At 65.8% G+C, this 228,715-nt stretch carries 207 protein-coding genes, 2 tRNA genes, 3 pseudogenes and 4 riboswitches (2 of these 216 running past the window's edge); of the genes and pseudogenes, 95 read left to right on the forward strand and 117 right to left on the reverse strand.

The annotated features are described in order from the left end of the window. The 5 genes from GV044_RS11520 to GV044_RS11540 form a co-directional block, all read left to right on the forward strand. Positions 1–2,753 carry the 3' portion of a hypothetical protein gene (locus tag GV044_RS11520; protein ID WP_236554882.1) on the forward strand. The gene continues 2,269 nt to the left of window position 1, outside the view, so the window shows 2,753 of its 5,022 coding nt (coding positions 2,270–5,022); the start codon falls outside the window, past its left edge; the stop codon is at positions 2,751–2,753. After that, positions 2,750–3,799 carry a spore coat protein U domain-containing protein gene (locus GV044_RS11525; protein WP_159869658.1) on the forward strand — a complete coding sequence of 350 codons (1,050 nt, stop codon included), beginning with the start codon at positions 2,750–2,752 and terminating at the stop codon, positions 3,797–3,799. Before GV044_RS11520 ends, GV044_RS11525 begins: the two co-directional genes overlap by 4 nt. A 98-nt stretch (positions 3,800–3,897) precedes the next feature. Then, complete coding sequence (locus GV044_RS11530) at positions 3,898–4,167, forward strand: GlsB/YeaQ/YmgE family stress response membrane protein (RefSeq protein WP_159869661.1); 270 nt, start codon at positions 3,898–3,900, stop codon at positions 4,165–4,167. A 560-nt stretch (positions 4,168–4,727) separates the two neighbouring features. Then, positions 4,728–5,306, forward strand: coding sequence for a peptidase S14 (locus GV044_RS11535; protein WP_159869664.1), 579 nt, complete (start codon positions 4,728–4,730; stop codon positions 5,304–5,306). A 133-nt stretch (positions 5,307–5,439) separates the two neighbouring features. After that, positions 5,440–5,727 (forward strand): hypothetical protein, encoded by a 288-nt coding sequence (locus GV044_RS11540; protein ID WP_159869667.1) that lies wholly within the window; start codon positions 5,440–5,442, stop codon positions 5,725–5,727. A gap of 13 nt (positions 5,728–5,740) precedes the next feature. Here GV044_RS11540 and cobU read toward each other — a convergent pair whose 3' ends face one another. From cobU to GV044_RS11585, 9 genes are read right to left on the reverse strand one after another with little or no spacing between them, the layout of a single operon-like run. Further along, positions 5,741–6,247, reverse strand: coding sequence for a bifunctional adenosylcobinamide kinase/adenosylcobinamide-phosphate guanylyltransferase (gene cobU / locus GV044_RS11545; protein WP_201299055.1), 507 nt, complete (start codon positions 6,245–6,247; stop codon positions 5,741–5,743). After that, complete coding sequence (locus tag GV044_RS11550) at positions 6,247–7,704, reverse strand: cobyric acid synthase (RefSeq protein ID WP_159869670.1); 1,458 nt, start codon at positions 7,702–7,704, stop codon at positions 6,247–6,249. Before GV044_RS11550 ends, cobU begins: the two co-directional genes overlap by 1 nt. Then, a complete protein-coding gene (cbiB, locus tag GV044_RS11555) occupies positions 7,692–8,627 on the reverse strand; it encodes an adenosylcobinamide-phosphate synthase CbiB (protein WP_159869673.1) in 936 nt (311 codons plus the stop codon). The genes GV044_RS11550 and cbiB overlap by 13 nt, the downstream gene beginning before the upstream one ends. Next, on the reverse strand, positions 8,620–9,576 hold the full coding sequence (locus tag GV044_RS11560; protein WP_159871396.1) for an aminotransferase class I/II-fold pyridoxal phosphate-dependent enzyme: 957 nt from the start codon (positions 9,574–9,576) through the stop codon (positions 8,620–8,622). The genes cbiB and GV044_RS11560 overlap by 8 nt, the downstream gene beginning before the upstream one ends. 5 nt (positions 9,577–9,581) lie before the next feature. Further along, positions 9,582–10,292, reverse strand: a complete 711-nt coding sequence (locus GV044_RS11565) for an adenosylcobinamide-GDP ribazoletransferase (protein ID WP_159869676.1) — start codon at positions 10,290–10,292, stop codon at positions 9,582–9,584. Further along, on the reverse strand, positions 10,289–10,873 hold the full coding sequence (locus tag GV044_RS11570) for a histidine phosphatase family protein (protein ID WP_236554883.1): 585 nt from the start codon (positions 10,871–10,873) through the stop codon (positions 10,289–10,291). The genes GV044_RS11565 and GV044_RS11570 overlap by 4 nt, the downstream gene beginning before the upstream one ends. Continuing rightward, complete coding sequence (cobT, locus tag GV044_RS11575; protein WP_159869679.1) at positions 10,870–11,886, reverse strand: nicotinate-nucleotide--dimethylbenzimidazole phosphoribosyltransferase; 1,017 nt, start codon at positions 11,884–11,886, stop codon at positions 10,870–10,872. Before cobT ends, GV044_RS11570 begins: the two co-directional genes overlap by 4 nt. Then, positions 11,883–12,290: a DUF1636 domain-containing protein gene (locus GV044_RS11580; protein ID WP_159869682.1), complete on the reverse strand. Its 408-nt coding sequence runs from the start codon at positions 12,288–12,290 to the stop codon at positions 11,883–11,885. Before GV044_RS11580 ends, cobT begins: the two co-directional genes overlap by 4 nt. Then, positions 12,291–14,213: a TonB-dependent receptor gene (locus GV044_RS11585; RefSeq protein ID WP_236554884.1), complete on the reverse strand. Its 1,923-nt coding sequence runs from the start codon at positions 14,211–14,213 to the stop codon at positions 12,291–12,293. A 205-nt stretch (positions 14,214–14,418) separates the two neighbouring features. Beyond that, a riboswitch (cobalamin riboswitch) is annotated at positions 14,419–14,610 on the reverse strand. 115 nt (positions 14,611–14,725) lie between these two features. After that, positions 14,726–14,931, forward strand: a riboswitch (cobalamin riboswitch). Positions 14,932–15,159: 228 nt separating this feature from the next. Between GV044_RS11585 and GV044_RS11590 the strand changes: the two genes are divergently transcribed. The 6 genes from GV044_RS11590 (at position 15,160) to paoC (ending at position 21,887) form a co-directional block, all read left to right on the forward strand. Further along, entirely contained in the window at positions 15,160–15,747 is a 588-nt protein-coding gene (locus GV044_RS11590; protein WP_159869688.1) for a hypothetical protein, read from the forward strand. Next, a complete protein-coding gene (cobO, locus tag GV044_RS11595; RefSeq protein ID WP_159869691.1) occupies positions 15,744–16,355 on the forward strand; it encodes a cob(I)yrinic acid a,c-diamide adenosyltransferase in 612 nt (203 codons plus the stop codon). The genes GV044_RS11590 and cobO overlap by 4 nt, the downstream gene beginning before the upstream one ends. A 29-nt stretch (positions 16,356–16,384) precedes the next feature. Then, positions 16,385–17,647 (forward strand): cobyrinate a,c-diamide synthase, encoded by a 1,263-nt coding sequence (locus GV044_RS11600; RefSeq protein WP_159869694.1) that lies wholly within the window; start codon positions 16,385–16,387, stop codon positions 17,645–17,647. A gap of 441 nt (positions 17,648–18,088) precedes the next feature. Further along, a complete protein-coding gene (gene paoA / locus GV044_RS11605; RefSeq protein ID WP_159869697.1) occupies positions 18,089–18,724 on the forward strand; it encodes an aldehyde dehydrogenase iron-sulfur subunit PaoA in 636 nt (211 codons plus the stop codon). After that, positions 18,721–19,671, forward strand: coding sequence for a xanthine dehydrogenase family protein subunit M (locus GV044_RS11610; protein ID WP_159869700.1), 951 nt, complete (start codon positions 18,721–18,723; stop codon positions 19,669–19,671). The genes paoA and GV044_RS11610 overlap by 4 nt, the downstream gene beginning before the upstream one ends. Further along, complete coding sequence (gene paoC / locus GV044_RS11615; protein WP_159869703.1) at positions 19,668–21,887, forward strand: aldehyde oxidoreductase molybdenum-binding subunit PaoC; 2,220 nt, start codon at positions 19,668–19,670, stop codon at positions 21,885–21,887. Before GV044_RS11610 ends, paoC begins: the two co-directional genes overlap by 4 nt. 42 nt (positions 21,888–21,929) lie before the next feature. Here paoC and epsC read toward each other — a convergent pair whose 3' ends face one another. Further along, complete coding sequence (gene epsC, locus GV044_RS11620) at positions 21,930–22,877, reverse strand: serine O-acetyltransferase EpsC (RefSeq protein WP_159871402.1); 948 nt, start codon at positions 22,875–22,877, stop codon at positions 21,930–21,932. A 353-nt stretch (positions 22,878–23,230) separates the two neighbouring features. On the opposite strand from epsC, the gene GV044_RS11625 reads away from it, so the two are divergent. Beyond that, positions 23,231–23,821, forward strand: a complete 591-nt coding sequence (locus GV044_RS11625) for a TetR/AcrR family transcriptional regulator (protein ID WP_236554886.1) — start codon at positions 23,231–23,233, stop codon at positions 23,819–23,821. A gap of 67 nt (positions 23,822–23,888) precedes the next feature. Continuing rightward, complete coding sequence (locus GV044_RS11630; RefSeq protein ID WP_159869709.1) at positions 23,889–24,593, forward strand: glutamine amidotransferase; 705 nt, start codon at positions 23,889–23,891, stop codon at positions 24,591–24,593. A gap of 3 nt (positions 24,594–24,596) precedes the next feature. On the opposite strand, the gene GV044_RS11635 is transcribed toward GV044_RS11630, so the two are convergent. The 7 genes from GV044_RS11635 to GV044_RS11665 all read right to left on the reverse strand — a co-directional run bounded on the left by GV044_RS11635 (position 24,597) and on the right by GV044_RS11665 (position 31,400). After that, entirely contained in the window at positions 24,597–25,274 is a 678-nt protein-coding gene (locus tag GV044_RS11635) for an ABC transporter ATP-binding protein (protein WP_371741594.1), read from the reverse strand. Between the two features lie 80 nt (positions 25,275–25,354). After that, positions 25,355–26,260 carry an ABC transporter permease gene (locus GV044_RS11640; protein WP_159869715.1) on the reverse strand — a complete coding sequence of 302 codons (906 nt, stop codon included), beginning with the start codon at positions 26,258–26,260 and terminating at the stop codon, positions 25,355–25,357. A 55-nt stretch (positions 26,261–26,315) separates the two neighbouring features. Then, positions 26,316–27,392 carry an ABC transporter substrate-binding protein gene (locus GV044_RS11645; RefSeq protein WP_159869718.1) on the reverse strand — a complete coding sequence of 359 codons (1,077 nt, stop codon included), beginning with the start codon at positions 27,390–27,392 and terminating at the stop codon, positions 26,316–26,318. Between the two features lie 281 nt (positions 27,393–27,673). Beyond that, positions 27,674–28,117 (reverse strand): Rrf2 family transcriptional regulator, encoded by a 444-nt coding sequence (locus tag GV044_RS11650; RefSeq protein WP_159869721.1) that lies wholly within the window; start codon positions 28,115–28,117, stop codon positions 27,674–27,676. A gap of 135 nt (positions 28,118–28,252) precedes the next feature. Next, the gene (locus GV044_RS11655; RefSeq protein WP_159869724.1) at positions 28,253–28,669 is read right to left on the reverse strand and encodes a rhodanese-like domain-containing protein; all 417 of its coding nucleotides are present in this window, start codon (positions 28,667–28,669) and stop codon (positions 28,253–28,255) included. A gap of 331 nt (positions 28,670–29,000) precedes the next feature. Beyond that, on the reverse strand, positions 29,001–29,999 hold the full coding sequence (locus GV044_RS11660) for a TauD/TfdA family dioxygenase (protein ID WP_159869727.1): 999 nt from the start codon (positions 29,997–29,999) through the stop codon (positions 29,001–29,003). 36 nt (positions 30,000–30,035) lie between these two features. Beyond that, the gene (locus GV044_RS11665) at positions 30,036–31,400 is read right to left on the reverse strand and encodes an LLM class flavin-dependent oxidoreductase (protein WP_159869730.1); all 1,365 of its coding nucleotides are present in this window, start codon (positions 31,398–31,400) and stop codon (positions 30,036–30,038) included. Between the two features lie 302 nt (positions 31,401–31,702). On the opposite strand from GV044_RS11665, the gene GV044_RS11670 reads away from it, so the two are divergent. Further along, positions 31,703–34,138: a TonB-dependent receptor gene (locus GV044_RS11670; RefSeq protein ID WP_159869733.1), complete on the forward strand. Its 2,436-nt coding sequence runs from the start codon at positions 31,703–31,705 to the stop codon at positions 34,136–34,138. Positions 34,139–34,298: 160 nt separating this feature from the next. On the opposite strand, the gene GV044_RS11675 is transcribed toward GV044_RS11670, so the two are convergent. The 4 genes from GV044_RS11675 to GV044_RS11685 form a co-directional block, all read right to left on the reverse strand. Next, entirely contained in the window at positions 34,299–35,348 is a 1,050-nt protein-coding gene (locus GV044_RS11675) for a hypothetical protein (RefSeq protein ID WP_159869736.1), read from the reverse strand. A 204-nt stretch (positions 35,349–35,552) separates the two neighbouring features. Beyond that, positions 35,553–35,723: a hypothetical protein gene (locus GV044_RS22140; protein WP_236554887.1), complete on the reverse strand. Its 171-nt coding sequence runs from the start codon at positions 35,721–35,723 to the stop codon at positions 35,553–35,555. Next, positions 35,720–36,436, reverse strand: coding sequence for a hypothetical protein (locus GV044_RS11680; protein ID WP_236554888.1), 717 nt, complete (start codon positions 36,434–36,436; stop codon positions 35,720–35,722). Before GV044_RS11680 ends, GV044_RS22140 begins: the two co-directional genes overlap by 4 nt. Further along, positions 36,433–37,437, reverse strand: a complete 1,005-nt coding sequence (locus GV044_RS11685) for an isopenicillin N synthase family oxygenase (protein WP_236554889.1) — start codon at positions 37,435–37,437, stop codon at positions 36,433–36,435. Before GV044_RS11685 ends, GV044_RS11680 begins: the two co-directional genes overlap by 4 nt. Positions 37,438–37,569: 132 nt before the next feature. On the opposite strand from GV044_RS11685, the gene GV044_RS11690 reads away from it, so the two are divergent. From GV044_RS11690 to GV044_RS11710, 5 genes are all read left to right on the forward strand, one after another. After that, positions 37,570–38,502, forward strand: a complete 933-nt coding sequence (locus tag GV044_RS11690; RefSeq protein WP_159869739.1) for a LysR family transcriptional regulator — start codon at positions 37,570–37,572, stop codon at positions 38,500–38,502. Between the two features lie 121 nt (positions 38,503–38,623). Further along, positions 38,624–39,541, forward strand: a complete 918-nt coding sequence (locus GV044_RS11695) for a sterol desaturase family protein (protein WP_159869742.1) — start codon at positions 38,624–38,626, stop codon at positions 39,539–39,541. A gap of 14 nt (positions 39,542–39,555) precedes the next feature. Further along, positions 39,556–41,136 (forward strand): tetratricopeptide repeat-containing sulfotransferase family protein, encoded by a 1,581-nt coding sequence (locus GV044_RS11700; RefSeq protein WP_159869745.1) that lies wholly within the window; start codon positions 39,556–39,558, stop codon positions 41,134–41,136. Between the two features lies 1 nt (position 41,137). Then, positions 41,138–41,578 (forward strand): hypothetical protein, encoded by a 441-nt coding sequence (locus GV044_RS11705; RefSeq protein WP_236554891.1) that lies wholly within the window; start codon positions 41,138–41,140, stop codon positions 41,576–41,578. A 127-nt stretch (positions 41,579–41,705) separates the two neighbouring features. After that, positions 41,706–42,038 carry a UrcA family protein gene (locus GV044_RS11710; RefSeq protein ID WP_201299056.1) on the forward strand — a complete coding sequence of 111 codons (333 nt, stop codon included), beginning with the start codon at positions 41,706–41,708 and terminating at the stop codon, positions 42,036–42,038. Between the two features lie 630 nt (positions 42,039–42,668). Here the strand turns inward: GV044_RS11710 and GV044_RS11715 are convergent. From GV044_RS11715 to GV044_RS11755, 9 genes are read right to left on the reverse strand one after another with little or no spacing between them, the layout of a single operon-like run. Beyond that, the gene (locus GV044_RS11715; protein ID WP_159869751.1) at positions 42,669–43,601 is read right to left on the reverse strand and encodes a YncE family protein; all 933 of its coding nucleotides are present in this window, start codon (positions 43,599–43,601) and stop codon (positions 42,669–42,671) included. 36 nt (positions 43,602–43,637) lie between these two features. Next, positions 43,638–45,398 carry an allophanate hydrolase gene (gene atzF, locus GV044_RS11720; RefSeq protein WP_371741613.1) on the reverse strand — a complete coding sequence of 587 codons (1,761 nt, stop codon included), beginning with the start codon at positions 45,396–45,398 and terminating at the stop codon, positions 43,638–43,640. Positions 45,399–45,403: 5 nt separating this feature from the next. Further along, positions 45,404–49,000 (reverse strand): urea carboxylase, encoded by a 3,597-nt coding sequence (uca, locus tag GV044_RS11725; RefSeq protein ID WP_159869757.1) that lies wholly within the window; start codon positions 48,998–49,000, stop codon positions 45,404–45,406. Then, positions 48,997–49,632 (reverse strand): urea amidolyase associated protein UAAP2, encoded by a 636-nt coding sequence (locus GV044_RS11730; protein ID WP_159869760.1) that lies wholly within the window; start codon positions 49,630–49,632, stop codon positions 48,997–48,999. The genes uca and GV044_RS11730 overlap by 4 nt, the downstream gene beginning before the upstream one ends. Positions 49,633–49,643: 11 nt before the next feature. Beyond that, positions 49,644–50,468, reverse strand: coding sequence for an urea amidolyase associated protein UAAP1 (locus GV044_RS11735; RefSeq protein WP_159869763.1), 825 nt, complete (start codon positions 50,466–50,468; stop codon positions 49,644–49,646). Continuing rightward, positions 50,465–50,944: a CopG family ribbon-helix-helix protein gene (locus GV044_RS11740; RefSeq protein WP_159869766.1), complete on the reverse strand. Its 480-nt coding sequence runs from the start codon at positions 50,942–50,944 to the stop codon at positions 50,465–50,467. The genes GV044_RS11735 and GV044_RS11740 overlap by 4 nt, the downstream gene beginning before the upstream one ends. Beyond that, positions 50,941–51,738 carry an ATP-binding cassette domain-containing protein gene (locus tag GV044_RS11745; protein WP_159869769.1) on the reverse strand — a complete coding sequence of 266 codons (798 nt, stop codon included), beginning with the start codon at positions 51,736–51,738 and terminating at the stop codon, positions 50,941–50,943. Before GV044_RS11745 ends, GV044_RS11740 begins: the two co-directional genes overlap by 4 nt. Beyond that, positions 51,735–52,550, reverse strand: coding sequence for an ABC transporter permease (locus tag GV044_RS11750; RefSeq protein ID WP_159869772.1), 816 nt, complete (start codon positions 52,548–52,550; stop codon positions 51,735–51,737). The genes GV044_RS11745 and GV044_RS11750 overlap by 4 nt, the downstream gene beginning before the upstream one ends. A gap of 40 nt (positions 52,551–52,590) precedes the next feature. Continuing rightward, on the reverse strand, positions 52,591–53,616 hold the full coding sequence (locus tag GV044_RS11755; RefSeq protein WP_371741595.1) for a putative urea ABC transporter substrate-binding protein: 1,026 nt from the start codon (positions 53,614–53,616) through the stop codon (positions 52,591–52,593). Positions 53,617–54,363: 747 nt separating this feature from the next. Between GV044_RS11755 and GV044_RS11760 the strand changes: the two genes are divergently transcribed. Both GV044_RS11760 and GV044_RS11765 read left to right on the forward strand, forming a co-directional pair. Further along, the gene (locus tag GV044_RS11760; protein ID WP_371741596.1) at positions 54,364–56,775 is read left to right on the forward strand and encodes a TonB-dependent receptor; all 2,412 of its coding nucleotides are present in this window, start codon (positions 54,364–54,366) and stop codon (positions 56,773–56,775) included. Positions 56,776–56,824: 49 nt separating this feature from the next. Further along, the gene (locus GV044_RS11765) at positions 56,825–57,748 is read left to right on the forward strand and encodes an MBL fold metallo-hydrolase (protein ID WP_371741597.1); all 924 of its coding nucleotides are present in this window, start codon (positions 56,825–56,827) and stop codon (positions 57,746–57,748) included. Between the two features lie 234 nt (positions 57,749–57,982). On the opposite strand, the gene GV044_RS11770 is transcribed toward GV044_RS11765, so the two are convergent. Both GV044_RS11770 and GV044_RS11775 read right to left on the reverse strand, forming a co-directional pair. Then, a complete protein-coding gene (locus GV044_RS11770; RefSeq protein WP_159869781.1) occupies positions 57,983–58,906 on the reverse strand; it encodes an iron-containing redox enzyme family protein in 924 nt (307 codons plus the stop codon). Between the two features lie 140 nt (positions 58,907–59,046). Then, positions 59,047–59,718 carry a hypothetical protein gene (locus GV044_RS11775; RefSeq protein ID WP_159869784.1) on the reverse strand — a complete coding sequence of 224 codons (672 nt, stop codon included), beginning with the start codon at positions 59,716–59,718 and terminating at the stop codon, positions 59,047–59,049. 132 nt (positions 59,719–59,850) lie between these two features. Here GV044_RS11775 and GV044_RS11780 point away from each other — a divergent pair, with 132 nt between their 5' ends. Then, positions 59,851–60,285, forward strand: a complete 435-nt coding sequence (locus GV044_RS11780; protein WP_159869787.1) for a hypothetical protein — start codon at positions 59,851–59,853, stop codon at positions 60,283–60,285. Here GV044_RS11780 and asd read toward each other — a convergent pair. Next, positions 60,263–61,147: an archaetidylserine decarboxylase gene (gene asd / locus GV044_RS11785; protein ID WP_159869790.1), complete on the reverse strand. Its 885-nt coding sequence runs from the start codon at positions 61,145–61,147 to the stop codon at positions 60,263–60,265. The genes GV044_RS11780 and asd overlap by 23 nt on opposite strands. A 47-nt stretch (positions 61,148–61,194) precedes the next feature. Here asd and GV044_RS11790 point away from each other — a divergent pair, with 47 nt between their 5' ends. Next, positions 61,195–62,850, forward strand: a complete 1,656-nt coding sequence (locus GV044_RS11790; protein WP_236554893.1) for an aminotransferase class III-fold pyridoxal phosphate-dependent enzyme — start codon at positions 61,195–61,197, stop codon at positions 62,848–62,850. Positions 62,851–62,891: 41 nt separating this feature from the next. Here the strand turns inward: GV044_RS11790 and GV044_RS11795 are convergent, their stop codons facing one another. From GV044_RS11795 to GV044_RS11805, 3 genes are all read right to left on the reverse strand, one after another. Beyond that, the gene (locus tag GV044_RS11795; protein ID WP_159869796.1) at positions 62,892–63,527 is read right to left on the reverse strand and encodes a hypothetical protein; all 636 of its coding nucleotides are present in this window, start codon (positions 63,525–63,527) and stop codon (positions 62,892–62,894) included. Between the two features lie 2 nt (positions 63,528–63,529). Next, positions 63,530–64,162, reverse strand: coding sequence for a class I SAM-dependent methyltransferase (locus GV044_RS11800; RefSeq protein WP_159869799.1), 633 nt, complete (start codon positions 64,160–64,162; stop codon positions 63,530–63,532). A 71-nt stretch (positions 64,163–64,233) separates the two neighbouring features. Then, the gene (locus tag GV044_RS11805) at positions 64,234–65,856 is read right to left on the reverse strand and encodes an NAD(P)/FAD-dependent oxidoreductase (protein ID WP_159869802.1); all 1,623 of its coding nucleotides are present in this window, start codon (positions 65,854–65,856) and stop codon (positions 64,234–64,236) included. 109 nt (positions 65,857–65,965) lie between these two features. Here GV044_RS11805 and GV044_RS11810 point away from each other — a divergent pair, with 109 nt between their 5' ends. Together GV044_RS11810 and GV044_RS11815 are read left to right on the forward strand one after the other, a co-directional pair. Then, the gene (locus tag GV044_RS11810) at positions 65,966–68,047 is read left to right on the forward strand and encodes an AsmA family protein (RefSeq protein ID WP_159869805.1); all 2,082 of its coding nucleotides are present in this window, start codon (positions 65,966–65,968) and stop codon (positions 68,045–68,047) included. Between the two features lie 157 nt (positions 68,048–68,204). Continuing rightward, positions 68,205–70,535 (forward strand): TonB-dependent receptor, encoded by a 2,331-nt coding sequence (locus tag GV044_RS11815; protein ID WP_159869808.1) that lies wholly within the window; start codon positions 68,205–68,207, stop codon positions 70,533–70,535. Positions 70,536–70,635: 100 nt separating this feature from the next. Here the strand turns inward: GV044_RS11815 and GV044_RS22530 are convergent, their stop codons facing one another. Further along, the gene (locus GV044_RS22530; protein WP_371741614.1) at positions 70,636–70,740 is read right to left on the reverse strand and encodes a TOBE domain-containing protein; all 105 of its coding nucleotides are present in this window, start codon (positions 70,738–70,740) and stop codon (positions 70,636–70,638) included. 213 nt (positions 70,741–70,953) lie between these two features. On the opposite strand from GV044_RS22530, the gene GV044_RS11825 reads away from it, so the two are divergent. The 3 genes from GV044_RS11825 (at position 70,954) to GV044_RS11835 (ending at position 77,199) form a co-directional block, all read left to right on the forward strand. Next, complete coding sequence (locus GV044_RS11825; protein ID WP_159869811.1) at positions 70,954–73,350, forward strand: TonB-dependent receptor; 2,397 nt, start codon at positions 70,954–70,956, stop codon at positions 73,348–73,350. Positions 73,351–73,505: 155 nt separating this feature from the next. After that, on the forward strand, positions 73,506–75,146 hold the full coding sequence (locus GV044_RS11830; protein WP_159869814.1) for an FAD-dependent oxidoreductase: 1,641 nt from the start codon (positions 73,506–73,508) through the stop codon (positions 75,144–75,146). Positions 75,147–75,321: 175 nt separating this feature from the next. Next, positions 75,322–77,199, forward strand: a complete 1,878-nt coding sequence (locus GV044_RS11835) for an ABC-F family ATP-binding cassette domain-containing protein (protein ID WP_159869817.1) — start codon at positions 75,322–75,324, stop codon at positions 77,197–77,199. A gap of 83 nt (positions 77,200–77,282) precedes the next feature. Here the strand turns inward: GV044_RS11835 and GV044_RS11840 are convergent, their stop codons facing one another. After that, positions 77,283–77,843, reverse strand: a complete 561-nt coding sequence (locus tag GV044_RS11840) for a DUF4142 domain-containing protein (RefSeq protein WP_159869820.1) — start codon at positions 77,841–77,843, stop codon at positions 77,283–77,285. Between the two features lie 154 nt (positions 77,844–77,997). Between GV044_RS11840 and GV044_RS11845 the strand changes: the two genes are divergently transcribed. After that, positions 77,998–78,420 (forward strand): DUF3597 domain-containing protein, encoded by a 423-nt coding sequence (locus GV044_RS11845; protein ID WP_159869823.1) that lies wholly within the window; start codon positions 77,998–78,000, stop codon positions 78,418–78,420. 80 nt (positions 78,421–78,500) lie between these two features. Further along, positions 78,501–79,739 carry an MFS transporter gene (locus GV044_RS11850; RefSeq protein WP_201299057.1) on the forward strand — a complete coding sequence of 413 codons (1,239 nt, stop codon included), beginning with the start codon at positions 78,501–78,503 and terminating at the stop codon, positions 79,737–79,739. Between the two features lie 11 nt (positions 79,740–79,750). Here GV044_RS11850 and GV044_RS11855 read toward each other — a convergent pair whose 3' ends face one another. After that, entirely contained in the window at positions 79,751–80,326 is a 576-nt protein-coding gene (locus GV044_RS11855; RefSeq protein ID WP_371741598.1) for an arylesterase, read from the reverse strand. Positions 80,327–80,474: 148 nt separating this feature from the next. Here GV044_RS11855 and GV044_RS11860 point away from each other — a divergent pair, with 148 nt between their 5' ends. The 3 genes from GV044_RS11860 to GV044_RS11870 are packed head-to-tail and all read left to right on the forward strand — an operon-like array spanning position 80,475 to position 84,071. Next, positions 80,475–81,173 carry an ABC transporter ATP-binding protein gene (locus tag GV044_RS11860; RefSeq protein ID WP_159869829.1) on the forward strand — a complete coding sequence of 233 codons (699 nt, stop codon included), beginning with the start codon at positions 80,475–80,477 and terminating at the stop codon, positions 81,171–81,173. A 14-nt stretch (positions 81,174–81,187) separates the two neighbouring features. Continuing rightward, positions 81,188–83,707 carry an ABC transporter permease gene (locus GV044_RS11865; RefSeq protein ID WP_159871416.1) on the forward strand — a complete coding sequence of 840 codons (2,520 nt, stop codon included), beginning with the start codon at positions 81,188–81,190 and terminating at the stop codon, positions 83,705–83,707. Positions 83,708–83,741: 34 nt separating this feature from the next. Further along, the gene (locus GV044_RS11870; protein WP_159869832.1) at positions 83,742–84,071 is read left to right on the forward strand and encodes a hypothetical protein; all 330 of its coding nucleotides are present in this window, start codon (positions 83,742–83,744) and stop codon (positions 84,069–84,071) included. A gap of 3 nt (positions 84,072–84,074) precedes the next feature. Here the strand turns inward: GV044_RS11870 and GV044_RS11875 are convergent, their stop codons facing one another. Both GV044_RS11875 and GV044_RS11880 read right to left on the reverse strand, forming a co-directional pair. Beyond that, positions 84,075–84,698, reverse strand: a complete 624-nt coding sequence (locus GV044_RS11875) for a spermidine synthase (protein ID WP_159871419.1) — start codon at positions 84,696–84,698, stop codon at positions 84,075–84,077. Between the two features lie 60 nt (positions 84,699–84,758). Next, entirely contained in the window at positions 84,759–85,091 is a 333-nt protein-coding gene (locus GV044_RS11880; RefSeq protein ID WP_159869835.1) for a DUF6481 family protein, read from the reverse strand. A 291-nt stretch (positions 85,092–85,382) separates the two neighbouring features. On the opposite strand from GV044_RS11880, the gene GV044_RS11885 reads away from it, so the two are divergent. After that, complete coding sequence (locus GV044_RS11885) at positions 85,383–85,838, forward strand: YaiI/YqxD family protein (RefSeq protein WP_159871422.1); 456 nt, start codon at positions 85,383–85,385, stop codon at positions 85,836–85,838. 6 nt (positions 85,839–85,844) lie between these two features. On the opposite strand, the gene GV044_RS11890 is transcribed toward GV044_RS11885, so the two are convergent. Beyond that, complete coding sequence (locus GV044_RS11890; protein ID WP_159869872.1) at positions 85,845–86,747, reverse strand: pirin family protein; 903 nt, start codon at positions 86,745–86,747, stop codon at positions 85,845–85,847. A gap of 175 nt (positions 86,748–86,922) precedes the next feature. Between GV044_RS11890 and GV044_RS11895 the strand changes: the two genes are divergently transcribed. Both GV044_RS11895 and GV044_RS11900 read left to right on the forward strand, forming a co-directional pair. Continuing rightward, positions 86,923–87,762 carry a DUF3667 domain-containing protein gene (locus GV044_RS11895; RefSeq protein ID WP_159869875.1) on the forward strand — a complete coding sequence of 280 codons (840 nt, stop codon included), beginning with the start codon at positions 86,923–86,925 and terminating at the stop codon, positions 87,760–87,762. A gap of 17 nt (positions 87,763–87,779) precedes the next feature. Next, positions 87,780–89,384: a TPM domain-containing protein gene (locus GV044_RS11900; protein ID WP_159869878.1), complete on the forward strand. Its 1,605-nt coding sequence runs from the start codon at positions 87,780–87,782 to the stop codon at positions 89,382–89,384. Here the strand turns inward: GV044_RS11900 and GV044_RS11905 are convergent. From GV044_RS11905 to GV044_RS11915, 3 genes are all read right to left on the reverse strand, one after another. After that, positions 89,369–90,814, reverse strand: coding sequence for an efflux transporter outer membrane subunit (locus GV044_RS11905; protein ID WP_159869881.1), 1,446 nt, complete (start codon positions 90,812–90,814; stop codon positions 89,369–89,371). The genes GV044_RS11900 and GV044_RS11905 overlap by 16 nt on opposite strands. Before the next feature lie 112 nt (positions 90,815–90,926). Further along, on the reverse strand, positions 90,927–94,112 hold the full coding sequence (locus tag GV044_RS11910; RefSeq protein ID WP_159869884.1) for an efflux RND transporter permease subunit: 3,186 nt from the start codon (positions 94,110–94,112) through the stop codon (positions 90,927–90,929). Between the two features lie 206 nt (positions 94,113–94,318). Beyond that, complete coding sequence (locus GV044_RS11915; protein WP_371741599.1) at positions 94,319–95,596, reverse strand: efflux RND transporter periplasmic adaptor subunit; 1,278 nt, start codon at positions 95,594–95,596, stop codon at positions 94,319–94,321. Positions 95,597–96,136: 540 nt separating this feature from the next. On the opposite strand from GV044_RS11915, the gene GV044_RS11920 reads away from it, so the two are divergent. Genes GV044_RS11920 through GV044_RS11930 form a run of 3 tightly spaced genes read left to right on the forward strand, consistent with a single transcriptional unit; the run spans position 96,137 to position 101,969 of the window. Next, entirely contained in the window at positions 96,137–97,327 is a 1,191-nt protein-coding gene (locus GV044_RS11920; RefSeq protein ID WP_159869887.1) for an efflux RND transporter periplasmic adaptor subunit, read from the forward strand. A gap of 5 nt (positions 97,328–97,332) precedes the next feature. Next, positions 97,333–100,512: an efflux RND transporter permease subunit gene (locus GV044_RS11925; RefSeq protein WP_159869890.1), complete on the forward strand. Its 3,180-nt coding sequence runs from the start codon at positions 97,333–97,335 to the stop codon at positions 100,510–100,512. Beyond that, positions 100,509–101,969 carry an efflux transporter outer membrane subunit gene (locus GV044_RS11930; protein WP_159869893.1) on the forward strand — a complete coding sequence of 487 codons (1,461 nt, stop codon included), beginning with the start codon at positions 100,509–100,511 and terminating at the stop codon, positions 101,967–101,969. Before GV044_RS11925 ends, GV044_RS11930 begins: the two co-directional genes overlap by 4 nt. Before the next feature lie 139 nt (positions 101,970–102,108). Here the strand turns inward: GV044_RS11930 and GV044_RS11935 are convergent, their stop codons facing one another. From GV044_RS11935 to GV044_RS11960, 6 genes are all read right to left on the reverse strand, one after another. Further along, the gene (locus GV044_RS11935) at positions 102,109–103,452 is read right to left on the reverse strand and encodes a PepSY domain-containing protein (protein WP_159869896.1); all 1,344 of its coding nucleotides are present in this window, start codon (positions 103,450–103,452) and stop codon (positions 102,109–102,111) included. Continuing rightward, the gene (locus tag GV044_RS11940) at positions 103,449–103,994 is read right to left on the reverse strand and encodes a hypothetical protein (protein ID WP_159869899.1); all 546 of its coding nucleotides are present in this window, start codon (positions 103,992–103,994) and stop codon (positions 103,449–103,451) included. Before GV044_RS11940 ends, GV044_RS11935 begins: the two co-directional genes overlap by 4 nt. Positions 103,995–104,026: 32 nt before the next feature. After that, complete coding sequence (locus tag GV044_RS11945; RefSeq protein ID WP_159869902.1) at positions 104,027–106,156, reverse strand: TonB-dependent siderophore receptor; 2,130 nt, start codon at positions 106,154–106,156, stop codon at positions 104,027–104,029. Between the two features lie 145 nt (positions 106,157–106,301). Next, on the reverse strand, positions 106,302–106,964 hold the full coding sequence (locus GV044_RS11950) for a TadE/TadG family type IV pilus assembly protein (protein ID WP_159869905.1): 663 nt from the start codon (positions 106,962–106,964) through the stop codon (positions 106,302–106,304). Beyond that, complete coding sequence (locus GV044_RS11955; RefSeq protein ID WP_159869908.1) at positions 106,961–107,563, reverse strand: TadE/TadG family type IV pilus assembly protein; 603 nt, start codon at positions 107,561–107,563, stop codon at positions 106,961–106,963. The genes GV044_RS11950 and GV044_RS11955 overlap by 4 nt, the downstream gene beginning before the upstream one ends. Further along, on the reverse strand, positions 107,560–109,443 hold the full coding sequence (locus GV044_RS11960; protein ID WP_159869911.1) for a TadE/TadG family type IV pilus assembly protein: 1,884 nt from the start codon (positions 109,441–109,443) through the stop codon (positions 107,560–107,562). The genes GV044_RS11955 and GV044_RS11960 overlap by 4 nt, the downstream gene beginning before the upstream one ends. Before the next feature lie 160 nt (positions 109,444–109,603). Here GV044_RS11960 and pncB point away from each other — a divergent pair, with 160 nt between their 5' ends. Continuing rightward, the gene (pncB, locus tag GV044_RS11965; RefSeq protein WP_159869914.1) at positions 109,604–110,908 is read left to right on the forward strand and encodes a nicotinate phosphoribosyltransferase; all 1,305 of its coding nucleotides are present in this window, start codon (positions 109,604–109,606) and stop codon (positions 110,906–110,908) included. Positions 110,909–110,911: 3 nt separating this feature from the next. Here the strand turns inward: pncB and GV044_RS11970 are convergent, their stop codons facing one another. The 6 genes from GV044_RS11970 to GV044_RS11995 all read right to left on the reverse strand — a co-directional run bounded on the left by GV044_RS11970 (position 110,912) and on the right by GV044_RS11995 (position 116,485). Next, a complete protein-coding gene (locus tag GV044_RS11970; protein WP_159869917.1) occupies positions 110,912–111,529 on the reverse strand; it encodes a TetR/AcrR family transcriptional regulator in 618 nt (205 codons plus the stop codon). A gap of 154 nt (positions 111,530–111,683) precedes the next feature. Further along, positions 111,684–112,556, reverse strand: a complete 873-nt coding sequence (locus GV044_RS11975) for an acyl-CoA thioesterase II (protein WP_159869920.1) — start codon at positions 112,554–112,556, stop codon at positions 111,684–111,686. Further along, on the reverse strand, positions 112,549–112,983 hold the full coding sequence (locus GV044_RS11980; RefSeq protein ID WP_159869923.1) for a MerR family DNA-binding transcriptional regulator: 435 nt from the start codon (positions 112,981–112,983) through the stop codon (positions 112,549–112,551). Before GV044_RS11980 ends, GV044_RS11975 begins: the two co-directional genes overlap by 8 nt. After that, the gene (locus GV044_RS11985; RefSeq protein ID WP_159871428.1) at positions 112,983–114,617 is read right to left on the reverse strand and encodes a long-chain fatty acid--CoA ligase; all 1,635 of its coding nucleotides are present in this window, start codon (positions 114,615–114,617) and stop codon (positions 112,983–112,985) included. Before GV044_RS11985 ends, GV044_RS11980 begins: the two co-directional genes overlap by 1 nt. A 59-nt stretch (positions 114,618–114,676) precedes the next feature. Next, positions 114,677–115,969: an OmpP1/FadL family transporter gene (locus GV044_RS11990; protein ID WP_371741615.1), complete on the reverse strand. Its 1,293-nt coding sequence runs from the start codon at positions 115,967–115,969 to the stop codon at positions 114,677–114,679. An 81-nt stretch (positions 115,970–116,050) separates the two neighbouring features. Then, a complete protein-coding gene (locus GV044_RS11995) occupies positions 116,051–116,485 on the reverse strand; it encodes a DUF2147 domain-containing protein (RefSeq protein ID WP_159869929.1) in 435 nt (144 codons plus the stop codon). A gap of 193 nt (positions 116,486–116,678) precedes the next feature. Between GV044_RS11995 and GV044_RS12000 the strand changes: the two genes are divergently transcribed. From GV044_RS12000 to GV044_RS12010, 3 genes are read left to right on the forward strand one after another with little or no spacing between them, the layout of a single operon-like run. Beyond that, positions 116,679–117,815 carry a thiolase family protein gene (locus tag GV044_RS12000; RefSeq protein ID WP_159869932.1) on the forward strand — a complete coding sequence of 379 codons (1,137 nt, stop codon included), beginning with the start codon at positions 116,679–116,681 and terminating at the stop codon, positions 117,813–117,815. Positions 117,816–117,817: 2 nt separating this feature from the next. After that, complete coding sequence (locus tag GV044_RS12005) at positions 117,818–120,139, forward strand: 3-hydroxyacyl-CoA dehydrogenase/enoyl-CoA hydratase family protein (protein WP_159869935.1); 2,322 nt, start codon at positions 117,818–117,820, stop codon at positions 120,137–120,139. A gap of 41 nt (positions 120,140–120,180) precedes the next feature. Then, positions 120,181–121,971, forward strand: a complete 1,791-nt coding sequence (locus GV044_RS12010; protein WP_159869938.1) for an acyl-CoA dehydrogenase C-terminal domain-containing protein — start codon at positions 120,181–120,183, stop codon at positions 121,969–121,971. On the opposite strand, the gene GV044_RS12015 is transcribed toward GV044_RS12010, so the two are convergent. Continuing rightward, entirely contained in the window at positions 121,968–122,681 is a 714-nt protein-coding gene (locus GV044_RS12015; RefSeq protein ID WP_236554895.1) for an HPP family protein, read from the reverse strand. The two genes, GV044_RS12010 and GV044_RS12015, sit on opposite strands and share 4 nt — an antisense overlap. A 133-nt stretch (positions 122,682–122,814) precedes the next feature. Between GV044_RS12015 and GV044_RS12020 the strand changes: the two genes are divergently transcribed. Next, on the forward strand, positions 122,815–124,086 hold the full coding sequence (locus tag GV044_RS12020; RefSeq protein WP_159869941.1) for a glycerate kinase: 1,272 nt from the start codon (positions 122,815–122,817) through the stop codon (positions 124,084–124,086). A 512-nt stretch (positions 124,087–124,598) separates the two neighbouring features. After that, positions 124,599–126,232 (forward strand): annotated as a pseudogene (priA, locus tag GV044_RS12025) (primosomal protein N'); the annotation flags it as partial. Positions 126,233–126,356: 124 nt separating this feature from the next. Here priA and GV044_RS12030 read toward each other — a convergent pair. Next, positions 126,357–127,322: an AraC family transcriptional regulator gene (locus tag GV044_RS12030; RefSeq protein ID WP_159869944.1), complete on the reverse strand. Its 966-nt coding sequence runs from the start codon at positions 127,320–127,322 to the stop codon at positions 126,357–126,359. A gap of 152 nt (positions 127,323–127,474) precedes the next feature. On the opposite strand from GV044_RS12030, the gene GV044_RS12035 reads away from it, so the two are divergent. Together GV044_RS12035 and GV044_RS12040 are read left to right on the forward strand one after the other, a co-directional pair. Continuing rightward, a complete protein-coding gene (locus GV044_RS12035) occupies positions 127,475–128,047 on the forward strand; it encodes an OsmC family protein (protein ID WP_159869947.1) in 573 nt (190 codons plus the stop codon). A gap of 71 nt (positions 128,048–128,118) precedes the next feature. Continuing rightward, entirely contained in the window at positions 128,119–129,669 is a 1,551-nt protein-coding gene (locus tag GV044_RS12040) for a cryptochrome/photolyase family protein (RefSeq protein ID WP_159869950.1), read from the forward strand. Positions 129,670–129,702: 33 nt separating this feature from the next. On the opposite strand, the gene ada is transcribed toward GV044_RS12040, so the two are convergent. Both ada and GV044_RS12050 read right to left on the reverse strand, forming a co-directional pair. Further along, entirely contained in the window at positions 129,703–130,734 is a 1,032-nt protein-coding gene (gene ada / locus GV044_RS12045) for a bifunctional DNA-binding transcriptional regulator/O6-methylguanine-DNA methyltransferase Ada (protein WP_159869953.1), read from the reverse strand. Continuing rightward, positions 130,731–131,222: a DUF1203 domain-containing protein gene (locus GV044_RS12050; protein WP_159869956.1), complete on the reverse strand. Its 492-nt coding sequence runs from the start codon at positions 131,220–131,222 to the stop codon at positions 130,731–130,733. The genes ada and GV044_RS12050 overlap by 4 nt, the downstream gene beginning before the upstream one ends. A gap of 235 nt (positions 131,223–131,457) precedes the next feature. Here GV044_RS12050 and GV044_RS12055 point away from each other — a divergent pair, with 235 nt between their 5' ends. The 5 genes from GV044_RS12055 to GV044_RS12075 all read left to right on the forward strand — a co-directional run bounded on the left by GV044_RS12055 (position 131,458) and on the right by GV044_RS12075 (position 136,424). Then, positions 131,458–132,012, forward strand: a complete 555-nt coding sequence (locus GV044_RS12055; protein WP_159869959.1) for a F0F1 ATP synthase subunit delta — start codon at positions 131,458–131,460, stop codon at positions 132,010–132,012. A 13-nt stretch (positions 132,013–132,025) separates the two neighbouring features. Continuing rightward, on the forward strand, positions 132,026–133,555 hold the full coding sequence (atpA, locus tag GV044_RS12060; RefSeq protein ID WP_159869962.1) for a F0F1 ATP synthase subunit alpha: 1,530 nt from the start codon (positions 132,026–132,028) through the stop codon (positions 133,553–133,555). A 75-nt stretch (positions 133,556–133,630) separates the two neighbouring features. After that, positions 133,631–134,509 (forward strand): F0F1 ATP synthase subunit gamma, encoded by an 879-nt coding sequence (locus tag GV044_RS12065; RefSeq protein WP_159869965.1) that lies wholly within the window; start codon positions 133,631–133,633, stop codon positions 134,507–134,509. A gap of 24 nt (positions 134,510–134,533) precedes the next feature. After that, positions 134,534–135,991: a F0F1 ATP synthase subunit beta gene (atpD, locus tag GV044_RS12070; RefSeq protein WP_159869968.1), complete on the forward strand. Its 1,458-nt coding sequence runs from the start codon at positions 134,534–134,536 to the stop codon at positions 135,989–135,991. A gap of 175 nt (positions 135,992–136,166) precedes the next feature. Further along, on the forward strand, positions 136,167–136,424 hold the full coding sequence (locus GV044_RS12075) for an ATP synthase F1 subunit epsilon (RefSeq protein WP_159869971.1): 258 nt from the start codon (positions 136,167–136,169) through the stop codon (positions 136,422–136,424). Positions 136,425–136,452: 28 nt separating this feature from the next. Here GV044_RS12075 and GV044_RS12080 read toward each other — a convergent pair whose 3' ends face one another. Next, positions 136,453–136,755 (reverse strand): HNH endonuclease, encoded by a 303-nt coding sequence (locus GV044_RS12080; RefSeq protein WP_236554896.1) that lies wholly within the window; start codon positions 136,753–136,755, stop codon positions 136,453–136,455. Between the two features lie 146 nt (positions 136,756–136,901). On the opposite strand from GV044_RS12080, the gene GV044_RS12085 reads away from it, so the two are divergent. From GV044_RS12085 to GV044_RS12095, 3 genes are all read left to right on the forward strand, one after another. Continuing rightward, the gene (locus GV044_RS12085) at positions 136,902–138,386 is read left to right on the forward strand and encodes a glycosyltransferase family 39 protein (protein WP_159869974.1); all 1,485 of its coding nucleotides are present in this window, start codon (positions 136,902–136,904) and stop codon (positions 138,384–138,386) included. Positions 138,387–138,394: 8 nt separating this feature from the next. Further along, a complete protein-coding gene (locus tag GV044_RS12090; protein WP_159869977.1) occupies positions 138,395–139,933 on the forward strand; it encodes a hypothetical protein in 1,539 nt (512 codons plus the stop codon). Between the two features lie 92 nt (positions 139,934–140,025). Beyond that, entirely contained in the window at positions 140,026–141,540 is a 1,515-nt protein-coding gene (locus GV044_RS12095) for a CpaF family protein (RefSeq protein WP_159869980.1), read from the forward strand. Positions 141,541–141,560: 20 nt separating this feature from the next. Here the strand turns inward: GV044_RS12095 and GV044_RS12100 are convergent, their stop codons facing one another. Next, complete coding sequence (locus GV044_RS12100; RefSeq protein WP_201299098.1) at positions 141,561–141,761, reverse strand: hypothetical protein; 201 nt, start codon at positions 141,759–141,761, stop codon at positions 141,561–141,563. Between the two features lie 46 nt (positions 141,762–141,807). On the opposite strand from GV044_RS12100, the gene GV044_RS12105 reads away from it, so the two are divergent. The 3 genes from GV044_RS12105 (at position 141,808) to GV044_RS12115 (ending at position 143,096) form a co-directional block, all read left to right on the forward strand. Then, positions 141,808–142,716: a DMT family transporter gene (locus GV044_RS12105; RefSeq protein WP_236554897.1), complete on the forward strand. Its 909-nt coding sequence runs from the start codon at positions 141,808–141,810 to the stop codon at positions 142,714–142,716. Between the two features lie 101 nt (positions 142,717–142,817). Then, entirely contained in the window at positions 142,818–142,946 is a 129-nt protein-coding gene (locus tag GV044_RS12110) for an entericidin A/B family lipoprotein (RefSeq protein ID WP_159869989.1), read from the forward strand. Positions 142,947–142,958: 12 nt separating this feature from the next. Then, positions 142,959–143,096, forward strand: coding sequence for an entericidin A/B family lipoprotein (locus GV044_RS12115; protein ID WP_159869992.1), 138 nt, complete (start codon positions 142,959–142,961; stop codon positions 143,094–143,096). A gap of 119 nt (positions 143,097–143,215) precedes the next feature. Here GV044_RS12115 and gcvPB read toward each other — a convergent pair whose 3' ends face one another. The 4 genes from gcvPB to gcvT form a co-directional block, all read right to left on the reverse strand. Further along, positions 143,216–144,811, reverse strand: coding sequence for an aminomethyl-transferring glycine dehydrogenase subunit GcvPB (gene gcvPB / locus GV044_RS12120; RefSeq protein ID WP_159869995.1), 1,596 nt, complete (start codon positions 144,809–144,811; stop codon positions 143,216–143,218). Further along, complete coding sequence (gcvPA, locus tag GV044_RS12125) at positions 144,808–146,166, reverse strand: aminomethyl-transferring glycine dehydrogenase subunit GcvPA (RefSeq protein WP_159869998.1); 1,359 nt, start codon at positions 146,164–146,166, stop codon at positions 144,808–144,810. Before gcvPA ends, gcvPB begins: the two co-directional genes overlap by 4 nt. A 179-nt stretch (positions 146,167–146,345) precedes the next feature. Continuing rightward, complete coding sequence (gcvH, locus tag GV044_RS12130; RefSeq protein WP_159870001.1) at positions 146,346–146,717, reverse strand: glycine cleavage system protein GcvH; 372 nt, start codon at positions 146,715–146,717, stop codon at positions 146,346–146,348. Positions 146,718–146,727: 10 nt separating this feature from the next. Continuing rightward, positions 146,728–147,879 (reverse strand): glycine cleavage system aminomethyltransferase GcvT, encoded by a 1,152-nt coding sequence (gene gcvT / locus GV044_RS12135; RefSeq protein WP_159870004.1) that lies wholly within the window; start codon positions 147,877–147,879, stop codon positions 146,728–146,730. 36 nt (positions 147,880–147,915) lie between these two features. After that, a riboswitch (glycine riboswitch) is annotated at positions 147,916–148,038 on the reverse strand. A gap of 1 nt (position 148,039) precedes the next feature. Continuing rightward, positions 148,040–148,143: riboswitch (glycine riboswitch) on the reverse strand. A gap of 423 nt (positions 148,144–148,566) precedes the next feature. On the opposite strand from gcvT, the gene GV044_RS12140 reads away from it, so the two are divergent. Next, positions 148,567–149,001 (forward strand): hypothetical protein, encoded by a 435-nt coding sequence (locus GV044_RS12140; protein WP_159870007.1) that lies wholly within the window; start codon positions 148,567–148,569, stop codon positions 148,999–149,001. Between the two features lie 54 nt (positions 149,002–149,055). Here GV044_RS12140 and GV044_RS12145 read toward each other — a convergent pair whose 3' ends face one another. From GV044_RS12145 to tkt, 8 genes are all read right to left on the reverse strand, one after another. After that, positions 149,056–150,159: an NADH:flavin oxidoreductase/NADH oxidase gene (locus GV044_RS12145; protein ID WP_159870010.1), complete on the reverse strand. Its 1,104-nt coding sequence runs from the start codon at positions 150,157–150,159 to the stop codon at positions 149,056–149,058. A gap of 289 nt (positions 150,160–150,448) precedes the next feature. Further along, positions 150,449–150,934: a hypothetical protein gene (locus tag GV044_RS12150; protein WP_159870013.1), complete on the reverse strand. Its 486-nt coding sequence runs from the start codon at positions 150,932–150,934 to the stop codon at positions 150,449–150,451. A gap of 10 nt (positions 150,935–150,944) precedes the next feature. Continuing rightward, entirely contained in the window at positions 150,945–151,856 is a 912-nt protein-coding gene (locus GV044_RS12155; protein ID WP_159870016.1) for a fructose bisphosphate aldolase, read from the reverse strand. 88 nt (positions 151,857–151,944) lie between these two features. Further along, positions 151,945–153,054, reverse strand: a complete 1,110-nt coding sequence (locus GV044_RS12160; RefSeq protein ID WP_159870019.1) for an acyltransferase — start codon at positions 153,052–153,054, stop codon at positions 151,945–151,947. 208 nt (positions 153,055–153,262) lie between these two features. Beyond that, complete coding sequence (gene pgk / locus GV044_RS12165) at positions 153,263–154,462, reverse strand: phosphoglycerate kinase (RefSeq protein WP_159870022.1); 1,200 nt, start codon at positions 154,460–154,462, stop codon at positions 153,263–153,265. Further along, positions 154,459–154,812, reverse strand: coding sequence for an MOSC domain-containing protein (locus GV044_RS12170; protein WP_371741601.1), 354 nt, complete (start codon positions 154,810–154,812; stop codon positions 154,459–154,461). Before GV044_RS12170 ends, pgk begins: the two co-directional genes overlap by 4 nt. Positions 154,813–154,944: 132 nt before the next feature. Beyond that, entirely contained in the window at positions 154,945–155,952 is a 1,008-nt protein-coding gene (gene gap / locus GV044_RS12175) for a type I glyceraldehyde-3-phosphate dehydrogenase (RefSeq protein WP_159870028.1), read from the reverse strand. A gap of 14 nt (positions 155,953–155,966) precedes the next feature. Further along, positions 155,967–157,964: a transketolase gene (gene tkt / locus GV044_RS12180; protein ID WP_159870031.1), complete on the reverse strand. Its 1,998-nt coding sequence runs from the start codon at positions 157,962–157,964 to the stop codon at positions 155,967–155,969. A 193-nt stretch (positions 157,965–158,157) separates the two neighbouring features. On the opposite strand from tkt, the gene GV044_RS12185 reads away from it, so the two are divergent. The 7 genes from GV044_RS12185 (at position 158,158) to GV044_RS12215 (ending at position 163,295) form a co-directional block, all read left to right on the forward strand. Further along, entirely contained in the window at positions 158,158–158,394 is a 237-nt protein-coding gene (locus tag GV044_RS12185) for a hypothetical protein (RefSeq protein ID WP_159870034.1), read from the forward strand. Next, positions 158,391–158,726: a cell division protein ZapA gene (locus tag GV044_RS12190; RefSeq protein ID WP_159870037.1), complete on the forward strand. Its 336-nt coding sequence runs from the start codon at positions 158,391–158,393 to the stop codon at positions 158,724–158,726. Before GV044_RS12185 ends, GV044_RS12190 begins: the two co-directional genes overlap by 4 nt. 157 nt (positions 158,727–158,883) lie before the next feature. Further along, entirely contained in the window at positions 158,884–159,486 is a 603-nt protein-coding gene (locus GV044_RS12195) for a 5-formyltetrahydrofolate cyclo-ligase (protein WP_236554898.1), read from the forward strand. A gap of 1 nt (position 159,487) precedes the next feature. Next, entirely contained in the window at positions 159,488–159,703 is a 216-nt protein-coding gene (locus tag GV044_RS12200; RefSeq protein WP_159870040.1) for a DUF2842 domain-containing protein, read from the forward strand. 174 nt (positions 159,704–159,877) lie between these two features. Next, positions 159,878–161,053, forward strand: coding sequence for a hypothetical protein (locus GV044_RS12205; protein ID WP_159870043.1), 1,176 nt, complete (start codon positions 159,878–159,880; stop codon positions 161,051–161,053). Positions 161,054–161,097: 44 nt separating this feature from the next. After that, on the forward strand, positions 161,098–162,300 hold the full coding sequence (locus GV044_RS12210; protein ID WP_201299058.1) for a sulfotransferase: 1,203 nt from the start codon (positions 161,098–161,100) through the stop codon (positions 162,298–162,300). Next, positions 162,297–163,295 carry an alcohol dehydrogenase catalytic domain-containing protein gene (locus GV044_RS12215; RefSeq protein ID WP_159870046.1) on the forward strand — a complete coding sequence of 333 codons (999 nt, stop codon included), beginning with the start codon at positions 162,297–162,299 and terminating at the stop codon, positions 163,293–163,295. The genes GV044_RS12210 and GV044_RS12215 overlap by 4 nt, the downstream gene beginning before the upstream one ends. Before the next feature lie 59 nt (positions 163,296–163,354). On the opposite strand, the gene GV044_RS12220 is transcribed toward GV044_RS12215, so the two are convergent. Continuing rightward, positions 163,355–163,431 (reverse strand) — tRNA-Asp (locus GV044_RS12220). A gap of 258 nt (positions 163,432–163,689) precedes the next feature. On the opposite strand from GV044_RS12220, the gene GV044_RS12225 reads away from it, so the two are divergent. Next, positions 163,690–164,094, forward strand: a complete 405-nt coding sequence (locus tag GV044_RS12225) for a hypothetical protein (protein WP_201299059.1) — start codon at positions 163,690–163,692, stop codon at positions 164,092–164,094. Positions 164,095–164,210: 116 nt separating this feature from the next. Here the strand turns inward: GV044_RS12225 and nusG are convergent, their stop codons facing one another. The 5 genes from nusG to GV044_RS12250 all read right to left on the reverse strand — a co-directional run bounded on the left by nusG (position 164,211) and on the right by GV044_RS12250 (position 168,104). After that, a complete protein-coding gene (gene nusG / locus GV044_RS12230; RefSeq protein WP_159870052.1) occupies positions 164,211–164,747 on the reverse strand; it encodes a transcription termination/antitermination protein NusG in 537 nt (178 codons plus the stop codon). 29 nt (positions 164,748–164,776) lie between these two features. Continuing rightward, positions 164,777–164,971, reverse strand: coding sequence for a preprotein translocase subunit SecE (gene secE / locus GV044_RS12235; RefSeq protein ID WP_159870055.1), 195 nt, complete (start codon positions 164,969–164,971; stop codon positions 164,777–164,779). 125 nt (positions 164,972–165,096) lie between these two features. Next, positions 165,097–166,605, reverse strand: coding sequence for a hypothetical protein (locus GV044_RS12240; RefSeq protein WP_159870058.1), 1,509 nt, complete (start codon positions 166,603–166,605; stop codon positions 165,097–165,099). Positions 166,606–166,633: 28 nt separating this feature from the next. Further along, positions 166,634–166,709 (reverse strand) — tRNA-Trp (locus GV044_RS12245). Positions 166,710–166,817: 108 nt separating this feature from the next. After that, on the reverse strand, positions 166,818–168,104 hold the full coding sequence (locus GV044_RS12250; protein WP_236554899.1) for an MFS transporter: 1,287 nt from the start codon (positions 168,102–168,104) through the stop codon (positions 166,818–166,820). A 256-nt stretch (positions 168,105–168,360) separates the two neighbouring features. Here GV044_RS12250 and GV044_RS12255 point away from each other — a divergent pair, with 256 nt between their 5' ends. Both GV044_RS12255 and GV044_RS12260 read left to right on the forward strand, forming a co-directional pair. Next, positions 168,361–168,567, forward strand: coding sequence for a cold-shock protein (locus GV044_RS12255; RefSeq protein ID WP_159870064.1), 207 nt, complete (start codon positions 168,361–168,363; stop codon positions 168,565–168,567). 79 nt (positions 168,568–168,646) lie between these two features. Beyond that, the gene (locus GV044_RS12260; RefSeq protein WP_159870067.1) at positions 168,647–168,862 is read left to right on the forward strand and encodes a hypothetical protein; all 216 of its coding nucleotides are present in this window, start codon (positions 168,647–168,649) and stop codon (positions 168,860–168,862) included. 126 nt (positions 168,863–168,988) lie between these two features. Here GV044_RS12260 and GV044_RS12265 read toward each other — a convergent pair whose 3' ends face one another. After that, positions 168,989–169,288 (reverse strand): 4a-hydroxytetrahydrobiopterin dehydratase, encoded by a 300-nt coding sequence (locus GV044_RS12265; protein ID WP_159870070.1) that lies wholly within the window; start codon positions 169,286–169,288, stop codon positions 168,989–168,991. Positions 169,289–169,337: 49 nt separating this feature from the next. Between GV044_RS12265 and ccmA the strand changes: the two genes are divergently transcribed. From ccmA to GV044_RS12305, 8 genes are all read left to right on the forward strand, one after another. Beyond that, positions 169,338–169,934 (forward strand): heme ABC exporter ATP-binding protein CcmA, encoded by a 597-nt coding sequence (gene ccmA / locus GV044_RS12270; RefSeq protein WP_159870073.1) that lies wholly within the window; start codon positions 169,338–169,340, stop codon positions 169,932–169,934. Continuing rightward, positions 169,931–170,590 carry a heme exporter protein CcmB gene (locus GV044_RS12275; RefSeq protein ID WP_159870076.1) on the forward strand — a complete coding sequence of 220 codons (660 nt, stop codon included), beginning with the start codon at positions 169,931–169,933 and terminating at the stop codon, positions 170,588–170,590. Before ccmA ends, GV044_RS12275 begins: the two co-directional genes overlap by 4 nt. 96 nt (positions 170,591–170,686) lie before the next feature. Then, complete coding sequence (locus GV044_RS12280) at positions 170,687–171,832, forward strand: sulfotransferase (RefSeq protein WP_159870079.1); 1,146 nt, start codon at positions 170,687–170,689, stop codon at positions 171,830–171,832. A 67-nt stretch (positions 171,833–171,899) separates the two neighbouring features. Next, on the forward strand, positions 171,900–172,532 hold the full coding sequence (locus GV044_RS12285; protein ID WP_159870082.1) for a carboxymuconolactone decarboxylase family protein: 633 nt from the start codon (positions 171,900–171,902) through the stop codon (positions 172,530–172,532). A gap of 140 nt (positions 172,533–172,672) precedes the next feature. Continuing rightward, a complete protein-coding gene (gene gntA / locus GV044_RS12290) occupies positions 172,673–173,383 on the forward strand; it encodes a guanitoxin biosynthesis heme-dependent pre-guanitoxin N-hydroxylase GntA (RefSeq protein WP_159870085.1) in 711 nt (236 codons plus the stop codon). Continuing rightward, a complete protein-coding gene (locus GV044_RS12295) occupies positions 173,380–173,964 on the forward strand; it encodes a DUF1989 domain-containing protein (protein ID WP_159870088.1) in 585 nt (194 codons plus the stop codon). Before gntA ends, GV044_RS12295 begins: the two co-directional genes overlap by 4 nt. Positions 173,965–174,180: 216 nt before the next feature. After that, positions 174,181–174,678 carry a hypothetical protein gene (locus tag GV044_RS12300; protein ID WP_236554900.1) on the forward strand — a complete coding sequence of 166 codons (498 nt, stop codon included), beginning with the start codon at positions 174,181–174,183 and terminating at the stop codon, positions 174,676–174,678. A gap of 101 nt (positions 174,679–174,779) precedes the next feature. Continuing rightward, positions 174,780–175,136, forward strand: a complete 357-nt coding sequence (locus tag GV044_RS12305; protein ID WP_159870091.1) for a hypothetical protein — start codon at positions 174,780–174,782, stop codon at positions 175,134–175,136. A gap of 13 nt (positions 175,137–175,149) precedes the next feature. Here GV044_RS12305 and GV044_RS12310 read toward each other — a convergent pair whose 3' ends face one another. From GV044_RS12310 to GV044_RS12325, 4 genes are all read right to left on the reverse strand, one after another. After that, the gene (locus tag GV044_RS12310) at positions 175,150–175,605 is read right to left on the reverse strand and encodes an NfeD family protein (RefSeq protein WP_371741603.1); all 456 of its coding nucleotides are present in this window, start codon (positions 175,603–175,605) and stop codon (positions 175,150–175,152) included. After that, complete coding sequence (locus GV044_RS12315) at positions 175,602–176,588, reverse strand: SPFH domain-containing protein (protein WP_159870094.1); 987 nt, start codon at positions 176,586–176,588, stop codon at positions 175,602–175,604. Before GV044_RS12315 ends, GV044_RS12310 begins: the two co-directional genes overlap by 4 nt. Before the next feature lie 68 nt (positions 176,589–176,656). Further along, complete coding sequence (locus tag GV044_RS12320; RefSeq protein WP_159870097.1) at positions 176,657–176,983, reverse strand: hypothetical protein; 327 nt, start codon at positions 176,981–176,983, stop codon at positions 176,657–176,659. A gap of 3 nt (positions 176,984–176,986) precedes the next feature. Then, a complete protein-coding gene (locus GV044_RS12325) occupies positions 176,987–177,871 on the reverse strand; it encodes a dienelactone hydrolase family protein (protein WP_159870100.1) in 885 nt (294 codons plus the stop codon). Between the two features lie 104 nt (positions 177,872–177,975). Here GV044_RS12325 and GV044_RS12330 point away from each other — a divergent pair, with 104 nt between their 5' ends. Together GV044_RS12330 and GV044_RS12335 are read left to right on the forward strand one after the other, a co-directional pair. After that, on the forward strand, positions 177,976–178,443 hold the full coding sequence (locus tag GV044_RS12330; protein WP_159870103.1) for a protein tyrosine phosphatase family protein: 468 nt from the start codon (positions 177,976–177,978) through the stop codon (positions 178,441–178,443). Then, the gene (locus GV044_RS12335; RefSeq protein WP_159870106.1) at positions 178,443–179,195 is read left to right on the forward strand and encodes an SDR family NAD(P)-dependent oxidoreductase; all 753 of its coding nucleotides are present in this window, start codon (positions 178,443–178,445) and stop codon (positions 179,193–179,195) included. Before GV044_RS12330 ends, GV044_RS12335 begins: the two co-directional genes overlap by 1 nt. Before the next feature lie 6 nt (positions 179,196–179,201). Here the strand turns inward: GV044_RS12335 and GV044_RS12340 are convergent, their stop codons facing one another. From GV044_RS12340 to GV044_RS12355, 4 genes are all read right to left on the reverse strand, one after another. After that, positions 179,202–179,603 (reverse strand): VOC family protein, encoded by a 402-nt coding sequence (locus GV044_RS12340; RefSeq protein WP_159870109.1) that lies wholly within the window; start codon positions 179,601–179,603, stop codon positions 179,202–179,204. 64 nt (positions 179,604–179,667) lie between these two features. Further along, positions 179,668–181,044, reverse strand: a complete 1,377-nt coding sequence (locus GV044_RS12345; RefSeq protein WP_236554901.1) for a Coenzyme F420 hydrogenase/dehydrogenase, beta subunit C-terminal domain — start codon at positions 181,042–181,044, stop codon at positions 179,668–179,670. Continuing rightward, positions 181,041–182,150 (reverse strand): polysaccharide pyruvyl transferase family protein, encoded by a 1,110-nt coding sequence (locus GV044_RS12350; RefSeq protein ID WP_159870112.1) that lies wholly within the window; start codon positions 182,148–182,150, stop codon positions 181,041–181,043. The genes GV044_RS12345 and GV044_RS12350 overlap by 4 nt, the downstream gene beginning before the upstream one ends. Positions 182,151–182,288: 138 nt before the next feature. After that, the gene (locus GV044_RS12355; RefSeq protein ID WP_159870115.1) at positions 182,289–183,713 is read right to left on the reverse strand and encodes a hypothetical protein; all 1,425 of its coding nucleotides are present in this window, start codon (positions 183,711–183,713) and stop codon (positions 182,289–182,291) included. A 222-nt stretch (positions 183,714–183,935) separates the two neighbouring features. Here GV044_RS12355 and fumC point away from each other — a divergent pair, with 222 nt between their 5' ends. The 4 genes from fumC to GV044_RS12375 all read left to right on the forward strand — a co-directional run bounded on the left by fumC (position 183,936) and on the right by GV044_RS12375 (position 189,212). Continuing rightward, a complete protein-coding gene (gene fumC, locus GV044_RS12360) occupies positions 183,936–185,381 on the forward strand; it encodes a class II fumarate hydratase (protein ID WP_159870118.1) in 1,446 nt (481 codons plus the stop codon). Between the two features lie 78 nt (positions 185,382–185,459). Further along, the gene (locus GV044_RS12365; protein WP_159870121.1) at positions 185,460–186,890 is read left to right on the forward strand and encodes an AMP nucleosidase; all 1,431 of its coding nucleotides are present in this window, start codon (positions 185,460–185,462) and stop codon (positions 186,888–186,890) included. A gap of 162 nt (positions 186,891–187,052) precedes the next feature. Next, entirely contained in the window at positions 187,053–188,171 is a 1,119-nt protein-coding gene (locus GV044_RS12370) for a DUF47 family protein (RefSeq protein ID WP_159871455.1), read from the forward strand. 18 nt (positions 188,172–188,189) lie between these two features. Continuing rightward, a complete protein-coding gene (locus GV044_RS12375) occupies positions 188,190–189,212 on the forward strand; it encodes an inorganic phosphate transporter (protein ID WP_159870124.1) in 1,023 nt (340 codons plus the stop codon). Here the strand turns inward: GV044_RS12375 and GV044_RS12380 are convergent. The 4 genes and pseudogenes from GV044_RS12380 to GV044_RS12390 form a co-directional block, all read right to left on the reverse strand. Beyond that, positions 189,190–189,879: a PEPxxWA-CTERM sorting domain-containing protein gene (locus tag GV044_RS12380; RefSeq protein ID WP_159870127.1), complete on the reverse strand. Its 690-nt coding sequence runs from the start codon at positions 189,877–189,879 to the stop codon at positions 189,190–189,192. The two genes, GV044_RS12375 and GV044_RS12380, sit on opposite strands and share 23 nt — an antisense overlap. 344 nt (positions 189,880–190,223) lie before the next feature. Continuing rightward, a pseudogene (locus GV044_RS22735) lies at positions 190,224–190,337 on the reverse strand (PEPxxWA-CTERM sorting domain-containing protein); the annotation flags it as partial. Positions 190,338–190,769: 432 nt separating this feature from the next. Further along, positions 190,770–191,435, reverse strand: a pseudogene (locus GV044_RS22740) (nidogen-like domain-containing protein); the annotation flags it as partial. Positions 191,436–191,753: 318 nt separating this feature from the next. Next, positions 191,754–193,040, reverse strand: coding sequence for a glycoside hydrolase family 130 protein (locus GV044_RS12390; protein WP_159870131.1), 1,287 nt, complete (start codon positions 193,038–193,040; stop codon positions 191,754–191,756). Positions 193,041–193,273: 233 nt separating this feature from the next. Between GV044_RS12390 and GV044_RS12395 the strand changes: the two genes are divergently transcribed. Further along, complete coding sequence (locus tag GV044_RS12395) at positions 193,274–194,647, forward strand: alginate export family protein (protein WP_159870134.1); 1,374 nt, start codon at positions 193,274–193,276, stop codon at positions 194,645–194,647. 74 nt (positions 194,648–194,721) lie between these two features. Further along, the gene (locus tag GV044_RS12400; protein WP_159870137.1) at positions 194,722–195,711 is read left to right on the forward strand and encodes a methyltransferase; all 990 of its coding nucleotides are present in this window, start codon (positions 194,722–194,724) and stop codon (positions 195,709–195,711) included. Between the two features lie 12 nt (positions 195,712–195,723). On the opposite strand, the gene GV044_RS12405 is transcribed toward GV044_RS12400, so the two are convergent. The 3 genes from GV044_RS12405 to GV044_RS12415 all read right to left on the reverse strand — a co-directional run bounded on the left by GV044_RS12405 (position 195,724) and on the right by GV044_RS12415 (position 198,870). Beyond that, positions 195,724–197,547, reverse strand: a complete 1,824-nt coding sequence (locus GV044_RS12405) for a M2 family metallopeptidase (RefSeq protein ID WP_159870140.1) — start codon at positions 197,545–197,547, stop codon at positions 195,724–195,726. A gap of 121 nt (positions 197,548–197,668) precedes the next feature. Beyond that, positions 197,669–198,430, reverse strand: coding sequence for an alpha/beta fold hydrolase (locus tag GV044_RS12410; protein ID WP_159870143.1), 762 nt, complete (start codon positions 198,428–198,430; stop codon positions 197,669–197,671). Beyond that, on the reverse strand, positions 198,427–198,870 hold the full coding sequence (locus tag GV044_RS12415; protein ID WP_159870146.1) for a GFA family protein: 444 nt from the start codon (positions 198,868–198,870) through the stop codon (positions 198,427–198,429). Before GV044_RS12415 ends, GV044_RS12410 begins: the two co-directional genes overlap by 4 nt. 114 nt (positions 198,871–198,984) lie before the next feature. Here GV044_RS12415 and GV044_RS12420 point away from each other — a divergent pair, with 114 nt between their 5' ends. Then, entirely contained in the window at positions 198,985–200,475 is a 1,491-nt protein-coding gene (locus tag GV044_RS12420; protein WP_159870149.1) for a DUF4403 family protein, read from the forward strand. Between the two features lie 31 nt (positions 200,476–200,506). On the opposite strand, the gene GV044_RS12425 is transcribed toward GV044_RS12420, so the two are convergent. The 10 genes from GV044_RS12425 to GV044_RS12470 all read right to left on the reverse strand — a co-directional run bounded on the left by GV044_RS12425 (position 200,507) and on the right by GV044_RS12470 (position 211,224). Further along, on the reverse strand, positions 200,507–201,808 hold the full coding sequence (locus GV044_RS12425; protein ID WP_159870152.1) for a cytochrome P450: 1,302 nt from the start codon (positions 201,806–201,808) through the stop codon (positions 200,507–200,509). Positions 201,809–201,997: 189 nt separating this feature from the next. Then, complete coding sequence (locus GV044_RS12430; RefSeq protein WP_159870155.1) at positions 201,998–204,118, reverse strand: prolyl oligopeptidase family protein; 2,121 nt, start codon at positions 204,116–204,118, stop codon at positions 201,998–202,000. Positions 204,119–204,284: 166 nt separating this feature from the next. Further along, positions 204,285–204,707 carry a 50S ribosomal protein L17 gene (rplQ, locus tag GV044_RS12435; protein ID WP_159870158.1) on the reverse strand — a complete coding sequence of 141 codons (423 nt, stop codon included), beginning with the start codon at positions 204,705–204,707 and terminating at the stop codon, positions 204,285–204,287. 114 nt (positions 204,708–204,821) lie between these two features. Continuing rightward, positions 204,822–205,889 carry a DNA-directed RNA polymerase subunit alpha gene (locus GV044_RS12440; RefSeq protein ID WP_159870161.1) on the reverse strand — a complete coding sequence of 356 codons (1,068 nt, stop codon included), beginning with the start codon at positions 205,887–205,889 and terminating at the stop codon, positions 204,822–204,824. A 118-nt stretch (positions 205,890–206,007) separates the two neighbouring features. Beyond that, on the reverse strand, positions 206,008–206,397 hold the full coding sequence (gene rpsK, locus GV044_RS12445) for a 30S ribosomal protein S11 (RefSeq protein WP_058736858.1): 390 nt from the start codon (positions 206,395–206,397) through the stop codon (positions 206,008–206,010). A gap of 69 nt (positions 206,398–206,466) precedes the next feature. Further along, positions 206,467–206,835 (reverse strand): 30S ribosomal protein S13, encoded by a 369-nt coding sequence (gene rpsM, locus GV044_RS12450; protein WP_103728322.1) that lies wholly within the window; start codon positions 206,833–206,835, stop codon positions 206,467–206,469. A gap of 455 nt (positions 206,836–207,290) precedes the next feature. Continuing rightward, positions 207,291–208,409 (reverse strand): DNA polymerase III subunit beta, encoded by a 1,119-nt coding sequence (gene dnaN, locus GV044_RS12455; RefSeq protein WP_159870164.1) that lies wholly within the window; start codon positions 208,407–208,409, stop codon positions 207,291–207,293. A gap of 161 nt (positions 208,410–208,570) precedes the next feature. Beyond that, a complete protein-coding gene (fabG, locus tag GV044_RS12460; protein ID WP_159870167.1) occupies positions 208,571–209,335 on the reverse strand; it encodes a 3-oxoacyl-[acyl-carrier-protein] reductase in 765 nt (254 codons plus the stop codon). 55 nt (positions 209,336–209,390) lie between these two features. Continuing rightward, the gene (gene fabD, locus GV044_RS12465; RefSeq protein WP_159870170.1) at positions 209,391–210,326 is read right to left on the reverse strand and encodes an ACP S-malonyltransferase; all 936 of its coding nucleotides are present in this window, start codon (positions 210,324–210,326) and stop codon (positions 209,391–209,393) included. A 70-nt stretch (positions 210,327–210,396) separates the two neighbouring features. Further along, positions 210,397–211,224 (reverse strand): LD-carboxypeptidase, encoded by an 828-nt coding sequence (locus GV044_RS12470; RefSeq protein WP_159870173.1) that lies wholly within the window; start codon positions 211,222–211,224, stop codon positions 210,397–210,399. 175 nt (positions 211,225–211,399) lie between these two features. Between GV044_RS12470 and murC the strand changes: the two genes are divergently transcribed. Further along, complete coding sequence (gene murC, locus GV044_RS12475; protein ID WP_159870176.1) at positions 211,400–212,821, forward strand: UDP-N-acetylmuramate--L-alanine ligase; 1,422 nt, start codon at positions 211,400–211,402, stop codon at positions 212,819–212,821. 7 nt (positions 212,822–212,828) lie between these two features. Here murC and GV044_RS12480 read toward each other — a convergent pair whose 3' ends face one another. After that, positions 212,829–213,776: a DUF808 domain-containing protein gene (locus GV044_RS12480; RefSeq protein WP_159870179.1), complete on the reverse strand. Its 948-nt coding sequence runs from the start codon at positions 213,774–213,776 to the stop codon at positions 212,829–212,831. 152 nt (positions 213,777–213,928) lie between these two features. On the opposite strand from GV044_RS12480, the gene GV044_RS12485 reads away from it, so the two are divergent. Further along, entirely contained in the window at positions 213,929–215,956 is a 2,028-nt protein-coding gene (locus GV044_RS12485; RefSeq protein ID WP_159870182.1) for a transglycosylase domain-containing protein, read from the forward strand. Between the two features lie 5 nt (positions 215,957–215,961). Next, positions 215,962–216,351 (forward strand): hypothetical protein, encoded by a 390-nt coding sequence (locus tag GV044_RS12490; RefSeq protein ID WP_159870185.1) that lies wholly within the window; start codon positions 215,962–215,964, stop codon positions 216,349–216,351. A 5-nt stretch (positions 216,352–216,356) separates the two neighbouring features. Here GV044_RS12490 and GV044_RS12495 read toward each other — a convergent pair whose 3' ends face one another. Beyond that, positions 216,357–217,172, reverse strand: coding sequence for a hypothetical protein (locus GV044_RS12495; protein WP_159870188.1), 816 nt, complete (start codon positions 217,170–217,172; stop codon positions 216,357–216,359). 146 nt (positions 217,173–217,318) lie between these two features. Here GV044_RS12495 and GV044_RS12500 point away from each other — a divergent pair, with 146 nt between their 5' ends. The 5 genes from GV044_RS12500 (at position 217,319) to GV044_RS12520 (ending at position 219,980) form a co-directional block, all read left to right on the forward strand. Then, on the forward strand, positions 217,319–217,966 hold the full coding sequence (locus tag GV044_RS12500) for a trimeric intracellular cation channel family protein (RefSeq protein WP_159870191.1): 648 nt from the start codon (positions 217,319–217,321) through the stop codon (positions 217,964–217,966). A gap of 115 nt (positions 217,967–218,081) precedes the next feature. Further along, complete coding sequence (gene rpsF / locus GV044_RS12505) at positions 218,082–218,444, forward strand: 30S ribosomal protein S6 (RefSeq protein WP_159870194.1); 363 nt, start codon at positions 218,082–218,084, stop codon at positions 218,442–218,444. Positions 218,445–218,447: 3 nt separating this feature from the next. Then, positions 218,448–218,672, forward strand: a complete 225-nt coding sequence (gene rpsR, locus GV044_RS12510) for a 30S ribosomal protein S18 (RefSeq protein ID WP_008994285.1) — start codon at positions 218,448–218,450, stop codon at positions 218,670–218,672. A 12-nt stretch (positions 218,673–218,684) separates the two neighbouring features. Then, the gene (gene rplI, locus GV044_RS12515; RefSeq protein WP_159870197.1) at positions 218,685–219,278 is read left to right on the forward strand and encodes a 50S ribosomal protein L9; all 594 of its coding nucleotides are present in this window, start codon (positions 218,685–218,687) and stop codon (positions 219,276–219,278) included. A gap of 318 nt (positions 219,279–219,596) precedes the next feature. After that, the gene (locus tag GV044_RS12520; protein WP_159870200.1) at positions 219,597–219,980 is read left to right on the forward strand and encodes a hypothetical protein; all 384 of its coding nucleotides are present in this window, start codon (positions 219,597–219,599) and stop codon (positions 219,978–219,980) included. A 257-nt stretch (positions 219,981–220,237) separates the two neighbouring features. Here the strand turns inward: GV044_RS12520 and GV044_RS12525 are convergent, their stop codons facing one another. The 3 genes from GV044_RS12525 to GV044_RS12535 all read right to left on the reverse strand — a co-directional run bounded on the left by GV044_RS12525 (position 220,238) and on the right by GV044_RS12535 (position 223,244). Further along, positions 220,238–221,110, reverse strand: a complete 873-nt coding sequence (locus GV044_RS12525) for an OmpA family protein (protein WP_159870203.1) — start codon at positions 221,108–221,110, stop codon at positions 220,238–220,240. A 438-nt stretch (positions 221,111–221,548) separates the two neighbouring features. Then, complete coding sequence (gene apaG / locus GV044_RS12530) at positions 221,549–221,947, reverse strand: Co2+/Mg2+ efflux protein ApaG (protein ID WP_159871461.1); 399 nt, start codon at positions 221,945–221,947, stop codon at positions 221,549–221,551. A gap of 88 nt (positions 221,948–222,035) precedes the next feature. Beyond that, a complete protein-coding gene (locus tag GV044_RS12535) occupies positions 222,036–223,244 on the reverse strand; it encodes a PLP-dependent aspartate aminotransferase family protein (protein ID WP_159870206.1) in 1,209 nt (402 codons plus the stop codon). Positions 223,245–223,360: 116 nt separating this feature from the next. Here GV044_RS12535 and GV044_RS12540 point away from each other — a divergent pair, with 116 nt between their 5' ends. Then, entirely contained in the window at positions 223,361–224,638 is a 1,278-nt protein-coding gene (locus GV044_RS12540) for a phospholipid carrier-dependent glycosyltransferase (RefSeq protein WP_159870209.1), read from the forward strand. A gap of 55 nt (positions 224,639–224,693) precedes the next feature. On the opposite strand, the gene GV044_RS12545 is transcribed toward GV044_RS12540, so the two are convergent. The 5 genes from GV044_RS12545 to GV044_RS12565 form a co-directional block, all read right to left on the reverse strand. Beyond that, a complete protein-coding gene (locus GV044_RS12545; RefSeq protein ID WP_159870212.1) occupies positions 224,694–225,182 on the reverse strand; it encodes a hypothetical protein in 489 nt (162 codons plus the stop codon). 142 nt (positions 225,183–225,324) lie between these two features. Further along, positions 225,325–226,500, reverse strand: coding sequence for a glycosyltransferase family 2 protein (locus GV044_RS12550; protein ID WP_159871464.1), 1,176 nt, complete (start codon positions 226,498–226,500; stop codon positions 225,325–225,327). A gap of 133 nt (positions 226,501–226,633) precedes the next feature. Then, positions 226,634–227,677: a 3-isopropylmalate dehydrogenase gene (leuB, locus tag GV044_RS12555; RefSeq protein WP_159871467.1), complete on the reverse strand. Its 1,044-nt coding sequence runs from the start codon at positions 227,675–227,677 to the stop codon at positions 226,634–226,636. A gap of 31 nt (positions 227,678–227,708) precedes the next feature. Continuing rightward, positions 227,709–228,317, reverse strand: a complete 609-nt coding sequence (locus tag GV044_RS12560) for a DNA repair protein RecO (RefSeq protein WP_159870215.1) — start codon at positions 228,315–228,317, stop codon at positions 227,709–227,711. A gap of 136 nt (positions 228,318–228,453) precedes the next feature. Then, positions 228,454–228,715, reverse strand: the 3' portion of a protein-coding gene (locus GV044_RS12565; RefSeq protein WP_159870218.1) for a hypothetical protein. It continues 8 nt past the right edge of the window; 262 of the gene's 270 nt are visible here — the last part of the coding sequence; its start codon lies beyond the right edge, outside the window — the gene reads right to left on this strand; the stop codon is at positions 228,454–228,456.

Below are 228,715 nucleotides of genomic sequence, written 5' to 3' on the forward strand. Positions count from 1 at the left end.
GGTTTCGGGTCGATCAGCCTTACGTCACCGCGATCGAGAGCGACGTGCAGGCGCGGCGTCAGCTCGCCGGGCTGGAAGGCGCGCCGGCCGTCGCCCGCGTCGTCGGCGACGATGGTCTGGCATTCCTCGCGCTCGAGCCAACGATGCAGGCCGGCGCCGTGAAGCTGACGGCGCTGCTGGACGAGAGCGGCAAGACCAAGGAGGTCCCGATCACCTCTTGGCTGACGGCTGCGGCGCAGGGCTGGACCGTGGTTGGCTTCGGCAAGGGCACTCTGGGGTACAACACGCTGCGCACGCACTCGTCGGCGCTGAGCGGCAAGGGCAGGCACGATGTCGTTACCGATGGCGAGCTGAAGTTCTATGCCAAGGGGCGGATCAAGGGCAGCTGGCTGCTGACCCTCGCCTACGATAGCGACCGCAAGTACGATCCCGATCGCGGTCTGCTCGGCACCATCGATCCCGATCGCTACTACACTGTCTATGGTGACGGCTCGCGCCAGATCTTCGACGCGGCGACCACCCGCAAGCTTTACCTGCGGCTGGAGCGCAAGGAGTTCCGCGCTCTGTTCGGCGACTTCGAGACCGGCATGACCGAGACGAACCTGACACGGTACAACCGCACCTTGAACGGCGTGCGCGCCGAGTATCACGGCAACCGCGTCACCTTCACCGGCTTCGCCGCAGAGAACAGCCAGCTGTACGGCCGTGACGAGATCCAGGGCAACGGACTGTCCGGCCCGTATCGCCTCAGCGGCGAGGGCATCGTGCCCAACAGCGACAAGGTTCGCCTCGAAACCCGCGACCGCTATCGCTCCGAGAAGATCGTGGCGACGCAGGAGCTGACCCGGCACATCGACTACGACATCGATCCGGACGCCGGGACCTTGCGCTTCCGCGAGCCCGTGCTGAGCCGCAACGCGGACCTGAACCCAATTTTCATCGTCGCCGAGTACGAGACCGCGCAAGGCCGCTCCAAGACCAAGGTCATGGGCGCTCGCGCCGCGGCTCGCTTCGCGCACAACCGCGTGGAAGTGGGCGCCAGCGTCCTGCGTGACGAGAGCACGCCGGCTGCGACCGTCGCCGGCACCGACCTCAAGGCCAAGCTGGGCCAAGGCACCGAGCTGCACGCCGAGGCCGCTACGGGTGGCCGCCGCGGCTTCACGCAGGATCGCGCCTTCGAGGCCGAGGTGCTGCACCAGAGCCGCACCGTCGATGCCAGCGCCTATGTGCGCCAGCAGGACAGCGGCTTCGGCCTCGGCCAGCAGAACGGCGTGGAGGCAGGCACTCGCAAGATCGGCATGGATGGCAAGGTGCGCCTGACCGATCGGCTGTCCTTCGCCGGCTCCGCCTGGCACCAGGTCAACCTCGACGACGAAGGCCGCCGCATTGCCGCCGATGCGCGGGTCGAATATCGTGCACTGACCGGCACGCTCTATGCCGGTGCACAGCTCGCTTCCGACACGGGCCTCAGCGGGCGCAAGCGCGACTCTCGCCTGCTGACCCTCGGCGGCAGCCAGCGCCCGTTCGGCCAGGCGTTGGAGATCTTCGGCGAGACGCAGCTGGCGGTCGGCGGCAAGGACGAGAGCATCGACTTCCCGGTCCGTCACAAGCTCGGCCTCGCCTACCAGGTCAAGCAAGGCTTCCGCCTGATCGCCGAGCATGAGATCGCCGCAAGCGACGTGAAGGCGCACCAGACCCGCGTCGGCGTCGACGTCGCACCCTGGGCCGGCGGCAAGCTGCTGGGCACCGTGGCGCAGGAGGCCATCGGCGAGAACGGCGCGCGCACGTTCGCGCAGTACGGTCTCGACCAGTCGATCCCGCTCGGCAAGCGCTGGACGGTGGATGCCACATTGGACGCCACAACCACCGTCAGCGGCACCGTCGCGCCCGACGACGTGATCGACCCGCTGCACCCGCGTGCGACCGGTGGCACGCTCGACCGCGATAGCGGCAACGGCGACCACCAGGCCTTCACGCTGGGTGCGACCTACCGCCAGGACACCTGGACCTGGAACGGCCGTGCCGAGTATCGCCACGGCTCGCGCTCGAACCGCTGGGGCGTGACCAGCAGCGCCTTGCGCACACTGGGCGAGGGCAAGACCCTTGCCGCCGGCCTGCGCGCCTACGAAGTCAAGGAGCGCGACGGCGGCGTCGCAGCCTTCATCTCGGCCGACATCGCCCTGGCTTTGCGACCGCTCGACAGCCGCTGGTCGGTGCTGGAGCGGCTGGAACTGCGCCGCGAGCGTGCCGATGCCGATGTCCAGTTCAGCAACCTGCTGGGCAGCGCCAACGTGATCGGCGACGGGCAGATCTCGACGCGGATCGTCAACAACCTGGCGATCAACTACCGCACCGGTGTCGAGGGTGACGGCCATGGCTGGGAGGCGAGCCTCTATCATGGCGCCAAGTACGTCATCGGCCGCTTCGGCGACGATCGCTACACCGGCTTCATCGACGTGATCGGGTTCGACTTGCGCAAGGATTTGGGACCGCAGTTTGACTTCGGCCTGCAGGCGAGCCGGCAGCATAGCTGGTCGAGCCACGCCACCAGCTACAGCGTGGGGCCCTCGCTCGGCTTCTCGCCCGGCAACGGCATCTGGATGAGCGCGGGCTACAACATACGGGGTTTCCACGATCGCGATTTCGCCGGGGCGCGCTACACCCGGCAGGGACCTTTCGTGACAATGCGGATGAAGTTCGACCAGCTTTCGCTCAGCGCGGCGGCGCGGCAGGTGATGGGAGCAGCGAGATGAGCCGGTCATTCCGCGCACGCCTGTCGCGTCTCGTGGCGCTCTTCGTGGCCATCCTGCTTGCCCTGGGAGCAGGTGCGGCGCAGGCGTGCACGACGACGCCGTCAATTTCGACGGACTTCGGCACGTTCTCGGCACAATCGGTCAAGCAGGGCGCGATCCCATCGCAGTTCAGCCGCGCCGGACTCAACTGCCCGACGAGCGCCGTGGTCTTACTCGGCATCAACTACATAAGGGCCAAGTTCCAGAGCAAGAACGGCATGAAGCTGATGAACGGCACCAATGCGATTGCCTACACAGCATCGGCCGACCCGGCCGGCACCACGCAGTTCACGCAGAACGGCACCATCGACTACATGCAGAACAATCTCTTGAACGTGCTCGGCCTGCTCGGCGGCAGCAACGCGGACATGCCGATCTACGTCAAGCCGGCGGGTGGCACGCTGCCTGCGCAGGGCGTCTACACGGACAGGATCACGATCACCTGGAATTGGTACTTGTGCCCCGGGGTGAATGCCCTGATCGTCTGCGTGGGAACTCCGGACCAAGGCGCGAACGTGACGTCGGTCATAGACGTGACCTTGACGGTAGGAGCGAAGTCGGTGCTGCTAACCACCTCCACCGGCACCACTTGGGACCCGGTGAACGGGACGAGCAACCCCAAGGCTCTGCCCGGAGGCAAGCGGCGCATGATCGTCAGCGTGACCAACCCCGATCTCGTGCCCGTCGACAACAACACGCTGGGGCTGAACCTGGCGGTGCCTGCGGGCACCAGCATGGCGCTGGATGGTGACGGCACCGGCTCTGGCGCCTTCCTGATCTTCACTGACGGCACACCGGCTTCGTCTCTGGCGCTGACCTACACGGCTCCGGGCAGCACCACCGATGACGTGGATTTTTCGTCCGATCGCGGGGTGAGCTGGACTTATGTGCCAGTGGTCGGCGACACCGTCTCGCAGGCAGCGATCACCAACGTCCGCGTGCGACCGCGAGGAGCGATGGCGGCGGGCTCTCGCTTCAGCTTGTCGGTCTCCCTGAAGACGAAGTGAGCGCCGCTGACGAGCCCGAGAATGTCGCTTCGATTTACTTCTTGGAACCTGCGGACTGCTGAGCAGTTTCTCCTACACCAAGTCTAGGGAGAATATCTGTGACACTCATCATCGCAATCATCGTCGGCGGCATCATCGGCTGGCTCGCCAGCATCATCATGCGCCGTGACGCTCAACAGGGCATTTTTCTGAACATCGTCGTCGGGATTGTCGGTGCAGTGCTCGCCGGTTTCCTGCTTAACCCGCTGATCGGCGGCGGCAACATCATGGCTGGCGACTTCAGCCTCAGCTCGCTGCTGGTTTCGCTGCTCGGCGCCGTGATCCTGCTCGCGATCGTCAACCTGTTTACCCGCCGTTCGGTGCGGTAACTCCAGAGGCTTCGCGTGGGGGAGGGTTCTCCCGCCTCCCGCGCAAAGCCGCTGTACCTGATGGGCGTGTCACCTCACGGTGGCACGCCTTCTTGCTTGTATGGCCTTAGGCGCATCAGCCGAAGGCCGTCGCGAGCCGGAAATGCAAAGGGCCGCCTCTTGCAAGGCGGCCCTTCCATTGTCCTGCTTGACGCAGCAGCTCAGTCGAGCCGTGCCCCCGGGACGGAGGCCGAACTCACATGATCCGCTGCGTGCGGCATTTGACAATGAGACATCAGACCACCTCCTTTCAGTTGTTGAACGATGACCGGAATGTGGGGGTGTGCCAGCCGGTTTCAAGGTCCAAGCTATTGGTTTTCGTCACGATTTGTTGGCGTGCCGAGTGGGTCGCCGCGCTCTGACCGCCACCTGCAGCAACTCTGCCAATTGCGCGCAATCGATGGCACAATCGTGTTGATCCACTTTAAGCGCCGCACCTTCGTGCGGAACGCGGTGGTTGTCCGCGCATTCTCGCAACCGCAAGGCACCCAAGTGCCACACGAAATACAAGGAAACGACCGATGGCAACCCCGACCAGCAACACGCTGGAACCCGTGAACTTCCTCAATCCTGCCATCCTGCTTTCGGGAACGGTCGACTACCAGATGTACGGCAACTTCCGCCAGCAGCTCGCCAACGCGCCGACTTCCGGATTGATCGTGGTGGAGCTTACGACACTGGGCGGAGATCCCGAGGTTGCGCGCATCATGGGCGAAGACGTACGCTTCCACAGCGAGGTCACGCCCGAGCGCCGCTTCGTGTTCCTGGGCAAGGCGGCAGTCTACTCCGCCGGCACCACCTTCATGAGCTTCTTCACGCGTGAGAACCGCTACCTGACGCGGGGCACCCGGGTGATGATCCACGAGCGCAAGATGAACTCCCAAGTGCACGTCGAAGGGCCGCTGACCACCTGCATCGCCAGTCTGCAAGCGACGCTCAACGAGATCAACGAGTCCATCGCGATCCAGAACGAGGGGTTCGAAAACCTCATCCGGGGTTCGCAAGTCGCCATGGATGAAGTGCTGCAGAAGGCTCCTTCCAACTGGTACGTGGAAGCTCGCGAGGCTCTGGAACGTGGCCTGATCGCGGGCATCATCTAAGCCGTAGGGGCGACCTGCGTCTCGCTGATATGGATTAATTCCCCAAGGTAATCAGCCGATTAAGCTTTGGTGATCAGGAACCATCGGGCGGCAGCTAAGTTGTACCGGCAAAGACCTGAAGGAGCTGGAGAGTATGCACGCCGTCACAGACGCCGATCGGGACGCTGCCGAGGAACTGCGCGTGCTTCTGGCGGACGTTTCGGGCTTTTGGCACACGCACGGCGATACCGGGCCGATCTGCATGGCTCTGGCTCGCCATCGCGAACTTGCAGAGCGGCGCCTGCTGGAGAAGATGGGGCAGGCGGCCCCGAGCGCATCGGTCGTCTCGATCGTAGCGCCGAGCCGGGATCGGAGGACGAGACGTCATGCTCGTTCGAGCGCATCCGAGAGGGTTGCCACTCCGTCTCTTGCGGCCGGCTGACGAGCCGCCAACCTCATTTCAGCGTCAGCGGCAAACCTGCCGCAACAAGAACGGCTTCATGCGCGGCTGCGGCGAGCCGTTGGTTGAGCCATCCGGCCTCATCGCGATAGCGGCGCGCCAACTCGTTCATCGGCACGATACCGCCCCCGACTTCGTTCGAGACGATCGCTAACGGTACCAAACACCGGTCCATCGCCGTCACAAAGCCCTCCGTGGAAGCGGCGACATCGCGTTCGGCCAGCATCAGGTTCGACAGCCACAACGTCATGCAGTCGATCAGGATGGCGTCGGCCTCGCGGCTCGCCCGATCGAGAGCATCGGACAGCTCGAGCGGAGCCTCGTAGGTGCTCCAGCGCGATCCCCGATCGGCGCGGTGGCGTGCGATACGGTCGGTCATTTCGGCGTCGTGCGCCTCGGCCGTCGCGATGAAGGCGAGTCTGCCGGGCTGCGCCTCGACGCGCTGTTGCGCATAGCGGCTCTTGCCCGAGCGCGCTCCGCCGACGACGAACAGCGTCCGCATCAATCCGCCTTGCCCGCAAGTGCGATCAGCGCGTCGATGTCGAGGCAGGCTTCCAGGTCGCGTGCCAGTTCATCGAGCGCTGTGTCGACGATATGGTGATGGTCCGCTGCGTCGCTCGCGGCGCCGATCCGTTCCAGCAGCGCTCGCCTCAGCGCGCCAGACGCGAGCAGGCCATGACAGTACGTGCCCATGACGTTCCCGTCGGGAGAGATCGAGCCGTCCGGTCGGTCTTCTTCCAAGAAGGCAAAGGCTTGCGCGCCGGCAGGCACCGCAGTCGAGCCCATGTGCATCTCGTACCCCTCGAATGGGTGATCCAGAGCAGTTCCGCTCACCCGGCGTAGGGTCTTGCGTTCGCCCAGCACGGTCTCTCCCTCCAGCAGGCCGAGGCCCGCGGTGCCGCTTGGCGCACCTTCGATGCCGAGCGGATCGCTGATCGTGCGCCCCAGCATCTGGTACCCGGCGCAAATGCCCAGGATCATGCCGCCGCGTCGATGGTGCGACGCGATGTCGATGTCCCATCCTTGCGAGCGCAGGAAGCGCATGTCCGCGATTGTCGCCTTGGAGCCTGGCAGGACGATCAGCGCGGCATCGGCGGGGATGGGCCGGCCTGGCGGCACCATGACCAGATCGACGTCGGGCTCTGCCTTGAGCGGATCCAGGTCATCGAAGTTGGCAATGCGCGGCAGCATGGGGCAGGCCACCAGGACCCGGCCTTCGCTGCGCTGAGCATTTCGCTCCAGCACGACGGCGTCCTCGCTCGGCAGGCGAGCCACGCAAGGAAGCCAGGGCACGAGGCCGAAGCCACGCCACCCGGTGCGCTGCTCGATCGCGGAATACCCGTCGGCGAAGAGGGCGGGGTCGCCGCGGAACTTGTTGACGATGAAGCCTTGGATCATCGCTGCGTCTTCGGGCTCAATGACGGCGCGCGTGCCGACGAGCGAGGCGATGACGCCGCCGCGGTCGATGTCGCCGACCAGCACGACCGGCACCCGGGCAGCGCGGGCAAAGCCCATGTTGGCGATGTCCCCCTCTCGCAAGTTGATCTCGGCCGGGGAGCCCGCGCCTTCGACGACGACGATGTCGCATCGTGCCCGCAGTCGCTCCCAGCTTTGCAGCACATCGGGCAAAAGGCTGCGGCGCCCCTCACGAAAGTTGGAGGAGCCCAGCGTGCCGCGCACCTGGCCGTGGACGATCAGTTGCGAGGTGCGGTCCGCCTGGGGCTTGAGCAGCACCGGGTTCATGTCGGTATGCGGCTCGGCCCTGGCGGCGAGCGCCTGCAGTGCCTGCGCGCGGCCGATCTCGCCGCCATCGACGGTGACCGCCGCATTGTTCGACATGTTCTGCGGCTTGAACGGCAGCACCCGCAGGCCCCAATTGGCCAGCGCGCGGCACAGTCCTGCGACCAGCACCGATTTGCCGACGTCCGACCCTGTTCCCTGCAGCATCACAGCAGCCACTCGACACCTCCCGTCGCGATCCAGGCTAGCCCGCATGCGCGGACGAACACGCGGCGCGCTTGTTGCATTGTCGCCAGATTTGCCTCGCCGCCATCGCCGATCCACGGCTTGGCAACCAGCATGCCGTCGTAGCGGATCGGACCCGCCAGACGCGCGTTCAGTACTCCTGCCATGGCAGCTTCCGGCCAGCCGGCATTGGGTGAGGCATGCTTCGCGTGGTCGCGCCAGAGCACGCGCCAGCCACCGCCACCAGCCATGCAGATCAGCGCGGCGGAGAGCCGAGCGGGCACGAGGTTGGCAAGGTCGTCCAAGCGTGCACTTGCCCAACCGAACGCGCGCAGTGGCTCTTCCGGATGGCCGACGAGGCTGTCGGCGGTGTTGATGGCCTTGTAGGCCCAGACGCCCGGGAGGCCGAGTACCACAAGCCAGAATAAGGGTGCGATCACACCATCACAGAAACTCTCCGCCAGGCTCTCGATCGCGGCGCGGGCTATGGCCGGCTCATCGAGCCGAGCCGTATCGCGGCCCACGATCATGCCGACCGCGCGCCGCGCCGCCGGCAGGTCACCGCTTCCCAGCGCGACTTCGATGGGTCGGTAATGCTCGAGGAGGCTGCGCTGCGCCAGCGCCGGCCAGGCTGCGAGCGCGACGGGCAGCCAACCCCATGGGCCGGCGAAATAGCGGAGCGCGCTCTCCAGCAGAGCCGCAGTTCCCGCACTGACCGCGACGAGGATTGCCAGCGTCGCCACACCCAGCAGCTTGCGAAGTGCCTGGCTGGTGCGGGGTTTATTCCAGCGCGTCTCGCACCATCCGATCATCCGCGCAAAGGTGCCGACGGGGTGACCGGCTCGTCGGTAGAGCCAGTTCGGCCATCCGATCGTGGCGTCGACCGCCAGGGCAACAAAGGCGACGGGCTCAACCACGCGCGAGCGCCATGCCGAGCCTGGCGAGGGCTTGAGGGTTCGGCGGAAGACCAAAACGCAGAAGGTGAGGGTGGTTGGCGAATGGACGGGTCAAGATGTGCCGACCTGCCAAATCGGTGAATAGCCCATGCGCGTCGGGCGCCTCGACAAGCCGGAACAGCGGACAGGCGCCGCTTGGCTGGAGCCCATGCTCCAGCAGCAATGCGTCGAGATCGCGTGCGGCGGCGGGCAGCGCAGCGCGGGTTCGCGCGATCCAGCGCACGTCGTTGTAGGCAGCGATGCCGAAGCTCAGGGCAGCGGCGCAGACCGGCCATTCGCCGAACAGCTGGCGCAACCGTGCAAGGAGGACCGTGGGAGCAAGGACGAAGCCGAGGCGCACGCCGGCAAGGCCGAAGAACTTGCCGAAAGAGCGGGTGACGATCAGGCGGCGGTTGTCCGCTACCAGATCGGCGACGCTCCATTCGCGTGCGCAGTCGACGAAAGCCTCGTCGACGACCAGCCAGCCGCCGCCTGCCTCCTGCCGTGCAAGCGCCTCCAACATCGCCTCGCGCGAAGTAAGCGCTCCATCGGGGTTGTTGGGGTTGCCGATGACGAGCACGCTTGCACCGCCACGCTCCGGCGTCGCCGCGAAGGCTTCGATGTGCGTGCCGTAGCACAGCGGTAGATGCTCGCCTGGCAAGCGCAGCACCTGTCCGAGCGCCCGCAGTCCCGCCTCGCTGCCTGGGACTGCAAGGCACAGGTGCAGGGGCACGCCGAAGTACTGCGCCGCAGCTCGCTCCAGTTCGGCGAGAGCGGCCGGGTCGGGCAGGGCGCGCCAGTCCACTTCCGGGGGCGACGGAGGTGCCCAGGCCTCTGGGTTGATGCCGACCGAGAGGTCGAGCCAGTCGCAAGCCTCGCCACCGAAGCGCACCCTCGCGTCCGCCAGGCGCCCGCCGTGATGGGTGTGCATGCCGCTCACGCCGCGAGCACCAGCGCACCGAGCAGCATGGTTTCGATCACCTCGATGCCGGCGCCGTGTCCGTCGCCCGAAATCCCGCCGATGCGTAGCCGCAGCCACCAGCCCCACAGCGCAAAGGCTGGTAAGGCGAAGAGCAGCGCCGGTGCCAAGGCGACGCTCGCGGCGCCGAAGGTCAGGAGCCAGGCCGCGGTGGCAGTCCAGGTCGCTCCCGCATCAAACGTGCTGCCCAGGCCTTGATGCAGCGGCGGCAGAACCAGTGTCCAAAGCAGCGGACCGATCCGGGCAATTGCGGGGACGAACACGATCGGGAGCAGCGATCCGCACAGCGCCGCATGCAACAGGACGAGTTTGGCAATCAGCTGCAAGGCGATCGCCGTCACGCCGAAGCTGCCGATGTGCGGGTCAGCCAGTACTGCGGAAATCCGGCGCGGGTCACCATGGCCGGCGCCCGCGGCATCGGCAACATCGCCCAAGCCGTCGAGATGCAGCGCTCCGGTGATCCCCACCCATGCCAGCAGGGCGAGGAGTGCCCCTACCCAGGTGTCACGCTGAAGGCCGAGCCAGGCCGCGCCGGCTACGAACGTACCGACGAAGAGGCCGACCAGGGGAAACCAGCGGATCGCTGCAGCAAGGTGGCGCGGTTCGGCTGCGACTTGTGGCAAGGGCACTCGCGTCATGAATTGGAAGGCGAGGATGAGCGACCTCACACATCCTCTCCGCGCAGACCGACGACTTGCCCCGCGCCCTCGGGCCAGATGCGCACGCTCAGCAGTGCACGGTAAGGCAGGTCGATCGCCCAAACGGCTCGATGATCCAGACCGGTCAGCGCTGAGAGAGCCGCGCGCATCACGCCAGCGTGGGTGACGACGAGGGTTTGGTTGCGCAGCATGGTCAAGGCGGCGGAGACGCGTGCCCGCAGCTCCGACCAGCGTTCCCCCCCGGGCGGAGCTTGCCCCTCCGGATCGTTCCAGAATGACCTGAGAGCCTCGGGATCGACGCTTGCCGGCGCCTGACCGTCCCAAGTACCGAAGTTCAGCTCACGCCATCGTGCATCGAGGCTGAGCGGCAGGTTCAGGTGCCGCGCAAGGCTGGCCGCTTGCGCCGAGGCGCGAACGAGGTCCGAGGTGGCGATGCCGCTCAGTGGCAGGGTGCGCGCGAGTTGGAGCATGCGCGGGCAGTCGTCCGTCACCGCCGGCTCGTCGGTATGGCCGAGCAGCAACCCGGTTTGGGTCGGCGGACCGTGACGCAGGAGATGGACGACGCGCCCGCTCACCACCTTGTCAGTCACTGGGCTCTCGCCACGGCGGCTTCGGCGAAGGTCGCCATGCGGTCGTGCGTCGCCATTGCTGCACGCACCAGCGGCACGGCCAACGCGGCTCCGCTTCCTTCCCCCAACCGCATATCGAGGCGCAGCAGCGGCTCGAGGCCGAGGCAATCGAGCAGCAACTGGTGCGCTGCCTCGGCGGAGCAATGCGCCGCAAGGCAGTGACGCGTGAACTGCGGATGCTGCGCAGCAATCGGTGCGATGGCGGCGCAGGCGATGAAGCCGTCGAGCAGCACCGGAACGCGCTGCAGCCGCGCGGCAAGCATGGCGCCGGCCATCGCCGCGATCTCGCGACCGCCCAGCCGGCGCAAGGTCTCGAATGGGTCGCAGCAGTGCGGCAGGTGGAGCGCCAGCGCTTGTTCTACGGCGTCGATCTTGCGCACCAGCCCGGCGCCGTCCACGCCAGTGCCGGTGCCGCACCATTGCGCTCCGGTGCCGCCGAAGGCCGCCGCGCAGAGTGCCGCCGCGGGTGTCGTGTTGCCAATGCCCATCTCGCCGACCAAGAGCAGCTGCGTGTCCGGGGCGACCACGGCCGCGCCCGCGTTGAGGGCGTCGAGGCACTCGGCCTCGCTCATCGCCGGATCCCTGGAGATATCGCCGGTCGGGCAGTCGAGATCGAGGGGAACGACCGTCAGCTCCGCACTTGCGCACTGCGCGAGCACGTTGATCGCGGCGCCGCCGGTCTCGAAGTTGGCGACCATCTGCGCCGTGACTTCGGCAGGAAAGGCGCTCACGCCGCGCGCCGCCACGCCGTGGTTTCCGGCGAAGATGGCTGCGCGTACGCACCCGAGTTGCGGACGTGGGTTGTCCTGCCAACCTGCCATGAACACTGCGATCTCTTCCAGCCGGCCGAGCGAACCGGCGGGCTTGGTGAGTTCCGCCTGCCGTGCCCGTGCGGCGCGGATCGCATGCTCCGAGGCGCCGGGCAGATGGGTCACGGCGTCGAGGAACGCAGAGCGGTGCGCGAAGGAGATCATGTGCACAGATACCCTTCAGGAGGCGTGCGCACGATGAAGTGGCCCTTTACGCCGGCGGGCCAGTCGGCATAGCGGACCACGCCTTCTTCGCTGGCAGCATGGCGCAGCGCATAGGTGAGGATCGCGTGGGCTGCCTCGCGATCGGGCGTGAAATCGCCCAGCACGTAGCCGACTTTGCCCGGCGCGCGGATGTGGACCGAGCAGTGGCGCTTGCAGGAGAACAGGCAGGGCATTTCCTGCACCGCTACGCTCGCCAGCTCGGGCTCCTCAAGCTGCACGGCGCGCATCGCCTCGGCGAGCAGCGCGCCGCCGCGCTGCCCGCTCTCGTCGTCGCGCGCTTCGGCGGAGAAGCGGCAGGTGGAGCAGACCACCACCGCTGCTCCCTGTTTGACCGGCTCCAGCATCTAGAATCGGCTCCTCAGGCCGAAGTAGACGGTGCGGCCTAGCGAGCCGTAGCCGCTGGTCGTCTGGTAATCCTTGTCGGCGAGGTTCTCGACGCGTGCCTGGAAGGTCAGCGCCTCGGCCACGCGCCATTGCGCGCGCAAGTCGATCAGCCAATAGTCGTCCAGTACCTCGGTGGTGCTGGCGCTGTTGAAGCTCTTGCCGGAGTAACGCGCCGCGATGCTGGCGCGCAGGCCTGCCGGCAGTTCGAACCCGCCTTCCACGTTGGCCAGGTGACGCGGCACGCGAGCGAGCTGGCGGCCGTAGAAGGCGGCATTGTCGCTACGGTCCTCGGCCTTAATCCAGCTATAGTTGCCTTCGACGAACAGCACGTTCCAGTGCGCCGAGCCGGTCAGTTCCAATCCGCGGGCGCGCGCCTGCTTGACGTTGGCATAGTACCCGAAGCGCGTGGTCGTGGTGCCCGGTATGAAGCACTGCGCCGGCAACGGGCCGCGCGTCGGACAGTTGGCGAAGTCGATCAGGTTGTCGGTGTCGCGCTGGAACCACGCAGCGGACGCATGGAAGATCTCGCCGAAGCGGTGCTCCGCGCCGACTTCCCAGCCCTTCGCCTTCTCCGGCTGCAGCCCGGCCTTGCCGTAGATGCTGAAGAGCTGATAGAGGGACGGCGCCTTGTAGCCCTCGTCGTAGCTGGCGCGCAGGATTGTCGCGCCCTGATCCGGAGTGTAGGCGGCGCCGGCGCTGAACACGGTGTTGCCGCCGAACCGTGACTGGTCGTCGTAGCGGGCGCCGGCGTTGAGCGTCAGGCCGGTGAGGGGCGTGAGGCGCACCTGGCCGTAGACACTGTTGGTGTTCGCCTTCGTCGGCACCAGATCATAGGGCGTCAGCGTGTTCGACGGCGAAGCGGTGGTCATCCGCTGCTCCTCCCGCTCGGCGCCGAACACCAGGTCGAGCATGTCTGCAGCGTGGTAGGTGCCCTGGTACTCGAAACGCCGAATGCGGCCGTGAGCGTCGAAGTTGATCTGGCGAATGCGGCGCGCGGGATCGAAGTTCTGGCGGTAGGTCTCGGTCTGCAGCGCCGCGATGCGGTTCACCAGCTTGCCGTCGAGCAGGGCAAAGTTCAGCCCCGCATAGCCCGACCACTCCTCGGTAGTGCCATAGGCGCGTGAGTCTCCGCTGGTGCCGTCGAACTCGTTCTTCGCATCCGCCCAGTAGCCGCGCAGGTCGAGCGACACGCCTGGCGCAAGCTTGACCGTGGCCGTGCCGCTGGCCGCCTGGCGGGTGTAGCCGTCGTCCTCAGTGCCATTGGCGCGAGCCGAGATGCCGTCGGTAGTGAAGGTGGAGCCAGCGATGCGCCAGTCGATCGTTTCGCTGGTGCCGCCGATGCCGGCGCGAGCAGAGACGGTCTGGTGCGTGCCGGCCTCGGCCGCCATGCTGCCTTCGAGAGGCTTCTCGGGCTTGCGGGTCGAGACGTTGACCACGCCGCCGATCGCGTCGCTACTCCAAAGGATCGATTGCGGCCCGCGCAGGATCTCAATCCGCTCGATGTCGTCGAGCATCAGGTTCGAGCAAGCGTAGCCCCCAGCGGTGGAGGAGGGGTCGGCCAGGCGCATGCCGTCGATCACCATGACGGTCTGGCCCGCGTCGGCGCCGCGAATGCGCAGCGAAGTCGCAGTACCGTAGCCGCCATTGCGCGAAAGGCTGATGCCGGGGGTGCGTAGCAGGATGTCGCTGACGGCGATGGGCTGCGCATGCACGATTGCCTGCTCGTCCAGCACGGTGACGCTGGCGGAGTTGCGATCCTGCGTGACGGGCGCACGAAAGGCGGTGACGACGATGCTTTCGTCGGGCGCTTCGTCGGCGTGGGCAGGGGTGGCGAAGAGGGCGGAGAGGACCGAGACAGCGGCCAGGGAAGTAGAACGGATCAAGGGAATCCCCTTCTTGCAAACGGCGTCGTGCCCGCCGGTCGGCCGTTGCAAGAGGGGCATGCGCGCAGAACCCCTGCGCCAAGCAGGGCACGACATGACTCCCCCTTGCGCGGGATCACCCGGCAAGGCGGTTGCTGTCGTTGCGCGAGGGATGACCCTTGCGGTGAAGCAAGGGACCTCGAACACCCGGTGCACCCTGCCCGGATGAAGAACGACTGCGTCAGGCAGGTCTCCTGGCTTGCGGGTCAGCGCCGTTCCGGCCGCCTTCTCAGGACTGATGGTCCCAATGGCGTAATGGCCGGACGGCTCGCCGCTTACAGTTGCAGGGGCAGCCCGGGGCTTTCACCCGAGTTCCCTTTTGATCCCCTCGCGGGGAACCTGTCGCGGCGCGGCCCCTACTGTGGCGATGCGAGAAGCGCAAGGGGTGGAACTGTACGTCCATGAACTAAGATCCGCTGGTGTCGAGCGGGGGAGGGGCGGTTGGCCGCTTGCGATGCGCCAAGACTTGGCTTATCCCCGCGAATGTATCGGGTGCTCGAGAGAGCTTAATCGGGAAGTCCGGGCCGGCGTCGAAAGGCGCCCAAGCCGGCACTGCTCCCGCAACTGTAACTGGTGAGCGCATCGCCACAATGCCATTGGGGGCTCTTCCCCGAGAAGGCGGCGACTAGCGCGTTTGATCCGGAAAGTCAGGAAACCGGCCCGATGCCGTCGTTCCTCTGCGCGGGCGGGATGCACCGGGCGGACGAGGGGCTCGCATCTATGCGGGCAGGACCCTTGGCGGACGACATTCGTGTGTCGCGTCGAAGGGGAGCCATGAAGTCATGATCAAGCGCTGACCAGCCTCGCGGCGAAGCTGTGCTTTGTCCGTGCTCCCTTCTCACGCGAACGGCGCGGCCCTCGGGCTCTCGCCGCCATCCAACGTCCAAGCTTTGGAAGAACAGCCCTCATGAACCGATCTCTCGCACTTGCCTCACCACGCTTCGAGCTCGCAACTTTTGCCGCACTCGCGGCCGTCATGCTGATCACGCGCACCCATTCCTTGAGCCACGTGGTGCACCTGCCCGACACCAGCCTCGCCAGCTTCTTCGTGCTGGGCTACCTCGTACGTCGGCCGACGGCGTTCGGCGCCCTGTTCCTGCTCGGCTTTGCGATCGACGTTTGGAAGATCTACGTCATGGGCGGCTCCGGCTTCTGCTTCACGCCCGCCTACTGGATGCTCCTGCCGGCCTACGGCGTGATGTGGTTCGCCGGTCGCTTCGTCGCGGACAAGTTCGGCGAGCGTCTGTCTGCGCTGCTGCCCGCTGCGGTGCTGCTGCTGCTAGCCACGTTTGTCTCGAACCTGTTCTCCAGCGGCGGTTTCTACTTCCTGGGCGGCCGCTTCGCCGACCCGAGCGTGGCTGAGTTCCTGCCTCGCTTGCAGAAGTACTTCCCCGGGACGCTGCTCGCGACGCTGCTGTGGTCTGGCGTCGGTGCCGCGGCCTATGTTGCGCTGCTGACCGCGCGTCCCGAACTGCGCCGAGCGCGCGCCAAGTGAACGACAGCCTCACCAACGAAGAACGCCGCCACAAGGAGCGCACCGCCAAGCACAAGAAGGTGGTCGACGCCCGCATCGCCGCGGCCAAAGTCGACAAGGGCCTTGTGCTGGTCCTTACAGGTAACGGCAAGGGCAAGTCGTCGAGTGCGTTCGGCATGGTCGCGCGCTCGCTCGGCTACGGGCGCACCGCGGCGGTGTTCCAGTTCATAAAGGGCAAGCAGGACGTCGGCGAGCGCGCGTTCCTTTCGCGTCAGCCCGGCGTCACCTGGGAGAACTGCGGTGAGGGCTTTACCTGGGAGACACAGGACCTGCGCCGCGACATCGCCACGGCCCAGGCCGGGTGGGAGAAGGCCAAGCTGGCGCTGGCCGACCCCGCGGTGTCGCTGGTGGTGCTGGACGAACTGACCTACCTCATCAACTACCGCTACCTCTCGCTCGACGAAGTGCTGCCGCCGATCAGGAACCGACCGGCCATGCAGCACGTCGTCATCACCGGCCGCGCGGCGCACGAGGAGCTGATCGCACTTGCCGACACCGTCAGCGCGATCCGTGACGAAAAGCATGCCTTCCGGGATGGCGTAAAGGCGCAGGTCGGGATCGACATGTGACCCTCGCGCCCGTGCAATGCCCTGCCTTCATGATCTCTGCACCGGCATCGGGGCAGGGCAAGACGACGGTCACGGCTGCGCTGGCCCGGCTTCACCGCGACGCTGGGCGCCGGGTGCGCGTGTTCAAGTGCGGGCCGGACTTCCTCGACCCGATGATCCTGGAACAGGCGAGCGGGGCGCCCGTCTACCAGCTGGACTTGTTCATGGTGGGCGAGGCGGAGTGCCGCCGGCTGCTGCACGAAGCGGCTGTGGAAGCCGACCTGATCCTGGTCGAGGGCGTGATGGGCCTGTTTGACGGTGAGCCGTCCGCCGCCGATCTCGCCATCCGCTTCGGCTTGCCGGTGCTCGCCATCATCGATGCGTCGGCCATGGCGCAGACGTTCGGAGCGCTGGTGCAGGGCCTGGCGACTTACCGCCCCGAACTGAACGTAGCGGCGGTGCTCGCCAACCGCGTCGGCAGCGCTGGACACGCGGCCATGCTGGAGGGCAGCCTGGCACCCGGCGTGCAATGGCTCGGGGCCTTAACGCGTGAGCCCGACGTCGCGCTACCCGAGCGTCACCTCGGCTTGGTTCAGGCGAGCGAGATCGGCGACATCGATGCACGGATTACCAAGGCCGCCGCGGCGCTTTCGCCCGATGCAAGCTGGACGCCGCCGCCGGTGCGCTTCGACCCGCCCGATCCGACCGAGCTCCTGCCACAACTTCTGCAAGGCACGCGCATCGCCATCGCGCGTGACGAGGCATTCGGCTTCATCTACCCGGCCAACCTCGCATGTCTGCGCAGCATGGGTGGCCAACCGCGGTTCTTCTCGCCCTTGCGCGACGTCGCTCTGCCGGATTGCGATGCGGTGTGGCTGCCCGGCGGCTATCCCGAGCTGCATCTCGCGGCGCTTTCCGCTAACCGCCAGATGATCGCCTCCATCCAAGCGCATCACCATGCCGGCAAGCCGATCCTGGCCGAGTGTGGAGGTCTGCTCTACATCCTCGACGAGCTTGATGATGGTCGCGGCCAACGTGCTGCGCTGGCAGGACTCCTGCCGGGCACGGCAACGATGCAGCCGCGCCTGGCCGCGCTCGGCCTGCAGCAAGCGACCCTGCCTTCAGGCACCTTGCGCGGGCACACCTTCCACTATTCAAAACTGGAAACCACGCTCGCCGGCACTTGGCAGGCAGAGCGGCCGGACGGTCGTCTTGGCGAGGCGATCTTCCGGCGTGGCGGGCTGACGGCCACGTACATGCACTTCTACTTTCCGTCGGCACCCCGAGCTGTGGCGCAGATCTTCGGCCGCTAGCAACACCTCGAACCCGTCGCTTGCCGCGAGAGGTGCATGCAGCATGACTTCACGCATGGGTATCCGCTCCCGCAGCAGCCGCCAGCATCGCAGCTGGCGGAACTCATCCCGCTGTCACGCATTTTTTCATCTTGCATTGCAGCATGAGGCTTGCCTAACCTGCTCTCCAAGATGGCGAGTTTGTCGCCGCGGGTCTCGTCACCTACCTAGTGCCCATCTCGCAGCTGTAGGGAAGCTTGCGCCTGATGTTCGCGCGCGGCTGGGGTTGGTCGAGGCCTGGCCGTACCATGTGTTAAAGGGATGCCCCGAAGGGCATACCTTGTTTCGAGCAAGCAGTGAGCCAAGCTCAAGGCTCCGTCGATCAGTATTCCTGACACTTCATGGTGTCGTCTGAGTTTGTCTACCAACGCGACCTCGTCGCGGCTGCCCAAGGAGCATCTGATGCCCGCCCTTCCTGATTTAGAAACTTCGCGGCGGGGCGTACTCGCGGTCGGCGCAGCGGGGGCAGTCGTCGCGTCCACTCCGGCGATCGCGGCCCCGCCAGCCGCACCGCGCGGGCAAGTGCCGGTCGCGCAAGTGTCCTTGCGGATCAACGGCGCCACGAAGACGCTGAAACTCGACCCGCGCACTACTCTGCTGGATGCTCTTCGCGAGCATCTGCATCTGACCGGCACCAAGAAAGGCTGCGATCATGGCCAGTGTGGTGCCTGCACGGTGATCGTCAACGATCGGCGTATCAACTCCTGCCTCAGCCTGGCACTGCAGCACGAAGGCGACGAGGTCACCACGATCGAGGGACTCGGCACTCCGGACAACCTGCACCCGATGCAGGCGGCCTTCGTTAAGCATGACGGCTTTCAGTGCGGCTACTGCACGCCCGGCCAGATCTGCTCGGCCGTTGGCGTTCTCGACGAGATCAAGCGCGGTGTGCCCAGCCAAGTTCAGGCTGACCTGTCGCAGGCGCCCCAAGCCACCAACATGGAAATGCGCGAACGGATGAGCGGCAACATCTGCCGGTGCGGCGCTTACTCGAACATCGCCGAGGCCATGGCCGAGGTCGCAGGAGCCAAGGCATGAAGGCTTTCACATACGAACGCGCGAAGGAACCGGTCGCGGCCGCGCGCGCTGCGGCCAAGCCGGGCGCCAAGTTCCTTGCGGGCGGCACCAACCTGCTCGACCTGATGAAGATCGAGATCGAGGCGCCGACGCACCTGATCGACGTGCAGGACCTGGGCTTCGACAAGATCGAGGCGACCCCTGATGGCGGCTTGCGCATCGGTGCGCTGGTGACCAACACCGACATGGCCGCCGACCAGCGCGTCCGCCGCGACTACCCGCTGCTGACCCGCGCCACCGTCGCCGGGGCGAGCGGCCAGTTGCGCAACAAGGCTACAACGGCGGGCAACCTGCTGCAACGCACGCGCTGTCCTTACTTCTATGACCCCAACATGCCGTGCAACAAGCGCAAGCCAGGTTCGGGATGTGGAGCGCTGGGCGGATACTCGCGCCAGCTGGCGATCGTCGGCTCGAGCGATGCGTGTATCGCGACGCACCCCTCCGACATGGCGGTGGCGATGCGTGCGCTCGATGCGGTGGTCGAGACAGTGAACCCGCAGGGCACGACCCGTGCGATCCCTATCGCAGATTTTCACCGTCTGCCGGGCGACACGCCCCACATCGAGACTGCGTTGACGCTTGGCGAGCTCATCACCGCCGTCACCTTGCCCAAGCCGATCGGCGGTAAGCAGGTGTACGAGAAAGTCCGCGATCGCGCGTCCTATGCGTTCGCGCTCGTATCGGTGGCCGCGGTGATCCAGAGCGACGGCACGGGGCGCGTGGCGCTCGGCGGCGTGGCCCACAAACCCTGGCGGGTTGAGGCTGCCGACGCGGTGATGCCGCAGGGCGCAAAGGCCGTTGCGGGTGCGTTGCTCGCGGGCGCCAAGCCCACTCACGACAATGCATTCAAGGTCCCACTCGTCGAAAGAACGCTGGCGGGCATCATGACACAGGCGAGGGCCGCATGAAGTTCGAAACACCCGCAGAGACCAACCCCATCGACCGCCTGAAGGTGGTCGGCCAGGCGCACGAGCGCATCGACGGCCCTCTGAAGACGAGCGGCCAAGCGACATATGCCTACGAGCATCACCGTGAGGTGCCCAAGGTCGCCTACGGCTACGTCGTCGGCTCCGCTGTCGGCAAGGGCCGGATCAAGGCGCTCAACCTCGACGAGGCCCGCCGTGCGCCCGGCGTCGTCACCATCGTCACCGCGCAGGAGGCCGGTCCGCTGGGCAAGGGCGACCGGAACACCGCCAAGCTTCTGGGCGGACCGGAGGTGGACCATTATCACCAGGCCATCGCGGTCGTCGTGGCCGAGACCTTCGAACAGGCGCGTGCCGCTGCTGCGCTGGTGCGCGTCGATTACGAGCGCATCAATGGACGCTTCAACCTGGACGAGCTTCTGAAGACGGCGCCGCTGACCGGCGGTGACAGCAAGGAGGGAAGTGAGTCCCCACCAGAGCACCGCGTCGGCAAGTTCGAAGAGGCCTTTGCCGCAGCACCGGTAAAGCTAGACCAGCGGTACGCTACGCCCGATCAGAGCCACGCGATGATGGAGCCGCACGCGACGATCGCGGCTTGGGAAGGCGACCAGCTGACGCTCTGGACATCGAACCAGATGATTGCCTGGAACAAGGCCGACATGGCCAAGACGCTAGGCATCCCAAAGGAAAAGGTGCGCCTGATCTCCCCGTATGTGGGCGGTGGCTTTGGCGGCAAGCTGTTCCTGCGTTCGGACTCGGTGCTCGCCGCGCTAGCGGCTCGTGCGGCCCAGCGCCCGGTGAAGCTCGCCTTGCAGCGGCCGCTCATGGCCAACAACACGACCCACCGCCCGGCGACGCGCCAGCGCGTGCGTATCGGTGCCACCAAGGACGGCACCATCACCGCGATCGCGCATGAGAGCGGATCGGGCGATCTCGAGAATGGCGGCCCTGAGACGGCCGTCAACCAGACCGAGCTGCTCTACGCTGGCGCTAACCGGCTGACGTCGATGCGGCTTGCGGTGCTCGATCTGCCGGAAGGCAACGCGATGCGTGCGCCGGGCGAAGCTCCTGGCCTGATGGCGCTGGAGATCGCGGTCGACGAGATGGCCGAGCAACTCGGCATGGATCCGATTGCCTTCCGCATCAAGAACGACACGCAAGTCGACCCCAAGACGCCGACGCGCAAGTTCTCGGAGCGTAATCTTATCCGCTGCCTGCAAGAGGGTGCGGAACGCTTCGGCTGGGACAAGCGCAAGGCCAAACCGGCCCAGTCGCGCGACGGGCGCTGGCTGGTCGGCATGGGCGTGGCGGCTGCCTTCCGCAACCACATCAGCCGGCCATCGGGTGCTCGGGTTCGGCTCGGCACTGACGGCATGGTCACGATCGAGAGCGACATGACCGACATCGGCACCGGCAGCTACACCATCATGGCGCAGACCGCGGCCGAGATGATGGGCCTGCCGCTGGAGAAGGTCGTGGTGAAGCTTGGAGATTCGAGCTTTCCGGCTTCGGCGGGTTCGGGCGGTCAGTGGGGCGCGGCCAACTCGACGGCAGGTGTCTATGCGGCCTGCGTGAAGCTTCGCGAAGCCGTTGCGCAGCGTCTTGGCTTCAACTCCGCCGATGCCGTCTTCGAGGAGGGGCAGGTGAAGAGCGGCAACCGCACCGCGGCGCTGGCGGATGCTACCAAGAGCGGAGAACTCCTGGCCGAGGACAAGATCGAATACGGAAAGCTGGGCAAGACCTACCAGCAGTCCACGTTCGGCGCGCACTTCGTCGAGGTGGGCGTGGATGCGTATACGGGCGTCACCCGCGTGCGGCGCATGCTCGCGGTGTGCGCAGCCGGCCGGATCCTCAACCCGCAAACGGCGCGCAGCCAGGTGATCGGCGCGATGACTATGGGTGTCGGCGGCGCGCTGATGGAGGAACTGGCGGTCGACACGCGGTTCGGCTTCTTCGTCAACCACGACCTTGCCGGGTACGAAGTGCCGGTGCATGCCGATATCCCGCACCAGGAGGTCATCTTCCTGGACGAGGCGGACGCCACCGCCAATCCGCTCAAGGCCAAGGGCGTGGGCGAACTGGGGCTCTGCGGGGTCGGCGCGGCCGTCGCGAACGCGATCTACAATGCGACGGGCGTGCGCGTGCGCGATTACCCGATCACGCTGGAGAAGCACCTGGAGCGTCTGCCGACGATTACCTGAGGCGAGACGCTTGCAACCAGTCGTGAATGCCTCCACCTGCCGTCAGGCGGAGGCATCGTCCGGGGCGCTGGGTTGGATGACGAGGTTCTGCTCGCGTGCCTGGAAGACGCGGCTGTACGGCGGGACGTCATGCGTCAGCCACACGTTCCCGCCGATCTCTGATCCGGTCCCGATGGTGACCCGGCCCAGGATGGTTGCACCGGCGTAGATGACCACGTTGTTCTCGATCACCGGATGGCGCGGCAGCGACTTGATCAGCGCGCCCGTGGGTCCGAGCGGGAAGTTCTTCGCTCCCAGGGTGACGCCCTGGTAGATGCGCACGTTGTCGCCCAGGATCGCGGTCTCACCGATCACCACGCCGGTACCGTGGTCGATAAAGAATCCCTCGCCGATCTGCGCACCGGGGTGGATGTCGATGCCGGTCTGCCCGTGCGAGATCTCGGAGATGATACGCGCCACCAGTGGTGCGCCGAGCAGGTGCAGCTCGTGCGCCAATCGATGGTGGATAATTGCCAAGAGGCCTGGAAAGCAGATCAGCACCTCGTCCAGGCTGCGCGCAGAAGGATCGCCGCGGAACGCTGCTTCGATATCGATGTCGAGCAGACGCCGGATCTCGGGCAGACGGCGACCGAGCGCGAGGACGATCTGCGTCGCACGATCGTCGATGCTGTCGCGCTCGTCGTCGGGGCTGGAGTACGTCAGTTCCAGGCGTACTTGCGCCTGCAGCCGGCTGAAGGCGATTTGCAGCGTCTGGGTGACGAACTTGTCCTCGTTGTGCAGGCGCACGAAGTCGGGGCCGAGCCTGAGCGGAAACAGCGCGCCGCACAGCTCTTCCACCACTTTCGCCAGGCGCACGCGCGAGGGAAAGCTCTCGACGCCGTACTCGGCATGTTGCGCATTGATCGTGCGCCATTCGTGCCGGATCTGCGCCAACTGCCCAACGATGCCCTGGACGTTCCAGAGGTCGCCATCGGCTTCCGGCGTCAACATAATGGAGAGCGGCGGGCTCTGTTGATCGGGCTCACTTTCCATTCGGCTGATCCTCGTAAACTCGGCCATGGACGACGTCCGAGTTGCTGTTCCAGAGTAATGTCGTTGAGGTCGAAAGGTTACCGGCTGCCGGCCATGTGTTGCCCCCTGAGAGCCGGACGACCCCTTGCATCTAAATACCCCACTAAGTTGATAGACAATAGCCGTCAAGGGCGCCATCGCCACCGGAGTTGCTGCAACACGCTGGCGTGCCTAAGGATCATCCGGTGAGCCAGGATCGTTCGAACATGCCCGACCCTGAGGCGAGTCCTCAACCTGTCGCCAAGCCGAACCGCAGAGCCCGGCGTAGCAGCATGGAGCTTCGCGAGCTGATCCTGGCGTCGGCCCGCGCCGAGTTCCAATACGCCGGCTATTCGGGCGCGACTACGGCCGCGATCGCTCGCGGTGCCGGTGTCACCGAAACGCAGCTGTTCCGGATGTTCCAGTCCAAGGCCGCGTTGTTTCGCGCGGCCGTTTTCGAGCCGCTCGACGATGCATTCGCCGTGTTCAACGATGCGCGCTTTCGGCTGATCGAGCCGGGCAAGCACAACTCGTTGCCCGACACGCAGGCCTACATTGCGGACTTGATGGCTTTCATCGAGGCAAACCGCGAGATGCTTGTGCCGTTGCTTGCGGCGCAGCTCGTCGATGGCGGGCAGGTCGAGGGCGTTGCAGGGGTCGGCGGCCTGCGCACGTACTTCGATCTCGGGTCGGCGCACCTGGCGCACAACACGCGCGACTTGTCGAAGCAGCGGTCCGATACGATCGTGCGCGTGTCGTTCGCGGCGGTGCTGGCGGTGGTGCTGTTCCGCGACTGGCTGTTCCCGTCGAACGATGGTGACGAGGCCGCGATGTCGGCGGCGCTCGCCGACTTTTTCGTCAATGGTCTCGGCGTCAGTCGCTGACGCGTTGAATGCCGCTGAAAGCTTCCGGGATGCTGGACGCTCCAGGTCAGCTTGATAAGAAGGCGTGATGATCCAGAAGACTGCGCTCATCATCCGGCACGTGCCGTACGAAGGCGTCGCCGCCTACCGCGAGCCGATCGAGGCGGCGGGCTACCATGTCGATCGCATCGACGTGAGCGATCCGGTGTTCGCGACCCTCGACCTGACACAGCATGACCTGCTCATCATGATGGGCGGACCGATGGGGGTGTACGAGACCGAGGCCCATCCCTGGATTGCGATCCAGATCGAACGGCTCGCCCAGCGCCTTGAGGCTGACCGGCCCACGCTGGGCGTGTGTCTCGGTGCGCAGATGATTGCGGCGGCGATGGGCGCGACGGTCTATCCCGGTCCTGCGAAGGAAGTCGGCTTCCATCCGGTTCGGGTGCATGATCATGCCTTGACCAGCCCGCTTCGGCACGTGGTCGATGTGCCGGTGCTCCACTGGCACGGGGACACCTTCACGCTTCCCGAAGGCGTGGAATTGCTCGCTTCCAGCCACGTCTACGAACATCAGGCCTTTCGCCGCGGATCGAACATCCTGGCGCTGCAGTTTCACGCCGAGATGGGCCTCGACCCGCGCTTCAACGACTGGATCGAGCAATGGCCCGGGTGCATCGTCGAAGCGGGCCAGGATGAAGCCAGCATGCGTGCGGCGCACGACCGCCTCGGCCCCGCGGCCGTGGCTGCAGGCCAGGCGATGATCGCGGAGTGGCTTGAAGGGCTGGACTGACCTTTAGCTGCTTGCACGCGCTAGCTCCGGCGCCAGCGCCCGGCCGTCGTTGCCGACGCCCAGGTGGCCCAGAAGAACGCGGCGGATGGCTGCGGCGTGTTCCAACTGATCGGCATCGGTGTCTCGCGTTGCGTTGGGCAGGTCGGCGACGATGACGCCTCCATCGAGGACGATGATCCGGTCTGCCAGGGCAATTGCCTCATCGACATCATGGGTGACGAGCAGCACCGCCGGGTTGTGGATGCTGACCAGCCGTTTCACCAGTACATGCATTTTGATCCGGGTCAGCGCGTCGAGTGCGCCGAATGGCTCGTCCGCCAGCAGCAGTTCGGGCTCGCGCCCCAGCGAGCGGGCGAGCGCGACCCGTTGTTGCTCGCCGCCCGACAGCTCATGCGGCCACGCGTTCTCGCGGCCGGCAAGGCCGACTTCCGCCAGAGCATCCAAACCCCGCTGACGTGCGTCCGATCCTCTCAGCCCAAGAATGACGTTGTCGATCAGCTGCCGCCAGGGGAGCAGCCGCGAGTCCTGGAAGACGACGGATATTTTCTCGGGCACGTAAAGCTCGCCACTGCCGCTCGCCTCGTGATCGAGATCGGCGATGGCGCGCAGCAGCGTGCTTTTGCCCGATCCGCTGCGTCCCAAAAGTGCGATGAACTCACCCGGCGCAATGTCGAGGTCCAAGCCGTTGAGCACACCTTTGACCGTGAAGCGCCGGATCAGGTTGCGGACCCGCACGATCGGGCCGGTGGTTGCCTGATCGCTCACTGGCCGAGCGTCCGACGCCAGGACAGGACCTTCTTCTCGACTAGGCGTACGGCGCAGTCCGACACGAGGCCCAGCACGGCATAGAGTATCAGGCCGACCAGCATGACGTCCGACTGCGCGTAGTTGCGGGCCAGGTTGATCATGTAGCCGATGCCGCTGGTGGTGTTGATCTGCTCCACCACGACCAGGCTGACCCAGGCGGCCATGACGCCGAAGCGCAGGCCCAGCATGATCCCGGGCAGCGCGCCGGGCAGCACGACGTGGCGCAGATATTCCAGGTAGCTGATCCGCATCGTCTCGGCGAGTTCGACGAAGCGCAAGTCGATGCCGCGCAAGGCATTGTGGGTGTGGACGTAGATCGGCAGGAACACGAAAACGCTGATCATCGTCACCTTCATGGTCTCGCCCACGCCGAACCACAGGATGAAGAAGGGGATGAGAGCCAGCGTCGGGATCGCTCGCTTGAGCTGAATGACACTGTCGAACAAGTAGCCTCCGACCAGGCTGAGCCCCGAGAGGAAAGCGACCGCGACGCCCAGGGTCGCACCGAAGAACAGTCCTTCAAGGGCGCGCAGCGTGGAGATGATCACGTTGTGGTGGAGGTGCCCGTCCTGCAGCAACTCGATGCCAGTGGTCAGCGCCACCCAGGGCGCGGGCAGGATGCGGCTGTCTATGAACCCGCTGATGGAGCCAATCGCCCAGTAGGTCAGCAGAAGCGCCGGCCCGAGCAGCCAACCATAGCCCCATGCTTTGGGCAAGCCGAGCCGGTACTTGCCGCGCTCCAGCTGCGGCACGGACGGCACGCCTTCCAGCACCGGACGCGGTCGGTGATATCCGAGCCCCGGCGGCGGTCCGGCATGCTTCGGGAAGGGCGGGTGGAGGAGTTCTGCCGTGGATGCCATGGGGGGTGATCCTTGCTCAGCCTACGAGGTTGCGGCGGAGGGAAGCGGTGTGCGGCTACGAACGGCCGATCGCATCGGCGGCGATGCTCTGGAAGCGGCGGTCGAAGATTTCGGCAGCGGGGAAGGGCTTCTTGTCCATCTCGCGTGCCATGAAGTCGATCGTCTGCTGTTCGACCGTGATGGCCTCGTTCCAGCTGCGGGGGATGTCGGACTGCCCACTCTCGCGGATCACGAGGGCGGCGTCGGCCGGGCTCAAGCCCTGATCCTGGACGTAATAGAGGTCCGCCCATTCTTCCGGGTGCGTGTCGATCCAGACTTGCGCGCGGGCCCAGAGCTTCACGTAGGCCCGGATCGCAGCGGCCTTCGCCGGATCGCGCAGGGTCTCGGTGCGGACGTAGAGCACGCCTGGATCGTCGCGGAAGCTACCATGGCCGATCACTTTGGCGCCTTCCGCACCATATTTGGCCAGGTAGCGGCGCGCTTGCAGGCCGGCCCCGATCGGTGCCGCGTCGACCTGCTTGGCCGCGAGCGCGCTGAGGTAGGTGTCGGTCGCGGCGGGAAGGTCGACTAGGGTCACCTCCTCCTGTCGGATGCCGGCCTTGGCCAACGTGCTCAGGACGACAAAGCCTTGCGCCTGGCCCGGGCTATAGGCGATGCGCTTGCCTCTAAGGTCGGCCACGTCGGCGACCGAGCTGCCCGGCGCCGTGCCGATTGCGTAGAGCGGATAGCGCCAGGGCTCGGTGCGGAACCTCCAGGCGACGATCTTGACCGGAATGCCGACCCACACGCCATGAATCGGCGGGATGTTGGCCGCCGATCCCACATCGAGCGCCTTGGCCTGGAACGCCTCGGTCACGCCCGGCCCGCCGGTGATCTGTGCGAATTGCACCTTGAACGGCAGGTCTTTCAGCCATCCGTTCCGCTCCAGCACCTTCTGTGTCAGCGGATCTCCGACGACCAGAGTGGTTCCGGCGGGCACGCGCTCCGGAATCGGGGCATCGAGCGAAAGGCCAGCAGCCTGTGCAGCATCGCCGCGGAACAGATGCGCGAGCAACGGGATGAACGCGAGCAAAACCAAGACGATCGAGATGATCGTCCCAACGTCACGTCCACGGATCGCTCGATGCGGCACTTAAGACTCCTGCAGCTTTCAACCATACTGGCCAGATATGATTTGGCGCGTCAAGTGCTGTCTGCAGTGGGATGGTTGGCTTAGGCGCGACACATCGACGCCGTGCCGGAGCAGCTATGTGGCGGCTAACGTTCGGCGTGCCCGGCGGGGAAACTAAAGCATAGAGTGATGCTAGGAGTGGCGCGCTCAGGCGCCGTGCGCCGAGCGGCTTGGTATGTCGATCGGGCGAACCAGGCGTCGCATGCGCTACCAGCGCAGCAAACATCTATGCCTGGAGAGGATCAGACCTCGGCTTGCGCCATTCCGCCGGCCGCTTCCTCGCGCAGGGCGTCGGCTAGCGTGCGATTATCGAGGATGCTGGTGGTCGCGTCGCGCACTTCGGCGAAGAGCGCGCGCAGCTGACATAAGTGCTCGTCCTGGCAGTCCTCGCAGCGCTGGTAGAAGTTGCGGCTGACGCAGGGCAGCATGGCCAGCGGTCCGTCGGTAATCCGCACGACTTCGCCGAAGGTGATGAGGTCGGCCGGTCGTGCGAGCTGGTAGCCGCCCATGTTGCCGCGCGTGCTCTTCACCAGGCCCACCCGGCGAAGATCGGACATGATCGACTCCAGGAATTTGCGCGGGATCTTCTCCTGCTCGGAGATGAGGGATACCTGCCGTGTCGCTCCCTTGGCCCTCGCGATGTTCAGAAGAGCCTTCAGCGCATACCGGCCGCGTTGGGAAAGCATGCGGAGTGGACACCTTGCAAGGTCTTGCGCACAACCGCTGGCGCGCCGACGACCGGATCGCGGCGGATATATGTCAACCGCCGACCTCTCGCAACCCGCAGGCGCGGGCCTGACAGGCGCGCCGGTGTGTCGCCTTCAGGTCAGGCCGAAGCTCGCAGAAAAGGCGCTTCCGCGTTCCCAGATCGCTGGAAACCACGCCTGTCCGCTGTCGTCACGCCAGGCATGCAGACCGCCACGCACGTTGAACACCTGCGTGTAGCCAAGGCTCTGGAGGCTCCATGTCGCGAGCGCCCCGCGGTTGCCTCCGGCGCAATAGATGACCAGCGGATCGTGCTTGCCCTCTACGGCGTCGGTGATCAGGTACTCGAGCCGGCCCCGGCTGAGGTGCAGAGCGCCACCCAATGGAGGGTTGCGCAACAGTTCATCCTCGTCGCGCACGTCGATCAGCAGCGCGCCTTGTGCCACTTTCGCGCGAGCTTCGGCGGGCGAGATCTCGCGGATCTGCTGGCGCGCGCGATCGGCAAGTTCGTGAAGGTCATGGTAGTCAGGCATCGTGACCCTCCCGTGCATGACAGGGGGACGGGTCTCGCAATTCGAGCTTGCTTGCATTCGCCATTGTTCGTCTCCCGGGTTCAGGAGTCACGAGACCTGACGTTGTCGCCTGAGTTCGTGCGTTGCATCCGAGCCTTGGTTCGAGGCACATCTCGTTCCGTAGCAGAGTTGTTCTACCATAATGGTAGACAAATGCCAGCCTAGTTCGGGTGTCGCATGGCGAAGTTATGCTTTGTCCGTCGCATGAAGCGCACGCACCGGCACGTTGCGCCGGGCTTAGCGCGAAGTCCCCCTGCGACCATCACGCCGGTCGCAGGGGGGGCGGGGCAGATTACTGGTCGTCGAGCGTGTAGAACAAATCGCCCGAGATCTGCTCGGAGACGTAGCCATCCGGACCGACCGGAGTGCTGGTGCCCACGGTGGTCCTGCGCACGATGCGCTCTTCCTCGAAGTGCTCCCAGTCGACCGGACCCCAGTGGCTGGTGGCGCGGTTGTCCCAGACGACGATCGAGTTGGGGCTCCAGTTGAAGCGCGCCTGGATCTGTGCGTGACCGGCCAGCTCGTTGCGCAGATAGGTGAGCAGCGCCTCGCTCTCGCCTTCGTTGAAGCCGTCGATGTACTTGATGAAGCCGGGGCTCAGGAACAGCGACTTGTGGCCCGTCTCCGGATGCACCCGCACGAGCGGATGGCGCGAAAGGTAAGCGCCGGTCGGGCGGCCATCGTCGCGCGGCGGCGGCGGATAGCCGCGGAAGGCGTCGTCGCGACCGTGGACCGCCTTGAGGTTCTCGATCACGTCGCGGAACGCTGGCGAGAGGCTGTTGTACAGCGCCTCCAGGTTCACGAACAGCGTGTCACCACCCGCTACCGGGCCTTCCAGGATGCGCAGGAAGGTGATGTCGCTGGGGTTGGCGACGAACGTGATGTCGGTGTGCCAGCCGCGCCCCTCGCGTGGGCGGCCGAAGGCCCGCAGGTGCTTCTTCTGCACATCGTCGAACACGCTGGGCCGATCGCGCTGGACCGACTTCACGTTTTCCATGACCTGCACCGGTCCGCCGACGCGGCCGTTGGTGATCGGGTGCGCCGGGGTGACTCCCCCGAAGTAGCTGGAAAAGCGGATGTGCTGCTCGTCATTGATGGGCTGGTCGCGGAAGAACAGGACCTTGTAGCGCAGCAGCTTGCGGCGCAACTTGGCGACCGTTTCGCCATCGAGTTCTTCGCGCAAGTCGATCCCGCTGACTTCGGCACCGATCACCGGAGTGACTTGAGTGAACTTGAGATTGTCGACGGAGTTCGCCGAGGTCTTCTGCCGTTCGAGCACGTCTGTGGTCATGGTCTGCTCCTCTTCATCAAATCGGGTTGGGAATCATCAAGCCGCGTCTTCACGCGCAGCGTCGGCGACAAGCGCGTAGCTGTTGGCGGGGCGCTCCAGACCGAGGTTCTCTCGTAGCGTGGTGCCCTCGTACTCGGTGCGGAACAGGCCGCGGCGCTGCAGGATCGGCACGACCTGGTCGATGAAGTCGGTGAGGCCGGTCGGCAGGATCGGCGGCATGATGTTAAAGCCGTCCGCCGCGCCTTGCTCGAACCACAGCTGGATCGCGTCGGCGGTCTGCTCGGGCGTGCCCACGAAAACGCGATGGCCGCGTGCCGTTGCCAGCGTCCGGTAAAGTTCGCGCAAGGTCGGCTGTTCGCGCTCGACGTAATCCGTGACGAGCTTCAGCCGGCTCTTGTTACCGTTCGTCTCGACCGGCAGCGGTGGTGCCCGGTCGTCGAGCGAATAGGCGCTGAGATCGGCGCCTTGGTAATGGCGCGTCAGGATGTTCCAGGCCGTGTCGGGATGGACCAGCGACTGAATCTCTTCATAGTTGGCCTGGGCTTCGGCCTCTGTTCCGCCGAGCACCGGGAAGATGCCGGGCATGATCAGCAACTGCTCGGGTGCGCGGCCGAAGCGGGGCAGGCGGCTCTTCACGTCCGCGTAGAATTCCTGCGCATCCTCCAGTGTGAGGTTGGCCGTGAAGATCACTTCGGACGTTCGCGCGGCGAGGTCGCGCCCGGCTTCCGAGGCGCCGGCCTGTACGATGACCGGATAGCCTTGCGGCGGCCGCCCGACGTTGAGCAGCCCGCGCACGTTGAAGTGCGCGCCTGCAAATTCGACGGAGTGCACCTTGTCGGGATCGACGTAGATCCCGCTTTCCTTGTCGCGTACGAAGGCATCGTCCTCGTACGTGTCCCAGAGTGCCTTGGTGACCGCCAGGAACTCCTCTGCGCGCTCGTATCGCAAGGCGTGATCGGGATGGCGGTCGAGCCCGAAGTTGGCGGCGACGTCGGCGCCCGTGGTGACCACGTTCCACGCCGCGCGCCCACCCGAGATCCAGTCCAGCGAGGCGAATTTGCGCGCAAGCGTGTAGGGATCCTCGTACGTCGTCGATGCCGTTGCGACGAAGCCGACGTGGCTCGTCACTTGGCTGAGTGCGGCCCAGAGCGTCACCGGCTCGAACTTGGCGCCCTGCGAGCTGCGTGACAGCGCTTCGGGCTCTGCCTTCAAGCCGGCGCCCGGGCTGTCGGCAACGAACACCATGTCGAACTTCCCGCGCTCGGCCGTCTGCGCCAGCTCGCGGTAGTGCGCGATGTTGAGCCCGGCGTCGGCTTGCGACGCGGGATGGCGCCAGGCGGCGGCATGATGACCGCTCGCCATCAGGAACGCGCCGAGGCGCAGCTTGCGGGATTGGCTCATCGGATCAACACCCTCCAGGAGACACTCTGTCGATCTAAAGTTTCATATCATATCGGGTGAGTCAAGATTGCTTGTCGCTTCGTGGGATTGGGTTAGTGGGCGCGGATTTCTTGCAGATTGTACGCCCGAGGGCCTTACTTAGAAAATCTAACTTAGCTCAAAGGAGAACTAATCTACACCATGTAAGTAGGAATGGATATTGCCTCGCTCGACCAAACGAGGGGGTATTGTCGATGATTACAGTTTCTCGGCTTCGCACGGAGCTTCGTGCCAGTGTTGCGGCACGCGGCATCCTGAGCGGGATGAGCTTGGCTTCGGTGCTGAGCCTTTCGACGCCGGCGCATGCCGAGGCCGAAGCGAGCGTCGCGCTTGCGGCAGCAGCAGACGACGACGCCGGCGAGGCAATTGTCGTCACCGCGCGCCACCGGGACGAGAAGCTGCAGGACGTGCCGCTATCGATCAGCGCGCTGTCGGGAGATACCGTCCGTACCGAGAAGCTCGACCGTTTGCAGGACTTCGCGCAGAAGATCCCGAACTTTAATCCCTACACCTCGAACCCGCGCACCTCGGCGCTGTCGATCCGCGGCGTGGGCGGGATCAACGGCGGCAGTGACGGTTCGGAGTCAGGCGTGGGCCTGATCGTCGACAACGTCTTCTACACCTACGTCGGCTTTGCCTGGGGGCCGCTCTACGATGTCGCCGGCCTGGAAGTGGCGCGCGGTCCACAAGGCACGCTGCTGGGCAAGAACACCACCGTGGGCGCGGTAATCGTGCGCAATGCGGCGCCCAGCTTCGATGCTTCCAGCGAGCTGGAGGTGAGCGCGGGCAACCATAACAGTCTGCAAGTGCGCGGCTACAGCACCGGCGCGCTGATCCCCGACAAGCTGGCCTATCGCGTCAGCTTCCTGCGCGACAAGCAGGACGGCTTTTTCCCCAACAACTCGCCGCTGATCAACGACGATCGGCGCAGCACGGTCGACTTCCAGGACGTCAACCGCTGGGGTGTGCGCGGGCAGCTGCTGTGGACACCCACCGATGCGATCTCGAGCCGCCTAATCGTCGATCACACCGAGACGCGTGAGTTCAACAACTACGGCGGCATCGTCGCATCGCCACTCACCCGGTACAACAACGGCGCGCCCTATCGCACGTATGCGACGAAGCTGGCGCAGCTCTATGGACTGACCAACCTCGACACCGATCCGTACACCGGAGACAGCACCAATCCCTCGCGGCTGTCGTCCTATACCACCGGTGTGTCGAACGAGCTGAACATCGACCTGGGCGGCGTGGACCTTACATCGGTAACGGCGTTCCGCAGCTTCCGGCTCTATCCCCGCAACAGCCAGGGCAGCTACGGCCTCTATCTGTACAGCCTGGGCTACGACAACGACAACAAGTTCTGGTCTCAGGAGATCCGCCTGGCCTCCAAGCCGGGCGATCTCTTTGATTGGCAAGTCGGCGCTTATGCGTTGAAGGACAAGCGCAATTCGAATGACCGGATCATCTTCGGCAAGGACGCAGCGGGCTTCTACGGGACCACGCTGCCGGCCGCGTTCACCGCGCGCGTGCCGATCACGATCAACCCGAACGTGCTGGACGGCCTGGAGTACGATCAGCAGGGCCTGGCGAGCACCAAGAGCATCGCCGCATTCGGGCAAGGCACGGTGCATATCGCACCCTGGTTCGACCTGACGGCCGGCGTGCGGTTTACCCACGAGACGCGCAAGGGATCGAACACCGGCTTCTCGTTTAACGGCGCGCAGGGGCTGACAGCGGCAGAGACAACGCAGCAGACCAATCTCTTGCGCAGCCTGTTCGGTGGCTACTTCAGCCTGGCCGACAAGCAGAGCAACAACTCATGGTCTTGGCTGGTGAACCCCAGTCTCAAGATCACGCCGGACCTGCTGCTCTACGGCTCGGTCGCGCGCGGCGTGAAGTCGGGCGCGGTGAATACGGTCGCGGTGCCCGTCTACTCCGGTTCCACGGTTGTGGGCGCCACGCCGGTGATCACCGAACCGGAGACCTCGCTGGACTTCGAAGCGGGGTTCAAGTCGGGTTGGTTCGGGAACCGCGTGACCCTGAACGTCAATGCCTATCAAAACACGATCAAGAACTACCAGGGTTCGATCACCGACACGTCATCGTTCTTCGACGCCACCGGAACGAACATCCCCAAGCTGTACCTCGGCAACATCGCCAAGGTGCGGCTGCGCGGCATCGAGTTCGAGGGCAACTGGCAGGTGACCGACGGAGTGCAGTTCCACACCGCCGCCGCGGTGTTGGACGCCAAGTACCTCGACTATGTTAACTCGGGCGCGCCGGTCGATTACCAGTACGCCGGCGGTCCCAAGACGATCGACCTGTCCGGTCGCAAGATCCCCAATGTGCCGCCATGGACGTTGAACTTCGGCGTTAACTTTGAGCGGCCGATCGGAACGATCCAGGGCCAGGACGTGGCGCTGTTCGGCTTCGTCAACGAGGCGCTGACGGGCAAGACCCGCTTCAGCGATGCGGGATCTGAGATCTGGCTGGGGCAGAAGAGCTATGGCCTGACAAACGCCAGCATCGGTGTGAAGCAGATTGACGGACGGTTCACGATTTCGCTGTGGGTGAAGAACCTGCTCGACAAGAAGTACACCCAAAACAAGACCCTGGGGACGACCAATACGGTGCCGACTTGGCTGCTGGGTGACCCGCGCACCTTTGGGGTGCGCGCCTCCTTCAAGATCGACTGAGGGCAAGCCGTGGTGGCAGCTGGCGACAAGCTCAACATATGCGAAGTGGAGGAGGCCGCGCCCCTTGGTAGGGCGGCTTTCCCCATCACCACGGCTTTAGCCACCACTGCCAGAGCTGAGCTTTTGAAGTCTTCCAGCCGCCCTACGGGCTTACATGAGCTCAACCACCCCGCAGGCGGCTCCACTCGGCTGCGGGCGCATGCGGCAGACCGACGTCGAGCAGTCCCAGCACGCCGGGCCGCGCGGCCTTGATCTGGTGCAGCGCGTTGACCGCGGGCAGGGCGGTCATGGTGTCCCACTCGTGATTGCCCCAGTGGCTGGGCGGCGTGTAGCGCACGCGGGTGTCGACGTTGGGCTCGCCTTCGATGATGACGCGGTGCTGATCGTCGTCGATCTCCCAGTTCTCGACGAGCTTGCGGGTGAGATACCAGACCACCGTGGCGGTGATCACCGTCTTGCCGCCGACCTTGCCGCGCCAGCCGCCACGCAGCGCCGCGTTGCTGCCCTTCTCCATGACGAACCAGCCGAGGTCGACGCGCTCGGCGGCGCTGGCGTATTCGATGAAGAACTCGACATCGTCGAACGTATAGCCCAGCGCCTCGCCCATGCGCACGGCAACGTCGCGGAACATGACAAGCCAGGTCTGCGCGGCCTGGCGAGTTTCGTCCGTGGCCTCGGGCTCGCCCATGCCCAGGAAGCTCCAGGTCTCAACGGATTCGTAGACCGAGCAGTCGGCGGACTCGATCAGCGTCAGCGACTGGACATCGCGGCACACCGCCGTCTGCGCGATGGCGATGGCGTTGATCCACCCCGGATTTATGCCGCTGATGTAGAGCGAACTGTTGCCGCGCTGGCAGGCCGCCTCCAGCCGCTCGCGCACTTCGCCTTGGATGCCGCCGACGTGGAAGAACAAGTTGGTGCTGACGACATCGGCGCCGCTCTCCAGCAGGCGTACGGTCTGATCGACGTCGCCGGTGAAGGGCGTGTAGACGACACTGTCGGGCTTGAGCGCGAGCAGTGCGTCGATGTCGCTGGTGGCGAGGACGCCGGTCTGCGGGCGCCCGCACAAAGTGCCGGCATCAACCCCGACCTTGTCGGCCGAGTGCGCGAACACGCCGACCAGCTCAAGCCGCGGATCGTCGAGGATTGCCCGGAGCGCGAGCTTGCCTACCTTGCCCGTGTTCCACTGAATGACTTTCAGCTTGTCCATGTCGTCTCCCGCTTGTCTCTGCGCTCGTGCGCTATCGTGGCTCAGAGTGGCGGAAACGGTGGCGAAGGCAATCGCGGTGGCGATATGCCGTCCGTGCCCTGAGCTGGCGCGCCTCGGGAGGGTCACGCTGGATGGCTCGCAGTTTACCTAACGACCGCCGAGCCAGAGCTTGTCCGAGCCCGGCACCCGCCCCCACGGCTCGGCTCAGCGGCAGACCGCCGCGTTCGCCTGCAGGTGATCGCTCTCGCGCGTCATCCACGCCGTAGCCTCTGCTGTCGTCTTTGTCTGGTTGCCGAAATCGCAAATCGGGTCGAAGTGGTCGACGACGAAGTGCAGCCTGCATGACCTCTCGCCGATCTGCCGGAACCAGGTCACGCCCCGTCAGCATCAATGGCGAACTGATCATCGGCAATCGCCGCGCCGACGCGCGCAGTTTGCGTGCTGTGTGTCACGGTTGCGCCGCACAGCGCGACCGACACCTCGTAGCTCTCCACCTCGGCCGCTGTCGCTGCCTGCGAGGCGATCGCCGCGTCGAGATCGCCCCAGTCGCGCAGGTGTCCTTCCACTTCCGGATGCCGCGCGCACGCGAGTGCAACGTGCTCGCCCGCGACGATCAGCCCGCCGTCCATCGCGATCGCTGCGCCGGTAGCCTCGTCCACCATCCCGGTCAGACGCAAGCCCAGCAGCGGGCCGCCCACTGCCTGCTGCCGCCAATCCTCCACGTAGGCGCCCGAAGGCGCGAACTCGATCACCGCATTCCCGATCGCATGTAGCCTTGCCGGCTCCGGCCACTGGTTGCGAGGCTGGTAGCTGCTTTCGATGTTCCACGAGAGCAACTGTGCCGCATTGTCCCACACGGTATCGCCGATCCAGCCCTGCCGCTGCGCGACCGGCGTGGCCACGCCATGGGTCAGGCGCAAGTCGATGGTGAAGCCGGCCGACTGGAACCAGAAGACGTGCGTGCTCTCGTCCGTCGCACCGGTCGCAAAGGTGATGCTCTTGCGGCGAAACGCTCCGAGCAGATGAGGCGGGAACGGCACCTCGGCAAGCTTGGTCGGCAGGTGCGCGATCAGCTCCCGAAGGGTCAAGCGTCCGCCTCCGCCGCTTTCGGGCCGAAGCTGTCGAGCGCGATAGGTCGGTCGAGCACCAGCTCTCCATCTGCGATTCGCCGCTTCAGATAGGCAAACGTCTGTGCGGTCTGGTTGAACAAGTGCTCGCCGCTGTGCAGCGGTGCGTAGCGCGGCGCCTCGCCCGCAATCAGCGGTGCGACGACATGGTCGTAGTCGCACGAGAAGAACATCGGAAACGAGTAGCGCTCCTGCACCACCTTGCGCACGCGATGCCGGGTCGCGAGGTAGCGGCCGTTGGACATGATCTCCATCATGTCGCCGATGTTCATGATCAGCGCACCCTCGCGCACCGGCACGTCCGCCCATGTGCCGTCCTTGCGCAGCAGTTGCAGGCCCGGCGCAGTGGCGAAGAGCAGGGTGAAGCACTCGTAGTCGGTATGCGCACCGATGCCCGGGCGGTCCTCGGCAGTTGGGTCGTAGGGATAGTGGATCAGCCGCAACTGGCTCGGCGGCTGGCGCAAGTGTCGGTCGAAGTGGCCTTCCTCGAGCCCGAGCGCCAGGGCGAAGCTGCGGAACAGCGCTCGGCCAATCTCGCTCAGGTGGTGATAATAGGCCAACACGTCTTCACGGAACCCCGGCATCTGCGGCCATAGGTTGGGCCCGAGCAGGGGACGGCCTGCAACAGGCCCGGCGTAATCGCGATTGATGTCGTAGGCTTCCTTGAGGTCCGCCGTTCCACCGCCGAACTGCTCCTCGCCCACGGGCACATAGCCGCTGTGATTGACCGACTGCCCGATGTAGCTGCGCATCTTGGCGGCGTCGTCGAGCGCGAAGTACCGCTGCGCCCGCGCTAGCAGTCGGTCGAACAAGCCGAGGTTCAGCTGTGCGCCGGTGATCGTCAAGAACCCGACCTCGCCGCACGCCCGGTCCAGTTCGCGCGCCACCGCCATGCGATCCTCCTGGCTCGCGCTGGCGAGGCGCGAGATATCCACCTGGGGAAGATGCTCGATGGCGGTCACTGCGCGTCCTCGAAAGTGCGATACGAGCACTATGGTTCTGCAGGGTCATAGTGATAGACAGCACAATCCTATGAATCGCATCACGATGATCTATGACCATGGTCATCGCTGATTCGACGAGGCCCGATCCGCATGCCCGAGCCAACCCCGCTCACCGACAAGAAGTTCGCCAGTCGCGTCGACTGGAACCTCATGCGCACGTTCGTCGACATCGTGCGCGCGGGCGGCATCGGCGCGGCCGCAAGGCAGCTCAACAAGCAGCAGCCCAGCATCAGCGCCGCGCTGAAGCGGTTGGAGGAGCATGTCGGCGCGACGCTGCTCCACCGTACCGCGACCGGCGTGGAGATGACCGCCGCGGGCAAGGCGATGATGGCGCTGTGCGAGGACATGCTCGAATCCGCACGGCTGGTGCCGCACCAGATCGCGCAAGCGACCAAGCGGGTCGAGGGCATCGTTCGTATCCAGATCGTCTCTGCGCTCGTCTCGGTGGAGTTCGACGAGGCGATCGCCAGCTTCCACCGCCGCAATCCCGACATCCACATCGAGATCCGTGTCTCCCCCTGGAGGCAGGTACTCGACGCGCTGGAGCGCGGCGAGGTCGAGATCGGCGTAGGCTATGATGGCGACGTGCGCGGCAGCCTCACCTACGAGCCGTTGTTCTGCGAACGCCAGCAGCTCTATTGCGCGCGCAGCCATCCCCTTTTCGGCCATCGCGTACATCGGCTCAACGAGCTGAAAGACGAAGGCTTCGTTCTAACGGGCGAGGACGAGATCGAGACGATCACGCACTTGCGCCGACGCTACCGCCTCGGCACTCGGGTGAGTGGGCTGGCCGAGGACATCAACGAGGCGCGCCGTCTGATCGTGCAAGGCGTCGGCCTTGGATTTCTGCCTATCCCGGCGGTGGAGGACGATGTGGCGAAAGGCCGACTATGGCCTTTGTTGACCAGCGAGACCGAGCCTACCTACGACATCTACCTGCTCGCCCGCGCCGAGCCTTCGCGCGATACAGCGACCCAGCTGTTCCTCGACGAGGTCATGCGGCGCATTCGCGCAAAGCGCTGATCTGCCAGGGTCATAAAACTGACCTATGTCTTTCATCGTGATTTAGCGTCTGCCCGCATGGGCCTGTCTCCCGCACTCTGACCATGGTCGCCGCAGTGCGGCCCGGGTTCGGACTTGAGACATGACTGCGCTGAAGAAGACTTTCGTCGACCTGCTGCCGCCGCTGATGATCGCGGTGGCGCTGCTGTTCTGGGCCTATGGCCCCGCGGCGGTGCTCGACAGTCCCTGGACGCTGATGGTCACGGCGCCGCTGATCACCATCGTCGTCCTGCTGCTCGAACTGGTGCTGGAGCGCCATGCAGGCTGGCGGATGAACCGGCAGGAGTTCTTCACCGACTTGTTCTACGTGGTGCTCAGCGCCACCGTCATCACCTGGACCACCGAGGCTTTGGCAGAGGCACCGCTGCGTGCCCTCAAAGCCTCGCTCGGGCTCAAGACCGGGTGGGTGCTGGCGATGCCTTGGCTTGCCCAGGTGGCCTTCGCGGTGTTCGTGCTCGAGTTCGGGCAGTACTGGATGCATCGGCTGATGCACAACGTGACGCCGTTCTGGCTCACCCACGCGCCGCATCACCACCTCACCCAGTTGAACGCCGCCAAAGGCGCCGTCGGCAATCCGATCGAGCTGTTCCTGATCAGCCTGAGCGTGCTGGCCTTGTTCGACTTCGACAAGACTGCGCTGTTCGCCGCCTTCAACACCATGGGCGTGATCTCGACCTTTGCGCATGCCAACGTGCGGTCCAATCCGCCGATCTGGTACTCGTTCTTCTTCACCACGATCCGCCATCACAGCCTGCACCACTCGACCGACTACGAGGCAACGCGCTGCAACTATGGCAACTCGCTGATCCTGCTCGACCGGGTGTTCGGCACCTACCGTGAAGGCGAAGCCTCGGTGGTCGGGCAGGACGATCGCAAGCGCCTGTCGATCGTGGAGCAGACGCTGTTTCCCTTCCGGCCGCTGATAGATCGCATCAAGACACGTCGCGCGGTCGCGGTCGGGCAGCCGGTCGAAGCCTCCAGCCAGGCAGTGAGCGCCTGACCACCGCCGGCACCTTGACGGCGCCCTCGCGCACCCGGACGGTTCAAGCCGCGCGCGCTGCTTTGTCGCAGGGAGATCTTGCAACGGCACATCGCCTTGCCGCATCGCTCGTCGCACAGGACGCGAGCGATGCGGAAGGTCACTTCCTCCTCGGTGTCAGCGTCGCGGGAGCCGGGCAGATCCAGCTCGGTATCGAGCACCTGACCCGCTCCGTCACCCTGGACCCGCGCGGCGAATACCGCGCGCAATTGGCCAAGCTGCTGACGATGGTGCGGCGCGACGGCGATGCCGCCGCAACCTTGAGCGAGGCCGAGGAGGCGCCACCCACCGACGCGCTCAGCCGCGACACCATGGGCTGCGTCTATGCGCGCCTGGGCGACCATGCTGCCGCACTCGTCCACTTTGATGAGGCGGTTCGGCTGGAGCCGCGCAACGCCGCGTTCCGCTATAACCAGGCGACGACGCTGAACTTCCTCGGCCGAGTGGCCGATGCGGAGGCTGCGGTGGAGGCGATCATCGCGCTCTCCCCGAACGACGCGCGCGCGCACCACCTGCTTGCCGGCCTGCGCAAGCAGACGCCCGATCGTAACCATGTCGAGCGTCTGCTGCGCATGCTGGTCGGTGCGCAGGATGGGCATCCCCGCCTTCTGCTCGGATATGCTCTGGCCAAGGAGCTGGAGGACATCGGCGAGCCCGAGGCTGCGCTTGACCGCCTGCTGGCCGCCAATGCCGATCACCGGGCGACGCTGCCGTACACGTTCGAGCGCGACGCGGCGATGTTCGATGCGATCGAACGGCACTGGGCCACGCCGGTCAGCGCTCCGCCGCATGAAGTTGCGAGCGACGCGCCGATCTTCATCGTCGGCATGCCGCGCACCGGCACCACGCTGGTCGACCGCATCCTCTCATCGCATCCGCAGGTCGAGAGCGCGGGCGAATTGCAGGCCATGCCTCTGGCGGTGAAGCATGCCGCCGGCACGCGCAGCCGCACCGTGCTCGATCCCGAGACGGTCGCCGCCGCCGCTCACGCTGACCCCCAAGCGATCGGGGCGCGCTACCTCGCGATGGCGCAGCACCACCGCCATGCGCTGAGCCCGCGGTTCACCGACAAGTTTCCGGGCAATTTCCAGTACGCGGGCATGATCGCACGCGCCGTGCCCGAAGCCCGGATCGTCTGCTTGCGTCGCCACCCGCTCGACACGGTGCTGAGCAACTTCCGCCACTTGTTCGCGGTCAGCTCACGCTACTACGACTACAGCTACGACCTGCTCGATATCGCTGCCTACTACGCACGCTTCGATCGGCTGATGGCGATCTGGCGCGAGGCACTGCCCGGCCGCGTGCTCGAAGTTCAGTATGAGGATCTGGTCGCCGACCAGGAAGGCCAGAGCCGCCGCCTGCTGGCGCACTGCGGTCTTGAATGGTCGGACGCCTGCCTGGCATTCCACGCCAACTCCGCGCCGGTATCGACGCCAAGCGCCGCCCAGGTACGCCGTCCGATCTACACCGACTCGGTCGCACGCTGGAAGCGCCACGCCGCCGTGCTGGAACCCGCACGCCGCTTTCTCGAGCGTGCCGGCATCGCGGTCGACTGACATGCCCATCATCACCGCACCCCATTCGAAGGAGCTGTTCATGGCCTCGACCCGCAAGTTGGCGCTGGTCAGCGCGCTGCTTGCCGCCGCCGCGATCGGCAGTCCGGCTGTGGCGCAGAGCGCGCCCAGCACGCGGCTGATCGACTGCGGTGAGGAGAGCTGCCTGTTGGTGACCGGTCACCGCGAGCGTGTTTCCGACGAGATCCGCATCAACGGTCATCTCGTTGATGTACAAGGACAACGCACCTGGCGGGTGCGCCTGCCACTGGCAACAGTGCGCGAATGGTCGACCCCGTTCGCACGCCGGATCGAAGTATCGTCGCACCCTGCGCGGGCCCGCACGGACATGGCGCGGGCCGACACTGCCGAGCATGCGCGACTGCCGATCGGACTGTTGGGGCATGTGCCTGACTTGGCATCACTGGTTATTACTTTGGATTGAGCTGGATAATACTGTACTAATTTAAGCCGGAACCTTGTTCGGTTATTGTCATTATCGTCTCTCGGAGCTATTTTGAGCTTTCCGAGCCGTCGAAGAGCGGCCTGTTGATCCTTCGCAGGAGATGATGATGAAGTCTGGCCTCGTTGCCTTCGCCGCTCTTGCGCTTGCCACCTCGGCATCCGCAAACGCCACTGAAAATCCCCTGGCTCGTGACAAGGCCGTCCTGAACCTTCAGGGCCTTGACCTGTCGACCGCCGATGGCCAGCAGCGCCTCGCGATCCGCATGGATCAGGCCGCACGCTCGGTCTGCGGTGACCGTCTCGCGACCGTGCACCTAGACGCAGAGAGCAAGGCCCGTGAATGCCGCGCCACCGTCGTCGCCGACGTGCGCAGCCAGATTGAGGCTCGCGTCGCCCAGGCGCCGACCGCCTCGCGCACCCAGGTTGCGCTGGCTGACTGACTTGATAGCGCGCTCTTCCTCTTCTCTGTGAGGAGAGGGAGAGCGGCTGTTTACTTGCTAGCTTCGACCACAACGTTGAGCTGGCGATGTGTCAGTATTATACCAGCGTTTTGTAATACTGGCGGGTCATCGTCGCTTTAGACGAGACGGCCCTATGCGGCAGACGGCTTACTTGTAAGCCGAATGAGCAGATATCTTTGCCCTCGCGTCAGTCTCTACGCCCCCTCAAGCTGTGCTTGTCACACGATAGAAGCTGGGTCGGCATAGAGCATGAGCCCATGGCCCATGTTGAGCCACACTCCACTCGGTCTCCGGCCATGAGCCCGGTGCCAGTGTGTGCGGAACCTGTCACTCGCTACAGTCCGGCTTAGCCCTTCGCCGTCCGGTCTGAGCTTGTCAACGACCGCCCTCGACGTAGCGTGCTGAACGGGTTGTAGCTCAACGACGCACCGTCAGCCGCCATGCTTCGTCAAGCTGAGCATAGGCGTGTTGTGTGATGCTGCAGCGTTTTGACATGCAGCATCGCAGAGAAGGTGACAGTTTCGCTCTTCAGGCATGATGCGCCAACTCCGCCTTAGTCGAGCCGCCGGGCCACACACACACACACTTGGAGCTAAGCTCCGAGCAGTCCTACTTGCCGATCGCGCCCGGCTTGGCCCACCACGACAGCGAGTGCAGGTCATGCGCACTCGTCCACACGCCAGCTTTGGTAAACCGCAGCGCGCCACTGCCGACCGCCTTGCCGACACGCGCGCGGATCGCCAGCGTCTTGGGATCGATCACCACGAAGGTCTGGTCCTCGGTGGTGCGTAGCCAGACCTTGCCGCCGCCAGTGTCGATGTCGCCGTACTTAAGCACCGCGCCCACCTTGACCCGGCCGCGTAGACTGTTGGTCGTGGGATCGATGGCCGCCACGGTGCCGTCGCCTTGCTCCTGCACCCAAACGCCGCCTTCGCCGGCTGCGAGGAAGCCGGGCTTGCTGCCCAGCGCCACCGTCGCGACCACCGCGTTGGTGGCCGGATCGATGCGCTGGAGCGACGATGCCTTGCTGCTCGCAGCCCATAGCGCACCCTCGCCGAAGGCCAGGTAATGCGCGCCTTCGTTGGTCGGAATGGTGGCGATTACGTGGTTGGTTGCAGGATCGACGCGTGCAATGGCGCCCTCAGCCTTGCTGGCGACCCACACCGAGCCGGCGCCCGCGACCACGTTCAGTTCACCCTCCTGCTGATTGCCGATGCCGGTGGCGATCGTGGCGACCTTCTTGGCGGTGCGTGTGTCGATCCGCTCCAACGTGCCGTCGGCGCAGTTGGCGACCCACAAGTCATGGCCCAGCACCGCCATGCCACCGCAGGGACGGGTGATGGGCACTTCGGCCAGCTTGCCTTTGCGCGACCACTGCTCGACCCGGCCGCGGTTCGTGGCCCAAACGGTCTTGCCTTGCGGGGCGAGGAAGTCGGCGAAACCAGGCACCTGGATGATCTGCTCCTCCTGAGCGGAGGCGGCGACCGCGGCTCCTGCAAAGCCGACCGCAGCTGCGCAAACCAGTACCCGAAGTGCTTGCATTGCCATTCCCCTTTGCAGTGTATTGCGGATCGAACCTCAGGCCATCTGCGCGATGTAGGCGCGCCAGCCGCCCAGATCGGTGATGTCGCGCGCACCGGTGAGCGCACGCGGCTCGGCGACGAAGCCCTTCACGCTGGTGCCGTCGGCCAGCGTGACGTTGCCGATCGCCAGCGGCGCAGGCACTTCGACGACGAAGCTGCCGAACTCAGCCACGCCCAGTTCGTACACTTCGACCTTGATCGGGGCGCCGTCTTCGCTGTGAACCAAGGCGGGCTTGGGCGGCACGCTGTCGGCGATCGCGTACAGGCGGTAGTTGGGCGCGGTTTCGAACGCGCCGACGAAGGTCGCCTCGCGCGAAGTCAGCTGCCAGTGCAGCGGCATGTCCTTGAGGTGGGCGCCCACAACGGCGAGTTTCACGGTCTGCATCTTGCCCTCCAGATCGAGCGGGGGTGGTGAAGGAAGCTGCGCGGCAGCGAGATAGGCGTCCGCCACGTCGAGCAGGGCGCGGTCGGTGTCGGCCGGGCCGATCAGAGTGACCCCGAAACCGGTCGCATTGTCGCGCACGCCTGCGGGCACCGCCAGCGCGGCCATATCGAGCAGGTTCACGAAATTGGTGTAGCGTCCCAGGTTGCTGTTGAGCGCGACGGGGGCGCTCAGCATCTCGCCGACGCGGTAGGTGGTGCCGGTAGTGGGCAGGACCATCAGGTCGATGTCGCCCCACAGCGTGTCGGCATGGCGCTTTATTTCGGCCATGCGGTAGATGCCGTTGAACACGTCGACCGCGCTATAGTTCAGCCCTTGCTCGACCACCTCGCGAACGGTGGGATCTATGGCGTTGGGGTTGTTCGCCAGCATGTCGGAGATCGCGGCGGTGCGCTCGGCCACCCAGGGGCCGCCGTAGAGCAACAGCGCGGCTTCGAGCAGGGGCTCTAGGTCGATCTCGACGAGTTCGCCCAGGCCGGAGAAGGTCTCCAGCGCGCGCTCGTAGAGGTATTCGGATTCTGGGTCGCCAAAGAAAACGCGCTGGTCACGGCGCGGGACGCCGATGCGGCGGACGGTGACGGGGCTGTCCGCGCGCAGTTTTGAGAAGGGATCGGCTGGGTCGAACTGCGCCAGCACGCCGTCGACCAAGCGGGCGTCGGCGGTGTCGTCGGTGAACACGGTGATGCAGTCGATCGTGCGGCAGGCGGGCACCAGGCCTTGTGTGCTCCAGCGGCCCTTGGTGGGCTTGAAGCCGATGAGGTGCTGGAACGCAGCGGGCACGCGGCCCGAACCGGCAGTATCGGTACCGAGCGCGAACGGCACCAGCCCTGCCGCCACCGCGACTGAAGAGCCCGCACTCGACCCGCCGCTGACATAAGCCAGATTATGAGCGTTGCGTGGCACGCCGTAGGGGCTGCGCGAGCCGTTAAGACCGGTCGCGAACTGGTCGAGGTTGGTCTTGCCCATGCAGATCGCACCGGCGGCGAGCAGCTGCTCGATTACCGTCGCCGAGGCCTCTGGCGCATAGGCGAAAGCAGGGCAGGCGGCGGTCGTCTCGAGACCGGCGACGTCGATGTTGTCCTTCACGGCGAAGGGCACGCCCGCGAGCGGCAGTTCTTCGCCCGCGGCGATGCGCGAGTCCACTGCGGCCGCCGCGGCGAGCACGTCCTCCCGATCGGCGCGGCTGATCCAGATTGCGCGCTGGATCGCGTCATAGGCTTCGATGCGGGCGAGAGTCTGCTCGGCAACGGCGACAGCGCTGGTATCGCCGGCGTTGACGGCTGCAGCGATCTTCGCCGCGCTTTGGCGATGCAGCCCGCTCACGGGTGGCGCCTCAGCGCGAGCATGGCGGCGCCCGGTTGCAGCGATTGCCGCTCCTGCATGTAGAGGGCCGCGACCGTGCCGGAGCCGGGGCTCTCCACGGGAAATTCCATCTTCATAGCCTCCATCACGGCGATCGTATCGCCGGCCTTGATCTCGTCCCCGACCGAGACGAGCAGCTTCCATACGCTGCCGCCGAACGGCACTTCGATCAGGTCCGCGCCTTCGGGCACTTCGATCGCTGCGGGCGGAGCGGCGTCGAGATCGTCGGTGCTCGCGCGGTCGAACTCGCCGCTGGCGTGCCAGGCGGCGCGCTCGGCGTCGAAGGCGGCCTTGCGCTGCGTCTCGAATTGCGCGATCGAGTCCGCGTTGTCGCGCAGCATTGCGCGGTAATCGGACAGGCGGAACTCGGAGTGCTCCACTTCGATCGAGCGGCGCCCGGCGGGGAAGTCGCGGCGCCACTCGGCCAGTTCCTCGGCGCTGACCGGGAAGAAGCGGATCTGGTCGAAGAAGCGCAGCAGCCAGGGCTTGCCTTCGACGAAGGCGTCGGTCTGGTTGTGCGTGTTCCACACCTGGATGGTGCGGCCAAACAGCTGGTAGCCGCCCGGGCCTTCCATGCCGTAGATGCACATGTAGGCGCCGCCGATGCCCACAACGTTGGGCGGGGTCCAGGTGCGCGCCGGGTTATACTTTGTGGTGACCAGGCGATGCCGCGGGTCGACCGGGGTGGCGACGGGCGCGCCCAAATAGACATCGCCTAGGCCCAATACGAGATAGCTGGCGTCGAACACCACCGCTTCCACGGCGTCGGCGTCTGGCAAGCCGTTAACGCGGCGGATGAATTCGATATTGTCGGGGCACCAGGGCGCGTCGTCCCGTACGCCGCTGATGTACTTGTCGATCGTCTCGGTGATCGCGGGATCGCGCCAGCTGAGCGGCAGGTGGACGATGCGCGAGGGGATCGCGAAGTCTTCCAGGTTGCCCAGCTTTTCCTCGGCAGCGATCAGCGCGGCGAGGGCGGCGGCCTGGTCTAGCTTGTCGCCGTCGAAGTGGAACTGCAGCGAGCGGATGCCGGGGGTGATGTCGATCACGCCGCGGAGCGCCTGGCGCTCCAGTTCCTGCAGCAGCGCCTGGACGCGGATGCGCAGCTCTATGTCGAGGACGATGTCGCCGTACTCGACCAGGATGTTGCGATCGCCCTGCTGGCGGTAGACGGTGCGTGGGCGTACGCCATCCTGCGCCGGGATGTCGGCCAGGATCGGCGAGAGGCTGGTGATCGTCCGTGCAGTATCCGTGGGCACCGGCGTCTCGCCGGACAGCAGCGCTTGCTGCGCCATGTCGGCGGCGGCGGCGTCCTCGATGGTGACCGGCACGAAGCGGATGCGGTCGCCCGCGGTCAGCTGGCCGATCATCCAGCGGTCGGCGGCGATCACTACGAATGGACAGACGAAGCCGCCGAGTGAAGGACCGTCGGGACCCAGGATGATCGGCATGTCGCCGGTGAAGTCGACCGCCCCGATGGCGTAAGGGTTGTCGTGGATATTGGAGGGGTGGAGGCCTGCCTCTCCGCCATCGGTGCGCGCCCACTGCGGCTTGGGTCCGATCAGGCGTACGCCGGTGCGGTTGGAGTTGTAGTGCACCTGCCACTCGGCGCCGACGATGGTGTCGATATCGTCGGGCGTGAAGAAGTCCGGCGCGCCGTGCGGTCCGTAGAGCACGCGGATGGCCCAGGGCTCGCTAAGGTCCGGCAAGCTCGCTGCAACCAGAGCCTCGCCGACCGGCTCGGTGCCGAGGTGCAGCGTGTCGCCCGCGAGCAAGGGGCGCGCGGCGTGGCCGCCGAACTGGCCGAGCTCGAAGGTCGCGCGGCTATCGAGGTAGGGCGCGATGTCGAGGCCGCCGGCGAACAGCAGGTAGCCGCGCATGCCGCCGCCTGAGGCTCGGCCCAGGGCAAGGGTCTGGCCGGCGGCCACATCGGTTGCGATGCCGAGCATCACCGGTGCACCGTCGAGCGTCGCGCCGAAGTCCGCGCCGGTCAGGCAGACGCGAGCAGGAGCGTTGAACAGCAGGGTCGGACCGGCGGCCGTGATCTCCAGCCCCGTGGTGCCCTCGGCATTTCCGAGCAGGCGGTTGCCCAGGCGAAACGATTGGTCGTCCATCGGGCCCGAAGGCGGCACGCCGATGGCCCACAGGCCCTGGCGTCCCGGCCAGTCCTGCACCGTCGTCGAGGTGCCACCGCTGATCACGCGGATGCTGCGTGGGTGGTAGCCGATGGTGTCGAGCACGCGCGTGGAGACCTCGCCACTGACGAAAGCCTCGGTGCGCACCACATCACGTAGCCAGCGCAAGTTGGTCTCGATCCCGTCGACACGGCTCTTGTCGAGCGCGGTCTGCATGGCGGTGACCGCAAGCTCGCGCGTGGGCGCGTGGACGATCAGCTTCGCGAGCATGGGATCGTACCAGGCGCTAACGGTGCTGCCGGCGTGGACCCAGGTTTCGGCGCGGATGTCGGCGGGGAATTCGACCGCTGTCAGCGTGCCTGAGGTCGGGCGATAGTCGAGCGCTGGATCCTCGGCGTAGAGGCGTACCTGGACGGCGTGGCCGTTGGGTGCGGAGCGCTTTTCATCAAGGAAGGTGAAGTCGCCCGCGGCGCCGCGGATCATCCATTCGACGAGGTCGACGCCCATGACCTCTTCAGTCACGCCGTGCTCGACCTGGAGGCGGGTGTTCATCTCCAGGAAGAAGAACTCCTGGCGATCGGCGTCATAGAGGAATTCGACGGTGCCGGCGGAGCGATAGCGCGCCGCCTCGCCCAGGCGGATCGCGGCGTCATAAAGCGCGGCGCGCACTTCGGCCGGAAGGAGCGGCGCAGGCGCTTCCTCGACCACCTTCTGGTTGCGGCGCTGCAACGAGCAGTCGCGCTCGCCGAGCGCGACGACGCGACCTTGTCCATCGCCGAAGATCTGCACTTCGACATGGCGGGCGCGGCGCACGTAGCGTTCGAGGAAGACCCCGGCATCGCCGAAGTTGCCTTCGCCGAGGCGCACGACGGCGGCGAAGTTCTCGCGCACGGAGGCTTCGTCTTCGCACACGCGCATGCCGATGCCGCCGCCGCCGGCAGTCGCCTTGAGGATGACGGGAAAGTCGATCTCGCGCGCGGCCTCGGCGGCTTCCTCCTCATCGGTGAGGAGGCCAGTGCCTGGAGCAAGAGGCACGTCGTGGCTGGCGGCCAAATCGCGGGCGCTGTGCTTTAGGCCGAAAGTGCGGATGTTGTCCGTTGTCGGGCCGATGAACACGATCCCGGCGGCGGCGCAAGCCTCGGCGAACTCGGCGTTTTCGGCCAGGAAGCCGTAGCCCGGATGGATCGCGCCGGCGCCGGTCGCCTTGGCGGCGGCGATGATCTTGGCGCCATCGAGGTAGCTTTCGGCAGCAGGAGCAGCGCCAATGCACACCGCCTCGTCAGCCTGCGCGACATGGAGCGAGCCGGCGTCCGCCTCGGAATAGACCGCGACCGAGCGCAGGCCCATCCGCCGCAGCGTGCGAATGATGCGGGTGGCGATCGCGCCCCTGTTGGCGATCAGGACCGTATCGAAGCTCATGCCGCCACGATCATGCGCACGGGGGTGGGATTGAAGGCGTTGCAGGGGTTGTTGATCTGCGGGCAGTTGGAGACGACGACGATCACGTCCATCTCGGCCCGCAGATCAACGGTCAGGCCCGGCGCGGAGATCCCGTCGACGATGCCTAGCGACCCGTCCGGCTCAACGGGGACGTTCATGAAGAAATTGATATTGGACACGATGTCGCGCTTGCCGCGGCCTTCCAGGAGGTTCGCCTCCAGGAAGTTCTCGACGCAGGCATGCTGCGACTTGGTGTGATGACCGTAGCGCAAGGTGTTGGATTCGCACGAGCAGGCGCCGCCGATGGTGTCGTGGTACGGCACCGCGCTGGCAGCGATGGTCATCATCGGCCGGCCTTCGTTCGAGCGTAGCACGGTGCCGACGCGCAGGAACAAGTTGCCCTGCGCCGAGACGGTGTCCTGCATCGAGTAGCGCTCGCTGTCGTCCTCGCCTGAGTAGAGCAGGAAGTCGACGGCCTGGTTACCCTCGAGATCGACGATGCGCAGGGTCTGCCCGGCCTTGACGTGGTGCAGCCAGGGCGCGCGGGCGGGCACGACGACGTCGTGCAAAACGGTGCCGGGCAGGCCGGCGATGTGGGGATCAGCGCTCATGCTAAGGGTCCTCAGCGGCGGAAGTAGTCTTCGGCGTTCTCGAAAGCGCGCAGGCCCTCGGGCGTCGCGTTTCGGGCGGGGTCGTCCAGCGGCGTCACCGGTTCACGCCAAGCGGTGATGCGCAGCGGGGTCACCGTGTACTGGTCGCGCGGGTCGAGCACGTGCGGGCAGTTGGCGAGGACGACGATCACGTCCATCTCCGCACGCAGCACGAGTTCGCGGCCGGGCTCGAACGGGCCGACCACCGGCGTGATTGTGCCGTCCTCCTCGATGCGCGTGCCCTTGAACAGGTTCACGCAAGGGTGGACGTCGCGGCGCAGCAGGCCGTGCTTGGCAGCGCCGAGCAGGAAGCGGTCGCGGCCATTGGGGTAGGCGCCGCTGTTACGACCTTCGCCGTACTTGGCCTTGTTGGTCGCAGCGTTGGAGGTGCCGCTGAAGGCGTCGTGGGTGCCGGCGCCGTCGTCGACCAAGGTCATCAGCACGCGGCCCATGTCTGATAGCAACAGCTTGCCCGCGCCCAGGTACGCATTCCACTGAACCTTGACCGTGTCGGCCACGTTCAGCCGCTCAGCGGGCATCTCGGCGTTGAACACCAGCAGCGAAGCGCAAGCGTCGCCGGCAACGTCGATCAGCCGCAGCCGCGTTCCACGAGCGAGGCGGCGCGTGGCGTAACCTCCGGGTGCGACCGTCTCTTCCCAGAGCAGATCGTCCAGCGAGATCCCTTGCGGCAGGTCGTCCGCAACCGGCGGCAGCACCGGCATGGCATCAACCTTCGTGCCGGCCATGGCACGGGCGTGGTCGCGCGCGGCGAGGGGATTGGCGAGTGTCTGCGTCAAGCGTTGGCTCCCGCGGGTTTGCGGCTGCTGGTGTCCTGCTCGTAGAGCGGCGGCAGCAGCGCGGTGGTGGTGACGAGTTGGAGCTGCTGGACGCCGCGCACCCGGCGCAAGGCGTCGCACAGTTCCTTAAGGCGAATGGCCGGACCCTGGACCAGCAGGACCTCCAGCGACTGGTCCTCCTCCAGGAAGACGTGCTGGGCGGAGATCACCTCCTTGAGGTAGTCGGCCTGCGTCTCGGCCAGCTGGTGGCGTACCCGGCCACGGTCGGCGCGGTAGACGATGGTCACCGTGCCCGCGAGCATTTCGTCGGGGCGGATCGAGGCGGCGTGCTCGGCGAGCGCATGGCGGATTAGCTCGGCGATCAGCTGCGAGCGCGAGGGCAATTCCCGCTCTTCCACCATCAGATCGAGTTGTCGGAAGAGATCGGCCGGAAGGCTCATGCTGAGCCGGGCCAGACTGGTGCTGTCGGTGCTCATGCCGCATCCTCTTGGGTATTACGATTTGTGTCAAGCGTAATACCGGCTTCCGTGTCGACGGGTTGTTCTTCTCGCTTTGTGAGCGCCAGATCGTAGACGGCGGTCGCACCGAAGCGATGCGGCGCGTGCGGATCGTGGCGGCGCTTGTCGAGCGCCAGCACGCGCGTGCCCAGCTGGAACGCCTCCTTGATGTCGTGGGTCACCATGATGATGGTCAGCGAATAATCGCGCCACAGCCTGGTGATGAGCCCGTGCATGTCGGCCCGGATGCCCGGATCGAGCGCGCCGAACGGCTCGTCGAGCAGCAGGATGCGCGGGCGCTTGATCAGGGCTTGCGCAATGGCGAGGCGCTGCTGCATGCCACCCGACATCTCCGCCGGATACAGGTCCAGACTATGGCCGAGGCCGACCGCGTCGAGCATCTCCGCCGCCTGGTCGCGCGCCGCACGCCTGGCGCCGCCGAACAGCCGCGCCGAGAAGGGCGCCTGCTGCAGTTCCAGCCCCATCATGACGTTGCGCAGCGCGGTCAGGTGCGGGAACACCGAGTAGCGCTGGAACACGACACCGCGATCGGGACCGCACTCGGGGGCCAGCGGCGTGCCGTCGAGCAGGATGGAGCCGCGGGTCGGCCTCTCCTGGCCGAGCACCACGCGCAGGAAGCTGCTCTTGCCCGCGCCCGATGGGCCGACGATAGAGACGAAAGAGCCCGCGGCGACGTCCAGGCTGACCCGCTCGAGCACGACTTTGTCGCCGTACTCGACCCACAGGTCCTTGAGGCTGAGGAGCGCGCTCAATGTGCTGCTCCATGCGCCCAGGCAAAGCCGCGGCGGCTCGCTTGCGTGAGGATCAGGTCCATCGCGATCGCCAGCAGTGCGATCCAGGCGACGTAGGGAATGATGACGTCCATCGACAGATAGCGCCTGACCAGGAAGATGCGGTAGCCGAGGCCCACGTCGGACGCGATCGCCTCGGCCGAGATCAGGAACACCCATGCCGGTCCCAGCGCCAGGCGCATCGCCTGCAGCAATCGCGGCATCGCCTGGGGTAGGGCGACGCGGATCATGATCTGCCAGCTGTTGGCGCCGAGCGTCTGCGCCTTGACGATCTGCTCGCGGGGTAGGGCGGCGACATGCGCGGCAATGTCGCGCACCATGACCGGGGTGATGCCCACGACGATCAGCGTGACTTTTGCAGTCTCACCCAGGCCCAGCGCGATGAACAGGATCGGCAGCAGCGCGATCGGCGGAATAACAGCGATGCCGGTGACGAGCGGGCCCAATGTGGCGCGCACCGGCGGCAGCACGCCGAGCACGAGACCGAGGATCAAGGCGACGAGTGTCGAGATGCCCAGGCCCAGACCCAGGCGCTGCAAGCTTGCCAGCGTATCCGCCCAGAACACGATCTGCCCGGACAGCGGGTCCGGCTGCAGCAACAGCGCCGACATGCCGGTGATCATCGCACCCGGGAGCGGCAGGATCTTGTCCAGCGGGTTCAGCGTGTGCCGCTGCGCCGCCAGCGCCAGGTACACCAGCAGCAGGGCCGCGATCGGCAGGGCGCCGAGAAGGAAGCGGCTACCCCTGTTTGGCTGACGGTTCACCCAGCGCATGTCGGTTCCATCGTTGCGGTCGCGCGGTGGCGAGTGGCGTTCACAGCTTGCCGTCGGCAGCCGATTGCATGAACGTGCTGTCGAAGCGCAGCGTCACGTGTTGCGCATCGCCGAGCGTCTTGTTGCCGGGGAAGCTCAGCCCCACGGCGTCGGCCGAGGTCGCGCCCTTGAACAGCCCCTTGGAGAAGCTGAAGTCGCGCACGCGCTTCATGTTGGTCATGATCTCGGGCGAGGCTGTTGCAGCGACGGCGGCCTTCGGGTCGGCGTAGAGGTATGTGGTCGACAGCTGACTGTCAAAGGACTCCGGCGTTGCGCCAGCGAGCTTGGCCATGGCCGCGCGTGCTTCCTTGCCCTTGGCGTCCTGCTGCTTCATCAGTGCCAGCGTCTCGTACCAGATGCCCGCGAGCGCCTTGCCCAGGTTGGGGTTGGCCTTGATCGTGGCGGTGTCGACCACCAGCAGGTCGAGGATCTCGCCGGGGATCTGCGCAGAGCTGAATACTTCCTTGGCGCCGGCCTGGCCCTTCATCACCGAAAGCTGCGGGTTCCAAGCGACGGCGGCCTGGCTATCCGCGCTGGCGAAGGCGGCGACGATATCCGCGTCCGAAGTGTTCACCGTCTTGACGTCGGTCAGCGACATGCCCGCGGTGGAGAGGGCGCGGGCGAGCAGGTAGTGGGAGACTGAGAGCTCGACCAGGTTGACCGACTTGCCCTTGATCGCGTTCAGCGTGTCCCCGCCCTTGAGCATGACGCCATCGTTGCCGTTGGAATAGTCACCGACGATGATCGCGCTGGTGTCCTTGCCGCCCGCGGCGGGGATGGTCAGCGCGTCCATGTTGGTAACGGTCACGCCGTCGAACTTGCCGGCGGTGTATTGATTGACGGACTCTACGTAGTCGTTGACCTGGACGAAGTTGATCTTGAGCCCGTACTTGTCAGCCCACTTCTTCACGATGCCCGCTTGCTGCGCATAGGGCCATGGCATCCAGCCGGCGTAGATCGACCAGCCGATGTTGAACTCGTTACGCTGCTGCGGCGCGCTGCTCTGACCCGAGCAGGATGCCAGCATGAGCATACTCGCAGCAAGTGTGATCCGGCTTGTCTTGCCCCGCGACCTCAGCACCATGATTCGTCCCCTTTCGCAGTGCAGCATCATTCGGGATCGCTCCCTTGTCCAGCACTGATATTACGTTCAGCTGATTTTGTAATACTTTTCTGCGGGCGTGCGGAAAGGCCAGGGCGTCGCCGCAGCATCGGGAGCGTAGGCGGACTGCGGGTTTGATCCCGGGCGCGTGCAGTCCTGCACTCGAATCACCTAATGCCGATTCGAGGCGATTTGCCGTCGAACGACCGTCATCATCGCTGACCGATTATGCGCGCAGTGTGTCGAAAGTCACGCATTTCCGCACTGCAGCATGTGTATGACACATCTGTCGTTATTACGCTTGACGCTATCCGTAATATCGATACCGTACATGGAAATCGACCAGAATGGCCGAGCGGCAAGCGCAACCAGGCTTGCTGCGAATCCGGCTGGTAGATCCCTCCGGACGATCGCCGGAGGACATTTGCGGTTAGATCGACTGTGCGCAACTTAACACGTCTGCGCGCCACGAACTACTTGACCTTGCAGGTCGCCTTCTGGCGTCCACCGAATTCATCCTGCGATCTCTACGCGAGATCGCACGTGAATACTGACGACTTACTGTCTTGCTATATGAAAAAAGTTTGAACAAGATCGGCAAACGATCACCGGAACACCGGATATATCGGGAGTGAGATGTCACAACAGGCTTTTGTCCATGAGGGGGCCGACGTGACCAAACAGACTATCCGCACCAAGTTGCTCTGTGCGACCATTCTGATGAGTTCTGCTGCCACCCCAGCCTTGGCCCAGGAAGCCGAGGACGGTGCGACGCAAACCAGTGCCAACGAGATCGTCGTCACCGCGACGCGTCGTTCGACGACGCTGCAAGACGTGCCGATCAACATCAGCGCCGTCGGGCAGGAACAGCTGTCGCGCAACCGCATCGACGACGTGCAGGACCTTGCGGCCTTCACGCCGGGCATGACGGTGACCGACACCGGCCCAGGCTCGACCGGCAACATCATTTTGCGCGGAATCTCGTCCGCCGACGCCAGCGGCGGCTCGAACTACAACAGTTCGCTGGGCGTCTATTTGGGCGAAGTGCCGCTCTACCTCGACTTCAAGCTGATCGACATCAACCGCGTCGAAGTCCTGCAGGGCCCACAGGGTACCCTCTACGGCCTCGGTACTCTGGCGGGTGCGGTGCGCTACATCCCGAACCGGCCGGATCCGAGCAAGTTCGAGGTCGAAGCGCATGGGCGTGTGTTCGACATGGCGCATGCCAACGACCCGGGCTTCAACATGGACGGCGCGGTCAACATCCCGATCCTCGCCGACCATGTCGCCTTCCGCACCACCGTCGGTTACTACAACAACCCCGGCTTCATCGACAACAATGCGCTGCTTCTGCAGCCAGGCATCTCCGATCCGCAGCCCGGCCGCAGCGAGAACGGTGCCGATGCCTCGTTGGGCACGCCCGAGCAGCGGGCGGCGAACTTCTATTCCAAGAAGGACGTCAATGACGAGCGCACCTTTACCACGCGCAACCAGTTGCTGCTGGAACTCAATCCCGACATCAAGGCCTTCCTGACCTACGCGCACCAGGAGACCAAGACAAACGGTGGCCAGAGCAACGGCTTTGGCGTGCTGGGTACCGGCAAGTACGAGAATCCGACGCGCTATCTCGAACCTTCCAGCCGAAACTCGGACCTCTATGCGGCCGAATTCAATATCGGCCTGGGCGGCTTCGCGCAGATCGTTTCGACGACTGCCTGGACGACGCAGAAGATCGACCAGATCAGCGACAACACTGACCTGCTGCTCGATCTTAACTATGGCTACGAAGAGTTTCCGCAGTTTTCCTCTTTCAACACGTCGGCATCCAACCGCCGCCAGTTCAACCAGGAAGTCCGCCTGGTCTCGACCCATGGCGGCCCGCTCAGTTGGGTTATCGGCGGTTTCTACAACAACATGCGCTTCGGCTCGCAATATCGCGAATACGTGCCTGGCCTGCCCGACTTCTTCGGGGTCTATCGTCCCGACAATCTCGAATACATGTCGTTCGTCAACACGCGCACCAAGGAATATGCGGGCTACGGCGAAGCGACTTTCCACATCACCGATGCCTGGCAGGTGACTGGCGGCCTTCGTTACTACAAGTATAAGGCCTTCGCCGAGGGTGGTACCGACACCCCCCTGACCAGCGGCGGCCGTCGTCGGACGCCTTACCCGCTCGTCGTCTTCGATCCCAGCCGCATCCGCTCGGGCCAGACCGACGACGACGGCTTTGTGTACAAGCTGAATACTTCGTACAAGTTCAACGATGACTTGCTGGTCTACGGTACGTACAGCACCGGCTATCGCACGGGTAACGTCAACCGGGTAGCGCCGTGTATTCAGCCGCTGCCGCCTGGCCAGAACGTCTGCGCATTGCCGAACGAGCTTTCGTTCGGTCCCGACAAGACCAAGAACATCGAAGTCGGCGTGCGCGCGTCGCTGCTCGACAAGCGGCTGCAGTTCACCGTCGACGCGTTCCATGTCGATTGGACCGGCATCCAGGTGCCCAGCTCGACCATCAACGGCGCGGTGGGCATCACGGTCAATGCGGGCAAGGCAGTCTCGAAGGGCTTCGAGTTCACGGGTGAGTTCAAGATCACGCCCGAACTCTCACTTCAGGGTACCTACTCGTACACCGACGCACACCTGACCGAAGATGCCGCCGACGTGATCGTCAGCCAGGGCGTGCCCTATGGCGCATTCGATGGCGATCGCCTGCCGGGTTCGACCAAGCACCAAGGGTCTGCTCAGCTGACCTACACCTACCCGCTGGCGAACGGCGCTTCGATCGAGGCGAACTGGGCTGCCACTTACACCGGCAACATCTACTCGCGTGTCGGCCTGCGCGGCAACGGCGAGGTCATTCCCGATTACCTGACGCACCGCGCCGCGATCACCTACCGCGGCGAGCACTTCGACATCGGCCTCTTCGCGGACAACATCTTCGACAAGTATGCGGTGACGGCGATCAGCAACGACATCAGTTCGTACAACCAGGTACGCACTGACGTCGTGGAGCGGTACTACGCTCGCAGCGTGCTGACGCCGCGGCGCGTGGGCGTGGACATGCGCTTCCACTACTGAGCACAAGGGCGCCGGTTCCGCCGGCGCCCCTTTCCTTGCGGAGTTCCTCGTGATCCAGAAGCCTGTCGAGAAACATCCGGCGGCGGTGCGTGCCATGTTGGCTGGCGCTGCCGTACTCCTGCTTACCGGCGCAGCTTCACCGATGCAGCCGCCTCGCTTCGTGCACTGGATCGACGGCACCGCCGCAAGCGAGCCCGAGACGCAGGTGCAGCGGATCGACGCGGACACGTATGTCATTCGCCAGTCTGTTCGCACCAACTTCGAGGCGCCGTTCCTGTACCTCCTGTTCGGGAAGGAACGCGCGCTGCTGATCGACAGCGGGGCCGGCGGGCTCAAGATCCGACCGACTATCAATCGCCTGATCGCTACGCGTGAGAAGCAGCGCGGCGGCCGAGCGATCCCGCTGGTGGTGGCGCACTCGCATAGTCATGGCGATCATCATGCCGGCGACGACGAGTTCAGCAGTCGTCCCGGTACCACCGTCGTCGGCCTGAAACCCGCTGAAGTCGCCGCGTTCTTCGGTGTGACGGACTGGCCGCTCGGGCTCGGTCGCGTCGATCTGGGTGGACGCGTGCTCGACGTGATCCCGACGCCGGGGCACGAACCAGCGCACATCATTGTCTACGACGCGCGCACGCAGCTGCTATTCTCGGGAGACATGCTGTACCCCGGACGCCTCTACGTGCCGACCGATCGCATGGAAGTTTTCCGAGCCAGCGCCGACCGGCTCGCAGCATTCGCCAGCACCCATCCCATCCGCGCCTTGCTGGGCGCGCATATTGAGATGACCACGAACCCTGGGCAAGATTACCCGATGAAGGCTGCGACGCACCCGGCGGAGCATGGGCTAGCGCTTCCACCCACAACCATTGCCGAGCTTCAGCGCGCTGCGGCAGAGCAGGGCAGCACGCCGAAGGTCGACGTGCATCATGATTTCATTCTCTATCCGGTCCCGCCGCGGCCCGCGGGATAGGAGGCGGAGCCGCCAACCCGAAGAAGGCTTCGACAAGCTCAGCCTGGAGAGTGTTGGGCTGAACCGCCTTGTAGATGAACCGAGGCTGCGAACAACCAAGGCATCACGAAGTGACGCTGAGGTGGCTCTCACACACCGCCACGTGAACAGACAATAAGGTTTACCCTATCACCGACTAAGCTGAGCTTATCGAAACATGCCAGCAATTACCGCCGCATGCTCGCTATGCGATACTCAGTTCAGCAATGCCAGTTGAGGTGGAGCCACTTGAGCGCCCCAGAGGTGCTTGCGATAGCGATCGAAGCAGCGCTTGCCGCAGGTCAGACGCATCAGCGCGCCCTCGGCGATGGCCATGGCCCGGCGCGGATCTTCGCGCACAAGCGGCAGCAGGGCTTCCTGGTTCCAAGCCTCGCTGTGCTTCACGTCCAGGACAGCGTGGAGGTCGAAGTAGTGCCGCTCCTTGCCGCTCAGGCCGATCCGACGCAGCCCTTGCGCGACCGCCGCCGATCGGCCCGGTGCCGTCAACTCGATCGCGCCGAGCGCGCCCACCGAGTGCCAGGCATACCGGCGCGAGGTCGCCATGCCGGTCATCGCGTTGGCAAGCGCCAGGCTCTCGCCCACCGTGCCCTCGATAGTAGGCCGTACTTCGAGGACGTCGGAAATCTTGTGCAGCATTGGGCCATGCATGCCCTTGGCATTGCCGCGGCCCATCTCGTCCCAGTAGTTACGCGCCAGTTCCAGCTTGGCTTGGTCGGGCAGCTTGACCTGCGTATAGGCGACGAGGTCGTCGAACCCAGCTTCCCCAGCGGCCTCTTGCTCGAAGAACCACCGGATCTCGTCGCGCGTGGCGCGCTCGGCAATCCAGGGGAACAGGGGGTCGCCTTGGCCGGGACCGGTTTCGATCAGCCGCTCGAACCAGGCGATGAAGGCTTCCGGGTCGGTCGGCGCACGTGCAGCTTCCGCCTGAACCTGCGCGCGTAGCGCTTCGAGGAATTCGCCTTCAAGCTGCAGCATGCGCGCGTCGCTATCGATCGTGCCGCGCCAATCCTGGTCGGGAAACTGCGGCTCCAACCGGGTACGGTTCCAGCGTGCCAGATCGCGCTGGAACTCATCGGAAAAACATTCCTGCGCCGCAGGAGCTGCCTGTCGTCGCGTCATGATATTTGTTAAGTGCCCGGTCTGCATACGAATTCCTCTTCTCTCGCAGGCAAACGCCGGGGGCAGCGGGCAGGTTCCCCCCGATCTTTGCCCGGACGGGTGAGCCGTGCCTTGGAGAAGATCGATACGGGACGGCGCGCTTATTTGTTGCTGCGCGGGAAGAGCCTGTTCCATCGCGCGTCCAGCGCGGCCTGGGAGCTGCCCTCACGGACGCGCGAGACGAGTGAGATCCCGCGTAATGTGAGACTATGTCCGCTCAGCCATCGCCCGCGGATCGTATAGCCAAGGTCGTATATGGCGACGTCCTGATGCGGCTTACCGTCGACCAAGAAGCGAGTGGTGATCGCCACCGGCAAGCGCTCGTCGCCCCGGCTTTCGTCGGGCATGCCCGCCTTCTCGCGCGCCTTGACGAGCGAGCGGTCGAACCATCCGCTCTCGATGCGCGGCTCGCCGGTGGTCTCTGCCTGCGCGATGCCGAGGGCGGAGGGGAAGGCCACGCGCTGGCTTTGAACCGATTGATCGTCGTCGCTCGGCTTGAGCGTCAGCGCATCGTCGCTGGTGGTCGCTGCCGTGAGCACCAAAGTCTGAGCCCGTGTGGAGGCCTGGCGTGCCTCGTCCTGGCGCGTCGTCTCGGTGTGCCGCCGCTCGCTCCAGCTGTTCCACAAGGTCAGGCCCGAAATGCTGACGGCGATCACGGTGAGCACTTCGGCCAAGGTGATCCAACGCCGCCGGGCCGCGGCTGCTTCCGCCGCTTGCGTCTGTGCGGCGGGCGCTGTTTCGGGCGGGTTCGGCTCTTGAGGTAGGTCGGTCACCACGCTGTTCGATCATCTGCCAGGGTGCGCGTCAACGCCCAAGCGATGGAGGGAGAGCCGATGGCTGGAGCCTTGCCGGCACCGCGAGGCCGCGCAATACTCCGACGCAACAAGATAAAACGGGAGAGAACCATGGCCAACGAGATGCCGCATTCCAGCCAGTTCACCGGACTGACGCAAAAGGTAATCGCCTATAGCGAGGCGTTCAGTGCCCTTGTCGAGACAGCCAAGCAGCGCGCACTGACCGATGCGGATTGGGCGCCGATCGAGGAACTCGTCGATGTCGACGCGTGGGAGCGGCAGGGCATGTTTCTGGGTCCGCAGGCTGAGACCTTCGGCTGGGCCACCTACAAGTCCTACATTTCGCAATACGGCGCGGGCACGACGTGGGAGGGCACGCTGCGCCGCGTCACCGAGACGCCGGGGCTCGTGGTCCTCGAGCTGGAGGAGCGCAACACGCACGGCGGTGTCATGGACGTGTCGAATACCGTCACGATCTACGAGTTCAACGAGGCCGGCAAGCTGCGCCACCTCGACGTCTACATCATGCCGCTGGAAAAGCGCTGACCTCCATACGCAGCAGCGGCTGACCCATCGCGATCCGCTCGCCCTCGCGCAAGCTTGCGACGGGCGGGCAGCTGGCCGGCGCGAGGAGGACGATCGTCGAGCCGTGCTCGAACCAGCCCATCTCCTCGCCCTTGGCGAAGCGCGCGCTTAAACCGCGCACGCCCTCGCCGCCGGCCCGTACGTTGCGGCTCTCGTCCAGAAACGGCAGGCGGATGCTGGCCACCAATATGGCCGCGACAGGTATTAGCGCGATGCGCGGACCATGGCCGAGGCGGACCGTGATGGGCGCGCGCTCGTTCTTGCAGAACAGCCGCTTGACCCGTTTGAGCGCGATCGGGTTCACGTTCCATGTGTCGCCGGAGATGTACCGCACTTGCTCGACGGTGAGGTCGTGCGGGGCATGGAAGCGATGGTACATGCCCGCCGTCAGCCTCAGCGTGACGAACCAGCCATCGCGCCATTCTCGCGCATCTGCTTCGCTGCCGAGCAAGTCGGCAATGGGATAGGAAAAGCCTTTGATCTGAAACACCTGCCCATCGGCAATGCGGCCGAAGGCGCCGACGATGCCATCACTGGGCGAGATCACCACGTTAGGGTCTCGGTCGACTGTGCGCGCACTATCCCGCAAGCGGCGGATGAAGGCGGCATGGAGGCTCGCAAAGTGCTTTTCCGCCGCATCCGTCAAATCCACGTCACAGAACAAGCGCCATAGCGCGATGGACGCTGTTCGCACCAACGGGTGCTCGCGCTTGCTGAACCAGCCCATGAAGCGGGTCGCGGCATGGCGCGGGATGCGGTTGGTAAGGAGGAAGTTCAGGTCCTCCTGGGCAGCGACGCGCATCAATGCGGAACGCAGGCTCATTGTGGGTCCTTCCGCCCCGGCTCAGGGCCAAGCACAGGGGATACGAGTTGAAGCAAGGCAAGTGGGCGTGGACGCTTCTGGGTACGGCGGCAGCGATCGTCGGGGCGGAGAAGGCACGTGACCGGCTGCGGCTCTCGCGCGCCAAGCATCGCTCGCTGACCGGGCACGTGCGCATGGCCAAGCGCGTGGCGGGGCTGGTGCCCGGCTATGCGCTGACGCCAGACGAGTTCTTCCGCGCCGACGAAGCGCCGCTGGAGATCATCGGCCGGCGCCGCGCGGCGCTCGATAGGTTGTCCGCGCTCTATGCCGAGCGGTTCGCCAAGACCCATGCCTACACGGCCGAGATCCGCGACAGCATCCCTGACCTGGAGTTCACCGGCACCTACCGCGTGCCGTTCCAGTTCAGCCCGGTGGTGCGCGAACGGCTGAGTGCGGGCAGCTTCTATCAGGCGGCGGAGGGCGTGATGCTCACCGATCTCGACGGCAATCGGTTCCATGACCTGACCGGCTCGTACGGCGTCAATCTGCTGGGCGTCGATGCCTACCGCCGCATGGTTGCGGAAGGCATGCGAACCACCGCCGATCTCGGGCCGACGCTCCCCGGCCTCCATCCGGTCGTCGCGGACAACGTGCGGCGGTTGAAGGCGATCTCGGGGCTCGACGCGGTGTCGTTCCACATGTCCGGTACCGAGGCGGTGATGCAGGCGGTGCGGCTGGCGCGCTATCACACCGGGCGCTCGCACCTGGTGCGCTTCGCCGGCGCCTATCACGGCTGGTGGGGTGACGTGCAGCCTGGAGTCGGCAACCCGGTGCCGGCCGATCGCACCTACACGCTGGCCGACATGAGCGAGGCGACGCTGGAGGTGCTCGCCACGCGCAAGAACATCGCCTGCGTGCTGGTGAACCCGCTGCAGGCGATGCATCCCAACGCCGGAGCGCCGGGCGACTCCACGCTGGTCGGCGGGCGCAAGGACGGGCGGGTGGAACGCGCCGCGTACTCGGCGTGGTTGCGGCGCCTGGCCGAGACCTGCCGCAAGGCGGGGATCGTACTGATCGTCGACGAGGTGTTCACCGGCTTCCGCCTCGCGCCGCGTGGGGCCTGCGAGTACTTCGGGATCGAGGCGGACATGATCACCTATGGCAAGACGCTGGGCGGCGGGCTGCCGGTCGGCGTTCTGTGCGGCAAGGCGACGCTGATGAAACGCTTCAAGGAGGAGCGCCCCGCCGACATCTGCTTCGCGCGCGGCACCTTCAACTCGCACCCGTACGTCATGGGCGCGATGGATGCGTTCCTGCGGCACATGGACAGCGAGGAGGGCAGGGCGCTTTATGAGCATGTGGACGAGCGCTGGAATGTGCGCGCGGTCAGCCTCAATGGCCGTCTTGCCGCAGAGGGCGTGCCGGTGCGGGTGGCCAATCTGGGCACGATCTGGACGTTCTGGCACACGGTGCCCTCGCGCTATCATTGGATGCTGCAGTTCTACCTGAGGGCGGAAGGACTGGCGCTGAGCTGGGTCGGCTCCGGGCGGCTGATCTTCAGCCTGGCCTATGGCGACGCGGAGTTTGCGGAGGTGGCCGACCGGATCGTTGTGGCCGCACGCAAGATGCAGGCGGACGGCTGGTGGTGGTCGCCGGAGGGTGATGGACGCCGGGCTTTGCGCAGCGGTTTGGTGCGAGAGTTTGCGCGGCATCTGCTGCGGTGAGATGCACGTCGGCCCGGGCAACGCTCGGGTCGACGGATTCCTCATTCCAGCTTCGTCGCTCTCGCTTGCGCGACTTGGCGCACCAACTGCGCGGGCGCGCGACAGTATAGGCGGAAATCGTTGAACGGGTCGGTGACGATTTTGATGCCCCAAACCAACCCGGTCTCGACATCGCGGATGAAGAACAGGCACACGACCCGGAACAGCAGACCGCCGATGCCGAGCGCCAGCCACATCAAGCCCAAGTGCTCCAGGTATTGCATCGCTCCGTCGTGCGGCTCGAAGGCGCCGAACAGGTCGGGTTGCAGGTACAGGAGCACTGGGCACGCCGCCCACAAGCCCATCAGCACCACCTTGCGCGCCAAGTTGTAGCCGACTTTCACGTCTTCCTTGTACTCGTGCGTGCAGTCGTTGACGTGGTCGTAGCCGCGCGGCTCGAAGAAGAAGTGGCCGGCCTGGCGGCTGGTCATCGCCACGCCCCAGCCAAGCAGCGCGGCCAAGGCCGGCTCCTTCCACATGATCGCATAGGCGACGATGAAGGTCGCGGCGCTGACGAAGTGCAGGCTCTGGTTGACCAGGCTGTGGTGATAGAAGCGGTGATCGTCCCAGCGTTGCTCGGCGAGCTGTTCGCGGAAGCGGGCGATCTTGCCGCGGGACGAAGGGGTGGACTGTTGCATGGTCAACCTTGCAGCTTGCGGTAGCGGACGAGGGAAAAGTGGCCGAGCGGCGGCAGCGGGCGCTGTTCGAGCAGGCGGACCTGCCCGTTGCGCGCCGCCCAGGCCTCGTAGCGAGACCACGGGAATTCGGTGCGCCAGCCCAGCCGGCTGGTGATCGGCATCAGTGCCTTCTCGATGGTGTCGCGCACGCCTCCGTTGGCGCTGATGCGGGTGGCGATGACGATTTCGCCGCCGGGCCGCACCACGCGCACGAACTCGTCGAGCGCACGCTCGGGATCGGGCACGGCGGTGACGACGTATTGCGCCACCACCACGTCGAAGGCGTTATCGGGATAGACCAGCGCCTCGGCATCGCCGACGGCGATTTCTTCAACGTTCTCGAGCTTCAGTTCGCGGGCGCGGCGGCGGGCCTTGTCTAGCATGGCTTCGGAGATGTCGATGCCCACTAAGCGCGTGCGCTTGTCGTAGTGGGGCAGCGAGATGCCGGTGCCCACGCCCACCTCCAGCACGCGCCCGCCAGCATTTTCGGCGGCGGCGATCGCCTGCTTGCGGCCGTTGGCGAAGACGCCGCCAAAGACCAGGTCATAGACCGGCGCCCACTTGTCGTAGGCTGCCGCAACACTTGCCGTCTGCATGAACTCGCCGCTCCGCTGCTTTCGTGGCAGTGATGCGAGCGAATTATTTCAGCAGCGAGACATCTGCCCCATCACGCGGCCATGAGGTTGCGGGCGACCGCTTCGGCCACCTTGATGCCGTCGATTGCGGCTGAGAGGATGCCGCCCGCATACCCCGCGCCCTCGCCGGCTGGGTAGAGCCCGGCGGTGTTGAGGCTCTGAAAGCTCTTGTCGCGGGTGATGCGCAGGGGCGAGGAAGTGCGGGTCTCGACGCCGGTCATCACCACGTCGGGATGATCGTAGTTGGCGACCTGGCGGCCGAACACCGGCAGCGCCTCGCGGATCGCCTCGACCACGAACGGCGGCAGGCAGCGCGACAAGTCGGTCATGGTGACGCCCGGCTTGTACGAGGGCGTGACTTCGCCGAGCTCGGTCGAGGCCCGGCCGGCAAGGAAGTCTCCCACCTTCTGCCCCGGGGCCGCGTAAGTGCCACCTCCGGCCTCGAATGCCATGCTTTCCCAGTGGCGCTGGAAGGCGATGCCGGCGAGGGGGCCATCGGGATAGTCGCGCGCCGGATCGATGCCGACGACGAGGCCGGAGTTGGCGTTGAACTCGGCGCGCGAATACTGGCTCATGCCGTTCGTGACGACGCGGCCTTCTTCCGACGTGGCGGCCACCACGCGGCCGCCGGGGCACATGCAGAAGCTGTAGACGGTGCGCTCGTTCGAGCAGTGGTGCGCCAGCGAGTAGGCAGCGGCGCCCAAGTCCGGATGGCCGGCGCATTGGCCATAGCGCGCGCGGTCGACCCAGCTTTGCGGATGCTCGATGCGCACGCCGATGGAGAAGGGCTTGGCCTGGAGGTGCACGCCGCGCGTGTGCAGCATCTCGAACGTCGGACGGGCGCTGTGGCCCACGGCCATGACGACGTGGTCGGCCTCCAGGAACGAGCCGTCCTGCAGGTGCAGCCCGCGCAGGCGCTGCTGGCCATCGGGTCCGCGCTCAAGCTCGAGATCGTCGACGCGGGTCTGCCAGCGGTATTCGCCGCCCAGGCTCTCGATCGTCTCGCGCATGGACTCGACCATGGTGACGAGGCGGAAGGTGCCGATGTGCGGGTGCGCCTGCCACAGGATGTCGTCAGGTGCACCCGCGCGGACGAACTCCTCCAGCACCTTGCGGCCGAGGAAGCGCGGGTCCTTGACCCGGCAGTAGAGCTTGCCGTCGGAGAAGGTGCCGGCGCCGCCTTCGCCGAATTGGACGTTGGAGTCCGGGTTCAGCTCGGACCGCCGCCACAGACCCCAAGTGTCCTTGGTCCGCTGGCGCACGACCTTGCCGCGATCGAGGATGATCGGGCGGAAACCCATCTGCGCCAGGATCAATCCGGCGAACAGGCCACACGGCCCCGCGCCGATCACCACCGGCCGCTTGCCCGACCAGCCCTCGGGCGCTTTGGCCACAAAGTGGTACGCCATGTCGGGAGTGGGACGCACGTCCTTGTCGCCGGCGAGGCGCGCGAGAACCTCGGCTTCGTTCTCCAGCTCGATGTCGAGCGTGTAGACCAGCAGGATCGCACTGCGCCGCCGCGCGTCGTTGCCGCGCTTGAATAAGGTATGGCTCCTGAGCGCCTCGGGCTCGATGCCGAGACGGGCGCAGATGGCCGGGGCAAGCGCGTCGGGAGCATGGTCGAGGGGCAGCGAAAGGCCGGACAGGCGCAGCATCTAACGGGCGCTCGCTTGATCGTCGTCGAATCTGAAGGACATGGCGCGCCCTTAGCGCATCGCGGCAAGGTCGGAAACCAAAGCGCCCCCTCATGCGATGTGCTCGATCATGGATGCAGCAACGAGCCCCGAGACGAGCGCGGCGCCAGATGCCGCCGGCAAGCCAGCTGAGACGCCACCTCCGCGCCGCCGGCGGCACTATCTGCGCAACACGGTGCTGATCGTCCTCTTCGCGGTGTTCGCGATCTGGCTGATCCTGTTCATCACCAAGGGCCGCTTCCTGAAAGGGCCGTTCGAGAGCATCGCTAGCTCATCCGCCGGCCGCAGCGTCAAGGTGGGTGGCGACTTCCAGCTCTACTTCGCACCGCTGCGCATCAAGTTTCTGGCCGAGCAGATCGACGTCAAGAACCCGCAATGGGCCGGCAGGGCCAGCCTGCTCACCGCCAAGAAGATCGAGGCGCGCATCGCACCGCTCTCGCTGTTGTTCGGGCGCAAGCACGCCTACACGGTGGAGCTGGTCGACTTCGATGCCGACTTCGAGTGGGACAAGGCTCACAAACGCAATACCTGGACCTTCGGCGATGGCAGCGGCGGCGAGGCGTTCCAGATGCCACGGATCGACCGCGCCGACGTGAAGGGCACGCGCATCCGCTATCTCGATCCACGCATGCCGCTGCTGGCGAACCTCAATGTCGAGCCGATCGTCGCCAAGGACACGCAGATCGGCCAGGCGGTGCAACTGAAGGGCGACGGGCGTTTCCGCACCACGCCATTCCGCCTCACAGCCAGCCTGCTTTCACCCGATGCGACAGCCAGCGGCGGCGAGAACAAGCTCACCGCGCGGGCCTGGGCTGCGAACGGCGTGATCGACGTGTCCGGAACGCTGCCGTCGCTGACCGAGTACGAAGGCGTGCCGCTGAAGGTGCGGGCGCGTGGCAAGGACTTGTCCGAGCTGCTCGAGGTGATCGACGTCGCGATCCCGCGGACGCGCCGCTACGACTTGCGCGCGCAGCTGGTGAACGAGGATCAAGACTACCGCTTCACCGACCTGACCGGCACCTTCGGCCAGTCCGATCTCGCGGGCAAGTTCACGATCAAGAACGATGAGCGTTTGCGGCTCGATGCCAACCTGACCACGCGCCGGCTCGACATCATCGATGCCGCCCCGTTCATCGGCTACAATCCCGATATCGTCGCCAGCAAGGGCGCGGTCGCAGCCGCATCGGCCACCGGCAACGCCGGCGAGCGCGTGCTGCCCGATGCCGAGCTGCCGGTGGCGATGATGCAGCGCTTCGATGCCGGGCTCGACTGGAAGATCGCGGTAGTGCGCTCGCGCAACGTGCCGGTTTCCAACATCTCGCTGAAGCTGGCGCTAGAGCGGGGCCGGCTGGCGCTCTCGCCGCTGACTTTCACGATGGCGCGGGGCGATGTCGCCTCGGACTTCATCTTCAATACGCGGCAGCGGCCCTCGGCGATCAGCTATGACATCCGCCTGAAGTCGACGCCGATGGGACGGTTGCTGGCGGGCTACGGCGTTGCGGACTCCGGCACGACGGGCACGATCCATGGGCGGATCAAACTGGACGGGCGGGGCGACACGATCCACGATTCGCTGGCGAGCTCGTCCGGCCGCATTGCCTTTGTCATGCCGCAGGGCACGCTGTGGACGCAGAACGCGCAACTGGCCGAACTCGATCTCGGCACGTTCGTCTACAAGATGTTCCAGGGCAAGCTGAAGAAGCCGATCGAGATCAACTGCGGCCTTCTCGCCTTCACCGTGCGCAACGGCATCGCGGCGACGGACCCGATCCTGATCGACACCAGCAAGAACGTGATCACAGGCAACGGCGGTTTCAGCTTCGGAACCGAGGCGGTGGATCTAGCATTTCGCGGCGACGGCAAGAAGTTCAGCCTGTTCTCCGGGCAGTCGCCGGTGGGCATCGGCGGGCACTTCGCAAGCCCGAAGCTCAACGTGATCAGCCCGCAACTGGTCGGCCGCGCGGGGATCGGGTTGGGCTTGGCGGCCGTGGCCTCGCCCGTTGCCGGTCTGCTGGCCTTTGTGGATGTGGGAGACGCCAAGTCGGCGGCATGTGGCCCGGTGCTCGCCGGAGCCAGGGCGACGGCGCAGCGCACCACCAAGGGCAAGCCGCGCGATGACGTGGGCAAGGGGCGGGTGAAGAAGATCGATTGATCCCGGCACGCGGGCGGTTTGTTGCATAGCAGCATCACTCCGGCATCAATCCGCAACGGCCCGGAAATTTGTCACACAATGTCACATCGAGTGCGCCTAGGGGCCCGCCAATACCGTCGCACGAGACGGTCGAATGGTGGGTATAAGGGACATTCGCATGACATCTTACAAGTCACGCCGGGCTCTCGTTCTCGGTCTTCTCAGCCTGGGTGCGAGCGCGTTGCCGGGGGTCGCCATGGCACAGAACGCTGCAGCCGATGCCGGCACTGCAGCAATTCCCGCCGACAGCGATGCCGGCACCGACATTGTCGTCACAGCGCAGCGCCGCCAGGAGCGCCTGACCGACGTTCCCGTCTCGGTCGGCGTCGTGCGCGGCGACGATTACCGCACCTTCACTGCGGGCGGCGACGACACGCTGCTCGCGCTCTCGGGCCGCGTCCCGGGCCTCTACGCCGAGTCGACCACTGGCCGCATCTTCCCGCGCTTCTACATCCGTGGGCTGGGCAACATCGACTTCTACCTCGGCGCTTCGCAGCCGGTCTCGATCATCCAGGACGACGTGGTCCTGGAGCACGTTGTGCTGAAGTCCAATCCAGCCTTCGACGTCGCGCAAGTCGAAGTTCTGCGCGGACCTCAGGGCTCGCTGTTCGGCCGCAACACGACTGCCGGCATCATCAAGTTCGACACCAACCGTCCGACTATGGACTTGAACGGCCAGGCATCGATCAGCGTCGGCAGCTATGGCAGCGTCAACCTCGACGCGGGCGTCGGTGGCCCGATCGTGGCCGACAAGATCGCCGTACGCGCCTCGGTATTCGTGCAGCACCGTGAGGACTACGTCGACAACACCTTCCGCGGCGTCAGCGCCGACGGCACTGTCACACCGATGAAGAACGCCATGGGCGGCTTCGACGATCGCAACGTGCGCCTGCAGGTGCTGCTGACGCCGACCGAGAACTTTTCAGTCCTGCTCTCGGGCCACTATCGCGATTACGAGGGCACCTCGACCCTGTTCCTGCGCGGCGGGCTGGTGAAGGGTTCGAACGACCCGATCGCCCCGCGCAAGTCGGTCGCCTACGACGAGGCGCAGAACAACCCGCAGGCCTACAAGACCAAGGGCGCCTCGGCGCACGTGACCTGGGACTTCGGCGGCGCGGCGCTGACCTCGATCACCGCCTACGAGACCACCAAGGGCTACAGCCGCGGCGACACCGACGGCGGCGCGGCGGCGAACTTCCCGGTGAACGGCCTGCCGAACGGCTTCGGCCAGTCACAGGGCCAGATCCGCGACCTCGACCAGTGGACCCAGGAATTGCGCCTTGCCAGCACCGGCGAAGGTCCGTTCAAGTGGCAGTTCGGCGGCTACTACTTCGACAGCCGCGACACGACCGACTTCTACCAGCGCGCATTCTTCTTGACCACCGCCGCGCGGAACCCGAACAACTGGGTGCGCCTGCGCAACACCAACACCTCGTGGGCGGTGTTCGGCCAGGCGAGCTATGATCTGACCGACCAGCTGACGCTGACCGCTGGCGCCCGCTACACGAGCGACGACAAGAAGACGCGCCTGCTCAAGGCCAACAACAACCCGACCACGTGCGTTTCCACCGCGGCGTTCCCCTGCACCGTCAGGCTCAAGGACGAGAAGCCGAGCTGGGACGTCAGCGCGCTCTACAAGGTCAGCCCGGACGTCAGCGTCTATGCGCGTATCGCCCGTGGCTTCCGCGGCCCGACGATCCAAGGCCGCTCGGCGGTGTTCAGCACGCCGTTCACCACCGCGGACTCGGAAACGATCACGTCGTACGAGGCCGGGTTCAAGAGCCAGCTGCTCGACAACACGCTGCGCTTCAACGCCACGGGCTTCTACTGGAACCTCAAGAACATCCAGCTGAACGGCAACGATGCCAACGGCAACGGCGTGCTGTTCAACGCCGACAAGGCCGAGGCTTACGGCATCGAGGCGGACTTCGAGTATCGGCCGGTCGAGAACCTGGCGATCACGCTGGGCGGCAGCCTGCTGCACACCGAGATCAAGGACGACCGCGTCTATGCGCAGGCCTGCGCGCTGAACGGCGTGTTGGTGTGCACGGTGAACGATCCGATCGTCCAGCGCACGATCTTCGGTGCGCCGGCTTACCTGGCGCAGATCAACGGCAACCCGCTGCCCAACGCGCCCAAGTGGACGCTGAACGCCACCGCGCGCTACGACATTCCAGTGGGTGAGACCTCCAAGGTGTTCATCGCGACGGACTGGAACGTCCAGGGCTACACCAACTTCGTGCTCTACAAGACCGACGAGTTCTACTCGAAGGGCAACTTCGAGGGCGGCCTGAAGATCGGCTACGACACGGGGAACTTCGAACTGGCGGCGTTCGCGCGCAACATCACGAACGAGAAGAACCTGAAGGGCGTAATCGAGAACTACATGGCCGCGGTGTACAACGAGCCGCGCATCATCGGCGTCTCGTTGAGCGGCAAGATCCGCTGATTTGAGTTATGAGACGAGAGCGGGTCAGGGAAGCCCGCTCCGACATATGCATGTAACAAGCACGGGCCGCAGCTGCATCACAGCTGCGGCCCTTTGTGCGTCAATTTCCGATCAGGACATCGCTTGCCTTGATCAGGACCGTCACCTTGTCACCGACCTTGGGGCTCAGGTCGGCGATTGCCTCCTCGGTGATGCTGGAGGTGATTACATTGCCGCCACCGAGTCGACCTTGATGGTGCCGTTCACCGCGCCACTGATGATCGCGGTGACAGTTCCGCTGAGCTGATTGCGCGCACTGATCTTCATGCCTGATCTCCGTTCGTAAACCGCTCCTACGCGCGCCGTCGCGGGGTCTTCACAAGCAGGGCCTATTCTATATACGACGGGATATAGATTCGAGGTTCAGGGGCTTACGAGAATGATCGGACACTTGCGCGCGGCACTGTTCGCGGCGCCGCTACTCGCCGTTTTGCACCAGCCGGCGGCGGCGCAGGAGAGCGGCGGGAGGCGGGCCTCGATAGCCAAACAGGACAGCAATGCGATTATTGTCACTGCGCGCCGCCGCGAGGAGAACCTGCAGCAGGTGCCGATCGCGGTGTCGGTTGTAGGCGGCGAGCTGCTCGACCGTTCGTACACGGTCAACACGCAAGGGCTGACCAACCTGGTACCAACGCTGAACTACTCCTCGGCCAACCCCCGCAACACCTCCTTCACCATCCGGGGGCTGGGATCGAGTGTCGTCGCCGTCAGCCAGGCGAATGACGGGCTGGAACCGGGCGTCGGCTTCTACGTCGACCAAGTCTACCATGCGAGGCCCGCGACCGCCGCGTTCGACTTCACCGACATCGAGCGGATCGAAGTACTGCGCGGTCCCCAAGGCACGCTGTTCGGCAAGAACACCACGGCCGGTGCGATCAACGTGATCAGCCGCGCGCCAACCTTCACGCCCGAGGCGCGAGAGGAGATCAGCTTCGGCGAGCACAACTGGCTGCAAGCCAAGGCGTCGGGGTCGCTGCCGCTGATCGCCGACAAGCTGGCGCTGCGGGTCTCCGGCCTCACCACCCGGCGGGACGGCTTGCTGGAGAATGTGCGGCTCGGCGGGCACAAGCAGAACGACATCGGCAATCAGGCGGTCAAGGCGCAGCTGCTGTTCAAACCGACCGACACGTTCCAGCTGCGTCTGATCGGCGACTTCACCAATTTCCAAAGCGAGTGCTGCACCCAGGTCTACTTGCGTGTCGGCACCAGCCTGCGGCCTGCGGCGCGGCAGTATCCGGCGCTGGCCGCCGGCCTTGGCTATGCGCCGCCGAGCACCAACCCTTACGATCGCCTGGTCGACATCGATGCGCGTGTGGGCACGGACACCAACGAGGGCGGCGTGTCGGCAACGGCGGACTGGGATCTGGGGCCCGCCACGCTGACCTCGATCAGCGCTTGGCGTTTCTGGAACTGGGATGCGGCGAACGACCGCGACTATACCGGAGTCCAGATCCAGGTGACCCAGCACATCCCCTCGCGCCAAGACCAGTACAGCCAGGAGCTGCGGCTTGCCTCGAACGGCGACGGGCCATTCCAGTATGTCGCGGGATTGTACTACTTCCACCAGAAGCTCGATGGCCGGCCGGAGAGCATCTACGGTGCCGAGGCCGCGTACTGGCTGCTGGGCCCGACGTTCACCTCCAACGGCACCACCGTCAGCGTGCCGCGCAACCTGCTCGACGGTTATGGCACGAACGGCAGCACGCACTTTACCACTAGCAGCTACGCCGGGTTCGCCGAGGTGAACTACAAGGTGACGCCGCGCCTCACGGCCACGGGCGGGCTGCGCTACACCTGGGAGAAGAAGTACGGCAACTACGATAGCCCGGTGTTCGGTGGCCCAGCGCTGAACGGCACCGCGGCGCAGATCGCGGCCCTGAACGCGGCGCGGCTCTCGATCCTGCGTCGCCAGACTTATGAGGCGCGCGATCGGGACGGCAGCCTTTCTGGCCGCGCGAACCTGTCGTACCAGGTGACCGACAGCGTGATGGGCTACGCCAGCTTCGCACGCGGCTTCAAGTCGGGCGGCATCAACATGTCGGGCCTGCCGCTGACCAATCAGAACCTGCCCGCGCTCGCCACCGCGGTGGTCAAGCCGGAGCGTAACACAACATACGAAGTGGGCGTGAAGACGAGCTTCCTCGATAACCGCGTGCTGTTCAACCTCACCGGCTTCTACACCAAGGTCGAGGACTTCCAGGCAACGGTGGTGGACAGCAGCCAGACAGTCGCGCTGCGCGGATATCTCTCGAACATCCCGGAAGTCGTAGTGAAGGGCATCGAGGCCGACGCGATGGTGCGCCCTGTCAAAGGCCTGACCGTGCGCGGCTCGCTCGCCTACTCGCATGGCGAGTACACCGATTATCCTGCAGGGCCGTGCCCGCTGGAGGTCCAGACCGCAGCGACGACGGCCTGCAACCTGACCGGCCGCCCGCTGGTCGGGCTGCCGAAGTGGGTGGAGACCGTCAGCGCCGACTACGTTACGCCGTTGAGCGAAACCGGCAGCGTGGTGGCGCACGTCGATAGCGGGTGGCGCAGCAGCTATTACGGCGATCCCAGCTTGTCGCGCTACACGCTGATCAAGGGCTACAACCTGACAAACGCGAGCATTGGCTACCGCTCGAACCAGGGCTGGGAAGTCAGCGTCTTCGCGCGCAACCTGTTCGACAAGGATTATATCCAGAACCTGACGATCCAGGCCGGCAACTCGGGCCTGATCCTGGGCACGCCAAGCGATCCGCGTACCGTGGGCGTGACCTTTCGCTTCTGGCAGTAGGTAGGCGAAGTCCCTCTTTCTCTTCTTATCTCTCTTCTTTTCTCTCTTCCTCCTCTCTCGTCATCCCCGCCTTCGCGGGGGTGACGAATATGGGAAGAGATTTTCGATCGAACCATGGCGTGACAGCGCGCCACGTCTCTGCGTAACCTCTGCGCATGAGCACGCTCGACACTCGCCACGATCAGATGTTCCCGGTTCTCGATGCGCGGCAGATCGAGACGGCCCGGCGCTTCGCGAGTGGGCCGGCACAGCACTTCGGCAGTGGTGAGCAGGTCTACGCCATCGGCGAAGTCGGAGCGCCGGCCTGGCTCGTCCTCGCAGGCACGATCGACGTCGTGCGTCGCGACGGGCTCAACCACGAGGCGGCGATCACGACGCATGGCGCGGGCCATCTGTCGGGCGAGGTCAACCAGCTGTCCGGCCGGCCATCGATCGCCGGCGGTCGCGCTGGCGAGGGCGGCTGCACGGCAGTTCCCTTCGACGCGGCGCACCTGCGCGCGCTGATGATCGGCTCGGCGGACGTGGGCGAAGTGATCATGCGGGCGTTGATCCTGCGGCGCGTGGCCCTGATCGAGGATGGCGGCGCCGGCACGATCCTGATCGGCACGCCCGGCAGTCCTGACGTGGTGCGCATCCAGGGCTTCCTTACCCGCAGCGGCTATCCTAACTTGGTGCTCGATGCCTCTGCCGATGCCGAGGGCCATGCGCTGGTCGAGCGCATCGGCGTGCACCATGACGAGCTGCCGCTGCTCGTCTGCCCGAACGGCTCCATCCTTCGCCGGCCGAGCGATGCCGAAGTGGCCGCGTGCCTGGGCATGCTGCCGGAGATCGCAGCCGACAAGGTCTATGATGTCGCCATTGTCGGGGCAGGGCCGGCGGGCCTCGCAGCGTCGGTCTACGCCGCGTCCGAGGGGCTGTCGGTACTCGTCGTCGAGGAGCGGGCCATGGGTGGCCAGGCAGGTGCCTCGGCGAGGATCGAGAACTACCTGGGCTTTCCCACCGGCATCTCGGGGCAGGCGCTGGCGGGCAGGGCCTACAACCAGGCGCTGAAGTTCGGCGTCGAGATGGCGATCCCGCTCGGCGCGGTGCAGCTTGAGTGTGCAGACCGAAAGCCGGGAGAGGCGATCCCGCTCGATCTGGCGCAAGATCAGCGGGTGCATGCCCGCACTCTGGTGATCGCCTCCGGTGCGCGCTACCGCCGCCCCGACGTGCCCGGCCTGGAGCAGTTCGAAGGCAATGGTATCTCCTACTGGGCCTCACCGATCGAGGCGAAGCTGTGCGCGAACGAAAAGGTCGCACTGGTCGGCGGCGGCAACTCGGCAGGCCAGGCGGTGGTGTTTCTGGCCGACCATGTTGCCGAGCTGCACCTCATCGTGCGCCGCCCGCTCGAAGAGACGATGTCGCACTACCTGGTAGAGCGCATCGCCGCGCTGCCCAACGTCACCATGCACGTCGGCAGCGAGATCGCCGAACTGGAAGGCGACCACGACAGCGGTCTCACGGCCGCGACCTTCCGCGTTCGCAAGACGGGCGAGACGTCGCGCTGCGAGCTGCGGCACATGTTCCTGTTCATCGGCGCCGACCCGAACGCGGGGTGGCTGCAAGGCTGCGTCGAGACGGACGCGAAGGGTTTCGTGGTGACCGGCGGGACTGGCGGGTTGCCGCTGGAGACCAGCCAGCCCGGCGTCTTCGCGATCGGCGACGTGCGCGCAGGCTCCACCAAGCGCGTTGCGGCCGCGGTAGGGGAGGGCGCTGCGGTGGTCGCGCAGATCCATGCGAAGCTGGCGGAAGTCTAAAGCGTCTCCCTCTTAGCGGCATTCCCTCTTCCCGTTCGTGTCGAGCGAAGTCGAGACACCACACACAGCGCCAGCGTGTCTCGATATCGCTCGACACGAACGGGGCCGGGTATGTCAGTTGATGGATGCGTGACCCATCTCGCTTCGCACCCGCAGCAATGCTAAGGGCGCGCGCATGTTGAACATCTCCGGTATCACCGTGCGCCTGGGCGGGCGCACCATTCTCGACCAGGCCACCGCCGCGATCCCCACCGGCGCGCGCGTGGGGCTGATTGGCCGCAACGGCGCGGGCAAGTCGACGCTGATGAAGGTGATGATCGGCCAGCTCGAGCCCGACGATGGCGCGATCGAGATGCCCAAGCGTGCGCGCCTGGGCTACATCGCGCAGGAGGCGCCGAGCGGCCAGCTGTCGCCCTTCGAAACCGTGCTCGCCGCCGATGTCGAGCGCACGGCCTTGTTGGAGGAGGCCGAGACTTGCGTCGATCCGGATCGTCTGGGCGACGTGCATGAGCGGCTGCTGGCGATCGATGCCTACAGCGCGCCGGCCCGAGCCGCCCGCATCCTCATCGGCCTGGGCTTCGACGAGGCGATGCAGGCCGAGCCGATGGACAGCTTTTCGGGCGGATGGAAGATGCGTGTGGCGCTCGCCAGCCTGCTGTTCTCGCAGCCGGACCTGCTGCTGCTGGACGAGCCTTCGAACCACCTCGACCTCGAAGCGACGCTGTGGCTGGAGAACTTCCTGCGCGCCTATCCGGGCACGCTGATCGTCATCAGCCACGAGCGCGATCTGCTCAACAACGTGGTCGACAACATCCTGCACCTGCAGGGCGGCAAGGTGACGCTCTATCCCGGCGGCTACGACAGCTTCGAGCGCCAGCGCGCTGAGCGGGCGGCGCAGCTGGCCGCTGCCAAGGCCTCGCAGGACGCGCAACGTGCCAAGCTGCAGGACTACGTCAACCGCAACAGCGCGCGCGCTTCCACCGCCAAGCAGGCGCAGTCACGCGCCAAGATGCTGGCGAAGATGCAGCCGGTCGTGGCGATGATGGAAGATCCCTCGCTGACGTTCGACTTCCCGAGCCCCAAGGAGCTGCGTCCGCCGCTGATCACGCTCGACAATGCGGCTGTCGGCTATGCCGAGGACAAGCCGATCCTGCGCCGCCTGGGCCTGCGCATCGATCCCGACGATCGCATTGCGCTGCTCGGCCGCAACGGCAACGGCAAGACCACGCTGGCGCGGCTGTTCGCCCAGCAGCTGAAGCCGATGGAAGGCGAGATGAACATCTCGGGCAAGCTCGCCATCGGGTACTTCACGCAGTACCAGGTCGAGGAACTGGCCGGCAGCGACACGCCGCTGGTGCACATGACCCGCGCGATGGACGGCAAGCCGACGGCGCAGGTCCGCGGCCAGCTCGGGCGTTTCGGCTTTTCGGGCGAGCGCGCGCTGACGCCGGTGTCGAAGCTCTCGGGCGGCGAGCGCGCGCGCCTGGCGCTGGCCCTGGTCACGCGCGATGCACCGCACCTGCTGATCCTGGACGAGCCGACCAACCACCTCGACGTCGATGCGCGCGAGGCGCTGGTGCAGGCGCTCAATGCCTATGAAGGCGCGGTGATCCTGATCAGCCACGACCGCCACATGGTCGAGCTGACCGCGGATCGCCTGGTGCTCGTCGATGGCGGTGAGGCGCGCGAGTATGCGGGGTCCATGAACGATTACATGGACTTCGTGCTCGGCCGCAACCAGCCCAAGGCGGACGGCAAGGGCAAGACGAAGGACAAGCCGGCGCCTGCCGACCAGAAGGCGGTCGCCGCCAACTGGAAGGAGCACAAGGAGCTGCAGAAGCAGTCCTCGAAGCTGGAGAACGCCATCGCCAAGGCCCAGGCCAAGGTCGCGGAGATCGAGGCGGCGATGGTGACGCCCGTTGCCAAGCCGCATCCGTTGGGCGGGCTGACTTCCGGCCAGCTGTCACAGCAAAGGGCGCAGGCACTCAAGGACCTGGATAAGGTCGAAGCCGAGTGGATGGCGTTAAGTGAGAAGCTCGAGGCTTACGCTTAGCGCACTGGCGCTATCCGCTAAACTGTGTGGCCGGTCTCTCCTTTATCATCCCCGCCTCCACGGGGATGATAAAGGATCGAGGATTATAGCCCCTTCGCCATGTTCAGGTGTGCGGTCACGATCGGCACCAGGGTGGTGGCAAAGCTCTTGAGCGAAGGCACGTCGCCACTGGCCGAATAGGCCTTCAGCGTGTCCAGCGTCATCTGGTGCGCGTCGGTCTGGGCCTTGGCATAGGCCGTGTCGAACTCGGCGCCCGACTTGGTGCCCAGATCGTCCAGCGTCTGCTGCTGCATGGCGGTCAGCTTGGGCGCGGGCGTGATCGCGGGCGAAGCAGAGGCGGCGGCTGCCTTCAGCTTGGCCGTGGAGTCGGTGTGCGCCTTGATCATCTGCTCCGCGAAAGTCTTCACCTTCGCCGACTTTGCCTTGCTGGCCGCAAGCTTGGAACTTTCGATCTCGAACTGATCGCTGGCCGCTGCGGTGTCGGCGAAGACTTGGCCCGGAGTCGCAGCCGGCGTTGCTGCGGCCATCGCGTCGTCGGTCGCGGCAGAGGTCGCAGCAACATCGCCTGCGGGAGCCTCTGATTTCTTGCACCCGGCAAGCGAGAGCGCGGCAATCGATACGGCGAGTACGAGTGTATGCTTCATGTCAGGCTCCTCAGCCGATGCAGTTCGCTTCGTCGGTAACGGCTCATAGGCTCATCGCGTTCCCGCGGACCTTTCGCCTCTTGGTGCGTTAAGCGCCTGAGTTCGCAGCAACCGCTGCCTCACCCAGCAGGCAAACCCCAGCAGGAGCCGACCCATGAGCCTCTTCGGCAACATCATGAACAAGATCTTCCATCACGACAAAGCCCAGGCGGCCACACCCGCCGCTGCGGCCCCACAGGCAGCGCCCGCACCGACCGCCACGCCGCAGCCCACGCCAACGCCTACGCCCGCAGCGGCGCCCGAGCCTGCCCCCACCGCGGTGGATGTAGGCGCGGTTCTGGAAGCGATGGCCTCCATGAAGCCTGACCACGGCGGGAACTACCAGTCCTCGATCGTCGACCTCCTAAAGCTGCTCGACCTCGATTCCGGTCTGTCGGCACGCAAGGAGCTGGCGGAGGAACTGGGCGTGCACGCCGGTGAGCATGGCTCGGCCGAGCAGAACATCGCGCTGCACCGTGCGGTGATGGACAAGCTCGCCCAGAACGGCGGCGTGGTGCCCGACAGCTTGCGGAACTAGCGTTTTCAAGCGTCGGATAGGCGGCTAGAGAACGGCGCGGCACCTCGGTGTACCGCGCCGTTCTTCTAAGGACCTTCTGCTTGAGCACGCCACCCCAGGAGCGCCGCGCCTTCGCGGCCATGCGCCACGTCCGGTTTCGCTGGTTCTTCGGCACATACATCCTGGCGATGATGGCCGACAACATCGAGCACGTGATCAGCTACTGGGTCATGTACCAGAAGTTCCACTCGCCTGCGCTCGGCGGCTTCGCGGTTCTCTCGCACTGGCTGCCGTTCCTGTTCTTCTCGATACCGATGGGCGGTCTTGCCGACCGCATCGACCCGCGACGGCTGATCCAGATCGGCATGACGCTGTTCATCTGCGTCTCGCTGGCGTGGGGCTACCTGTTCGCGACCGACTCGCTGCAGATGTGGCAGGCCATGCTGCTGCTGGTCATGCACGGTTGCGCAGGCGTGTTCTGGCAGACGCCGAGCCAGCTGCTGCTCCACGCCATGGTCGAGCCGGAAGAGCTGCAGAGCGCAGTCCGGTTGAACGCCACTGCGCGCTATCTCGGCGTGCTGGTCGGGCCGGCGGTGGGTGGAGCCATGCTCGTATGGCTTGGGCCGACGAAGGGCATCTTCCTCAACGCAGCTTACTTCCTGCCGGTCATCCTATGGCTCGCCCGCGTGCACTACCGCCGCGAGGCAGCCGGGCGCAGCGCCGTGAAGGGCCTGGCCGATGTGACCCGCACTTTGAGCGAGATCGGCCGGCGGCCGGCGATCGTGTCGATGACGCTGCTCGCCGCTGCGGCATCGGGGTTCATCGGCAACAGCTATCAAGCGCAGATGCCCAAGTTCGCGATCGACCTGGGACACGGCAATCCGGGCGCGGCATACAGCATGCTGCTTGCCGCCGATGCCGCCGGCGCGCTGACTGCCGGGTTCCTGCTGGAGACGTTCGGCGGCTTCCGCACCACGGCGACGACGGCGCTGTTCCTGGCTCTTGGCTGGTGCCTGGCGCTGGGCGGCTTTGCACTTTCCGGGAGCTATCCACTCGCGTTGGGACTGTTGTTCTGCGCCGGCTTCTTCGAGCTCTCGTTCAGCAGCATGGCGCAGGCAGTGGTGCAGATCGAGGCGCCGGGCGAGATCCGCGGCCGCGTGCTCGGCGTGTTCGCCATGGCGTCGCTGGGCTGCCGCGCCTTTGCCGGGATCACGGTGGGCCTGATCGGATCGCTGGCGGGCGTGCATCACTCGCTCGCACTGGCCGCGGCCATGCTGCTCGTGTCAGTTCTGGTGCTGATAGCGCGTAATCGGCGCGCCGGATCGTTGGCAGTCGGCTGAGCGATTGGAAGTCATTCGGATGCGAGAGTTTTCGCCACCAGCGGTGCCACCTTGCCCACGATAATGTCGATGCCGGCGGGCGTTGGGTGCACATGGTCGGCCTGCATCAGCTCGGGCCGCGTCACCACGCCATCGAGGAAGAACGGATAGAGCGCCGCGTCGTAGCGCTTCGCCAGGTCGGGATAGATCGGATTGAAGCGGTCGGCATAGTCCCGGCCCATGTTGGGCGCGGCGATCATGCCGGTCAGCATGATCGGGATACCGCGCCGCTTCAGCTCCTCGCAGATCGCCGTCATGTTGGCACGCGTCTCGGCCGGATCGATGCCGCGCAGCATGTCGTTTCCGCCCAGGTTCACCATGACCAGATCCGGCTTGCGAGGCACTCCGCCAAGCGCGAAGTCCAGCCGGCGCCGAGCGGCCGCGGTGGTGTCCCCCGAGACGCCTGCATTGGTTACGCTGGCCGCGATCCCTTGCGCCTTCAGCGCCTGCTCCAGCCGAGCCGGGAAGCTCTGTTGCGGCAGCACGCCGTAGCCCGCATACAGGCTGTCTCCGAACGCGACGACCAGCTTGCCATCGGCTGCGGGCACCGAAGCGACCGTCTCTTGCTCGGCCTCGCTCGTGGCAAGCGGAGCCGCCGCCGCATCATTCTTTTGCGAACAGCCCGCCAGCCCTTGGAGGAGAAGCAGTGCGCCCGCATATGGGGCCAGCCTGTTGAACAAGGAATTCCCTCCTTCGATGTCGAACGATCCGGCCGCGGATATTGTGATCCGCGCACGCAATGTAACCCTGACGCTCGGCACGCGCGAGGCTCCGACGCAGATTTTGAAAGGCATCGACCTCGATGTGGAGCGCGGGACCAGCACCGCGATCCTGGGGCCGTCCGGTTCGGGCAAGTCGTCGCTGATGGCGATCCTCGCGGGGCTCGAACAGGCGAGCGGCGGCGAGGTCGAAGTGGCGGGCGTGCCCTTCGCCTCCCTCAACGAGGATGGGCTGGCACGGGCCCGGCGTGGCCGCATCGGCATCGTGCTCCAGGCGTTCCACCTGCTGCCGACCATGACCGCGCTGGAGAACGTGGCGGTGCCGCTCGAACTCGCCGGCATGGCAGACGCGTTCGCACGGGCCGAGGCCGAGCTGCAGGCGGTGGGCCTAGGACATCGCGTGCACCACTATCCCGCACAGCTCTCGGGCGGAGAGCAGCAGCGCGTGGCAATCGCGCGCGCCGTCGCACCGCGGCCCGGCATCCTCTTTGCCGACGAGCCGACCGGCAATCTCGATGGCGCGACCAGCGGCTCGATCGTCGAACTACTGTTCGCACGTCAGCGAGAAGCCGGCGCGACACTGCTGATCATCACCCACGACCCCGCACTCGCCCGCCGTTGCGGGCGCGTGCTGACCATGGCCGACGGACGCATCGCTGCGGACGAGCGGCCTTGAGCGGTACGGCTCTGGTGCAGGATCTCGGCTGGCGCGCCAGTTGGCGGATCGCCCGGCGTGATCTTGAAGGCGGTTTCCACGGCTTGCGGTTGCTGCTGGTCTGCCTGTTCCTGGGAGTTGCGACCCTGGCGACGATCGGCAGCCTGACGAGCTCGATCACCTCGGAGCTCGCCAGCCGCGGGCGGGTACTGCTGGGCGGAGACATCGAGATCGCGATGAGCCAGCGCGGCACGACGCCCGCTGAGCACGCCTCGCTAGCGGCCCTAGGCGGGGTAAGCGACACCGTGCGCACGCGCGCCATGGCACGGCGGGCGGTGCCGGCCAGGGGCGCTCCCGATGCGGTGCTGACCGAGCTCAAGAGCGTCGATCGCAGCTATCCGCTCTATGGCACGCTTAAGCTTTCGGGTGGTTCCTACCATCCACTCACCCCCGACACGATCCTGATCGACCGCGCACTTGCGGAGCGGTTGTTGCTGCGGCCGGGCGACACCATGCGCTATGGCGAGGCCAGCTTCCGCATCGCCGCGATCATCGCCGACGAGCCGGACCGCGTAGGCGAGGGCTTCACCCTCGGACCGGTCGCGATCGTCTCGTCAGAGGGGCTGGCGCGCACCGGCCTGCTGCAGCCGGGCGCGATGTACGAGAGTAAGTATCGCGTGCGATTGAGACCCGGCATCGACCCAGCGGCCGCAGTCGAGCGGCTCAAGTCCGCACATCCTTCCGCAGGTTGGGAGTACAAGGACCGCTACCGGGCAGCGCCCGGGGCCGTGCGCTTCTTCGAGCGCATGGGCCAGTTCCTTGCGCTGATCGGCCTGGCCGCGTTGGTGATCGCTGGCATCGGCGTCAGCAACGGCGTCGCCTCGTACCTTGCCATGCGACGGACGAGCATTGCCACCTTCAAGATCCTGGGCGCCAGCTCGGCCGACATAGCGAGGATCTATCTGCTGGAGATCGGGGCCGTGGCGCTGCTGGCCGTCGTGGCAGGCCTGGCCGCCGGCGTCGTGCTGCCGCTGGTATTGGTGACCCTTGTGCGCGATGTGCTGCCGGTCGCGCCGGGCTTCGGCATATACCCGCTGCCGCTGCTGACGAGTGCCGCGTACGGATTGCTCATCGCCTTCGCCTTTGCGCTGCCGCCGCTGTCTCGCGCGCGCGCTCAGCCGGCGAACGCTCAATTGCGCGGCGGGGTGGAGGCTCGATCCCGGCTCGACCGCCGCACGGTGGTAGCAGTGACCGCCGCCGGAGCGCTGGTCGTCGCTTTGGCGCTGGCGACCGCGCGAGAGCCGCTGTTCGCAGCGGCCGTGCTGGGCGCGGTGGCGGCCGTGCTGCTGGTGCTGCTCGGCATCGGCGCCGCGATCCGATACGCTGCCGCTCGCCTACCGCGTCCGCGCCGGCCCTTGCTGCGGCTCGCGTTCGCGAACCTGCACCGGCCCGGCGCGCAGACGGTGGCGCTCGTTATCGCGCTGGGGCTGGCGCTCACGCTGTTCGTCACGCTCGCGGCGATCCAAACGAGCCTTGGTAGCGAAATCACCCGGGCGGTGCCGGAACGTGCGCCCAACCAGTTCGTCCTCGACGTACCCTCGGACGAGCGCGCCCGCTTCGTCGAAGTGGTCAAGCAGGCCGCACCCGAAGCGCAGCTGAACATCGTGCCGGCCTTGCGGGGGACCATCGTCGCCTACGGAGGTCAGCGCGTGTCCGACCAGGCGCGCGCGGCCGATAACGCTTGGATCCTGCGCGGCGAGCGCGGGGTGACATACTCGGACACGCTGCCTCAAGGCAGCGACCTGGTCGCCGGGCAGTGGTGGCCCAGGAATTACGCCGGGCCCCCGCTGATCTCGCTCGACCAGGAGGCCGCGCGCACGCTCAAGCTGAAACTCGGAGACACCATCACGGTCAGCATTCTGGGACGAGAGATCACCGCGCGGATCGCCTCGCTGCGGCAGGTGAACTGGAACACGATGGGCTTCAACTACGTAATGGTGTTCTCGCCCAACACGCTGGAAGGCGCACCGCACAGCCTTACCTCCACCATCGACATCGACGACCGGCATGAAGGCGCGGTCGCGCGCGCGCTGCTGGCGGCGTTCCCGTCTGCCTCGATCATCGAGGTGAGCGAAGTGCTCGGCCAGGTGCGCACAATCCTCGACCGGATGGCGACTGCGATCCTGCTGTCCGCGTCGGTGGCGATCCTTGCAGGGATAGCGGTGCTGGTCGGCGCCATCGCCGCCTCGCGCCAGGCGCGCAGCTACGACAGCGTGATCCTCAAGACCCTGGGCGCCACGCGCGCGCAGATCCTGGCGGCGCAAGCGCTCGAGTATGCGGTGCTCGCCGGGCTTCTGTGTTCCGTCGCGCTGGCGCTGGGGATTGGCGCGGCGTGGTACGTCATCGTGGAGGTGTTCGAGTTCCGCTGGGCGCCCGATTGGGGCGTTGTGCTGGCGACACTCGCTGGTGGATCTATGCTGACCCTGGGCATCGGCCTGATCGGTTCGTTGCCGCTGCTGGCCGTGCGCGTCGCGCCAGCGCTGCGCAAGCTGTGAGCGGGCGATGCAGCCCGACTGGATGAATAGGGCGATGAGAGCGGCCCACAGCTTGCGCGCGACGACAGTCGGCGCAAAGCGGGCCGGGCACTCGGTCTACGTCGTGTTGCTGCACAATCCCGCGCGGGCCGAGCCCTGGGGCCTCTACGTGGGACAGACCTCACGCGATCCGGACTTGCGGTTCGACCAGCACAAGGCGGGTTACAGGGCGAGCGGGGCCGTGAAGCGGTACGGCGTGCGCCTGCTGCCTGCCATGGTCAAGCACCTCAACCCGCTACGCGGATGGGAGGCGCTAGAGCTGGAGGCAGGATTGGCCGAGGAGTTCCGCTCGGTCGGCGTGCCATGGGTCGCGGGCGGCCACTGAGCCCTACTCGGGCTTTTGCGCGAACCAGATCATGTGGTTGTCGCCGGTCCCATCGTGCAGTGCACGCACCGGCACCTCTGTCACCTCGAACCCCGCCCGTGCGAGCTGGCGGGTGAACGACGGTTCTGCGCCGGCCGACCAGATCGCCAGGATTCCGCGCGGCTTCAACGCGTCGAGTGCCGACTGCAGGCCCCGGTTGGAATAGAGCTGGTCGTTGAGCCGGCGGGTCAACCCCTCAGGCCCGTTGTCCACATCGAGTAGGATCGCGTCGTAGGCCTCACGCGCGGCGTCGATCAGCATGGCGACGTCCTCCATCACCAGCAGGACGCGCGGATCGTCCAGGCATTCGGCGGTGAGGCCATGCATGGGCCCGCGTGCCCACTCTATGATCTCGGGCACAATCTCGGCAACGGTCACGCCGGCATCGGGACCGAGCGCCGCCAGTGCCGAGCGCAAGGTGAAGCCCATGCCGTAGCCGCCGATCAGCAACTGCGGGGCAGGGCGCCCGCCCAGCCGCTCGCACGTCATCGTGGCGAGCGCCTGCTCGGAGGCGAACATGTCCGAGCTCATCAGCTCGTTGCGTTCGAGAAGGATCGCGAAATCGTCCTCGTTGCGGATCAATCGCATCTCAACGCCGCCCGGCACGATAGCCGTGCCGATCAGCACATCACCTTTCACGCCGCGAGATTACTTCTTGCGCGCTTTGCGGGCGGCGTAGCGAGCGTCGCGGGCAGCCTTGAGCTCTTCTGCGGTGCGCTCCTTGGGCTTGGCAGCTTCTGCTGCGAGGCGCGCCTGCTCGGCTGCTTCGCGCTCGGCGGCAGCCTTGGCTTCCTTCTCGGCCTTGGCGGCGGCGCGCTTCTCGGCCTGCGCCTGCTCGCGCTCGGCCGCCTTGGCGGCACGCTCGGCGAGCACTTCGGGATCGACCGGCGGCTTCGCCTTCAGCTTGGCGAGGGCCTTCTGGCGCGCTTCCATGGCGGCCTTCTGGCGATCTTGAAAGCCTGGCTCCTTGTATCCTGCCATCAACTTTTACTCGGTTCCTTGGGTCATCGGGTGAATGGTAAGGGTCCGCGCCCAAGAGGCGCAGCCCGGCCGCACAGAGGATCGCGGGATTCCACCGCATCGACGTCAGCGAACGCGCCTGTAGCACATTTCGTTGCATCGCCAAGCCGCAAGCCTGCCTGATGCAGGAGTAAGCCGCATCGGACTAAAGCCCGCGACCTTTCATAACGCCGCCTATGCTGAGCGTGTCGAACCATGCCGACCGCCGCCGCGGTTTACTAGCCCAAGCCAGCCCGATAAGCGCAGCCGATGATCCAGATCCTGATCGATGCCGACGCCTGCCCGGTGAAGGACGAGACCTACCGCGTTGCGCTCCGCTACAAGGTGCCGGTGGTGGTCGTCAGCAACAGCCCGATCAGAACCCCACGTGAGCCGCTGATCACACGCAAGCTGGTGAGCGACGCCTTCGATGCGGCCGATGACTGGATCGTCGAGCAGGCGGGCGCCGGCACCGTGGTGATCACTGCCGACATCCTGCTGGCGGACCGCTGCCTGAAGCTCGGCGCGCAAGTCGTGGCGCCGAACGGCAAGCCGTTCACCACCTCCTCGATCGGTGCCGCCATCGCCACGCGGGCGATCATGGCGGACTTGCGCGCGGGCGGCGACGTGGTCGGTGGACCGCCGCCGTTCAGCGCCACCGACCGCTCTCGCTTCCTCTCTGCGCTGGACCAGGTGGTGAGCAAGCTGAAGCGGCAGCAGGGATCATGAGTTCGATTACGCGTTCTCCGGCAACGGAATGAACTCGTCGTCGCCGGCGACGCGATCGAACCGGCCCTCACGCCAGTCGTTCTTGGCCTGTTCGATCCGCTCCTTTGACGTCGAGACGAAGTTCCAGAAGATCTGGCGCGCTTCGGGGAACGGCTCACCGCCCACAAGCATCAGCCGGGTCGCGCCGACACCGCGCAGCACGATCTCGGCGCCAGGCTTGAACACGACGAACTCGCCTGCCTGGAACTGCCCATCCTGCCCAACGATCTCGAGCGTGCCGGCAACGACGTAGACCGCGCGCTCCACGTGATCGGCCTTGAGCTGGTAGCGCGCGCCGCTTGCCAGGATGAGATCGGCATAGAGCGTGTCGGAGTATGTCTTCACGGGAGAGAGCAGCCCGTCCGACTGCCCGACCACCAGCGACATGCGCACGCCGTCTGCGTCCAGCGTCGGGATCTGGTCGACTGCATAGTGATCGAAGGCGGGCGCGATCTCCTGCAGCGCTTCAGGGAGCGCGATCCAGGTCTGCAGGCCAAACAGGGGGGCGCCGCTGCTGCGCGAAGCTGCAGGACTGCGCTCGGAGTGGACGATGCCCGAACCGGCGGTCATCAGGTTGACCGCGCCTGGCCGGATCGTCTGGACCGAGCCGACGCTGTCGCGATGCTCGATCTCGCCATCGAGCAGATAGGTGAGGGTGGACAGGCCGATGTGCGGGTGCGGCCGCACGTCGAGGCCCTCGCCGGGACCGAACGCGGTCGGACCCATCTGGTCGAAGAAGATGAAGGGCCCGACCATCCGCCGTTGTGCCGAGGGCAGAGCGCGGCGCACGCTGAAGCCATCGCCCAGATCGCGAACGGGCGGCAGGATGACCAGGTCTACGCTTTCGGCTTCGCTCGAACGGATGCTCATGGATTTTCTCCCAAGGGGTTGCTCGTGTTGCGCTTGTACTACCGAAGTGAGTGCATGCGGATCAGTGGATTAATCTTGGTGATCTCGTTCTGAAAAGCTGAACACCGCAGCCCGCGGCAACCTCGGGACATCTCCTGAGTTATCACAGGTCAATCCGGGAGCCCGGGAGGAGCGGATGCTGATCTTACGACGGGCGGCCGATGCCATCCGCCGCGCGACGGCGCCGGAGACCGCCTTTATACCGGACACAGCCGCCGACGCGGCCTGGAGCGACCTCTCGCACTGTCGTAATTGTGGGGCTTTGCTCAGCACACCTTATTGCAGCTCCTGCGGCCAAAAGGCCGCCAAGCGCCTGACTTGGCGCGCGTTTGTGCACGAGACGTGGGAGCGTGTCCGCGTCTTCGAGCTGCAGATGCTGACCACGGCGGCGCGGCTGCTGCTGTCGCCCGGGAAGGTAGCCCGCGAATACGTGCTCGGCCGGCGTAGTGCCAACATGCACCCCCTCAAGCTGCTCGTCGCCTTGGTGGCCGTGCTGGTGCTGATGCTCGCCGCCAACCGGTACTTCGCACAATACGATTTCGCCCGCGATGCGGTCGTCAACCGCATGGCGGAGCGGGTGATGCTCTATGCCAACTGGAGCTTCTCGCTCGGCATCTTCGCAATCTTTCTAGGCTCGTGGACGGTGCTGCGCCGACGCCTCAGCTACAACGTGGTCGAGCACGCGACGTTGGCGATCTACTGCCAGAGCGTGACGTTGGGGCTGGTGATCATCAACCTGCTGCCGACGATGATCTGGCGCGATCCGCAGTTCGTGATGTGGCACAAGGCGGCATCGCAGTACTACATGTTCGCCATCAAGCTTGCCGTTGTCGCCGCAGGTTACAAGCAGTTCTTCCTGCTCGATCTCAGGTCCGAGTGGTTGCGCTGGGCTTGTGCGGTGCTCGTCTACGCCGTCACCGGATGGCTCCTGCTGCGCGCCTATGCGCTAGCGATCCTGTGGCTGGTCACGTCGTGAAAACAAGGAGAGAGGCGATGCGCAAGGTTCTGCTGTCGATGGCGCCGATCACCGTCGCGCTTGTTGCGGGCTGCGGCTCGGGCGGCGATGCGCCTTCCGATGCGATGTCCGGGGCCAAGCGGGTCGAGGCGATCGCTTCGACGCTGCAAGCCTGCTCCTACGATGGGCGGCCGGTCGAGGCCAAGCCGGCAGCGCTTGCCGGATCGGCACCGAACGATTGCGTGGTCGCCGTCAAGAAAGTCATGGATTTTACAGGCTTACCCGCCAACTTCACGGTAGTTTCAGGGCCGGTCCCCAATGCCGCTGCGGTGATCATGCTGGACAACAACCAGGTCCCGCGCCGGGTGATAGCCTTCAACCCGAAGTTCATGGACGATGCGCGCGCGCAAGTCGGCGGCAGTCCGTGGGGGCCGATCAGCATCATGGCGCACGAGATCGCACACCACTTGTCCGGGCACACGATCGTTCCGGGGGGAAGCCGGCCCGAGATCGAGCTGGAAGCGGACAAGTTCAGCGGCTTTGTCCTGCAGAAGATGGGCGCGAGCCGCGACGATGCGACGCGCATGATCCTAAAGGTCGGCAACGTCCACGGCACCCCGACGCACCCCGACAAGCAGCGCCGCGCCCAGGCGATTGCGCAAGGCTGGAACGAGTCCTGCCTGCAGGCACGTTCAACCGGTTGCGACGGCAGCGGAGCGGGCGGCGAGCCGCTTTCGACCACGGCCCCGTCTTCGCCGAGCACCGCCCCGACGGCCCAACCGGCGGTGCTGCCTCGCCCGGGCTCGATCCCGTTCAAATACGGCCGCTTCGTCATCGACGAGACCGGCAAGCTCGATCCCGGCCGAGCCCGTGCGATGGACCAGCGGCTCTATGATCTCGCCCGCAACGTCGGTGCCGAGTTCACAATCCTGGTGGTGAACGACCTGCGCGGATTGTCGGCACAGGATTATGCCTGGGAGATGATGCGGCAGCTTCGCGTGGGTAAGCTTGACGTCGGCAACGGCGCCGTCGCCGTGGTCGCGCCGCGTCAGCACCAAGCGGCCGTGGCGTTCGGCCCCGGCTTCGCCAAGGAGGCGGAGTTCTCCAATCCTGACAAGCAGTTGCTGCAGTGGGTTGATGCGGCCTGGAACTATTGCAACGATGCTGATGGCTGCCAAGCCTGGACGGACAACCTGTTCGACGTGTTCCGCCTGACGCTCTCGAACGTCGAGCATACCAAGTGGACGATCCAGTACCCCAGCCTCGGCGCCCTGATCACGCACTACGACGAAGTGAACGCCGAGCGCATGCGCACCAAGCGCGCGTTCGACCCGGCCACCGATCAGCCGCTGGGCAACCTCATTCGCGTGAGTGGCACCGTGACTTCTATGAGCGCGCCGACCGGACCCGGGCAGGCGAACCCGCGCATCTTGGGCGGCGCGCTGGGCTACACCGCCGTCGCCATGAAGACCGACGACGGATATCCAGTGGCGCTCTACGTTTCGCCGCGGCTCGCAGGTCTGATGCCGGCCGGCAAGCTGAAGCAGGGGCAGCGCTATACCATGGTGGGCCGCCTTCAGCAGACCGGAGACAAGGCCAAGCAGTATTCGGCCATGTGGCTGTTCAGTTACGACCCACTCTGAGCGGGCTGCCCCGCTTGGGCAACCTGCGGGTTCTCCCACGAGCCACCCAAGGCACGGAACAGGTCGACCTGCGCAAACGCGACTGCGCGGGTAGCCGCGGCGTACTCCGCCTCGGACTGCGCCAGGACACGCTGGGCGTCCAGGACGTCGAGCGCATCGGTCTGGCCGCGGCTCTGGCGCGCCAAGCCGACGTTGGCCGCGCGCTGTGCCGCATCGCGAGCGGAGGCCAAGCGCTCCTTGCGCAGCAGGGCATTGCGGTAGACCGACAGCGCCGTCTCGGTCTCCTCCAGCGCCGTGAGCACGGTGCCGTCGAAGGTGGCGAGATCGGCTTGCGTGTCGGCGCGAGCGGCGGCGATGCGTGAGCGGATGCCCTCCTGATTGGGAAAGGCCCAGGATATCAGCGGGCCCAGCAGCCAGCGCAGTGGCCCGCCGCCGAACACGTCGGTGCTGCCGATCGCGGTGGTGCCGATGGTGCCGCCGAGGCTGATGCGCGGATAGAGGTCGGCCGTGGCGACGCCGATCCGTGCCGTGTCCGCCGCCAGCCTGCGCTCTGCCGCCTTTACGTCGGGACGGCGGGCGAGGAGCATGCGGCCATCGCCGACCGGGATCGGCTGGCTGACGTCAGGCGTATCGGTGCGGACGCGGGCGGCCTCGGGCAGATCCTGCGGGGTACGCCCGGTCAGCGTCGCCAGGCGGAACAGCGCTCCATCGCGCGAGGCTTGGAGCGCCGGGATCGCGGCGGCCTGCTGCTCGCGCAGCTGGGTGATGCGGATCACATCCAGGCGCTGGTTGAGGCCGCGCTCGAAGCGTGCATTGGTGATCCGCTCGGAGCGTTGCAGCAAGTCGACCGTGCGCTTAGCGACAGTGATCTGTTCGGCGGCGCTGGTGGCGTCGACATAGGCGCGCACGGTGTCTGCCACCACGCTCACGCGCACGGCATCGGCATCCTGCTGCGCGGCGGCGAGATCGGCGCGTGAGGCTTCGACCCCGCGCTTCACGCGGCCGAACAGGTCCAACTCGTAGGCCACGTTGAACTCGCCATCAACGACGCGGTTCTCGCGATCGAGGCCGGGCAGCGACTGGAAGCGCGAGGTGCGCTGGCGTCCGCCAGAGGCTTCGATCCCCGTCTGCGGCAGCGCCAGGTTGCGCGATCCGCGCAAGTCGGCCCGCGCCCGCTCGATACGCGCCACGGCGACCCGGATGTCGGTGTTGGCGGCCAGCGCGTCCTGCACCAAGCGGTCGAGTACCGGGTCGTTGTAGAGGCGCCACCATGTTCCATCCGGCTCTGCGGTGGAGACTGCCGGCAAGGTGCCGCCGATGAACGGAGCCTCCGCAGAAGGAGGCGGAGCCTTGGCGACGTAGTTGGGGCCGACGGCGCAACCCGCGAGACTGGTCGCGGCGAGCAGAGCGGCGATGGAGCGCTTGAACATGCGTAATCCCTTCAAACATCCGTGTCCGTTTGTGCCGAGCGCAGTCGAGGTACGTGAGCGAGGCGCTGGCGTGTCTCGACTTCGCTCGACACGAACGGGGTAGAGAGTGATCCTATTCGGCGGGCTGCAATGCGGGGCTGTGGCCTTGAGCATCGGGCTTCCGGCGCCGCGTGCGCTCGGCGAGGTTGCGGCAGACCACGTAGAAGGTCGGCGTGAACAGCAGACCGAACCCGGTGACGCCGGCCATGCCGAAGAACACCGCGGTGCCCAGCGCCTGGCGCAGCTCGGCGCCGGCGCCTTCCGCGATCACCAGCGGCACGGCGCCGAGGATGAAGGCGAAGCTGGTCATCAGGATCGGGCGCAGGCGCGTCTTGGCGGCGTAGACGGCCGCGTCGACGATGCTCATGCCCTGCTCCTCCTCGGCCTGCTTGGCGAACTCGACCACCAGGATCGCGTTCTTGGCCGCCAGCGCGATCAGCACCACGAGGCCGATCTGGGTCAGGATGTTGTTGTCCATGCCCCGGATCTGCACGCCGAGCATCGCCGCGAAGAGACACATCGGCACGATCAGCACGATCGCCAGCGGCAGCGTCAGGCTCTCGTACTGGGCCGCGAGCACCAGGAAGACGAAGAACACCGCCATGCCGAAGACGATCCCGGCCGTGTTGCCCGCAGTCACCTGCTGGTAGGCGATGCCCGTCCACTCGAAGTCGTAGCCCGCAGGCAGGGTGTCGTGCGCGACCTTCTCCATGACGGTGAGCGCCTGGCCCGTCGAGTGGCCGGGGGCGACGTTGCCGTCGACTTCGATCGCCTGCTGCAGGTTGTAGCGCACCACGCGGTAGGGGCCGGTCTCGTCCTTAAACGTGGCCACCGAGCCGATCGGCACCATCGCGCCCGAGTTCGACCGGGTCTTTAGGTTGGCGATGTCGGCGGTGGAGCCGCGATAGGGCGAGTCCGCCTGAGCCGTGACGCGATATGTGCGTCCCAACAAGTTGAAGTCGTTGACGAACGCTGATCCCAGATAGACCTGCAGCGCCTCGAAAATCCGCTGCGGCGGCACGCCCAGCATGTCGGCCTTCGGGCGATCGATGTCGGCAAAGATGCGCGGCGTGGCGGTGCTGAACAGCGAGTAGACCTGGGTCAGCTCGGGTTGCTTGTTGGCCTGTCCAAGCATCTTGCCGGTGGCCTTCAGCAGCTCGCCATAACCGCGACCCTGCTTGTCCTCGACGATCATGCGATAGCCGCCTGCGGGCACGATGCCGTTGATGGTGGGCGGCGGCAGCAGGTAGACTTGCGCCTTGTCGTAGCCCTTCATCGCGGCGCCTGCCTGCTCCATGATCTTCGCGTAAGTGGCGCCGATCTTCTTGCGCTCCTCGAAGCTGTCGAATGGAAAGTAGATGGCGACGGCATCGGGCGCCGCGGTGCGCGACGGACCATGAAGGCCGGCGAACATCACCGCGCCGCGGATGCCTTTGATGGGCAGCATACGGTTGGCCATGTCATGCGCGACCGCGTCCGAGCGCTCGAGGGAAGAACCGGACGGCAGGAATGCGGCGGCCAGGAAGTAGCCTTGGTCCTGCTGCGGCACGAAGCCCGCAGGCGTGGTCCAGAACAGGCCCACGGTGGCGAGGATCAGGGCGGCATAAGTCGCCATCATCCGCAGCGGGGCCTGGACCAACTTGAACGTCAGGTGCGAGTAGCGCTCGCTCATGCGCTCGAAGCCGTTGTTGAACTTGTCCGCGCCGGTTTGCATCCACCGGCGCCACTTGGGCGCATCGGCAGCAGCCCGCTCGCGGTGCTTGAGCAGGATCGAGGCGAGTGCGGGCGATAGCGTCAGCGAGATCAGCAGCGAGATCACCGTTGCGGTCGAGATGGTGACGGCGAACTGCTTGTAGAACTCGCCCGAGATGCCGCTGATGAACAGCGTTGGCACGAACACCGCGCAGAGCACCAGCACGATCGCCACCAGCGCGCCGGACACCTCGTCCATCGATCGCCGAGCGGCTTCGATGGGGCGCAAGCCTTCCTCGATGTAGCGCTCGACGTTCTCGACCACGACGATCGCATCGTCGACGACGATGCCGATCGCCAGCACCAGGCCGAACAGCGACAGGTTGTTGAGCGAGTAGCCTACCGCCGCCAGCATGACCGCGGTGCCGATCAGCGAGACCGGGATGGCGACAATCGGGATGATCGCGGCGCGCCAGTTCTGCAGGAACACCAGGATAACGAGGACGACCAGGATCACCGCTTCGAACAGCGTGTGGTACACAGCGTCGATCGATTGGCCGATGAACTCGGTCGGGTTGTAGATGACCGAGTATTCCATGCCCCTGGGGAAGGTCTTGGCCAGCGTGTCCATTTCCGATCGCACAGCCTTGGCAGCGTCGAGTGCGTTCGAGCCGGGGCGCTGCATTACCGCTATGACGACGGTCGGCTTGTTCGAGAGGTAGGTGTTGATGGTGTAGTCCTGCGCGCCGAGCTCGACCCGCGCCACGTCACGCACGCGCACCTGCCGACCGTCGGGATCGGTGCGCACCACGACGTCGCCGAACTGCTCGGGCGTGGTCAGGCGGCCCTGCAGCTCGACGCCGATCTGGTAGGCGTTGCCGGTGTTGTAGGGCGGGGCGCCCAGGGCGCCGGCCGAGACCTGCACGTTCTGCGCGCGCAGAGCGGCGACGATCTCACCAGGCGTCAGGTCCATCGCCGAGGCGCGGCCCGGGTCTATCCAGATGCGCATGCCGTAGTCGCGCGAGCCGTAGAGGCGCACGTCGCCCACGCCATCGAGGCGGCCGAGCTTGTCCTTCACTTGCGTAATCGCGTAGTTCGAGAGGTAGTCGCGATCGAGCGAGCCGTCGGGCGACTGCAGGTTCACCACCATCAGGAAGTCGGGCGAGGTCTTGCGGGTCACGACGCCGAACTGCTGCACCTCAGTGGGCAGGCGGGGGAGGGCGACCGCGACGCGGTTCTGCACCAGCACCTGCGCGGCATCGAGGTCGGTGCCGATCTTGAAGGTCACGGTGATGGTCGTCTTGCCGTCGCCCGTGGACTGCGAATCCATGTAGAGCATGTTGTCGACGCCGTTGATCTCCTGCTCGATCGGAGCGGCGACCGTGTCGGCCACGGTCTCAGCCGAGGCACCTGGATACTGCGCCGTCACGGTGACGGTCGGCGGGACCACGTCGGGATACTGGGTGACGGGCAGGCCGAGGAAGGCGAGCGCGCCGACCACGGTGATGATCACCGCGATGACGCCTGCGAAGATCGGCCGGTCGATGAAGAAGCGTGAGAAACGCATGAGGCATGTCCCTGTTGGGCGAGCGCGGTGGCTCACCCGTTGCGGGTGATCGTGTCGAAGCGGGCCTGTGGTCCTCCCCTGCAAGGGGAGGGGGACCGCCGCTGCGAGCGGTGGTGAAGGGGTGTCCACGCTGGCGGTGACACCCTCCGTCAGCCTTTAGGGGCTGCCACCACCCGTTGCAGGGGAGGATCTTTCCACAAGCATCCTCAATCCAAGGTCGCTTGCGCCGCCGTTGGTGAGTTCGAGCCTGCCTGAGGAGTGGGCGCCGTTTTCGCAGCCACGATCCGTCCCGGCTTCGCATCGACCTTCGATCCTGCGATCGCGGCCTGGAAGTTGCTGATCACAATCCTGTCAGTCGGCGCCAGGCCCGAACGGATCACCCTCAGGCCATTCACCACCGGGCCGAGCTGGACGGGCTTTGCCGCCACCGTACCGTCGGCGCCAACTGTCAGCACGACCTTGCGCGCCTGATCGGATTGCACCGCCTCATCAGGCACGAGCATCGCCCGGACCTTGCCGGCATCGGCCAGGCGCATGTTGCCGAACATGCCCGGCGTGAGGAAGCCTTCGGGATTGGGCACCACCGCGCGGACCCGGATGGTGCCGGAGCGAGGGTCGAGCCCGTTGTCGGTGAAGTCCAGCCTGCCGTTCCAGCGATAGTCTGCCTCATCCTGCAGGCGCACTTGCACGTCGGCGGGAGCTTGCCTGGCCTGGCGCTCACGCTGGGTCTTCAGGAACAGCGCCTCGGAGGCGTCGAAGTTGAAGTAGATCGGGTCGACCGCGTTGATCGTCGTCAGCAACGTCGCGCTGGCGCCGTTGTCGCCCGAGACGAGGTTGCCGACATCCACCCGGCGGTCCGAGACGCGGCCGGAGATCGGTGCGCGCACAGTGGCGAACTCCATGCTGAGCGCACGCGTCTGCACGCGGGCTTGCGCACCGGCAAGACCGGCCTCGGCAGCACGGACGCGCGCGCGCAGCTGGTCGACTTCGCTGGCGGCCATCGCTTCGTCGCCGGTGAGCCCGGCGACGCGCGCATAGTCGGAGCGGGCCAGTGCGAGGGTGCTGCGTGCAGAGGCGACGTCGGCCTGAGCCTCGGCCAGTGCAGCGCGATAAGGCCGCGGATCGACCACGAACAGTGGCTGGCCTTGGCGCACGAAGTCGCCATCGCGGAACAGGATCTGCACCACGGCGCCGGACACGCGGGGGCGGACCTCGACCGTCCGGCTGGGGGCGAAGCGGCCGACATAGTCGTTCCACTCGGTCACCTCCCGCACCAGCGGCATCGCGGCCTGGACCACCGGCGTCGGCATCGGCGCTGCGTCTGCCTTCGGACCCGAGAAGACCTTCCAACCGATCCCCGCGACCAGGACTAGGGCGATCACGCCAACGATGGGCCCTCGCCGAAGTCTGGACCGCGCCGGAGGAGGGGTCTCGGAGACAAAGGTGTCGTACCGCGGTATTTCGATATTGGTGGGCGAGTTCACGCGGGAGTTTCTCCAGTTGAGCAGGCGGGGCGCGCAAGGGCGCGCTCTCGACGCGGAAAGCGGCGGAAGACAGACGCAGGGATGCGCACTCGAGGTCGAGCAGCGCACCGGAGGTCGGGATCAATTAAGAGTCGAGATGCCGCCTCTTAAGGGGAACGGCCTTGTTATGTCCGGTCAGTGTCGGCCTTGAGATCGCATCATGGGACCTCCCATCGAGAAAGGCTGCAATGTTCTATACCAAGTGGTATATATTGCGCTGCGGCATCGCGTCAAGCGACTTTCTGTACCGAGGGGTAGATTATCGTTCATCGCGGTGAAATCAAGGGGTGAACTGCGGCCCAGAGTGTGGCAGCCAAGGTGCTGCCGAAAGGCTGGAACGCTCCGCGCTGCTCTCTGGCAGCGTACCGAGCCAACGAAAGGCTGTGATCTCAACGCTGTCGGAGGTCGTTCAAGCCCGGCCGTGATTCGCCGACGGCGATGAAATTCGTTTAGCCGAACTCGAGATGTGCGGCAGCGCTGGGGTGCGCGAAGGGGAATGACGTGAGGGTGGGATACAAGTCGCTGGTCGGAGTGCTGCTCTTGGCGGTGGCGGCCTGTAGCAAGCAGGCACCGCCCCCGCCGCCGCCGCCAGAGGTTACCGTCGCGACACCGCTTCGGCGCGAAGTCATCGATTGGGATGACTATACCGGCAGATTCGAGGCGCCGCAGGATGTGGAGGTGCGCGCGCGTATCGATGGCGTCGTCACCGGCATTCATTTTCGCAACGGCCAGGACGTTGGAACCGGCGCGCCGCTCATCACCATCGATCCTCGCCCCTACCAGGCCGCCTTGCAGCAGGCGCGTGCGCAAGTCGCAAGGGCGCAGGCGACGCTTGCGAACGCGCGCTCGGTAGCGGCGCGCAGTGGCCAGCTCGCGCAAGCCCAGGCGGTTAGCCGCGAGGAACTGGAAACCGATGTCGCCGCCCGCCGCACGGCCGAAGCCGATCTGGCTGCCGCCCGCGCCGCGGTCCGCAATGCCGAGTTGAACTTGTCGTTCACCACCGTGCGCGCGCCCTTCGCCGGCCGCGCGTCGGACCGCCGCGTCAGCTTGGGCGATACGGTACAGGACGGCGAGACCGTGCTCACTCGCATCGTCTCGCTCGACCCGCTGTGGTTCACGTTCGAGGGCGCCGAGGCGTTCTACCTCAAGAACCTGCGCCAGGATCAGCGCGGCGAGCGCGGCTCCTCGCGCAACACGGCCAACCCGGTCGACATCCAGCTCGCCGACGAGGATGACTACCGGTGGCACGGCCGGATGGAGTTCCTCGACAACGCGATCGATCCCAATTCGGGCACGATCCGGGCGCGGGCCGTGGTCGCCAACCCCACGCGCTTCCTTACGCCCGGCATGTTCGGCCGCGCCCGGCTGCTCGGCTCCGGTCGCTATCAGGCGCTGTTGGTGCCCGATGAAGCGATCGTCACGGATCAGAACCGCCGCCTGGTCTACGTCGTCAATCGTGAGAACAAGATCGTCCCGCGCCCGGTTGAGCTCGGCGCCAAGGTCGAGGGCCTGCGCATCGTGCGTGCCGGGCTTGCGCCGACCGAGCGCGTCGTCCTCGATGGGCTGGGCAAGGTGCGCCCGGACACAGTCGTGAAGACGCGGCAGGGGCAGATCAAGCCGAGTCCGGGCACGCAGCCGGCACCGACTTCCAAGCTCGTCGAGCCGGTGTCGGGCCAGGCGACGACGGACTGAGCCCAGTGCGGCTGCCTCACTTCTTCATCGATCGGCCGATCTTCGCGGCCGTGCTTTCGATCCTGATCGCGATCGTCGGTGCGCTCGCCTACCCGGTCCTGCCGATCGCCCAATATCCGGAGATCGCTCCGCCAACGGTGGTCGTCGCCGCCAGTTATCCGGGTGCCTCGGCTGAGACCCTGGCCGACACTGTCGCCACGCCGATCGAGAACGCGATCAACGGGGTGGAGGGCATGATCTACATGTCTTCTTCCTCGACCGGGAACGGCCAGGTCAACATCACCGTCAGCTTCGCGCAAGGGACCGACGTCAACCAGGCGCAAGTCCTGGTGCAGAACCGCGTCACCACCGCAGAGCCGCGCCTGCCCGAGGAGGTGCGGCGCATCGGCGTCACCGTGAACCGCGCCTCGCCCGACTTGCTGCTGGTCGCGTTCTTCCGCTCGCCCGACAAGTCGCTCGACCAGACATACGTGTCCAACTACGTGACGCTCCAGGTGCTCGACCGCGTCAAGCGCGTGCGAGGCGTCGGCGAAGCGCGGCTGAATGGCGCACGCGATTACGGCATGCGCGTGTGGATCGACCCTGGCCTCGCCGCCGCGCGCGACATGACTGTCGACGAGGTGGTCAACAAGATCCGCGCGCAGAACGTGCAGGTCGCCGCAGGCACCGTCGGCCAGCCGCCATACGGTCGCGGCAACAATGCTTTCGAGCTGGGCATCCAGACGCAAGGGCGGCTGACTTCTCCCGACCAGTTCGGCGCGATCATCCTCAAACGCGATACGCAAGGGCGGCTGACCCGGCTGCGCGATGTGGCACGGGTGGAACTGGGCGCGCAGGACTACGGCATCAACGCGTACCTCCACGGCAAGCCGGCGATCGCATTGGGTGTGTCGCAGCTGCCCGGCTCTAACGCGCTCGAAACGGCCGAGGCGGTGCGCCAGGAGCTGAAGGCCGCATCCAAGGACTTCCCGCCGGGCCTCGTCTACTCGGTCGATTACGACCCGACCACGTATATCCAGGAGTCGATCACGGCGGTCCAGCACACGCTGTTCGAGGCGGTTGTGCTGGTCAGCCTGGTGGTACTGATCTTCCTCCAGAGCTGGCGCGCGGCGATCGTGCCGATCATCGCCATTCCGATTTCGCTGATCGGCTCCTTCGCGGCCCTGGCGGCGCTGGGGTACTCGCTCAACAACCTCTCGCTGTTTGGCCTCGTGCTCGCGATCGGCATCGTTGTCGATGACGCCATCGTCGTCATCGAGAACATCGAGCGACTCATGGAGGAGGAGGGGCTCTCTCCTCGCGAAGCCGCGCACAAGACGATGGACGAGGTCTCCGGCGCGCTGATCGCGATCGCGCTGGTGCTGGTGGGCGTGTTCCTGCCGACTGCGTTCATCCCGGGCATCTCGGGCCAGTTCTACCAGCAGTTCGCGATTACCATCTCTTCGGCGACACTGCTCTCCGCGTTCGTCTCGTTGACCTTGTCGCCGGCGCTCTCGGCGCTGATCCTGAAGCCGCGCAGCCATGCCGAGCCGCGTGCCGGCTGGCGAGGGTTGCCCGGCCGCGCGGCGGGCAAGTTCAATCGCGGGTTCGAACGCCTGTCCGATCGCTATGGCAGGCTGACGGCGCGCCTGGTCAAAGTGCTGGGCATGGTCGGCATCGTCTACGTTCTGCTGATCGCGCTGGCGGGCTGGCGCTTCTACGCGACGCCGACCGGCTTCATTCCGGCTCAGGACCAGGGATACCTGATCGGCGTCGTCCAGCTGCCGCCCGGCGCCTCGCTGGCGCGCACCGATGCCGTGCTGCGCGATGGGATCGAGCGGGCGATAAAGCTGCCTGGCGTGCGCGATGCGGCGGGCTTCGCCGGCCTCGACGGCGCAAGCTTCACCGCGGCACCCAACGCCGGCGTGATCTTCTTTACGCTGAAACCGCACGAGGAGCGTTCGGTCACGGCGGGCGAGGTGCAGCAATCGCTGTTCGGCGCCTTCTCCACCATCCGGGACGGCAGCATCCTCGTGATCGCCCCGCCACCGGTGAACGGCATCGGCACCGGCGGCGGCTTCAAGATGATGATCGAGGATCGCGCAGGGAAGGGCTATCCCGCGCTCGCTGCCGCGACGCAGGCGATGATGGGGCAGGCCAACGGTCTGGAGCCGGTTGCCGGCGCCTTCTCACTCTTCAACGTCGGCACGCCGCGGCTGACGGCGGACATCGACCGGGAGCGGGCCGAGCGCATGGGCGTGCCGGTTGAGAACGTGTTCTCGACCTTGGGAACGTACCTTGGCTCCACATACGTCAACGACTTCAACTTCCTCGGCCGCACCTTTCGCGTGACCGCCCAGGCCGACGCACCCTATCGTGACGAGACCGGCGACATCCAGCAGTTGAAAACCCGCTCGGCGACGGGCGAGATGGTACCGCTCAGCTCGATCCTGACGCTCAGGAACGATGCCGGGCCCTACCGCGTGGTGCGCTACAACCTGCATCCCGCCGCCGAGCTGCAGGGTGACACCAAGCCCGGCTACTCCAGTGGCGAGACCTTGCGCGCCATGGAGGAACTGGCCGGTCGCGTCTTGCCCGCGGGGTTCGACTACGAGTGGACGGAGCTTGCCTATCAGCAGAAGCAGGCGGGCAACACCGGTGCCGTCGCCTTCGTCCTGGCTGTGATGTTCGTGTTCCTTCTGCTGGCCGCGTTGTACGAAAGCGTGATCCTGCCGCTTGCGGTCATCCTGATCGTGCCGATGTGCCTGCTCGCGGCGATCGTCGGCGTGAACGTGATGGGCATGGACAACAACATCCTGACCCAGATCGGCCTCGTCGTGCTGATCGGCCTTGCAGCCAAGAACGCGATCCTGATTGTCGAGTTCGCGAGGCAGGGCGAGCATGAGGGCTTGGGCATCGCCGAGGCTGCGGTCCAAGCCGCACACCAGCGCCTGCGCCCCATCCTGATGACCTCGATCGCCTTCATCCTGGGCGTGTTGCCGCTGGTGATCAGCACCGGTGCGGCAGCCGAGATGCGCCGGGCGCTGGGTGTCGCGGTGTTCTTCGGCATGATCGGCGTGACCATCTTCGGCCTGCTGTTCACGCCTGCCTTCTACGTCATCAGCCGCAAGTTTGGTGAGTGGTCCGCGCGCAAGTGGAGCCGCCGCAAGCCGCCGGCTGAGCCCGACGCGGAGGTCGTGGCATGAAGCGCCTCGCAAGCGTGGCTGCGGTGCTGCTTGCGGGTTGCGCCGTTGGCCCCAACTACACGCGCCCCATCAATCCGGTGACGCCCGAAGCCAGCACCTTCGTCGATCCGGGGATGAGCAAGGTCTCGACCGGTGCTGCCGAGGGTCAATGGTGGCGCCTGTTCGCCGATCCGGCGCTGGACCGGCTCGTCACTGATGCCTTGGCGCACAACACCGACTTGCGTCAGGCTGCCGCCAACTTGCGCCGCGCTCGCGCGGTCTTGTCCGAGGCGCGCGCGGGTCGTTTCCCCATGACCGACTTGTCGGCAAGCTACACCCGCCAGCGCATCGGCCTCGATCAGCCGCAAGCCGCGCTGGGCGGAGCTGGAGCCGGTACCAACGGCCCGAGCGGCTTCGAGTTCGACTTCTTCCAGGCCGGATTCGACGTGTCCTACGAGGTCGATCTGTTCGGCCGCGTCTCGCGCACGATCGAGGCCGCACGCGGCGATGCGGCGGCAGCGCGAGCGGCTCTCGATGCGGCGCGCGTGTCGGTGGCGGCCGAGACTGCGCGGACGTATGCGCAGGCTTGCGGCTATGCCGCGCAGGCCGATGTCGCGCGCGAGACGGCGCGGTTGCAGGACCAGACGCTGGCGCTCACCCGCCGCTTGTCAGATGCGGGTCGAGGCACCCGGCGCGAGATCGACCAGGCGGTGGTGCTTTCCGAGAGCGCTCGCGCGCAAGTGCCTACGTTCGAAGGCGAACGCCGCGCTGCGCTCTATGCCTTGGCGACCTTGACCGGGCGACCTCCCGCCGAGATCGACGCCGACGCCAGCGCCTGCAAGACGCCACCAGGCGTGCGCACGCTCATCCCGGTGGGCGACGGCACCGCGCTGCTCACCCGCCGGGCCGACGTGCGTGAAGCGGAGCGCACGCTCGCCGCCGAGACGGCCCGGGTGGGCGTGGCGACTGCAGCGCTCTACCCATCGGTGCAGCTGTTGGGATCGGCGTCGCTCGGGTCGACCGATATCGACCGGCTGGGCAAGGCGAGGTCGTTCAACTTTTCATTAGGGCCGCTCATCAGCTGGAGCTTCCCCAACATGGCGGTTGCGCGCTCGCGCATTCGGCAGGCGGAAGCATCGAGTGAAGGCGCGCTGGCGGCGTTCGACGGCACGGTGCTGACGGCACTGCGCGAAGTGGAGCAGGCGCTGGCCCGCTACTCCAGCGCGCTCGAAGCGAACGCCAGCCTGCGCCGAGCGGAAGCGGCTGCGAACGATGCCGCATCGATCGCTGGTGTGCGCTTCGAGGCGGGGCGGGACAGCTTCCTCCAGCGCCTCGACGCCGAGCGCGACCGGGCCCAAGCACGCGCGGCGCTGGCGCAGTCCAACGTGGCATTAGCAGAGGCGCAAGTGGCGCTGTTCAAGGCACTCGGCGGCGGCTGGGAAGGCGCGGTGGAGCCGCAGAAGCGCAGCGCCCCTTAGATCCGACCGTGACCGAGGAAGGGGACCGCCGCCGCAGGCGCGGGTGGAGGGCTTCAACTTTTTCGGTCGAGCACCTCGGGCTGGTAATATCCCTCCGTCAGTCCTGTGGACTGCAACCTCCCCTTGCAGGAAACGATCTTCAAGTCAGCACCAGGATCGCTGGCACGAGCACGCTAAGCCCCGTCAGCGCTTGCAGCGACTTGCGAAACATTCGTGATCCGATCGGCGCCAGCGCCGCTAGCACCAGCACGGCCAGCCCCGTCCAGAACACCGCCGCCAGCGGCACGGCATTGCCCGCCACCAGCCGCATGGTCAGGGTCGCCCCGAGCATGAACGGACTGCCCCAGACCACCGCATCCCACAGGCGGAGCAGGCGGGGCTCCTGGTGGCCGCGCCTGCGGCGCTTGCCGAGCCAGATGTAAGTCCCGGTCGCGCAGATCGCCGTCAGGGCGGTGCCGAACAGCACGTAGGCGAGCTTGACCGGGAGGCCGCCGTAGTCGCCGAAGTGCAGACCGTAGACCGAGGCACTCGCCTGCTGTCCAAGCGCTCCGTCGGAAAGGCCTGCCTTGCCCAGCAAACGCCCGCGTGCATCGTATCGATAGGTCTCGCCGAAGATCAGCCGCCGCGCGTGCTTGGCCGAGACCTGCACTTCCTGCCCGGCGGTCAGGGGCTCGTGGATGGTCACGTATGTGGGGCGGGCGTCTGGATGGTCGCGGGTGAACGCGGCGATCACCGCGGCGACGTCGGGCACGCCGCTGCGCCGCGCGTCGGGCTTGCCCTCTTCGCCGAACAGCGGCGCGTAGACTTCCTCCACCTTGCCGCCTTCGAACAACGAGGCGAGGCCCCAGGCGGTCAGACTGCCGAGGCCGATCACCGCGCCCGTCAGCGCGATGGCAACCGAGAAGGGCAGGGTCCAGACTGACAAGCGGTTGTGCCAGTCGGCAAGACCCACGCCGTTGTGATCACGTGCGCGCAAGGTGAAGGCGTCGCGGAAGATACGCGGATGGGCGACAACGCCGGTGATCGACAGCGCCAGGATCATCGCGCCCAAGGCTCCGACCACGGTTAGGCCGATCAGCCCGGGCAGGTTGAGCGTGTAGTGCAGAGCCACCAGGAAGTCGGACCAGGCGATCTGCTCCGGGCCGGCGATCGCGCCGTCGGCGCCAAGGTGCACGGCCTGCGTGTCGGTGGTGATCGTCGTGCGCGGCAGGTCTTCCACCGGCATGTGGACATAGAGATGGGTGGTCGCCGGCTTGCCCCGCTCGCTTGCCAGGACGGCCTCGACACCGCGCTGCACGGCCACAGGGGCGATGCTGTCCATCTCGGGGGCGTGGCGCTGTTCCAGGCGCTGGAGCTCAGGGTAGAAGACGCTGATGGTGCCGGTCAGGCATACGAGGTAGAGCAGGGCACTTGCCAGCAGGCCGATCGCGGCATGGCCGGAAAGTGCGCGCTTGACGCTCGACGGCTCGGGCGCGGCGCTCACGAGAGCAGCCCCATCGCCACGCAAGGCCAGAGGGGCAGGCTTGCCACCGCCAGCACTTTGGCCTGGCCGCACCGGCTCGGCTGCATCAGCAGCAGGTAGGCGAGGACGGCCCAGGCGAGCGGCATCAGCATCAACGCCAGAGAGTAGGCGTTTGCTTCGCCCGCTCCTGCCATCAGCGCCAGACCAGCGACTGCCACAGCGATGCCTACGCCCAATGTAGCGGCGGCCAGCACCACCAGCACGAAGGTCAGGATGCGCCCGGCGAGCCGCAGCGGCTCGCCCCTGTCCGGCAGCGCACCGACCCGCCGGTTCGACGCACGCTGCTTGCCGGGCTGGGAGCCGAGACCCGAGAACGCCAGCAGCACCATGGCCGCGCCCATCGGCCACAGCGAAGTGACCGCCAGACCCCACGCACCTGCCGCCGCCCAGCCGCACACCGCTCCGACCAGGATGAGCAGCCAGCCGGCGAGGTTGAGTGGATGCGAGCGCCGCTTGTGCGCCCAGGCGACGCGCAGCACGCCCACGCCCGCAACGCCGGCCAAAGACCCGATTACGAGAGGCGCGCTGCTCTCCATCAGAAGCGGTAGCTTACCGTGCCGAACACCTGCCGCTGTTCGCCGATGAAGCAGTCCCCGCGTGAGAGGCAGGCGGCGTAGAAGCTTTTGTCGAACAGGTTGGTAGCGTTGATCGCCAGCGACCACTGGCGCCAGGTCAGCTCCGCCATGGCATCGACAAGCGTGTAGTCGGGCGTGCGCAGGCCGTTCGGGAAGCCGGGCAAGCCATACGAGCGGTTCGCTCCCGAGTAGCGGGCGCCGGCGCCGAGCCGAAGTTGCGCCTCTTGGGACAATTGGAAAGGCCGTGAGAGCCACGCCGAGGCGTTGTACTTGGGCGTGTTCTCCACCTGCACACCGGTACCGTCGATCTGCGCCTTGTTGTAGCTGAAGTTTGCGAGCAGCTGCAGCTGGCCGGGCAGGGTGACGTTGCCCTCAAGCTCGATGCCCTTCGAGGTGAGACCACCGGCCTGCGCCTGATCGAAAGGATCAGGTGTCGTCGGATCGTCGACCGGGCGGTTGGATTGCTTGATGTGGTAGGCGGTCACGGTCACCAGCGTTGCGTCGCTGGGGTGGAACTTGACGCCCGCCTCGAACTGCCGCCCGCGCTGCGGCTTGAACGGATCACCGTTGCTGGCGGTGCCGGAGATCGGCTCGAAGTTCTCGGTATAGCTGAAGAACGGCGAGACACCGTGCACCAGCTCGCCGATGATGCCCGCACGGAACGACGTCGCATCGTCCTTCACCGCGGCCGCACCGAGCGCCTTCGCCTCGACATGGTCGCGGCGCACGCCCAGCACTAAAGAGACGCGGTCGGCGAAGCGGATCTGGTCCTGCAGGTAGAGGCCGAGCTGCTTCTGCTTCACGTTCTCGCCTGGCTCGGCATCAGCGGGTAGACCGCCGCCGAAGTCGGACAGGCTGTCATAATCGATATCGTAGATGTCGATGTACTCCAAACCGAATGCCGACACCTTCCGGACGTGGTTCCAGCTGTAGTCGACCCCTGCGAGCAATACGTGCTCGATCTGGCTGCCACTGTTGAAGTTCACCTGCACGTTGTTGTCGGTCGAGAAGATGTTCATCCGCGCCCGGCTGGCATCGTAGTAGTTGCCGATGAAGCGTTGGTTCGGGTCGGGGATGGGCAACTGGGTCACGGAGTCGAACTGGCCGGGCAGCACGTAGGGGTTCAGCGGGTTGCTGTAGCTGTTCGGGTAGTGCGTGAAGTAGTCGAGATCGCTGTCGATGTAGCGCGCCTTGAGGTTCAGCTTCACTGAGTCGCTGAAACGATGCGTCACGATGCCGGTGCCTTGCAGCAGGCGGCCGTCATAGCGATCCCAGCCGGGCTTGCCGATGAAAAGGTCGTCGGGCAGCTTGCCGTTCGGGTTCGGGAGGATGGTACCGACGATCGGCAGGAACTGCGCCGTCGATCCGCCGTCGTCCTCCTGGTAGAGGCCGATCAGGGTCACGTCGGTCTGCGCAGTGGGACGCCAAGTGATCGAGGGCGAGATCATCACCCGATCGTCGGGCACGTGGTCGGTCTGAGTGCCGGAGTCGCGCACTCGGGCAACGACGCGGGCTGCCAGCGTTTCGCCGAGCGGCGCTTGCAAGTCGGCCAGCGCTTCCTTGCGATCGAACGACCCGTAACGCAGCGAGACCTCGCCGCGCGTTTCGAACTCGGGCTGCTTGGACACGAGGTTGAACAAGCCGCCGAGCGAGCCCTGGCCGAACAGCACCGATGCGGGTCCGCGCACCAGCTGCACTTGCGAGAAGTTGTAAGGATCGGCGGTGATGCTGGCGTAGTAGCTGAAGATGTCGCGCATGCCGTCGCGGAACTGCAGCGCGCTGACGCCGCGCACCGTGGCGCCATCGACGCGGGTGTCCCGGCCATAGCCGTTGACCTGCACGCCCGAGACGTAGCGCAGCGTGTCGCTGATCGAGAGCGCGCCCTGACGGGTGAACATCTCCTCTGACACGATCGTGATCGGCTGCGGTGTCTCGATCGCGGGCGTGTCGGTCTTGGTCGCGGCCCCACTCTGCGCACGTTCACCGGTGACGATGATGTCGTCTAGCGGCGCCTCGTCGGCATGAGCTGGAAGAGCGGCCATGGCGGTAAGAGCCGTTCCGCACAGCGCGGCGAGACGAGATAGGCGCATCTAAGAGGGTCCTCCTATTGAGTGGAGGCGCCTTAATGCGAATGATTATCAGGTGCAAGTGTGGCTCAGGTATTTTCTTCCAGCTACGGCCGGGCGCTCCGACAGGGTCGAAGCATGCCCGGAAGCCGACGCGACTACCGGGAGACTAAAGCCCCGTTGCCGAAGTGCAGTTCTGCTTCGCCGGATAGTTCTCCACCGTCAGCACCGGGCGGTAGATAGAGCCACGTCCGCGGAACGCGGCGGTGCGGGTGATCTCGGTCGGGACGGCGAACCATTGCACCAGTGCCTGCGAGAAGAGCGGCACGTACTGGTAGCTCACCTGCGCGTGGAACAAGGCTTCGCCTACGGTCAGCTGGCGCGCGTTCTTGAGCGTGGTGCTGGTGCTGGTGCTCCAGCAGCCGAGCTGGATCGTCGCCCCGGTGAAGCCGCCGTCGAAGCGCTGCCACTTGATGCGGTTGACGTCCGCAGTGCCGTTGTTGTCGGTGTCCTCGCCGACGACCGCGCTGATGATCACGCGGCCGCGGCTGCGCACGTTGAGTGGCGAGGCCGAGACGTCGAGTGCGGACAGGATGTCGTAGATCTGCACTTCGGAGATCTGGTCGGACGACGAGCCGCGCTGCGAGACGAGGTCGGCAGTCATGGTGGCGAGCCGCTGCACCTTCATCTGCGTCACCATCAGGTTCGCCATCTCGAGGCCAGCCCCCATCAGCCCGATGAACAGCGGCAGCACCAGCGCGAACTCCACCGCGGAGACGCCGCGCCGGTCCGCGCGAAGGCGGTGCAGGAGAGTTGAGCGCGAGCAGCTCACGTGCCACTGCTCTTGACCGGCTCGTTGCGTACCACTGTGCTCGCCTTCAGCGTAAAGCCGTCGGCGCCGGCGATGAACGAGAAGTAGTCGAAGTAGAGCGCGGCGGGAAACTCTGCGGTGTACGCGACCACGTCGCCGGGCCCACCCAATTTCCCGGTGATCTGAGAAGCGAGATCGCGCACGCCGTTCTTGTTGCGATCGTCAAAGGGCTCGCCCGCGAAGAGCAGGAACGGTCCATCGTAGCGACCATTGCCGTTGGTGTCCGTAAAGCCTTCCGGGTACGAACTGCCGAACGTGCGGTAGACTTTGGTGGTGATCGACACTGACTGCCCGTTGGCTATGGGAAAGGCCGACATGCGCTTCGTCACATAGTCGCGCATGGTGGTGTCGCGGGTATCCTCGCTCTGGTCGAGACGGACGGCCGCCACCCGCGCCGCCTCGGCCACGGCGCCGTCGAGCGAGACCTGGACGGTCAGCATGTGGGAGATCTCGATCGTGCCCACTACCATCAGGACCACCACAGGCGCGATCAGCGCGAACTCGATCGCGGCGACACCGCGCCTGTCCCCTCGCCAGCGTTGAAGAGCAGCGCGGATCATTGGGTCAGATGCAGCTGCACGAGATCGACCGCGATGTTGCGGAAGGCGTCGATGATCTGCGTGGTCGTCGTGGTTTCCAGGTAGTTCGAGCCGGCACAGGCCGTAAACACATTCTCGGTCACGTCCTCGGGATCGAGGAGCGAGACGATGTAGACCTTGATCGGATTGCGCTCGGTCTTCGCTTTCTGGCAGACCTTGCCGAAGCGATACATGACCTGGTTGCGGAAGGTGGTGCGATTACCCGGAATGGTGCGGTCACCGCTGGCCGTGATGCGCTTTTCCGCCATGCGGCCATAGGCACCATACCAGGTCGCGTGATCGCCGGCCTCGGTCTGGCCGTCGGTCATGAAAACGATGGCGCGGATGGGCTCCTGATCGGGAATGGGGTTCGTCCGCTTGAACAGATCGTCCCGGGCGAGCAGCCGATAGCCCCACAGGAAGCCGATGTGGTGCAGAGTGCCCGATGCCGGCATCAATGCATAGTTATCATTGTCGATGAAGTTGTCGTAGACAGACTTGCCGCGGCCATACTTCACCCCGATTCCAGGGTTCGGGCACTGCCAGTTGGGCGAAGGCATCTTAAGGTTGTTGGTCGTGCCGGTTGGCAGCGGATAAGCATATTTGGCGTTGGCGTTCGCCCATGCAGTCGCGTCATTGATGTACGGTATTCGCGAGTACATCACAGTGTAGTCCGCGTTGCCCTGCGGGTTGAAGTAATTCCCGCTCTGCGTGTGGACGAGCACATCGTCGTCCTTGCTCGAACTCGGCTCGTTGAGGCCACGGTAAAAGTCGAAGAAGTGCTGCTTCCAAGCCTCGGTGTTCGCAAGTGTTTGGGCGATCTCGGGATCGGTCGTTAGCCGGTACATGTTGTTGCGGCGGCTGTCGCCGGTTTCGGATTGCAGATTGGATGGCTGGTAGTCGGCCGCGACGGTTGCGCCTGTGTCGTACGCCGCGTCGCTCTTGTTGGTCGAGCGGTTCTTTGTTTCCGCACTGGGCGGGAACAAGTACGGGCGCACGCCGTCGGCCGGAATGTCGCGCAGGATGTCCGCCGCCCCGGCTTCGAACGTGGTGGGGCTGGCGCTGAGGTCGCGTACGGTCGGATCGTCCTCTACGCAGCCCTTCCAGGCCAGGCCCTCTTCGCCGATGCCGCTCTTACCGTTGAGGTAGCTGTTCAGATTGGTGTAGCCATCGACCGTCTTGATCTTGACGCCGGCCTCCTGGAGGATGCCTCCGACGTTAGTCGTCACCGTGTAGGTGATCATGCCCAGCGCCAATTCGTCGCGCGTGGTGGAGCCTTGGTACAGCACGTTGACGAAGCCGTGCATGGCCTCCTTAAGTACGGCCATGCGGGTTTTGCCGCTGTCCAGCGTCGTCTTCATCGATCCCGTATCGTCGAGCACCACCATGATCTCGAGTGGGCGTGGCTGAAGCTCTGCGGTGGCGCTTACTACGACGGGTTGGGGGCCAACGCCGAACATGCTCATGAAGGTGAGCGGCAGATCGACCGAGGCATCCACCTTGGTCACGTTTACGCCCTTAACCACGCTGAACGTCGGCACCGGCGTCACCGTGCCGGCACCCAAGAAGTCGACGGCGAAGTTCTCGCGAAAGTAGGCCAGGACCTGCGCGTCGCGGCCCTCCGGTCCGGTGCCCTTAGCTTCGAATGAGCGGGCTCCGGCGAGCGCGGCAGCGTCGACGCCAGCCTGCATCTGCGAGCGCACCACATAGATCCGCCCGATGTCGACGGCCGACCCGACACCGCCCAGGACAAGGACGAAGGCCGCGCCCATGATCGGCAGTGTCGAGCCGCGCCGGTCGCGCAGCAACCTCGCCCGCAGGCTCATGCCGCCCTCGCGCTTGCGCCGGAATAGTCCGCCCATGAATGCCCCACACCCCCGCACGCCCGCCATTCCGAGCCGCGTTCCACTTCGGAGTAGGGCAAAACTGGTTAATATCCGGTAAGTACGACTGCGTAGGCTCGACGCTTGTCTAATCCGGACCTGCGCTTGTCCGTCCGGCCGCTTGCGCTAGGTTGATACCATGACTCTGACAGACATTGCGACCCGCACTTACGATCACGGCTTCCGCCTCGATCCGATCGTGCGCAGCTTGCTCGATACCGACTTCTACAAGCTGCTCATGCTGCAGTTGATCCATCGCTTGCACCCTGACGTGCAAGCGACGTTCGCGCTGATCAATCGGACGAAGTCGGTGCGCCTGGCCGATGTGATCGATGAGGGCGAACTGCGCGCGCAGCTCGATCATGCGCGGACGGTGCGCTTCACCAAAAAGGAGCTGATCTGGCTGGCGGGCAACAGCTTTTACGGCAAGCAACAGATGTTCAGCCCGAAGTTCCTCGCCTGGCTGGCCGAGATGCGCCTGCCCGAATACGATTTGCGCAAGGTTGACGGCCAGTACGAACTGCGCTTCGAGGGTCCGTGGACTCACACCACCCTGTGGGAGATCCCGGCGCTCACCATCATCAATGAGCTGAAATCACGTGCCGCCTTGCGCGACCGCGGCCGTTTCGCGCTCGACGTGCTTTACGCGCGCGCCAAGGCCAAGCTCTGGGGGAAGGTGGAGCGGCTGCAGGCGCTGCCCGACCTTGTTCTCTCGGACTTCGGCACGCGGCGCCGGCATGGGTTCCTATGGCAACGCTGGTGTGTCGAGGCGTTGAAGGAGGGGCTGGGTGAGCGTTTCATCGGCACGTCCAACGTGCTGCTGGCGATGGACGCGGATCTAGAGGCGATCGGCACCAACGCACACGAATTGCCGATGGTCGCAGCGGCGCTGGCCGACAGCGACGAGGCGCTTGCCGCCGCGCCCTACCAAGTGCTTGAGGAGTGGCGCCAGCACTACAACGGCAACCTGCTCATCGCGCTTCCGGATGCTTTCGGCACCACCGCCTTCCTGCGCGACGCGCCGGCCTGGCTGGCGGACTGGACCGGCTTCCGACCGGACAGTGCGCCGCCGATAGAAGGCGGCGAGCAGATCATCCGCTGGTGGCAGGAGCGCGGCGTGGATCCGCGCAGCAAGCTGCTGATCTTCTCGGACGGCATGGACATCGACACGATCGAGACCGTTTACCGCCACTTTCATGGTCGCGTGCGGATGAGCTTCGGCTGGGGCACCAATCTCACCAACGATTTTCGCGGTTGCGATCCGGGCGGCTCGGATGCGCTCGATCCGATCTCACTGGTCTGCAAGGTGATCAGCGCCAACGGCCGGCCGGCGGTCAAGCTGTCCGACAATCCCGCCAAGGCGACAGGAGCACCGGACGAGATCGCCCGCTACTTGCGTGTGTTCGGCTCAGCCGATCGCGTGGCGAGCGCAGTCACTGTATAGGGCTCAGGCGGCGCGGCGCGGCTGATCGGCTTGTAGGTCCAGACGATCGAGCAGCATGTCCACGATCACTGCGCCAGCCCCGGCACGCTCCAGATCGCGCACGAGATAGTCGAGCCGGTTCGCGGCTTCGAGCGTCGACAGCACCTCGTCGGCTAGGGTTTCGCTCGGCAAGCCAGGAAGCGAGGCGCTCAGCCGCCCGGCGACGATACGGCGTAGTGGCTCGCGGATTTGTACGCTATAGGCATGGCGCAGCTGGGGCGCGGTGAGTGATTGCAGCTTTGCGGTTCGCTTCAGTGCGATGTGGACCGGATCGCGTTGCAGCTGGACCACGTCGCAAGCCAGCGCATGGAGCAAGTCGCGCACCGGCCGCGGTGCCGTGTCGCTCAGCGGCAGTGCAGCGCGGCAATGAGCGAAGAGCGGCGCGCAAGCCACCATGCACAGGTCGCCCAGATTGGCGAAGTGGTTGTAGAGCGTGCGGCGGGTCACGCCCGAGCTGGCTGCGATCGCCTCCATCGTCAGCGGACCTTCTCCCTCCGCGCTGGCGAGGCGGCGCGCGGCTTCAAGTATCCGAGGCCGGCTGCGGCGGCTTGCCGGGTCTTGCATGCGTGCGATTGGTGTCATCGTTTCTGCCCCTGTCTGTCGTGCTTGCGGGGCGTGTGTCGCTGTTTCACGATGATGCGAAGAAGGGGTCGACGAAGTGTAGAGCGGTTGCTGCGAACGTCCAAGCAGCCCACGTTGGATCGACGAAGTGCCGACAAACGTCGGCGAGCGGGTGTCAGCTCTTCGGACGGTGCCGCATCAGCCCTTCCTGTGTCATGCTGGCGATCAGGCGGCCGGATTGGTCGAACACGGACCCCCGCGTGAAGCCACGGCCTTTGCCCGACCATGGGCTATCCATGGCATATAGCAGCCACTCGCCCAGCGGCGGATCGTCGTGGAACCAGATGGCATGATCCAGGCTGGCACCCTGGATCTCGGGCGAGAACCATTGCATGCCGTGCGGCAGGATAGCGGTGGAGACCAGCCCGAAGTCGCTGGCGTAGGCAAGCGCGGTGCGTGCCAACTCGATCCCGAGCGCCGGGTCGAGCCGAAGCCAGGAGTGCTGACCGGGCAAGCCGATCGGCCCACCCGTGGCACCGGTGCCGTTCGGATCGGGAAGTCCGGCCCGCATGTCGAACGCGGCCAGCAGGCTGGCGATCGGCGGCGGCACCTGCGCGCCGCTGCGGCTGAGGAGTTCCTGCAAGGGCCGCGCCTGATCGGGGCCGGGCACTTGCGGCATGGGCACGCTGTGCGACAACCCTTCCTCGCGGCGCTGGAACGACGTCGCCAGGTTGAGGATCGGCTTGCCGTCCTGCAGCGCCACAACGCGCCGATTGGCGAAGGTGCCGCCATCGAAGTCGCGGATCACGCGGTAGATCACCGGACGGGCGTTGTCCCCGGCGCGCAGGAAGTAGGCGTGCAGCGAGTGTGCGACGCGCTGGTCCCCGATGCCCGCTGTGGCCGCCGCAAGTGCCTGGGCGATCACCTGACCGCCGAACATTCTGCCCGGCACCGATGCATCCGCGAGCCCGCGGTAGAGATCGGTGTCGAGCTCTTCCACCACCAAGAGGTGCTTGAGCGCCTGCACTGCTTGCGCGAGATCAACCATGCGCCGGTCCGCCGGGATGCTCGCGCAGCCATGACTTGGCCTGCTTCTCGATCGATCCCAGCTCGTCGAGCGTCTGCTCAATCGCCTGCTTCTGGCGCTTGAGGTCCTTCATCCGCTCGCTGACTTTCACGATCAGCTGGCGCACCTGCACGTGGTGCTCGGGATCGACATCGTAGAGGTCCAGGAACTCGGCAATCTCGCGGATGCTGAAGCCCAGGCGCTTGCCGCGCAGGATCAGCTGCATGCGGCCGATCTCGCGGCGCGAGTAGATGCGGGTGGTGCCCACGCGCTGGGGCGCAATCAGGCCTTTGTCTTCATAGAAGCGCAACGTGCGCATCGTAACGCCCAGCAGCGTCGCCGCTTCCTGGATCCCGAGCAGTTCGTCAGCCTCGGCGGAGGGCGGCGGAGCGGCCGCTTCGGTTTCCATCACGAAGCGGTTCCGGCCGAAGCGCGGCGCGCTGCTTCCTCGGCCACCAGTTCCTTTTTTGAAAGCTTGCCAACCATGGTCTTGGGCAGGCTGGCGCGGAACTCAATCTGGCTTGGCATCTCGATTTTGCTGATCCTGGAGCTGAGGAATTCCTTCAGCTCATCTTCGCTCACAATATCGCCGGCATGCAAGGCCACGAAGGCCTTGGGCGACTGACCGCGGTAGGGGTCGGGAATGCCGATCACCACGGCTTCAGCGACTGACGGATGCTCGTAGAGGGCATCCTCAATGGTGCGCGGATAAACGTTGTATCCGCTGCACAGGATCAGATCCTTGATGCGATCGACCAGGAACAAGTAGCCGTCCGCGTCGAGGTAGCCGACGTCGCCCGTGCGCAGCGCGCCGTAGATGAAGCTGGCCTCGGTGTCCTTGGGACGGTTCCAGTAGCCCTTCATCACCTGCGGCCCGCGCGCGCAGACTTCGCCGCGCTCACCGTGGCGCATCACCTTGTGGATGTTGTCGGGATCGCGGATCTCGATCGCGGTGCCGGGGAAGGAGGGACCGCAGGAGTTCTCCTTGACCAGGCCTTCCAGTGGGTTGCAGGCGATGATCGGGCTGGCCTCGGAGAGGCCATAACCCTCGACCACGCGCACGCCGGTCTTCGCCTCGAACTTCTGGCGCACGTCGAGCGGGAGCGGCGCACCACCCGAGATGCAGACGCGCACCTGATCGAACTCGCCGTGCAGTTCGACGCCATTCAGCGCCGAATAGAGCGTGGGCACGCCGAAGAATTGAGTAGGCTTCACGCGCTTGGCGGTCTCAAGGAAGGACTTCATCTCGAACCGGGGTAGCAGGATCATCTCGGCCGCAGTGTCGACCGAATAGTTGAGCACCGTGGTCAGCGCAAAGACGTGGAACATCGGCAGCACGCCCAGCGTGCGCTCCTGCCGCTCTGGCAAGTGACCGACATGCGCGATCATCTGCGCCGAGTTGGCGGAAAGGTTTGCGTGGCTCAGCATCGCACCCTTAGGCACGCCGGTGGTGCCCCCGGTGTATTGCAGAACCGCCAGGTCGTGCGGATCGCGCTCGACCGGATCGGGATCGGCATCGCGGGCGATCAGGTCGTTGAAGCGGATGAAACGCAAGTCGTGCGGCTCGTGAGCGATGTCCTTGCGCTTGAATACGCGATAGGCATTGCGCTTGATCGCGGGCAGCACCTCGGCGATCGGACAGACGACCACGCGCGAGAGTGTGGTGCGGCCGATCAGCGGCTCAATCTTGGGCAGCGACATGGCCAGGTCAGATGCGATCATCACCGAGACGCCGCTGTCGGTGACCTGGTGCTCCAGCTCTCGCTCGGTATAGAGCGGGTTGAAGTTCACCACCACGCCGCCAACGCGCAGGATCGCGAAGTAGCAGATCACGTAATAGGGCGTGTTCGGCAGGCACAGGCCGACCCGGGTACCCGGTCTGACGCCCAGGTCCTGAAGACCGCGCGCCGCCTTGCGGGCAAGCGCGCCGATCTCCTTGTACGTCCACTTGCGACCCATGAAATCGACCGCCGGCCAGGCGCCGTGGCGCGCGACCGCGTTGTCGAGCAAGTCGGTTAGCAGCCGCGGCGCGAACGCCGGCATCTCGTCGAGCAGGGTTGCGGCCCCCTCGCGGAGGCCGGCGTCAGGCGCCGCGGCCGCCATCAGAACGCCACCCGTGCGCCGAGCGAGAACACCAGCGCCGAGGCGTCCTGGAGTTCGCCGTTCGTCAGGATCGGCGTCTGCGCCGCAGTGCCGGCGTAGGCCGCCGTGATGCGGTCGATCGGCGCGTCCTTGAAGGTGATGTAGCTTGCCGCTGCATCGACGGTGAAGCGCTCGCTCGCCTTGAAGCTGGTGCCGGCCGAGAAGTTCCACCGGTTGCTGTCAGGCACTCGCGCGTCGCGGTTACCGTCGTTGGTCGGCGTCTCGCCGTACTGGACGCCGGCGCGCACCGTCCACTGCGGGTTGACGTCGTAATCGAGGCCACCGGCATAGGTCCACGAGTTCTTGTAGTTCTCGGGCAGGGCGACGTTCAGCGGCGCGCCGAGTCGAATGTCGTCGAACTTGCCCCAGCCATAGCGCACAATCTGACCGTTCAGCGTAAGCTGCGGCGTCGCCTTGACGCGGATGCTGCCGATCGCCTGCCAGGGCGTCCGGAAAGTGGCGGTGGTGTCGATCACACGGTTCTGCGCGGCGAGGGGCCCCAGCAGGCCTTCCGTGGTCACGTCTCCGCTCAGCTTGTGCTTGATGCTCGACTTGTAGGCGAGGCCCAGGGTGACGACGTCGGTGCGGTACTGTGCGCCGGCCGACCAGCCGAGATCCCAGCCATCGCCCTTGAGCGTCTGGTGGCCATCGGCGAGCAGGGGCGAGAGGTTGGGCAGGTAGTTGCTGAGGGTGGCGTCGGCATACTCGACGTTCAGCGCGGCACCGATGCTCAGCTGCGGTGTCACCATGAAGGCGACGGAGGGCTGGATGTCGAACGTGCGCAGCTTGGTCTTGTCCGCGCTGTAGCGGGCCCAGCTGTCGGCATCGTAGTTCGTCGTGAAGTTGTACGGGGCGCTGATGGCAAGGCCGACCGCGATCTTGCCGTTGCCGTAGGCGACGGCGCCAGAGGGCAGAACGCCGTTGTTGATCGGGTTCTTGGCAACCGGATCACCACCGACCGAGCGCGGTGCTTGGGCCGGGCGGACGATCACGGTGCCGTTGTCGACCACCTTGCCACGCGGCAGGATCGCGCTGGCGTGCACGGCTGCTTCGCCGCCGTCCATGCCGCCGATCGAGGCCGGGTTCCACCACAGCGAGTCGACGCCGGTGTCGGCTGCCTCGCCAGAGAACGCACGACCTTGCCCCCGCACGGACTGCTCCTGCAGGTAGAACGCCTGCGCGCTGGCGCTCGCCGCCATGCCGAATGCCATGGCGCCGGCCGCGGTGCCGACCAGGATCCGACCCTTGTTCATTTTCATTGTTTTACTCCTGCTTCTTTATGTCTTTGTCTAACGCTGAGCCCTGTCAGCGGGTGCTGACGATGTCGGATGCGGTCAGCGGATGCGGGTCCAAGTCTGGGTCTTGCACAAGGGCCAGACGATGCAGCCCTTGAGCTTTAGGGTATCGGCGCCCGCCGGGGTGATCGTCGCCTTGTAGGTGCCGCCGTCTTCCGGGTTGTAGATGGTGCCGCCGTCCCACTGGCTGCCGCTGGCCTTGAACCCGCCGAGGATCTGCAAGCCCTTCAGCCGACGACTGCGCTGGGCGGTGTTCTTGTTGTTCACGTCCTGCAGTTCCGGATTGGTCCGGATGTGATCGGAGTCCACCAGACGTCCGCACAGCGAGGCACCGCATTTGGCGATTTCGACCACGCCATGCTTCGACGGAGTGCGCCACTTGCCCACCACCGAGTCGGTTCCGGCCGCCGAAGCGGAGCCGGCAGCACTCAAAGTTGCAACCAACGCGAGCGCTGCGAATTTGGTATTTGTCATGCCGAGTTCCTTCGCTCTCCAACTGACCGGTCGCGCCTCCCCTTCAAATGAGGAATCCGCCCGCAAGAACCGGTACGAGACTCGGTCTAGCGCAAAAATCTCTTGACGTATAGGGAAAGCAGCGCACCTTTAAGGCATGAGATTTGGACAGCGAGAATCGCCGCTGTCGAGAAGGCACGCCGAGGAGAGTTGCATGCAAAGCGTCGTTATCGCCGGGTACGCCCGGTCCCCTTTCCACCTCGCCAACAAGGGCGCGCTCGCCAGGGTGCGGCCGGATGACTTGATGGCGCAAGTCATCCGCGGGCTGATCCAGAAGACCGGCGTGGAAGCCGCTGATGTCGAGGACGTGATAGTCGGCTGCGCTTTCCCGGAGGGCGAGCAGGGCCTGAACATGGCGCGCCTTTCGGGCCTGCTGGCCGACTTGCCGCTGACAGTGGGCGGCATGACGGTGAACCGCTTCTGCGGCTCTTCGATGAGCTCGGTGCAGATCGCCATGGGCCAGATCGCGATCGGCGCGGGCGAGGTCTTCATCTGCGCCGGCGTCGAGTCGATGAGCCGCGTGCCGATGATGGGCTTCAACCCGCTCCCCAATCCCGAGCTCGCCAGGAAGAGCAGCGCCTACATGTCGATGGGCGAGACTGCCGAGAACGTCGCCACCAAGTACCAGATCGGCCGCGGTGAGCAGGAAGCCTTTGCGGTCGAGAGCCAGAAGCGGGCTGCTGCGGCGCGTGACGCTGGCAAGTTCGCCGACGAGATCGTGCCGATCCAGACCAAGGCAGGCGTCGTCAGCGAGGACGGGGCGATCCGTGCCGAGACCTCGGCCGAGGGCCTCTCCGGGCTCAAGCCCGCGTTCGACGCGCAAGGGTCTGTGACCGCGGGCACCTCCTCGCCGGTAACCGATGGCGCGGCGGCAGTGCTCGTCACCACCGAGGACTATGCCAAGGTGCATGGCTTGCCGATCCTGGCGCGTATTAAGTCGGTCAGCGTGTCGGGCTGCGCGCCCCAGACGATGGGCCTTGGTCCGATCCTGTCGAGCCAGAAGGCGCTGCAGCGCGCCGGCATCGGCGTGAACGACCTCAGCGTTGTCGAGTTGAACGAGGCGTTCGCCAGCCAGGCGCTCGCCTGCATCCGCGACCTCGGCCTCGATACGGCCAAGACCAACATCGACGGCGGCGCCATCGCGCTCGGTCACCCGCTCGGCGCCACTGGCGCGCGCATCGTCGGCAAGGCCGCCTCGCTGCTGAAGCGGGAGGGCGGCCAGTACGCGCTCGCCACCCAGTGCATCGGCGGCGGGCAGGGCATCGCCACTGTCCTGGAGGCGGTGGACTGATCATGGCTGACGCAATCAAGAAAGTCTGCGTGATCGGCGCCGGCACCATGGGCGCCGGCATCGCCGCCCAGGTCGCCAATGCCGGCGTGCCGGTGCTGCTGCTCGATATCGTTCCCAAGGAAGGTGGCCGAAACGCCATTGCCGAGGGTGCGGTCGCCAAGATGCTCAAGACCGACCCCGCGCCGTTCATGAGCACGCGCGCCGCCAAGTTGGTCGAGACCGGCAACATCGAGGATCATCTCGATAAAATTGCCGAGTGCGACTGGGTCATCGAGGCGGTCATAGAGCGCCTCGACATCAAGCAGGGCCTTTACGCCAGGATCGAGGCGGTGAAGCGCGAGGGCACGGCGGTCTCGTCGAACACATCGACGATCCCGCTCGCCACCCTGGTCGAGGGGCGATCGGACGCGTTCAAGCGCGACTTCCTGATCACCCACTTCTTCAACCCGCCGCGCTACATGCGCCTGCTCGAGATCGTCGCCAGTCCCGACAGCGATGCCGCGGTTGTCGCCAAGGTCCAGGCCTTTGCCGACGTGGCCATGGGCAAGACCGTGGTGCGCGCTAAGGATACACCCGGCTTCATCGCCAATCGGATCGGCACGTATTGGATCCAGCTCGGCATCAACAACGCCATCGACCTCGGCCTGAGCGTCGAAGAGGCGGACGCCGTTGCCGGTTCCCCGATGGGCGTGCCCAAGACCGGCATCTTCGGCCTCGTCGATCTGGTCGGTATCGACCTCATGCCGCATTTGAAGGCGAGCCTCACCGGCACGCTGGCCAAGGACGATCCGTACCAGGCGATCGCCCGCGATATCCCGCTGATCGAGAAGATGATCGGCGAGGGCTACACCGGCCGCAAGGGGAAGGGCGGCTTCTACCGGCTCAACCGCGACAAGGGTAAGAGCCGCGAGGCCATCGACTTGTCGACCGGCGAGTACCGCGCGAAGGTGGACGCACGTGCTCCTGGCGGTGCCGCCGGTAAGGGTGACTTGCGCGCGCTGGTCGAGACCAAGGGCAAGCTGGGCGACTACGCCTGGGCCTTGGTCTCGGGCACGCTGGCTTATGCTGCCATGCTGGTGCCCGAGGCGGCTGACGACGTGGTCGCGATCGATGATGCGATGAAGCTTGGCTACAATTGGAAGGCTGGGCCGTTCGAGATGATCGACAAGCTCGGCGCCAAGTACCTTGCCGACCGCCTTGAAGCCGAAGGCAAGCCGGTGCCGCAAATCTTGCGCACGGCCGGCGAGCGCACGTTCTACCGTGTCGAGAACGGCAAGCGCCAGTTCCTGGGCCTTGGCGGCGAGTACCACGACGTGGTGCGGCCCGAGGGTGTGCTGCGGCTGGCCGACTTCAAGCTGGCCTCCAAACCGCTGCTCAAGAACGCCTCTGCCGCGCTCTGGGATGTGGGCGATGGCGTCGTCTGCCTGGAATTTACCGGCAAGATGAATGCGCTCGACGGTGAGGTCATGAAGCTGATCGGGCAGGCGATCCCGCTGGTGGCGCAGAGCTACAAGGCGCTGGTCGTCTACAACGATGCCGACAGCTTCTCCGCCGGCGCGAACCTCGGCCTCGCGATCTTCGCGGTGAACATCGCCGCGTGGAGCGAGATTGAGAAGCTCGTTGCTGGTGGGCAGATGGCCTACAAGGCGTTGAAATACGCGCCGTTCCCCGTCGTCAGCGCCCCCGCTGGCCTGGCGGTCGGCGGCGGGTGCGAGATCCTGCTGCACTCCGACGCAATCCAAGCGCATGCCGAGCTCTACACCGGCCTGGTCGAATGCGGCGTCGGGCTGATCCCGGGCTGGGGCGGCAACGGCGAGATGCTTGCCCGCTGGCGCGACGCACCCGGCATGCCCAAGGGCCCGATGCCGGCGGTCGCAAAGGTGTTCGAGACGGTTTCGACCGCGACCGTGTCGAAGTCCGCGCAGCAGGCGAAGGAGCTGATGTTCCTGCGGCCCGACGACGGCATCACCATGAACCGCGATCGCCTGCTCTACGACGCCAAGCAGAAGGCGCTGTCGCTGGTCGAGGGCTACAAGCCGCCCGAGGCACCGACCTTCCGCCCACCCGGCGAGAGCGGCCACGTCGGTCTCAACATGGCGGCGGAAGGCTTCCGCAAGCGCGGCATGGCGACCGACTACGACATGGTGGTCTCGGACTCGCTGGCGACGGTGCTGTCGGGCGGCGAGCACGACTACGTCGACACTGTCACCGAGGCTGACCTGCTCACGTTGGAGCGCCAAGAGTTCATGCAGCGAGTACGCGACAAACGCACGGTGGCGCGGGTCGAGCACATGCTCGAAACCGGCAAGCCGCTGCGCAATTGATGTGATGAGGGCGCGCAAGACGCGCCCTCCAGGAGAGTGACATGCAAGTCTACGAAGCACCCCTGCGGGATATGAAGTTCGTCCTCCACGAACTCCACAACGACGACGGCTTCGGCAACATCGAAGCCTTGGAGGAGTTCACCCCCGACCTCGTCGACGCCATTCTGGAAGAGTCGGCCAAGGTCGCGCAGGAGATCCTCTTGCCGCTAAACCGGACCGGGGATGTCGAGGGTTGCACGCTCGAAAACGGCGTCGTGCGTACGCCATCGGGCTTCAAGGAGGCCTACGCTCAGTTCCGCGATGGCGGCTGGTGCGCGCTGGCCTCCGATCCCGAGTGGGGCGGGCAGGGCCTGCCCGAGCAGGTCAACAAGATGACCGAGGAGATGATCTGCGCTGCAAACGTCGCCTTCAGCCTCTACCCCGGCCTGACGCACGGCGGCACCACTGCGATCGAAGGTCATGCCAGTGACGAATTGAAGCGCCGCTACCTGCCCAAGATGGTCTCGGGTGAGTGGTCGGGCACGATGTGCCTTACCGAAGCGCACTGCGGCACCGACCTCGGGCTGCTGCGCACGAAGGCAGTGCCGCAAGGTGACGGCAGCTATAAGCTGACTGGCTCCAAGATCTTCATCTCGGCCGGCGAGCACGACCTCACCGAAAACATCATCCACCTCGTGCTCGCGCGCATGCCCGACGCCCCTCCGGGTGTGAAGGGCATCAGCCTGTTCCTGGTGCCGAAGTACCTGCCGAAGGAGGATGACACCCCGGGTCCGTCGAACGGAGTCTCCGTCGCCGCAATCGAGCACAAGATGGGGCTGAAGGCCTCGGCCACCTGCCAGATCAACTTCGACGATTCGACCGGTTGGCTCGTCGGCGAGCCGCACAAGGGCATGGCGGCCATGTTCACGATGATGAACACCGAGCGTGTCTCGGTCGGCATCCAAGGCTTGGGCGTCGGGGAGGCGGCGTACCAATCGGCCGTCTACTACGCCAAGGACCGCCTTCAGGGTCGCTCGCTTTCGGGCGTGAAGAACCCGAACGGCCCCGCCGACCCGATCATCGTCCACCCCGACGTGCGCCGCATGCTGATGACGATGCGCGCCTACAACGAGGGCTGCCGCGCCATCACCGGCTGGGTCAGCCGCGCGCTCGACGCCGAGAAGCACGCCACCGACCCCGAGGTGAAGCAGCGTGCATCGGACTTCGTGGCGCTGATGACGCCGGTGGTGAAGGCGCTCTTCACCGATCTCGGCTTCGAGAGCGCGAACCTTGCAGTGCAGGTCTACGGCGGTCACGGCTACATCGCCGAGAGCGGCGTGGAGCAATACGTGCGCGATGCCCGGATCGCGATGATCTACGAGGGCACCAACGGCATCCAGGCGCTCGACCTGGTCGGCCGCAAGCTACCCGCGCACATAGGCCGCTACTTGCGCAGCTTCTTCCACCCGGTGTCGAACTTCGTTGAGGCCAACAAGGCCGACGCGAACCTGGGCAAGATGGTGGAAGGTCTGGAGAGAGCCTTCGGCGCGCTGCAGCTCTCGACCGCCACCATCGCCGAGAAGGGCATGCGCGATCCGGAGGAAGCCGCCGCCGCCGCGACCGATTACACGCGCCTGCTGGGCCTCGTGGCGATGGGCTACTGCTTCGCCAAGTCGGCCTTCATTGCGCAGGAGAAGCTGGCAAGCGGTTCGGACGAAGCCGATTTCTACAAGGCCAAGATCGCCACCGCGCGCTTCTTCTTCGACCGCATCCTGCCGCAGACGACGACCGCGTTCCTGGCGATCAAGTCCGGCAAGGCGTCGATGATGGCGCTGGAAGCGGCAGCGTTCTAGATGACGGCAGCGGGCGGCACATCCTGCTCAGCCGAGCGGATGCGCCGTTCCACCGCCTGGAAGATCGCATCGAGGTCATCGATGTCCGCGTCTATGACCTCGTTCCACTCGGCGAGCACTTCGGTGAGCGCCTGGTGGACTTGCGCCGATCGAGAGCCGGGTATCACCACGGGAATGTGCACCGGACGATGCGGCCAGGAGTGCCCGGTCAGGTTGTTGTAGAGCCAGCCTGCAGCGCCCAAGGCCAGGACGTTGATGACGATCGTCAGCAGATGCGCTGCGCCCCAATGCTCTGGTCCGGTCGCGCCCAGCGCATAGAGCAGCGCGCAGGCACCCCCGGGTGGGTGTAGGCAGCGCAGCAGGCTCATGGCGCCGATCGCAAGTCCGACGCCAATGCTCGCACCCAGTAAAGGTACGCCGAGCAGATGGCCGGCGACTAGCCCCGCCATCGCAGACACGACGTTGCCGCCGATCACCGCCCATGGCTGCGCCAGTGGGCTCGCCGGTACTGCAAACACCAGTACTGCCGAAGCGCCGGCCGGCGCCACCAGCCAGGGGAGGGCAGGATTGCCCGCTCCCAGGATCAGCGTGCCGAAAGTCCCTGCCGCTGCAATCCCGAAGACGCCGCCCAACGCGCCGCGCAGCCATCCCAGATGCCCGAAAGCGGCGCGGGGAGGGGCGGCAAAGGTGCGGCGAAGGAGGATGGGCACGGTCGGATCTCGGATGCGGATAGCTCGCCTGGCCCATATGGCAGCGCAACAGAGCGCGCCAGACTGCTTGACGCCCCGCCTGTCAGCTCAGCGTGCTCTCGCGCAGGTCCTGCGACCGGCGTAAGAAGCGCGCATGGACGACTTCAATCCTCGCGCGCTTTTGCAGGACCTGTTCTACACAGCGGTCGCCGCGGCGGACCCGATGAAGGTGGTGCCAGCCTGCTTGCCGCAGATCCCAAGAGGCCGCACGATCGTCGTCGGCGCCGGCAAGGCATCCGCTCGGATGGCGCTCGCATTCGAGCAGGCGTGGCCGGGAGACATGAGCGGCGTGGTCGTCACGCCCTACGGCCATGCCGAACCGTGCGAACGCATTCGCGTGCTCGAAGCCGCCCATCCGATACCCGATGGCACCGGCCTGCAGGCCAGCCAGGCGCTGCTGGAGGCGGTAGCCGGTCTGACCTCCGACGATCTGGTCGTCGCCCTGATCTCGGGTGGCGGCTCTGCGCTGCTTCCCGCGCCGCCGCCGGGAGTGACGCTCGCCGACGAGCAGGCGTTGAACGCGCAGCTGCTCAAGAGCGGATTGTCCATTTCCGAGATGAACCTGGTGCGCCGGCAGGTCTCGTTGATCAAGGGCGGACGGCTGGCGCAGGCGGCAGGCCCGGCGCACGTCGTCACTCTCGTGATTTCCGACGTGCCGGGCGATAATCCTGCACATGTCGCATCCGGACCGACCGTCTCAGGTGGCGGCACTGCGATCGAGGCGCTGGCCGTAGCTCAGCGCGCAGGGCTGGACCTTCCGCCCGCGATCATGGAGCACCTGCAAGAAAGCGCGCAAGTGGTCGAGATCCAAGCGGTCCGTCAGCACGACACTGTTCGCGTTATCGCCTCGGCAGCGTTGTCCCTGCAGGCGGCGGCCAGGCACTGTCGCGAGCATTATGGCATAGCATGTGAAATCCTGTCGGATGCTGTTGAGGGCGAGGCTCGCGAAATCGGCACCGATCACGCGCTCCGGGCAAGGCAGCTGCAGGCTGCTCGCGGCGCAGGGCCGCTCGTCTTGCTCTCGGGCGGGGAGACCACGGTGACGGCGCCGGGAAACATCGGCAGGGGAGGGCGCAACACTGAGTTCGCGATGTCCTTCGCGCTCGGACTTCACGGCAGCACCGGCATCCACGCCTTGGTAGCCGATACCGACGGCGTCGACGGTAACAGCGCCGCCGCGGGTGCCTACGCCGATAGCGACAGCATGGCCCGCCTGCACGGCGCCGCCATCGATCCTTTAGAGGCGCTTGCCGCTCACGACACCGGCTCGGCTTTGGCTAAGGTCGGCGACCTCTTCGTCACCGGACATACGCGCACCAACGTGAATGACTTTCGGGCGATCTATCTGGAACCACGGGGTGCGTGAGGCTTGATCGTCCGGCCGGCTTGATTGATCGACTTCCGCACTGCTAGGCTCCTGAAGCACCTCCCAAACCCGCGCAAATCAGCCATTCTCCCGTTCCCATGAAACTTTTTTGAAAATAGTGTTTGACCGAATCTGAGGTGGTCCATATATGCCGCTTCACCGGACGGGACGACGCCACTGAGTGGCTCCACTGCCTGGTCGCCAACATGACGGACAACTAAGTCCCCCACCTGAAAAGCGGGGGATGATTGGTTGTCCGGCTTTACTGTTCGGCGGAGATGGTTGCCAGGGTTTCTTGGTGTTGATCTCGGTTCTTTGACATTGTTGGTTTTAGATGAAGGGACATGTGGGCGACGGCGCCCGGTCCGGGGGTCTTTGGGCTCCGGTAACCGGTAACAAGTCGATGCCTCAAGTTGCCACTCACGAGCGTAGCTTGTGTGGTGGTAATCAGCATGTCCTTCGTATCCATTACGTTTGACAAGTGCAGGTATCGGCTCCCTGAAGTTCGGTGNCGCCCGCCCTGCCCGACTTCGCCGAGCCGGAGCTGAACCCTGGGCAGCGCGAGGCTGCCAATATCTTCGTGGCGGCCGTGCGCGACGGCGGCTTTGCACCCTTCCTGCTCGACGGCGTGACCGGCTCGGGCAAAACCGAGACGTACTTCGAGGCCGTAGCCGAAGCCTTGCGCACCGGCCGGCAAGTGCTCGTGCTGCTGCCCGAAATCGCGCTGACCGAGAACTTCCTGCGCCGCTTCGAGCAGCGCTTCGGCGTGCCGCCCATCCTGTGGCACTCCTCGCTCAAGTCCAGCGAGCGGCGCCGCGCCTGGCGTGCGATCGTGCACGGACAGGCACAAGCGGTGGTCGGCGCCCGCTCGGCGCTGTTCCTCCCCTACGCGCGGTTGGGCCTGATCGTGGTGGACGAGGCGCACGAAGTCTCGTTCAAGCAGGACGACGGGGTGCGCTACAATGCGCGCGATGTGGCGGTGATCCGCGCGCGCTTCGAAGGCGTGCCGGTAATCCTCGCCAGTGCGACGCCCGCGCTCGAATCACTGCAGCTGGCCGAGTCCGGCGTCTACACCCGCATCGAACTGCCCGACCGCTTCGGCGGCGCGCAGCTGCCCGACGTTCGGATCGTCGACTTGCGCAGCGAGGCGCCCGAGCGCGGCCGGTGGCTGGCGCCGCGCCTGATCGAGGAGATGAAGGCGCGGCTCGCGCGGGGCGAGCAGTCGCTGCTGTTCCTGAACCGACGTGGCTATGCGCCGCTGACGCTGTGCCGACATTGCGGCCACCGCTTCCAGTGTCCCAATTGTACCGCCTGGCTGGTCGAGCACCGCTTCTCCAGCCGGCTTGCATGCCACCATTGCGGCCATGAGACGCCAGTGCCCGAGGCGTGCCCCGAGTGTGGCACCGGCGACTGCCTGGTCGCCTGCGGCCCTGGCGTCGAGCGTATCGCCGATGAAGTTGGCGAGCTGCTGCCTGACGCACGCGTGGCCGTGGTCACCTCCGACACGCTGAACTCGCGCGAGGCGGTCGGGCGTTTCGTGGCACAGGCGGAGGAAGGCGCGATCGACGTGATCGTGGGCACGCAGCTCGTCACCAAGGGCTACCACTTCCCCGAGCTGACGCTGGTGGGCGTGGTCGATGCCGATCTCGGCCTCGAAGGCGGCGACTTGCGCGCCGGTGAGCGGACCTACCAGCAAATCGCTCAGGTCTCCGGCCGCGCTGGACGCGGCGAGAAGCCGGGCGAAGTGCTGATCCAGACACGGCATCCCGAAGCCGCGGTGATCTCGGCGCTCGCCTCCGGCGACCGCGACGCATTCTACGAGGCCGAGACTCAGGCCCGCCGCGAGGCTGGCGCGCCGCCGTTCGGCCGCTGGGCGGCGATCATCGTGTCCAGCGAAGACCAGTCCGAAGCGCAAGTGGCCGCCCGCGCCATCGGCGGCACCGCGCCCGACCAGCCCGACATGCTGGTGCTGGGTCCGGCGCCCGCCCCCATGGCGCTGCTGCGCGGGCGATATCGCTATCGCCTGCTGATCAATGCCCGGCGCTCGGCCGAACTGCAGCGGTACTTGCAGGAGTGGCTCGGCCCGTTGCAGTTCCCGCAAGGCGTGCGGGTGGCGATCGACATCGATCCGTACAGCTTCGTGTAGCTGAAAAGCCGTGTGACTCGTCGCCCCGGCCTCGACCGGGGACCGGTTGCGTCACGATGAGAGCTCGGCAACGGACTCGGCAAGGTTGCGGCTCAGCGTCCAGCCCGGCGGTTGGACGTATAACTCAGCCGTGTTCTTGCCTCCGGCGCCATGTCGCCGGCGCCACCCCGCGCGCTTTCTTGAACGCGCGCGAGAACGCCGCTTCGGATTCGTAGCCGACCTCATCGGCGATCTGCGCCAGTGTTGCGCGGGTGCCGACAAGCTTCTGCGCCGCCACCTGCATCCGCCACTGCGCCTGATAGGCCATCGGCGATGTTCCCAGCAGGCGCTGGAAGCGCTCGCCCAAGGCAGAGCGCGAAAGCCCCGTCTCGCGCGCCAGGGCCTCGACCGTCCAGTTGCGTCCGACGTCTTCGTGAAACGCACTCAGCGCCCGGGCCACATGCGGATCGCGCAGCGCTGCCAGCCAGCCCGCCGCTTCCTGGCTCAGTCCGGCGACGTGACGGCGCACCGCCTCGATGAACAGCAGTTCGGACAGCTTGGCGAGCACGGTCGCGCTGCCGGGGCGACCGCTGGCGATCTCGTGCGCGGCGTACTGGAAGGTTGAGCGGATCCAATCGCCCTCTCCCCCCTCACCCACGGCCAAGTGCAGCAGCCGCGGCAGGTGGGCGATCACCGGGTTGCCCTCCGCAAAGTCGCAGCCGAGCCAGCCGCAGATCATCCGCACTTGATCCCCGCCGCCGCCGTGCACGATCCGGTACATGCCTTCCCCGTCGGGCTCTGCCACGTCGATCGACGGCGTTGGATCGATAGCAAGGTCGCTGCCGATGTGGTGCACGTCGTTTTGCGGGAAGATCACCACTTCGTTGGGCCGCAGGCGCACCAGTGTCGCGGGCTGATCGGCCACGCGCACCCACGGTTCGCCCGATACGATGAAGTGATACTGGATGAGGTGGTTCGCCGGCGCGAGATAGGGCGAGCAAGCCTCCGGCACCATCTGCGAGGCCACGCACCATGGGGCCGAGAACTCTGCGCGCAGGAACACGCCGCCCGAAAGGCGCGCGACCCGCAGCACATCCGACAACAAGTCCATCGTTCCCCCCTCCACCGGCAAACAGTGCCCGCCGCTTTCGGCATCGCGATCATGAACGGCGGCAGCCCAGTCATGGTCCGCACGAGCCCGCCGCGGCAAAGCGTCCACAGAAACATCGAGATAGCACACCTGCAAAGATAAGGAGAAGAACGATGGACGCTCTCGAAGAACAGATGACCACCGACACTGTAAACGGTATTGATATCAACGCCGTGAAACAGCTCGTCGGCGAAGTCGATCGCGATCCGGCACGGGGAATGACCAACTGGCGCGTGGTGTCAGACTGGCAGGATCAGACCTGGAGCCGCGCGCGAGTCGAGGAATACGGCATGAGCGGTGAGAAGGTCGAACGCAGCTTCACCATCGACATCGACGAGCCCCACGAACTCGGCGGCTCCAACCGTTTCGCCAACCCGCAGGAGATGCTGCTCGCGGCGCTGAACGCCTGCATGATCGTGGGCTACGTCGCCCAGTGCGCCTTGCTCGGGATCACCCTCACCGACCTGCAGATCGAGACGCGCGGCGACATCGACCTGCGCGGCTTCTTCGGCCTCTCCGATCAGGTGGCGCCGGGCTACGAGGCGCTGGACTACACCGTGCGGATTGCCGGCGACGGCACGCCCGAGCAGTTCGAGCAGGTCCACGCTGCGGTCATGCAGACCTCTCCCAACTTCCACAACGTCGCCCGTCAGGTTGAACTGCGCCCCCGCTTCGTGGTGCAGTGATCGTATCAGCGCCGTGCCCGTCCCAAAGGGCATGGCGCCGAGGGCGGGATCGCGCGTTAGCCTTGGCGCGCATGACCACGCTTGTTCCCATCCTCGGCGATCAGCTCAGCCGTAACCTCGCCAGCCTCGACGGATGCGACAAGGCAGGCGCCGTCGTGCTGATGATGGAGGTCTGGGACGAGACCACTTACGTGCGCCACCACAAGCAGAAGATCGTGCTGATCCTCTCTGCCATGCGCCACTTCGCGGCTGAATTAGAGGCGCAAGGATGGAGGGTCGACTACGTCCGGCTGGACGATCCGGCGAACTCCGGCAGCTTCACCGGCGAAGTCGCGCGAGCGGTGGAGCGGCACGCGGCCGAGCGGGTCCGCGTGGTCGAACCTGGCGAGTGGCGCGTGGCCGAGATGATGGCGGGCTGGAAGGACAGCCTCGGCGTTCCGGTCGAGATCCTCACAGACGATCGCTTCCTGTGCAGTAAAGAGGAGTTCTACGCCTGGGCGCAAGGCCGCGACCGGCTGCTCATGGAGAACTTCTACCGCGACATGCGGGTGCGCACCGGCCTGCTGATGAACGCCGACAAGCCCGAAGGTGGGCAGTGGAACTACGACAAGGAGAACCGCGCCGGCCCCGACCTGTTCTTGGCGGCTCCGCCGGTAGCAGGGTTCCCGCCGGACAAGATCACCCGCGACGTAATTGCCCTGGTCGAGGCGCGGTTCGGCAATCACTTCGGCAGCCTGGAGCGCTTCCGCTGGCCGGTTACCGCTAAGCAAGCGGGCAAGGCGCTCGACAAGTTCATCGTCGAGCGCTTGCCCGAATTCGGCCGCTATCAGGACGCGATGAAGTGGGGTAAAGACGACCTGTTCCACTCGTTACTGTCGACGTCGATCAACCTGGGGCTGCTGGACCCGCTGGAGGTCTGCCGCCGCGCCGAGCGAGCCTACCGCGAGCGCAAGGTGCCGCTCAACGCCGCCGAAGGCTTCATCCGCCAGATCATCGGCTGGCGCGAGTACATCCGCGGCATGTACTGGTACGAAATGCCGGGCTTGCGCGAGGCGAACGCGTTGCAGGCGGACAGGCCGCTGCCCGAGTTCTACTGGACCGGCGAGACGAAGATGCGCTGCATGGCCGACTGCGTCCGTTCCACCCGCGACAACGCGCATGCGCATCACATTCAACGGCTGATGGTGCTGGGCAACTTCGCGCTGCTGGCCGGCGTGATCCCGCAGGAGCTGGAGGACTGGTTCCTGGTGGTCTACGCCGACGCATACGAGTGGGTCGAGCTGCCCAACGTGGCAGCTATGGCGCTGTGGGCGGACAAGGGCCGGCTCGCCTCCAAGCCCTATGCGGCGAGCGGCAACTACATCAACAAGATGTCGGACTACTGCGGCGCCTGCCACTACGACGTGAACAAGAAGACGGGCGAGCGGGCCTGTCCGTTCAACCCGCTCTACTGGCACTTCCTGGTTCGCCATCGCAAGCTGTTGGAGAACAACCACCGGATCGGCCGAGTCTATGGCACCTGGGACAAGATGGAGCCTGCCAAGCGGCAGGCGTACCTAGACAGCGCCGAAGCCGTTCTGGGCGAACTGGTGCCAGCGGCGAAGGGCTGGGCGCGGTGTTGATCTTCTCCCCGATGGAGAGAGGAGCAGATGTCGCTATCCCCGCTCGCGCCGCAGCAACTCGCGTTTGATATCGAGCCCATAGGCATAGCCGCCCAAGGTGCCATCGCTGCGCACCACCCGGTGGCAGGGGATCAGCACCGCCACGTTGTTCGCTCCATTGGCCGAGCCCGCTGCCCGTACCGCGCCCGGCTTGCCGACGGCCGCAGCGATCTGGGCATAGCTGCGCGTCTCGCCATGCGGGATGCGCTGCAGTTCCTGCCACACGGCTTGCTGAAAAGCCGTCCCCTGCACGTCGAGCGGGATCGCGCGCGATTGCCCCGGCTGCTCGACAGCGGCGATCACCTCGGCCAGCAGCGCCGTGAAATCCGGCCCACCTTCGACCAGCTCGGCGCGCGGGAAACGGCGGGCGAGCGCCTCGGGTCCTTCCGCGAAGGACAGGCGGCACACGCCCTTGTCGGTCGCTGCAACCAGCATCTCGCCCAGCGTGGTCGGCACCACGGCCCACCGGATCGTCACGCCCGCGCCGCCGTTGCGCCATGCCGAAGGTGCCATGCCCATTTTCCCCTCGCTCGCCTCGTAGAACCGGGAAGGCGCACCGTAGCCTGCCGCGTAGACCGCCTCGGTCACGCTCGCACCTTCGCTCAGCACCTCGCCGGCACGTTCCAGCCGCAGCGCACGTGCGTAAGCCGCAGGGCTGAGTCCGATCGCGCGCTTGAACACACGCTGGAAGTGTGTGGTCGAATAGCCGGTTGCCTGCGCCAGTTGCTCCAGCGTGACGACATCCCCGCCGCCATCGGCCCTCGCGCGCAGCAACGCCAGGGCTTGCGCCACCGCCGCCTCGTCACGAGCAATGTCGCCAGGCAGGCAGCGCTTGCACGGCCGCAAGCCCGATGCCTCCGCCTCGGCGATGGTCGCATAGAAGCGCACGTTCTCGCGGTGCGGATGGCGCGCGGCACACGAGGGCCGGCAGTAGATCCCCGTTGAGTGCACGCCGGTGACGAAGCGACCGTCGAAGGTCCGGTCGCGGGCGAGCACAGCCTTCCAGGCTTCCGTGTCTGCGATCATGCCGCCTTCTCCATGGCTCCATCGCTACGCTCTATCTGCGCGGCGAAACAGCCGTACGCTGCGAAGTGCGCCAGGATACAAGCAACGCGAGTGTCCGCAAACAGCAGCCGGATCGCCATGTCCCCATCGCCTGGATGCGCAAGCTTGGCATCGACGATCAGGCCGTCAGCATCGAAACCGCGCAACGAGAGCGCACGACTATCGAGGGTGTCGGGCAGGCGATCGACGAAGGGCAATGCCGGTTCGCTCTGCGGGCCGACATAGATCGCGTAGGCGGTACGGAACGGTCCGGGTACGTCATGGTTCACGTAATTGAGCAGGATCAGCGGCTCGCCCGCGTGCGCATCGCGCAGTCCGATCCGGCAGGGAAAGCCGCGCTCCGCATCGGCGATGATACGCCGCGCACCGGCAGCAGCTAGCTCGGCATCAGTCATCCCGAAGAAGTGCTCGAAGGCTTGGCGCGGCAACCCGGTCAAGGTGTATGTCATTGTCTTGGCTCCCGATCTTGGATCCTTCCCGCCATCTAGCCGGCTCGCGCGACACCCGCTTCCCGCACCTTGCGCCCAAAGCTAAAACGCTTGTCCCCAGCCTGTCCTGCCCGCCTTGCATCATGACAGAATCGTCGCTATGCGCCGGCCATCTGGGGGACAAAGCGCGGTTTCGCGCCTTCGCTGGCGTGCCCCAGGTTCAATTACGCCACCTGGATGCAAGGATAGGACACGCGTGGAGAATTCCGGCGGAATCAAGGCCAGTCTGCAGGGGCGCTATGCTTCGGCCCTGTTCGACCTCGCCAGCGAGCACGGCACCGTCACCGCCGTTGAGGGTGACCTCGACCGGGTCGAGGCTGCCATTCGCGAAAGCGAGGACTTCGGTGCTCTCATCCGCAATCCGCAAGTCAGCCGCACCGACGCTGCCAAGATCATGGACGCTATCGCGCCTGTCCTTGGCCTGTCCGACCTGACAAAGAACTTCCTGGGCGTGCTCGCCGGCAACCGCCGCCTGTTCGTGCTGCCCGAGATCATCCGCGCTTTCCACGCGATCGCCGCTGCCCAGCGCGGCGAGGCCACTGCCGAAGTCACCTCTGCCCATGCGCTCACCGACAGCCAGGTCGAGCAGCTGCGCCAGAAACTCGAAGCGCGCGAGGGCCGCAACGTCAAAATCCGCACCAGCGTCGATCCAGAGCTGCTCGGAGGGCTGGTCGTCACGATCGGCTCGAAGCGCATCGACAGCTCGATCCGCACGCGTCTCAATTCTCTCGCCCAGGCGATGAAGGGCTAAGAAGGAACATCCGATGGACATCCGCGCCGCAGAAATCTCGAAGGTCATCAAGGACCAGATCGCCAGCTTCGGCACCGAAGCGCAGGTCTCCGAAGTCGGCACCGTGCTCTCGGTGGGTGACGGCATCGCCCGTATCCACGGCCTCGACAACGTCCAGGCCGGCGAGATGGTCGAGTTCAACGGCGGCATCCAGGGCATGGCGCTGAACCTCGAAGCCGACAACGTCGGTGTCGTGATCTTCGGCTCGGACGCCACCATCAAGGAAGGCGACAGCGTTCGCCGCACCAACACCATCGTCGACGTGCCCGTCGGCAAGGGCCTGCTGGGCCGCGTGGTCGACGCGCTGGGCAACCCGATCGACGGCAAGGGCCCGATCGAGAGCACCGAGCGTCGCCGCGTCGAGACCAAGGCGCCCGGCATCATCCCGCGCAAGTCGGTACACGAGCCCGTGCAGACCGGCCTCAAGGCGATTGACGCCCTGGTTCCCGTCGGCCGCGGCCAGCGCGAGCTGATCATCGGTGACCGCCAGACCGGCAAGTCCGCCGTCGCGATCGACACCTTCATCAACCAGAAGAGCGCCAACCAGGGCACCGACGAGAACAAGAAGCTTTACTGCATCTACGTCGCCGTCGGCCAGAAGCGTTCGACCGTCGCGCAGATCGTCCGCCAGCTCGAAGAGAACGGCGCGATGGAGTACTCCATCGTCGTCGCCGCGACCGCTTCGGAGCCCGCACCGCTGCAGTACCTGGCGCCCTACACCGGCGCCGCCATGGGCGAGTTCTTCCGCGATAACGGCATGCATGCCGTGATCGTGTTCGACGATCTCTCCAAGCAGGCCGTCGCTTACCGCCAGATGTCGCTGCTGCTGCGTCGTCCTCCGGGCCGCGAAGCTTACCCCGGCGACGTGTTCTATCTCCACAGCCGCCTGCTCGAGCGCGCCGCGAAGATGAACGACGATTTCGGCGCCGGCTCGCTGACCGCGCTGCCGATCATCGAAACCCAGGCGGGCGACGTCTCGGCGTACATTCCGACCAACGTGATCTCGATCACCGACGGCCAGATCTTCCTCGAGACCGGCCTGTTCTACCAGGGCGTGCGTCCGGCCATCAACGTCGGCCTCTCGGTCAGCCGCGTCGGCGGTTCGGCCCAGACCAAGGCGATGAAGAAGGTCGCCGGCTCGATCAAGCTGGAGCTCGCGCAGTACCGCGAGATGGCCGCGTTCGCGCAGTTCGGTTCGGACCTCGACGCCTCGACCCAGAAGCTGCTCAACCGCGGTGCGCGCCTGACCGAGCTCCTGAAGCAGAAGCAGTTCTCGCCGCTGACCATGGAAGAGCAGGTCGCCTCGATCTACGCCGGCACCAACGGCTATCTCGACTCGCTGCCGGTCAACAAGGTGACCGAATACGAGGCTGAGATGCTCAGCTACCTGCACTCCGAGCACCCGGCGGTCCTCGCCGAGATCCGCGACACCGGCAAGTTCGAGGGTGAGACGCCCAAGAAGCTGGCAGACGCGCTCGCAGCGTTCGGCAAGCAGTTCGCCTAAGATACGTCGTCCCGGGCTTTGGTCCGGGACCGGCATCCGATCCTGGCCGCGCCGGGACGATTTGGAGATGATTGAGTGGCTTCGCTGAAGGAACTCAAAGGCCGGATCAACTCGGTCAAGTCGACCCAGAAGATCACCAAGGCCAAGCAGATGGTCGCGGCGGCGAAGCTGCGCAAAGCGCAAGCGGCGGCCGAGGCCGCGCGCCCTTACGCCCAGCGCCTGGCCGAAGTGATGAGTTCGCTCGGCGGCAAGATCACCGTGACCGCCAACAGCCCCAAGCTGCTGGCCGGCACGGGCAGCGACAGCGTTCACCTGCTGGTCGTCGCCAACTCGGACAAGGGCCTGGCCGGCGCGTTCAACTCGAATATCGTCAAGGCCGCGCTCGTCGCTGCCCGCAGGCTCGAGGCCGAGGGCAAGACGGTGCTGTTCTACCTGATCGGCCGCAAGGGCCGCCCGGTGATCCGCCGCAACTATCCCAAGTCGATCCTGCAGATGTTCGACACCACCGACGTGCGCAATCCCGGCTTCGACGAGGCCGAGCGCATCGCCGACGAGCTGGTCGCGCTCTACGAAGAAGGTCGTTTCGACGTCGCGCACTTGTTCTTCTCGAAGTTCAGGAACGCACTGACGCAAGAGCCGACCGAGCAGCAGATCATCCCAGTGCCGGCGCCCAAGGCCGCCCCTGCCAAGCAGGGCGACGCCGTGGTCGAGTACGAGCCGGACGAGGAAGAGATCCTCGCCGCCCTGCTCCCGCGCTATCTCAAGACGCAGCTGTTCGGCGCATTGCTGGAGAACATGGCGTCCGAACAAGGCGCGTCGATGACCGCGATGGACAACGCCACGCGCAACGCCGGCGACCTCATCAAGACGCTGACCATTCAATACAACCGCAGCCGCCAGGCCGCGATCACCACCGAACTCGTCGAAATCATCGCTGGCGCCGAAGCGCTCTAAGCATCCGCAGGCAAGGAAAAGACAATGGCAACCGCCCCCGTGCTTAACCAGACCACTACCGGCAAGATCAGCCAGGTCATCGGCGCCGTCGTCGACGTGACCTTCGAAGGCGAGCTGCCGGCGATCCTCACCGCGCTCACGACCGAGAACAACGGCTCCAAGCTGGTTCTTGAAGTCGCGCAGCACTTGGGTGAGAACACCGTGCGCACGATCGCGATGGACGGCACCGATGGCCTGACCCGCGGTCAGAGCGTGACCAACACGGGATCGCAGATCTCGGTACCGGTCGGCCCCAAGACGCTCGGCCGCATCCTCAACGTCGTCGGCGATCCAATCGACGACATGGGCCCGGTCGGCTCGGACATGCACGCGCCGATCCACGCCGAGGCTCCCCCGTTCATCGATCAGTCGACCGAGGCGGCGATCCTGGTCACCGGCATCAAGGTCATCGACCTGCTCGCGCCTTACGCGAAGGGCGGCAAGATCGGCCTGTTCGGCGGCGCCGGGGTCGGCAAGACCGTGCTGATCCAGGAACTGATCAACAACATCGCGAAGGGCCACGGCGGCGTGTCCGTCTTCGCCGGCGTGGGTGAGCGCACCCGCGAAGGCAACGACCTTTACCACGAGTTCCTCGACGCCGGCGTCATCGCCAAGGACGCCGAGGGCAACGCCACCTCGGACGGCTCCAAGGTCGCCCTCGTGTTCGGCCAGATGAACGAGCCGCCGGGCGCCCGCGCTCGCGTCGCTCTGTCGGGTCTGACCATGGCCGAGTACTTCCGCGACCAAGAGGGTCAGGACGTGCTCTTCTTCGTCGACAACATCTTCCGCTTCACCCAGGCCGGCGCCGAAGTGTCGGCTCTGCTGGGCCGTATTCCTTCGGCCGTGGGCTACCAGCCGACCCTGTCGACCGACATGGGCCAGCTGCAGGAGCGCATCACCTCGACCAACAAGGGCTCGATCACCTCGGTCCAGGCGATCTACGTGCCTGCGGACGACTTGACCGACCCGGCGCCGGCGACCTCGTTCGCCCACTTGGACGCGACTACCACGCTGAACCGCGCGATCTCGGAGCTGGGCATCTACCCGGCAGTCGATCCGCTCGACTCGACCTCGCGCGTCCTTGAGCCGCGCGTGGTCGGCACCGAGCACTACGAGACCGCCCGCCGCGTCCAGGAGACCCTGCAGAAGTACAAGTCACTGCAGGACATCATCGCGATCCTGGGCATGGACGAGCTGTCCGAAGAGGATAAGCTCACCGTCGCCCGTGCCCGCAAGATCCAGAAGTTCCTCAGCCAACCGTTCCACGTGGCCGAGGTCTTCACCGGCATTCCGGGCAAGTTCGTGCAGATCGAGGACACCGTGAAGTCGTTCAAGGCCGTCGTCGAAGGCGAGTACGATCACCTGCCCGAGAACGCCTTCTACATGGTCGGCGGCATCGACGAGGCGGTCGAGAAGGCCAAGAAACTGGCCGAAGAGGCCTGATAGGGAGCGCCCGGCCGCAAGGCTCGGGCACCCTGAACTCACCTCCCGCCTGCGGAGGAGTCGGGGGAGGGCATGTGGGCACCCTCCCTTACGAACGAACAAGCCCTCCCCCAGCCCCTCCCGCACGCGGGAGGGGAGATTGAGGACCCTCGGCTAAAGCGAGGGACATTCGACTATGGCACTGCACTTCGAACTCGTGACCCCTGCCCGCCTCGTCCGTTCGGAAGAGGTCCACATGGTCGTGATCCCCGGCACCGAGGGTGAGATGGGCGTGCTGCACGGCCACGCGCCGTTCATGACCACGATCAAGGACGGTCCGCTCAAGGTTTATCGCACCGAGAACGGCGCGCCCGAGGAGGTCCGCATCCAGGGCGGCTTTGCTGAGGTCGGCGCCAACGGCCTGACCGTGCTGGCCGAGCACGTCGAGGGCTGAGCCTGCCGACGCCGGACCTGATCTGAGTTCAACGTTTGCGCTTGGCCGTGCGGGCGTGGAAGTCCGGCGGCTTGTCGGTCAACCAGCGCACGAATTTCGCGATCTCCGGCTCCTGACGCAGGACCAGAGCGTCGGTTCCCCGTCGCGCCAGAGTGGCATTGTCGAACGTCGAGTGCAGCATGCGATGGCAGATCGGATGCACGGGCACCGTCGTCCGACCGCCGCGGCTCTTGGGCAGTGGATGATGCCACTCCACCTTGCGGCCGACCGGTCGATCACACAGCCAGCAAGTCAAATCGTCCTTGTCGCTCATCCCGTTCAAGATGGGCATGCGCAGCCTTGATGCGAAGCGGCGTGGTTCGGCAAAAAGTAACCATGTTTCGGCTAAGGCTGTATCATGAGCCCGAAAGACAGTGGCGGATGAGCCCGACAACCATGCCGCTTGCTGTCACCCCGCTCTCGGCAGACAATAGCAGGGTGAGATTGCGCGACCGCGCAGTCGCGCTACTCGAACGCTCATGGCTGGCACAGTTGCTCGTCCTCGCCGTTTTCGCGTTGATCGCCCGCGGAGCGACATTCGGCGAGTGGAATTTCGATACCGACGAGCAGTTCTACGCGCTTGTCGGCCGCCGCATGCTGCAGGGCGCCACGCTCTACGTCGATATCTGGGACCGCAAGCCGCCGGCACTCTACCTCACGTACGCCGCCATCGCGCTGGTCTCGCCATCGGTATTGGCTTTCCAGCTTGCGGCCACCCTGAGTGCGATTGCCGGCAGCTTCGGGATCGCGCGCCTGGCGCAGCGGGTGAGCGGCACTGTGCCCTCATTGATGGCGGGCATTGCCTACCTCGCCCTGCTCGGTCGTTTCGGCGGCGCAAGCGGGCAGGCGCCGGTCTGGTACACCACGCTGATGATCCTGGCCGCCTGGGCCATCGTTTCGCGCCTCGATCTGCTGCGACGCGGGCACATAGATGCCGTCCTCGTGTGCGGCATGGCTGCGGCGGGCCTCGCCGTCGCCTTCAAGCAATCGGCTGCGATCGAGTGCGGGTTCTTCGGCCTGTTCGTGACCGCCCAGCTAATCGCCAGCCGCGCCGCCCTCTCGCGGATCGTGTCCCGCGTCGTTCTGCTCGCCACGGTAGCCGTGCTGCCGATGGCCGTGACCTTCGCGTGGTACTGGCAGATCGGGCATTTGCCCGAACTCTGGGAAGCGCTGGTCCGATCCAATCTGGCGCGCTTCTACGAGACGCCGTGGGGCCGCTTCGTGCGGTTCCTCGCTATCATCGGCTCACTGGGCATGCCGCTCGCCTTTGCAGTGCTCGGCTGGATCACGCTGGATGCGCCGGACCGCAAGCGTCCGATGGTCGTGTTCATGGCCCTCTGGGCCGGGGTCGCGGTCCTCGCAGTAGCGAGCTTTCCGAACATCTACTTGCATTATGCCATTCCCATTCTGCCGCCGCTTTGCGTGCTGAGCGCCGTCTTCTTCGATCGTCGCTCGATAGGCACGCTCGGCTTTGCCGCGCTGGTGATTGTCGCGATCATCTACGGACACACACTCGATCTTCCGACACGCCTCCGCGCCCACCATGCCGCGCCGGAACTGGTCGCCTACGTCGAGGCACATACGCCCGATCGCAAACTGCTGGTCTGGGGGCTACCCAATTACCTCTATGTGCTGACGGGAGCCACGCCGCCCGGACCGCTTGCCTTCCCCCCTCACCTCTACGAAGGCGCGGAGAGCGGCGCGAGCGGGATCAACGAAGTGGCCGAGATGCGACGCATCATCGCCGACCGGCCACAAACCGTCGTCGTGCAGGATCCGATCCTGGCCTGGCCGATCAACGAGGCGAACGTCGCGATGATGAAGGCTTATCTTACCACCTGCCGGCACAAGGCGCGCTTCACGATCTACGATCACATGGGCGGGCAAGGGCAGATCGTCTACACGCGATGTGGCACGGCTTGAACATGGACGTGACCTCTCCGACGAAGGCTGCTTCGGCGCTGCTGCGCACGCTCGCCGCAGTGCTGCTGATCCTCGCGACTGCGCTCCCGATGCTCCTGCTGCGCACGCCACCGATGATCGACGTGCTCGGCCACGTCGGCCGCTACGCGTTGCAGACGGGCCTTGCCGATCATCCTTGGTGGCAGACGTTCTACAGCTTTCGCTGGCAGGTCATCGGTAACCTTGGGGCCGACCTTCTGGTCGAGCTGCTCTACCCGGCGCTAGGATTGATGGGCGCGGTGCGGCTCATCGTGGTGCTGGTGCCGCTGCTCTCGGCCACTGCGATCCTGCTGCTCTCGCATAAGTTTCACGGGCGCATCACGCCCTTTGCCGTACTGGCGCTCACGTTGATCTACGGGTTGCCCTTCACGTGGGGCTTCCTCAACTTTTCGCTGGCGATGGCGCTGGCGCTACTCGCATTCTGGCTGTGGGTTTGCCTTGAGCGCAGTGAACACACTGTTGCGCGCACACTGCTCCTGGTGCCGCTCGGCCTTGCGGTCTGGACTTGTCACACATTCGGCTGGGCCTTCCTCGGCATCCTGTGCACGGCCGCAAGCCTCGTGCGCACCGGCAGGGCCAAGCGGCCCGTCCAAGCTCTGCTGGCCACGTTCGTCGAGTGTCTGCCGCTGCTGGCACCGCTCATCCCGATGCTGCTGTGGCGCGGCGGTGCGAGCCAGACCGATACCGGCGGCTGGTTCGACATTGCGCAAAAGGCCGGGTGGATCGCAGAGATCCTGCGGCTCGATTCGTCGCCGATCGACATCGTCAGCGCCGGAGTCCTGGCGCTCGCCATCTACGCCGGCCTGCGTGGTCGATACACCAGGATCGAGCCGGTGCCGGGCCTCGCCGCTGCCATCGCCGGTGCCGCCTTCGTGCTCATGCCGCGCCAGATCTTCGGCTCGGTGTTCGCCGACATGCGGCTGGTGCCCTACGCGGCGATGATGGCGCTGCTGGCGATCCGTCCCGCACCACGGCTGCGTCATGCGGCGATGATTGCCGCCCTGAGCTTCCTTGCGCTGCGCCTCGCACTCACCGCGCACGTCTACCGCGAACGCGAGGCCATGGTCGAAGCACAGATGGAGGCGCTCTCGGTGATACCGGAGCATGCCCGCATCGCCATGCTCGTCAGTCTGCCCTGCCCGTCGCAATGGGCAGTTCCCTGGTACTCACACCTCGGCAGCCTGGCGCTCACCCGCAAGGAGGTCTTCGTCAACGACCAGTGGGCGAATTCGAGCATGAACCCGCTCACCGTGCACTTCCCGGCTGCGGGCGAGTTCGCGACCGACGACCGCCAGCTGTTCTACCCACGCCGCTGCAACAACCCCTCACGCAAGCTGAGCGACTCGCTGCGCGGCATGCCGCTGCAAGCCTTCACCCACGTGTGGATCGTGGGCGAGGAAGCCGGCGCGATACCCCCGCGCGCAGGTCTTTCGCAGGTGTGGAAGCGGGCAGACGCAGCCGTGTTCGCGGTCGATGCGCCCGTTCGTGCAGCATCGTCAGCGCATTAGTAAGTTATCAAAGCTTCAACCTTAATAGGGTCTTCAATCGAAACGCATCGCGCTCGACTACGCAGTCGGGCGTGCAAGGGGTTGGTGGATTCATGACGGCATTCGGGCGACGCAGCGGCATCGGCGGAATGAACGCGGGCGCTCGGCCTGCCTTCGGAGTGGCAAAGCCGCTCAAGGGCGCAGTGCCGGATCGCACGCAGCAGGTTCCGCTGCCCGGCGGCGAGCAGTTCCCCCCCGTACCGGGCGCCGACGCGTTCGCGCCGCCGGCAAACTTGCGCGACGATGCGATGAGCCGCCTCGCCGACCGCGCCAACGCCGTGCACACCGATGCCGAGCAGGACGGCTTTGAGGCCTCGATCCACAAGATCAAGGAGCAGGTGCTGCCGCGCCTGCTGGAGCGAGTCGATCCCGAGGCCGCAGCGACGCTCACCAAGGATGAGCTATCCGAAGAATTCCGGCCCATCATCATTGAGGTGCTCGCCGAGCTCAAGATCACCTTCAACCGCCGCGAACAGTTCGCGCTGGAGAAGGTGCTGATCGATGAACTGCTCGGCTTCGGCCCGCTCGAAGAGCTGCTGAACGACCCTGACATTTCGGACATCATGGTCAACGGTCCGCAGCAGACCTACATCGAAAAGAAAGGCCGGCTGCAGCTGGCCGGCATCCGCTTCCGCGACGAGCAGCATCTGTTCCAGATCGCACAGCGGATCGTCAACCAAGTCGGCCGCCGCGTAGACCAGACAACCCCTTTGGCCGACGCCCGCCTTAAGGACGGCAGCCGCGTCAACGTCATCGTGCCGCCGCTCAGCTTGCGCGGCACCGCGATCTCGATTCGTAAGTTCTCCGAAAAGCCGATCACCATCGACATGCTTAAGGACTTCGGTTCGATGAGCGACAAGATGGCGACCGTGCTCAAGATCGCGGGCGCCTGCCGCATGAACGTGGTCATCTCAGGCGGCACCGGCTCGGGCAAGACAACGATGCTCAATGCGTTGTCCAAGATGATCGACCCAGGCGAGCGCGTGCTGACGATCGAGGACGCGGCCGAACTCCGCCTGCAGCAGCCGCACTGGTTGCCGCTCGAAACGAGGCCGCCGAACCTGGAGGGTCAGGGTGCGATCACCATCGGCGACCTCGTGAAGAACGCCCTGCGTATGCGTCCAGACCGCATCATCCTGGGCGAAATCCGCGGCGCCGAGTGCTTCGACCTGCTCGCGGCGATGAACACCGGTCACGACGGCTCGATGTGTACGCTCCACGCCAACAGCCCGCGCGAGTGCCTGGGCCGTATGGAGAACATGATCCTGATGGGCGACATCAAGATCCCCAAGGAAGCCATCAGCCGCCAGATCGCGGAGTCGGTCGACCTCATCGTGCAGGTGAAGCGCCTACGCGACGGTTCGCGCCGCACCACCAACATTACCGAGGTGATCGGCATGGAAGGCGACGTCATCGTCACGCAGGAATTGTTCAAGTTCGAGTACCTGGACGAGACCGACGACGGCAAGATCATCGGCGAATTCCGCCCTTCGGGCCTGCGCCCCTATACGCTGGAAAAGGCGCGCCAGTTCGGCTTCGACCAGGCGTACCTGGAGGCCTGCCTCTAGTCCCCCCCGCCGGTCGCGCCTTAGATCCAGGCCTTCACGGCCGCGCCCAGCATCAGCAGCGCGAGCATCGTCGCCCAGAACGACACTGCCGTCCACGGAACGATACTCACCCTGTCGAGGTCGCTGCGGCGGGCGCGCGCATGGTCGCGCCACCAGGCGACGATGGCGACGATCGCAGCCAGCGTGCCGGCAGCGACCATCCACGGTGCGGAGTTGTCCATCAGCGCGCCCTTGCCCCGATCCGGGGCGCAATTAAAGCGTCTTCGGGTGACCGACCGTCCCGAGCGCCCCCTCTTTGGCCTTTTCCTTCGCACATGCGCGATGCTGCTGCTCTCGACGATGTTCATGCTCGTCAAGGTCGCCGGGGAGAGCGGCGTGGCCGCGCCCGAAGTCATGTTCTGGCGTCAGGCCGTGTCGATCCCGACGCTGCTTATCGGGCTTACCCTGACCGGCAAGATCGGCGTGCTGCGTACGCAGCGCATAGCGAGCCACGCGCGCCGTGCGGCCATCGGGACCTTTGGCCTCCTCTGCAACGTCTCCGCCGCCATGCTGCTGCCGCTAGCGGAGGCGACGACCCTGGGCTTCACGACGCCGCTGTTCGCCGTGCTCATCACTGCACTGGTGCTGCGCGAACACGTCGGACGCTGGCGCTGGACCGCGGTCGTACTCGGGTTTGCCGGCGTCGTAATCATCGCGCGGCCTGGTCATGTCCCCCTCTCCATGCTGGGTGTCGCAGCAGGACTCGGCGCCGGGCTCATCGTTGCGGCGGTCAGCTTTCAGATCCGCGACTTGTCCCGCACCGAAGCGCCGGTCACCTGCGTGTTCTGGTTCGCGTTCTACGGCACCAGTTTCGCGGGCGTGCTGATGCCCGTCTACGCGACGCGGCATGACGCGTGGCAGTGGTTGCTACTGGTACTTATCGGGCTCAGCGGCACCGGAGCGCAGCTCCTGATCACCCTGGCGCTACGCCACGCCGCGGTCGCCACTGTAATCGTGATGGACTACACCGCGCTGGTCTGGTCGACGCTCTACGGCTGGCTGATCTGGGATCGCCTGCCGCCGCGCGTGATCTGGTTCGGCGCCCCGCTGATCGTCGCGGCGGGTCTGATCATCACCTGGCGCGAGCATCACCTGTCCCGCGCGATCTCGCCCGCGACGGCGCTTGAGGAAGATTAATCCTCGTTCGCCGGCAGTCGCGGGAACACGGCGGAGCATCAAAGGTTGTGGCTGCGCAGGCGTCAAGCACGGCTCGTGCCGCCCATGTGAAAGGATCAGAAATGCTCAAGAAAGTCGTCTTTGCGCTCGTCGCTGGCAGCATCGCTCTGGGCGCAACCGCTTGCAACACCGTCAAGGGTGCCGGCAAGGACGTGGAATCGGTTGGGAACGCCGCCGACAAGGCGATGTAAGGGAGATATAGCATGATCAAGAAAGTCGTTTTCGCGCTCGTCGCCGGAAGCATCGCGCTGGGCGCGACCGCCTGCAACACCGTCAAGGGTGCCGGCAGGGACGTTCAATCGGCTGGCCAGGCCGGCGAGGACGTCATCAAGGGCAACTGAGCCGGACGGAAGCGGTCGCCTGAACGGAGCCAAGGCTCTCGTTAGGGCGACCGCAGACGATCCTCTATGTTGTCACATCCCCGCGGATGGTACGTCGGGATGCGCTCTAACCGCTGTAGTTAGCGTCCACCAATCTCGTTGGCCGAAGGCTGACCGGATGGCGCAGGCTCACCTTTCCAGACCAGCACCGGCTTGCGCGCAGCCAGAGTCTCGTCGAGCCGCCGCCGCGGTGCATAGTGCGGCGCCGAGTGCAGGCTCTCGTCGCCAGCCTTGGCTCGCTTGGCCAGGCTGCGAAGCGAGGCGATGAAGCGGTCGAGCCCCGCCTTGCTCTCGGTTTCGGTCGGCTCGACCAGCATGGCGCCGTGCACCACCAGCGGGAAGTAGACCGTCATCGGGTGGAATCCCTCGTCGATCAGCCCCTTGGCGACGTCCAGCGTTGAGAACCCTTCCGCGAAGCCATGATCGCTGAACAGCGCTTCGTGCATGCACGGGCCACTGTCGCCGTAGGGCGCGTGCAGCACGTCCTCCAGGCTGCGCAGGACGTAGTTGGCGTTCAGCACCGCATCCTCCGCCACCTGGCGCAGGCCATCGGCGCCATGGCTGAGGATGTAGGTCAGCGCGCGGGTGAACATGCCCATCTGGCCATGGAACGCCACCATGCGCCCGAAGCTATGGGGACGGTCCTCGCCCGCGGTTTCCTCCTCGACGAGGTGGATCTGCCCCTCTCCGTCACGCGTGACGAACGGCAGCGGCGCGTAAGGCGCCAGCGCTTCGGACAGCACCACCGGACCTGCGCCCGGCCCGCCACCACCGTGAGGGGTGGAAAACGTCTTGTGCAGGTTGATGTGCATGGCATCCACGCCCAGGTCGCCCGGGCGCACTTTGCCGACCACGGCGTTGAAGTTCGCGCCGTCGCAGTAGACGTAACCGCCGGCGGCGTGGACCGCATCGGCGATCGCCTTCATGTCCGGCTCGAACAGGCCGCAGGTGTTGGGGTTGGTGATCATCACCCCCGCGACGTTCGGCCCCAGCTTGGCTTTCAGCGCATCGAGGTCCACGCGGCCGGCCGCCGTCGCGGGGATGCTCTCGACCTTGAAGCCGGCGAACGCGGCCGTGGCAGGATTGGTACCGTGCGCGGATTCGGGCACCAGCACGACGTCCCGCGTTTCGCCGCGCGCATCGATGGCGGCGCGGATGCAGAGCAGACCGCAAAGCTCGCCATGCGCGCCCGCCTTGGGCGACATCGCGACGGCCGACATGCCGGTCAGTGTCACCAGCCAGTCTGCTAGCTGCGCGATCACCTCCAGCGCGCCGGGCACGCTCGCCTGCGGCTGGAGCGGATGCACGTCCGCAAAGCCTGGCAGCCGCGCGACCTTCTCGTTCAGGCGCGGGTTGTGCTTCATCGTGCACGACCCGAGCGGGAACGGCCCGAGGTCGATCGCATAATTCTGGCGCGACAGGCGCGTATAATGACGCACCGTTTCAGGCTCGGTCAGCCCGGGGAGATCGGGAGCCGCCTGGCGCAGCGGCAAACCCGCGAGCGGCTGGCGGTCAGGCTCGTCCATGTCGACGCCGCACTTGCCATGGCCGCCCAGTTCGAAGCTGAGACTTTCCTCTAGCAACAGCGCGTAATCGCCGCTGATCGTTGCAGGTTTATCGCTGGTGTCGGCTCCGCCCATGGTCGGGCGCCATCCGGCGGTGTTCGTCGCGGTCATGCCAGCACTCCTGCAAGCTCGGTGGCGAAGGTCTCGATATCCTCGTCGGTCACGGTCTCGGTCGCGGTGACGAGCAGGCCCTTCGCCAGCTCCGCCGCGCCAGGGTAGAGCCGGCCCAGCGACACGCCGCCCAGCACGCCACGTTCGGCCAGCACGCGCACGGCGTCTCTCGCGTCGCTCGGCAGCAGCAAGGTCACCTCGTTGAAGTATGCCGTGTTGAGCACCGACACGCCGGGCACTTGCGTCAGCCGTTCGACCAGCGCCTGGGTGCGCGCATGATTGATCCGCGCGAGCTTGGCCAAGCCCTCGCCGCCCAGCAAAGTCATGTGGATGCTGAATGCCAGCGCACAAAGTCCTGAGTTTGTGCAGATATTGCTCGTCGCCTTCTCTCGCCGGATGTGCTGCTCGCGCGTCGAGAGCGTCAGCACGAAGCCGCGCTTGCCCTCGGCATCGACCGTCTGCCCGCACAAGCGCCCTGGCATCTGCCGCACGAACTTCTCACGGCATCCGAACAGGCCCAGGTAAGGTCCGCCGAACTGCAGGCCGACGCCCAGCGACTGCCCCTCGCCCACGACGATGTCCGCGCCGAGATTGCCCGGCGCCTCGATCAGACCGAGGGCGACCGGCTCCGTCACCACCGCGATCAGCAGTGCGCCTTGCGCACGCGCGGCCTCGGCGATCCTGGCGAGATCAGGGATGCGACCTAGGATGTCGGGGTACTGCACGACCACGCACGAGGTCTGCGCATCGATGCCGGCAATCAGGTCGGCATTGTCCGGCTCGGCGTCGAGTCGGGGCAGACGCGCATCGATCTCGTCGCGGGTGAACTTGGCCATGGTGCGCACCACTTGCGCGTAGTGCGGGTGGAGCCCGCCAGAGAGCACCGCCTTGCTCCTCCGGGTGATCCGCCCCGCCATCAGGATCGCCTCCCAGCACGCGGTCGAGCCGTCGTACATCGAGGCATTGGCGATGTCCGTACCGAACAGCCGCGCGACCTGAGTCTGGAACTCGAACAGCACCTGCAGCGTGCCCTGCGCAATCTCGGGCTGATAGGGCGTGTAGGCGGTCAGGAACTCGCCGCGCTGGATCAGGTGGTCGACCGAGGCGGGGATGTGATGGCGATAAGCGCCCGCACCCAGGAAGAATGGTGCGTTGCCGGCGGTGAGATTCTGCGCCGCTAGCCGGCTCAAGTGCCGCTCGACTGCCAGTTCGCTGGCATGGGCAGGCAGGCCCTCGACCGGTCCGGAGAGCCGAGCCTCGGGCGGTACATCGGTGAACAAGTCGTCCACCGAGGCAGCGCCGATCGTCGCCAGCATGGCGCTGCGGTCTTCGGCGGTGAGAGGTAGGTAGCGCATGTGAAGTTCCTGGCTTGTCCTCCCCGGCACGGGGAGGGGGACCATGCGGAGCATGGTGGTGGGGACTCTCGGTTGGCTCTACGGCGGTTGGCTTGACGGGCGGCTGTCGCTGCGGGTGGTGGCGAGTCCCCTCCACCACCCTTCGGGCGGTCCCCCTCCCCGTTCCGGGGAGGGCAGGCTCACAATCCCTCGACGAAGTCCTTGTAAGCCGCTTCATCCATCAGCGCATCGAGCTCGGCCGGATCGCTGAGCGTCAGGCGGAACAGCCATCCACCCTTCTCGGCGTCGGAATTGACCAGCTCGGGCTCGTCGGCCAGGGCCGGGTTGGCCTCGGTTATCGTACCCGACACGGGGCTGTAGACGTCCGAGGCCGCCTTGACCGAGTCGACTACAGAGACGGAATCCCCTTTGCCGACGTTCGCGCCCTCTGCCGGAAGCTCGACAAAGGTGATGTCGCCCAACTGGCCTTGCGCATAGTCCGTGATGCCGACCGTACCGACTTCGCCATCGACGTCGATCCACTCGTGTTCCTGGGTGAAGTAACGGGTCATGATGAATTCCTCAGCGATGATAACGGTGGGGGACGAACGGCATCGGCACGACGCTGGCGGCGAGGCGCTTTCCGCGCACTTCGACCTCCAGCAGAGCGCCTTCGGCGGCGCACGGTCGCTCGACGTAGGCCATGGCGATGGGGCGCTGCAGCGTGGGTGAGAAACCACCCGAAGTCACGACGCCAACCTGCTGGCCAGCCGACCAGACACTGGCGCCTTCGCGCGCGGCTTGCCGGCCTTCAAGCGCAAGTCCGACGCGCACGCTCTGCGTTCCACTGGCAAGCAGCTCCAGCACGCGGCCGGCACCAGCGAAGCCGCCCTCCTCGCGGCGGCGCTTGGACAATGCGAACTGCAGGCCGGCGCTGACCGGGTCGGTTTCGGTCGTCAGGTCGTGGCCGTAAAGCGGCAAGCCCGCCTCCAGTCGCAGCGAGTCCCGCGCGCCGAGGCCGATCGGCTTCACCTCCGGCTGTTCGCACAACGCGTTGGCCAGAGCCTCGATATGCTCGCCGTGAACGGAAATCTCGAACCCGTCTTCGCCGGTATAGCCCGAGCGGCTGACGGCCAGGCGTCGTCCCTGCCAATCGTAGATGCCCGCCTGCATGAACTTGAGAGCCGACACTGGCACCACATCGTCGTGCAGCGGCACGAGGCCCAGCCGCCCCAACGCGTCGATCGCCTTCGGCCCTTGCAGCGCCAGCAGGCCCTGTTCATCGAGGTGCGTGAGGGTGATCGCATCGGGCAGGTGCTCGCGCAAATGCGCCATGTCGTCCCACTTGGTCGCGCCGTTGACCACGATCGAGTAGTCATGCCCGGTGTTGAGCACGATCAGGTCGTCGAGAATGCCGCCGTTCTCGTCCAGCAGCAGCGAGTAGCGCATGCGGCCAGGTTTCAGTGCCGAAATGTCGCCCGGCAGCAGTGCCTCCAGCGCTTCGGCCGCACCGTCGCCGGACACTCCGAGCTGCCCCATGTGGCTGACATCGAACAGGCCCGCGTTCTCGCGCGTCCAAAGATGTTCGGCGATGATGCCTTCGTACTGCACCGGCATCCAATAGCCGGCGAAGGCGACCATGCGCCCCCCGCGCTCGCGATGCCATAGATCGAGCGGCAGCAGCTGCGTCTCGATGACGGCATCTTCGTCGTCGTAGGAATCCGGTTCGCTCAAGACACGACTCTCCGCACAGCTTCGGCACACCAAACAGGTGCCCCCTCTGTCACGGAAGCCTGAGAGCTTTCCCCCGGTTCCCGGCCAACGCGGCCAAGTGCAGGGTTACACCTTCGGCGGCCCCACCGACGCGACGGGGCACTTTCCAGAGTCTCGCTATCGACGCTGCGCGGTCCTTTTGCCTGAGAGATTCCGGGGCGGTTGCTCCTTCGGCGCCGGTGCGATCCGCAAGCGAATCGCGCCGAACTCTCCCGCGCTGTCAGCGATCCGGAGGACGTTGAGAGAACCGCGCCTCTGAGTCAACGTGCGCCCGGGTGCATGGGTACGTTCATCCCCGGCGCTCGGGCAACGCGACTTTTCGTTGCCCCACTACTCGTTGCCGATCCTTCGCCGCCCTATATCAGCACGCCAGCGCTGCCGAGGCGACACCCTCCGGCCCTGAGTTTCCGCCACTTTCCAGATAATCTACCATGCGGTATAGAAACCGCGTTGACAGCGACTCGCATTGCTTCTATACCACTCAGTATAGAAAGAACGTAGCGCCGCTGCTGACGGTCTCATGACCTTCCGCCTCGGTGTCACCGACTTCCGGCGCTTCCCCCCAGCGCCGGCGGACGCCTCGGTGCGTGCCTGTGTCCCCCCATTCGCCGGGGCACGCACCGAGGCCTTTTACAGGGAGCATGAGACATGGCCTTCATCGAGTTCGCAGACGCCGCGCCGGCAGCCCTTCCCATCGCCCACTCGGCCTTGTTTGCTGTCCCGCGTGGCGCAGCTCGCGCGGTCGAGGCGGCTCCGGCGGTCTTGGCGGAACCCTTGTCCACGCTAGAGCGCCGCGTCGTGGTGCTTGCGCGCACAGACGGGATCGAGACGCTGCGCCCGCACCGCAAGCGCTCATGGCTGGCCAAGCTGGTATTAGGCCCCGCAGCGCCCTCGCCGGTGCTGGCCAACGAGCGGCTGGAGGCCCTGCGCCGCCTGGCGGTGCAAGCCTGGCACCATGGCTACACACTGCCTGCCTCTGCCCTGCGCGAGGCCAAGCTGGCCGGCTTCGATGAGACGCAGATCAGCGCGGTGGTCGACATGATCGGTCGCTCGCGCCCGCCGGTACGCCGCCTGGCGGCCTGAGGGCGGCACTAGCGGCCCGGCTGCAGGAAAAGGGGCTCGCGCCCCCTTCCCGTTCTAAGCTTCGAACAAGTCCCGATATTGCCGCGGCTGAGAGCGCAAGTATTGCGGCGGCGCCTTCACGCTCGCGCCCAGATGCGCCGCGGCGTGCCAGGGCCAACGTGGATCGTAGAGCACGCCGCGCGCAAGACCGATCAGGTCCGCATCACCAGTACCCACGATTGCCTCCGCCTGCTCGAAGTCGGTGATCAGACCGACGGCGACCACCGGCAAGCCCGTAGCCGCCTTGACCGCACGAGCCAGCGGCACCTGATAGTTCGGGCCGACGGGGATCTTCTGGCGCGGATCGAGCCCGCCGCTCGACACGTGCGCAGCAGCGCAGCCCCGCTTCTCCAATTCCTGCATCAGCGCGATCGTGTCCTCGATCGTCCAGCCGCCCTCGACCCAGTCGGTGCCGGATACGCGCACGGTGACCGGACGATCCGCCGGGAATGCCGCGCGTACCGCATCGAACACCTCCAGCGTGAAGCGCATCCGGTTCTCCAGGCTTCCGCCGTACTGGTCGGTGCGCTGGTTCGACAGCGGCGAGAGGAACTGATGCATGAGGTAGCCATGCGCCGCATGCAGCTGCACGGCCGCGATGCCCAGCCGCGCGGCGCGGCGGGCCGCTTGGGCGAACGCCTCGACCAGTCCGGCGATCTCGTCCGTGCTGAGTTCTGTCGGCGCATTCTCCTGCGCCTCGAATGGTAAAGCCGACGGCGCGCGCGTCTGCCAGCCGTTCGCATGATCGGGCGCGATCTGCTTGCCACCCAGCCACGGCAGGTCGGTCGAGGCCTTGCGCCCGGCATGTCCGAGCTGGATGGCGATTGGCATGTCCGAATAGCGACGGACGCTCTCCAGCACCTTGGCCATGGCCGCCTCGCTGGCATCGTCCCACAAACCGACGTCGGCGTAGGAGATGCGACCTTCGGGCACGACCGCTGTCGCCTCGATCGTCAGCAGCGCCGCTCCCGAGAGCGCCAGCTGGCCCAGATGGATCGTGTGCCAGTCGGTCATGCAACCGTCGACCGCCGAGTACTGGCACATCGGCGCGATGACGATGCGGTTGGCGAGCGCAAGGCCGCCCACGGTGATCGGCTCAAACAACTTGGGTGAGGACACTGGGTGCTCCTTGTGCGACTTGGGAGATTGCGGCGCGACGGCCCGGCTCCGTCATCTGGGTGGCGCCGAGGTGTGGGACAAGGTGAGCCGTGTTGCCGAGTGCGCACATGGTGGTGCGTGGGACGCGGGCAGATGTGGTCGGAGTGTGGCAAACCTGGCGGTTTCAGTTGCGCAGGCAGCCGCCATGCTCCGACCAACTCAGCATGGGCTGTGTGGGAGCAAGGGCGCAGCGGTTTACCCCAACACCGCCCAGGCTGAGCTTCTCGAAGCCTGACCAAGCCCTTTCGGCCTACAACTGCGCAAGAGCGTGCTTCAACGCGGCGTCGAAAGCATCGGGATCGTCGAAGCGAACGGCGATACGCCGCGTGGCGCGCCTGTCCGACAAGGGCTCGCGAAGCTCGATCATGCGATTGGGATGCGCGATCGGCACCAGATTGCGCGTGCCCGGCGCCTTGAGCGCTTCAGCACTAACCTCGCCGCGAACACCGCCAATCATGGCGAGCGGCACATCCACATGCAGCAGCGTGCCCATGTGCAGCCGCAACCGATCGGCACTCAGCTCGTGCGGCAGGCGTCTCCAGCTGGTCACCCAGCGCACCAGCCACAGCATGGATAGCAGTGTCAGGCCGCTCATCACCCGGGCCGCGCGGTGCGACCAGAGCGAGAGCAGCAAGTGGGCGCCGACCAGCTCGCAAGCCGCCAGCGCCACGATCGCCCAGAGCATCGGCACGACCCCGCGATAGTTCGCGAATGTCGTGACCGGATGCTCGGGCATCAGCGCGGCATCAGGCCGCGGCGGTCGCTTCGATCTTCTGCGTCGAGCCCTTGTAGATCTCGTCGATCGCGTCGCCGAGCGACTTGTCGAACTCGGCGTCAGTCATCTGGAAGCGCAGGTCCTGTAGCAGCGCGCGGCTGAAGCTGGCGATGATGCCCTTGTTCTTCGACAGCTCGACGCAAGCCTCGGGACGCTCGTAACCGCCGGAGAGCGCTACGACGCGCAGCACCTTGGGATGGTCGACCAGCGGGTCGAACGTGCCGGGCTTCACCGGCAGGGAGAGCTTGAGCATGACCTGAACGCCGTCCGGCAGGGTGTCGAGGTTCTTCAGGATCTCGGCCAACAGGATTGCGTCGCACTCGGCGCGGGTGTCAGACTTGATGTTGATCTCGGGCTCCAGCATCGGCATCATGCCGTGGCTGAGTACCTGGTTGCCGATCTCGAACTGCTGCTTGACGATCTCGGCGATGCCTTCCTGGCTCGCCGAGTTGATCACGGAGCGCTCCTTGGTGCCATAGACGCCCAGCGCCTTGGACCGCTCCAGCAGGGCGTCGAGCTCGGGCATCGGCTTCATCAGCTGCACGCCGTCCGCCTCGTCCTCCAGGCCCTTGTCGATCTTGATGAAGGGCACGACGCCCTTGGCGATCAGCGCCTGCGGGGTCGGCACGCCGCCGACCTGCCCGTCCATGGTGCGCTCGAATAGGATCGCGCCGATGACCTTCTCGCCGGTGAAGGCGGGCGAGGAAATGATGCGGCTGCGCATGTCGTGGATCAGGCCGTACATGCCCGCCTCGTCGCTCCATGCACCCTCTTCGATGCCGTAGCCCTTCAAGGCCTTGGGCGTGGAACCGCCGCTCTGATCAAGTGCAGCGATGAAGCCTTTGCCTGCGGCCATCTTGGCCGTCATGTCGGAGGTCTGCATGGTGTTCCCCTGTTGGTTCGCGAACGGATGTCTTGGTCTATATGTCGCCTCAGTATTTCGCAACTGCGGCATCCTTGTAGTTCGTTGTTCAGGCGCCGAGCGGACGCGGGCCGCGGGCCTCCCGTCGCAGCATAGCGGACAGGCGCCGCCGCAGCGGCAGGTCGTACCAGCGCACCGCGGCCCAGGCGGCCGTCACCATGATCGTCAGGAACAGCGCTGCAGCCGGGATCGGCGCGATCCCCAGATAGCGGACGGCCGCCCGCATCGGCTCGATGAAGGACCAGTGCACGGCATAAAGCGCGTACGATACCTCGCCCACGAACGCCGCGGCGGGCGCTGCGAAACGGACCGGTTCGGTCCTGCTACCGAGGTAGACCAGGATGGGCGAGAAGAAGAGAATGATGGCTAGGTCGTAAGCGGCAATCCATTCCTTCGGCACCGGCAGAGCCAGCAGCACACCGATGCCTGCGATGCACATCACTCCCAACCATCCCGAAGCGCGCGGCGTCTCGACATCGGGCGCGCCGCGCCATTCGGGCAGCATCGCAATGATCACACCCAGCGTGAACGAGAATGCCGTGCGCATGAAGGCAATGCCGTGCTCGCCCCAGAGCGCGCCGATGTTGCCCGAACCGTTTCTGAGGATGATTGGTGCCATGCCGACGGCGGAAACGATGCAGATCGCCACCAGCGCGACGCGCGGCAGACGGAAGATCAGCACGATAAGTCCGAGGTTCGCGACGATCTCGAAGAACAAGGACCAGGATGGCACGTTGAGCGGGTAGTACGGCAGACCTGCGGGTGACGGCAGCATCAAGCCGTTGAACAGCATCGTCGTCGCGAGCCTTGATGGAGCCGTGGCATGCGGATCGGCCACCCAGATCTGCTGCAACGCGACGGCAAGCCCGAGCATGAGGCCGAGCAGGAACAAGGGATAGAGCCGCGCCAGCCGCTGCACCATGAAGGTGCCGATGCCCAGTCCCTGGCGAAAGCGCGGCAGGTAGCTGCGGTAAAGCACGAAGCCCGACAGCACGAAGAAGAAGTCCACCGCGACGTAGCCGTGCGGCATGAGGTAGATATCGAAGTGGAACAGCGCGACCGCAATCGCCGCCAGCCCGCGCATGCCGTCAAGCGTCACATAGCGCGCCGCAGGGCGACCATTCGCTCCGGCGCGAGCTTCGGGTAGGGCCTTGATCATCCTCGGGGCGTCTCTAGCCTCTTTGTGGATGGCGAGCCAGCCGGATGCGCACTATCTCCGCTCCGTCATCCCGGACTTGATCCGGGATCCCGCTCCCCTTTTCCAACCTCGGTCAAGAACAGCGGGGCCCCGGGTCAAGCCCGGGGCGACGAAGAATGGGGTCGCAGGCAAGCACGCGCCAAGGCACGACCACCGTGGCTCGCCAGGATCAAGCCTCCAGCGCCGCGACGCCTGGCAGCTCCTTGCCTTCCATCCATTCGAGGAAAGCACCGCCTGCCGTTGAAATGTACGAGAAATCCTGCGCTACGCTCGCGTGGTTGAGCGCCGCGACGGTGTCACCGCCACCCGCGACCGAGGTCAGCGAGCCTTCGCGTGTCAGCGCCGCTGCGGTCTTCGCGAGAGCGACCGTGGCGGCATCGAACGGCGCCATCTCGAACGCGCCGAGCGGTCCGTTCCAGACCAGCGTGCGGCAGGTCTTGAGCACGTCGCCGAGGGCCTCGGCAGCGGAGGGACCGGCGTCGAGGATCATCTCGTCGGCCGCGACCTCATGGACGTTGCAGGTGCGCAACGAGGGCGGATTGGCGGCGAATTCCTTGGAGACTACCACTTCATATGGCAGGTGCACGGTGCAGCCGGCCTTGTCGGCGGTCTCGAGGATATGGTTGGCGGTATCGGCGAGGTCATGCTCACACAGCGACTTGCCGACGTCGACACCCTTGGCGGCGAGGAAGGTGTTGGCCATGCCGCCGCCGATGATCAGGTGGTCGACCTGGGTGACAAGGTGCGTGAGCACGTCGAGCTTGGACGAGACCTTGGCGCCGCCGACGACAGCAGCCACGGGCTTCACCGGCGTGCCGAGCGCGGCGTCGAGAGCCTTGAGTTCGGCTTCCATCGACCGGCCGGCATAGGCCGGCAGCACCTTGGCAAGACCTTCGGTAGTCGCATGCGCACGGTGCGCGGCGGAGAAGGCATCGTTGACATAGAAGTCGGCATTGGCGGCAATCGCCTGAGCCAACTCGGGATCGTTCTTCTCCTCGCCTTTCCAAAAGCGCGTGTTCTCCAGGATGGCGATGTCGCCCGGGCGCAGTATACCAACCGATTGCGCGACGACCGGCCCGGCGATCTCGGGCACGAACATCACTTCCTTGCCGAACACCTTCTCGACTGCGCCGACCACCATCGAGAGCGATTGGGTGGAACTACGCTCACCCTTGGGACGTCCGAAGTGTGCGAGCAGCAGGACCTTGGCCCCCTTCTCCGAGAGCTCCAGCACGGTGGGCGCTGCCGCACGGATGCGGGTGTCATCAGTGACGGCGCCGTCTTGCATCGGCAGATTGAGGTCGACACGCACAAGCGCGACCTTGCCATTCACGTCAGGAAGATCGTCGAGGGTCTTGAAACTGCTCATCTTTCGATCCTTACTTCATCGCCCACGGCGATGTCGCCGTCCGCTATCACTTTGCCGAGAAAGCCGCCGCGCCAGTCAGCCAATAGCGCAGCCTTGAGGCCAGGCAGGATTTCTTCCATGCGGCTGCACGGATCGCACTCCTGCGTGATCAGAATGCGCAAGGTAGCCCCGATCGCGACGACATAGCCCTCCTCGCGCGGCAAGCGCAGGCCTTCGACAAGAAGATTGGCGCGCCGGGCATGCCAAGGCAGCGCTTCGTCTGGGTGGACCTGGAGTTCGTCCAGCGCCGTCGCCCAGCTTTCCGCTTCGATCAGAGATACTTGCCGGCGACCTTTGCCACCCGGCTTCACCGCCCCGCGAAAGTCGCCGTGCAGGCCTCCCGCGACGGTAACGGAGACGGCATCGACGGTTTCGATAGGACCACGCGGCCGTCCATGCCGCGCGATACCACCCAACCGTCCCGTTGCCGTCTCCATGCGTGCTTAGAGCAGCTTGCCGATCACGCCGGCGGTGTCGACCATTCGGTTCGAGAAGCCCCACTCATTGTCGTACCACGACAGCACGCGCACCAGCTTGCCTTCGAGCACAGCCGTTTCCAGGCTGTCGACGGTCGAAGAGGCCGGATCGTGGTTGAAGTCGATCGAAACCAGCGGCTCGTCGGTGAACGCCAGGACGCCCTTGAGCTCGCCCTCGGCAGCTTCCTTGAGCAGCGCGTTGACTTCCTCAACGGTGGTGTCGCGCTTGGGCTGGAAGGTCAGGTCGACGACCGAGACGTTCGGGGTGGGCACGCGGATCGACGAACCGTCGAGCTTGCCGGCGAGGTCCGGCAGCACAAGGCCGACGGCAACGGCAGCGCCGGTGCTGGTCGGGATCATGTTCATCGCCGCGGCGCGGGCGCGGCGCGGGTCGGAGTGGATCTGGTCCAGGATCTTCTGGTCGTTGGTATATGAGTGGATCGTGGTCATCAGGCCGCGCTCGATACCGATCTTCTCGTGCAGGACCTTGGCGAGCGGGGCCAGGCAGTTCGTGGTGCACGATGCGTTCGACACGACCAAGTGCTCGGCGGTCAGCTTGTCATGGTTGACGCCGTAGACGACGGTCAGATCGACGCCCTTGGCCGGAGCCGAGATCAGCACGCGCTTGGCGCCCGCTTCGATGTGCTTCGAAGCCGAGGCCTTGTCGGTGAAGAAGCCGGTGCACTCGAGAGCGATGTCGATGCCGTTGGCGGCGTGCGGCAGGTTCGCCGGGTCGCGCTCGGCCGTCACCTTGATGCGCTTGCCGTTGATGATCAGGTCTTCGCCGTCGACTTCGACGGTGCCCTCGAAGGCGCCGTGGACCGAGTCACGCTTGAACAGGAGGGCGTTCGCCTTGGCGCTCGCGAGGTCGTTGATCGAGACCAGCTCGAGGTCGTGGTCGGTACGCTCGAGAATGGCGCGAGCGACATTGCGCCCGATACGTCCGAAACCATTGATCGCAACCTTGGTCGCCATAGAGAAAGCCCTCCTTACGTGCTGAGTTTATCCAGAATCTTGGGAACGATACTGTCTGCGGTGAAGCCAAAGCGCGCGAACAGATCCTTGGCCGGGGCCGACGCGCCGAAGCGGTCGATGCCGATGTTGAGGCCGTTGACCATCGTGTAGCGCTCCCACCCCCAAGTCACGCCCGCCTCGATCGAGACGCGCAGAACCTGCGAAGGGTCGACGTCGGGCAGCAACTCGCGCTTGTAGCTCTCGTCCTGCTGTTCGAAGAGCTCGAGGCACGGTGCGGAGATCACGTCGGCGCCGATGCCCTGGCTCTCCAGACGTTCGGCGACTTGAACCGCGACCTGAACTTCCGAGCCGGTCGCGATCAGGATCACGCGGCGCTCACCCTTCGCGCTGACGAGGCGATAGGCGCCGCGCGCAGTCGGCAGTTCGCCCGCGGGATGACCGGCATGGCGCAGCTGCGGCAGGTTCTGGCGGCTGAGCGCCAGCACCGAAGGCGTGTTCGGCGCATCAAGCGCGATCTGCCAGGCTTCGGCGGTCTCGATCGCGTCCGCGGGACGGAAGACGTAAAGGTTGGGGATCAGGCGCATCGACATGATGTGCTCGACCGGCTGGTGGGTCGGGCCATCTTCGCCAAGGCCGATCGAGTCATGCGTCAGCACGTAGACAACGCGCGTCTGCTGCAGCGCCGACAAGCGGATCGCGTTGCGGCAATAGTCGGAGAAGATCAGGAAAGTGCCGCCGTAGGGGATCACGCCCCCGTGCAGCGCCATGCCGTTCATCGCCGCGGCCATGCCGAACTCGCGGATGCCGTAATAGACATAGCGGCCGGCGTAGTCGTCGCCAGTGAGCGGCGCCTGGTTCTTGGCCTTGGTGTTGTTCGAGCCGGTGAGATCGGCGGAGCCGCCGATCAGCTCGGGGATCGCGGGCACCAGCACGTTGAGCACGTTCTCGCTGGCCTTGCGGGTGGCTACGTTCGCGTCGCCCTCCAGCCACGACTGCAGCGTGGCGCGCACTTCGGCGACGTCGGGCAGTTCGCCCGCCATGCGGCGCTGGAACTCGGCCGCTTGCGGGTCGGCAGCAACGCGCGATTCCCACTCTTCGCGTGCCGCGGCGCCCTTCGCACCGACTTTGCGCCAGTCCGCCAGAATGTCTTCGGGTATCACGAAAGGCTCGGCCGTCCAGCCCAGCCCTAGGCGCGTCGCAGCGATCTCGTCGGCGCCGAGCGGAGCGCCGTGGACGTCATGCCCGCCCTGCTTGTTGGGCGCGCCCTTGCCGATCACCGTGCGGCACGCGACCAGCGACGGCTTGTCGGACAGCTCCGCCTCGGCCAGCGCACGCTCGATGTCGGCGAAGTCATGGCCGTCGCACGAGAACACGTCCCAGCCAGACGCCTTGTAGCGCGCCGGGATGTCCTCGGTCGTCGACAGCGAAGTGTCGCCGTCGATGGTGATGCGGTTGTCGTCCCACAGGACCTTGAGGCGGCCGAGCTTGAGCGTCCCGGCGAGGCCGATGGCCTCGTGGTTGATGCCTTCCATCAGGCAGCCGTCGCCCGCGATCACCCAGGTGTTGTGATCGACGAGGTCGTCGCCGAAGGTCGCGTTGAGGTGCCGCTCTGCCGCCGCCATGCCGACCGCCATGGCGAGGCCCTGCCCCAAGGGACCCGTGGTGCACTCGATACCCGGGATCAGGAAGTTCTCAGGGTGACCGGCGCAGACCGAGCCCATCTGCCGGAAGTTGCGGATGTCCTCGATCGTCGGGCTATCGTAGCCGGTGAGGTACAGCAGCGAGTAGATCAGCATCGACCCGTGGCCGGCCGACAGCACGAAGCGGTCGCGGTCGGCCCAATCAGGTCGGGAAGGATCGAAGCGCAGGAACTCGCTGAACAGCACCGTCGCCACGTCGGCCATGCCCATCGGCATGCCGGGATGGCCCGAGTTCGCCGCCTGCACCGCATCCATCGACAGCGCACGGATGGCATTCGCCATCGGCGCGAAGCGGGTGGGGTCGGTGCTCATGCTGGTACTCCGCGCGCAAAACGCCCCTGTTCGGACGATTCGATTTCGCGACCCCCTTCGCGGCTCGGGGCGAATCCGTCAAGTTCAGGTCCCTCGAATATGCTGCACTGCGACATCGGCAACGGACACATTCATTCACAGCTTTTTCGGCCAAGCGCTTGTGCCGGCGTGATTGCACGCTAGCCACCAGGACATGGATGGGGGAACACTCATCGGCCGGCTGGACCGGATCGAAGCCGCGCTGGACAGGATCGAGGCAGAAACTGCCCGGGTCGCGTCCGAGCGCCTGGATTACCAACCTGCGCCCGAGTTCGCGGACATCGCACCGCAGCAGGATGGCGGCCTCCGGGATCGACACGCTGCCTTGCAAGCCAGCGTGCGCACGGCGTTGGCCCGGCTCGATGCCCTGATCGAGGATGCACAAGGATGAGCAACGTCCAGCTGACGATCGGCGGGCGTGGCTTCACCGTGTCCTGTCCCGAAGGCGAGCAAGGCCATGTCGCCATGCTGGGCCGGATGATCGACACGATGGTGGCAGAGGGCAACCTGCGCACGCAGACCGAGCCCCGCATGCTGCTGTACGCCGCGATGATGCTCGCCGACGCTCTCCACGAGGCGCAACAAGCCCTGGCGACGATCCCCGCCGCACCTGAGCCGATCCCGGCCGAACCCGATCCAGAAACCGAGCAGCGGGTGGAGCGCATCGCGGTTCGTCTCGAAGCACTCGCGCGGCATCTTGAGGATCGGGCGCCGAACGCCTAGATAGGTGCGTGACGGGATCTGCCCGGCACGTGCCGTTCGAACATCCCTGAGGCTATAAGCAATCCAATGGGGGCTGTCCCTGGTCGGATCCTGGTCCGGCACACACGGTTCCCACCTGACGTCGAGGCGTCAGAGGATTTCTAGGAAACGACCCACGGTGGACCCGTCACCCCCGACCCAGAGCTCGCCAGACAAGGCCCAGTTGCGCAAGCAGTTTCGCGCGCTCCGCCGAGAGCACGTAGCCTCGCTGCCGCAGAGCATGCGTGCGCTGCTGTTCCTGCGCCCGCCGGTGCCGGTCGTACGGGCCATACCCGAGCAAGCAGTGGTCGGCCTCTACTATCCGCACGCAAACGAAGCGCCAACGCTCTCCTACGCGCGGTGGCTGCACGAGAACGGGCGTCAGGTCGCCCTCCCCCGCTTCGCCGATCGCAACACGCCCATGGTGTTTCACCGCTGGGACGATCCGCTCGATGAGAGCACGCTGGAAAGCGGACCGTTCGGGGTGCCGCAGCCGGATGCGGACAGCGTGAAGGTCTCGCCCGAAGTACTGTTCATGCCGCTGATCGCTTTCACGGCGGATGGGGCGCGGTTGGGCCAAGGCGGTGGACACTACGACCGCTGGCTGGCCGCCAACCCTGCGACGCTGCCGATCGGCCTCGCCTGGGACGTGCAACTGGCCGAGGCGCTGCCGCACGAGCCGCATGACAGGACCCTGGCCATGGTGGTCACTCCTACTCGCCTCTACGAAGGAACCCGCTGACATGCGCGAAGAGCCGACATGGCGGATCCCGATTGGCGTGCTGGGGCTGGTCCTGGCGCTGGGTCTGTATGCCCTTGCGATCGCGCGGTTCCTGGCGCCGTGGATGGCGAACTGGCCGGCGCTCGCGCAGGCTCCGATCTACCTGGTGCTCGGGATCGTGTGGATTCTGCCCTTGCGCCGGTTCCTGATCTGGATGGAGACGGGGCGCTGGGGCTGAACCCCACAACGAGGCAAGGGTGCTAACTGGCGCTCACCTTGCAGGCACCCATATCGGTTGACGCCTACTTAGATAGTATGCACTGTCATGTCTCAATTGCAGGGTGGCCGGGTTAACAACCTGCTGCCTGGCTCCAAGCCATTCCTGCGATAGCGAGAGAGAGGATGCATATCCGTGACCACGTCTCCCAGCAGGCTCCTCGATCTCTTATCCGATCTGGATGGCGCCGCCGCCAATCTCCAGAAGACCTGGCACCCGGAAGATCCTGCTTACATTGCCGACGTCCATCGGCAGACGATGACGAGCCTTTCGTACTCGTACTTCCACTACTTCCACGCCGATGCCGAGCATCCTGACTGGGCTCCTCTGTGGAACCCGGTCTTCACGCTGCAGCCCAACCCGGACGACATCTACGTTCAGTCGCCGATCAGTGGACAGTACAGCTACAAGGTGTCCGGCAATCGCGGCACTTGCCGCATCCTGTCGTTCACCAGCCAGATCGCGGCCTCGGGCACGCGCGACGAGATGCCGCGTCCCAATGGGCACAATGAGCTCGACACCAACGACCTGGGCATCGGCCTCGGCGAGGATTTCGAGATCCTGTTCAGCGCCGAACGGCCGGAGGGATACGCCGGGCACTGGGGCCGCATCGATCCCGCGGCGACGTATATGTACCTGCGCTATCGCAGCTATGACTGGCTGAACGAGGTCGATCCGGTGCTCTCGATCGAGTGCCTTGATCCGGTGCCACCCAAGCCGCGCCTGACGCCAGAGGAGATCGAGGCACGCATTCGCGAGATGGCGAAGTTCCCTCGCCGCAAGACCGACCTCTACTACCCGATGCAGAACGGCGTGAAAGAGCGCGTCGGCTTCAACGTGTTCGAGCCGGTCCGCTATCCGGGAGCGCTGGTGAAGCAGACCTATTGGCCCGCCTGCTTCCAGTTCGATGCCGACGAAGCGCTGATCATCGAGACCGACTTGCCCGCGCATCGGCCGTACTGGAACATCCAGCTCAACGACCCGTATTTCAACGCGCTGGAATACGTCTACCGCCTGAGCAGCATCAACGGCCACGCCGCGCAGGTCAGCTCGGACGGGAAGTTCCGCGCCGTGATCGCGCTCGACGATCCGGGCGTACCCAACTGGCTGGACCCTGCGGGCTACACCGAAGGCGGCATCTATGGCCGCTGGTACGAGTGCGATACGGAGCCCACGCCTACGATCACGCGCGTGAAGCTGAGCGAATTGCGTGACCATCTCCCGGCTGACACGCCTGTCGTCACTCCGGCAGAACGTGCCGCGGAACTGGCTCTGCGCGTGCGCGCCTGCCAGCGCCGGCGCCGGTGGTGATAGCCGCAAGAACCGCTTCCCCCGTCTTCTGACAGGACAACCTGATGACGACACCTCACCTCCCACCCGAACGCTTCGAGCATGCGCTCGACCAGGTTCACGACATCGTCTCCCGGGAAGTCGGCAGCACGGACTTCGGACCTGCGGACTACCTGCCTGGACTGAAGGCGCTGCTGCAGTCGATGGACTGCGACCCGCGCTTTCATGCACGCGGCCGGCAGCAGGCGTGGGACAGGGTCATCGGTGTGCTGCGCGGACGCGCCCAGGCCTACGCGGCGATGCGCACGCACCCCGGCTTCGACGCACGCCCGGTGGTAAGCCCGGTCGTCATCGTCGGGGTACCGCGCACGGGCACCACCGCACTGCACCGGCTTATGGCGGTCGATCCGCGGTTCCAGGGCCTGCAGACCTGGCTGCTCGATTCGCCACGGCCCCGCCCTCCCGTCGGCGAGTGGGACAGCGATCCCGACTACCGCCGCACCGTGGCCGAACTGGAAGCCATGTACGCCGCCGCACCCACACGCCGCGCCGCGCACTTTCGCGCTGCGGAGGAAGTGCACGAGTGCTGCATGCTGCTGCGCCAGTCGTTCGTCTCGAACCTGTGGAACTGCGGCTGGGCCGCGCCGACCTACGATGCCTGGCGCCAATCGACCAGTGAAGCGGCGGCTTATGCGCACTATAAGAGGTGCGTGCAGCTGATCGGTGCCAATGAGCCGAACAAGCGATGGCTGCTGAAGAACCCCGGCCATATCGAACATCTCGACCTGCTCTTCGCCGTCTATCCGGATGCCAAGGTCATCCAGACCCATCGCGATCCGGCAAAGGCGGTGCCGAGCCTCGTCTCGCTGCTGATGCAGATGTACCCGCTGCTGGAGGACGGCGATGTGGCGCAGCGCGGCCGCGTGATGCTGCGCCGGGAAGTCGCCAAGTGGTCGAATGCGGTGCATCGCTCAGACGCCGTTCGCCAAGCACATCCCGACAAGGTGCTGGATGTCATCCACGCCGAGTTCCACCACGATCCGATGGCGGTGCTCGAGCGCATCTACGATTTTATCGGCTACGACATTCCGGCTGAGACCCGCGCCGGCTTCGTGCAGCGGATCGAGGAGAAGCCGGAGCTGCAACACGGGGTGCACCGCTATCGCATCGAGGACTTCGGCATGACTGCCGATGAGGCACGCGAGCCTTTCGGCGACTACGTGGCGCGCTACGATCTGATCGAAAAGGCGCGGGAGCACGCGGCGTGAAGGCAGCGATCTACGCCGGCCGCGGCGGCGCGATCACCATCGAGGACATTGCCGAGCCCAGCCCCGGGCCAGGTGAGGTCCTGATCAAGGTCCATCGCTGCGGGATCTGCGGCACCGACCTGTCGATGACCAAGGGCGAGATGTGGGACTATGGCCCGGGGCAATTCGGGCACGAGTACGCAGGCGAGATCGTCGCGCTCGGCAGCGGTGTCGAGCGGCTGAAATTGGGCGGCAAGATCGCGGTGCTCCCCTCCGGCTCCTGCGGCCATTGTGCAGACTGCGCCGGCGGTAATCCGGTGCTGTGCAACGAAGCCCCGGGCGTGACGCAAGGCTTCTCCGAGTTCGCGCGGGTACCCGAGGCGGTGGCGGTCTCGCTGCCCGATACGCTGTCGATGACTGACGGTGCCCTGATCGAACCGCTCGCCGTCAGCCTCTATGGCGTGCGCCAGTCGCAGATGACGCCTGGCGATCGCGTGCTGGTGCTGGGCGGCGGCACGGTGGCGCTTTACGCGATCTACTGGGCGCGGCGGCTCGCCGCTGGTCGGATCGTCGCCGCCTCCCGCTCCGATCGCCGGCGCGACTTGTGCCTGGCGATGGGCGCGGATGCCTTCGTGCCGTTCGGCGACAACGAGATCGGCGAAGTTGCCGAAGCGCTCGGCGGACCGCCAGACGTCGTCTACGAGTGTGTCGGCGTACCCGGAATGGTCGGCAAGGCGCTGATGCATGCCCGCAAGTACGGCAAGGTGGTCTCGCTCGGCTTCTGCACGCAGCCGGACCCGATCATGCCCTCGCTGGCCTCATACAAATGCGCCACGGTGCAGTTCCTGGTGGGCTACACGATGAAGGACTTCCTGTTCATCGCCGACCGGTTCGATGCCGGGCACATCGACCCCCGGACGATCGTCACGAACGAGATCCCGTTGGCGTCACTGCCCGACATGTTCGCGACGCTGCGAGGATCCAACAACGAGACCAAGGTGCACGTGCTCACCTAGGAACCGGTGGTCTGCGGCCACCGCAGGCGCCGTCGTTGCTGAAGGAAAAATTCCCCAAGTGGCGCGAGTGACGGGACTTGAACCCGCGACCTCCGGCGTGACAGGCCGGCGCTCTAACCAACTGAGCTACACCCGCGTACTAGACGCTTTAAGGCGTGCACCCCTTGGGGAGCCGCGCCTCTATGGCAGGGCGCCGAGGGTGTCAACACTGCTTTCTGCACTCGCGTGACATTTACCGCATGGGTTCTGAACGGAGCCGAATTCGAGCATTCCGTTAACCATATCTTCGGGGTGATCGGGCATCACTGTTGGGGGCCGAGGGGTCGGCCGGCACAGGGGTACAAGGGTGGCGTACAGAACGAAGTGCGCGCGTGCGCGATGGGTCCTCGCTCCGGTGGCTGTGCTGGCCACCGCCGGCACGGCCCTGGCCCATTCAGACGTGGCGATGCAGAGCGTGGTCTTCGTGGAGCGCATCAATCCCGATCAATCACGCAGACTGGAACCCGCCGATCGACTGAACCGCGGTGACCGCGTCATCACCGTGGTGAACTGGCAGCGGCAGACCGGGAACGGCAGCTTCGTGATCACCAACCCCCTTCCCGCCGCCCTGGCGTATCAAGGGAGCGCCTGGGACGATCAGGACGTCTCGGTGGACGGCGGACGCAGCTGGGGGCGTTTGAGCAAGCTGCACGTCGGCGGCCGCTCGGCGGTGCCGGAGGACGTGACGCATGTGCGCTGGCGCATACCGGCGCGAAACCGCGCACGTGGGCAGATCGCCTATAGCGGGATCGTGCGGTGAGGTGTTGCGGGGTGTAACAGGCACCGTTGTGGTCTTGCTTCGACAGGTTCAGCCCAACCGAAAAAGGGGCCAGCAGCTCAAGCCACCAGCCCCTTCCAACCAATCGCAACTAGAATTTACTTCGACAGTTCGACCTGCTCGAAGTCCAGCTCCACCGGCGTCGCGCGGCCGAAGATGGAAACCGAGACCTTCACGCGGTTCTTGTCGAAGTCCAGCTCCTCGACCACGCCGTTGAAGGTGGCGAACGGGCCGTCAAGCACCTTCACCGAGTCGCCGATCTCGTAATCGATGTTGATGGTCTTGCGCGGAGCGGCAGCAGCGGCTTCGGCAGCACCGAAGTAGCGCGATGCCTCCGTCTCGCTGATCGGCTGCGGCTTGCCGCCGGCGCCCAGGAAGCCGGTGACCTTGGGCGTGTTCTTTACCAGGTGGTAGACATCGTCGCTCAGCTGCAGCTTGGCGAGGACGTAGCCCGGCATGGTCTTGCGCTCGGTCTGGACCTTCTTGCCGCGCTTGACCTCGGTGACGACCTCGGAGGGCACCTGCACGTCCTCGACGTAGTGGGTCAGGCCCATCCGCTCGGCCTCGGTGAGGATCGCCTCCTTCACCTTGCTCTCGAAGCCGGAATAAGCGTGAATGATGTACCAGCGGGCCATGTAATCTCTCTTGCGCGAAACGTGACGGATCAGATCAGCGACAGCAGCCAGCGCACGAAGGTGCCGAACAGCGTGTCGATGCCCAGGAAGAACACGGCGAGGAACACCGTCATCAGCCCGACGAAGATCCCCGTCGTCACCGTCTCCTGGCGCGAAGGCCAGTAGATCTTGGAAGCTTCGGAGCGCACCTGGCGAATGAACTCGTTGGGGCTGGTCTTGGCCATTCTCGTCGTCTCTTCCTGCCGCCGAATGAGCGGAAAAATGCTTTTCTTCCGCCTAGGGTTCATCGCCGCCCCGGCCGAGGCCGGGAGAGCTGAGGAACTTTCTTCTGTCGGAAGAGGAACGCGATCTAGCTAGACTCGGCCGGCTTTGCAAGCCGCGCCAGGAACGAGTTGGGCGTGCGGAACAGGATGCGCGCGCCATCAGGCAGCGCGACCGGGTGCACATTGCCAATGTACCACAGGTAATCCGCCTGCTTCGCTGGCTTGAACTTGCGCAAATCGATCTTCTGCCATGGCGCATAGAGGATGCGCTGGCTGGGATCGGCGAAGCGCTTGTAGCCCGGCTCCGCCATGCTCATCAGGTGCACGCCGGGCAGAGCGAAGTTGGAGTTCTCCATCGCGCTTCTGCGGACGACGGCATAGCTGCCGAGGTGTTCGAAGCTGCCGAAGTCCCACTGGCGGCGCGGTATGGCCACGGCGGTCGCGACCTTGGCGCCCTCCGGCACATAGTCCATCGCCTGCAGCATGCGTTGCGAGGCACGGCCATCGTCGTACCAGTGCATCGTGGTGATGCCGAGCCGCACCGTGAACAAGGCAGCGACCAGGACCAGCGCCCAACGTGGCGCCGGCCAGTTGATGGCCAAGCACGCGACCAGCAACGCCGCGGTGCTGAGGCGATAGTCCGCATAGTCACCGCCGTAGATGTGGCGCGGCACGGCGAGCGTCAGGACGAAGAGGATCACCGCCGCCCAGCCGAACCGGCCATCGATGCGGCGGGTCGCTGCCGCTATCGCCAGCAGCGCGACGACGACCGTGATGGTGGCCAGATCGAACCATTCCACATGGCTGCGCAGCGCTCGGTAGAGGATGCCCCACTTGTATTCGAGCACCTGGCGGCCGTAGCTCATCTTAGAGTTGCCGCCGCTTCCCAGTAGCATCGGGAACAGCGGAAAGATCAGCGGCCAGGGCGCGACGATCGCTTTCCAGCCTTCGCGCCAGTTCCTGCGGCTCCATTCGTAGCCAAACACCAACACGCCCAACACGCCCCACCCCGACATGTGGCAAAGCCAGACGACGAAGGCGATCGGCACCATGGCGGCAGGACGCCAGCGCCAGTTCTCCCAACGGACCCAGGCCGCAAAGGCGAACAGCGCAAGAGCAAGGCTGAGCGTGTAGTTGAGAAAGCCCATCAGCAGCGCGGGCGACCAGATGGTGATGAACGCCAGGATCGCGCCCAGCCCGATGCGCCCCCGCAACGCCCAGGCGGCCGCCAGCACCGACAGCCCGGTCAGCAGCGGGATGATGAAGGCGATGAACTTGCCGGCCGCTTCCAGCCCCATCAGCGAGGCGAGCGGAACCATCAGCAGTTCGGAACCGAGATTGCCGGTCCACTCCCAATGGAACGTATAGTATCGTGTCAGGAACGGATCTTCACCGTGATCCAGCATGACCTTGTAGCCGGCCAGATGCGAGGGGTAGTCCGTCATCTGCGGCGCCCAGGCCGCCAGCACCGGCAAGGTCGCGGCAAACGCAAGCACGACACCCAGCCACAGGCCCAGGTCGCGCCGCCAACCCGGCGGCTGCATGTCGCCGGCCCCCGTCATGTCGCCGAAGTCGGGTCGGGTCGAACCGTGCATGTGCGCCTGGCTGTTTCGCTAAGATGCCTGGCAGGAGTGGAGGGACTCGAACCCACGGCCCTCGGTTTTGGAGACCGATGCTCTACCAACTGAGCTACACTCCTGCGGGCGGGGGTGCCTGTAGGGCGTGCGATCGCGAATGGCAAGCACAAGCCCGCATGGCTTGGGGAATGTTGTCGGGGGTGGATCAACCGCCGCGTCAGTGGACGGCCTCAATCCTCGACAATCAAGCTCGCACGCCGGGTATCGCGCATACGCACATAGACCACCAGCGACACCGCGATCATCGCCGTGACGTACCAGTAGAACGCCTGCTCCGCCTCGTGCTGCTTCAGCCACAATGCGACGTATTCGGCCGTACCGCCGAATAGCGTGTTGGCGATCGCATAGGGGAGCGCGACGCCTAGTGCGCGGATATGGGCGGGGAACAGCTCGGCTTTCACGACGGCGTTGATCGAGGTGTAGCCGCTGACGATCACCAGCGCCGCCAGGATCAGCCCGAAGGCGGCGAGCGGACTGTGCACGCCCTCCAGCAGGCGGAAGATCGGATAAGTCAGCAAGACGCCCGCGATGCCGAAGCCGATCATCAGCGGCTTGCGTCCGACCCGATCCGACAGCGCGCCGAATACCGGCTGGAGCAGCATGAACACGAACAGCGCCGCCGCCGTGATCTGCGTCGCCGCCGGAGCCGAAAAGCCGCTCGTGTTGACAAGGAACTTCTGCATGTACGTGGTGTAGGCATAGAACGCCAAGGTGCCGCCGGCGGTCAGCGCCATCACCAGAAGCGCCTCACGCGGATGATCGCGGAACAGGGCAAGGCCGCTGGAGCGCGGGGCTTCGCCTTCCTTGCGAGCGTTGGTGAAGCTCTCGGTCTCGGCCAGTCGCCGGCGCAAGTAGAAGACCAGCACCGCCAGCGCGGCTCCAACCAGGAAAGGTATGCGCCAGCCCCAGGCGTGCAGCGCCGCCTCCGACAGCGTCACCTGCAGCACCAGCAGCACCGCGAGCGCCACCAGCTGCCCCGCGATCAGCGTGACATATTGAAAGCTCGAGAAGAAACCGCGCCGATCGCGCCCTGCCATTTCAATGAGGTACGTGGCGCTCGCGCCGTACTCGCCGCCGACGCTGAGGCCCTGCAGCATGCGCGCGATCACCAGCACCGCCGGTGCGGCGACGCCGATGGTGGCATGTCCCGGCGTCAGCGCGATCATCAGCGAGCCGGTGCACATCAGCGTGACCGACAACGTCAGGCCCGCCTTGCGACCATGCCGGTCCGCGTAGACGCCCATCACCCAGGCGCCGATCGGCCGCATCACGAAGCCGACGGCAAAGACCGCCGCAGTGTTCAGCAACTGCAGCGTGCGATCGCCGGCGGGAAAGAAGATCGGCGCGAAGTACAGCGTGAAGGCGGAATAGGTGTACCAGTCGTACCACTCGACAAGGTTGCCGGCCGATCCGCCCAGGATGTTGCGCAGTCGGTGCCGCTGGTCCGCATGGTTCATGGCATCACTTATGCGGAGCGTCATGGGGCCGCGCAAGGCAAGCCTCGGATCAGGGTAAGCCGGGCCGATTAGGTAATCCCGGCGCCGCGTGCTACACTGCGTGGGCTGAACGTCGAACCTTGTGACGGACTGAGCCGAATAGAGCGCGCCCCACAGGCGCGCACTGCACGACGACTTCCTTTCGATTGACGACTTTGACGCACGGCCTGGCCGCATGTCGCGGCCGCGCAACCTCGTTTCTTGAAAGGAAACACGCATGCCCATCGGAACCGTAAAGTTCTTCAATGCCGACAAGGGCTATGGCTTCATCCAGCCCGACAACGGCGGCGCCGACAGCTTCGTGCACATCTCGGCCGTCCAGGCTGCCGGCATGATGACGCTCGAGCGTGATCAGCGCGTCTCGTACGAAGTCGAGCGTGGCCGTAATGGCAAGGAATCGGCGACCAACCTCGCGTCTGCCTGATTGTGCTGCAGGGGTTCGCAGCCATTGCGGGCCCCTGTCGTTCTTTCACCCAGCAGGCCATGACATTTCAGGAGCGCACATGAGTTTCAGCTACGAATTCGCGACCGAACGGGCCGAAGAAGCGGCGCGCAGCGCCGAAACGGCCGAGCTCGACAACGTGCGTGACCGCGCCTTGCGCTCCGAAGCCGCCTGGCGCGACATGGCCGACCGCGCCCGCAAGACGGAAGAATCGCGTGCGCGCCGTGAAGCGGCAGCCACTGCTGCCCGCGAAGCTGCGCCTGCCCTAGAAGAGTAAGCGCCAGTTCAGCCCCTCCTCTGCAAAGGAGGGGTGGGAATAGGGGCGATCGATCGTCCCGGACGCAGCGACACGCCGCTGCGACTTGCCCACGCTCCGAGGGGAGCCAGGTGAGCACCCTCTCGATTAATTGGTGCCCGCCACCTCATCGATGAAGCGTGCCAGCGCCACATCGCGCTTGCTCAACCCGCCCGCGTCGTGCGTGGTCAGCGTGATCTCGACCCGATTGTAGACGTTAAACCATTCGGGATGGTGATCCGCCTTTTCCGCCTGGATCGCCACGCGCGTCATGAATGCGAACGCCTCTCCGAAATCGCCGAAGCGCATCGTACGTTCGATCGCGAGACCATCGCTGCGCAAGCTCCAGGCCGGCAGGCCCCCAAGCGCCTCGTCGCGCTCGGCATCGGTCAGTGCGGCAATGGCCATCCACGCGTCTCCTTGGCAGCCTGGCGCACATCCCCTATCGCCGCGCCCCATGCAAGGGGCTCACATCGCTGCGCACGAACTCGCCTGCCGCCGCGGCGACCGGGTGCTGTTCCGTGGCCTCTCCTTTGCCCTTGGAGCCGGTGAAGCGCTGCAGGTCATGGGCGCGAACGGCACCGGCAAGTCGAGCCTGCTGCGCCTGGTCGCCGGGCTCGCCCGTCCCTTCGCCGGTTCCGTCACGCGCATGGGGGAGGTCGGCTTGGTGGACGAGCGGCCCGCACTCGATCCCGAACTGCCGCTCGGGCGTGCCCTCGCGTTCTGGCAGGGCATTGACGGCCATGCGCCCGCCGACCCAGCAGCCTTGGGCCTTGCCGACTTGCTCGACGTGCCGGTGCGTTATCTCTCGACCGGCCAGCGCAAGCGCGCCGCCATGGCTCGCCTGCTGGGCCAGCATGCCGCGATCTGGCTTCTCGACGAGCCGCTGAACGGCCTTGACGTCCACGCCGCCCTGTTGGTGGAGCAGCTGGCCGCGGACCATTGCGCCAATGGAGGCGTGCTCCTCATCGCCTCGCACCAGCCCTTCACGCTGACCGGCATGCGCACACTCGACCTGGCTGGCCACGCCCCAAGCGCTGGACACGCGACATGATCCGCCTGTTCGCCGCCCTGCTCCGCCGTGACCTCGCGCGCCTGCTTGGTGCGGGACAGGGTGGCGGGGCCATGCTGCCGATCCTGTTCTTCCTGGCCGTGGCGATGATCTACCCCTTCGCAGTCGGACCCGACGCGCCCCAGCTGGCGCGCACCGGCGGCGGCGTCATCTGGGTCGCGGCCTTGCTCGCCGCCATTCTCCCGCTCGACCGCTTGATCGAGCCCGATCTCGAGCGCGGCATGTTCGATCAATGGGCCTTGCGCGGGATCAGCGAGGAATGGGTGATCGCCGTTCGCGTGCTCTCGCATTGGCTCAGCTTCGGCCCGCCGCTGCTGCTCGCCGCTCTCCCCGCCGGTGCGCTGCTCGGCCTGTCGGGAGCACAGTTGCGCACCGTGGAGCTGGGCCTGCTTGCCGGCACCCCCGGCCTTGCCGCGCTGGGCGTCGCCGTCGCGGCAATCACCGCGGGGTTGCGAGGCGGTGCGGCACTGGCCGGTCTGCTGGTGATCCCGCTGGGCGTGCCGCTGCTGATCTTCGGCGCCGGCAGCCTCTCCTCCGGCGGCGACAGCGGCATCGCGCTGACCGGCGCTGTCAGCCTGGTCCTCCTCGCCGTCGCGCCCTTCGCGGGCGGTGCGGCCGTGCGTGCAGCGCGCGACTGAGTCTCCAGATCGCACACTGATCGTCACGGCGGTTGGCGCTCATCGCAGCGCCGGTCATAACCTTGCCGAAGCCAGACAACTGGACGGGAGAGACACATGGCTCGCGACCGCGATCTCATGGAACAGGCGCGCAGCACCACCGGGCTGGACGATTTCGGCAAGGGCGACTTTCGCATCGGCCTGGAAGTCCTCATCGCCTCGCTGGAGAACGAGGCACGGCTGAATGCCACCGGGGAGCAGGCGATCTATGGCCGCATCCTCCTGCACCTGCAGCAGCGTCTGCAGATCGAAGACTGGTACCGCCGCCATCCGGAGATCGACGAGGAGGTGATCGCAGCGCCCCTGTTCGGCGTCAGCCTGCCGCGAACCGGGTCGTCGGCGTTGTCGTTCCTGCTCTCCAGCGATCCGGCCATCCGCTACTTGCGCGTGTGGGAGAGCGCCCAACCCTGCCCTCCGCCGGGCACCGTCGAAGGTTCCGATCCACGCCGCGGCGGCGATGCAGGAGCGCTCGATGCACAGCTAAAGGGTGGCAAGCGCACGCCTACGGGGATCGACGGCGCGATGGAGTGCCAGGACATGATGGCGCTCAACATGGCGAGCCAGATCTTCCTCGCCTTCGCCAAAGTGCCAAGGTACGCCGAGTGGCTGCTGAATGCCGACATGAGGGCGACTTATGCTTATCACAAGCGAGCGCTGAAGCTGCTGCAATGGCGCGAGCCCCGGCGTCCGTGGCGGCTGAAGGCGCCTTCCCACCTGCTGTACCTCGACGCGCTGGACCGGGCCTACCCCGATGCGCGCTTCGTGATGACCCATCGCGATCCCAGCGACGTCCTGCTTTCGGTCTGCACCGTCTACGCCGACATCATGGGCAAGTTCACCGACAGCCTCGATCACGCCTGGATCGGCGAACTGAATCTGCGCAGCTGGGCCGAAGGCATGCGCCGCGCGATCACCTTTCGCGAGCAGGGTGGCAACGACGCGCGCTTCTACGACATCCACTTCAAGGCCATGCAGCGCGACCCGATCGGCGAGGTACGCGGCCTCTACGCTTGGCTTGGCAAGGACGTCTCGCCCGCATTCGCGCAGGCCATGGCCCAGTGGTGGACGCAGAACGACGAGCGCCAACCTAGCGTGAAAGCCGCCCCGACGCTGTTCGGACTCGACATTAGCGAGGTTCGCGCCGCCTTTGCCGACTACCTGGGGCACATGGAGCAATGGGCTCCGTTGCGCGACGCTGCATGAGCCGCACTTGCTCGCTGCCACCCAGCAGCTAAGGCAGTCGCAAACGTATACATCGAAGGAGAAGATGATGGGCCAGCCCGTTACCGGTAAGTACGAATTCGACACCGCCGCGCGCGAGGCTCAGGTCATCACGGGGGGCCCGCGCTACACGCCTCTGCGTCTCGACGAGGTGTCGCCCGCCGGCCAGGAGCAGGTCGACCATCTTCGCTCCGCATTCAATATCCCCGAGGAACGCCCCTTCCCCGACGTTAGCCTGATCCAGTTGCGCCATCCGGGCATGTTCAAGGGCCACATGGCGCTAGGTATCGAAATCGCCAAAGGCGCCATTCCCGCGCGTGAACGCGAACTGGCTGTCCTGCGCATCGCCTGGCTCGCCCGTGCTCCGTTCGAATGGTGCGAGCACATCGACATCGGCCAGCACTTCGGCGTCACGCTGGAGGAGATCGAACGCGTGATCGCCGGCTCGGATGCGCCCGGCTGGACCGAGCACGAGGCGGCGCTGCTGCGCTCGGTCGAGGAGCAACTGGCCGACTACGCGATTTCGGACGCGACTTGGGAGAAGCTGGCCCAGACTTATACCGAAGAGCAGATGATGGAGCTGCCGCTGCTGGTCGGTTGCTACCTGTTGGCAGCTTTGCAGCTCAACTCGTTGAAGATCCAGCCGAAGGGCGGCTTCGACTATCGCGGTCCAACAACCTGACACCACGGGGAGCAAGGTTGCTGCCTTGCTCCCAATGACCTGTTCGGGAGGGCAGGCGCGGAACTTTCCGGCCCCTGCGCCATTCCCCTGCTGCACATCGTGCAACCTGAGCGGGCATTATCTTGATTAACTTGAAGACCATGGGACCGAGGATCGAAGACGCAGCCGCGGCGGAGCTGCGCCAGGCTTTCGAAGCGTTCGTGAAGGACAAGGCGTTCCCTTGTGTCGGCGCGAAGTCGGCGCTGGCGCACGGCACGCTGAAGACCGTGGTTTGCTGGTCGGTCCAGAGCGGCTGGGATGACGTTCGTATCCATCGCGAACTGCTGGAGTGGGCGTTCGAGTACCGCAAGGACCCGGGCCTGTTCCGCAGCATCGCCTTCATCTTCGCCGATCCTGCGCCGATCACCGAGGCCCAGTTCGAGAGCGCGATGTGGCAGCGCATCCAGTCGCTCAGCGACAAGGATGCCTGGCTGGACCAGCCCTATGACCCGCGGGTCAGCAGCGATCCGGAGAGCCCGCACTTCTCGCTCAGCTTCGGCGGCGAAGGCTTCTTCGTGGTGGGCATGCATCCCAAGGCCAGCCGTCCTGCGCGCCGCTTCGCGCGGCCGGTGATGGTGTTCAACCTGCATGACCAGTTCGAGCAGTTGCGCGACCAGGGCAAGTACGAGACGATCCGCGACACCATCCTCCAGCGCGACGAGAAGCTGGCCGGGTCGATCAACCCGATGCTGGCACGCCACGGCGATGCGAGCGAGGCCGCGCAATACAGCGGCCGTCTGGTCCCGAGCAGCTGGCGCTGCCCGTTCTCCGATTCGCGCGGCTTCTCGCCCGAAACCGAAGCCGCCGAATGAGCGACGCACGCATCCCGCCGCGCTCCGCGGTCGGGTTCGAGCTCAAGGCCGGCCAGCTCCTGACGGTGATCGATCCGGAAGGCGTCCAGGTGGCCGACCTCCTGGCCTACAGCCTCGACGATCCGCGCGAGGTGATCAGCAACGGGCGGACGTTCGACTACGAGGAGACGATCCGGCTCACGACGGGCAATCGACTGTGGTCAAACCGCTCCAACGTGCTGCTGACGATCGAGGCAGACACGGTGGGCTGCCACGACTTCCTGCTGACACCCTGCAGCGAGGCGACCTTCCGGCACTTCTACCCCGAGCAGCCGGTGCACCGCGGATGCTTCGGCAATCTCGCTGAAGCGCTGGCGCCCTGGGGCATCGAGCCTGACTCGATCCCCGTCGCATTCAACTGCTTCATGAACGTGCCGGTCGATCAGGCGGGCAAGGTCAGCGTGTTGCCGCCGGTGAGCAACGCCGGCGATTCGCTATCACTGCGAGCCGAGCGGGACCTGATCGTCGGGATCACCGCCTGCTCGGCCTACGCAAGCAACGGCGGCAGTTTCAAGCCGATCGATTACCGCATCGAAGGCTAAGCCCCGGCGGCGGCCGGCAGGCGCGCCGACCTGGCGAGACCCTCCCCCGACCTTCGCACCACCATTCCAAAAAAAAGGCCGGAGCAGCGCAACCACGCTGCTCCGGCCGCAAGGCTAGGGAGATGCGGGTTCGTCGCCCCATGACTGACGCCGATCCGCAGGGGCTTGACCGCAGGGACAAGCCGCGTATCAATCGCTAATGATAATCGTTCTCAAATGGAAGCCCCTTTCGAGAACCTGCGATATGCTGCCACGGAGAAGCCGGACATGTACCAGTTCATCGATCGAGACCTCGAACGACTCGATGCGGGATGCCGCTTCATGGTCTGGTCGATGCGCGCCTGGGTGACTTCCATGGCTCAGCGCACCTGCCCAGCCCACGCGCTCGCGCCGGCATTCGCCAAGTGGCGGATGATCGGCGGGCTGCAGGCGTTCCATAAATCGATGCTGCTGTTCAACCGCGATGCGCTGGAGACGTTCGGCTTTGCGCCGCTCGCCTGCAACCGCGTATCCGAACACGAAGCGCTGATCCTCGGCCTGCTGGTCGCCATGCGCGACCAGGGCCCGAAGGCTGCGCGTGAGACGCTGGAGCTGATGGTGCAGGAGGATGCCGTGGGCGACCTGCTCGGCACGCTCTCGACGATCAGCGCCGCTCTGATCGTAGCCGGCTTGTTCCCGGGCGATGCGCTGACGCCTCGTGAGGCACGCCATTGAGCCCGCGAGCCGGCGCAACCGTGCCGTCCACGCGCTGACCTCAAGGTTCTCTCAATGCTTTGCCTGCATGGTGAGCGCAACAGAGGCAGAAGGCATCGAGCATGTGGTTGAGATCGGCGATCGTGGCGGCTGGCCTGGCCTTGGCCCAGCCCGCCTCCGCCCAGCAAGTGCAGCCGTCAGCGGCGATCCTGGGGCAGGCTCTCGACCGGTGCATGGTGACCTTCGCCGTGCGGCTGACGAAGACCCCGGCTTCTGACGATGCGATCTATGACGAGGCCACCCGCTCCTGCGCCCCCCTCGATGCCAGGTTTCGTGCCGCTGCCGGAGCGGAGCTTGAACCCAAGGAGGGGGCGCAGCTGCTCAAGGAGATGGACGCGGCGCGAAGACCGAACTTCATCAACCTGCTGGCACGTATCCGCAGCGATCGCGCCAAGCGCGCGGCTGCCGGCGGCCAGTAGGCGCGGCGCGCGCCTACCCCACCAGCAACACCGAGCCCTCGACGCCTAGCACCGTCAGCCGCGTGCCGGGTGCCGCGTCCTCTCCACGCGCGAGCCATTCGCTGTCGCCCAGGCGCACGCGGCCTGAGCCGCCGAGGATGGCTTGGGTCACCACCACCGGCTCGCCGATCGCGCGCGCGCCGCGGTTGTTCATCTTCGGGTCGGCCGAGACCACCGGGTGGCGCGCCAGGTACTTGCGCCCGGTGAACACTGCCAGGATCGACAGCACGGCGAAGAGCACGACTTGCAAGGGCAGGCCGATCGGCGCTCCCCCGAAAACCGCTCCCCACGTGACGAGCCCGGTGATCAGCGCGGCGCCTGCCATCCAGATCAGGAACACGCCCGGAATCGCCATCTCCGCGACCGCCAGCACCAGCCCGATCGCCAGCCAGGCGTAGTGCGGCTCCAGCCCGTTCAGCGTGTCGATCACGGCTGACTTCCAGGCGCGACCGGCGGCACGGTGGGCCGGCGTGGCGGCGGCGGTGCGGCGGGAGCGGGCGGAGGCGTGCTGCTGCCCAGCGCTTCCTTGGCGAGCTCACCGATGCCGCCGAGCGTACCGATCAGCTGCGTCGCCTCGACCGGGAACAGGATGGTCTTGGCGTTGGGTGACGTCGCGAACTTGCCGACAGCCTCGGTGTACTTCTGCGCGATGAAGTAGTTGATCGCCTGGACGCCCGACTTCGCAATCGCCTCGCTGACCATCTGCGTCGCTTTGGCCTCCGCCTCGGCCTCGCGTTCGCGCGCCTCGGAGTCGCGGAAGGCAGCTTCACGGCGCCCTTCCGCTGCGAGGATCTGGGACTGCTTGGAGCCCTCTGCCTTGAGGATCTCGGATGCGCGGCGGCCCTCTGCTTCCAGGATCTCGGCCCGCTTCTCGCGCTCGGCCTTCATCTGCCGCGCCATGGCGTTGGAGATGTCGAGCGGGGGGCGGATGTCCTTGATCTCGACCCGCGTGATCTTGAGGCCCCAGGGCGCGGTCGCATGGTCGACTACCACCAGCAACCGCGCGTTGATCTCGTCGCGTTTGGACAGCGTCTCGTCCAGATCCATCGAGCCCATGACGGTGCGCAGGTTGGTGGTGGTCAGGGCCATGATCGCCAGCTGCAGGTTGTGCACTTCGTAGGCCGCCTTGCCCGCGTCCAGTACCTGGAAGAACACGACCGCGTCCACGCCGACCATGGCGTTGTCCTTGGTGATGATCTCCTGCCCCGGAATGTCGAGCACTTGCTCCATCATGTTCACCTTCTGGCCGACACGGTCGACGAAGGGAATGATGAGGTGGAGGCCCGGCTCAGCGGCGAGCGTGAACTTGCCCAGCCGCTCTATGGTGTAGACGTAGCCTTGGCGCACCACGCGCACGCCCATCATCAGGAACACCACGACCACGACGATCAGCGCGACGAGAAACCCGCCCATGTTACTCTCCCCCCAATTAGGGCTTCATCGTACTCCAGCGGATCGTGCAACCCAAGTGGAACCGGCCCTCACGCGCCCAGGCGCGAGGTCAGCAATCGCTCGACAAACGGCGCGAAGCCGGCCGGGCCGGAGGCCTTGTCCTTCAGGTGCACCGTCACACTATCGCTCTGCTCGAAAGCGGCCCGGGCGATCGCCAGGCGCTCGGACAATTCTATGCCCGCGCCTACGATCATCACGTCGATGGGCTTGAGCGCCAGCATCGCGCGCGCCTCGTCCAGACCCGTCGCCGGATAGATCACCACGCCCTCGCGCTGCACGCGGGCGCAGGTGTGGTCCACCACGTCCAGAAGCCGGCCGACGATCAGGACATGCAGTGCCTGAGCGTCGGCCGCCACGGCTCAGAGTTTTCCGAAAAGCGCGAGCATGCGCTGCCAGGCCCGGTCGGCCTCGTCCGGATCGTAGGCCGGCGAATCGGGCACGCACCAGCCGTGGTCCGCGGCGTAGACCTCGATCTCGGCGGGGCGCTTGGCGGCGTCCGCCGCGGCGCGCAGCTTGTCCTTGGCTGCGGGATCATGCGCGTCGTCGTTGCGGCCGATCGCGAAGAGGTAGCTCGCCCTGGTGGACGCGAGCAGCCGGTGCGGACTGTCGGGCGCATCGGTGACCAGGCCACCGCCGTGGAGCGATGCGGCGGCGCCGACCCTGCCCGGCACCGCGGCCGCCGTGCGCACGGTGAACGGTCCGCCCATGCAGTAGCCGTTGCTGCCGATGCCGCGCTTCTTGTCGACCGCAGCGTCGCCGTCGAGGAAGCGGACGTAGGCCGCCGCATCGCGCGTGATCGCCTCGGCGGTCAGCGCCTCGCGCAGCGGCTTGATCTTGGCCTGGCCCTCGGGCGTGCGGTATTCGGAGAAGCTTTCCATCACCGGCGCGGGTCCGCCGCGGTAGTACTGGTTGACGCACAGCACCGCATAACCCGCGGCGGCCAGGCGGCGGGCCATGACCTTCTTCGCCTCGCGCAGGCCGGCGATGTCGGGCCACATGACCACGCCAGGATGCGCGCCTTTCACCGGATGGACGTAGAACGCATCGGCGACCCCGTCCTTGGTGGTGATCTCCACGATCTGTTCGCGCAGATCGGCGTTGCCCGTCGCAGCGGCGACGCTTCCTGTGCAGCCGGCAAGGGCCGCGGCGGTGCCGAGCGCAGCAAACTCACGGCGGCTGAGGTGCGCTCCTGCGGCCTCACTGCTCCGCGGAGCCTGACCTTGACCGCTATAATCGTCGCACATGCCCGCAGCGCTCCTCTCTTGCCTTGTTCGCGCGATAGCCTAGCCAGTTGCAAGCGGCCGGGCCAGCAATTGGTTAGCATAAGGCAAGAAGAGAGGCGGGGATGATGGCGAACGATCCGGAGGAGATCGCATGCTGGCAGCGGATCGGGCCGCATCTCACCACATCCGGACGGCTGAGCCAGGCGGACCTGGAACGTCTGGCTCACTTGCAGGTCACCCGCGTGATCAACCTGGCGCTGGCGGACTCGCCCGGCATCCTTGCCGACGAGGATGAGCAGCTGGCAGCGCTCGATATCGGCTACACGCACATTCCGGTGCCGTTCGACGCGCCGACGGACGAGCACTTCGCCACCTTCTGCCAAGCCATGGCAGAGGCGCAAGGTCAGACGGTGCACGTGCACTGCGTGATGAACTGGCGCGTCGCGGCCTTTCTCTATCGCTGGCACCGCGAGACGCAGGGCATGGCAGAGGCCGATGCTCGGGCTTTGATGGAGCGGCAATGGTCGCCGCAGACCAGCGAGAACCGGGATGCGCCGGGGTGGGCGCGCTTCATCGAAGGACGGGCAGACTGATGGACTTCATCGGACAGCACGTCGTCATTACCGGGGCATCAAGCGGGATCGGACTGGCGACGGCGCGCCGCATCGCAAGCCTCGGCGGCAAGGTGACGCTGGTGGCGCGCCGGGCCGCCGTGCTCGAGCAAGTCTGCGGCGAGATCGGCGCATGTGCCACCTGGATCGCCGCCGACGTGGGCGACCAGGCCCAAGTCACCGCCGCAATGGACGAGGCGATGGCGCGCTCAGGGCCGATCGACGGGCTGTTCCTCAACGCTGGGGTCGAGGGCATGTTCGCGCTGACGCCGGCCTATACCGACAAGGCTTTTGAGGAGGTGATGCGCATCAACGTCACCTCGCTGTTCTGGACGGTCCGGCACGTGCTGCCTGCAATGCAGGAGCGGCGGCGCGGGGCGATCCTGGTGACCGGCAGCCTGGCGGCCGAAACCGGGATGGTCGGGAATATCGGCTACATCGCTGCCAAGCACGCCGCGCTCGGCATCGCCATGGGCATCGCGATGGAGGCGGCGCCGCATGGCGTGCGCTGCAACGTGCTCAATCCCGGCTTCATCGACACGCCGCTGCTCTCCGCCGTGCCCGAAGCGTTCAAGGCGCAGATGGCGAGCCGCGTGCCGCAAAAGCGCGTCGGCACGCCCGAGGAAGCCGCCGAGGTCGCTGCCTTCCTGCTCTCCGATGGCGCGAGCCACGTCACCGCGCAGCGGCTCGCCGTAGACGGCGGTCTGCTCGGTACGTTGATGATCGAGGGATGAGCCTCCTCAGTCGCCCGCGAAGTTGAGTTCCAGGTTCACCGCGTTGGGATCGACCAGGAAGATCTGACGCACGGGGCCGTACTGGCGATCGTTGACGCGGTACTCCAGGCCCAGCGCGTCCAGCTTCTCGCGCATGGCGGTGAACCCCTCGCACCGGAAGGCGACGTGGTGGACGGCATTGGTCGGCTGGCCCGGCTCGTAGCCCTCGTAGCGGTCGGACGCAGGGTCCTTCCACACCAGATGGACAATCGCGCTGCCGGTCGTGTCACGCATCCAGGCGCCGCGGAAGCCCGTGCTGATGCCGAGGTTGTCGCTGCGGGTGAGACCCAGCAGGCGCTCGTAGAACGCGGCCGTGGCGTCCAGGTCTTGGGTGAGGATGTTGACGTGGTCGATGCCGCTGACTTGCACGGCCGCACTCCCGATTGTTTTGCCGGCATGATGCGGGACGTATCCGCGGGGCGCAAGGCCAGCCTCAATCCCGTGCCCCGCCCTTTGGATCGATGAAGCGGTCGACCCACTGACCCACGCGACCGCGTGAGTAGGCCAAGCCATGGTAGGTCGCCAGAGCCGCCCGGCCCCACCGGATGTACAGCCCCGGCCAGCGCAGCGCCTTGGCCAGCCGGAACATGCGATGGCTCTCGCGGCTGATCGCCTGGCGCATGCGGTAAATCAGCTTGCGCCGCGCCGGTATCGCGCGCGAGGGCGCGACGCGCTTGACCGGCTGCACCGGCGCATTGCCGCGTGCCAGGCGATAGGCCAGCCCCTCGCGCCGTTGTCGGAAACCCGCGGCCTGGGTCTGGCTGACGAAAGCGTGATCCACCTCGGACAGCTGCAGCCGGCCTTGCGCAATCCCGTCACTCACCAGTTCCAGCATCAGCGGAGAGCGCGCGATCACGACGTTAGTGCCCTTCCCGTCGGACGAGTAAGGCTCCACCCAAGCATCGCCCATGGCAATGTCGGCGGTCTCGGCCACGACGTCGTCGCAGAAGTTGCACGCCGAGTTCATGAAGAACCCGGATCCCCAGTCGCCATCGACGAGGTGCCACCAGTCCTGGCGTCGTGTGCTGCCATCCTCCAGCGTCAGCTGCGCGGTGTACCAGTTCGCCGGACGGCTCGCGTCTTTAAGACGGTAGTCGATCGCAGCGACCTCGTCCGGCTCGGTACCGAGCTGGAGCGCGAAGCTGTCGACCATGCGCGCGCTCTTCATGTGGCCGCAGAACAGACCGATGGTGTGGGTGATCCGCTCGGCATAAAGCGGGTTCTCGCGCCGCAGCAAGTTCACCGCCTTGATGAAGCAGGGGATGCCGACCACCGCATAGCGCCCCGGCACCGCCGCGATCTCGCGCAGCACTTCGGACATCTCGACGGGGTAGTAGCGCGACTTGGCGCCCTGCTGCAGCTGATCGAGATCGCGCGAGATGCGGTAGCCGAACAGGCGCCCGTCGCCCTCTGCCCGCGAGCGAGGGGTCACGTGCGCCACACCGTCGACCAGCCCGCGGCGCAGCAGCTCCGCCGCCACCCAGGTGACCATGCCGCCCGAGCTGCCGCTCATGCGGTACTCGGCCTCTGCCACATGGCCGACGTAGGCGCCGGCATAGCGCCCGATCAGCGCGTCGCCGTGCGGCGCTTGCGGGAACAGATCGTCGGCGATCACCGTCTCGTTCGCGGCGTCGGGCGAGAACGGGCAGACTTGCGCGAACTCTCCCTGTTGGGGCCAGCGACCGGGCGCCCACGGCTTCAAGTGCCCGTCGCTATCCCAGTGCATCTGGGCGGCCGGCTCCAGCGTCGTGCAGCCGCCGCAGCCGATGCACAGGCCCGAAGCGACGATCTCGCGCGGGGAAAGGTTCACGCGAGGACCGACTGCAAGTATTCCTCCGATGCCGCGCGCATGCGCACGATCGCGGCGGTGATCGCCGGATCGAGCGGCGCATCGAGCACGGCAGCAAAACGCTCCGGCGGGTCGTCCTCGCGCAGCAGGTGCGCCTCGGCGCCGAGCGCGCGGGTCAGGTCGCGCACCTTATTCATACGATAAGGCGTGATGGCGCAGGCAAACGGCTTCTCGTTCAGCAGAGCAAAGACGCAGCCGTGGAAGAAGTTGGTCACCACCGCGCTGGACTGCGCGATCATCCGGGCGAACTCGAGAGGATCGACGTCGAGGCGCTGCTCGTCGGCCCAGTCGTTGCGGTAGCCGATGCTCACCAGCTTGAGCCCGCGCGGCTCGGCCCAGCGGCGCACCGCGTCTCCAAAGCCCGCGCTGAAGCTGTGCCCGTAGACGGCGACGAAGGGCTCGCCCGCCGGCTCGACCCGGCTCGGCCGTGCAATCGGGAACTGCAGCACCGGATCGAGCACCAGCGCCGGCTCGCGGTCGAGCGCGGTCGAGACCAGCCGACGCGAGTTGTCATCGCGCACCGAAATCGCATCGAGGCGACGCAGTCGATTGGTCCAACGGCCGTCGATCCCCGCATCGGCGTCGTAGTTGCCGAAGCTGGCGGCATAGGATACCACACGGCGCGCCGGGATACCGCCGCCCCAGAACAGTTCGTAGCCGCCGTACCACGGGTGAGTAAGGTTCCACACCTCGTCGCTGCCGATCACGACGAGGTCGCGCGGCTCCATCGCGGCGGGTTCACGCAGCGGAAACGGGTTCGAAACGGGCAACTCGGCGATCGCCTGCTGGAAGGCCCGCGTCTTGCGGCCATAGCTGCGGACGTCCTCGCGCGAGGAGCGGCGCGGCAGCAGCGGCTGCATGGCGCAGCGCCATTCGATGCGGTCGGTCTGCGGGTCGGCATAGTCGAGCAGCACCACGTCATGCCCGCGCGCGGCGAGACCTTCGACCAGGCTGCGCGCCTGCCAGTACGATCCGTAGTTGATGCAGCGGTGGAAAGTCAGGACGCCGATCTTCAGTGGCTTGCCCGATCCGCCTGGGGAACTCTCATCATCCAATTCGCGAAACATTCCGTGCCGTTCACTCGCTGCCAGCGATGCACGTAGCCGTCCGGAGGCGGCAAGGCCATGCTGTCCGCAAGTTCATGGTGGAGCTCCTCCGGTTTACAGGTGCCGTGCTCAACCCCCGGAGCGCCGCCGCGTTCCCGATCAGGCCAGTGCCCGCACGGCGAACGCCCGGTCTGCTGCCATGGGAGTGGTCGTGTATTCGACCGCTGCATCGGTCGCGGCGACCTCCTGCTCGCCCAGCACTTGACCGCTGACAGTGTCAAACTCGACGATCCGCGAAGCGCCCTGCATCCGCGGCAACCGCAGCGTGACGGGCTGCGGCGTCAAGTCGGCGCGCATGAGACCATCGGGTCCCTTCGCTTTCTTCCGCAAGAGCCAGACCAGCGCCTGCCGCTCGTCTCCGCAGGCGAAGACATGGTGCCCCGGTGCCTCGACCTGCGAGTTCCAGTTGCTGCGTGCGAAGCGGGTCCAATTGAGCAGCGGCATGAACGCCGCCATCGCCCGCTGTGCCGCGCGCATGCCATGAGTCAGCACGTGCGGGTGGCGATTGGGCCAGCGCATCCCGCCGCCAGCGCCGCCCGATGCCAAGTGCGCCCAGGCCGTGTGCCGGAAGTACTCGTCGTCGAAGGGCTCGGGCAGCGTGCGCTTGCGATCCTTGAAGCTGTGGATCGGCCCGTGCTCGGTGTCGAGGAACGGGCGCAGCGGCGGCGTCTCAGCCAGGCACTCGCGCACGACCTCACCCATCGCCAGCGCCGGCGCGACGGTATCGCGCGGGTCGTCGATCGAGTGCGACTTGTAGATGTGGATGGTCGCGAAATCGAGATCGGGGTGGCGGAAGATCGGCTCGCGTAGCGGCATGTGCGGCTTCCACTCCAGCTCCGGCCCGAACAACGAGACGGTCTGCGGATGCGAGCGGCCGTAGAGCGAAAGCTCCAGCTGGCGCACGTGATTCGAGAGGTCGGCGATGACCTCGCCGAAGCAGTCGGCGCTGTCGCCTGCATGCGCGGGGTGGATCTCGTTCCACAAATCCCACGCGAACAGCGCGCCCGAATGGCCCCAGCGCCGTACCGCGAACTCCAGCCGAGCCTTGATCGCCTGACGGGTCTCGCCGCAGAGCAGTGCCTGAGACATGTGCTCCAGCGGACCGCCATTGGCGCGGTTCCAGGGGTGATGCCGCCAGTGCAGCCACATCCAGAAGGTGTCGAGCGGCGTCAGCAGGATGCGCAGCCCCACCCGCTCGCACAACGCGAACAGGTCGTCCCACAGCTGCACCATGGCGGGCACGAAGCGGCCTGCCGGCTTCTCGATGTAGCGGTGGCGGACTTGGGCATACTCCAGCATCAGCCGCAGGCAGGTGACGCCGTTGTCGCGCAGCCAGACCAGGTGCCGCTCCACGGCTGCCAGGTCGCGACGGCGGAACAGCGGCGCCAGCTCGGGCCAGGAGATTGCATCGTTCTGCCCGATGGGGTGCCAGGGCGCGCCATGCTCGTCCACGAAGTACGGCGCATCGGGCGCGACCGAGATCCACGGCAGCAGTGCAGGCGTAGTGTGGGCGCGGTGCGTCAAGGCGTCATCCTTCGGGTGAACTGTCTCGAACCGCGGGCGCTTGCGGCTGTTCCGCAGATGCTAACCTCCAGCCGCAATATTCGCGATGATCCATGTTAAGGCTTGCTCAGGACGCACGAGGGGGTGCGCAGAAAGCCTGTCCGATCATGCTTTCGGAGTGGAACAGCAGCGGCGCAAACGCCATCTTTCAAGCAGCATCTCCCCTGCCTCAAGGTATCCCCCATGACCGAACCGACCTTGCGCGACATTCCCATCGGCATCCAAGCTAGCGGCACGCGGCGCGAGTTCGACTCCATGGGCGAGATCGACGTGCCGGCGGATCGCTATTGGGGCGCGCAGACCGAGCGCTCGCTGCACCACTTCAACATCGGCCAGGACCGCATGCCGATCGAGGTCTGTCGTGCTTACGGCACGGTCAAGAAGGCCTGCGCGCTGGTCAACGCCGCGGGAGGGCGCCTGCCACAGTGGAAAGCGGACGCGATTGTGCGGGCGGCAGACGAGACGATCTCCGGTGCGCTCGACGATCATTACCCGCTCTACGTATGGCAGACCGGCTCGGGCACGCAGTCGAACATGAACGTCAACGAGGTGCTGTCCAATCGCGCGATCCAGCTGCTGGGCGGCGAGCTGGGTTCGCAACAGCCGGTCGGTCCGAACGACGACGTCAACATGGGGCAGTCCTCGAACGATACGTTCCCCACTGCCATGCACATCGCCACCGTGCTGGAGATCGACGAGCGCCTGCTGCCCGCGCTCACGCGCCTGACCGAGGTGATCGAGCGCAAGGCGAGCGAGTGGATGGATGTGGTCAAGATCGGCCGCACCCACCTGGAGGACGCGGTGCCGCTCACCGTCGGACAGGAGTGGATGGGCTGGGCTGGCCAATTGCGCGCCGCCACTGCCGAGATCGAGCGAAGCCGCGAAGGCCTCTACGAGTTGGCGGTCGGCGGCACGGCGGTCGGCACCGGCCTCAACGCTCCTCCTGGGTTCTCGGTCGAGGTAGCTGCGAAGATCGCGCAGCTGACCGGCAAGCCGTTCGTCACCGCTCCCAACAAGTTTGCCGCGCAAGGCTCGCTCGACGCGATGGTGCGCGCGAGTGCGGCGTTGCGTGGGCTCGCCGTAGCGCTGACCAAGGTCGCGAACGACATGCGCTGGCTCGGCTCGGGCCCGCGCTGTGGCCTGGGCGAGCTGAAGCTGCCGGACAACGAACCCGGCTCCTCGATCATGCCGGGCAAGGTCAACCCGACCCAGTGCGAGGCGATCATGATGATCGCCATCCAGGTCATCGGCCACGACACCGCCGTCGCCATCGCCGGCAGCCAGGGCAATTTCGAGCTCAACGTCATGCGTCCCGTGATCGTCAACAACGTGCTGCACGCGATCCGCATCCTGGCCGACGGCTGCAACCGCTTCCGCGAGTTCTCGGTCGAAGGGACCGAGATCGTGCGCGAGACGATCGAGCGCTACGTCGGCGAGAGCGTCATGCTGGTGACCGCGCTGGCGCCCGTCATCGGCTACCAGAACGCCGCCCACATCGCGCACGAGGCGATCGAAAAGGGTCTGTCGTTGAAGGACGCGGCGCTCGCGTCGGGGCTGATCGACGAGGCTGATTTCGAGGCCGCCGTGCGCCCGCTCGACATGGTCGGCGAGGGTCTAGCCGGGGCCTGATCCTCACCCCCGGCGGGAAGAGGATAGGTTCTCGCCATCTGCCCTTGCTTTGCCACACCGTTTCCGTAAGCATTCAAGATGCAAATCGTACAAGAAACCCTCGCGGAACTGGTCCGCGTCTATGACACCGCTGTCGCCACGCTGAAGAGCGACATTGCCGCCTTCATCAAGGACGGCACCCTCCCCCCCGCTGATCGCCGCGCCGACCGCCTCTGGTGCTATCCCGAGCTGCGGATCGAGTATGCCGGCCAGGAGCATGGCACCGTCTCGTCACGCGCCTTCGGCCGCTTGCCCGAGCGCGGCACCTATGTGACCACGGTCACCCGCCCGCACCTGTTCGGCGACTATCTGGCTTCGCAGCTCAGCCTGCTCGAGCGCGAGTACGACATCCAGGTCAGCGTCACCCACTCGGCGCAGGAGATCCCCTTCCCTTACGTGCTCGACGGTGTGGCGATCGGCGCAATCACGCCACAGCAATTGGCTGCGCACTTCCCGAGCACCGAACTGGCGATGATCGGGGACGAGATCGCCGACGCCATCGACCGCAACGCGCCCGGCGATCCGCTGCCGCTCGCACTGTTCGACGGTCTGCGCACCGACTTCAGCCTGGCGCGCTTAGCGCACTACACCGGCACCAGCGTCGAGCATTGCCAGCAGTTCATCCTGTTCACCAACTATCATCGCTATGTCGACGAGTTCGTCGATTGGGCTGGCAAGAAGATCGGCCAGGATGGCTATGTGGCATTGTCCGGAGCCGGCGGGCTCTACCTGGACGCGCCGGTCGACAACGCCCGTGCACGCCTGTCAGATACCGCTTGGCGCCGCCACCAAATGCCGGCCTATCACTTGATTCGTGAGGATCGGCTGGGGATCACCCTGGTCAACATCGGCGTCGGCCCCTCCAATGCCAAGACCATCACCGACCACCTCGCCGTGCTGCGGCCGGAGGCCTGGCTGATGATCGGCCACTGCGGCGGCCTTCGCGAATCGCAGCGGATCGGCGACTACGTGCTCGCCCACGCCTATTTGCGCGACGATCACGTACTCGACCACGTGCTCCCGCCCGAGATCCCGCTGCCAGCCATTGCCGAGGTCCAGCAGGCGATCGCCGAGGCAGCTGAGATCGTCAGCGGCACCGGCGGCGCGGACCTGAAGAAGCGCATGCGCACCGGCACCATCGTCACCACCGACGATCGCAACTGGGAGCTGCGCTACACCCACTCCGCCCGCCGCTTCAGCCAGAGCCGCGCCATCGGCATCGACATGGAAAGCGCCACCATCAGCGCCCAAGGCTTCCGCTTTCGCGTGCCCTACGGAACGCTGCTGTGCGTATCGGACAAGCCGCTGCACGGCGAGCTCAAGCTGCCCGGCCAGGCGAACCGCTTCTACGAAGAGGCGATCGGTGCGCACCTCGCCATCGGGGTGCGCACCTGCGAGCTGCTGCGCGACCAGGGTGCACGGCTCCACTCGCGCAAGCTGCGGGCCTTCATCGAACCGCCGTTCCGGTGATCGGCCGGGACGTGCGCTGGCGCATGCAGCCAAGCGCAGTCCTCTTTCCCCATGCCGGGAAAGAACCCGCCCTATTCGTTGTTCACTTAACGAAGCCCCGCCCACTTGACGCTTGTCACACAGCCGTCACATGGGCGCGAGAACCCATCGGAGTAAGCCCGCATCCGCCAGATTGCCGCCCTTCCCTATCGCACCGATGACAGCGCCGAGGGTATTCGTGTGCTGCTGGTCACCTCGCGCGGGACTCGCCGCTGGGTGATTCCGAAGGGCAATGCCATGAACGGCGTCAGCGCGCATGCCGCCGCCGCCCTGGAGGCCGAGGAGGAAGCCGGCGTCACCGGATGGGCATGCCCAACGCCGATCGGCTCCTACCGCTATCGCAAGCGGCGCAACAACGGCTCGTCCCTGATGGTCGACGTGGAGGTGTTCCCCCTCGCGGTGCAGGACGAATTGCCTGACTGGAAAGAAGCGGCCGAACGTGACCGTCGCTGGTTCACCCTTGCCGAAGCTGCCGACAACGTTAACGAGCCTGACCTGCGCGATCTGATCCGATCGTTCGCGGCAACCCAGTTCCGCGCCGCCGCCGCGCGCACCACAATGCTCGGCGCCATGGCGCAGAAAACAGGAATGAGTCAGATGTTCGGATGGTTCCAGAAGCTTCTGCCAGCCAAGGTGAACTTCTTCGACTTGTTCGAGGCGCATGTCGCCACCGTCGTCGCGGGCGCCGACGCGCTGGCCCGCCTGTTCTCCGAAAGCCGCGGCCGCGCCGATCACATCCGCGAGATCAACGAGCGCGAGCATGATGCGGACGACATCATCCGCGAAGTACTGCACCTCGTGCGCCGCACCTTCCTCACCCCGTTCGACCGCAGCGCGATCACCAGCCTGGTCGGCTCGATCGACGACTCGATCGATCTGATGCAGTCCGCCGCCTCTGCGATCGACCTCTACGAGTTCTCCGATTTCGACCAGGAGATGCGCGACATCGTCGCCCTGATCGTCGAGAGCAGCCGCGTGCTGAGCGAGGCGATGCCGCTGCTGCGCAATGTCAGCGGCAACGGCAAGCGCCTGCACGAACTGACCGAGCGGCTGGTCCGCATGGAGGGACACGCCGACGAGATCCACCGCAGCGGCCTCAAGCACGCCTTCCAGGCTCATGGTGCGACCGATCCGATGGGCTTCATAGTGCGGCGCGAGATCTTCAACCACCTGGAGCGGATCACCGACGCGCTGGAGGATGTCGCCAACGAGATCGACGGCATCGTCATCGATCACGCCTGATCCAGGCAGCGACAGACCATGACGCACGAACTCGCCCTGCCGCTGCTGGTCGGCCTCATCCTCGTCGCGCTGGCGTTCGATTACCTGAACGGGCTGCACGATGCCGCCAACTCGATCGCGACGGTTGTGGCGACGCGCCTGCTCAGCCCTGGCTTGGCCGTGCTGTTCGCGGCATTCTTCAACTTCGCTGCGTACTTCCTGACTCTGGCCTTTCCCAGCCTGCACAAGGTGGCCGAGACAATCGGCGGCGGGCTGATCGCCAAGGATCTGATCACGCCTTCGGTGATCTTCGGGGCACTGATCGGTGCAATGTTCTGGAACGTCGTCACCTGGCTGAAGGGCATCCCATCTTCCAGTAGCCACGCCCTTGTCGGCGGGCTGATCGGCGCTGGCGTGGCGCATGCCGGGATCACCGGCGTGCAGTGGAACGGCCTCAACAAGACGCTGATCGCCATTGTCCTGTCGCCGCTGCTGGGCATGATCATCGCCATGCTGCTGATGCTGCTGACGAGCTGGCTGTTTGTGCGCGCCAGTTCGCGCACGGCGGAGAGCAGCTTCCGCGCGCTGCACCTGGTGTCCTCGGCGGCCTACTCGCTCAGCCACGGTTTGAACGATGCGCAAAAGACGATGGGCATCATAACCGTGCTGCTCTACTCAACCGGCTACTACAGCGGCACGTTCGAGGTGCCGCATTGGGTGGCGATCTGCTGCTACATTGCCATCGCGCTGGGCACGATGACCGGCGGCTGGAAGATCATCGAGACGATGGGCAGCCGCATCACCAAGCTCAGCCAGCACCAGGGTTTCTGCGCCTCGATGTCGGGCTCCATCGTAGTGTTCACCGCATCTCTGCTGGGCATTCCGGTCTCGACCACACACACCATCACCGGCTGCGTGATCGGCTCGGGTGTCGCGCGGCGCGCCTCGGCCGTGCGGTGGGGCGTGGCGCAGAGCGTGGTCATGGCCTGGATCATCACCATCCCCGCCTCAGCCGCGGTGGGCGCGCTGTTCTACCTGATCACGGTGCCGTTCGGAGGCTGACGGCCCGGAACTGACGGCGCCGCAGCGCTCCACCGACCACGGCGCAGCCGACGATCATCATCAGCCAGGTCGCGACTTCGGGCACCGCGTCGGGGAACGTCTCGGTCGTCTGCGTGGTCGTGATCGTGCCGAAGTTCGTGCCATCCGAAAAGGCGGTCAGGAACCCGGTTCCATTGAGCTGGAAGGCATACTGCGCGCCGTACTGCGCCTGGAAGCCGCTCACGAGCTGGAATGCCTCACCAAAGGCAGGCGCGGTGCCGGCATTCAGCCCGACAATCGCGTTGATTAGCGCACCTTCGCTATAGCTGGGGAACAACGTCGCGAAGCTCTGCTCCGACAGGTCCTGGTTGCCGCCGAACACCAGGCGCTTGGCCCCACCCGCGGCTGCGCTGTCGCTGACACCCAGGAAGAAGTAGGCGTCGTTGTAGAAGTCCGCCGTGGTGGTGCCGCCGTAGATTGTGGCACCGGGCGTGATGTCGGCACCTCCATAGATGTTCAGGAACGGCGCGGAAGGATTGCCGGTCGCGCCTCCGAACAGCGTCGAGAAGCTGTCCTGGATCGTCGCCTGCGAGTTGAAGGTCAGCCGCGTCGTGGTCTCGAACGCAGCTTGCGCGGGAGCGGCGCTGAACAGAAAGGCAGCCAGTGCGGCCAGGATGAAGCGGTGCATGGAACCCTCCAGGAACAAGCCGCGCGCTTACCACGAGCGGACCTGCAGGGGCGGTGAGTTCATCCCATTCTGGTGAGCAACACGCTGCTTGCAAGCGCGCGTGCGAGCCCGAAGGTTAACGGATGCACAGAGCTGAACAGGCCACAAGGCGAGCGATATGCGCCGGTTACAATGCTCGAATGTCGACACAAAGGTTAACGGGCGATCAAGTATTTGCCCGCGTCGATCGCTAAGCGGCACAGCCGATTGGCTCTCGGCCGAGGTGCAGGACACCCGCGCGACGTCTCAATCGCAGGTGTCCTGACACCGAACTGCGCTGTGGTCTCGTGTGAGTCGGGGGGCGATCAGGCGAAACGCGCGCGCGGAGGGCGCCGCCGCAGCCCGCCTCCGACCATGCCGATGCCCAAAATCATCATCGCCCAGGTCGCAGTCTCCGGCACGGCGGCGGCAACGTCCTGCACGTAGGGGTTCTGCGTCACCGTGACCGTGCCGGTCCGATCGAACGTGAAGCCGCTGACGAAGGCGAGCGGATCGCCTGGCTGCAGCATGTTGATCGAGTCGATCCCACGCAGCTGGAATGCGGCGAGCGGCGATGCGAAGGTGAAGGTCTGTCCGATTGCGACTTGTCCCAGCAAGTTAGCGCCGTCGTAGAGTTGGTATCCGTCGCTGTCGTTCAGCAACGAGGTGAACACGGCGGAAGTGAACAGCGCACCGCCCTCGGCGCCGAAGTCGTAACCCGTCGCCACCGGCGGATCGATGAAGGTCGGGCGGGTTGGGTCAATCTCGAAGGTGAACTCATACCCGCCGCCGGGCGTCTGCTCGGTCGGCAGCACCGGGTTCTCAGGCGACGCGCCGTAGTCCGTCGGCGGCGCATCGTTGCGGATGTTGTAGACCCAGCGGCCGTCCTCGCCGACATTGCTGCTATCCGTGAACGACAGCGCGCCCGGCGACAGGAACGATCCGGGCTGCAATTGCGTGGCGCCGGCGCCGTTGGTGTAGCCCGCCGCCGCCGGAACGCCGCCCAGGCCGTTCACGCCCTGGCTGGCGTCGCCCGTGGTCCAGTTGAGGTCGGCGTAGCGGAACTCGATATCGAAGTCTCCGGCATTGCCGCTCTGGTACAGGTTCAGCTGGAAGCTGTTCAGCTTGTCGCTGTGCTGGCTATAATAGCCGACGTTGTCCCATGTGACGTTGATCTGTCCGGGCGCGAACGAGCCGATGTAGACATTACCGCAGCTTACGCACCGCGTATCCACGTCCGCCCAGAACGGCGCGATCATCGCCTGGCCGAGGCTGCCGAAGTCGAACGGCGTGAAGCTACCCAACCCCGTGCTGAAGGTGACATTGCCGTTGTTGTTGACGAACAGCTCGTCATAGACCGAGCCGAAGAAGTCGATCGAGAAGGGCATGATGTACGCGCCCGACGAACTATCGTCGTTCTTGGGTAAGGCGATCTGGCCGTAGCCGCCGTCGCTGTTCGTCAGCAAAGTGGCGGCCGGTGCGGCCTGCGGCAGCGCTAATGCGGCCAGCGCGAGTATTGATGTGAATGTCCTGGTCATGTCGCCCCCAAATGTTGCCTGGCGAACGGCTCGACCCCTGCGAGCTCGCGCGTGAAGAGCGACCCTTGTTATGTTGGGCGAGTTTAAGCGCGGGCGGAGCGATGCATAGCCGGTGTTGCGACGACAATGGGGCGTTCGCCCGCACCCTCATGGCGAGGGCGAGAGGCGCGCGCTACGAAGCACGGTCGGAAAAAGGCGACCGATCTCAGTGCTGTGGCGAGATGCTTCTTTGGCGACCGGCTTGGGCATCATAGGAGCACACGTCCCAGCGGCGGCTGCAGCCTCCAATCAGGATCGAAGTTCCGCGCTGTCTGGCACTCACTCCATCACGCTCAGCAGGTCGTCCACGCTCGCCACGGAGAAGGCGGTGAACTCGTCCGCGACGGCATAGGGCAACAGCACGCGCCTGCCTTCCACCAGCGCGCCGCAGCTGTAGGTCACATTCGGCACATAGCCGCCGCGTTGCTCAGCACTGGGATAGATCAAGGGGGCGTGGGTACGAGCCAGGACGCGTGAGGGATCGTCCTTGTCGAGCAGGCACGCGCCGATCGCATAGCCGCGCACCAGGCCCACGCCATGCGTGAATACCAGCCAACCCTCGTCGATCTCGATCGGGGAGCCGCAATTGCCGATCTGCACGAATTCCCAAGGGTAGCGCGGGCGCATGATCGGCTCGCCCTCTTCCCAGGTGTAGAGATCGTCCGAGGTGAGCAGCCAGATGTTCTCGCTGTCCTGCCGGCCCAGCATGGCATAGCGCCCATCGATGCGGCGCGGGAATAGTGCCATGCCCTTGTAGCCCGCCATCTTGCCGGAGAGCGGGCGCATCTCGAACGTGCGCAAGTCGATGCCGCGGATCAGCTCCTGCCGCACCGTCTGCCCATCGAACGCGGTGTAGGTGCCGATCACCGTCGGCTCGCAGCCTTCGTCCTCGAAGGCGACCATGCGCAGGTCCTCGACGCCCTGGCGCTGGCTGGGCAGGACCGGGAACACCACCGTCTCGGAAATGTCGCGGCTGTCGTCACAGAGAAGGCGTACCCAGCCCTCGGTGTCGCTCTCGATACGCGGCGGCACGCCCTGTAGGCTGGGCGGGTCGATGGTGAGGCCCGTCCCGCCATCCCAGGTACCGGTGCGGAAGGTGACCGAAGAGATGTGCCCCTCGCCGATACCGCGCAGCGACAGAAGGAAGCGTAATTGCCCATCGTCGCTGGTGCCGCGTTCACCCGGCACGCGCACGACACTGGGATTGAACAGCGCTGCGGACTCGAAGGCGTATTCCTGGCTGAAGTAGGCTCCGGCGAGCAGCCGATCACGGTCGCTCAGCTTGCGGATCGCCGGCACCTCGTCGGCCAGGCAATCCACCTGCCGCAGGAACATGCCGTCGGCATCACGGTGCCGCTCGCGCATCGGTCCGGTCACATAGGCCATCATCCGCTCGCGCGTATCCTCGTCCGCCTGCAAGAGGCGCTCGACGACCGCCTCCATGCGGCTGGGGTGCCCTTCGGCGAACGCTGAGGGGTAGGCGAAGTGGAAAGGGCGGATGACGGTGCGGGCGGGATCGGGGTGCAGCTCGACGTCGAGCTTGGTAAAGACCTCAGCTGCTTCCATTGCGCGTGCTCGTCCTGCGATGAGGCCGAGACGGCCATCTGGTCACTGGCAGACGCCTCGCGAGCCGCGTTGTTCCGGCGCGACGCATTTCGAGACGCTGCACGGCAGTTGGCAATGCTTTGCAACGATGCTAGCGGACGCGACATCGGGGCCGTGCAACCTCCCGATCAAGCGCAGCGTGCGCTCAAGCGTTGCTTCTTACGCCGGCTGTTGCCGGCCGCAGGAGCGTGTTCATGCTTGGGGTTCGTTCGTCTTTCCTGGTACTTGCCACCGCCCTTCTATCCACGCCCGCTTTCGCGAAGGCCGACGCGCCCACGCTGCAATCGCTGATCGGCAATCCGGACGACTTCAAGCTCTCCGCCAGCGTCCGCGTCCGCTACGAGACGATCGACGGACAGCCGCGCCCCGGCTTCCGGCAGGACGACGAGGAACTGGCGATCCGCTCCTCGATCTTCGCCGAGTACCGCCATGCCGGCTTTCGTATCGGCGGCGAGCTGTTCGACAGCCGGGTCTATCTCGACCATCGAGACAGTGCGATCGGAACCAATGAGGTCAACGCGCTCGAGCTAGTGCAGGCTTATGTCGGCGCCGATCTGGGCGATGTTCTGGGCGCGGGCAGCACAACTCAGCTGCAAGCCGGGCGCATGACGCTGAACCTGGGCTCCCGGCGACTGGTCGCGGCGGACGATTATCGCAACACCACCAACGGCTACACCGGCCTGCGCGCCGACCTGAAGACACGCGACGGCACCACCGCGACGCTGATCTATACGCTCCCGCAAGTGCGCCTGCCCGACGACCTGGACTCGATCCGCCGCGCGCGTGTGAAGTGGGACCGCGAAAGCTTCGACTTGCGCCTGTGGGGTGGCCTCGTCGCCCGCCCCCAGACGATCGCCGGCGCGACTGCCGAGGTCGGCTACTTCCGCTTGCAGGAGCGCGACGCACCCGGACGCCCGACCCGCAACCGGGATCTGCACACCGTCAGCGCGCGCGTGATCCGCGATCCCAAGCCCGGCCGGTGGGACTTTGAGGCCGAAGGCATCTACCAGACGGGCGCCATCCGCTCGAGCCTGGCGGCGAACGCATCGCTGCTCGATGTCGACGCCTGGTTCGTTCATGTCGACGCCGGCTACAGCGTCCCCGGCCCTGCCAAGTTGCGCGTATCGGTGGAGTACGACTATGCGAGCGGCGACGGTCCAGGCGGCCGCTATGGCCGGTTCGATACACTGTTCGGCATGCGCCGCGCAGATCTGGCGCCGGCTGGGCTCTACAATGCCGTTGCACGCGCCAACATCAACACGCCGGGTCTGCGGGTCGAGGCCGCACCAGGCAAGCGGTTCGACGCCTTCGCAGTCTATCGCGCGATGTGGCTTGCCGACAAGACCGACGCGTTCTCGACCACCGGCGTTCGCGATCCATCCGGACGCAGCGGCAGCTTCGCGGGTCACCAAGTCGAAGCACGGATGCGTTACTGGCTCGTGCCCGGCTTTCTGCGGGGCGAGATCAACGCGGTGTGGCTGGCACGCGGGCGCTTCCTGAAGGATGCGCCGAACGCCCGCAGCGAAGACACGAAGTACCTGGCGACCGGGGTGACCGCCACGTTCTGAGCTGCTCGCACGCCTGCACGGAACCCGACCGGCCGCGGCTGGTTGGGACCTGGTGATTGGCAAGGAATGTCAGCATGTTAACACAGATCAAAGACGGCGGCGAACACTCAACGGAAAGCGCCGACGCGTGGTTCACGCCCGCTGCGCGTGCGCCGCTGCTGGCGCTGCTGAAGGCACTGGAAGCGCGTGGCTACGACTTCGTCACCGCCACTCCGGCGACCCACGCGCGCGTCCTCAGTCGCGCTGATCGCAAGGTGGCGCACGCCTTGCGCGATGTCCTGGGCTGGAGCTTGCCGTTCGCTCCTGACTTGATCGAGAAGGACTTGCGCGACCTCTTGGAGGCAGCAAGCGCCTTGGCTGCCGATGAAGGCGACATGCTGCGCTCACGATTGCGGGTCTCGCGCGTCGAAGGCACGCTGTTCCTGCATTCGGCCTACCCGACCTCGGCGCACGATGCGGTGTTCCTTGGCCCCGATAGCCATCGCTTCGCTCAGCTGATCACCGTCCGGATGAGATCGAGCGCCCATCGCCTGCTCGACTATGGTGCCGGTGCCGGTGTCGGCGGCATCGTCGCGGCCCGGGCGGCCAATCGCGCGCACCTGACGCTCGCCGACGTGAACCCCAAGGCTCTGTTCCTCGCCTCGATCAACGCCGAGCACGCAGGTGTCGATCACACGACGGTGCAGGTCCAGACACCCGAGGACCTTAGCGGCGCATTCGACTTGATGGTCACGCACCCGCCCTTCATGATCGACGCGGACCGCCGCGCCTATCGTGACGGCGGGGACCTTTATGGCGGGCAGCTCTCGCTCGACTGGACACTGCAGGGCGCGCAGCTGTTGGCTCCTGGCGGACAGCTGATCCTGCACACAGGGGTGTCGATCGTGGAAGGCCACGATGTCCTGCTCAATGCCTTGCGCGCGCAACTCCCCTCTGATGGCTTCGCGATCGACTATCGCGAGCTCGATCCCGACATCTTCAGCGAGGAGCTCGACAGTCCCGCCTATAGCGATGTGGAGCGGATCGCCGCCGTCGGCCTGGTCCTCACCAGAGCCGACGGCTGAGCGGATCCGGCCTTACCAGCCGCAGGTCTTGCCGGCGTTCTGCTTCTCAAGCCAGGCGCTCAGCGGCGCGAAGTAGCGCAGCATCGGCTTGCCGCTCATCTCGCGGCTGCCGGTGAAGGCCTGCAGCGCATCGGGCCAGGGCTTGGACGCGCCCATGGAGAGCATGGCGTTCATCTTCTCGCCGACCTTCTTGTTGCCGTAGAAGCTGCAGCGGTGGAGCGGCCCCTTCCAGCCCGCCTGCTTGCATGCGGCCTCGTAGAACTGGAACTGCAGCAGCCGTGCCAGGAAGTAGCGAGTGTAGGGCACGGTGGCCGGCACGTGGTACTTGGCGCCGGCATCGAAGCCGTCCGCCGGGCGAGCCGTGGGCGGAACGATGCCCTGATATTCCTGGCGCATCTGGTCCCACGCCGCCTGGTACTGGCCAGGCGCGATCTCGCCCGAGAAGATCTTCCAGCGATAGCGATCGATCAACAAGCCGAAGGGCAGGAACGCCACCTTGTCCATCGCCTGGCGCAGCAGCAGGCCGGTGTCCTTGTCGGCGCTGGGCACCTTGGCCTTGTCGAGCAGGCCGATCTGCACAAGGTACTGCGGCGTAATCGACAGCGCCATGGTGTCGCCGATCGCCTCGTGGAAGCCGTCGTTCGCGCCATCGAGGTAGTAGGCGGGCTGCTTGTTGTAGGCGCGCTGGTAGTAGTTGTGGCCCAACTCGTGATGGATCGTCACGAAGTCATCCGAGTTGACCTTGGTGCACATCTTGATGCGCAGGTCTTCCTTGTTGTCGATATCCCAGGCCGAGGCGTGGCAGACCACTTCGCGGTCGGCCGGCTTGGTGATCTGCGAGCGTTCCCAGAACGTGCCGGGCAGCGGTGCGAAGCCCAGCGAGGAGTAGAAGCCCTCACCCGCCTTGACCATCTTGACTGGATCGTAGCCCTTGGCTTTCAGCAGATCGCCGATGTCATAGCCCAGATCGCCGGCGCCGGCGGGCGCGACGATGTCGTAGATGTTGCCCCATTCCTGCGCCCACATGTTGCCGAGCAGATCCGCGCGGATCGGACCGGTGGTCTTCTGAACCGCGTCGCCGTACTTCTCGTTTAGCTTGGTGCGGGTGTAGCAGTGCAGCTGGTCGTAGAGCGGCTTGACCTCCGCCCACAGCTTGTCGGTCAGCGCGGCGAACTGCTCGGGGGTCATGTCGTAGTTGGAGCGCCACAGCGCGCCGGTGTCGGCGTAGCCTAGTTCCTTGGCGCCCTCGTTCTGCAGCGCGACGAGCTTGACGAAGTCCGCCTTCATCGGCTTGCCGACGTTGTCGTTCCAGCTGGTCCACATCTCGGCCAACTCGACCGGGTTCCGGTTTTCGCCCATCGCGGCCTCGATGTCGGAGCCGTTGATCGGCTGCCCCTTCAGCGTGCCCTTGCCCTTGCCGTACATGCCCTGGAGGCGCGCGATGAGCGTCGCAGCTTCTTCCGCCGCGCCGGGACGGCTGGGCGCGGGCTGGGTGATCAGCGTACGCATGCGGCTGAGCTTGCGGTTCACGTCGTACGTCAGGCCTGGCTGCGAGGCATAAGTCGCCGCCTTGGTCGCGGTCGCGACATTGAACGAGTTCAGCGCGGCGGAGCTGCGCGCGGTCACCGCCTCGCTGTCGACGGTGATGTAGGTGTTGTAGACCCACTCGGCCTGCGCGGACTCGACCGTCTTCTGGTTGTACTGCGCCTCCGCCTGCTCGACGAACTGTGCGGCGGTGGGAACGCTGGCCGGAGCACTGGCGCTCTGGGCCGAGGCCGGCGCGGCGACGGCGATCGCTCCGGCCAGCGCCAGAAGCGAAATTGCGTGAGATTTCATGGTTTGCCCCGTTGTTCGGATTTGCGGATGCGCCATGCTGGCCCGCTCGGCCGGGAGGGTCAAGCGGCGGGGTCGGGGGTCAAGGCTCAAACGTCGATCCGGGCCTGAACCCCGGTGGAGGTCACGCCTTCAGGAACGTCACCATGGCATCGCCCATCGCCTTCTCCGTCACAGACGACATGTGCGTGCCGGGGATTGCAACGTAGCACGCATCCGGCAGCGCCGCGGCCAGGGCGGGCGCGGAGCCGTTGTCGCTGTCGTCCGCGCCGCATAGCACGAGGGTGGACATGGTCACCCCGGCCAGGTCCTCCGGCGGAGTATCGTCAACCGATTGCAGCAGCAGCCGCGAGGCGACGAGGTCCACCTTCTGCGTGCGCATGAACGAGCGTGCGACAAAGGCGGGATCGCCATGCTTGATCGTGTCGTAGCGATCGATGGCATCGACGAAGAACGCACTGCGCCGCGCCCAATTGCCCAGCCCTTCGATCCCCATGCCGCCCAGGATCAGCCGCCGCGGCGCCAGTCCGGCGAGCACCGAGCGCACCGCCGTGCGCGATCCGAGCGAGAACCCGCCCAGGTCGAAGTCGGTGAGCCCGAGCGCCTGGACCAGCGCCAGGCAATCGCGCACCAGCACGTCCGCCGGGTAGGCCGCAGGATCGTGCGGCGCTTCGCTCTGCCCGTGGGCGCGCAGATCGGGCATGATCACGTCGAACCCGGCATCGGCGAGCTTGCCGGCATGGCCGAACTTGATCCAGTTGACTTGCGCGCTGGAGAACAGGCCGTGCAGCAGCAGCACCGGCCTACCGACGCCGGCGCCCATGCGGTGCACCGCGAGCTTCGCGCCGCCATAGCCTTCCAGAAAGTCCGTACGCGCTTCGCTCATTCAGGAGGCTCCATGCCGGCCGCGCGCCACATCTCCACCACCTTGGTGTTCTGCGCGCTCGTGATGCCGGGCAGATGCCGCACCTGCGTCCAAGCCTCAAGCATGCTTTCGGTGGCGTAGTTGTGCTCGGGCTTGAACGGTGTCGGATCATCGAAGCTACCCACAGTGAGGTCGATATTGGTGCCGCCTTCGATGAAATCGAACCCGAGCGGTGTCCCGCACTGCGAGCAGAACGGCCGCCGGGCGATCGGCGAGGATTGATACCAGTCCGGCTCCGACTGCCAGACGACCTTGTCCTTGGGCGGGTTGATAAACGCGATCGACACGCCGCCGGTCGCCTTCTTGCACATGTTGCAATGGCACAAGTACGCCTTCTCCGGCTCGACTTCGGCGGTGTAGCGCACCCGGCCGCACTGGCAGCCGCCATCCATGCTCGGCATATCCTGGTCCTCCTGCAGGCAAGTGCGAACGCGCAGGACGTGCGCGCCGTTCCCCCTGCCCATCCTTGCTTCCCGTAAGGAACCGTACCCGACATCACGGGTTTCCCGCCCACCATGCGGCTACGACCTATCGCATATCACACACGCTTCACGGCAGCCGCCCTGATCGCACTGGCGCTCGCTGGCTGCGGTTCGCACACCCCGAACGAGGCGCCGCCGCGCGCGACCGACCGGATCGCCATCAAGCCGCAAGCTTCAATCATCGCCGTTCCTCTCGAGGCCGACCTGACGCGTCTTGCCGCAGCGCTCGAACGCGAGATCCCGCGCCAGTTGTGGTCGATCGACAAGCCCGGCCAGGTCTGTGTGCCCAGCGACAAGGTCAAGGTGCTGTTCGTCGAGGTGAAGACGCCCACCATCCGCTGCCGTATCGTCGGCCAAGTGACGGGCGGGCGGCTGGCGCTCTCGGGTTCGGGCCGCACGCTCGTGGTGACGATGCCGGTGCACGCCGTCGTCCATGCGCGCGATATCGGCGGCGTGCTGAAGCAGGAGACCGCCACCGCCGACGCGCAAGTCCAGGCCCGGATTGCGCTCGACATCGCGCCGGACTGGAGCCCGCGCGGTAAGGTCGACCTCGGCTATCGCTGGACCGCGCCGCCGCGCATCGATTTCCTAGGCCAAACAATCGACTTGTCCGAGCAGGCGGACGATAAGCTGAAAGGCGTGATTGCCAAGCTGGAGCGCACTCTGCCCGGCGAACTCAGCCAGCTCCACATGCGCGAGCAGGTGCAGCTGGCCTGGAATGCGGCGTTCACCTCGCTGCAGCTCAACCGCTCGAACCCGCCGGTGTGGATGCGCGTCTCGCCACACGAGCTGCAATATGGCGGCTACCGCATCGCCGGCAATCGCGTCACGCTGCGTCTGGGCTTGCGCGCCGTGACCGAGACCTTCGTCGGCGATCGCCCGCCCGACCCCGCGCGCACGCCGCTGCCGCCGCTGCGGCAGCTGGCGGCAAACCCGGGCAAGCTGACCTTCTTCATCCCGGTGATCGCCGACTACGGCCAGCTCGAGCCGGTGCTGATGAAGGCGCTGCGCAAGCGGCAGTCGCGTCCGTTCCAGGTACCAGGGGTCGGACCGGTCTGGGCACGGTTCAACAAGGCGACGATCTACGGCACCAAAGGCGGCAAGATCGCGGTGGGCCTGAACTTTAACGCCAGCGACGAGGCGGATACCATCGGCAGGGCGCGCGCGACTGTGTGGATGACAGCGCTGCCGCTCAACCAGCCCAACTCGCGCCGGGTCGATTTCACCGAGTTCGCGGTGAGCGGCAGCACGGACCGCACCGGCGGCGATCTGGTGATCCAGCTCGCCAATGCGCCCGGGCTCGACCGGACGATCGCCCGAGCTCTGTCGCAGAACTTCGAGCGGGATTACGACAAGCTGATGGTCAAGATCGACCGCGCCATCCAGGGAAAGCGCGAGGGCGACTTCGTGATCCGTGCGAAGATCGAGGACGTGCAGACCGGCTCGCTCAAGGCGGCGGGGCAAGGGCTGTACTTACCGGTGCGCGGGACCGGCACGGCAAGCATCAAGCTGGAGCCTCGCTAGTTCCTCCTGCGAGGGAGGACCTCTACGATGATCAAATCGGGTCGAACTCCAGGTGTAGCTCCTTGAGCGCTCGCAGCACATAAGTCGGCTCGTACACGAAATGCCGATCGTGCTCGCGCCCATGCTTCGCCTCGGCCAGTCGCACGTTGCCCATGCGCGCAAGCAGGCGCTCGATGCTCACCACCACCTCGCGGCGCGCCAGCGGAGCGCCGATGCAGGTGTGCGCGCCGCGGCCGAACGCCAGGTGCTCCTTAATCCGCGGGCGGTCCATGTCGAACACGTCGGGGTTGGGGAAGCGCTTGGGATCGCGATTGGCGGCCATGTGGCTCATCAGGATCGGCGTGCCAGCCTTAATCTCGACGCCGCCCAGCGTGGTGGTCTTCTTGCACAGTCGTCCACCGCTTTTCACCGAGCCATCATAGCGCAGCAGCTCCTCGACGAACGCCTCGATGCGCTTCGGATTGGCGCGCAGTTCCGCCTGGATGTCGGGACGGGTCGCGATGACCTTGAAGCCATTTGCCAGCAGCCGATTGGTGGTGTCCTGCCCAGCCCCGAACAGGAACGCGGCCAGGCCAGTCAGGTCGACCAGCGTCGGCTTGGAGCCGTCAGGGTATGTCGCCTGCGCGAGGTCGTTGAGGATGTCCTCCTGCGCCAGCAGCGAGCGCAGCGGGCGCAGAAGCGCGTGCTGTGAGGCGCGCCGGCGCGCTATCATCGAGAACAGGTCCTTGCCGACGCCGACAAGAGGATTCTTCATCATCTCCTCTTTGGTCGCATCCATCGGCACCGGGATCGCGCCTTCGAGCAGGTCACGAAATTTCGCGCGCGTCTTCTCCGAAAGCCCCAGCAGGTCGGAGATCACCAGCGCCCCGTAAGGCCCGCCATACTGGCGCACGATGTCGACCTGGCCGTCCTTGTGGAACTCGTCGATCAGGCCTTCGGCCGTGGCGAGCAGCTTGGGTTGCAACTGCTTGAGCCGGCTAGGCGTGAACAGCCGCGCGAGGATCGAGCGCAAGTCGGCGTGCCGGTCACCGCTCTCGGCGACGATCTGGTCGGCAAAGTCGATCTGCTTGCGGTGGGTGGAGAGCAGGTTGGTGATGTCGTCGCTCGCCGGCGTGAACGGCAGCTCGACAAGGCCGCCCGTCACCGCGTTGATTTCCGAGAAATGCTCGGTGTCGAGCATGACCTCGACCGTCTCATCGTAGCCGGTGACTGCCACGGCGTTTCGATGCGGCAGGCGCACGACTGGGCCTTGGGCACGCAGCCAATCAAAATAGGCGTGCGGATCGTCGACGAGCGAGACGTCGGTGTACCAATCTGCGGCTTCGTAAGACACGTGCGGGATCTCCGATGTATGATCCTTTGTGTATCACACAGACCATGGAGATCAACGTTCTCGTACCTGCTGCTGCTCCTCCTCCCTTGAGGGAGGAGGTCGGGAGGTGGGTGTACTCACGCCAGCGTGGACGCGCTGCCTGGCGGCATCGCTCCCCCACCCCCAACCCCTCCCCGCCGGGGAGGGGAGCTACTGCGCCGGCGTTTCTAGCCCCGACCACTTCGCCAGGAACGAAAGCACGTCCGCACCCTCGTCGATCACCTTGTCGGTCGGCTTGCCCGAGCCATGCCCCGCCCGCGTCTCGATGCGGATCAGGTGCGGCTTGGGTCCAGCCTGCGCCTGCTGGAGTGCCGCAGTGTACTTGAAGCTATGCCCAGGCACTACGCGGTCGTCGGTGTCCGCCGTCGTCACCAGCACGGCGGGATAGTCCACGCCCGAGCGGATGTTGTGATAGGGCGAGTACTTGCGCAGCACGCGGAAGTCGGCCTCCTTTTCGGGATACCCGTAGTCGTCCACCCAGTAGCGGCCCGCAGTGAAGCGGTCGAAACGCAACATGTCCATGACGCCGACCGCCGCATTGGCCGCCGCGAACAAGTCCGGACGCTGGTTCACCACAGCGCCCACCAGCAGGCCGCCGTTCGACCCGCCCTGGATCGAGAGCCCGTCCTTAGGCGTGATCCCCTGCGCTATGAGGTACTCACCTGCGGCGATAAAGTCGTCGAACACGTTCTGCTTGTTGGCAAGGCGTCCGGCATCGTGCCACGCCTTGCCGTACTCGCCGCCGCCGCGCAGGTTGGCCATGGCAAAGGCGCCGCCCGCCTCCAGCCACGCCATGCGCACTGCCGAGTAGCCGGGGGTCAGCGAAATATCGAAGCCGCCGTAGCCATAGAGCAAAGTCGGCTGCGCCTTGCCGGCTGCAGCCGCGGCCTTGCTGCGCACAACGAACATCGGCACCTTGGTGCCGTCCTTGGACGTGTAGAACCGCTGCTCGATCAGGTACTTGGCCGGATCGAACTTGATCGCCGGCTGCGCGAACGGCTCGGACTTGCCGGTGGCGATGTCCATGCGGAACACCGCCGCAGGCTGGTTGAAGCTGGAATAGCTGTAGAACGTCTCGGGATCGCCGGGCTTGCCGTCGAAACCCGAAGCCGTGCCCAGTCCGGCCAAAGTCAGGTCGCGCACCGACTTGCCGTCCAGCCCGACGATCTCGGCATGGCTCGCCGCGTCCTTCAGATAGTTGAGGATCAGGTGATTGCCGATGATCGTCGCGCGCTCGAGCAGTTCGTCACGCTCGGCCACGACTTGCCGGAACTGCGGCGCGCGTTCGGCAAGATCGATCACCACCAGCTTGTAGCGGGGCGCGTCCTTGTTGGTGACGAACCAAAGCCGCGTGCCGGTGCTGGCGACGAGCTTCCAGTCGTTAGTCGGCTCTGCCACCAGCGTGCGCGGGTTCCAGCCATCGCGCGTGCGGCGTTGGAGATCGACGTAACGCACCTGCTGGCGGCTGTCGGTACCCGTGCTGCTGCGGATGACGAGGTAGCGGCCATCCTGCGTGACATCCGCGTCGTGGTTCATGTCGCGCTGCTCGGGCGTCGCGAACACCAGCTGGTCGGCCTCCTGCGGCGTGCCCAGGCGATGGTAGTAGACCGCATGGTCGTAATTGCGGCCCTGGAATGCCGTGCCCTCCGCGGGCGCCGGGAAGCGCGAGTAAACGAAGCCGTCTGCCCCCGCCCAGGCGAGGTCAGTGAACTTGGCCCACTTCACTTCGTCCGGCAGCTGCTTGCCGGTGGCGACATCGAGCACGTGCAGCACGCGCCAATCGCTGCCGCCGTCCTGTACGCTGAACAGCAGGTGCTTGCCATCGTCGGAGGGCTTCCAGCCATCGAGCGCGGTGGCGCCATCCTTAGCCCAGCTGTTCGGATCGAGCAGCAGCCGCGGCTCACCGTGCAGACCCTCACGCACGAACAGCTGCGCCTGGTTCTGCAGCCCCGAGTTGCGGGTGTAGAAATAGCGACCACCCGCCTTGGTCGGCAGACCGAAGCGCTCATAGTCAATCAACTCGCGGATCTTGGCGGCGAACCAGCCTCGCTGCGGCAGCGTGTCGAGGTACTGGCGGGTGACCGCATTCTCTCGCTCGACCCAGCCGGCGACTTCCTTGTCGCTGCGCACGTCGTTTTCGAGCCAGCGATAGGGATCGGCGATCGCCTCGCCGAAGTGCTGCTCCACCAGCGGTTCGCGGCGGGTTGCGGGATAGTTCATTTTCATGGTGTCGGCCCGGGTCGGCGAAGTGGCAAGAGCGGTCACGGTCATGAGAGCCGCGAGGGTCGGACGCAAGCGCCCGGAGCGAGGAGCCAAAACGAAATTCTCCAGCAAAAAGCAAAGCGGCCCCGAGCTTTAACGCTCGGAGCCGCCGTGGCAATTGCCGGATGTTCAGTGCCCCGGACCTACGTGGCAACCGCGGGCACGGAGGAGAGGATCAGGCCTCTTCGTACTCTTCGGCGTCGGTGTTCACCGGGCCCGAGTCCTGGCCCTTGGCATCAACGTCACGGTCGACGAGTTCGATGATCGCCATCGGCGCGGCGTCCGAACCACGAAAACCTGCCTTGATGATGCGGCTGTAGCCACCCTCGCGGCCAGCGTAACGCTCGGCGAGGATTTCGAACAGCTTCTGCTCCTGCGTCTCGTCCATCAAGCGCGAGTGCGCCAGGCGACGGTTCGACAGGCCACCGCGCTTGGCCAGCGTGATCAGCTTCTCGACATAGGGGCGCAGTTCGCGTGCCTTGGGCAGCGTGGTCTGGATCTGCTCGTGCTTGATCAGCGCCGCGGCCATGTTGCGCAGCAGAGCCGTGCGGTGACCCGTAGCGCGCTGCAGCTTGCGGCCGCCCATCTTGTGACGCATTTCATGTACTCCGTTCGTAAGGGGCCCGTGTGAGGTAGCCCGGTCCTGGCCGTCACTTGAGGGGGACGGCCCTTCCCTTTCTAATCCTCTCCCCGGCGGGGAGAGGACGGTAACTCAGCCCAGCAGTTCCTGCTCGAGCTTCTTGGCCATCTCTTCGATGTTCTCCGGCGGCCAGCCCGGGATGTCCATGCCGAGGCGCAGACCCATCGAGGACAGCACTTCCTTGATCTCGTTGAGCGACTTGCGGCCGAAGTTCGGCGTACGCAGCATCTCGGCTTCGGTCTTCTGGACCAGGTCGCCGATGTAGATGATGTTGTCGTTCTTGAGGCAGTTGGCCGAACGCACCGACAGTTCCAGCTCGTCGACCTTCTTGAGAAGGTAACGGTTGAGCTGGTTGGTGTCGCTCTCTTCCGCTGCAGCGCCGCCGCCAGCGGCCATGCCGATCATCGGCGACTGGCCGGTCGGAGCCACGTCCTCGAAGTGGACGAACAGCGCCAGCTGGTCCTGCAGGATGCGCGCGGCGTAAGCGACCGCGTCCTCGGGGCTGACGGTGCCGTCAGTCTCGACAGTGAGGTTCAGCTTGTCGTAGTCGAGCTCCTGACCGATGCGGGCGTTGTCGACCTTGTACGAAACCTGGCGCACCGGGGAGTAGAGCGAGTCGACCGGGATGAGGCCGATCGGCGCATCGACCGGACGGTTCGACACGGCCGGCACGTAGCCCTTACCGCTGTCCGCGGTCAGCTCCATGTTCAGCGTCGCGCCTTCGTCGAGGTGGCAGATCACGAGGTTCTTGTTCATCACCTCTATGTCGCCGGTCACGGCGATGTCGCCAGCCTTCACCTCGGCGGGGCCGGTGGCGGAGAGCTGCAGGCGCTTGGGGCCTTCGCCCTGCATCTTGAGCGCGATCTGCTTGACGTTGAGGACGATGTCGGTGACGTCCTCACGCACGCCGGCGAGCGAGCTGAACTCGTGCAGGACGTTCTCGATCTTGATCGACGTGATGGCGGCGCCCTGCAGCGAAGAGAGCAGCACGCGGCGCAGCGCGTTGCCGAGCGTCAGGCCGAAGCCGCGCTCGAGGGGCTCGGCCACGAAAGTGGCGCGCAGCTTGGGGTCAGCCCCCGGCTTGATCTCAAGGCTGTTGGGCTTCTTGAGTTCCTGCCAGTTCTTGATGTTGACTGTCATGTGCTTCCCCTGGGGTAATTCAGTGCGACTTCGGCCGCGAAGCCCTGATGGGCCGCGGCCGATGCGAGGTGGAGGTCGACCGGCCTAGGAACCCGATCCACGCTCCACCCAAGTCCGGTCAGACGCGGCGACGCTTGGAGGGGCGAACGCCGTTGTGCGGGATCGGGGTCACGTCGCGGATCGAGGTGATGGTGAAGCCGACCGCCTGGAGGGCGCGCAGTGCGCTCTCACGGCCCGAACCCGGGCCCTTGACTTCGACTTCAAGCGTGCGGACGCCGTGCTCGGCGGCCTTCTTGCCGGCATCGTCCGCGGCCACCTGGGCGGCGTACGGCGTCGACTTGCGGCTGCCCTTGAAGCCCATCATGCCGGCCGAGGACCACGAGATCGCGTTGCCCTGGGCGTCAGTGATGGTCACCATGGTGTTGTTGAAGCTGGCGTTGACGTGCGCAATGCCGCTGGAGATGTTCTTGCGCTCGCGGCGCTTAATGCGCTGAGGTTCGCGTGCCATGTGGGTTGATCCTGTCGATAAACGCTGAGGGGAAGCTGCTTGCCCCGGATTGAACCAGGGCGGCGCGGCTTACTTCTTCTTGCCGGCGATCGGCTTGGCCTTGCCCTTGCGGGTGCGCGCATTGGTGTGCGTGCGCTGGCCACGGACCGGCAGGCCCTTGCGGTGACGCAGGCCACGGTAGCAGGCGAGGTCCATCAGGCGCTTGATGTTCATCGCGGTCTCGCGACGAAGGTCACCCTCGACGGTGTGATCGGCATCGATCGTCTCGCGGATCTGAAGCACTTCGGCGTCCGAGAGATCCTGCACGCGGCGGGTGTGGTCGATGCCGAGCTTGTCGGCGATCTCGACGGCCTTGGTGCGACCGATACCATGGATGTAGGTCAGCGCGATGATCACGCGCTTGTTCGTGGGGAGGTTTACCCCGGCAATACGAGCCACTTAATTCTCCTGCTCCACAGGGGAGCGTGGCCCCCCTATCTCATCGCGTTGACGCTCTTGTGACAGCGGGATGATCCCAACGGCAAGAGATCCGGCTGGCGAGGCATGCATGCCAAACGCCTTTGCGGACACGGCCGTTTCTGTCGAGCGAGCGGGGCGCTTAGAACGATTCGGGAGAAGTGTCAACGCCGACGCAGCACGGTCCGCGAACCCCTCGTCGCTGGAGCCGACGGGGGTGGGGGTGACGTTGATTGGCATTGTACCGCAGGTGCGGGGCACAGTCAAAGGTGAGGAATGGAGACAACCACCCGTATCGCTCCAATCCGACAGACCCGCTAACTCATCGCCCCGGACTTGATCCGGGGCCCCGCTGTTCTTCTCCGCCGTCGCCATCGCAAGCAGAAGCAGGATCCCGGGTCACGCCCGGGATGACAGAAGAGGCCCAGGAGGTCTCGTCAGACTCGCATCGGCATCAGCACGTAGAGCGCCGGGCTCTTGTCGTCCTGCCGGATCAGCGTCGGCGCGCCGGCGTCGGCCAAGTGCAGCTCGACTGTGTCGCCCTCAATCTGCCCAAGGATGTCCTTGAGGTAGTTCGCATTGAAGCCGATCTCGAAGCCTTCCGCACCATACTGCGCCGGCACTTCCTCGGCCGCGGTACCGTTGTCGGGCGAGGTGACGGAGAGTGTCACCTTGTCGTTGTCGAGCGCCATCTTCACTGCGCGCGTCTTCTCGGTGGCGATCGTCGCAACGCGGTCGACGCCTTCGAAGAACGAGCGGGGATCGACCTTTAGCAGCTTGTCGTTGCCCGTCGGGATCACGCGGCTGTAGTCGGGGAAGGTGCCGTCGATCAGCTTGCTGGTCAGGACCACGCCATGCTCGCCGCCGAGCGTGAAGCGCACTTTGCTGGCCGACAGTTCGACCAGCACGTTGGTGTCGAGCGACTCCTCGAGCAGCTTGCGCAGTTCGGCCACGCACTTACGCGGCACGATCACGTCCGGCATGCCTTGTGCGCCATCCGGGCAGGCCAGGGTGAAGCGGGCGAGCCGATGGCCGTCTGTTGCCGCAGCCTTGAGCTGGTCGTCGGCGACATGGAAGAAGATGCCGTTCAGGTAGTACCGCGTCTCTTCGGTCGAAATGGCGAAGCGGGTGCGATCGATCAGTTGGCCGAGCGTCGCCGCCGGGATCTCGAAGCTGGTCGGCAGCTCGCCTTCGGCGATCATCGGGAAATCGTCGCGCGGCAGCGTCGGCAGCTGGAAGCGGCTGCGCCCCGCCTTCACGACCATGCGGTTGTCCGCGGCATCCAGGCTGACCTGGCTGCCGTCCGGCAGTTTGCGCGCGATGTCGAACAGCAAGTGCGCCGAGACGGTGATAGCGCCGGGCTGCTCCACGGCGATGGCACCGATCGTCTCCACCACCTGCAAGTCGAGGTCGGTCGCCATGATCTTGAGCGCCCCACCCGAGGCGGCCTCGATAAGCACGTTCGAAAGGATGGGAATCGTGTTGCGCCGCTCCACCACGGACTGGACGTGGGACAAGCAACGCAGCAGCGTGGAACGTTCGATGGTGGCCTTCATGATCGCCTCATGTCCCCCGGGTCACGGCCGGCAGTTCGTGCAAGTGAATAAGGACCACCCTCTCTAGCGACGAGTCTTGGGGCAGCAAGCGGGAACAGCCCGGAACCGCGGGTATCTGGGGATAAGGGCGGGGATTGTCCCGCTTCAGATCATCGCCCGCCTCAGATCATCGCCATGCCGCCGTTGACGTGGATCGTCTGCCCGGTGACGTAGCCCGCGTCCTTGCTGGCGAGGAACACGCAGGCGGCGGCGATGTCTGCGCCCTCGCCCATGCGGCCCATCGGGATCTTGGCGTTGAGTGCGTCCTTCTGGGCGTCGGGCAGCACCTCGGTCATGGCGGTTCTGATGAAGCCGGGGGCGACGCAGTTCACCGTCACGTTGCGGCTGGCGAGTTCCTGCGCCAGGCTCTTGGACATCGCGGTGAGCCCGCCCTTGCTGGCGCAGTAGTTCATCTGACCGGGGTTGCCGGTTGTGCCCACGATCGAGGTGACCGTGATGATGCGGCCGAACCTGGCCTTCATCATCGGCTTGGTCACAGCGCGCATCAGGCGGAACGCGGACTCCAGGTTGACCCGGATGACGGCATCCCACTCGTCATCCTTCATCCGCATGGCGAGGTTGTCGCGGGTGATGCCGGCGTTGTTGATCAGGATGTCGATCTTGCCGAGCGAGTCCATGGCGGCCGGCACGAGCTTCTCGACTTGCTCGGCGCTCGACAAGTCGCAAGCGATGGCGACATGGTCGACGTCCTGCAGGTGCTGGGGCGAATGCTCGTCCAACTCGTCTCGGAACGCGCGCAGCTTGGTCTGGTTCGAGCCCGAGATCGCCAGCCGAGCGCCCTGCGCCGCCAGCCCGCGCGCAATCGCCGAACCGATGCCGCCCGAAGCGCCGGTGACGAGGGCGGTCATTCCGTGAAGGTCGAACATTCTACTCTCCGTCATCCATTATCAGCGTGGAGCTGCTCGCTTTGAGCTTAGCGGATCAAAGCGCCTTCGCCAGCGCCTCGATCTCGTCCATGGTCGAGACGGAGGTCACCTCTACGTCCCCGGCCGAACGCTTGATCATCGGGCCGACGACCTTGCCGCCGATCTCGACGAAGTGTTCCACGCCTGCCTCGTGCATGGCGATGGCGCTTTCGCGCCAGCGGACGCGGCCGGTGACTTGCTCCACCAGCAATCGCTTCACTTCCTCGGGATCAGCCGTCATCGCTGCAGTGACGTTCGCGAAGAGCGGCAGGCGCAGCGTGCCCGGGGCTGTTGCGTCGAGTGCCTCGGCCATGGCATCGGCCGCGGGTGCCATCAGCGCGCAATGGAAGGGCGCGGAGACGGGCAGCGCGATGCCCCGCTTGATGCCGTGCTCCTTAACCAAAGCGATTGCGCGCTCGACCGCCTCGCGGTGGCCCGAGAGCACGACCTGGCCCGGATCGTTGTCGTTGGCGACGGAGCAGACCTGGCCTTGCGCCGCGGCTTCGGCCAGCGCCGTCGCCTTCTCGATGTCGGCGCCCAGCAAGGCCGCCATTGCGCCCTGCCCCACCGGAACCGCGGCCTGCATCGACCGGCCGCGTAGCTTCAGCAGGCGCGCGGTGTCGGCCAGGCTGAAGGCACCGACGGCACACAGCGCAGTGTACTCGCCGAGCGAGTGGCCGGCCACGAAATCGCACTTGCTCGCGATCGAGATGCCGCCTTCCTTCTCCAGCACGCGCAGCACGGCGATGGCATTGGCCATGATCGCAGGCTGGGCGTTCTCGGTGAGAGTCAGCTGGTCCTCCGGGCCCTCGCGCATGATGGTCGAGAGCTTCTGGCCGAGCACGTCGTCGACCTCTTCGAACACCTCGCGCGCTACCGCGCTGGCTGCGGCGAGATCCGCGCCCATGCCGATCTTCTGACTGCCTTGTCCGGGGAACACAAATGCACGCATGGCTACCACTTTCGGTGTGCGGCGGCTCTTCTGGCCAACCTGTGACGATTCGATGACGTGGCGCGGCGGACTATTGTGGTTGCGGGGCTGCGGCAAGCCCGAATGGCACGATCTTGTTGGCGGCATCGTGGCCGATGTCTGCACTGCCGAGGTAGGCGATGGCGTGCCGCTCGCACCAGTGACGGGCGATCTGCTCGGCTGTGGCGCCGAATTCGCGGTCGTTCTGCGGCACGTCGCTGACCCGGCCGAGGCGCAGGCCGGCAACGCCGCCTAGGTGCGCGGTGAGGTGGAAGAACAGGCGGTCGATGGCGTAAAGGTGCTCTGACACTTCCTCGACCATGACGACGTGACCGGCCAGGCCCGGCATCAGCGGCGTGCCGCAGAGCATCGCCAGCGTCATCAAGTTGAACGCCACTGTCGGCCGATCGCCCACCGACGGTTCGATGCCGGAGCGATCGCCGTTGAGGAACCGAAGGGCGCGCCGAGCGGCCTCGTCCCCGCCCTCGCGGCGCATGCAGGCGAGCATCGGCGCGTGAACCGGATGACCGATCCGCTCGCGATAGAGCGCACCGAGCAAGTAGCCGGCGTCGGAGTAGCCGAGCCAGGTCTTGTTGCGGGCATTGCGATCGAAGCGGCGCACTGCGTCCTCAGCGATGCGACACGCGCCATAGCCGCCGCGGGCGAACCATACCGCGTCGAACGTGGGGTCGTTCGCGCACTCGACCAGGGCATCCAGCCGCTGCGCGTCGCTCCCGGCGAAGTGACCGTCGACGGCAAAGCTTTGTGGGTGGATGTGGAGTTCGACATTCGGGAACTCGGCGGCGGCGAGAGCATGCACGCGATCTGCGTCCTCAGGCAGGATCGGTGCGGATGGGGCGCAAACGGCGATGCGGATCATGTGCGGGACCAAAGCACCGGACGGGCGTGAATGCCAGTCCAGGCAACACGGTCCTCAACATGTCAGGTGAGTGCTATCCCTTCTCGTAGCCCCCGATCGCAATTGCGGTTGTCGTAACACAAGTGACAGTCCGCCGGACTGGCCTGCCGGCGCCTGCTGCGTTATCCGCTGCCACATGACCGCTCCCACCACTGACCTCACCGCCCATCCCTGGTTCTTCTGCGGCATCGGCGGCTCGGGCATGCTGCCGCTCGCGCTGATCCTCAAGGGTCTGGGCGCATCAGTCGCGGGCTCGGACCGTAGCCGCGACCAGGGACGCAGCACGGCCAAGTTCGCCTGGCTGGAGAGCGAAGGCTTCCAGCTGTTCCCGCAGGACGGCAGCGGCGTCATCTCGGCCGACCAGGTGCTGGTCGCCTCGGCCGCGGTCGAGGACACGGTGCCAGAAGTCGTGCGGGCGCGAGAACTCGGTTGCGAGCGGATGAGCCGCGCGCAGCTGCTCGCCGCCCTGTTCAACGCCTCCCCGCGCGGGATCGCAGTGGGGGGCACCAGCGGCAAGTCGACGGTCACCGGCATGATCGGCTGGATCCTCACCGCGTGCCGTCGCGATCCGACCATCATGAACGGCGCCGTGATGAAGAACTTCCGCGCACCCGACGCGCCCTTCGCCAGCGCGCGTGTCGGCCAAGGCGGCGTGTTCGTCTCTGAGGTGGACGAGAGCGATGGATCGATCGCGCTCTATCGGCCCGAGGTGGCGGTGCTCGGCAACGTCAGCCTCGACCACAAGAGCCTGGAGGAACTGCGCGCCCTCTTCGGCGCCTTCCTGGCGGCCTCACAAGTAGGTGTGGTGAACCTCGACGATGCGGAAAGCGCCGAGCTGGCGTCGCGGGCGAACCAGCTGCTCAGCTTCGGCCTGGAGAGCCAGGACGCTGCCATCGGCGTGGAGCCCGGCAGCGTGGTGCAATGGGCGGACGTCATCGAAGCGCGCATTGTCGACCGTCGCAGCGGCGAGGCACATGCGCTGGTGCTGCAGCAGCCCGGCCGCCACAATCTCTACAATGCCCTCGCCGCGCTGGCGGGCTGTGTCGCACTCGGCGTGCCGCTGGCCGAAGCGGTCGCCGCGCTCGGCAGCTTCGAGGGCCTGGCGCGGCGGTTCGACGTGATCGGCACCAGCCCATCGGGCGTGACGGTCATCGACGACTTCGGGCACAACCCCGACAAGGTGTCGGCCACGCTGGCGACGCTCAAGGCGCACCCGGGCCGCGTCGTCGCGTTCTTCCAGCCACATGGGTACGGCCCCTTGCGGCAAATGGGTGCCGAGCTTGCCGAGGTCTTCGCGAGGTTGCTGGGCGGCGATGACGTGGTGCTGCTGTGCGATCCGGTCTACTTCGGCGGCACCGTCGACCGCAGCGAAGGCAGCGAGCGGATCGTCGAGCTGATCCGTGCCGCCGGCGCCCAAGCAGAGTATGTGCCGACCCGTGAAGAATGTGGCGAGCGGATCGTCGAACTCGCTCAGCCAGGCGACCGCGTGGTGATCATGGGTGCGCGGGACGATACCTTGACCACCTTCGCGCAGGATCTGCTGTCGAGGTTACGCTAAGGGCGGCTCAATGCGGCGCCTTGCCCCTGGTCTTCGCCACCAGATGCACCGCGAATGCGATCACTCCGCCCAGCACCAGCCCGACAATCGCGGAAAGCACCGCATACGTCAGCCAACCCAGCACGCCACCCAACGCGCCGGTCGCTTGCGCCACGCCGTGCTGCGCACCGTGCGCGAAGTGCGCCAGCGCTCCGAAGCCGAGTTCCTCCGTGCCATGCAGGATGATCCCGCCGCCGACCCACAGCATCGCCACCGTGCCAACGCTCGCCAGCACGGTCAGCAGGATCGGCATCGCACGAAGGAGCGCCTTGCCGGTGCTCTGCGCAGACGCGCTGTCCTTCTTGGCCAGATGCAGGCCGATGTCGTCCATCTTCACGATCAGCGCGACGGCGCCATAGACCATGATCGTGATCACCACGCCGACCAACGCCAGGATCACCGCGCGCCCGATGAAGGTCTGGTCCGCCACTTCTGCGAGCGCGATGGCCATGATCTCGGCCGAGAGGATCAGGTCGGTGCGCACCGCGCCCGAAACACGCGCCTTTTCGAACGCGGCGACGTCGGTCGGCTGATCCTCCAACGTCTCGCCGTGCTTGGCGCCGCCCAGCTTCTCCACCACCTTCTCGGCGCCCTCGAACGAAAGGTACGCGCCGCCCAGCATCAGCAGCGGTGTGATCGCCCAGGGCAGGAACTGGCTGAGCAGCAGCGCCACGGGCAGCAGGATGACCAGCTTGTTGAACAGCGAGCCCTTGGCGATCGCCCAGATCACCGGCAGTTCGCGATCGGGCGTGAAGTCCGTCACGTAGGACGGCGTCACCGCCGCATCGTCGATCACCACGCCGGCGGCCTTGCTGCCCGCCTTGGCGATCCCGGCCGCGACATCGTCTACCGAGGCGGCCGCGGCGCGGGCGATGACGGCGACATCGTCGAGCAAGGCGACGAGACCAGATGGCATGGCGGTAAGCTCCCCTGTTGCAACCGCGCCCGCTCTGGCCGATTCCAGGGCGCAATGCGAGAACGAAGGCGGAAATGCGTGCAGGCCGACGCGGTTGCATCCTTGGACCGGGCGGCGCGTTACAAAACAATGCGCGCGATCGAGGCGGGACGATGACGGACGCTGCGACGGGCGCCTCGACGGGCGTTGCCACGGAAGCGAAGCCAAGGGCGCAGCGCAGCGCGGTCCTTCGCCGCCATGTCCGCGCGCATCCCTTCCTGGCGCTGTTCCTGCTGCTGCTCTTAGGCCTTGTGCTGTGGCAGACCTGGATGGCCCCGCCATGGCGCCTCAACGCTACGCCGCGGCTGGCGGGCGTCGACCTGCTCGACGCGAACGGCAAAGTCTTCGCGCACCGCGGCCCACGCCCCTCCGAACGGATCGACGCCGCCACGCTGCCGGACGACGTGCGCGACGCGTTTCTCGCGATCGAGGACCGCCGCTTCTACAGCCACGGCGCGCTCGACTATCGCGGCCTCGCCCGCGCGGTGCTGACCAACTTGCGCGCGGGTGGCGTGTCGCAGGGCGGCTCGACGATTACGCAGCAGTACGTCAAGAACGCCTTCCTCACTCACGACCGCACCTGGACCCGCAAGTTCAAGGAACTGCTGCTCGCCGACTGGGTCGAGAACTGGATGAGCAAGGACGAGATCCTCTCGCGCTACCTGGAGCACGCGTACTTCGGCGCGCAGCAGACGGGCCTTGCCGCCGCCGCGCGCTTCTACTTCGACAAGGCGCCCGAGAAGCTGACGCTCGGCCAGGCCGCGATGCTGGCGGGGTTGGTCAAGGCGCCCTCTCGCCTCGCTCCCACGGTGGACCGCGCGGCAGCCCGCGCCCGCATGCGCGTGGTGCTGGGTGCAATGGCCGACGCCGGGTTCATCACCGATCGCGAAGCCAAACGAGTGCGTAATCCACGCGTCGTATCCTCTGGTCGCACGCGCGAGAGCGCCGGCTGGTTCGCCGACTGGCTCTACACCCGCCTGCCCGAAGACAGCGCCGGCCGCATCGCCACCACGCTCGAGCCCGACATCCAGCGCCGCGCCGAGCGAGCGGTAGATCAGGCGCGGCTCGGGGGCGCCGAGATCGCTCTGATCGCGCTACGGCCGGACGGGCGTGTTGCCGCGCTTGTGGGCGGCAGCGACTGGCAGCCGGGCGCCTTCAACCGCGTCAGCCAGGCGCGGCGCCAACCCGGCTCCACCTTCAAGCTGTTCGACTACTTCGCCGCCCTGCGCGCCGGCGCCCGTCCGGACGACGTGGTGTTCGACGCCCCGATCGTGGTGGGCGAGTGGCGCCCGACCAATGGCTACCGCGGCTATCGCGGGCCGATGACCCTGCGCGAGGCCTTCGCCGTGTCCAGCAACACGGCCGCGGTGCGCATCGCCCGGGCGGCGGGCTACCGCGAAGTGGTACGCGCCGCTCACGACCTTGGCATCACCTCTGCCCTTCCCGAAGGCGCGCCCAGCCTGCCGCTCGGCACGGCAACGCTCACCCTCGAGGAGCTCGCCGGTGCCTACGCTGCCTTCGCGCTAGGCCGCTATCCGGTTCAGGTCCACGGGCTGATCGACGGCACCAAGCTGCCCGCCAAGCGGCTCGACGAACAGCGTGAGTGGGCGCCGATGCTCGACCTCCTTTGGGAAGCGGCCAATGCCGGCACCGGCCGCCGCGCCGCCTCGTTGCGACTGCCTGTGTTCGGCAAGACCGGCACCTCCCAGGACGGGCGTGACACCCTGTTCGTCGGCTTCTCGGGCGACCTCGTCACCGCGATCTGGATCGGTCGCGACGACAACAAGCCGATCCCCGGCGCCAGCGGCGGCCACATGCCCGCACAAGTCTGGCGATCGTTCATGAGCGGGTTGCGGCTGAAGTCCATTCCGATCCCGGCCCCACCTCGCGCCGCGCGCGAACGTCGCCTTTGGGGCGCGGAGGACACGCCCGGCCTCGACGTTCAGGACGGCTACGAGGATGAGGCCGACGGCGCCGACCAGGGCGCGCCGACGATTCAGCTGCCCGTTGCGCCGTTCGGCGCTCCTGCGCCTGACAACGGCAATGTCGCTCCACCGCTCATAGCACCCGGACCTCCGTCCGCACCCTACGGGGACGAAGCACCGGCTCCGCCGGACTATCCTCCGGAGGACACAGAGTAGACCCGATGAGCGTTCGGTACGTGACCGGCTGGAAGCTGAACGAGGACGACCGGGCCCGCCTTCTCACCCGCTTCGCGCCGGTATTCCCAGATGTGGTCGCCGATCATGTCACCTTGCGCACCGGCACCGACGAGACCACCGCGCTGCCCAGTCAAACGCACGGCGGAGTCGTCGGCGAGATCGACGATGGGGTCGGTGTGCAGGCACTCGTCGTGCAGATCGGCGGCACCACCATCAGGGAGGATGGAGGTACCTTCCACATCACTTGGTCGCTCGACAAAGCTGCCGGACGGCGCGCCGTGGAAAGCAATGCAGTGATCGCCGCACTCGGCTGGCGACCACTCGCTCAGCCACTGCCGATCCGGCTCGTGCCCGCCCATTTTCGTGTGAGTTGAATGGCTCAGGCAGCGCTCATGCGCGTCGGGGCAAGACTTCGCGCACCTGCCACCCAGCCCGACCAGGCGGCGGCGAGACCAACCGCCGCAGCCACAGCCAGCACGAGCGAAAGCGGCAGGGCGCCGATGCCCAGGAACACAGCGTTCCATGCGGCGCTCTCACCAACGATCGGGAACAGCACGCTCTGGACTGCCAAGGCGGCGGCACTGACGGCGAACGGTCGACCATGGCGCGGCGCCTCGAAATAAAGCGCCGCTGCCACCGCGATGGCAACGAGGTTGGCGGCCTCCACGGCATAACTGAACTTCCAGAACTCCGCCGGCCCATGGATCTGCAGCATCGGCACGAAGCCGCCTATGATGCGCCCGATGATCGGCGCGAGGAGAAACAGCACGGTCGCCATCATGTATCGCGGGTGCAGGTGAGGACGACGTCGAAACGCCAGCGCGCGCGAGAACAACCAGGCCACCATGCCGCCGGCGATCACGTCGATCATGCCCAGATGCGCACCGTGAACCGCGTAGAACGGATCCGCGGGCGTCGCCGCTGCCATGCTGTGCAGAACACCGCCCATGCCGGCAAGCAGCAACGGGAAGTAGGCGACGCTCGCCTTCCCGGCAAAAGCATGGACGGGAAGCAGCTGGCGGTGGGCAGACCAGCTCTGCAATCCGAGCAGCACGATCCAGATCGTTGCCGTTGCGCCATGGACGTGAAACGCCAGCGGCGCGCTTTGCAGTACGCTGTAGTAGGCAGGCCAGAACGCGATGCCAGTCAGCGCGAGCAGGAAGGCCATGGCGATCGGTGCGGTGCGGTACGGCATGGACGCGAGCCCCTCCCCAAGGCACGTTCGTGCGGCTGACTGGCAGCCCACAACCGATCCAAAGTTTCCGCCTCTCCGCCGCCGGTGTCAACCTCGCGGCGCGATACACCGGTGACGCCCGCGAGCCCCCGGTCTAAGCGCAGGACATGACTGCCGTGTTGCCCGCCCTTCCTTTCCAGACTGCGCAGATCCAGGTCCTGCTTCCGTGGCTGAATCTTGCCGGACTCGCGGTCTTCGCTGCCTCGGGCGCGCTGGCGGCGGTGCGCAAGCGACTGGACTTCGTGGGCGGGTGTTTCTTCGCGCTGATCACCGCGACCGGGGGCGGCACCCTGCGCGACCTTCTCATCCGCGCCCCGGTGTTCTGGATGCAGGATGCCGCGCCGGTGCTGCTGTGCCTCGGCGTGGCATTGGCGGCCTGGGCGATCCCGCTCAAGTGGTGGCCCGAGCGGGCGCTCGATTGGTTCGATGCCATGGGCCTCGCCGCCTACGCGGTTTACGGCGCTGGCAAGGCGCTGCAGTTCGGGATCGGGCCGATCCCGGCGGTTGCGGCGGGCGTGATCACCGCGTGCCTGGGAGGCGTGATCCGCGACATTACCGCGGGCGTACCCTCGATCCTGCTGCGTCACGAGCTTTACGTCACCGCAGCGCTTGCGGCGGCGACCTTGTTCGTGGTCCTGACTTCGCTTGGCCTCTCGGCGCCGCTCCCCGCACTGCTCGGCTTCCTGGCCGGCTTTGCAACCCGCGCGGCCGCCATCGTGTGGAAGATCACCCTGCCGCCCCATCGCGGCGCGTGAGCATCCTTGCTATCTGCACAAAACCCTGTATGGGCCCGCTTTCCAAGAAAGCCGGAGGGGCCCCGCAATCGTGCGGATCAGCCAGCGATCGGTTACAGATGTGAAGGAAGCTGCCGTGGCTCATTATGAGCACGTGTTCCTGGCGCGCCAGGATCTGAGCCAGTCGCAAGTCGACGCGCTCGCCACCACCGCCACCGAGATCGTCGAAGCCAACCAGGGCAAGGTCGTCAAGACTGAGTCGTGGGGCCTCAAGAATCTCGCCTACAAGATCAAGCGCAACCGCAAGGCTCACTTCGTGATGCTCAACCTCGATGCCGACGGCGCCGCCGTTGCCGAGTTGGAGCGTCAGACCGCCATTAACGAGGACATCATCCGCTGGGTGACGATCCGCGTTGACGAGCACGAGGAAGGCCCCTCGGTGATGATGCGCAAGTCCGACCGCGAGCGTACTCGCCGTCGCGAACGCGAAGGAGCCTGACCCATGGCACGCGCCTTTTTCCGCCGCCGCAAGTCCTGCCCGTTCTCGGGCAAGAACGCGCCGAAGATCGATTACAAGGACGTGCGCCTGCTGCAGGGCTTCATGTCCGAGCGGGGCAAGATCGTCCCCAGCCGCATCACCGCGGTGTCCGCCAAGAAGCAGCGTGAGCTGGGCCAGGCTATCAAGCGCGCCCGGCACATCGGCCTGCTTCCGTACATCGTGAAGTAAGGAGCAACAGGCATGGACATCATCCTCCTGGAGCGCGTCGAGAAGCTCGGCGCCATTGGTGACGTCGTTTCCGTCAAGGACGGTTACGCACGCAACTACCTGCTCCCCAACAAGAAGGCCCTGCGCGCCAACGAGCGCAACAAGCAGGTCTTCGAAGCCAGCCGCGCCAAGATCGAGGCGGACAACGCCGAGCGTCGTGGCGAAGCCGAGAAGCACTCCGCCGACGTCGAGGGCAAGCAGGTCGTCCTGATCCGCGCCTCGTCGAACTCGGGCCAGCTCTACGGTTCGGTCTCGGTGCGCGACATCGTCGACGCACTGAACGCCGATGGCGCCAAGGTGACCAAGCAGATGATCGTGCTGGAACGCCCGATCAAGACGCTCGGCATCTTCGACGTTCGCGTTTCCCTGCACCCCGAAGTCTCGGTGGGCGTCAAGGTCAACGTCGCGCGCTCGCCCGACGAAGCCGAACTGCAGTCGCAGGGCGTCGACGTGATGGCCTCGATGTTCGAAGCCGACACCAGCGGCTTCACCGAACGCCGCGATCCCAGCCTCGAGCCGGGCGAGATCGTCGTCGACGAGGACGAAGGCGAAGAGCAGCAGGCCTGAGCCTAGCGCTTCACAGCTAACGAAAAGCCCTCGCTTCCATGCGGAAGCGGGGGCTTTTTGTTGGTGGGACGTAGCTGTCGATGGCGGGTTGTTGGTCAATTGCCGAGGTTTGCGAGTAGAGCCGCCGCACCTCGTGCCACCGATGCAGACCGAGACATGCGAGGCCGAGGCGGGCTAAACGCCCCATCAACATCAGCACCTTACATCAACACCCCATGAGCTGAGCTTGTCAGAGTACGCCAGCTGCCGGTGCAATCAGTACGCATTAGAGCTGCAGGATACACCATTGTCTGCTTCCCCTTGTTTGTTGCCGTCCGGATGTCTGACGTCTGGACGTTAGCCGCGGCAGCAGCCATGATCCGCTCGATGATCGAAGTCAGGGCCCCGTTGGAAATCAGGGCTGATGGTGAAGCCGGGTGGGAACTCGTCTTCTGGGTGCTAGACAGTTTCAACTATACGACGCCATTTCGTGCCATCTTAGCGGAGATTGCAGAAGCGCTAGGACAACAGCCGATCCACTCGCTTTCGCTTTCCGACAATACTACTGACGAGGACTTCATGGAGGGAACTTTGAAGTTCGACGGAGGGCCGCTGCGGGTCTACTACGAACACGCTCTTAGCTATCTTACCTTGGGTAGCGTTGACCGCGAGTTGCTAACAAAGATGGCAGTGCGTGTGCAGCCACGGGTCATACTTGTATAATCAGCGGCAGCTTCCGGCACCGCCCGTTACCTTCCGCTCCGCTCGTCACCCGAACCTGTTTCGGGGTCCATCCCACCTCATCGATCCCTACTGTAAGCAGCAAACCGACCGTTCGCCTTACGCCAGCGATGTCGGGCCAAGCGGCACAATGGATCCTGAAACAAGTTCAGGATGACGAGTGTGCGGAGGCAAGCCATTTGCCACCGCACCGCACGCCCGGAGAAAAAAAGGGCGGACCTTCGCCCGCCCCATACTCATTAAAGCCCGTCGAGGCCTTTGCTGACCAGCACGTTCACCGCAACGCGGCGGTTCTGTGCCTTGCCTTCCTCGGTGGTGTTGTCAGCCATCGGGTCGGCCTCGGCCATGCCGGTGGGGGTCAGCATGCGGTAGGGCTTCCAGTGGCAGGCTTGCTGGAGATAGTTCACCACACGGCCGGCGCGCTTGTCGCTCAGCTGCTGGTTGTATTCCTCGCTGCCGACGGAGTCGGTGTAGCCGACGACCAGCAGCAGCGCGTTGTCCATGCTCTCGGCAGTCTTGGCGGCGTTGCACAAGTCGGCCTTGCCCTGCTCGGACAGGACCGCCTTGCCGGTGTCGAAGTTGACGTTGGTGGTGCTCTTCACGTTGTACTGGTCGATATCGCCCATGCGGCCGCGCAGCGCCTCGGTTGCCGCGCTCTGCTCGGCGAAGCGCTGGTCGGTGCCGTTGTGGATCATCGTCGCAGTCTTGAGGTCCTTGTTCTTCAAGTCGACCTGCGTCGCCAGCAGCACGCCGCCGCCCTGCATAGTCTTCACGCTGACCGGCAGGCCGTTGAGCAGCGAAGTCGCCGCCAGCTTGCTGCGGTTGAGGTTCAGGAATCCACCGGCCGCCTTGATCTTGGTCGCATCGTTGATGGTAACCACGGACTTGGTGCCATCCTGGCCTGTGACCTGCATACGGTCACCGCTGCGTGCGGAGATGATGCCTTCGATCTCGGGACCCTTGGTCATCGAGGCCGGATCGGGCACCGAAGTGTCGGTCACGCTGCCGGTCACGCCGGCGTCGGCGGACTCTTGCGCATGCAGGCTGCCGGCGGTGCCGGCCAGCAGCGCCATGATCAGTAGCGCCTTGGGGCTCTTGGAAATGGTCGTCATCGTTCTACTCCTCCAAACTTGCCCAGGGAGGAGCCGCATTCCGGTCGACCGCCGCTTTCGCGATGGCACATCCGACCGGCACGCCCCCTCTGTCCCGCTCACGAGACGCGCGGCATGGCGCCGCACCTGGTGCTGCCATGCGTGTTCAGCCCGACATTTCGCGTGGATGAACACTGCTGCTTGAACAGCCAAATGCGCGGTTGGTGCGAGGCGGCAGCGCGATGAGCCGAAGTGGATCGAAGCGGACGCTACCATAGTTACGACCGCGTGCGAGGGCAGCTGGTCCGTTTCGACACGCTCGGCGCCGACGGTGTTGGGAGTAAGGCTGCGCCCGTGCAAAAGCTTCGATGCCACTAGCTGCGATCTACGCCACGACCGCCCAGGCTGAGCTTGTCGAAGCCCGCCAGCCGCTCTGGCGCTACCGCCAGGGCCGGCCAGTCATCCCGCGGTCGCGGGAGCGGCCAGGGGGAAGAACGGAATCGCCGCGCGCAGATCCGAGCCATCGGCGCGCTCGAATGTGTAGTAGCCTTCCATGCTGCCATGTGGCGTCGCCAGAGGGCATCCAGAGACGTAGTCGTGGCTCTGGCCGGGCTGCAGCAGCGGCTGCTCACCCACCACGCCTTCGCCTTCGACAAGGTTCACGGCGCCGTGGCCATCGGTGATGCGCCAGTGTCGGGTCACCAGGCGGACGGCCTGCTCGCCGCCGTTCTCGATACGGATATGGTAGACCCAGAACCACTTGCCGGCTTCCACGCGCGATTGCTCGGGCAGGAAGTTCACCGCGACCCGCACGGTGATTCCGTCTGTGACGGCGGCGTGTTGGAACAGCTCCTTCATCTCACGACAAAAGGTAACGGTTCGCATCGCGCGGTCAACACCGTTCGCGCGGGAAATTTTGCAAGTGCGAGGGAACTCTCCCGCGCGGCTACAGTCCCGCCTTGGCAAAGGCTTGGTCGAGGTCCTCGATCAGATCGTCGGGATCTTCCAGGCCGACGTTCAGGCGCAGCATGCCCTCGCCGATGCCCATTGCCTCGCGCGCCTCGGGCCCCATGTTGTGGTGGGTGGATGACGCCGGATGACACATCAGCGAGCGCGAGTCGCCGATGTTGTTGGAAATATCGATCAGTTCCAGTGCGTCGAGCAGCGCATGCGCCTGCGTGCGGCCGCCATCGAGCACGAAGCTGAAAATGGGGCCGCAGGCGTCCATCTGCTTCACTGCAAGCGCGTGCTGCGGGTGGCTCTCCAGAAAAGGATGAAGGATCTGCGGCACGCGGCTCTCGACAAAGCGGCCCACCTTCATCGCGTTCTCGCTCTGGCGCTTGGCGCGCAGGTCCAGCGTCTCTAGTCCCTTGAGCACCACCCAAGCGTTGAACGGCGAGAGGTTGGGCCCGGTGTTGCGCTGGAACGGCAGCAGCTTGTCGTTGATGAAGGCTTCCGTCCCGCAAACCGCGCCGGCGAGCACGCGGCCCTGCCCGTCCATCAGCTTGGTGGCCGAGTAGGCGACGACATCCGCGCCGAACTCGATCGGCCGTTGGAGCGCCGGCGAGCAGAACGCGTTGTCGACCACCGAGGTGATCCCGTGCGCCCGGGCGAGACCGCAGATGTACTCGAGATCGGCGACGTCCATCGTCGGATTCGCCGGCGTTTCGAAGAAGAACACCTTGGTGTTGGGCCGGATCGCGGCTTCCCACGCCGCGTTATCGCGCGCGTCGACTACGGTGACGTCCACGCCGAAGCGCGGCAGCAAGTGGTCGCCCAGCCAGCGGCATGAACCGAACGCGGCGCGCGCCGTTACCATGTGGTCGCCGGCCGAGAGTTGGCAGAGCAGCGCCGCGGTCATCGCCGCCATGCCGGACGCCTGGGTGCGGCATGCCTCGGCACCTTCCAGCAGGGCGATGCGCTCTTCCAGCATCTGCACCGTCGGGTTCTGGAGGCGCGAATAGGTCATGCCCGCATCTTCGCCGGCGAAGCGCGCGGCAACGGTGGCGGCATCGTCGTACGAGTAGCCCGAGGTGAGGAACAGCGCCTCGCTGGTCTCACCCATCTCCGACCGCCACGTGCCGCCGCGGATGGCGCGGGTGGCCGGCCGCCATTGGAGGGTCTTGGTGCGATCTTGTCCGGTGGTGCGCTTCATGGCTGCGGCGTTTACGGGCGAGTGCGGGTCGAGACAAGGGTGGGCGTGTGGCCGCGACCTCTCGATACAACCCTGCCCTTGCCGCCGACCGCGCTGCCGCTTATGCCGCCGCCCCGATGCAAGCCTCTCGCGACCGCGATCCCCTGCCCTGGTGCCTGGCGATCGGCTTCGCGTTCCTGCTCGTGTGCCTCCACCGGCTCGGCATTCCGAACAAGATCTACTTCGACGAAGTGCATTACGTGAAGGCGGCGCGCAAGCTGCTGCAGGGCCTGCCTGCCAATCGAGAGCATCCGATGTTCGCCAAGGAGGTGATCGCCGGCTCCATTGCGCTGCTGGGCGATCGGCCGTGGGCGTGGCGCATTCCTTCCGTACTGTTCGGGGTTCTGGGCCTGCACGCTTACGGCCGGCTGGTATGGTACGTCACCTTGCGCCGCCGGGCGACGATCCTGGCCGCGGTGCTGCTCGCGACCGACTTCCTGTGGTTCGCGCAGAGCCGCATCGCCATGCTCGACATGGTCTCGGCGGGCTTGGGCATGGTGGCGCTGTGGCAGTTCGCCGCATTGATCCGCGAGCCTGCGAGGATGCCCCGGTTGAGGCTGGCGGCGTGCGGGATCGCCCTGGGCCTGTCGCTCGGCGCCAAGTGGAGTATAGCCCCCGCCTTGGCGCTGCCGGGCCTCACCTTCCTGGCTCTGCGGATCCGGGAAAGTGGCTGGCGCGTGATCGGAAGCAGAGGGTCAGGTCCGGTGCCTGGTGTCTCGCTGGTCGAAGCGGCGCTCTGGCTCGGCGTGCTGCCGCTCGCGCTTTATTGGCTGACTTACCTGCCGGGCTTTTTCTGGACCGATCGGCCGATCGATCCGCTCGGCTTCGTCCACCATCACCAGTACATGCTCAAGCTGCAGGACAGCGTGAAGAAGCTGCACCCCTATCGCAGCGTCTGGTACCAGTGGGTGATCAACTGGCGCGCGATCTGGTATCTCTATGAGTTTGTAGACGGCGCGCAGCGCGGCATCCTGATGATCGGCAATCCCTTCACCATGCTGGCCGGACTGCCCGCGCTGCTCTGGTGCCTGTGGGTGGGCATCCGGCAGCGGCGCTGGGACGCACTGGCCTTCGTCGTGCTCTACGTCGCGACGCTGATGCTATGGGCGGTGAACGGCAAGCCCATCCAGTTCTACTACCACTACCTCCTACCCGCGGCCTTCCTGATGGCCTGCTTGGCGCTGGCGCTCGACGCGATCTGGTCGCGCGCGGACCGCTGGCGCTGGCTCGCGCCTGCTTCGATGGTGGTGGCACTGGGCATGTTCGTCTATTTCTACCCGATCATCTCGGCCGCCCGCCTGCACCATGGCAAGCAGAGCTACGCGCAGTACATGTGGCTGAGAAGCTGGCGCTGACGGCCTTCCAGGGGGCATAAGAGACCGTCAGCGCCGCATCGGATCGCGTCAAGGGTCAGGCCACGACCCGGTGCTTCTCGTCGCCGGCGCCGGCGAGCATCGCTTTCCAGTTTTCGAGCGTGAAGACGGCCTGGTATTCGGCCTGCATCTCTGCGGTGAGCACTTCGACCATGCGTTCGCCCTCGACCCACAGCTCGATCACGCCGAACGCGCCGCCGCGCTTGCGGTACTTGGCCGGCCAGTCCTCGCGGCGGGCGATCGCGAAGACCTCGTCTTGCGAGAGGTTGGTGGCCATGGCGAAGTGGGTGGCGCACAGACCGCCCTCGCCCGGAACGCCGATCGCGTCGGCGTCGCCCGGCATCTCCATCAGCTCGGTGCCGCGCGGGTAGATCTCGATCGCGGTCCCGCGATCGTCACCGGCATGGGCGATCCAGCTGCCGTCGGCGACGGGCGGGAACGGCGTGGCCTCGCCACCGAACAACTCGGCAAACACAGTAGCGACATGGCGCGGATCGCGCGCATCGATGGAAACGTGGAACAGCATGGGTCTTCTCCCGATCTCTAAAGATGCGGGTCAGAAGACCTCTCGGCTGGGTGAGACAACGCGCGTCCGTCCAAGGATGGATGGTCCGCGACGAACGTCAGCCTGTCAGGTCCATTCCCAAATGGCGAGGACCGGACGCAACTCAGTTGGCGCCGTACTTGCCCCAGACGAACTTGGACGACAGCGCGAAGTTCCACACGGAAGCCATGACCACGCCGACCAGCGCCGCCGGGTACTCGTGGATGCCGTAGTGGACGAGCACTGCCGAGACGCCGACGTTGGCGGTCAGGCCAACCGAGCAGGTGAGCGCGAACTTGGCCCAGCCGCGCATCAGCGGCACGAAGCCGGTCAGCCGCTTGTCGGCATACGTCAGCGCGTTGTTGAGGAAGAAGTTGAACGTCATCGCGCAGACCGCCGCGATCGTCTGGCCGACTTCGAACGCGCCGACCAGCTGCCCCTTCATGCCAGGACCGCCGAACATCGCGAGGATAGCGGTCAGCACGGCCATGTGCACCACCACGCCGACGGCGCCGATCGTGCCGAACAAGGCGAAGCGCGTCGGGATGATCCGGCCCAGCCATTTGTCGTAGAGGCCGACCAGGAACTCGAAGACCACGGTCCGATCGAGCTTGCTTTCGCCCTCGGCACGGGCGGCGAACGCAAGCGGAACTTCCTTGACGCGCAACGGGGTCTCCACGGTAGCGAGGATGTCGAGAAGGATTTTGAAGCCGACGCCGGACAGCCGGTGCGCATCGACGCGCAGGGTTTCGGCGCGCAGCATGAAGAAGCCGCTCATCGGGTCGGTGAGTGTGAGGCCGGTGACCTTGCGCGCCAGCTTGTTGGCGACACCCGAGGCCTTGACCCGGTCCGGCCGGTTCCACGCCTCGGTGCTGGCCCCTTCGCAGAAACGCGAGGCATAGGCGACGTCGTACTCGCCCGACTGGATCGCCTCCAGCATGCCCGGCAGCAGCTTGGGGTCATGCTGGTGGTCGGCATCCATCACGGCGACGACCGGTGCGGCGGTGGAGCACATGCCCTCGATCGCGGCGGAGGACAGTCCGCGCCGGCCGATGCGCTGGATGACGCGCAGCCGCGGATCGCGCAAGGAGATCGCGCGCGCCATGTCGGCCGTGCCATCGGGGCTATTGTCGTCGACGACGATGGCCTCCCAGGCGATGCCCGTGAGTGCGGCGTCAAGCCGCTCCACCAGCGTCTCGAGGTTGTTGCGCTCGTTGAATGTCGGCAGCACGACGGCGAGCTCAAGCGGCTTTGCGGCAGCAGCAACGGCTTGCGCCAGCTCTGATCGAGGCATGTTCATGGGCACGGGGCTTAGTTGGTAAACCTGAAAGAAGCTTTAGCGCAATTTACTTTACCGGTTCATAATGCCGGCAGGCCAGTCCCGCCGCTCACAAAGGCTGCAAGCAAAGTCCAGCCGCTCACAGCCCGCCCACTTACAGAGCGGCAAGGACGGCATCACCGATCTCGCGAGTGCCGGCGCGGCCGCCAAGATCGCCGCCGCGCACGCCATCGGCCAAGGCCTTGCTGACCGCCGCCTCGATGCGCGCGGCGTGCTCCTCCAGCCCGAAGCTGTGACGCAGCAGCATTGCGGCCGAGAGGATCGTCGCCATCGGATTGGCCAGCCCCTTCCCGGCAATGTCGGGTGCCGAGCCGTGGATCGGCTCGTACAGACCATAGGTGCCCTCTGCCAGGCTGGCCGACGCGAGCAGGCCAATGGAGCCCACGCACATGCTCGCCTGGTCGGACAGGATGTCGCCGAACAGGTTGCCGGTGACGATGACGTCGAACTGGCCGGGGTTCTTCACCAGCTGCATCGCCGCGTTGTCGACGTACATGTGGCTGAGCTCGACCTCAGGGTACTCCTTGGCGACCTCGATCACCACGTCGCGCCACAGCTGCGAGGTTTCGAGCACGTTGGCCTTGTCGACCGAACACAGCTTCTTGCTGCGGCCCATCGCGGCGGTGAAGCCGGTGTGCGCGATGCGGCGCACTTCGTCTTCGGCGTAAGACATCATGTCCCACCCCTGGCGGCGGCCGTCCTCCAGCGTGCGGGTGCCTTTCTCGCCGAAGTAGACGTCGCCGTTCAGCTCGCGCACGATCAACAAGTCGATCAGCCGAGCGACTTCGGGGCGCAGCGTGGTGAGGTCTTCCAGGCCCTTGAACACCGTCGCTGGCCGCAGGTTGGCGAACAGCCCCAACTCCTTCCGCAGGCCGAGCACCGCCTGCTCGGGCCGGAGTGCACGCTCCAGGTGGTCGAGCGAAAAGTCTCCCACCGCCCCGAACAGGATAGCCTGGCAAGAGCGCGCAATATCCAGCGTCTCGGCCGGCAGCGGGTGGCCATGCTTGCGGTACGCCGCGCCGCCGACATCGCCCTCGACCAGCTCAAGACCCGGCAGGTCGAGCGCCTGGAGGACGCGGACCGCCTCGGCGGTGACCTCGGGACCGATCCCGTCGCCGGCGAAAACCGCTACCCGCATCGCATTCGCGCCCATGCACATTCCCCTGGCCTCAGACACCAACCAGGCGCGCCCAACGCTCGCGCAAGATTGCGCGCGCCGCCATAACGTCTGCGCGCCGTTCGGCAAGCGGGTAGCGCGCCAGTTCGCGCCCGATGCGATCGAAGGCGTCAAAGATCGCCGGCCAGTCGCCGTTGTCCGGGCGCTTTGCCGCAACGCCATAGCCCAGCTCGCGCAGCAGCAGCACCTCGTAGGAGAGCAACGGAATGGCCCAGCCGCGCGCGGAAGGGGCAACCGTGATCGCCGTCAGCAGTGCCGCCAGGGCATCGAACAGTGCGGGATAGGGCTGGCGTTCGGGGAGCGTGGCGGCGGTGAGCGCCGTAACCCAGGCGATCCCGGCTGCCGGCAGCGGCTCGCCAAGCCAAGGCCCGCGGCTCTCACGCAATTCGACGCGGGCGAAGGGAAGCTGGCTCTCCGACCGGGAGCGGACTTCGGCTTCAACGAGGTTTCCGGGCAGCAGGACCGGTCGCAGTTGTCGGCCTCGCCCGCCTGCGACAAACGCGCCCACTAGGCCCTGCTCGGCCGTGAGCAGGCGGGCGATGACCGCCGTTTCGCCGTGTGGCCGGCTGGCACAGACGATGGCGGGACCGCGGAAGTGCATCAGCTAAGCTGTGGAAGCTGAGACGTCCGCTGGCAAGCATAGGCGCTGGACCGGTTCCGGCATCTCACAGGCTCTCGTCGAAACGCGATCAGCGCGCGCGGCGACGAAATCGGTCTCGGGTCGAGCCGGGATAATCCTACGCCGCGACCGCCTCGCTGCAATCCGCGCACGGCTCTGCTGCCTTCGCCCGATCCGCATCGATCAGCGCGCTCTGTTTGCGGCCCATGGTCCAGTTGCGGCCGAGCCGGACTGAAGGGTTGGGCGCACACCAGATCTCGCCGCTGTCGTTCAGGACGGTGACCCAGATCAGGTTATGCTCCTGACCGTAGTCGATCATGCCGATGGCATAGCCGTCACCCTTTTCCATCACGTGGAGCGGGATCGTCGGGTTCAATTGC

This window comes from Novosphingobium sp. 9U (assembly GCF_902506425.1).
Classification (GTDB): domain Bacteria; phylum Pseudomonadota; class Alphaproteobacteria; order Sphingomonadales; family Sphingomonadaceae; genus Novosphingobium.

What these genes read in the sequence shown, in the direction of transcription:
- GV044_RS11525 (WP_159869658.1), top strand. Translation starts at nt 2,750, where the DNA reads ATGAGCCGGTCATTCCGCGCACGCCTGTCGCGTCTCGTGGCGCTCTTC.
- GV044_RS11535 (WP_159869664.1), top strand. Translation starts at nt 4,728, where the DNA reads ATGGCAACCCCGACCAGCAACACGCTGGAACCCGTGAACTTCCTCAAT.
- GV044_RS11540 (WP_159869667.1), top strand. Translation starts at nt 5,440, where the DNA reads ATGCACGCCGTCACAGACGCCGATCGGGACGCTGCCGAGGAACTGCGC.
- cobU (WP_201299055.1), bottom strand. Translation starts at nt 6,247, where the DNA reads ATGCGGACGCTGTTCGTCGTCGGCGGAGCGCGCTCGGGCAAGAGCCGC.
- GV044_RS11560 (WP_159871396.1), bottom strand. Translation starts at nt 9,576, where the DNA reads ATGCACACCCATCACGGCGGGCGCCTGGCGGACGCGAGGGTGCGCTTC.
- cobT (WP_159869679.1), bottom strand. Translation starts at nt 11,886, where the DNA reads ATGATCTCCTTCGCGCACCGCTCTGCGTTCCTCGACGCCGTGACCCAT.
- GV044_RS11580 (WP_159869682.1), bottom strand. Translation starts at nt 12,290, where the DNA reads ATGCTGGAGCCGGTCAAACAGGGAGCAGCGGTGGTGGTCTGCTCCACC.
- GV044_RS11590 (WP_159869688.1), top strand. Translation starts at nt 15,160, where the DNA reads ATGAACCGATCTCTCGCACTTGCCTCACCACGCTTCGAGCTCGCAACT.
- GV044_RS11600 (WP_159869694.1), top strand. Translation starts at nt 16,385, where the DNA reads ATGATCTCTGCACCGGCATCGGGGCAGGGCAAGACGACGGTCACGGCT.
- paoA (WP_159869697.1), top strand. Translation starts at nt 18,089, where the DNA reads ATGCCCGCCCTTCCTGATTTAGAAACTTCGCGGCGGGGCGTACTCGCG.
- GV044_RS11610 (WP_159869700.1), top strand. Translation starts at nt 18,721, where the DNA reads ATGAAGGCTTTCACATACGAACGCGCGAAGGAACCGGTCGCGGCCGCG.
- paoC (WP_159869703.1), top strand. Translation starts at nt 19,668, where the DNA reads ATGAAGTTCGAAACACCCGCAGAGACCAACCCCATCGACCGCCTGAAG.
- epsC (WP_159871402.1), bottom strand. Translation starts at nt 22,877, where the DNA reads ATGTTGACGCCGGAAGCCGATGGCGACCTCTGGAACGTCCAGGGCATC.
- GV044_RS11625 (WP_236554886.1), top strand. Translation starts at nt 23,231, where the DNA reads ATGGAGCTTCGCGAGCTGATCCTGGCGTCGGCCCGCGCCGAGTTCCAA.
- GV044_RS11630 (WP_159869709.1), top strand. Translation starts at nt 23,889, where the DNA reads ATGATCCAGAAGACTGCGCTCATCATCCGGCACGTGCCGTACGAAGGC.
- GV044_RS11640 (WP_159869715.1), bottom strand. Translation starts at nt 26,260, where the DNA reads ATGGCATCCACGGCAGAACTCCTCCACCCGCCCTTCCCGAAGCATGCC.
- GV044_RS11650 (WP_159869721.1), bottom strand. Translation starts at nt 28,117, where the DNA reads ATGCTTTCCCAACGCGGCCGGTATGCGCTGAAGGCTCTTCTGAACATC.
- GV044_RS11655 (WP_159869724.1), bottom strand. Translation starts at nt 28,669, where the DNA reads ATGCCTGACTACCATGACCTTCACGAACTTGCCGATCGCGCGCGCCAG.
- GV044_RS11660 (WP_159869727.1), bottom strand. Translation starts at nt 29,999, where the DNA reads ATGACCACAGACGTGCTCGAACGGCAGAAGACCTCGGCGAACTCCGTC.
- GV044_RS11665 (WP_159869730.1), bottom strand. Translation starts at nt 31,400, where the DNA reads ATGAGCCAATCCCGCAAGCTGCGCCTCGGCGCGTTCCTGATGGCGAGC.
- GV044_RS11670 (WP_159869733.1), top strand. Translation starts at nt 31,703, where the DNA reads ATGAGCTTGGCTTCGGTGCTGAGCCTTTCGACGCCGGCGCATGCCGAG.
- GV044_RS11675 (WP_159869736.1), bottom strand. Translation starts at nt 35,348, where the DNA reads ATGGACAAGCTGAAAGTCATTCAGTGGAACACGGGCAAGGTAGGCAAG.
- GV044_RS11690 (WP_159869739.1), top strand. Translation starts at nt 37,570, where the DNA reads ATGCCCGAGCCAACCCCGCTCACCGACAAGAAGTTCGCCAGTCGCGTC.
- GV044_RS11695 (WP_159869742.1), top strand. Translation starts at nt 38,624, where the DNA reads ATGACTGCGCTGAAGAAGACTTTCGTCGACCTGCTGCCGCCGCTGATG.
- GV044_RS11705 (WP_236554891.1), top strand. Translation starts at nt 41,138, where the DNA reads ATGCCCATCATCACCGCACCCCATTCGAAGGAGCTGTTCATGGCCTCG.
- GV044_RS11710 (WP_201299056.1), top strand. Translation starts at nt 41,706, where the DNA reads ATGAAGTCTGGCCTCGTTGCCTTCGCCGCTCTTGCGCTTGCCACCTCG.
- GV044_RS11715 (WP_159869751.1), bottom strand. Translation starts at nt 43,601, where the DNA reads ATGCAAGCACTTCGGGTACTGGTTTGCGCAGCTGCGGTCGGCTTTGCA.
- uca (WP_159869757.1), bottom strand. Translation starts at nt 49,000, where the DNA reads ATGAGCTTCGATACGGTCCTGATCGCCAACAGGGGCGCGATCGCCACC.
- GV044_RS11730 (WP_159869760.1), bottom strand. Translation starts at nt 49,632, where the DNA reads ATGAGCGCTGATCCCCACATCGCCGGCCTGCCCGGCACCGTTTTGCAC.
- GV044_RS11740 (WP_159869766.1), bottom strand. Translation starts at nt 50,944, where the DNA reads ATGAGCACCGACAGCACCAGTCTGGCCCGGCTCAGCATGAGCCTTCCG.
- GV044_RS11750 (WP_159869772.1), bottom strand. Translation starts at nt 52,550, where the DNA reads ATGCGCTGGGTGAACCGTCAGCCAAACAGGGGTAGCCGCTTCCTTCTC.
- GV044_RS11755 (WP_371741595.1), bottom strand. Translation starts at nt 53,616, where the DNA reads ATGCTGGCATCCTGCTCGGGTCAGAGCAGCGCGCCGCAGCAGCGTAAC.
- GV044_RS11770 (WP_159869781.1), bottom strand. Translation starts at nt 58,906, where the DNA reads ATGACGCGACGACAGGCAGCTCCTGCGGCGCAGGAATGTTTTTCCGAT.
- GV044_RS11780 (WP_159869787.1), top strand. Translation starts at nt 59,851, where the DNA reads ATGGCCAACGAGATGCCGCATTCCAGCCAGTTCACCGGACTGACGCAA.
- asd (WP_159869790.1), bottom strand. Translation starts at nt 61,147, where the DNA reads ATGAGCCTGCGTTCCGCATTGATGCGCGTCGCTGCCCAGGAGGACCTG.
- GV044_RS11795 (WP_159869796.1), bottom strand. Translation starts at nt 63,527, where the DNA reads ATGCAACAGTCCACCCCTTCGTCCCGCGGCAAGATCGCCCGCTTCCGC.
- GV044_RS11800 (WP_159869799.1), bottom strand. Translation starts at nt 64,162, where the DNA reads ATGCAGACGGCAAGTGTTGCGGCAGCCTACGACAAGTGGGCGCCGGTC.
- GV044_RS11805 (WP_159869802.1), bottom strand. Translation starts at nt 65,856, where the DNA reads ATGCTGCGCCTGTCCGGCCTTTCGCTGCCCCTCGACCATGCTCCCGAC.
- GV044_RS11810 (WP_159869805.1), top strand. Translation starts at nt 65,966, where the DNA reads ATGGATGCAGCAACGAGCCCCGAGACGAGCGCGGCGCCAGATGCCGCC.
- GV044_RS11815 (WP_159869808.1), top strand. Translation starts at nt 68,205, where the DNA reads ATGACATCTTACAAGTCACGCCGGGCTCTCGTTCTCGGTCTTCTCAGC.
- GV044_RS11825 (WP_159869811.1), top strand. Translation starts at nt 70,954, where the DNA reads ATGATCGGACACTTGCGCGCGGCACTGTTCGCGGCGCCGCTACTCGCC.
- GV044_RS11830 (WP_159869814.1), top strand. Translation starts at nt 73,506, where the DNA reads ATGAGCACGCTCGACACTCGCCACGATCAGATGTTCCCGGTTCTCGAT.
- GV044_RS11835 (WP_159869817.1), top strand. Translation starts at nt 75,322, where the DNA reads ATGTTGAACATCTCCGGTATCACCGTGCGCCTGGGCGGGCGCACCATT.
- GV044_RS11840 (WP_159869820.1), bottom strand. Translation starts at nt 77,843, where the DNA reads ATGAAGCATACACTCGTACTCGCCGTATCGATTGCCGCGCTCTCGCTT.
- GV044_RS11845 (WP_159869823.1), top strand. Translation starts at nt 77,998, where the DNA reads ATGAGCCTCTTCGGCAACATCATGAACAAGATCTTCCATCACGACAAA.
- GV044_RS11860 (WP_159869829.1), top strand. Translation starts at nt 80,475, where the DNA reads ATGTCGAACGATCCGGCCGCGGATATTGTGATCCGCGCACGCAATGTA.
- GV044_RS11870 (WP_159869832.1), top strand. Translation starts at nt 83,742, where the DNA reads ATGAGAGCGGCCCACAGCTTGCGCGCGACGACAGTCGGCGCAAAGCGG.
- GV044_RS11875 (WP_159871419.1), bottom strand. Translation starts at nt 84,698, where the DNA reads ATGCGATTGATCCGCAACGAGGACGATTTCGCGATCCTTCTCGAACGC.
- GV044_RS11880 (WP_159869835.1), bottom strand. Translation starts at nt 85,091, where the DNA reads ATGGCAGGATACAAGGAGCCAGGCTTTCAAGATCGCCAGAAGGCCGCC.
- GV044_RS11890 (WP_159869872.1), bottom strand. Translation starts at nt 86,747, where the DNA reads ATGAGCATCCGTTCGAGCGAAGCCGAAAGCGTAGACCTGGTCATCCTG.
- GV044_RS11895 (WP_159869875.1), top strand. Translation starts at nt 86,923, where the DNA reads ATGCTGATCTTACGACGGGCGGCCGATGCCATCCGCCGCGCGACGGCG.
- GV044_RS11900 (WP_159869878.1), top strand. Translation starts at nt 87,780, where the DNA reads ATGCGCAAGGTTCTGCTGTCGATGGCGCCGATCACCGTCGCGCTTGTT.
- GV044_RS11905 (WP_159869881.1), bottom strand. Translation starts at nt 90,814, where the DNA reads ATGTTCAAGCGCTCCATCGCCGCTCTGCTCGCCGCGACCAGTCTCGCG.
- GV044_RS11910 (WP_159869884.1), bottom strand. Translation starts at nt 94,112, where the DNA reads ATGCGTTTCTCACGCTTCTTCATCGACCGGCCGATCTTCGCAGGCGTC.
- GV044_RS11930 (WP_159869893.1), top strand. Translation starts at nt 100,509, where the DNA reads ATGAAGCGCCTCGCAAGCGTGGCTGCGGTGCTGCTTGCGGGTTGCGCC.
- GV044_RS11945 (WP_159869902.1), bottom strand. Translation starts at nt 106,156, where the DNA reads ATGCGCCTATCTCGTCTCGCCGCGCTGTGCGGAACGGCTCTTACCGCC.
- GV044_RS11955 (WP_159869908.1), bottom strand. Translation starts at nt 107,563, where the DNA reads ATGATCCGCGCTGCTCTTCAACGCTGGCGAGGGGACAGGCGCGGTGTC.
- GV044_RS11960 (WP_159869911.1), bottom strand. Translation starts at nt 109,443, where the DNA reads ATGGGCGGACTATTCCGGCGCAAGCGCGAGGGCGGCATGAGCCTGCGG.
- pncB (WP_159869914.1), top strand. Translation starts at nt 109,604, where the DNA reads ATGACTCTGACAGACATTGCGACCCGCACTTACGATCACGGCTTCCGC.
- GV044_RS11970 (WP_159869917.1), bottom strand. Translation starts at nt 111,529, where the DNA reads ATGACACCAATCGCACGCATGCAAGACCCGGCAAGCCGCCGCAGCCGG.
- GV044_RS11975 (WP_159869920.1), bottom strand. Translation starts at nt 112,556, where the DNA reads ATGGTTGATCTCGCGCAAGCAGTGCAGGCGCTCAAGCACCTCTTGGTG.
- GV044_RS11980 (WP_159869923.1), bottom strand. Translation starts at nt 112,983, where the DNA reads ATGGAAACCGAAGCGGCCGCTCCGCCGCCCTCCGCCGAGGCTGACGAA.
- GV044_RS11985 (WP_159871428.1), bottom strand. Translation starts at nt 114,617, where the DNA reads ATGCCGGCGTTCGCGCCGCGGCTGCTAACCGACTTGCTCGACAACGCG.
- GV044_RS11990 (WP_371741615.1), bottom strand. Translation starts at nt 115,969, where the DNA reads ATGAACAAGGGTCGGATCCTGGTCGGCACCGCGGCCGGCGCCATGGCA.
- GV044_RS11995 (WP_159869929.1), bottom strand. Translation starts at nt 116,485, where the DNA reads ATGACAAATACCAAATTCGCAGCGCTCGCGTTGGTTGCAACTTTGAGT.
- GV044_RS12000 (WP_159869932.1), top strand. Translation starts at nt 116,679, where the DNA reads ATGCAAAGCGTCGTTATCGCCGGGTACGCCCGGTCCCCTTTCCACCTC.
- GV044_RS12005 (WP_159869935.1), top strand. Translation starts at nt 117,818, where the DNA reads ATGGCTGACGCAATCAAGAAAGTCTGCGTGATCGGCGCCGGCACCATG.
- GV044_RS12010 (WP_159869938.1), top strand. Translation starts at nt 120,181, where the DNA reads ATGCAAGTCTACGAAGCACCCCTGCGGGATATGAAGTTCGTCCTCCAC.
- GV044_RS12020 (WP_159869941.1), top strand. Translation starts at nt 122,815, where the DNA reads ATGGACGACTTCAATCCTCGCGCGCTTTTGCAGGACCTGTTCTACACA.
- GV044_RS12030 (WP_159869944.1), bottom strand. Translation starts at nt 127,322, where the DNA reads ATGGACTTGTTGTCGGATGTGCTGCGGGTCGCGCGCCTTTCGGGCGGC.
- GV044_RS12035 (WP_159869947.1), top strand. Translation starts at nt 127,475, where the DNA reads ATGGACGCTCTCGAAGAACAGATGACCACCGACACTGTAAACGGTATT.
- GV044_RS12040 (WP_159869950.1), top strand. Translation starts at nt 128,119, where the DNA reads ATGACCACGCTTGTTCCCATCCTCGGCGATCAGCTCAGCCGTAACCTC.
- ada (WP_159869953.1), bottom strand. Translation starts at nt 130,734, where the DNA reads ATGATCGCAGACACGGAAGCCTGGAAGGCTGTGCTCGCCCGCGACCGG.
- GV044_RS12050 (WP_159869956.1), bottom strand. Translation starts at nt 131,222, where the DNA reads ATGACATACACCTTGACCGGGTTGCCGCGCCAAGCCTTCGAGCACTTC.
- atpA (WP_159869962.1), top strand. Translation starts at nt 132,026, where the DNA reads ATGGACATCCGCGCCGCAGAAATCTCGAAGGTCATCAAGGACCAGATC.
- atpD (WP_159869968.1), top strand. Translation starts at nt 134,534, where the DNA reads ATGGCAACCGCCCCCGTGCTTAACCAGACCACTACCGGCAAGATCAGC.
- GV044_RS12075 (WP_159869971.1), top strand. Translation starts at nt 136,167, where the DNA reads ATGGCACTGCACTTCGAACTCGTGACCCCTGCCCGCCTCGTCCGTTCG.
- GV044_RS12080 (WP_236554896.1), bottom strand. Translation starts at nt 136,755, where the DNA reads ATGCCCATCTTGAACGGGATGAGCGACAAGGACGATTTGACTTGCTGG.
- GV044_RS12095 (WP_159869980.1), top strand. Translation starts at nt 140,026, where the DNA reads ATGACGGCATTCGGGCGACGCAGCGGCATCGGCGGAATGAACGCGGGC.
- GV044_RS12100 (WP_201299098.1), bottom strand. Translation starts at nt 141,761, where the DNA reads ATGGACAACTCCGCACCGTGGATGGTCGCTGCCGGCACGCTGGCTGCG.
- GV044_RS12110 (WP_159869989.1), top strand. Translation starts at nt 142,818, where the DNA reads ATGCTCAAGAAAGTCGTCTTTGCGCTCGTCGCTGGCAGCATCGCTCTG.
- GV044_RS12115 (WP_159869992.1), top strand. Translation starts at nt 142,959, where the DNA reads ATGATCAAGAAAGTCGTTTTCGCGCTCGTCGCCGGAAGCATCGCGCTG.
- gcvPB (WP_159869995.1), bottom strand. Translation starts at nt 144,811, where the DNA reads ATGACCGCGACGAACACCGCCGGATGGCGCCCGACCATGGGCGGAGCC.
- gcvPA (WP_159869998.1), bottom strand. Translation starts at nt 146,166, where the DNA reads ATGCGCTACCTACCTCTCACCGCCGAAGACCGCAGCGCCATGCTGGCG.
- gcvH (WP_159870001.1), bottom strand. Translation starts at nt 146,717, where the DNA reads ATGACCCGTTACTTCACCCAGGAACACGAGTGGATCGACGTCGATGGC.
- GV044_RS12140 (WP_159870007.1), top strand. Translation starts at nt 148,567, where the DNA reads ATGGCCTTCATCGAGTTCGCAGACGCCGCGCCGGCAGCCCTTCCCATC.
- GV044_RS12150 (WP_159870013.1), bottom strand. Translation starts at nt 150,934, where the DNA reads ATGCCCGAGCATCCGGTCACGACATTCGCGAACTATCGCGGGGTCGTG.
- GV044_RS12155 (WP_159870016.1), bottom strand. Translation starts at nt 151,856, where the DNA reads ATGCAGACCTCCGACATGACGGCCAAGATGGCCGCAGGCAAAGGCTTC.
- GV044_RS12160 (WP_159870019.1), bottom strand. Translation starts at nt 153,054, where the DNA reads ATGATCAAGGCCCTACCCGAAGCTCGCGCCGGAGCGAATGGTCGCCCT.
- pgk (WP_159870022.1), bottom strand. Translation starts at nt 154,462, where the DNA reads ATGAGCAGTTTCAAGACCCTCGACGATCTTCCTGACGTGAATGGCAAG.
- gap (WP_159870028.1), bottom strand. Translation starts at nt 155,952, where the DNA reads ATGGCGACCAAGGTTGCGATCAATGGTTTCGGACGTATCGGGCGCAAT.
- tkt (WP_159870031.1), bottom strand. Translation starts at nt 157,964, where the DNA reads ATGAGCACCGACCCCACCCGCTTCGCGCCGATGGCGAATGCCATCCGT.
- GV044_RS12185 (WP_159870034.1), top strand. Translation starts at nt 158,158, where the DNA reads ATGGATGGGGGAACACTCATCGGCCGGCTGGACCGGATCGAAGCCGCG.
- GV044_RS12190 (WP_159870037.1), top strand. Translation starts at nt 158,391, where the DNA reads ATGAGCAACGTCCAGCTGACGATCGGCGGGCGTGGCTTCACCGTGTCC.
- GV044_RS12200 (WP_159870040.1), top strand. Translation starts at nt 159,488, where the DNA reads ATGCGCGAAGAGCCGACATGGCGGATCCCGATTGGCGTGCTGGGGCTG.
- GV044_RS12210 (WP_201299058.1), top strand. Translation starts at nt 161,098, where the DNA reads ATGACGACACCTCACCTCCCACCCGAACGCTTCGAGCATGCGCTCGAC.
- nusG (WP_159870052.1), bottom strand. Translation starts at nt 164,747, where the DNA reads ATGGCCCGCTGGTACATCATTCACGCTTATTCCGGCTTCGAGAGCAAG.
- secE (WP_159870055.1), bottom strand. Translation starts at nt 164,971, where the DNA reads ATGGCCAAGACCAGCCCCAACGAGTTCATTCGCCAGGTGCGCTCCGAA.
- GV044_RS12240 (WP_159870058.1), bottom strand. Translation starts at nt 166,605, where the DNA reads ATGCACGGTTCGACCCGACCCGACTTCGGCGACATGACGGGGGCCGGC.
- GV044_RS12250 (WP_236554899.1), bottom strand. Translation starts at nt 168,104, where the DNA reads ATGAACCATGCGGACCAGCGGCACCGACTGCGCAACATCCTGGGCGGA.
- GV044_RS12255 (WP_159870064.1), top strand. Translation starts at nt 168,361, where the DNA reads ATGCCCATCGGAACCGTAAAGTTCTTCAATGCCGACAAGGGCTATGGC.
- GV044_RS12260 (WP_159870067.1), top strand. Translation starts at nt 168,647, where the DNA reads ATGAGTTTCAGCTACGAATTCGCGACCGAACGGGCCGAAGAAGCGGCG.
- GV044_RS12265 (WP_159870070.1), bottom strand. Translation starts at nt 169,288, where the DNA reads ATGGCCATTGCCGCACTGACCGATGCCGAGCGCGACGAGGCGCTTGGG.
- ccmA (WP_159870073.1), top strand. Translation starts at nt 169,338, where the DNA reads ATGCAAGGGGCTCACATCGCTGCGCACGAACTCGCCTGCCGCCGCGGC.
- GV044_RS12275 (WP_159870076.1), top strand. Translation starts at nt 169,931, where the DNA reads ATGATCCGCCTGTTCGCCGCCCTGCTCCGCCGTGACCTCGCGCGCCTG.
- GV044_RS12280 (WP_159870079.1), top strand. Translation starts at nt 170,687, where the DNA reads ATGGCTCGCGACCGCGATCTCATGGAACAGGCGCGCAGCACCACCGGG.
- GV044_RS12285 (WP_159870082.1), top strand. Translation starts at nt 171,900, where the DNA reads ATGGGCCAGCCCGTTACCGGTAAGTACGAATTCGACACCGCCGCGCGC.
- gntA (WP_159870085.1), top strand. Translation starts at nt 172,673, where the DNA reads ATGGGACCGAGGATCGAAGACGCAGCCGCGGCGGAGCTGCGCCAGGCT.
- GV044_RS12295 (WP_159870088.1), top strand. Translation starts at nt 173,380, where the DNA reads ATGAGCGACGCACGCATCCCGCCGCGCTCCGCGGTCGGGTTCGAGCTC.
- GV044_RS12300 (WP_236554900.1), top strand. Translation starts at nt 174,181, where the DNA reads ATGGAAGCCCCTTTCGAGAACCTGCGATATGCTGCCACGGAGAAGCCG.
- GV044_RS12305 (WP_159870091.1), top strand. Translation starts at nt 174,780, where the DNA reads ATGTGGTTGAGATCGGCGATCGTGGCGGCTGGCCTGGCCTTGGCCCAG.
- GV044_RS12315 (WP_159870094.1), bottom strand. Translation starts at nt 176,588, where the DNA reads ATGGGCGGGTTTCTCGTCGCGCTGATCGTCGTGGTCGTGGTGTTCCTG.
- GV044_RS12325 (WP_159870100.1), bottom strand. Translation starts at nt 177,871, where the DNA reads ATGTGCGACGATTATAGCGGTCAAGGTCAGGCTCCGCGGAGCAGTGAG.
- GV044_RS12330 (WP_159870103.1), top strand. Translation starts at nt 177,976, where the DNA reads ATGGCGAACGATCCGGAGGAGATCGCATGCTGGCAGCGGATCGGGCCG.
- GV044_RS12335 (WP_159870106.1), top strand. Translation starts at nt 178,443, where the DNA reads ATGGACTTCATCGGACAGCACGTCGTCATTACCGGGGCATCAAGCGGG.
- GV044_RS12350 (WP_159870112.1), bottom strand. Translation starts at nt 182,150, where the DNA reads ATGTTTCGCGAATTGGATGATGAGAGTTCCCCAGGCGGATCGGGCAAG.
- fumC (WP_159870118.1), top strand. Translation starts at nt 183,936, where the DNA reads ATGACCGAACCGACCTTGCGCGACATTCCCATCGGCATCCAAGCTAGC.
- GV044_RS12365 (WP_159870121.1), top strand. Translation starts at nt 185,460, where the DNA reads ATGCAAATCGTACAAGAAACCCTCGCGGAACTGGTCCGCGTCTATGAC.
- GV044_RS12375 (WP_159870124.1), top strand. Translation starts at nt 188,190, where the DNA reads ATGACGCACGAACTCGCCCTGCCGCTGCTGGTCGGCCTCATCCTCGTC.
- GV044_RS12380 (WP_159870127.1), bottom strand. Translation starts at nt 189,879, where the DNA reads ATGCACCGCTTCATCCTGGCCGCACTGGCTGCCTTTCTGTTCAGCGCC.
- GV044_RS12390 (WP_159870131.1), bottom strand. Translation starts at nt 193,040, where the DNA reads ATGGAAGCAGCTGAGGTCTTTACCAAGCTCGACGTCGAGCTGCACCCC.
- GV044_RS12395 (WP_159870134.1), top strand. Translation starts at nt 193,274, where the DNA reads ATGCTTGGGGTTCGTTCGTCTTTCCTGGTACTTGCCACCGCCCTTCTA.
- GV044_RS12400 (WP_159870137.1), top strand. Translation starts at nt 194,722, where the DNA reads ATGTTAACACAGATCAAAGACGGCGGCGAACACTCAACGGAAAGCGCC.
- GV044_RS12405 (WP_159870140.1), bottom strand. Translation starts at nt 197,547, where the DNA reads ATGAAATCTCACGCAATTTCGCTTCTGGCGCTGGCCGGAGCGATCGCC.
- GV044_RS12410 (WP_159870143.1), bottom strand. Translation starts at nt 198,430, where the DNA reads ATGAGCGAAGCGCGTACGGACTTTCTGGAAGGCTATGGCGGCGCGAAG.
- GV044_RS12415 (WP_159870146.1), bottom strand. Translation starts at nt 198,870, where the DNA reads ATGCCGAGCATGGATGGCGGCTGCCAGTGCGGCCGGGTGCGCTACACC.
- GV044_RS12420 (WP_159870149.1), top strand. Translation starts at nt 198,985, where the DNA reads ATGCGGCTACGACCTATCGCATATCACACACGCTTCACGGCAGCCGCC.
- GV044_RS12430 (WP_159870155.1), bottom strand. Translation starts at nt 204,118, where the DNA reads ATGACCGTGACCGCTCTTGCCACTTCGCCGACCCGGGCCGACACCATG.
- rplQ (WP_159870158.1), bottom strand. Translation starts at nt 204,707, where the DNA reads ATGCGTCACAAGATGGGCGGCCGCAAGCTGCAGCGCGCTACGGGTCAC.
- GV044_RS12440 (WP_159870161.1), bottom strand. Translation starts at nt 205,889, where the DNA reads ATGACAGTCAACATCAAGAACTGGCAGGAACTCAAGAAGCCCAACAGC.
- rpsK (WP_058736858.1), bottom strand. Translation starts at nt 206,397, where the DNA reads ATGGCACGCGAACCTCAGCGCATTAAGCGCCGCGAGCGCAAGAACATC.
- dnaN (WP_159870164.1), bottom strand. Translation starts at nt 208,409, where the DNA reads ATGAAGGCCACCATCGAACGTTCCACGCTGCTGCGTTGCTTGTCCCAC.
- fabG (WP_159870167.1), bottom strand. Translation starts at nt 209,335, where the DNA reads ATGTTCGACCTTCACGGAATGACCGCCCTCGTCACCGGCGCTTCGGGC.
- fabD (WP_159870170.1), bottom strand. Translation starts at nt 210,326, where the DNA reads ATGCGTGCATTTGTGTTCCCCGGACAAGGCAGTCAGAAGATCGGCATG.
- GV044_RS12470 (WP_159870173.1), bottom strand. Translation starts at nt 211,224, where the DNA reads ATGATCCGCATCGCCGTTTGCGCCCCATCCGCACCGATCCTGCCTGAG.
- murC (WP_159870176.1), top strand. Translation starts at nt 211,400, where the DNA reads ATGACCGCTCCCACCACTGACCTCACCGCCCATCCCTGGTTCTTCTGC.
- GV044_RS12480 (WP_159870179.1), bottom strand. Translation starts at nt 213,776, where the DNA reads ATGCCATCTGGTCTCGTCGCCTTGCTCGACGATGTCGCCGTCATCGCC.
- GV044_RS12485 (WP_159870182.1), top strand. Translation starts at nt 213,929, where the DNA reads ATGACGGACGCTGCGACGGGCGCCTCGACGGGCGTTGCCACGGAAGCG.
- GV044_RS12490 (WP_159870185.1), top strand. Translation starts at nt 215,962, where the DNA reads ATGAGCGTTCGGTACGTGACCGGCTGGAAGCTGAACGAGGACGACCGG.
- GV044_RS12495 (WP_159870188.1), bottom strand. Translation starts at nt 217,172, where the DNA reads ATGCCGTACCGCACCGCACCGATCGCCATGGCCTTCCTGCTCGCGCTG.
- GV044_RS12500 (WP_159870191.1), top strand. Translation starts at nt 217,319, where the DNA reads ATGACTGCCGTGTTGCCCGCCCTTCCTTTCCAGACTGCGCAGATCCAG.
- rpsR (WP_008994285.1), top strand. Translation starts at nt 218,448, where the DNA reads ATGGCACGCGCCTTTTTCCGCCGCCGCAAGTCCTGCCCGTTCTCGGGC.
- rplI (WP_159870197.1), top strand. Translation starts at nt 218,685, where the DNA reads ATGGACATCATCCTCCTGGAGCGCGTCGAGAAGCTCGGCGCCATTGGT.
- GV044_RS12520 (WP_159870200.1), top strand. Translation starts at nt 219,597, where the DNA reads ATGTCTGACGTCTGGACGTTAGCCGCGGCAGCAGCCATGATCCGCTCG.
- GV044_RS12525 (WP_159870203.1), bottom strand. Translation starts at nt 221,110, where the DNA reads ATGACGACCATTTCCAAGAGCCCCAAGGCGCTACTGATCATGGCGCTG.
- apaG (WP_159871461.1), bottom strand. Translation starts at nt 221,947, where the DNA reads ATGAAGGAGCTGTTCCAACACGCCGCCGTCACAGACGGAATCACCGTG.
- GV044_RS12535 (WP_159870206.1), bottom strand. Translation starts at nt 223,244, where the DNA reads ATGAAGCGCACCACCGGACAAGATCGCACCAAGACCCTCCAATGGCGG.
- GV044_RS12540 (WP_159870209.1), top strand. Translation starts at nt 223,361, where the DNA reads ATGCAAGCCTCTCGCGACCGCGATCCCCTGCCCTGGTGCCTGGCGATC.
- GV044_RS12545 (WP_159870212.1), bottom strand. Translation starts at nt 225,182, where the DNA reads ATGCTGTTCCACGTTTCCATCGATGCGCGCGATCCGCGCCATGTCGCT.
- GV044_RS12550 (WP_159871464.1), bottom strand. Translation starts at nt 226,500, where the DNA reads ATGAACATGCCTCGATCAGAGCTGGCGCAAGCCGTTGCTGCTGCCGCA.
- leuB (WP_159871467.1), bottom strand. Translation starts at nt 227,677, where the DNA reads ATGCGGGTAGCGGTTTTCGCCGGCGACGGGATCGGTCCCGAGGTCACC.
- GV044_RS12560 (WP_159870215.1), bottom strand. Translation starts at nt 228,317, where the DNA reads ATGCACTTCCGCGGTCCCGCCATCGTCTGTGCCAGCCGGCCACACGGC.